Annotated in this window: 207 protein-coding genes; 94 read left to right on the top strand and 113 right to left on the bottom strand. The window is 68.0% G+C overall.

The genetic code is table 11. The features are described 5' to 3' along the window. Positions 1–397 precede the first annotated feature (397 nt). From RTK35_RS07190 to RTK35_RS07125, 14 genes are all read right to left on the bottom strand, one after another. Positions 398–796, bottom strand: coding sequence for a YbaN family protein (locus RTK35_RS07190; RefSeq protein WP_069565927.1), 399 nt, complete (start codon positions 794–796; stop codon positions 398–400). Next, a complete protein-coding gene (locus RTK35_RS07185) occupies positions 789–1,382 on the bottom strand; it encodes a biliverdin-producing heme oxygenase (RefSeq protein ID WP_044403861.1) in 594 nt (197 codons plus the stop codon). Before RTK35_RS07185 ends, RTK35_RS07190 begins: the two co-directional genes overlap by 8 nt. A 501-nt stretch (positions 1,383–1,883) precedes the next feature. Next, on the bottom strand, positions 1,884–3,227 hold the full coding sequence (locus RTK35_RS07180; RefSeq protein ID WP_074969937.1) for a TolC family outer membrane protein: 1,344 nt from the start codon (positions 3,225–3,227) through the stop codon (positions 1,884–1,886). Then, complete coding sequence (locus RTK35_RS07175; protein WP_316907699.1) at positions 3,227–4,549, bottom strand: HlyD family type I secretion periplasmic adaptor subunit; 1,323 nt, start codon at positions 4,547–4,549, stop codon at positions 3,227–3,229. The genes RTK35_RS07180 and RTK35_RS07175 overlap by 1 nt, the downstream gene beginning before the upstream one ends. A gap of 13 nt (positions 4,550–4,562) precedes the next feature. Next, positions 4,563–6,338, bottom strand: coding sequence for a type I secretion system permease/ATPase (locus RTK35_RS07170; protein WP_316907698.1), 1,776 nt, complete (start codon positions 6,336–6,338; stop codon positions 4,563–4,565). Between the two features lie 156 nt (positions 6,339–6,494). Then, positions 6,495–7,097, bottom strand: a complete 603-nt coding sequence (locus RTK35_RS07165; RefSeq protein ID WP_044410248.1) for a heme acquisition protein HasA — start codon at positions 7,095–7,097, stop codon at positions 6,495–6,497. 77 nt (positions 7,098–7,174) lie between these two features. Beyond that, the gene (locus RTK35_RS07160; protein WP_316907697.1) at positions 7,175–9,835 is read right to left on the bottom strand and encodes a TonB-dependent receptor; all 2,661 of its coding nucleotides are present in this window, start codon (positions 9,833–9,835) and stop codon (positions 7,175–7,177) included. Positions 9,836–9,982: 147 nt separating this feature from the next. After that, positions 9,983–10,972 carry a FecR family protein gene (locus RTK35_RS07155; protein ID WP_316907696.1) on the bottom strand — a complete coding sequence of 330 codons (990 nt, stop codon included), beginning with the start codon at positions 10,970–10,972 and terminating at the stop codon, positions 9,983–9,985. A gap of 67 nt (positions 10,973–11,039) precedes the next feature. Continuing rightward, complete coding sequence (locus tag RTK35_RS07150; RefSeq protein ID WP_316907695.1) at positions 11,040–11,552, bottom strand: RNA polymerase sigma factor; 513 nt, start codon at positions 11,550–11,552, stop codon at positions 11,040–11,042. Positions 11,553–11,636: 84 nt separating this feature from the next. Next, entirely contained in the window at positions 11,637–12,272 is a 636-nt protein-coding gene (locus tag RTK35_RS07145) for an SCO family protein (RefSeq protein WP_044410236.1), read from the bottom strand. A 144-nt stretch (positions 12,273–12,416) separates the two neighbouring features. Further along, complete coding sequence (cyoE, locus tag RTK35_RS07140; protein WP_316907694.1) at positions 12,417–13,322, bottom strand: heme o synthase; 906 nt, start codon at positions 13,320–13,322, stop codon at positions 12,417–12,419. Between the two features lie 23 nt (positions 13,323–13,345). Next, the gene (locus RTK35_RS07135; RefSeq protein ID WP_316907693.1) at positions 13,346–14,389 is read right to left on the bottom strand and encodes a COX15/CtaA family protein; all 1,044 of its coding nucleotides are present in this window, start codon (positions 14,387–14,389) and stop codon (positions 13,346–13,348) included. 21 nt (positions 14,390–14,410) lie between these two features. Next, positions 14,411–14,989 carry a hypothetical protein gene (locus RTK35_RS07130; protein WP_316907692.1) on the bottom strand — a complete coding sequence of 193 codons (579 nt, stop codon included), beginning with the start codon at positions 14,987–14,989 and terminating at the stop codon, positions 14,411–14,413. Further along, the gene (locus RTK35_RS07125) at positions 14,964–15,734 is read right to left on the bottom strand and encodes an SURF1 family protein (protein WP_316907691.1); all 771 of its coding nucleotides are present in this window, start codon (positions 15,732–15,734) and stop codon (positions 14,964–14,966) included. The genes RTK35_RS07130 and RTK35_RS07125 overlap by 26 nt, the downstream gene beginning before the upstream one ends. A 31-nt stretch (positions 15,735–15,765) precedes the next feature. Between RTK35_RS07125 and RTK35_RS07120 the strand changes: the two genes are divergently transcribed. Next, the gene (locus RTK35_RS07120; RefSeq protein ID WP_044410219.1) at positions 15,766–15,969 is read left to right on the top strand and encodes a twin transmembrane helix small protein; all 204 of its coding nucleotides are present in this window, start codon (positions 15,766–15,768) and stop codon (positions 15,967–15,969) included. Between the two features lie 14 nt (positions 15,970–15,983). Here the strand turns inward: RTK35_RS07120 and RTK35_RS07115 are convergent, their stop codons facing one another. The 4 genes from RTK35_RS07115 to coxB are packed head-to-tail and all read right to left on the bottom strand — an operon-like array spanning position 15,984 to position 20,174. Beyond that, complete coding sequence (locus tag RTK35_RS07115) at positions 15,984–16,871, bottom strand: cytochrome c oxidase subunit 3 (protein ID WP_182851392.1); 888 nt, start codon at positions 16,869–16,871, stop codon at positions 15,984–15,986. A 22-nt stretch (positions 16,872–16,893) separates the two neighbouring features. Further along, positions 16,894–17,439 (bottom strand): cytochrome c oxidase assembly protein, encoded by a 546-nt coding sequence (locus tag RTK35_RS07110; protein WP_182851391.1) that lies wholly within the window; start codon positions 17,437–17,439, stop codon positions 16,894–16,896. A gap of 1 nt (position 17,440) precedes the next feature. Continuing rightward, positions 17,441–19,045 carry a cytochrome c oxidase subunit I gene (gene ctaD, locus RTK35_RS07105; protein WP_074969917.1) on the bottom strand — a complete coding sequence of 535 codons (1,605 nt, stop codon included), beginning with the start codon at positions 19,043–19,045 and terminating at the stop codon, positions 17,441–17,443. A 1-nt stretch (position 19,046) separates the two neighbouring features. After that, positions 19,047–20,174, bottom strand: coding sequence for a cytochrome c oxidase subunit II (gene coxB, locus RTK35_RS07100; protein WP_074969915.1), 1,128 nt, complete (start codon positions 20,172–20,174; stop codon positions 19,047–19,049). Positions 20,175–20,543: 369 nt separating this feature from the next. On the opposite strand from coxB, the gene RTK35_RS07095 reads away from it, so the two are divergent. Further along, on the top strand, positions 20,544–21,203 hold the full coding sequence (locus tag RTK35_RS07095) for a hypothetical protein (protein WP_044410208.1): 660 nt from the start codon (positions 20,544–20,546) through the stop codon (positions 21,201–21,203). A gap of 3 nt (positions 21,204–21,206) precedes the next feature. Here the strand turns inward: RTK35_RS07095 and RTK35_RS07090 are convergent, their stop codons facing one another. The 11 genes from RTK35_RS07090 to RTK35_RS07040 all read right to left on the bottom strand — a co-directional run bounded on the left by RTK35_RS07090 (position 21,207) and on the right by RTK35_RS07040 (position 31,358). After that, positions 21,207–22,736, bottom strand: coding sequence for a SulP family inorganic anion transporter (locus RTK35_RS07090; protein ID WP_316907690.1), 1,530 nt, complete (start codon positions 22,734–22,736; stop codon positions 21,207–21,209). A 66-nt stretch (positions 22,737–22,802) separates the two neighbouring features. Beyond that, the gene (locus tag RTK35_RS07085; protein WP_142013194.1) at positions 22,803–23,534 is read right to left on the bottom strand and encodes a carbonic anhydrase; all 732 of its coding nucleotides are present in this window, start codon (positions 23,532–23,534) and stop codon (positions 22,803–22,805) included. A 291-nt stretch (positions 23,535–23,825) separates the two neighbouring features. Beyond that, complete coding sequence (locus RTK35_RS07080) at positions 23,826–24,530, bottom strand: carbonic anhydrase (protein WP_044410202.1); 705 nt, start codon at positions 24,528–24,530, stop codon at positions 23,826–23,828. Positions 24,531–24,677: 147 nt separating this feature from the next. Beyond that, positions 24,678–25,736, bottom strand: coding sequence for a PA0069 family radical SAM protein (locus tag RTK35_RS07075; RefSeq protein WP_316907689.1), 1,059 nt, complete (start codon positions 25,734–25,736; stop codon positions 24,678–24,680). 82 nt (positions 25,737–25,818) lie between these two features. After that, the gene (locus RTK35_RS07070; RefSeq protein WP_316907688.1) at positions 25,819–26,331 is read right to left on the bottom strand and encodes a hypothetical protein; all 513 of its coding nucleotides are present in this window, start codon (positions 26,329–26,331) and stop codon (positions 25,819–25,821) included. Beyond that, positions 26,328–27,152, bottom strand: coding sequence for a hypothetical protein (locus RTK35_RS07065; RefSeq protein ID WP_074969907.1), 825 nt, complete (start codon positions 27,150–27,152; stop codon positions 26,328–26,330). The genes RTK35_RS07070 and RTK35_RS07065 overlap by 4 nt, the downstream gene beginning before the upstream one ends. A 130-nt stretch (positions 27,153–27,282) precedes the next feature. Then, positions 27,283–27,924, bottom strand: coding sequence for a Vat family streptogramin A O-acetyltransferase (locus RTK35_RS07060; protein WP_279815814.1), 642 nt, complete (start codon positions 27,922–27,924; stop codon positions 27,283–27,285). A 44-nt stretch (positions 27,925–27,968) separates the two neighbouring features. After that, positions 27,969–28,751: a DUF1835 domain-containing protein gene (locus tag RTK35_RS07055; RefSeq protein ID WP_316907687.1), complete on the bottom strand. Its 783-nt coding sequence runs from the start codon at positions 28,749–28,751 to the stop codon at positions 27,969–27,971. Positions 28,752–28,773: 22 nt separating this feature from the next. After that, a complete protein-coding gene (locus tag RTK35_RS07050; RefSeq protein WP_044410189.1) occupies positions 28,774–29,040 on the bottom strand; it encodes a YheV family putative zinc ribbon protein in 267 nt (88 codons plus the stop codon). Next, positions 29,037–31,085 carry an oligopeptidase A gene (prlC, locus tag RTK35_RS07045; RefSeq protein WP_316907686.1) on the bottom strand — a complete coding sequence of 683 codons (2,049 nt, stop codon included), beginning with the start codon at positions 31,083–31,085 and terminating at the stop codon, positions 29,037–29,039. The genes RTK35_RS07050 and prlC overlap by 4 nt, the downstream gene beginning before the upstream one ends. Before the next feature lie 78 nt (positions 31,086–31,163). Then, the gene (locus RTK35_RS07040) at positions 31,164–31,358 is read right to left on the bottom strand and encodes a hypothetical protein (protein ID WP_044410186.1); all 195 of its coding nucleotides are present in this window, start codon (positions 31,356–31,358) and stop codon (positions 31,164–31,166) included. A 164-nt stretch (positions 31,359–31,522) separates the two neighbouring features. On the opposite strand from RTK35_RS07040, the gene RTK35_RS07035 reads away from it, so the two are divergent. Next, on the top strand, positions 31,523–32,068 hold the full coding sequence (locus RTK35_RS07035; RefSeq protein WP_316907685.1) for a gamma carbonic anhydrase family protein: 546 nt from the start codon (positions 31,523–31,525) through the stop codon (positions 32,066–32,068). 28 nt (positions 32,069–32,096) lie between these two features. Further along, positions 32,097–32,741 carry an HAD family hydrolase gene (locus RTK35_RS07030; RefSeq protein ID WP_316907684.1) on the top strand — a complete coding sequence of 215 codons (645 nt, stop codon included), beginning with the start codon at positions 32,097–32,099 and terminating at the stop codon, positions 32,739–32,741. A gap of 2 nt (positions 32,742–32,743) precedes the next feature. Here RTK35_RS07030 and RTK35_RS07025 read toward each other — a convergent pair whose 3' ends face one another. Next, positions 32,744–32,977 (bottom strand): DUF1161 domain-containing protein, encoded by a 234-nt coding sequence (locus RTK35_RS07025; RefSeq protein ID WP_074969896.1) that lies wholly within the window; start codon positions 32,975–32,977, stop codon positions 32,744–32,746. Positions 32,978–33,008: 31 nt separating this feature from the next. Next, positions 33,009–34,106 (bottom strand): aminopeptidase, encoded by a 1,098-nt coding sequence (locus RTK35_RS07020; RefSeq protein WP_316907683.1) that lies wholly within the window; start codon positions 34,104–34,106, stop codon positions 33,009–33,011. Positions 34,107–34,154: 48 nt separating this feature from the next. Here RTK35_RS07020 and RTK35_RS07015 point away from each other — a divergent pair, with 48 nt between their 5' ends. Together RTK35_RS07015 and RTK35_RS07010 are read left to right on the top strand one after the other, a co-directional pair. Then, positions 34,155–34,571, top strand: a complete 417-nt coding sequence (locus tag RTK35_RS07015) for a hypothetical protein (RefSeq protein ID WP_044410171.1) — start codon at positions 34,155–34,157, stop codon at positions 34,569–34,571. Positions 34,572–34,633: 62 nt separating this feature from the next. Next, positions 34,634–35,053 (top strand): hypothetical protein, encoded by a 420-nt coding sequence (locus tag RTK35_RS07010; protein ID WP_044410169.1) that lies wholly within the window; start codon positions 34,634–34,636, stop codon positions 35,051–35,053. Between the two features lie 3 nt (positions 35,054–35,056). On the opposite strand, the gene RTK35_RS07005 is transcribed toward RTK35_RS07010, so the two are convergent. The 3 genes from RTK35_RS07005 to RTK35_RS06995 all read right to left on the bottom strand — a co-directional run bounded on the left by RTK35_RS07005 (position 35,057) and on the right by RTK35_RS06995 (position 36,870). Then, complete coding sequence (locus tag RTK35_RS07005; protein ID WP_316907682.1) at positions 35,057–36,055, bottom strand: LLM class flavin-dependent oxidoreductase; 999 nt, start codon at positions 36,053–36,055, stop codon at positions 35,057–35,059. Positions 36,056–36,290: 235 nt separating this feature from the next. Further along, on the bottom strand, positions 36,291–36,515 hold the full coding sequence (locus RTK35_RS07000; protein WP_044410163.1) for a DUF1161 domain-containing protein: 225 nt from the start codon (positions 36,513–36,515) through the stop codon (positions 36,291–36,293). 139 nt (positions 36,516–36,654) lie between these two features. Then, positions 36,655–36,870 carry a dodecin gene (locus RTK35_RS06995; RefSeq protein ID WP_044410160.1) on the bottom strand — a complete coding sequence of 72 codons (216 nt, stop codon included), beginning with the start codon at positions 36,868–36,870 and terminating at the stop codon, positions 36,655–36,657. Between the two features lie 135 nt (positions 36,871–37,005). Here RTK35_RS06995 and RTK35_RS06990 point away from each other — a divergent pair, with 135 nt between their 5' ends. Then, the gene (locus tag RTK35_RS06990) at positions 37,006–37,335 is read left to right on the top strand and encodes a hypothetical protein (RefSeq protein ID WP_282886566.1); all 330 of its coding nucleotides are present in this window, start codon (positions 37,006–37,008) and stop codon (positions 37,333–37,335) included. Between the two features lie 4 nt (positions 37,336–37,339). Here RTK35_RS06990 and RTK35_RS06985 read toward each other — a convergent pair whose 3' ends face one another. From RTK35_RS06985 to RTK35_RS06975, 3 genes are all read right to left on the bottom strand, one after another. Continuing rightward, positions 37,340–37,843, bottom strand: a complete 504-nt coding sequence (locus RTK35_RS06985) for a DUF3060 domain-containing protein (protein WP_236211196.1) — start codon at positions 37,841–37,843, stop codon at positions 37,340–37,342. Positions 37,844–37,937: 94 nt separating this feature from the next. Continuing rightward, positions 37,938–38,825, bottom strand: coding sequence for a LysR family transcriptional regulator (locus tag RTK35_RS06980; protein WP_316907681.1), 888 nt, complete (start codon positions 38,823–38,825; stop codon positions 37,938–37,940). 1 nt (position 38,826) lies between these two features. Then, positions 38,827–39,498, bottom strand: a complete 672-nt coding sequence (locus tag RTK35_RS06975) for a DUF3592 domain-containing protein (protein WP_316907680.1) — start codon at positions 39,496–39,498, stop codon at positions 38,827–38,829. 117 nt (positions 39,499–39,615) lie between these two features. Here RTK35_RS06975 and trpB point away from each other — a divergent pair, with 117 nt between their 5' ends. From trpB to RTK35_RS06960, 3 genes are all read left to right on the top strand, one after another. After that, on the top strand, positions 39,616–40,839 hold the full coding sequence (gene trpB / locus RTK35_RS06970) for a tryptophan synthase subunit beta (RefSeq protein WP_044410145.1): 1,224 nt from the start codon (positions 39,616–39,618) through the stop codon (positions 40,837–40,839). Beyond that, positions 40,839–41,648, top strand: coding sequence for a tryptophan synthase subunit alpha (gene trpA, locus RTK35_RS06965; protein WP_044410143.1), 810 nt, complete (start codon positions 40,839–40,841; stop codon positions 41,646–41,648). Before trpB ends, trpA begins: the two co-directional genes overlap by 1 nt. Before the next feature lie 219 nt (positions 41,649–41,867). Continuing rightward, positions 41,868–42,746 carry a M24 family metallopeptidase gene (locus RTK35_RS06960; RefSeq protein ID WP_316907679.1) on the top strand — a complete coding sequence of 293 codons (879 nt, stop codon included), beginning with the start codon at positions 41,868–41,870 and terminating at the stop codon, positions 42,744–42,746. 51 nt (positions 42,747–42,797) lie between these two features. Here RTK35_RS06960 and RTK35_RS06955 read toward each other — a convergent pair whose 3' ends face one another. Continuing rightward, positions 42,798–43,664 carry a carboxylate/amino acid/amine transporter gene (locus tag RTK35_RS06955; RefSeq protein WP_316907678.1) on the bottom strand — a complete coding sequence of 289 codons (867 nt, stop codon included), beginning with the start codon at positions 43,662–43,664 and terminating at the stop codon, positions 42,798–42,800. Between the two features lie 101 nt (positions 43,665–43,765). Between RTK35_RS06955 and RTK35_RS06950 the strand changes: the two genes are divergently transcribed. Beyond that, positions 43,766–44,440: a FadR/GntR family transcriptional regulator gene (locus RTK35_RS06950; protein WP_052807632.1), complete on the top strand. Its 675-nt coding sequence runs from the start codon at positions 43,766–43,768 to the stop codon at positions 44,438–44,440. Positions 44,441–44,510: 70 nt separating this feature from the next. Then, positions 44,511–45,947: a flavin monoamine oxidase family protein gene (locus RTK35_RS06945; RefSeq protein ID WP_316907677.1), complete on the top strand. Its 1,437-nt coding sequence runs from the start codon at positions 44,511–44,513 to the stop codon at positions 45,945–45,947. On the opposite strand, the gene RTK35_RS06940 is transcribed toward RTK35_RS06945, so the two are convergent. The 5 genes from RTK35_RS06940 to RTK35_RS06920 form a co-directional block, all read right to left on the bottom strand. Next, positions 45,944–46,312 (bottom strand): DOPA 4,5-dioxygenase family protein, encoded by a 369-nt coding sequence (locus RTK35_RS06940; protein ID WP_316907676.1) that lies wholly within the window; start codon positions 46,310–46,312, stop codon positions 45,944–45,946. The genes RTK35_RS06945 and RTK35_RS06940 overlap by 4 nt on opposite strands. A gap of 54 nt (positions 46,313–46,366) precedes the next feature. Further along, the gene (locus RTK35_RS06935) at positions 46,367–46,963 is read right to left on the bottom strand and encodes a hypothetical protein (protein ID WP_316907675.1); all 597 of its coding nucleotides are present in this window, start codon (positions 46,961–46,963) and stop codon (positions 46,367–46,369) included. After that, entirely contained in the window at positions 46,960–48,234 is a 1,275-nt protein-coding gene (locus tag RTK35_RS06930; protein WP_316907674.1) for a peptidylprolyl isomerase, read from the bottom strand. The genes RTK35_RS06935 and RTK35_RS06930 overlap by 4 nt, the downstream gene beginning before the upstream one ends. Continuing rightward, complete coding sequence (locus tag RTK35_RS06925; protein ID WP_074969870.1) at positions 48,215–49,201, bottom strand: phospholipase; 987 nt, start codon at positions 49,199–49,201, stop codon at positions 48,215–48,217. Before RTK35_RS06925 ends, RTK35_RS06930 begins: the two co-directional genes overlap by 20 nt. A 145-nt stretch (positions 49,202–49,346) precedes the next feature. Further along, complete coding sequence (locus tag RTK35_RS06920; protein ID WP_044410131.1) at positions 49,347–50,297, bottom strand: choline sulfate utilization transcriptional regulator; 951 nt, start codon at positions 50,295–50,297, stop codon at positions 49,347–49,349. Positions 50,298–50,409: 112 nt separating this feature from the next. Between RTK35_RS06920 and betC the strand changes: the two genes are divergently transcribed. The 3 genes from betC (at position 50,410) to RTK35_RS06905 (ending at position 54,534) form a co-directional block, all read left to right on the top strand. Continuing rightward, the gene (gene betC, locus RTK35_RS06915) at positions 50,410–51,918 is read left to right on the top strand and encodes a choline-sulfatase (protein WP_316907673.1); all 1,509 of its coding nucleotides are present in this window, start codon (positions 50,410–50,412) and stop codon (positions 51,916–51,918) included. Between the two features lie 10 nt (positions 51,919–51,928). Continuing rightward, positions 51,929–52,855, top strand: a complete 927-nt coding sequence (gene choX, locus RTK35_RS06910; RefSeq protein ID WP_316907672.1) for a choline ABC transporter substrate-binding protein — start codon at positions 51,929–51,931, stop codon at positions 52,853–52,855. Between the two features lie 119 nt (positions 52,856–52,974). Beyond that, complete coding sequence (locus RTK35_RS06905) at positions 52,975–54,534, top strand: SulP family inorganic anion transporter (protein ID WP_316907671.1); 1,560 nt, start codon at positions 52,975–52,977, stop codon at positions 54,532–54,534. Between the two features lie 23 nt (positions 54,535–54,557). On the opposite strand, the gene aroE is transcribed toward RTK35_RS06905, so the two are convergent. Together aroE and hemF are read right to left on the bottom strand one after the other, a co-directional pair. Continuing rightward, positions 54,558–55,382 carry a shikimate dehydrogenase gene (aroE, locus tag RTK35_RS06900; RefSeq protein ID WP_044410119.1) on the bottom strand — a complete coding sequence of 275 codons (825 nt, stop codon included), beginning with the start codon at positions 55,380–55,382 and terminating at the stop codon, positions 54,558–54,560. Between the two features lie 156 nt (positions 55,383–55,538). Further along, positions 55,539–56,456, bottom strand: coding sequence for an oxygen-dependent coproporphyrinogen oxidase (gene hemF / locus RTK35_RS06895; RefSeq protein WP_044410116.1), 918 nt, complete (start codon positions 56,454–56,456; stop codon positions 55,539–55,541). Positions 56,457–56,613: 157 nt separating this feature from the next. Between hemF and RTK35_RS06890 the strand changes: the two genes are divergently transcribed. Beyond that, on the top strand, positions 56,614–57,591 hold the full coding sequence (locus RTK35_RS06890; protein WP_172432210.1) for an NADPH:quinone reductase: 978 nt from the start codon (positions 56,614–56,616) through the stop codon (positions 57,589–57,591). Between the two features lie 57 nt (positions 57,592–57,648). Here RTK35_RS06890 and RTK35_RS06885 read toward each other — a convergent pair whose 3' ends face one another. The 3 genes from RTK35_RS06885 to RTK35_RS06875 form a co-directional block, all read right to left on the bottom strand. Next, positions 57,649–58,206 (bottom strand): L-threonylcarbamoyladenylate synthase, encoded by a 558-nt coding sequence (locus RTK35_RS06885; protein WP_044410112.1) that lies wholly within the window; start codon positions 58,204–58,206, stop codon positions 57,649–57,651. Positions 58,207–58,246: 40 nt separating this feature from the next. Then, positions 58,247–59,347: a DNA-processing protein DprA gene (dprA, locus tag RTK35_RS06880; RefSeq protein ID WP_316907670.1), complete on the bottom strand. Its 1,101-nt coding sequence runs from the start codon at positions 59,345–59,347 to the stop codon at positions 58,247–58,249. A gap of 84 nt (positions 59,348–59,431) precedes the next feature. Continuing rightward, entirely contained in the window at positions 59,432–60,457 is a 1,026-nt protein-coding gene (locus tag RTK35_RS06875) for a LysM peptidoglycan-binding domain-containing protein (protein WP_222900602.1), read from the bottom strand. Positions 60,458–60,598: 141 nt separating this feature from the next. Between RTK35_RS06875 and def the strand changes: the two genes are divergently transcribed. From def to RTK35_RS06840, 7 genes are all read left to right on the top strand, one after another. Further along, positions 60,599–61,105 carry a peptide deformylase gene (def, locus tag RTK35_RS06870; RefSeq protein ID WP_069561846.1) on the top strand — a complete coding sequence of 169 codons (507 nt, stop codon included), beginning with the start codon at positions 60,599–60,601 and terminating at the stop codon, positions 61,103–61,105. Positions 61,106–61,165: 60 nt separating this feature from the next. Beyond that, positions 61,166–62,110: a methionyl-tRNA formyltransferase gene (gene fmt, locus RTK35_RS06865; RefSeq protein ID WP_222900601.1), complete on the top strand. Its 945-nt coding sequence runs from the start codon at positions 61,166–61,168 to the stop codon at positions 62,108–62,110. Next, positions 62,107–63,420, top strand: coding sequence for a 16S rRNA (cytosine(967)-C(5))-methyltransferase RsmB (gene rsmB, locus RTK35_RS06860; RefSeq protein WP_142013259.1), 1,314 nt, complete (start codon positions 62,107–62,109; stop codon positions 63,418–63,420). Before fmt ends, rsmB begins: the two co-directional genes overlap by 4 nt. Before the next feature lie 11 nt (positions 63,421–63,431). Next, the gene (trkA, locus tag RTK35_RS06855) at positions 63,432–64,805 is read left to right on the top strand and encodes a Trk system potassium transporter TrkA (RefSeq protein WP_044410095.1); all 1,374 of its coding nucleotides are present in this window, start codon (positions 63,432–63,434) and stop codon (positions 64,803–64,805) included. Between the two features lie 120 nt (positions 64,806–64,925). Beyond that, positions 64,926–66,449: a TrkH family potassium uptake protein gene (locus RTK35_RS06850; RefSeq protein WP_142013261.1), complete on the top strand. Its 1,524-nt coding sequence runs from the start codon at positions 64,926–64,928 to the stop codon at positions 66,447–66,449. 67 nt (positions 66,450–66,516) lie between these two features. Continuing rightward, on the top strand, positions 66,517–66,837 hold the full coding sequence (locus RTK35_RS06845) for a tetratricopeptide repeat protein (RefSeq protein ID WP_044410092.1): 321 nt from the start codon (positions 66,517–66,519) through the stop codon (positions 66,835–66,837). 1 nt (position 66,838) lies between these two features. Next, on the top strand, positions 66,839–67,267 hold the full coding sequence (locus RTK35_RS06840) for a hypothetical protein (RefSeq protein ID WP_142013263.1): 429 nt from the start codon (positions 66,839–66,841) through the stop codon (positions 67,265–67,267). A gap of 29 nt (positions 67,268–67,296) precedes the next feature. Here the strand turns inward: RTK35_RS06840 and RTK35_RS06835 are convergent, their stop codons facing one another. From RTK35_RS06835 to RTK35_RS06825, 3 genes are all read right to left on the bottom strand, one after another. Continuing rightward, the gene (locus tag RTK35_RS06835; RefSeq protein ID WP_044410086.1) at positions 67,297–67,563 is read right to left on the bottom strand and encodes a PilZ domain-containing protein; all 267 of its coding nucleotides are present in this window, start codon (positions 67,561–67,563) and stop codon (positions 67,297–67,299) included. A 95-nt stretch (positions 67,564–67,658) separates the two neighbouring features. Beyond that, positions 67,659–68,546, bottom strand: a complete 888-nt coding sequence (locus RTK35_RS06830) for a lysophospholipid acyltransferase (protein WP_142013265.1) — start codon at positions 68,544–68,546, stop codon at positions 67,659–67,661. A gap of 67 nt (positions 68,547–68,613) precedes the next feature. Further along, positions 68,614–69,165 (bottom strand): DNA-3-methyladenine glycosylase I, encoded by a 552-nt coding sequence (locus RTK35_RS06825; RefSeq protein ID WP_142013267.1) that lies wholly within the window; start codon positions 69,163–69,165, stop codon positions 68,614–68,616. A gap of 81 nt (positions 69,166–69,246) precedes the next feature. On the opposite strand from RTK35_RS06825, the gene glyQ reads away from it, so the two are divergent. The 4 genes from glyQ to RTK35_RS06805 are packed head-to-tail and all read left to right on the top strand — an operon-like array spanning position 69,247 to position 73,617. Continuing rightward, complete coding sequence (gene glyQ, locus RTK35_RS06820; RefSeq protein ID WP_142013269.1) at positions 69,247–70,194, top strand: glycine--tRNA ligase subunit alpha; 948 nt, start codon at positions 69,247–69,249, stop codon at positions 70,192–70,194. Then, positions 70,191–72,245, top strand: a complete 2,055-nt coding sequence (gene glyS, locus RTK35_RS06815) for a glycine--tRNA ligase subunit beta (RefSeq protein WP_044410069.1) — start codon at positions 70,191–70,193, stop codon at positions 72,243–72,245. The genes glyQ and glyS overlap by 4 nt, the downstream gene beginning before the upstream one ends. Positions 72,246–72,297: 52 nt before the next feature. Then, positions 72,298–72,828: a D-glycero-beta-D-manno-heptose 1,7-bisphosphate 7-phosphatase gene (gene gmhB / locus RTK35_RS06810; RefSeq protein WP_074969844.1), complete on the top strand. Its 531-nt coding sequence runs from the start codon at positions 72,298–72,300 to the stop codon at positions 72,826–72,828. A 15-nt stretch (positions 72,829–72,843) separates the two neighbouring features. Then, positions 72,844–73,617 (top strand): lysophospholipid acyltransferase family protein, encoded by a 774-nt coding sequence (locus RTK35_RS06805; protein ID WP_142013271.1) that lies wholly within the window; start codon positions 72,844–72,846, stop codon positions 73,615–73,617. Between the two features lie 131 nt (positions 73,618–73,748). On the opposite strand, the gene RTK35_RS06800 is transcribed toward RTK35_RS06805, so the two are convergent. From RTK35_RS06800 to dnaA, 5 genes are all read right to left on the bottom strand, one after another. Continuing rightward, entirely contained in the window at positions 73,749–73,949 is a 201-nt protein-coding gene (locus RTK35_RS06800) for a hypothetical protein (RefSeq protein ID WP_107330185.1), read from the bottom strand. A gap of 81 nt (positions 73,950–74,030) precedes the next feature. After that, complete coding sequence (gene gyrB, locus RTK35_RS06795; RefSeq protein WP_044410057.1) at positions 74,031–76,451, bottom strand: DNA topoisomerase (ATP-hydrolyzing) subunit B; 2,421 nt, start codon at positions 76,449–76,451, stop codon at positions 74,031–74,033. Then, the gene (gene recF / locus RTK35_RS06790; RefSeq protein WP_316907669.1) at positions 76,448–77,557 is read right to left on the bottom strand and encodes a DNA replication/repair protein RecF; all 1,110 of its coding nucleotides are present in this window, start codon (positions 77,555–77,557) and stop codon (positions 76,448–76,450) included. The genes gyrB and recF overlap by 4 nt, the downstream gene beginning before the upstream one ends. An 8-nt stretch (positions 77,558–77,565) precedes the next feature. After that, positions 77,566–78,669, bottom strand: coding sequence for a DNA polymerase III subunit beta (gene dnaN, locus RTK35_RS06785; RefSeq protein WP_044410051.1), 1,104 nt, complete (start codon positions 78,667–78,669; stop codon positions 77,566–77,568). A 38-nt stretch (positions 78,670–78,707) separates the two neighbouring features. Next, a complete protein-coding gene (dnaA, locus tag RTK35_RS06780) occupies positions 78,708–80,174 on the bottom strand; it encodes a chromosomal replication initiator protein DnaA (protein WP_044410048.1) in 1,467 nt (488 codons plus the stop codon). A 527-nt stretch (positions 80,175–80,701) separates the two neighbouring features. On the opposite strand from dnaA, the gene rpmH reads away from it, so the two are divergent. The 24 genes from rpmH (at position 80,702) to RTK35_RS06660 (ending at position 103,427) form a co-directional block, all read left to right on the top strand. Beyond that, positions 80,702–80,836, top strand: a complete 135-nt coding sequence (gene rpmH, locus RTK35_RS06775) for a 50S ribosomal protein L34 (protein ID WP_003458028.1) — start codon at positions 80,702–80,704, stop codon at positions 80,834–80,836. Positions 80,837–80,850: 14 nt separating this feature from the next. Further along, a complete protein-coding gene (gene rnpA / locus RTK35_RS06770) occupies positions 80,851–81,255 on the top strand; it encodes a ribonuclease P protein component (RefSeq protein ID WP_316907668.1) in 405 nt (134 codons plus the stop codon). After that, the gene (yidD, locus tag RTK35_RS06765) at positions 81,248–81,493 is read left to right on the top strand and encodes a membrane protein insertion efficiency factor YidD (RefSeq protein WP_074969834.1); all 246 of its coding nucleotides are present in this window, start codon (positions 81,248–81,250) and stop codon (positions 81,491–81,493) included. Before rnpA ends, yidD begins: the two co-directional genes overlap by 8 nt. Positions 81,494–81,495: 2 nt before the next feature. Further along, entirely contained in the window at positions 81,496–83,178 is a 1,683-nt protein-coding gene (gene yidC, locus RTK35_RS06760; RefSeq protein WP_044410039.1) for a membrane protein insertase YidC, read from the top strand. Positions 83,179–83,249: 71 nt separating this feature from the next. Beyond that, positions 83,250–84,617, top strand: coding sequence for a tRNA uridine-5-carboxymethylaminomethyl(34) synthesis GTPase MnmE (mnmE, locus tag RTK35_RS06755; RefSeq protein WP_316907667.1), 1,368 nt, complete (start codon positions 83,250–83,252; stop codon positions 84,615–84,617). 513 nt (positions 84,618–85,130) lie between these two features. After that, complete coding sequence (gene mnmG / locus RTK35_RS06750) at positions 85,131–87,023, top strand: tRNA uridine-5-carboxymethylaminomethyl(34) synthesis enzyme MnmG (RefSeq protein ID WP_044410034.1); 1,893 nt, start codon at positions 85,131–85,133, stop codon at positions 87,021–87,023. After that, the gene (rsmG, locus tag RTK35_RS06745) at positions 87,023–87,670 is read left to right on the top strand and encodes a 16S rRNA (guanine(527)-N(7))-methyltransferase RsmG (protein WP_316907666.1); all 648 of its coding nucleotides are present in this window, start codon (positions 87,023–87,025) and stop codon (positions 87,668–87,670) included. The genes mnmG and rsmG overlap by 1 nt, the downstream gene beginning before the upstream one ends. A 17-nt stretch (positions 87,671–87,687) precedes the next feature. After that, complete coding sequence (locus RTK35_RS06740; protein WP_044410028.1) at positions 87,688–88,476, top strand: ParA family protein; 789 nt, start codon at positions 87,688–87,690, stop codon at positions 88,474–88,476. 9 nt (positions 88,477–88,485) lie between these two features. Then, positions 88,486–89,358: a ParB/RepB/Spo0J family partition protein gene (locus tag RTK35_RS06735; protein ID WP_044410025.1), complete on the top strand. Its 873-nt coding sequence runs from the start codon at positions 88,486–88,488 to the stop codon at positions 89,356–89,358. Between the two features lie 147 nt (positions 89,359–89,505). Then, positions 89,506–89,913, top strand: coding sequence for a F0F1 ATP synthase subunit I (locus RTK35_RS06730; protein ID WP_316907665.1), 408 nt, complete (start codon positions 89,506–89,508; stop codon positions 89,911–89,913). A gap of 16 nt (positions 89,914–89,929) precedes the next feature. After that, positions 89,930–90,799 (top strand): F0F1 ATP synthase subunit A, encoded by an 870-nt coding sequence (gene atpB / locus RTK35_RS06725; protein ID WP_316907664.1) that lies wholly within the window; start codon positions 89,930–89,932, stop codon positions 90,797–90,799. Positions 90,800–90,982: 183 nt separating this feature from the next. Next, complete coding sequence (atpE, locus tag RTK35_RS06720; protein WP_003457994.1) at positions 90,983–91,240, top strand: F0F1 ATP synthase subunit C; 258 nt, start codon at positions 90,983–90,985, stop codon at positions 91,238–91,240. 48 nt (positions 91,241–91,288) lie between these two features. Further along, a complete protein-coding gene (locus tag RTK35_RS06715; RefSeq protein ID WP_044410014.1) occupies positions 91,289–91,759 on the top strand; it encodes a F0F1 ATP synthase subunit B in 471 nt (156 codons plus the stop codon). 12 nt (positions 91,760–91,771) lie between these two features. Then, positions 91,772–92,308: a F0F1 ATP synthase subunit delta gene (locus RTK35_RS06710; protein WP_044410011.1), complete on the top strand. Its 537-nt coding sequence runs from the start codon at positions 91,772–91,774 to the stop codon at positions 92,306–92,308. 21 nt (positions 92,309–92,329) lie between these two features. Continuing rightward, positions 92,330–93,874 carry a F0F1 ATP synthase subunit alpha gene (atpA, locus tag RTK35_RS06705; protein ID WP_044410008.1) on the top strand — a complete coding sequence of 515 codons (1,545 nt, stop codon included), beginning with the start codon at positions 92,330–92,332 and terminating at the stop codon, positions 93,872–93,874. Positions 93,875–93,924: 50 nt separating this feature from the next. Continuing rightward, positions 93,925–94,785, top strand: a complete 861-nt coding sequence (atpG, locus tag RTK35_RS06700; protein ID WP_044410005.1) for a F0F1 ATP synthase subunit gamma — start codon at positions 93,925–93,927, stop codon at positions 94,783–94,785. A gap of 30 nt (positions 94,786–94,815) precedes the next feature. Continuing rightward, positions 94,816–96,192 carry a F0F1 ATP synthase subunit beta gene (gene atpD / locus RTK35_RS06695; RefSeq protein ID WP_044410002.1) on the top strand — a complete coding sequence of 459 codons (1,377 nt, stop codon included), beginning with the start codon at positions 94,816–94,818 and terminating at the stop codon, positions 96,190–96,192. Between the two features lie 43 nt (positions 96,193–96,235). Further along, complete coding sequence (locus RTK35_RS06690) at positions 96,236–96,661, top strand: F0F1 ATP synthase subunit epsilon (protein WP_044409999.1); 426 nt, start codon at positions 96,236–96,238, stop codon at positions 96,659–96,661. A 99-nt stretch (positions 96,662–96,760) separates the two neighbouring features. After that, entirely contained in the window at positions 96,761–98,122 is a 1,362-nt protein-coding gene (glmU, locus tag RTK35_RS06685) for a bifunctional UDP-N-acetylglucosamine diphosphorylase/glucosamine-1-phosphate N-acetyltransferase GlmU (protein WP_044409996.1), read from the top strand. Between the two features lie 142 nt (positions 98,123–98,264). After that, on the top strand, positions 98,265–99,035 hold the full coding sequence (locus RTK35_RS06680) for a DeoR/GlpR family DNA-binding transcription regulator (RefSeq protein ID WP_316907663.1): 771 nt from the start codon (positions 98,265–98,267) through the stop codon (positions 99,033–99,035). An 11-nt stretch (positions 99,036–99,046) separates the two neighbouring features. Then, positions 99,047–100,879, top strand: coding sequence for a glutamine--fructose-6-phosphate transaminase (isomerizing) (glmS, locus tag RTK35_RS06675; RefSeq protein ID WP_316907662.1), 1,833 nt, complete (start codon positions 99,047–99,049; stop codon positions 100,877–100,879). Positions 100,880–101,035: 156 nt separating this feature from the next. Beyond that, positions 101,036–101,821, top strand: a complete 786-nt coding sequence (locus RTK35_RS06670; protein ID WP_316907661.1) for a DUF1190 domain-containing protein — start codon at positions 101,036–101,038, stop codon at positions 101,819–101,821. A gap of 27 nt (positions 101,822–101,848) precedes the next feature. Next, positions 101,849–102,691, top strand: a complete 843-nt coding sequence (locus RTK35_RS06665; protein ID WP_316907660.1) for a hypothetical protein — start codon at positions 101,849–101,851, stop codon at positions 102,689–102,691. Next, positions 102,678–103,427 (top strand): hypothetical protein, encoded by a 750-nt coding sequence (locus tag RTK35_RS06660; protein ID WP_316907659.1) that lies wholly within the window; start codon positions 102,678–102,680, stop codon positions 103,425–103,427. The genes RTK35_RS06665 and RTK35_RS06660 overlap by 14 nt, the downstream gene beginning before the upstream one ends. Here RTK35_RS06660 and RTK35_RS06655 read toward each other — a convergent pair. The 3 genes from RTK35_RS06655 to RTK35_RS06645 all read right to left on the bottom strand — a co-directional run bounded on the left by RTK35_RS06655 (position 103,395) and on the right by RTK35_RS06645 (position 106,707). Next, a complete protein-coding gene (locus RTK35_RS06655; protein ID WP_316907658.1) occupies positions 103,395–104,558 on the bottom strand; it encodes a glutathionylspermidine synthase family protein in 1,164 nt (387 codons plus the stop codon). The genes RTK35_RS06660 and RTK35_RS06655 overlap by 33 nt on opposite strands. Before the next feature lie 98 nt (positions 104,559–104,656). Then, the gene (locus RTK35_RS06650; protein ID WP_316907657.1) at positions 104,657–106,036 is read right to left on the bottom strand and encodes a heavy metal sensor histidine kinase; all 1,380 of its coding nucleotides are present in this window, start codon (positions 106,034–106,036) and stop codon (positions 104,657–104,659) included. After that, positions 106,033–106,707 carry a heavy metal response regulator transcription factor gene (locus tag RTK35_RS06645; protein ID WP_044409960.1) on the bottom strand — a complete coding sequence of 225 codons (675 nt, stop codon included), beginning with the start codon at positions 106,705–106,707 and terminating at the stop codon, positions 106,033–106,035. The genes RTK35_RS06650 and RTK35_RS06645 overlap by 4 nt, the downstream gene beginning before the upstream one ends. A gap of 418 nt (positions 106,708–107,125) precedes the next feature. On the opposite strand from RTK35_RS06645, the gene RTK35_RS06640 reads away from it, so the two are divergent. Genes RTK35_RS06640 through RTK35_RS06625 form a run of 4 tightly spaced genes read left to right on the top strand, consistent with a single transcriptional unit; the run spans position 107,126 to position 112,887 of the window. Further along, on the top strand, positions 107,126–108,376 hold the full coding sequence (locus RTK35_RS06640; protein ID WP_316907656.1) for a TolC family protein: 1,251 nt from the start codon (positions 107,126–107,128) through the stop codon (positions 108,374–108,376). A gap of 3 nt (positions 108,377–108,379) precedes the next feature. Continuing rightward, the gene (locus tag RTK35_RS06635) at positions 108,380–108,541 is read left to right on the top strand and encodes a hypothetical protein (RefSeq protein WP_160158615.1); all 162 of its coding nucleotides are present in this window, start codon (positions 108,380–108,382) and stop codon (positions 108,539–108,541) included. After that, positions 108,532–109,722 (top strand): efflux RND transporter periplasmic adaptor subunit, encoded by a 1,191-nt coding sequence (locus RTK35_RS06630; RefSeq protein ID WP_316907655.1) that lies wholly within the window; start codon positions 108,532–108,534, stop codon positions 109,720–109,722. The genes RTK35_RS06635 and RTK35_RS06630 overlap by 10 nt, the downstream gene beginning before the upstream one ends. A 12-nt stretch (positions 109,723–109,734) precedes the next feature. After that, positions 109,735–112,887, top strand: a complete 3,153-nt coding sequence (locus RTK35_RS06625) for an efflux RND transporter permease subunit (RefSeq protein ID WP_107330000.1) — start codon at positions 109,735–109,737, stop codon at positions 112,885–112,887. A 42-nt stretch (positions 112,888–112,929) separates the two neighbouring features. Here RTK35_RS06625 and RTK35_RS06620 read toward each other — a convergent pair whose 3' ends face one another. The 4 genes from RTK35_RS06620 to folE2 all read right to left on the bottom strand — a co-directional run bounded on the left by RTK35_RS06620 (position 112,930) and on the right by folE2 (position 116,713). After that, positions 112,930–113,676, bottom strand: coding sequence for a DUF695 domain-containing protein (locus RTK35_RS06620; protein ID WP_164707375.1), 747 nt, complete (start codon positions 113,674–113,676; stop codon positions 112,930–112,932). A gap of 221 nt (positions 113,677–113,897) precedes the next feature. Continuing rightward, positions 113,898–114,104, bottom strand: a complete 207-nt coding sequence (locus RTK35_RS06615; protein WP_044409945.1) for a hypothetical protein — start codon at positions 114,102–114,104, stop codon at positions 113,898–113,900. Positions 114,105–114,244: 140 nt separating this feature from the next. Then, entirely contained in the window at positions 114,245–115,567 is a 1,323-nt protein-coding gene (locus tag RTK35_RS06610; RefSeq protein ID WP_142013325.1) for an OprD family porin, read from the bottom strand. Positions 115,568–115,822: 255 nt separating this feature from the next. Further along, positions 115,823–116,713, bottom strand: a complete 891-nt coding sequence (gene folE2, locus RTK35_RS06605; RefSeq protein WP_316907654.1) for a GTP cyclohydrolase FolE2 — start codon at positions 116,711–116,713, stop codon at positions 115,823–115,825. Between the two features lie 75 nt (positions 116,714–116,788). Between folE2 and dksA the strand changes: the two genes are divergently transcribed. Genes dksA through RTK35_RS06590 form a run of 3 tightly spaced genes read left to right on the top strand, consistent with a single transcriptional unit; the run spans position 116,789 to position 119,087 of the window. Beyond that, positions 116,789–117,205: an RNA polymerase-binding protein DksA gene (gene dksA / locus RTK35_RS06600; RefSeq protein ID WP_074969760.1), complete on the top strand. Its 417-nt coding sequence runs from the start codon at positions 116,789–116,791 to the stop codon at positions 117,203–117,205. 32 nt (positions 117,206–117,237) lie between these two features. Then, positions 117,238–118,443, top strand: a complete 1,206-nt coding sequence (zigA, locus tag RTK35_RS06595) for a zinc metallochaperone GTPase ZigA (protein WP_222900584.1) — start codon at positions 117,238–117,240, stop codon at positions 118,441–118,443. Further along, positions 118,443–119,087 carry a DUF1826 domain-containing protein gene (locus RTK35_RS06590; RefSeq protein WP_074969756.1) on the top strand — a complete coding sequence of 215 codons (645 nt, stop codon included), beginning with the start codon at positions 118,443–118,445 and terminating at the stop codon, positions 119,085–119,087. Before zigA ends, RTK35_RS06590 begins: the two co-directional genes overlap by 1 nt. A 150-nt stretch (positions 119,088–119,237) precedes the next feature. Here RTK35_RS06590 and RTK35_RS06585 read toward each other — a convergent pair whose 3' ends face one another. Further along, positions 119,238–119,624, bottom strand: coding sequence for a hypothetical protein (locus tag RTK35_RS06585; RefSeq protein ID WP_044409936.1), 387 nt, complete (start codon positions 119,622–119,624; stop codon positions 119,238–119,240). Positions 119,625–119,706: 82 nt separating this feature from the next. On the opposite strand from RTK35_RS06585, the gene RTK35_RS06580 reads away from it, so the two are divergent. Beyond that, positions 119,707–120,675, top strand: coding sequence for a CobW family GTP-binding protein (locus tag RTK35_RS06580; protein ID WP_316907815.1), 969 nt, complete (start codon positions 119,707–119,709; stop codon positions 120,673–120,675). Positions 120,676–120,819: 144 nt separating this feature from the next. Here RTK35_RS06580 and RTK35_RS06575 read toward each other — a convergent pair whose 3' ends face one another. The 3 genes from RTK35_RS06575 to RTK35_RS06565 form a co-directional block, all read right to left on the bottom strand. Continuing rightward, positions 120,820–122,127 (bottom strand): MFS transporter, encoded by a 1,308-nt coding sequence (locus RTK35_RS06575; RefSeq protein WP_316907653.1) that lies wholly within the window; start codon positions 122,125–122,127, stop codon positions 120,820–120,822. 1,693 nt (positions 122,128–123,820) lie between these two features. Beyond that, a complete protein-coding gene (locus tag RTK35_RS06570) occupies positions 123,821–125,167 on the bottom strand; it encodes a sigma-54-dependent transcriptional regulator (RefSeq protein ID WP_044409931.1) in 1,347 nt (448 codons plus the stop codon). After that, the gene (locus RTK35_RS06565; protein WP_316907814.1) at positions 125,164–126,855 is read right to left on the bottom strand and encodes an ATP-binding protein; all 1,692 of its coding nucleotides are present in this window, start codon (positions 126,853–126,855) and stop codon (positions 125,164–125,166) included. The genes RTK35_RS06570 and RTK35_RS06565 overlap by 4 nt, the downstream gene beginning before the upstream one ends. A 237-nt stretch (positions 126,856–127,092) precedes the next feature. Here RTK35_RS06565 and RTK35_RS06560 point away from each other — a divergent pair, with 237 nt between their 5' ends. Together RTK35_RS06560 and RTK35_RS06555 are read left to right on the top strand one after the other, a co-directional pair. Beyond that, positions 127,093–127,971: an alpha/beta fold hydrolase gene (locus tag RTK35_RS06560; RefSeq protein ID WP_142013333.1), complete on the top strand. Its 879-nt coding sequence runs from the start codon at positions 127,093–127,095 to the stop codon at positions 127,969–127,971. Continuing rightward, positions 127,968–128,339 (top strand): hypothetical protein, encoded by a 372-nt coding sequence (locus tag RTK35_RS06555; RefSeq protein ID WP_074969751.1) that lies wholly within the window; start codon positions 127,968–127,970, stop codon positions 128,337–128,339. Before RTK35_RS06560 ends, RTK35_RS06555 begins: the two co-directional genes overlap by 4 nt. A 10-nt stretch (positions 128,340–128,349) precedes the next feature. Here RTK35_RS06555 and RTK35_RS06550 read toward each other — a convergent pair whose 3' ends face one another. Both RTK35_RS06550 and RTK35_RS06545 read right to left on the bottom strand, forming a co-directional pair. Continuing rightward, on the bottom strand, positions 128,350–128,763 hold the full coding sequence (locus RTK35_RS06550) for a DUF3301 domain-containing protein (protein ID WP_044409919.1): 414 nt from the start codon (positions 128,761–128,763) through the stop codon (positions 128,350–128,352). A 46-nt stretch (positions 128,764–128,809) separates the two neighbouring features. Continuing rightward, a complete protein-coding gene (locus RTK35_RS06545; RefSeq protein ID WP_316907652.1) occupies positions 128,810–130,384 on the bottom strand; it encodes a sensor domain-containing diguanylate cyclase in 1,575 nt (524 codons plus the stop codon). 64 nt (positions 130,385–130,448) lie between these two features. On the opposite strand from RTK35_RS06545, the gene pdxY reads away from it, so the two are divergent. The 3 genes from pdxY to RTK35_RS06530 all read left to right on the top strand — a co-directional run bounded on the left by pdxY (position 130,449) and on the right by RTK35_RS06530 (position 132,558). Beyond that, entirely contained in the window at positions 130,449–131,318 is an 870-nt protein-coding gene (gene pdxY, locus RTK35_RS06540) for a pyridoxal kinase PdxY (RefSeq protein ID WP_074969747.1), read from the top strand. Between the two features lie 252 nt (positions 131,319–131,570). Next, positions 131,571–131,936, top strand: coding sequence for a DUF2946 family protein (locus RTK35_RS06535; RefSeq protein ID WP_232104237.1), 366 nt, complete (start codon positions 131,571–131,573; stop codon positions 131,934–131,936). Positions 131,937–132,033: 97 nt separating this feature from the next. After that, a complete protein-coding gene (locus RTK35_RS06530; RefSeq protein ID WP_316907651.1) occupies positions 132,034–132,558 on the top strand; it encodes a copper chaperone PCu(A)C in 525 nt (174 codons plus the stop codon). A gap of 62 nt (positions 132,559–132,620) precedes the next feature. Here the strand turns inward: RTK35_RS06530 and RTK35_RS06525 are convergent, their stop codons facing one another. Beyond that, on the bottom strand, positions 132,621–133,115 hold the full coding sequence (locus tag RTK35_RS06525) for an acyl-CoA thioesterase (RefSeq protein WP_044409907.1): 495 nt from the start codon (positions 133,113–133,115) through the stop codon (positions 132,621–132,623). A gap of 185 nt (positions 133,116–133,300) precedes the next feature. On the opposite strand from RTK35_RS06525, the gene RTK35_RS06520 reads away from it, so the two are divergent. Continuing rightward, positions 133,301–134,572: a hypothetical protein gene (locus RTK35_RS06520; RefSeq protein WP_316907650.1), complete on the top strand. Its 1,272-nt coding sequence runs from the start codon at positions 133,301–133,303 to the stop codon at positions 134,570–134,572. Between the two features lie 48 nt (positions 134,573–134,620). Here RTK35_RS06520 and RTK35_RS06515 read toward each other — a convergent pair whose 3' ends face one another. Beyond that, positions 134,621–135,988 carry a glutamine synthetase family protein gene (locus RTK35_RS06515; protein WP_316907649.1) on the bottom strand — a complete coding sequence of 456 codons (1,368 nt, stop codon included), beginning with the start codon at positions 135,986–135,988 and terminating at the stop codon, positions 134,621–134,623. Between the two features lie 94 nt (positions 135,989–136,082). After that, on the bottom strand, positions 136,083–137,474 hold the full coding sequence (locus RTK35_RS06510; RefSeq protein WP_316907648.1) for an aspartate aminotransferase family protein: 1,392 nt from the start codon (positions 137,472–137,474) through the stop codon (positions 136,083–136,085). A 270-nt stretch (positions 137,475–137,744) separates the two neighbouring features. On the opposite strand from RTK35_RS06510, the gene RTK35_RS06505 reads away from it, so the two are divergent. Further along, positions 137,745–138,410, top strand: a complete 666-nt coding sequence (locus RTK35_RS06505) for a GntR family transcriptional regulator (RefSeq protein ID WP_107330301.1) — start codon at positions 137,745–137,747, stop codon at positions 138,408–138,410. Between the two features lie 172 nt (positions 138,411–138,582). Beyond that, positions 138,583–140,346 (top strand): cation:proton antiporter, encoded by a 1,764-nt coding sequence (locus tag RTK35_RS06500; RefSeq protein WP_316907647.1) that lies wholly within the window; start codon positions 138,583–138,585, stop codon positions 140,344–140,346. Between the two features lie 11 nt (positions 140,347–140,357). Here the strand turns inward: RTK35_RS06500 and RTK35_RS06495 are convergent, their stop codons facing one another. After that, complete coding sequence (locus tag RTK35_RS06495; RefSeq protein WP_074969733.1) at positions 140,358–140,765, bottom strand: SMI1/KNR4 family protein; 408 nt, start codon at positions 140,763–140,765, stop codon at positions 140,358–140,360. A 124-nt stretch (positions 140,766–140,889) separates the two neighbouring features. Here RTK35_RS06495 and RTK35_RS06490 point away from each other — a divergent pair, with 124 nt between their 5' ends. Continuing rightward, positions 140,890–141,369, top strand: a complete 480-nt coding sequence (locus tag RTK35_RS06490) for a GNAT family N-acetyltransferase (protein WP_236213916.1) — start codon at positions 140,890–140,892, stop codon at positions 141,367–141,369. 316 nt (positions 141,370–141,685) lie between these two features. Here the strand turns inward: RTK35_RS06490 and RTK35_RS06485 are convergent, their stop codons facing one another. The 3 genes from RTK35_RS06485 to RTK35_RS06475 all read right to left on the bottom strand — a co-directional run bounded on the left by RTK35_RS06485 (position 141,686) and on the right by RTK35_RS06475 (position 144,058). After that, entirely contained in the window at positions 141,686–142,540 is an 855-nt protein-coding gene (locus RTK35_RS06485; RefSeq protein WP_044409887.1) for a Tim44 domain-containing protein, read from the bottom strand. A 131-nt stretch (positions 142,541–142,671) separates the two neighbouring features. Continuing rightward, positions 142,672–143,580 carry a D-hexose-6-phosphate mutarotase gene (locus tag RTK35_RS06480; RefSeq protein ID WP_316907646.1) on the bottom strand — a complete coding sequence of 303 codons (909 nt, stop codon included), beginning with the start codon at positions 143,578–143,580 and terminating at the stop codon, positions 142,672–142,674. A 73-nt stretch (positions 143,581–143,653) separates the two neighbouring features. Continuing rightward, complete coding sequence (locus RTK35_RS06475; RefSeq protein ID WP_069562089.1) at positions 143,654–144,058, bottom strand: acyl-CoA thioesterase; 405 nt, start codon at positions 144,056–144,058, stop codon at positions 143,654–143,656. A 293-nt stretch (positions 144,059–144,351) separates the two neighbouring features. Here RTK35_RS06475 and RTK35_RS06470 point away from each other — a divergent pair, with 293 nt between their 5' ends. Then, positions 144,352–145,638: an MFS transporter gene (locus tag RTK35_RS06470; protein WP_074969726.1), complete on the top strand. Its 1,287-nt coding sequence runs from the start codon at positions 144,352–144,354 to the stop codon at positions 145,636–145,638. Positions 145,639–145,864: 226 nt separating this feature from the next. Here the strand turns inward: RTK35_RS06470 and RTK35_RS06465 are convergent, their stop codons facing one another. Continuing rightward, positions 145,865–147,169 carry a sorbosone dehydrogenase family protein gene (locus RTK35_RS06465; protein ID WP_316907645.1) on the bottom strand — a complete coding sequence of 435 codons (1,305 nt, stop codon included), beginning with the start codon at positions 147,167–147,169 and terminating at the stop codon, positions 145,865–145,867. Positions 147,170–147,347: 178 nt separating this feature from the next. Here RTK35_RS06465 and RTK35_RS06460 point away from each other — a divergent pair, with 178 nt between their 5' ends. The 9 genes from RTK35_RS06460 (at position 147,348) to prfH (ending at position 158,776) form a co-directional block, all read left to right on the top strand. After that, positions 147,348–148,319: a phosphate ABC transporter substrate-binding protein PstS gene (locus RTK35_RS06460; RefSeq protein ID WP_107329905.1), complete on the top strand. Its 972-nt coding sequence runs from the start codon at positions 147,348–147,350 to the stop codon at positions 148,317–148,319. Between the two features lie 482 nt (positions 148,320–148,801). Next, positions 148,802–150,778, top strand: a complete 1,977-nt coding sequence (locus RTK35_RS06455) for an ABC transporter permease subunit (protein WP_316907813.1) — start codon at positions 148,802–148,804, stop codon at positions 150,776–150,778. 162 nt (positions 150,779–150,940) lie between these two features. Then, on the top strand, positions 150,941–152,557 hold the full coding sequence (gene pstA, locus RTK35_RS06450) for a phosphate ABC transporter permease PstA (RefSeq protein ID WP_142016543.1): 1,617 nt from the start codon (positions 150,941–150,943) through the stop codon (positions 152,555–152,557). 79 nt (positions 152,558–152,636) lie between these two features. Beyond that, positions 152,637–153,470, top strand: a complete 834-nt coding sequence (pstB, locus tag RTK35_RS06445) for a phosphate ABC transporter ATP-binding protein PstB (protein ID WP_044403471.1) — start codon at positions 152,637–152,639, stop codon at positions 153,468–153,470. 103 nt (positions 153,471–153,573) lie between these two features. Then, complete coding sequence (gene phoU / locus RTK35_RS06440) at positions 153,574–154,305, top strand: phosphate signaling complex protein PhoU (RefSeq protein ID WP_044403468.1); 732 nt, start codon at positions 153,574–153,576, stop codon at positions 154,303–154,305. A 130-nt stretch (positions 154,306–154,435) separates the two neighbouring features. Further along, positions 154,436–155,350, top strand: coding sequence for a response regulator (locus tag RTK35_RS06435; protein WP_044403466.1), 915 nt, complete (start codon positions 154,436–154,438; stop codon positions 155,348–155,350). A gap of 124 nt (positions 155,351–155,474) precedes the next feature. After that, positions 155,475–156,371, top strand: a complete 897-nt coding sequence (locus RTK35_RS06430; protein WP_182851336.1) for a peptidoglycan DD-metalloendopeptidase family protein — start codon at positions 155,475–155,477, stop codon at positions 156,369–156,371. Positions 156,372–157,025: 654 nt separating this feature from the next. Beyond that, complete coding sequence (locus RTK35_RS06425; protein ID WP_316907644.1) at positions 157,026–158,162, top strand: RNA ligase RtcB family protein; 1,137 nt, start codon at positions 157,026–157,028, stop codon at positions 158,160–158,162. After that, positions 158,162–158,776 carry a peptide chain release factor H gene (gene prfH / locus RTK35_RS06420; protein ID WP_316907643.1) on the top strand — a complete coding sequence of 205 codons (615 nt, stop codon included), beginning with the start codon at positions 158,162–158,164 and terminating at the stop codon, positions 158,774–158,776. The genes RTK35_RS06425 and prfH overlap by 1 nt, the downstream gene beginning before the upstream one ends. 50 nt (positions 158,777–158,826) lie before the next feature. Here prfH and RTK35_RS06415 read toward each other — a convergent pair whose 3' ends face one another. The 4 genes from RTK35_RS06415 to RTK35_RS06400 form a co-directional block, all read right to left on the bottom strand. Continuing rightward, the gene (locus RTK35_RS06415) at positions 158,827–160,017 is read right to left on the bottom strand and encodes an N-acetylmuramoyl-L-alanine amidase (RefSeq protein WP_172434997.1); all 1,191 of its coding nucleotides are present in this window, start codon (positions 160,015–160,017) and stop codon (positions 158,827–158,829) included. 170 nt (positions 160,018–160,187) lie between these two features. Further along, positions 160,188–160,946 carry a TerC family protein gene (locus RTK35_RS06410; protein ID WP_044403457.1) on the bottom strand — a complete coding sequence of 253 codons (759 nt, stop codon included), beginning with the start codon at positions 160,944–160,946 and terminating at the stop codon, positions 160,188–160,190. Between the two features lie 101 nt (positions 160,947–161,047). Continuing rightward, positions 161,048–162,355 (bottom strand): CitMHS family transporter, encoded by a 1,308-nt coding sequence (locus tag RTK35_RS06405; RefSeq protein WP_044403455.1) that lies wholly within the window; start codon positions 162,353–162,355, stop codon positions 161,048–161,050. Between the two features lie 268 nt (positions 162,356–162,623). Next, positions 162,624–163,604, bottom strand: coding sequence for an AEC family transporter (locus RTK35_RS06400; protein ID WP_410478635.1), 981 nt, complete (start codon positions 163,602–163,604; stop codon positions 162,624–162,626). Between the two features lie 41 nt (positions 163,605–163,645). Here RTK35_RS06400 and RTK35_RS06395 point away from each other — a divergent pair, with 41 nt between their 5' ends. Continuing rightward, on the top strand, positions 163,646–164,047 hold the full coding sequence (locus tag RTK35_RS06395; protein WP_107329913.1) for a GFA family protein: 402 nt from the start codon (positions 163,646–163,648) through the stop codon (positions 164,045–164,047). Positions 164,048–164,065: 18 nt separating this feature from the next. On the opposite strand, the gene RTK35_RS06390 is transcribed toward RTK35_RS06395, so the two are convergent. From RTK35_RS06390 to RTK35_RS06350, 9 genes are all read right to left on the bottom strand, one after another. Continuing rightward, complete coding sequence (locus tag RTK35_RS06390) at positions 164,066–164,539, bottom strand: Bro-N domain-containing protein (protein WP_074969703.1); 474 nt, start codon at positions 164,537–164,539, stop codon at positions 164,066–164,068. A gap of 1,098 nt (positions 164,540–165,637) precedes the next feature. After that, a complete protein-coding gene (locus RTK35_RS06385) occupies positions 165,638–167,608 on the bottom strand; it encodes a DUF4105 domain-containing protein (protein ID WP_394354678.1) in 1,971 nt (656 codons plus the stop codon). 10 nt (positions 167,609–167,618) lie between these two features. Continuing rightward, the gene (locus RTK35_RS06380; RefSeq protein ID WP_044403447.1) at positions 167,619–167,939 is read right to left on the bottom strand and encodes a DUF2388 domain-containing protein; all 321 of its coding nucleotides are present in this window, start codon (positions 167,937–167,939) and stop codon (positions 167,619–167,621) included. A gap of 172 nt (positions 167,940–168,111) precedes the next feature. Next, positions 168,112–168,429 carry a DUF2388 domain-containing protein gene (locus RTK35_RS06375; protein ID WP_316907641.1) on the bottom strand — a complete coding sequence of 106 codons (318 nt, stop codon included), beginning with the start codon at positions 168,427–168,429 and terminating at the stop codon, positions 168,112–168,114. A gap of 131 nt (positions 168,430–168,560) precedes the next feature. Further along, positions 168,561–168,770, bottom strand: coding sequence for a DUF1127 domain-containing protein (locus RTK35_RS06370; protein ID WP_044403443.1), 210 nt, complete (start codon positions 168,768–168,770; stop codon positions 168,561–168,563). A 233-nt stretch (positions 168,771–169,003) separates the two neighbouring features. Then, complete coding sequence (locus RTK35_RS06365; RefSeq protein ID WP_044403441.1) at positions 169,004–169,219, bottom strand: DUF1127 domain-containing protein; 216 nt, start codon at positions 169,217–169,219, stop codon at positions 169,004–169,006. 312 nt (positions 169,220–169,531) lie between these two features. Continuing rightward, positions 169,532–171,025 carry an acetyl-CoA hydrolase/transferase family protein gene (locus tag RTK35_RS06360; RefSeq protein ID WP_044403440.1) on the bottom strand — a complete coding sequence of 498 codons (1,494 nt, stop codon included), beginning with the start codon at positions 171,023–171,025 and terminating at the stop codon, positions 169,532–169,534. A gap of 220 nt (positions 171,026–171,245) precedes the next feature. Next, positions 171,246–172,235 (bottom strand): asparaginase, encoded by a 990-nt coding sequence (locus RTK35_RS06355; protein WP_044403439.1) that lies wholly within the window; start codon positions 172,233–172,235, stop codon positions 171,246–171,248. Positions 172,236–172,391: 156 nt separating this feature from the next. Continuing rightward, complete coding sequence (locus tag RTK35_RS06350; protein WP_044403437.1) at positions 172,392–173,840, bottom strand: alanine/glycine:cation symporter family protein; 1,449 nt, start codon at positions 173,838–173,840, stop codon at positions 172,392–172,394. Between the two features lie 171 nt (positions 173,841–174,011). Between RTK35_RS06350 and RTK35_RS06345 the strand changes: the two genes are divergently transcribed. Together RTK35_RS06345 and RTK35_RS06340 are read left to right on the top strand one after the other, a co-directional pair. Next, complete coding sequence (locus tag RTK35_RS06345) at positions 174,012–174,830, top strand: helix-turn-helix domain-containing protein (RefSeq protein ID WP_044403434.1); 819 nt, start codon at positions 174,012–174,014, stop codon at positions 174,828–174,830. 28 nt (positions 174,831–174,858) lie between these two features. Continuing rightward, positions 174,859–175,560 carry a hypothetical protein gene (locus RTK35_RS06340; protein WP_316907640.1) on the top strand — a complete coding sequence of 234 codons (702 nt, stop codon included), beginning with the start codon at positions 174,859–174,861 and terminating at the stop codon, positions 175,558–175,560. Between the two features lie 657 nt (positions 175,561–176,217). On the opposite strand, the gene RTK35_RS06335 is transcribed toward RTK35_RS06340, so the two are convergent. From RTK35_RS06335 to RTK35_RS06320, 4 genes are all read right to left on the bottom strand, one after another. Next, on the bottom strand, positions 176,218–179,121 hold the full coding sequence (locus tag RTK35_RS06335) for an autotransporter domain-containing protein (RefSeq protein WP_316907639.1): 2,904 nt from the start codon (positions 179,119–179,121) through the stop codon (positions 176,218–176,220). Positions 179,122–179,301: 180 nt separating this feature from the next. After that, on the bottom strand, positions 179,302–179,979 hold the full coding sequence (locus tag RTK35_RS06330; protein WP_182851330.1) for a GNAT family N-acetyltransferase: 678 nt from the start codon (positions 179,977–179,979) through the stop codon (positions 179,302–179,304). A gap of 10 nt (positions 179,980–179,989) precedes the next feature. Further along, the gene (locus tag RTK35_RS06325) at positions 179,990–180,433 is read right to left on the bottom strand and encodes a GNAT family N-acetyltransferase (protein WP_044400029.1); all 444 of its coding nucleotides are present in this window, start codon (positions 180,431–180,433) and stop codon (positions 179,990–179,992) included. Positions 180,434–180,461: 28 nt separating this feature from the next. Continuing rightward, positions 180,462–181,094, bottom strand: a complete 633-nt coding sequence (locus RTK35_RS06320) for an FMN-binding negative transcriptional regulator (RefSeq protein ID WP_044400032.1) — start codon at positions 181,092–181,094, stop codon at positions 180,462–180,464. A 96-nt stretch (positions 181,095–181,190) separates the two neighbouring features. Here RTK35_RS06320 and RTK35_RS06315 point away from each other — a divergent pair, with 96 nt between their 5' ends. Continuing rightward, the gene (locus RTK35_RS06315) at positions 181,191–182,657 is read left to right on the top strand and encodes a PLP-dependent aminotransferase family protein (protein ID WP_316907638.1); all 1,467 of its coding nucleotides are present in this window, start codon (positions 181,191–181,193) and stop codon (positions 182,655–182,657) included. 501 nt (positions 182,658–183,158) lie between these two features. Here the strand turns inward: RTK35_RS06315 and aspA are convergent. Beyond that, positions 183,159–184,583: an aspartate ammonia-lyase gene (gene aspA / locus RTK35_RS06310; protein ID WP_044400038.1), complete on the bottom strand. Its 1,425-nt coding sequence runs from the start codon at positions 184,581–184,583 to the stop codon at positions 183,159–183,161. A 180-nt stretch (positions 184,584–184,763) separates the two neighbouring features. Here aspA and RTK35_RS06305 point away from each other — a divergent pair, with 180 nt between their 5' ends. Next, positions 184,764–185,690, top strand: coding sequence for a LysR substrate-binding domain-containing protein (locus RTK35_RS06305; RefSeq protein ID WP_074969684.1), 927 nt, complete (start codon positions 184,764–184,766; stop codon positions 185,688–185,690). 15 nt (positions 185,691–185,705) lie between these two features. Here the strand turns inward: RTK35_RS06305 and adhP are convergent, their stop codons facing one another. Then, positions 185,706–186,728 (bottom strand): alcohol dehydrogenase AdhP, encoded by a 1,023-nt coding sequence (adhP, locus tag RTK35_RS06300; RefSeq protein WP_074969682.1) that lies wholly within the window; start codon positions 186,726–186,728, stop codon positions 185,706–185,708. 246 nt (positions 186,729–186,974) lie between these two features. Here adhP and purE point away from each other — a divergent pair, with 246 nt between their 5' ends. The 4 genes from purE (at position 186,975) to RTK35_RS06280 (ending at position 189,482) form a co-directional block, all read left to right on the top strand. After that, on the top strand, positions 186,975–187,466 hold the full coding sequence (gene purE / locus RTK35_RS06295) for a 5-(carboxyamino)imidazole ribonucleotide mutase (RefSeq protein WP_044405744.1): 492 nt from the start codon (positions 186,975–186,977) through the stop codon (positions 187,464–187,466). Between the two features lie 3 nt (positions 187,467–187,469). Further along, positions 187,470–188,552: a 5-(carboxyamino)imidazole ribonucleotide synthase gene (locus RTK35_RS06290; RefSeq protein WP_142013390.1), complete on the top strand. Its 1,083-nt coding sequence runs from the start codon at positions 187,470–187,472 to the stop codon at positions 188,550–188,552. Positions 188,553–188,634: 82 nt separating this feature from the next. Continuing rightward, positions 188,635–188,880 carry a GlsB/YeaQ/YmgE family stress response membrane protein gene (locus RTK35_RS06285; protein ID WP_044405746.1) on the top strand — a complete coding sequence of 82 codons (246 nt, stop codon included), beginning with the start codon at positions 188,635–188,637 and terminating at the stop codon, positions 188,878–188,880. 65 nt (positions 188,881–188,945) lie between these two features. Further along, on the top strand, positions 188,946–189,482 hold the full coding sequence (locus RTK35_RS06280) for a DUF3299 domain-containing protein (RefSeq protein WP_142013403.1): 537 nt from the start codon (positions 188,946–188,948) through the stop codon (positions 189,480–189,482). Between the two features lie 6 nt (positions 189,483–189,488). Here RTK35_RS06280 and RTK35_RS06275 read toward each other — a convergent pair whose 3' ends face one another. The 3 genes from RTK35_RS06275 to RTK35_RS06265 form a co-directional block, all read right to left on the bottom strand. Beyond that, the gene (locus RTK35_RS06275; protein WP_044405749.1) at positions 189,489–189,929 is read right to left on the bottom strand and encodes a CBS domain-containing protein; all 441 of its coding nucleotides are present in this window, start codon (positions 189,927–189,929) and stop codon (positions 189,489–189,491) included. 537 nt (positions 189,930–190,466) lie between these two features. Then, positions 190,467–192,272 carry a sodium-extruding oxaloacetate decarboxylase subunit alpha gene (oadA, locus tag RTK35_RS06270; protein ID WP_044405751.1) on the bottom strand — a complete coding sequence of 602 codons (1,806 nt, stop codon included), beginning with the start codon at positions 192,270–192,272 and terminating at the stop codon, positions 190,467–190,469. 16 nt (positions 192,273–192,288) lie between these two features. Beyond that, positions 192,289–193,704 (bottom strand): acetyl-CoA carboxylase biotin carboxylase subunit, encoded by a 1,416-nt coding sequence (locus tag RTK35_RS06265; RefSeq protein WP_044405753.1) that lies wholly within the window; start codon positions 193,702–193,704, stop codon positions 192,289–192,291. Positions 193,705–193,908: 204 nt separating this feature from the next. Between RTK35_RS06265 and RTK35_RS06260 the strand changes: the two genes are divergently transcribed. Beyond that, positions 193,909–194,856, top strand: a complete 948-nt coding sequence (locus RTK35_RS06260; protein ID WP_107331003.1) for a LysR family transcriptional regulator — start codon at positions 193,909–193,911, stop codon at positions 194,854–194,856. On the opposite strand, the gene RTK35_RS06255 is transcribed toward RTK35_RS06260, so the two are convergent. From RTK35_RS06255 to RTK35_RS06235, 5 genes are all read right to left on the bottom strand, one after another. Next, a complete protein-coding gene (locus RTK35_RS06255) occupies positions 194,798–195,022 on the bottom strand; it encodes a PA3496 family putative envelope integrity protein (RefSeq protein WP_074969676.1) in 225 nt (74 codons plus the stop codon). The genes RTK35_RS06260 and RTK35_RS06255 overlap by 59 nt on opposite strands. A 110-nt stretch (positions 195,023–195,132) precedes the next feature. Continuing rightward, positions 195,133–196,419, bottom strand: a complete 1,287-nt coding sequence (locus RTK35_RS06250; RefSeq protein WP_316907637.1) for an FAD-binding oxidoreductase — start codon at positions 196,417–196,419, stop codon at positions 195,133–195,135. Further along, positions 196,416–197,159 (bottom strand): amino acid ABC transporter ATP-binding protein, encoded by a 744-nt coding sequence (locus tag RTK35_RS06245; RefSeq protein ID WP_182851324.1) that lies wholly within the window; start codon positions 197,157–197,159, stop codon positions 196,416–196,418. Before RTK35_RS06245 ends, RTK35_RS06250 begins: the two co-directional genes overlap by 4 nt. After that, positions 197,156–197,812, bottom strand: coding sequence for an amino acid ABC transporter permease (locus RTK35_RS06240; RefSeq protein ID WP_316907636.1), 657 nt, complete (start codon positions 197,810–197,812; stop codon positions 197,156–197,158). Before RTK35_RS06240 ends, RTK35_RS06245 begins: the two co-directional genes overlap by 4 nt. Positions 197,813–197,872: 60 nt before the next feature. Further along, positions 197,873–198,628 (bottom strand): ABC transporter substrate-binding protein, encoded by a 756-nt coding sequence (locus RTK35_RS06235; RefSeq protein WP_279863320.1) that lies wholly within the window; start codon positions 198,626–198,628, stop codon positions 197,873–197,875. A 167-nt stretch (positions 198,629–198,795) separates the two neighbouring features. Here RTK35_RS06235 and RTK35_RS06230 point away from each other — a divergent pair, with 167 nt between their 5' ends. Beyond that, positions 198,796–199,572: an IclR family transcriptional regulator gene (locus RTK35_RS06230; RefSeq protein WP_074969660.1), complete on the top strand. Its 777-nt coding sequence runs from the start codon at positions 198,796–198,798 to the stop codon at positions 199,570–199,572. Positions 199,573–199,594: 22 nt separating this feature from the next. On the opposite strand, the gene hexR is transcribed toward RTK35_RS06230, so the two are convergent. Further along, complete coding sequence (gene hexR / locus RTK35_RS06225) at positions 199,595–200,461, bottom strand: transcriptional regulator HexR (protein ID WP_044405761.1); 867 nt, start codon at positions 200,459–200,461, stop codon at positions 199,595–199,597. A gap of 174 nt (positions 200,462–200,635) precedes the next feature. Here hexR and zwf point away from each other — a divergent pair, with 174 nt between their 5' ends. Together zwf and yegQ are read left to right on the top strand one after the other, a co-directional pair. Then, positions 200,636–202,057 carry a glucose-6-phosphate dehydrogenase gene (gene zwf, locus RTK35_RS06220; protein WP_222902168.1) on the top strand — a complete coding sequence of 474 codons (1,422 nt, stop codon included), beginning with the start codon at positions 200,636–200,638 and terminating at the stop codon, positions 202,055–202,057. A gap of 320 nt (positions 202,058–202,377) precedes the next feature. After that, positions 202,378–203,721, top strand: a complete 1,344-nt coding sequence (gene yegQ, locus RTK35_RS06215) for a tRNA 5-hydroxyuridine modification protein YegQ (protein ID WP_044405765.1) — start codon at positions 202,378–202,380, stop codon at positions 203,719–203,721. Here yegQ and RTK35_RS06210 read toward each other — a convergent pair. Next, on the bottom strand, positions 203,705–206,590 hold the full coding sequence (locus RTK35_RS06210) for an EAL domain-containing protein (RefSeq protein ID WP_182851320.1): 2,886 nt from the start codon (positions 206,588–206,590) through the stop codon (positions 203,705–203,707). The two genes, yegQ and RTK35_RS06210, sit on opposite strands and share 17 nt — an antisense overlap. A gap of 200 nt (positions 206,591–206,790) precedes the next feature. Here RTK35_RS06210 and uvrD point away from each other — a divergent pair, with 200 nt between their 5' ends. Beyond that, the gene (uvrD, locus tag RTK35_RS06205) at positions 206,791–208,974 is read left to right on the top strand and encodes a DNA helicase II (protein ID WP_044405767.1); all 2,184 of its coding nucleotides are present in this window, start codon (positions 206,791–206,793) and stop codon (positions 208,972–208,974) included. 249 nt (positions 208,975–209,223) lie between these two features. Here uvrD and RTK35_RS06200 read toward each other — a convergent pair whose 3' ends face one another. The 7 genes from RTK35_RS06200 to RTK35_RS06170 all read right to left on the bottom strand — a co-directional run bounded on the left by RTK35_RS06200 (position 209,224) and on the right by RTK35_RS06170 (position 219,548). After that, the gene (locus RTK35_RS06200; protein ID WP_044405769.1) at positions 209,224–210,660 is read right to left on the bottom strand and encodes an NAD(P)(+) transhydrogenase (Re/Si-specific) subunit beta; all 1,437 of its coding nucleotides are present in this window, start codon (positions 210,658–210,660) and stop codon (positions 209,224–209,226) included. A 2-nt stretch (positions 210,661–210,662) separates the two neighbouring features. After that, positions 210,663–210,977, bottom strand: a complete 315-nt coding sequence (locus RTK35_RS06195; RefSeq protein WP_044405771.1) for an NAD(P) transhydrogenase subunit alpha — start codon at positions 210,975–210,977, stop codon at positions 210,663–210,665. 12 nt (positions 210,978–210,989) lie between these two features. Further along, the gene (locus tag RTK35_RS06190; protein WP_074969656.1) at positions 210,990–212,111 is read right to left on the bottom strand and encodes a Re/Si-specific NAD(P)(+) transhydrogenase subunit alpha; all 1,122 of its coding nucleotides are present in this window, start codon (positions 212,109–212,111) and stop codon (positions 210,990–210,992) included. 507 nt (positions 212,112–212,618) lie between these two features. Continuing rightward, positions 212,619–215,138 carry a LuxR C-terminal-related transcriptional regulator gene (locus RTK35_RS06185; protein WP_316907635.1) on the bottom strand — a complete coding sequence of 840 codons (2,520 nt, stop codon included), beginning with the start codon at positions 215,136–215,138 and terminating at the stop codon, positions 212,619–212,621. A gap of 132 nt (positions 215,139–215,270) precedes the next feature. After that, complete coding sequence (locus RTK35_RS06180) at positions 215,271–216,641, bottom strand: DUF1329 domain-containing protein (protein WP_044403420.1); 1,371 nt, start codon at positions 216,639–216,641, stop codon at positions 215,271–215,273. Positions 216,642–216,663: 22 nt separating this feature from the next. After that, entirely contained in the window at positions 216,664–218,430 is a 1,767-nt protein-coding gene (locus tag RTK35_RS06175; protein WP_074969652.1) for a DUF1302 domain-containing protein, read from the bottom strand. Positions 218,431–218,639: 209 nt separating this feature from the next. Then, entirely contained in the window at positions 218,640–219,548 is a 909-nt protein-coding gene (locus RTK35_RS06170) for a LysR family transcriptional regulator (RefSeq protein ID WP_044403416.1), read from the bottom strand. A 180-nt stretch (positions 219,549–219,728) separates the two neighbouring features. On the opposite strand from RTK35_RS06170, the gene RTK35_RS06165 reads away from it, so the two are divergent. Together RTK35_RS06165 and RTK35_RS06160 are read left to right on the top strand one after the other, a co-directional pair. After that, positions 219,729–220,910: an acyl-CoA dehydrogenase gene (locus RTK35_RS06165; protein WP_044403414.1), complete on the top strand. Its 1,182-nt coding sequence runs from the start codon at positions 219,729–219,731 to the stop codon at positions 220,908–220,910. Positions 220,911–220,984: 74 nt separating this feature from the next. Then, positions 220,985–222,208 carry a CaiB/BaiF CoA transferase family protein gene (locus tag RTK35_RS06160; protein WP_044403412.1) on the top strand — a complete coding sequence of 408 codons (1,224 nt, stop codon included), beginning with the start codon at positions 220,985–220,987 and terminating at the stop codon, positions 222,206–222,208. The last annotated feature ends 431 nt before the right edge of the window (positions 222,209–222,639 follow it).

Here is a 222,639-nt window from a genome sequence, read left to right as displayed (position 1 = left end):
CTTTTCCAATCGTTGAAAAGGAACCAAAAAACTTGCCCCTGCATCCGGCCCGACTGCGTCGGGTTCCCTCCCTCCATCGTCGTTACAGGGGCACGCGCCGACGGGCCATCCATGGCCCGACGGCGCTCTCGCGACATCCATGTCGCTCAACCCCTTCCACAACGATTCCACTCGGCCTCCTGAAGGGGCACTGTCGCCGCCCCACCCTCACACGCTCAACGCAAGCACAGCGTGCGCTCACGACTTGCTAACGCTTTAGCTACAGGGAGTGGGGGCAAGGTCAGTTGCAGGGCTTTGTAGAGCGGCAACAGAAGATCAGTACATGACGATTGTGTAGGCCGCGTTCGAGCCGGGATTGAAAGAAGCATCCTTCAGAGCGCAGGCCCGGCGAGCGCCATCAGCCGATCTCCACCCGCTCCGGCCGCGACCAGATCCACGCGGCCCCGAACGCCATCCCCACTCCGGCCATGACCACCGACGGCGTGTGCGACACGGTGCAGGCCATCAGCGTCAGCCCCAGGCTCATGCTGACGCTGGCCGCCAGCTTGGTGCGGCGGGTGATCACCCCGCCACGGCGCCAGTTGCGCAGCGGCGGGCCCAGCAGGCGGTGGTTCTCCAGCCAGGCGCTGAGGCGCGGCGAGCCGCGGGAGGCGGCCCAGGCCGCCAGCAGCACGAACTCGGTGGTGGGCAGCCCCGGCAGCACCACGCCCAGCAGCGCCAGGCCGATGGCCAGGTAGGCCAGAGCCACCCACAGCCAGCGCAGGCGGCCAGGTGTGGGGGCGGGGGTATCAGGCAAAGCAGCGTTCCAGGTGGTCGGTGAAGCGGTTGAACGCCGCGATGGCGGCGGCCTCGGCCAGGCGCTCCTGCTCGGCGTCCAGGGCCAGGCCGTCGAGGGTGGCGACGAAGGCCTTCCAGCCCTGGGCGCGGCCGCCGGCCGGTTCGCCCAGGTGGCGGGCGCCGAAGGTGTCGGAAAGGCCCAGGCCCTCGGCACGCTTGTAGAGGAACGCCGCGCCGAGCTTGGAACCCTCGGAAACGAACAGCCAGCCCAGGGCCGCGCCCAGGCTCAGCCCCACGGTGGGCGCCTCGCCCTCGACCGCTGGCAGCGGGTGGCCCAGGTCCGCCAGGTCGGCCTTGGCCTGCTCGTGACGGGCACGGGCCGGCAGGTCCTCGAACAGCTGGCCCAGGCTGGCGTCGGCGTACAGCCCGGCCAGGTCCATCTGGAACAGGTACTGCGCCGCGACGAAGCGGGCGAAGTGCTCACGCTTGCCGAACGGGTCGTGGCTCTTCACCAGCGCGTCCAGGCGGCTGTGGGGCTCGTGGGTGACCTGGTTCAGGCGCTGGGAGCGCAGGGGATGGGACAGTTGCGGCTGGGATGCGGTCATGGCGATGTCTCGATTCGAGTGAACTGCCCAGGCGAAGCGCCGGGCCTTTCACACATGACGTTTTAGCGAACGAGACTCAGTAAAAATAATTGGACAGCTGCCAGTTTCAGAACACCACCGCCGAAGACTGGGCTGATTCCAACGCAGAGAAGCCGGTAAGTGCTACCCAGGATGTGACGCCCACATTGATGTATGTGGCTTGCCCTCGAGGGTGGGGCGGCGGAATCGCCCCTTCAGGAGGCTGAGTGGAGTCGTTGTAGAAGGGGTTGAGCGACATGGATGTCGCGAGAGCGCTGCCGGGCCATGGATGGCCCGTCAGCGCGTGCCCCTGGAGCAACGACGGAACGAGGGAAGTCCCGCGCAGCGGGACCCGTATGCAGGGGCAAGCCCTTTTGGCCCCTTTTGGGGCGACTGCCAAAAGGGGCTCGCCCGGGAGGGCGAAACGGAAAACATCCGCAGAACGCGAAAAGCAGCCGAGCCCCATTCCCGAAGCTGCTCCGCTCAGGCTTCGGGAGTCCTCCTGCTCCCCTCGAAATACCCCGCCAGCGCCTCCAGGTCCCCCGGCACCAGTTGCCCCGCCAGATACCGCAGCTGCAGCCACGCGCGCAGGTAGCCGTAGCGCGCCTGGGCCAGGTCGCGGCGGGCGCTGTAGAGCTGCTGCTCGGCATCCAGCACGTCGAGGTTGACCCGCTCGCCCCCGGCCACGCTGCGCCGGGTCGCTTCGATCAGGGTGCTGGCAGACTCCACCGCCAGGGCGTAGGCGCGCAGCTTGGCGGCACTGCTGGCGCAGAGGTTGAACTGCTGGCGCAGCTGGTTGAGGGTCTCGGCGGTCTGCGCGTCGAGGCTGTGGCTGGCCTGCTCCACCTCGGCCACGGCGCGGCGGGTGGAGGCGCTGACGGCGCCCCCGGCGAACAGCGGCAGGCTGATCTGCAGGCCGATGCTGTCGGTGTCGTATTCCTGGTTGTAGGTGCTCTCGGAGCCGGAGCGGGTCTTGCTGGTGCTGGCGTAGGCGCTGACGGTGGGCAGGTGCCCGGCGCGGTTGCGCTCCACCGCGTAGCGGGCCCGGTCGAGGGCGTGGCGCTGGGCGGCCAGCTCCGGATTGGCGGCCAGGGCGAGGTCGCGCCAGGTCTCGAATCGCGCCGGTTGCAGCGGCTGCAGGGTGAAGTCCTCCGCCAGCGGGGTGAGGTCCTGCACCGCCAGGGGCTCGCCGACGATGGCCTGCAATTGGCGCAGGGCGGCGTCGAGGTTATCCACAGCCTCGATCTCCTGGGCGCGGGCCAGCTCCAGGCGGGCGCCGGTTTCCAGCAGGTCGGTGCGGGTGCCTTCGCCGGCCTGGAACAGCCGCTGGTTGAGCTGCAGCTGCTCGGCATAGGCGCGGCGCTGGGCCTGGACCAGGGCGATCTGGTCCTGGGCGAACAGCGCCTCGCTGTAGGCGCTGAACAGGCGCACCAGCAACTCCTGGCTGCGCCCGCGGTAGCGCGCATCGGCCATCAGCGCCTCGGCCTCGCCCTGGCGGTAGGCGGCCCAGGCGGCGTAGTCGAACAGCGGTTGCTGCAGGGTGAGGGTGGAGGCGCGGCTGCGGTAGTCACGCTGGCTGGTGACGTTGCCCTGGGTGCTGGCCTGGGTCACTTCGGAGTCGTTGCGCGCGCTGCTGTAGCTGTAGGACAGCGTCGGCAGCAGCCCGGCCCGGCCAATGGCGCGGGCCTCCTGGCCGGCATCGCGCTCGGCCAGGGCGGCTTGCAGGGTCGGGTCGTTGCGCAGGGCCAGGGCGTAGGCGTCGCGCAGGTCGAGGGCGCTGGCCGGCCAGGCGAGCGCCAGCAGCAGGGCGGGGAGCAGGGCGCGCATCAGTCCTCCGACAGGGCCAGGTGCAGGCGGTCGGCCAGGGGCTTGAACAGGTAGTTGAGCAGCGAGCGCTCGCCGGTGCGGACGAAGGCCTGCACCGGCATGCCGGGGCGGATGTCGAGGCCGGCCAGTTGCCGGGCACCGTCCTCGCTGACGCGGATGCGCACCTGGTAGTAGGGCTCGCGGGTCTGCTCGTCGAGCAGGCGGTCGGCGGACACCAGCACCAGCTCGCCGGGCACCCGGGGCGTGCTGCTCTGGTTGAAGGCGGCGAACAGCAGCTCCACCGGCAGGCCGGGGCGCAGGCGGTCCACCAGCTCCACCGGGGCGCGGGCGTCCACCAGCAGCGGCGCATCGCGGGGTACCACCTCCATCAGTTGCTGGCCGGGCGCGATGACCCCGCCGGGGGTGAACACCGCCAGCCCCACCAGGGTGCCGGCCACCGGGGCGCGCACCTCGGTGTGGGCCAGTTCGAACTCGGCGCTGGCCAGGCGGCTGGCCAGTTCACCGAGGCGCAGGCGGTTCTCCACCTGCTGCTGGTGCAGGTCGCGGCGGTACTCCTCGGCCTGCTGGCGTTCGCGCCAGCCCAGCTCCTGCACCTGCTGGCGGGCGTGGCCGATGGCGCCGACGGCTTCGCCCAGCTCCCCGTCGAGCTGGGCCAGCAGGCGCTCGTTCTCCAGCAGGCGGTTGCGCGGGATGTAGCCCTCCTGCGCCAGACCACGCAGCCCCTGGAGCTGCTGCAGCAGGGCTTGGCGCTGCTCGCGGCGGTAGCGCTGGGCGCTTTCCAGCCCGGCGAGGTGGGCGCGGGCACCGGCCAGCCCCTCGCGCAGGGCGGCCTGTTGCAGGCGCTGGGCTTCGCGGCGGCTGGCGAACAGCTGCTGGTGCAGGGCCTGGCTGGCCTGCATGTCGGGGTCGCCGGCCGGCAGGCTCGGCGGGAAGCGCAGCTGCGCCTGCCCCTCGGTTTCGGCCGCCAGGCGCACGGCGGCGGCCTGGGCGTCTCGGTACTGCTGGCGCAGGGTGTCGCGTTCGGCGCGCGGGCGGGTGGCGTCGAGGGTGAGCAGCACCTGGCCGGCGCTCACGGCCTCGCCGTCGTGCACCAGCAGGCGCGCCACCACGCCGCCGGTGGGGTGCTGCACGGCCTGGCGGTGGCCGGCGACCACCACGCTGCCGCTGACGGCGACGCCCTTGTCCAGCGGGGCGAGGGCGGCCCAGAGCAAAAAGCCGCCGAAGCCGGCCAGCACCAGCCAGCGGCCGAGCCGCGCGGGGCGGTGGTCGTCGAGGGGCAGCACATCGGCCAGGGGGCGGGGGGCATCGGGCAAGGCGGGCATGGCAATCCTCGGCTCAGGAGCGGGTGGCATCCAGGCGGTAGTTGAGGCTGTAGGCGGAGGCGGCCCGGCGGGGGGCGGGCGCAGGGGCCGGGGCGACGGCGGGCGGTGCAGCGGCAGGCTCGCGCTGCAGGGCCTGGAGCACCCGCGCCGCGGGGCCAAAGGCCTGCATCTGGCCGCCCTTGAGCACCAGCAGGTGGTCGACGCTGGCCAGCAGGCTGGGCTTGTGGGTGATCAGCACCCGGGTGCGGCCGGCTTCGCCCAGGCGGGCGAGGGCCTCCAGCAGGGCGCGCTCGCCGTCTTCGTCGAGGTTGGCGTTGGGCTCGTCCAGTACCACCAGGGCCGGCAGCCGGTAGAGCGCGCGGGCCAGGCCGATGCGCTGGCGCTGCCCGCCGGAGAGGCCGGCGCCGCCCTCGCCCAGGCGCGTGTCGTAGCCCTCGGGCAGGCGCAGGATGAGTTCGTGCACGCCGGCCAGGCGCGCGGCCGCCACCACCTGCTCGGGGTCCGGTTCGGCGAAGCGGGCGATGTTCTCGGCCACGCTGCCGGCGAACAGCTGCACGTCCTGGGGCAGGTAGCCGATGTGGTCTCCCAGGCGCTCGCGGTCGGCCTGGGCGAGGTCGGCACCGTCCAGGCGGACCTTGCCGCCGGCCGGCTCGGCGGCACCCACCAGCAGGCGCGCCAGGCTGGACTTGCCGGAACCGGAGGCGCCGATGATGCCGAGCGACTGCCCGGCCTCCAGGGCAAAGCCGATGGCGGCCAGGCAGGGCCGCCAGCTGCCGGGGGCGAAGGCGGACAGCTGCTCCACCTCCAGCGCCCCCCGTGGCGCCGGCAGGGGCATGCCGGCACGGCGCGGTGGTTCGGCCTGCAACAGGGCCTGCAGGCGCTGCCAGGCGTCGCGGGCGCCGCTCCACTGGCGCCACACGGCGATCAGCTGGTCGATGGGTGCCAGCACCCGCGCCATGAGGATCGAGCCGGCGATCATCATCCCCGGGGTGATCAGGTGTTCCAGCGCCAGCCAGGCGCCGAGCCCCAGCACCAGGGACTGCAGGCCCAGGCGCACGCCCTTGGAGAGGGCGCCGACGGCGGCCATGCGTTCGCTGGCCAGCCCCTGGCAGGCGAGGAAGCCGCGGTGCTGCGCCAGCCAGCGCGCCCGCAGGCGGCCGAGCATGCCCATGGCGTCGATGGCCTCGCCGTTGCGCAGGTGCCCGGTGGCCTGCTGGCTGGCCTGTTGCGCCAGTTGCCCGGCCTGCTGCAACAGGCCGTGGCTGACCCGCTCGTTGAGCCAGGCCAGGGCCACCAGCGCCAGGGCGCCGACCAGGGCGAAGAGGCCGAGCCAGGGGCTGAACAGGCCGATCACCACCAGGTACACCGGGAACCAGGGGGCGTCGAAGAAGGCGAACAGCGCCGGACCGGTGGCGAACTGGCGCAGGCTGTTGAGGTCGGCCAGGGCCTGGGCCGGGCTGGCACCGCTGCGGCTCGCGGCGCGGTAGGCAGCGTCGTGGATGCGGGCGTTGAAGGCCATGTCCAGGCGCGCACCCAGGCGGATCACCACCAGGCTGCGCAGCCACTCCAGCGCGCCCATGAAGGCGAACAGGCCGAGGGCCATGAGGGTCAGCATCAGCAGCGTCATGGCGTTGCCCGAGGCCAGGACGCGGTCGTAGACCTGCAGCATGTACAGGGCCGGCACCAGCATCAGCAGGTTGATCACGGCAGTGAACAGGCCGACGTTGAGCAGCGCCGGGCGGCTGGCGGCCAGGGCCTGGCGCAGGTCATCAGGGTGAAGGGTGGTCATGGACGGCCCCAGAGGCGCCGGCGGCAGGTTGACGCCCACCCCGGCGGCTCACAGAATTCGCACCCTCCGCAGCCCTCGCCCGCCAAGACTCGGGCTGCGGGGGTCACTCCACGCGAATGGGGGTCACCCTCCATTCGCGTCTCCTTTTCCCGCCGATCAGGCCGCCAGGGCCAGGTCGTCCAGCGGCTGCTGCAGGCCCACCGCTTCGGCCGGTGCCACGCTCAGCGGGCCGGCTGCCAGGGCGGCCGCCACGGCGTCGAAGGTGCTGGCGGTGGACACGCCGTAGTCGTCCAACAGGTCGTTCAGCACGCTCTCCAGGGCGCTGGTGTTGCCGCCCATCAGGCCGTAGACCACCTGGTGGACCGCGCCGGCGTGGCCTTCGCTGAGCAGGCTCGACAGCCCCAGGCCGCTGAAGCTGGCCTCTTCCTTGCCCGCGCCGAACTCGAAGCCCGAGGCGGTCTTGGTCAGGTCGCTGCCCAGGGACACGCTGTCCAGGTTGCCGTACAGGGTGTGGGCCGGGCTGGAGAACAGCGAGTAGCTGAGGTTGCCTTCGGCGACGAAGCCGGCGTCGCTGTTGGGGCTGGTCAGGGCGTACTCGGTGCCGCTGAGGGCGCCGGGGTAGAAGCCGCCGGTGTTGACGCCGTCCTGCACCTGGCCGGGGCGGTGGTTGGCATCGCCGAAGTAGCCGGCCCAGTCGGCCAGGTAGTCGGTGATGGTCCAGCTGGCGTAGGTGGCGGAGTAGGAAATCGAAAGGCTCATGCAGTGTCTCCAGTTGAGGTTTCCGCCGCGCGGCACGGCGCTGCGCGACGGCTTTGCCCGTCATGGGCAAATCCGGGTCAGAAGGTGTATTCCACGGTGCCCTGCAGGGTGCGGCCCCGGCCAAGGGTGAAGGCGAGCACGTCCCCCAGGGGCACCAGGTAGGCGCGGTCGGTGACGTTCTCCAGAGCCAGGCGCAGGGTCAGGTTGTCGGTGGCCTTGTAGCTGCCGTAGAGGTCGTAGACGGTGTAGGCCTTCCAGTCCGCCGGGTAGACCTGCTCGCGTGCGGCGGCGTCGCCGGCGTCCAGGGCGTAGCCCTCGCTGTAGCGGGCCCGCGCGCCGAGGTCGAGGCGGCGGTCGAGCAGGCGGGTGCCGAGGGTCAGGCTGCCGCGGTCCATGGGCATGTGCTCGGCGCTGCCCATGTGGCCGCCGCAGCTCACCACGGCGTTGGCGGCGGCGTTGGGCACGTAGCCGGTCACCGGCGGACGGCGGCCGCTGCCGTAGACGGGGGACACCGCGCCGCCGAGCCAGGCGTCGTTCGAGCAGTACTCGTTCTCGCCGATCATGTGGGTGTAGGCGAGGTTGCCGTAGTAGGCGCCCATGTCGTAGTCGAGGGCGTACTCGACGCCCCGGAAGCGGGTGCTGGTGCGGTCGTTGACGTAGGCCGACACCCCCAGGGCGGCCACCCCCACCCCCGGGCGCTGCAGCCCGACCGACATGTAGGTGAAGTCGTCGATGCGGGTGTCGAAGTAGGCCACCTTCAGGCCCAGGGCATCGCCATCGGTGAAGAGGTTCTGCTTGAAGATGTTGAACCCCACTTCCCAGGACTGGGAGCTTTCCGGCTTGAGGAAGGGGTTGGGGTACATGGTTTCCGCGCTGCTGCCGTGGGGCCGGCCGGAAATCAGCGTCTCGGTCACCGCCGGCGGGCGCCAGCCCTCGCCGTAGCGGGCGAAGAGCTGCAGCCAGTCCGGGCCGGGCTTGAGGGCGATGCCGAAGGTGGGCGAGAACGCGCCTTCCTCGCGGTCCACCTCGTAGCGCAGCGGGACGCTGTAGGTGGGGTTGCCGGGGGTGTTGAGGCGATAGAGGGTGATGTTGAAGCCCGTTTCGCCCTCCAGGTGGTAGCGGTCGTAGCGCAGGCCGGCGTCCAGGGTCAGCCAGTCGTCGTAGTCGAGCTGCAGGCTGGCGAACAGGCTGCCCATGGCGCGGTCGCCCTTGGGGGTCATGCCTTCGGACACCGGGAAGCCCACGGCGGAGCCGCTGGCCACGGCCTGGGTGGAGTCGGGGCGGACCTTGTCCTGGAAGTACTCCAGGCCGTAGTTGGCCTTGAGGGTGGTGAGTTCGCCGAGCAGGAAGGTGGAGGTGTTCTCCAGCTGCAGGCCGTAGGTGTCGGTCTGGTAGGTGATGGCGTAGCCGGCGCTGCTGCCACGGGCCAGGGTGGTCTGCCGGTTGCGGTTGTCGACGTGGTAGAGCTTGGCCTTGAAGTCCACCAGCAGGTCGTCGGGGCTGTAGCTGTAGTCCAGCGCGATGTTCTGCGACACCACGTTGCTGCTGCCGAGCTTCTCCCAGAGTTCGGCCTTCTCCACGTTCATCATGTTGGCGTCGTCGTAGGCCACCTGGGTGCGCAGGTAGCTGAGCTGCACGCGCTGGTCGGCCGGCAGGTTGAGGCCGAGCTTGGCCAGGCGCGAGCGCATGGTGGAGCCGGAGTAGGCCACCGGCGAGTGCTTGATGCGCTCCTCGACGCCAGGGTTGAAGCTGGAGCCGGTGCGCAGCTGGCCGATGCTGCCGTGGGTGCCGGGGTCGTAGTCGCCCAGGTGGCGCTCGCTGGCGGCGAAGAGGAGGTCGCCGACCTCGTTACCCAGGGCAAAGGCACTGCTGCCGATGAAGTCGGTGCCGTTGGCGTAACCGCCCAGGCCGGTGGTGGCGCGCACGCGGCCGCCGAACTCCTTGCCCTCGTGGATGAAGTCGCGGGCGTTGAGGGTGCTGAACTCGGCCACCCCGCCGATCACCCCGGCGCCGCCCATGCCGGAGGTGGCGCCCTTCTCGATGGTCACGGCGGAGAGCAGTTCCGGGTCGATGTACATCGTGCCGTTGCGCTGCTGGTGGCCGCTCTGCTGGAAGTTCTGGCGCATGCCGTCGATGTTCATGTTGACCCGGCCGTAGTCCTGCAGGCCGCGGATGTTCACCGAGAGGCCCGGGTCCTGCTGGCTGACGGCGGTGTAGACGCCGGCGCTCTGTTCGAGCATGTCGGCGGCGTGGCGCGGCGGGTTGCGGTCCAGTTGCTCGCGGTCGATCACCGCCACCGAGCGGGGGGACTCGTAGACCCAGTCGTGGGCGTTGGCCTGGCCCTGTACCTGGGTGGCGCCCAGCTCCAGGGCGTCGCCGCTGGCTTCGCGCACCAGGCTGACCTCACGCGGGGAGGTGAAGCGGAAGCTCACCGGGGTGCCCCGCAGCAGGCGGCGCAGGGCCTCGTCGGCGGCGTAGCGGCCCTGCACCGGGGCGCCCTGGAGGTCGGCGAAGCGCGAGGCGTCGAAGATCACCTGCACGCCGGACTGTTCGGCGAAGGTGAGCACCGCCTGGTCGAGGGCCTGGGCCGGGATGTCGAAGGCGACCTGGACGGCTTCGGCGTGGACCTGTTCCACCGCGACCAGGGGCAGGGCCCCCGCGCCGATCAGGGCCCAGTGTCCCCCCAAGACGAGCAGCGAACGGCGGAATCGCCGGCCCATCCCTTTGCGTGCGTTCATCGTGTGTTCCTGTGGCTGCTTGGTGTTGTTTGGTGAATGCAAATCACTCTCAACAGCAAGACGCGCCACTCACGCAAAGTCAGTAAAAGAAATTTCCGCGCGGGTGGGAGGGCAGGCCGCAGGCCCGTCGATACGGGCCCGGGAGGGTCAGTAGAGGAAGGTGGCGCCCGGCACGTCCAGGCGCTGGGCGTGCAGTTCGTGGGTGAGGGTGTCGAGGGCCTCGTCGAGGATGTCGAGGCGGAATACGCCGCTGACCTCACGGCGCGCCAGGCGGGCGTCGGTGACCACCAGGCGGCGGGTGCGGTAGCGGTTGAGCTGTTCGGCCACCTCGGCCAGGGGCACCCGGTCGAACACCAGCACCCCGCGCCGCCAGCTGCTGGCCCGCTGCAGGTCGAGCCCGAGCAGCGGCTGGATGCCCTGGACGCGGTCGTAGCGGGCGCTCTGGCCCTCGCTCAGTACCCGTTCACCGGGAACGCCTTCGAGGTTAACCGCGACGCTGTGTTCGAGCACGCCGACCCAGGCCCCTTGGCCGCGCTCCCCCACCAGGAAGCGGGTGCCGAGGGCGCGGGTGGTGCCACCGGCACTTTCCACCACGAAGGGCCGGCGCTCGTCGCCACCCATGGGCGCGACGCTGAAGCAGGCTTCCCCGGCCAGCAGGCGGACGCGCCGCTCGCCGTCGCTGTAGAGGACGTCGATGGCACTGCGGGAATCCAGCTCCACCTCGCTGCCGTCGGGCAGGGTGACCCGGCGCACTTCGCCGGTGCCGGAGGCGTAGTCGGCCAGCAGGGGCATCAGCAGCGGACGGCCCGCGTCCACGCCGAGCACCGCCACCAGCAGCAGCGCGGCGACCCCGCTGGCCCAGCGCCAGCGACGACGCATGCGGGGGGCCGGGCGCGCGGCGTCCCTGGGTGCACGGCGGCGCGGCGGTTCACCGGCAGCCGGTTCGTCGGCCAGTTGGCCGAGGGCGTCCCAGGTGGCCTGGGCGAAGGCCAGCGCCTCGGGGTGGCGCGGGTCGGCCCGGCACCAGCGCGCTAGGGCTTCGGCCGTCGCCGGGTCCGGGTCGCCCTGGCTGAGGCGCACCGCCCAGTCGGCGGCTTCCTCGCGTATTTGCTGCTCCCGCAGGTGCTGGCTGATCACGTCGGTCTCTCGTTTCTCGTTATAGGAAGGCTGACGTTCGGGGACGCCATTCACCGTAAACCATCCGTCAGTCGCTCCGCGGGCCGTCCTGCAGGCGCTGCATGACATGGGCGAGGGCCTTGGCCAGGTGCTTCTGCACCGAGCTGTCGGAGATATCCAGCTGGCGCGCCACCTCGGCGTGGGTCAGGCCGTGCAGGCGGTTGAGGCGGAAGATCTCGCGGGTGCGCGGCGGCAGCTCGGCCAGGGCTTCGCGCAGGCGGCGCCGATGCTGCTCGGCGGCGGCCTGTTCGTCCAGGGGCGGGGCGTCTTCGACGATCTCGTGCAGGGCTTCCTGGGGGACCAGGTCGGTGCGCCGGCGGGCCTGCTGGCGCACATGGTCCACCAGCAGGTTGTGGGCGGTGCGGTAGAGGTAGGCGGGGCCGTTGTCGATGGCGTCCTTGCCGTGTTGTTCGGCCAGGCGCAGGAAGCTTTCCTGCACCAGGTCGGCGGCCAGTTGCGGGTCCCGTACCTTGCGCGTCAGCAGGCTGCGAAGGGCCTTGGCGTGCTGGATGAACAGGCTCTTGAGATCGGGCTCCGACAAGCGCGCTCCCTGGCTTTGACAGGAGAAGGGAGCGCCATCCTAGTTTTATTGAGAATCAATTTCAAATAAGAAATCGATACGGAATCAGCTTGCCGGGGTCACCAGAACCGGCAGCTGTTCCTTGAGCTTCTGGTTGTTCAGCGGGGCGCGGATGAAGCCGCGCTGGGTGCCGTCCGGGCCGATCACCACCAGGTTGCCGCTGTGGTCGACGGTGTAGTTCTCCTTGCTGGTGTCGGCCGGGATGAACGGGATGCTGACGGCGTTGGCCAGTTTCTGGATGCTGGCCAGCTCGCCGGTGGCGCCGAGGAAGGCCGGGTCGAAGTAGCCCAGGTACTGCTTGAGCTGCTGCGGGGTGTCGCGGTTGGGGTCGACGCTGACCATGACGATGCGCACGCGGTCACGCGCGGCCTCGGGCAGCAGGCCCTTGAGCTCGCGCATCTGCGCCAGGGTGGTGGGGCAGATGTCGGGGCAGAAGGTGTAGCCGAAGAACAGCAGGCTCCATTTGTCCTTCAGTTCGTTCATGGCGATCGGCTTGCCGTCCTGGTCGGTCAGGCTGATGGCGGGCACGGTGCGCGGCTGGGGCAGCAGGACGATGCCGGCGTCGAGCAGGCGGGTGGGGTCGGCCTGGCGCTGGCCGTTGAGCACCTTGTTCACGGTCAGGCCCAGGACCAGGGCCACCAGGGCGATGAGGACGAATACGGTTTTCTGCACGCGGGTCATGGTTGCTCTTCGCTTGGAATGGGCGGTGCCGGCAAGCCTATCAGGCCCGGTGGGCCGGGGCTCGTCCGAACGCGGGGATGCACTGCCCCTCGCTGCGCGGTGCGCGAGGGGCGACGCATCAGGACCTGCTCAGGGCCCGGGGGCTCAGACCGCCAGCAGCAGGTAGTGATCCAGCAGCAGGGCGATGAAGAGCAGGAAAAGGTAGGCGATAGAGTACTTGAAGGTGCCGATGGCGGCGTGCGGTCGGCTGTCGCGGTGGAGCCTCCAGGCCCACTGCAGGAAGCGCCCGCCGAGCAGCACGGCGCAGGCCAGGTAGAGCAGCCCGCTCATGTGGATGGCGTAGGGCAGCAGGCTGACGGCGAACATCACCAGGGTGTAGAGGACGATGTGCACCTTGGTGTAGTGCTCGCCGTGGGTGACCGGGAGCATGGGGATGTCGGCCTTGGCGTACTCGGCCTTGCGGTGGATGGCCAGGGCCCAGAAGTGCGGCGGGGTCCAGGCGAAGATGATCAGCACCAGCAGCAGCGGCTCGGCGGAGACGTGGCCGGTGACGGCGACCCAGCCCAGCAGCGGCGGGGCGGCCCCGGCCAGCCCGCCGATGACGATGTTCTGCGGCGTGGCGCGCTTGAGGAAGCCGGTGTAGAGCACGGCGTAGCCCAGCAGCGAGGCGAGGGTGAGCCAGGCCGCCAGTTCGTTGGTGAAGCGCAGCAGCAGGGCCAGGCCGGCCACCGCCAGCAACAGGGCGAAGGCCAGGGCCGCCAGCGGTGAGACGCGCCCGCTGACGACGGGGCGCTTGAGGGTGCGCGCCATGATGGCGTCGATGCGCCGGTCCACCACGTGGTTCACCGCCGCCGCGGCGCCGGCGCAGAGGGCGATGCCCAGGTTGCCGAACACCAGGACCTCCCAGGCCACGCCGGCGCGGGTGGCGAGGAACATCCCCACCAGGGAGGTGATGATCATCAGCAGCACGACCTTGGGCTTGGTCAGTTCCAGGTAGTCCCGCCAGGTGGCGTGGACCTGGGTGTGTCCATGCTGGAGCAGCGTGGCCATGGCGTCTCTCCTTCTTCTTGTCGTCAGGCGGGCTTGCCGGCAGGCAGGCGCAGGGCGGGGTCGCCCGGTTCGGTTGCCAGGGCTGGGGCGCGCACGCGGTAGTTCACCAGCACCAGGGTCAGCAGCAGCAGGGCGCCGCCGCCGTTGTGGGCCACGGCCACCGGCAGCGGCAGGTGGAAGAGCACGTTGCTGATGCCCAGCCCCACCTGCAGCGCCAGCACCGCCAGGAGCAGCCCGGCGAGACGGCCGAGGCCTTCGCCGCGCAGGCGCCAGGCCAGCGCCAACAGGGTCAGGGTCACCACCAGGGCGCCGAGGCGGTGGGTCATGTGGATGGCGGTGCGGGCGTCGCTGTCCAGCTGGCCGCCCAGGTAGTTGGGGCCGATGTGCTGGGTGAGGTGGAAGCCGTTGGCGAAGTCCATCGCCGGCCACCACTGGCCGTGGCAGGTGGGCAGGTCGACGCAGGCCACCGCCGCGTAGTTGGAGCTGACCCAGCCGCCCAGGGCGATCTGCCCGATCACCAGGACCAGGGCCGCTGCCGCCAGCCGCCGCAGGCCCGCCGGCAGGCCGAGCGCCGGCAGCGCACCGGAGAGGCGCAGGCTGAGCAGGAACAGCAGGGCCAGGGTGGTGAAGCCGCCGAGCAGGTGGGCGGTGACCACCTGGGGCCAGAGCTTGAGGGTGACCGTCCACATGCCGAAGGCGGCCTGGGTGATGACCACGCCGAGCAGCACCAGCGGCAGGCGCAGGGGCTGGCCGTCACGCCCGCGCCGCACCAGGGCATGCACCGCAAGGCCGAGGATGGCCAGGCCGAGGGTGCCGGCGAAGTAGCGGTGGACCATTTCGTTCCAGCCCTTCTGCGCTTCCACCGGGGCTTCGGGGAAGTGGCGCTCGGCGTGGGCCAGCTGGGCGTCGGTCTGCGGTACGCCGATGAAGCCGTAGCAGCCCGGCCAGTCGGGGCAGCCGAGGCCGGCGTGGGTGAGCCGGGTGTAGGCGCCGAGCAGCACCACCACCAGGGCCAGTACCGTGGCGACGGCGGCGAGGGGGAAACCGGGTCGGGAGGTGCGGGGCATGGCAGTCTCCTGCGGGCCGGATCAGCCGATGTTGGACAGCTTCAGCAGGTGGCGCAGGTCGTCGAGCACGCGCTTGCCGGGTACCTGGCCGTCGTAGCGCAGCACCAGGTTGCCGTGGGGATCGACGATCCACAGCTGCGGGACGCTGCCGCCGCTGGCCTTGCTGTAGGCGGCCGGGTCCAGGCCGTAGCGGGCCAGGCGCGGGTAGTCGCGCTCCAGGGTCTGGCGGAAGACTTCGTCGAGGCTGCCACTCAGGGCCAGGGCGTGGTCGGCGCGGTTGGCTTCGCGGCCCAGGCCGATGTTGATCTGCCGGGCGAGGTAGACCAGCTGCTGGCAGTCGGCGGCGCAGCCGGCCGGCGCGGTCACCAGCAACTGCCAACGCTCGGGGGCGGCGGCGCCCTGCACGCCGAGGTCTTCGCGCTGCTGGCCGTTGCCGATCAGCGTGCCGTGGTAGCTGCGCCCGTCAGGCACCCAGAAGCGCAGGTGGTACATGGCCGAGGCCAGCACCATGGGGCCGATCACCACGGCGAGGATCAGCAGCAGTTGCAGGCGCCCACGGGCGCGGCGCGGGCGTTCAGGCAGAGCGAGGGCTGGCGTCATCAGGAAGCTCCCGTGCTTGGCGGATGCCGAGGTAGAGGTACAGGGCACAGAGGGCGACGGCCATGGCGAACCATTGCACGGCGTAGCCCAGGTGGCGTCCGGGGCCCATGGCCACCACCGGCCAGTCGGTGTCGTAGGCGGCGCTGCCGGGCTCCAGGCGCAGTTCCAGGGGCAGGCCGCCACGGCCGAGGCGCTGCCAGAGCGCGGCGGCGTCCACCTGGTTGATCAGTTGCGGCCAGTCGCGGCTCTCCACGTGGCGCAGTTCGAGGCTGGCACCGGGCGGGACGTAGACCCAGGCATCGAGCACCTGGGCGGCGGCGGGGGTGTCGAAGGTCGGCGGGGTGCGGCGGTCGGGCCAGGGCAGCCAGCCCCGGTTGACCAGCACCCAGAGCCCGCTGGCGGGGTCGTAGAAGGGTTGCAGCAGTTCGACGCCGGGGCGGCCGTTGCGGATGCGGTTGTCCAGCAGGAGGCTGTGCTGGGCGTCGAAGCGGCCCTGCAGGCGCACCCGCATGAAGGCGGGGTCGGGCTGGCGCTCCAGGTCCAGCACACTCACCGGGTCGGCCTGCCGGCGGGCTTCGTAGCCAGCCAGCAGCTGGCGCTTCTCCTCGGCGCGGCCGAGCTGCCAGAGGCCCAGGCCGACCAGCAAAGGCAGCAGCAGGAGCACCGCCAGGGTGGGCCCCCAGCCGGGTCGGAAGCGCCGGGCCCGGGGTCGCCGGGTGCCCGGGTAGGGCTGGCTATACTGCACGACGTCCCCCTTCTGTCGACGGAGTCGCCCCATGCTCAAGGCGCTCATCCTGGTGTTGCTGCTGGCCATGGTGGCCAGCCTGTTCAGCGGGCTGTTCTTCCTGGTCAAGGACGCCGGCAAGGGCCCCCGCCTGGTGAACGCCCTGACCCTCCGTGTGGTGCTGGCCGCGTCGATCCTGGCGCTGGTGGCCTGGGGCTTCTACAGCGGCCAGCTGGTGTCCCACGCCACCTGGTAATGCCTGCGGGCGGTTCAGAGCACGTAGACGAAGATGAACAGCCCCACCCAGACCACGTCTACGAAGTGCCAGTACCAGCTGGCGGCCTCGAAGCCGAAGTGGTGCTCGGCGTCGAAGTGGCCGCGCAGGATGCGCACCAGCATCACGGTGAGGATCAGGGTGCCCATGGTCACGTGGGCGCCGTGGAAGCCGGTGAGCATGAAGAAGGTGGCGCCGTAGATGCCGGAGCCGAGGGTCAGGCCCAGCTCGTGGTAGGCGTGCACGTATTCCTCGGCCTGCAGGGCGAGGAAGCTGGCGCCGAGCAGGATGGTCAGGGCCAGCCAGATCTTCAGCAGCTTGCGGTTGTTCTTCTTCAGCGCGTGGTGGGCGAAGGTGACGGTGAAGCTGGAGGACACCAGCAGGATGGTGTTGATCAGCGGCAGGTGCCACGGGTCGATCACCGCCTTGGGACCAGGGAACAGCTTGGGATCGGGGGTGTTCAGCAGCGGCCAGGTGTACTGGAAGTTCGGCCAGAGCATGTTGGCCACGCCCTTGGCCCCCTCACCGCCCAGCCAGGGACCGGACCACATGCGGATGTAGAACAGGGCCCCGAAGAAGGCGGCGAAGAACATCACCTCGGAGAAGATGAACCAGCTCATGCCCCAGCGGAACGAGCGGTCCATCTGCGGGCTGTAGAGTCCGCCGCGGCTTTCCTTGATCACCGCGCCAAACCAGCCGAACAGCATGTAGGCCAGGCACAGGGCGCCGATGAAGAAGATCAGCGGGCCGTTGGACTCGGGCCGCGCGGCCTTGAGGTCGTTGAACCAGGTGCCCAATCCGTAGACGGTCACGAGCATGCCGATGGTGGCGATGATCGGCCATTTGCTCTGGGCGGGGACGTAGTACTGCTCGTGGCTAGCCATCGTGTCGTTCTCCTTGCGCGCCTCAGTTGCTGGCGACTGGCGGCTTGCGGGCGGTGATGTCGAACAGCGTGTAGGCGAGGGTCAGGTGGTGCACGTCCGCCGGCAGGTCGCGGTCGACGATGAAGCGCACCGGCATCTCGATGCGCTCACCCGGCTGCAGCACCTGCTGGGTGAAGCAGAAGCACTCGGTCTTGTGGAAATAGGCAGCGGCCTTGGAGGGCGAGATGCTGGGGATCGCCTGGGCGGTCATGGGCTTGTCGGTGGTGTTGTGGGCGATGAACAGCATTTCGTTGCTGGCCCCCGGGTGCACCACCAGGTCGTCCGCCTTGGAGCGGAACTCCCAGGTCATGTCCGCCGCGTTGGTGGCGAGGAACTGCACGCGCACCTGGCGCTGGGCGTCCTGCACCTGGCTGCCTTCGTAGGCGCTGGCGTTGGTCTTGCCGTTGATGCCGAAGGCGACGCACATGACGTCGTAGATCGGCACCAGGGCGAAACCGAAGCCGAACATCGCCACCACCAGCACCAGCAGGCGCAGGATCAGGCGGCGGGTTCCCAGCTCGCCGTCCATGTCACTTCACCTCGGGCGGGGTGCTGAAGGTGTGGTACGGCGCCGGCGAGGGCACGCTCCATTCCAGGCCCTCGGCACCGTCCCAGGGCTTGGCCGGGGCGGGTTTGCCGCCGCGGATGCACTTGATGACGATGAACAGGAACAGCAGCTGGGTGGCGCCGAAGGTGAAGGCGCCGATGGAGGACACCATGTTGAAGTCGGCGAACTGCAGGTTGTAGTCCGGGATGCGCCGGGGCATGCCGGCCAGCCCCACGAAGTGCATGGGGAAGAAGGCGAGGTTCATGCCGATGAAGCTCATCCAGAAATGCAGCTTGCCGAGGGTCTCGTCGTACATGTGGCCGGTCCACTTGGGCAGCCAGTAGTAGGCCGAGGCAAAGATGCCGAAGATGGCGCCGGGCACCAGCACGTAGTGGAAGTGGGCCACCACGAAGTAGGTGTCGTGGTACTGGAAGTCCGCCGGGGCGATGGCCAGCATCAGCCCGGAGAAGCCGCCGATGGTGAAGAGGATGACGAAGGCCACGGCGAACAGCATGGGTGTCTCGAAGGTCATCGAGCCCTGCCACATGGTGGTGGCCCAGTTGAACACCTTCACCCCGGTGGGCACGGCGATCAGCATGGTGGCGTACATGAAGAACAGCTCGCCGGTGAGCGGGATGCCCACCACGAACATGTGGTGCGCCCAGACGATGAAGGAGAGGAAGGCGATGGAGGCGGTGGCGTAGACCATCGAGGTGTAGCCGAACAGCGGCTTGCGGGCGAAGGCTGGGATGATCGAGCTGACCGCGCCGAAGGCGGGCAGGATCATGATGTACACCTCGGGGTGGCCGAAGAACCAGAACACGTGCTGGAACAGCACCGGGTCGCCACCCCCTGCCGCGTTGAAGAAGCTGGTGCCGAAGTGGATGTCCATCAGCATCATGGTCACGCAGCCGGCCAGCACCGGCATCACCGCGATCAGCAGGAAGGCGGTGATCAGCCAGGTCCAGACGAACAGCGGCATCTTCATCAGGGTCATGCCCGGGGCACGCAGGTTGAGGATGGTGGCGATCACGTTGATCGCCCCCATGATCGAGCTGATGCCCATCAGGTGGATGGCGAAGATGAAGAAGGTGACGCTCTCCGGCGCATAGGTGGTGGACAGCGGGGCGTAGAAGGTCCAGCCGAAGTTGGGCCCGCCGCCGGCGCTGAACAGGGTGCTGATGAGCAGGCCGAAGGCCGCCGGCAGCAGCCAGAAGCTGAAGTTGTTCATGCGCGGCAGGGCCATGTCCGGCGCGCCGATCATCAGCGGGATCATCCAGTTGGCCAGGCCAACGAAGGCCGGCATCACCGCGCCGAAGACCATGATCAGGCCGTGCATGGTGGTCATCTGGTTGAAGAAGGCCGGCTCGACGATCTGCAGGCCGGGCTGGAACAGCTCGGCGCGGATCACCATGGCCATGGAGCCACCCACCAGGAACATGGTGAAGGCGAACCACAGGTACATGGTGCCGATGTCCTTGTGGTTGGTGGTGAGCACCCAGCGCATCAGGCCCTTGGCCGGGCCGTGGTGGTGATCATGCCCGGCATGATCGTGACCAGTGTGGTCCGGATCGATCACTGCACTCATGTCATTTCTCCTCGGCTTGTTTGAGGGCCAGGACTTCCTTGGGCGTGACCATGTCGCCCTTGGCGTTGCCCCAGGCATTGCGCTCGTAGGTGATCACGGCGGCGATGTCGACTTCCGACAGCTGCTTGCCGAAGGCGGCCATGGCGGTGCCGGGCTTGCCGTGGAAGACGATGTCGAGGTGGCCTTCCTTCGGCCCGGTGGCGATCTTCGAGCCCTTGAGCGCCGGGAACATGGGCGGCATGCCTTGCCCTTCGGGCTGGTGACAGGCGGCGCAGGTGGTGTGGTAGACCTTGTCGCCACGGGCCACCAGTTCGTCGAGGGTCCAGTCCTTCTCGGTCAGTTCCTTGACCTTGGCCACCTCGGCCTTGCGCTCGTCGAGCCACTTGGCGAAGTCCTCGCGGGACTTGGCCTCGACCACGATGGGCATGAAGCCGTGGTCCTTGCCGCACAGCTCGGCACACTGGCCGCGGTAGAGACCGGGCTTCTCGATGCGGGTCCAGGCCTCGTTGACGAAGCCGGGGATGGCGTCGCGCTTGACCGCCAGCGCCGGCACCCACCAGGAGTGGATCACGTCGGCGGCGGTGATCAGGAAGCGCACCTTGGTGCCCACCGGGATCACCAGCGGCTCGTCCACCTCCAAGAGGTAGTGCTCACCCTTCTCGGCCTTGTTGTGGATCTGGTCGGTGGGCGTGGCCAGGTTGCTGAAGAACTCCACGTCCTGGCCCAGGTACTTGTAGTTCCACTTCCACTGGTAGCCGGTGATCTGGATGTCCAGCTCCGACTCGGAGGTGTCGTAGATGTTGATCAGGGTGCGGGTGGCCGGCACCGCCATCGCCACCAGGATCACGAAGGGCACGACGGTCCAGAGGATCTCCACCGTGGTGCTTTCGTGGAAGTGGGACGGTTCCTGGCCGGTGGAGCGCCGGTGGACGAGCATCGACCAGAACATCACGCCGAAGACGACCACGCCGATCACGACGCAGATCCAGAAGATCGTCATGTGCAGGTCGAAAACGGTCTGGCTGACTTCAGTGGCGCCGGGCGTCATGTTGACCGTCCAGGCCGCCTGGACCGGGGTCAACGTCAACCACAGCAGGAATCCCATCCAGGCACGCGGATGTCGCATCATTGCGGGTTCCCCTTATCGTTCTTGTTCTTCCCGCCGGCTGGGCCAGCGGCTGGGGGACGGTCGTCAATACGGCTGACTTTAACGGCCGACCTCTAGCACGTGGTGCACAGTCGGGTGTCATCAGGTAACGCCTTCGGGTCGGAGTATAGACAGGGGGTCCGACCTGGCAATTCGCGGGGAAATTTATCCTGCGCGGAACGTTCCCAACGCTGCAGACCGCGCCGGGCGTGGCTTCGCTGGTAAAGTAAATGGGACCCGTTATCGCTTGGATGCATAAGCGTTACGCGATTATGACAATCCGGTCTTAGCCGCCGGCCACGGCAGGCTAAGGTCTGTTCTTCCCATCCATGTCCTGAATCAGGAGCAGTCATGAACACCCTCGCCCTGCGCGAACTGATCCGCCAGGCCCACGCCCAGGAAGCCGTCCACGGCCACTTGGCGCGCCTGCTCGATGCCCAGCTGTCCCGCCTGCACCCGGCCATCCGCCTGCCCGGCGATGATGCCCACGGGGTGCTCTCGCGCTTCGTCGCGGCCTACATCGACCAGGTGCCGGACGTGCTCGACGCCGCCGCCAGCGTCGCGGCCGAAGCCGGTATCGAGGCGGAGGTGAAGCCGGTGCTGAAGGTGGCCGAGCACTTCTTCCTGCAGCCGCCCAGCGTGGTGCACGGGCACGAGGGGCTGGACGGCCTGCTGGACGAGGCCTACCTGGCCCATCGCCTGGTGGAGGAGGTGAACGACCGCTACATCGCCCACCTGGGCGAGCCGCTGATCCCGCTGGACACCACGGTGGCCAACCTGATCGCCCACCAGCTCATCGGCGAGCCCTTCGCCAACCAGCTGGACGAGGCCGTCCACCTGGCGGTGGACGGCATGCTGGACCCGGGCGTGTTCCAGCGCGAGTCGGTGCAGCAGTACCGCGCGCGGCTGCACGACCCGAAGGTGGAGGCGGCGTGGAAGCGCTGGCCCTGCCTGTCGCGCCAGCTCGGCGTCGAACTGCAGCTGGACCCGGCGCCCTGCGCCACCGCCTGACCCTCAGACCGTCCGCCCCCGCAGGCTCAGCCGTCGCCCCTCCAGGCGCCGGTTGAGCCCGCGCGCCTCGATGCACAGCTCGCCACCCTGGCGCTCGGCGTTGCGGCCCCAGTCCTGCAGCAGCTCCATGCAGGCGTGGTCGATGTAGCTGAGCCGGTCCAGCGGTACGTGCAGCCGCATGCTCGGTGCCACGCCCTCCAGGGTCGCGGCCAGCTGCGGCACCCGCAGGAAGGTGGCTGCGCCCACCAGGCGCAGCTCCGCCTCGTTCGGGCCGATGGGCGCCAGGACGATCTTCAGCCGCGAGGCCTTCCAGGCCAGCTTGGCCAGGGTCAAACCGAAGCCGATCAGCACCCCGGTGAGCAGGTCGAAGGCGACGATGCCCAGCGCCGTGGCGGCATGGATCGCCAGCGGTGCGCGCCCATAGCGGCCGAGGCCGCGCAGGCTCTTGAAGTCCACCAGCTTGATCCCCGTGTAGACCAGCACACCGGCCAGGCTGGCGATGGGGATCTGCTGCAGCAGGCCCGGCAGCAGCGCCACCAGGGCCAGCAGCCAGGCGCCGTGCAGCACCGCCGAGAGGCGGGTCCGCGCGCCGGCCTGGACGTTGGCCGAGCTGCGCACGATCACCCCGGTCATCGGCAGCGCGCCGAGCACCCCGCACAGCAGGTTGCCGACGCCCTGGGCCGACAGCTCGCGGTCCAGGTCGGAGCGCGGGCCGCTGTGCATGCGGTCCACGGCGGCGGCGGAGAGCAGCGTCTCGGCACTGGCGACGAAGGCCAGCACCAGCGCCGCCAGCAGCAGCTGAGGATCGGCCAGGCGCAGCAGGTCCGCCGGCTGCAGCCAGTCGATGGCCTCGCCGAGGGTGGCCGGCACCTGCACGCGGTTCACCTGCAGGTCGAGCCCGCTGGCCGCCAGGGTGGCCAGGCCGACGCCGATCAGCGCGCCGGGCAGGAAGCGCAGCGCGCCCGGCCGCCGGCGTTCCCAGGCCAGCATCACCAGGATGGTGCCGAGCCCCAGCAGGGCGGCATCGAGGTCGCCGCCGGGGCCGAACTGGCGGGCCGCCTCCAGCAACGTGGCGGGGAAGGCCAGCAGGTTGTCCAGGCCGGAGGCCTGGGGGCTGGCGTCGAACATCACGTGGACCTGGGACAGCACGATGAGGATGCCGATGCCGGCCAGCATGCCCTGCACCACCGCCGGGGCGGTGACGCGGAACCAGCAGCCCAAGCGCAAGCGGCCGGCCAGCAGTTGCAGGGCGCCGGCCAGCACCAGGATCGGCCCGAGCATGGCCACGCCGTGCTCGCGCACCAGTTCGAAGACCAGCACGGCGAGCCCGGCCGCCGGACCGCTGACCTGCAGCGGCGAGCCGGCCAGCCAGCCCACCACCAGGCCGCCGATGATGCCGGTGACCAGGCCCTTGGCCGGCGGCATGCCGGAGGCGATGGCGATGCCCATGCACAGCGGCAGGGCAACGAGGAAGACCACCACCGAGGCGAGCGCCTCCCGTGGCAACGTGTTCTTGAGTTCAGCAAGGCGCATGGCGAATTCTCCTGAGCGCAGCAAGGGGCACGGCAGCCCAGCGGGTGCCGTGGCAAGGGGCGGGCGTCAGGACGCCAGGTAGCGGGGACGCGGGGTGGCCATGCTCGCGCTGGCCTCCTCCAGCGGGCGGAAGCCGCCCGTCTCGGCGTCGTAGGCGCGGATGGCAGCGGTCTCGATGTCGTAGACCCAGCCATGGATGTACAGCTGGCCGGCCGCCAGGCGGGCGGCGACGGCGGGGTGGGTGCGCAGGTGGTCCAATTGGGCCACCACGTTCTCCTCGGTGAGCACGCCCAGGGTGTCGTGGGCAGCGCAGGTGCAGTTGCGCTCCACCAGACTGCGGGCCACCTCGGCATGGCGCAGCCAGGCGCGCACGGTGGGCATGGGGCCGAGGGTCTCGGGGGCCAGCACCGCCTTCATGGCGCCGCAGTCCGAATGGCCGCAGACGATGATGTGCTGCACGCCAAGGGCAAGCACGGCGTATTCGATGGCGGTGGAGACGCCGCCATTCATCTGCCCGTAGGCCGGCACCAGGTTGCCGACGTTGCGGGTGACGAACAGGTCGCCGGGGGCGCTCTGGGTGATCAGCTCGGGGGCGACGCGGGAGTCGGCGCAGGTGATGAACAGGGTGCGCGGTGCCTGGCTGCGGGCCAGGCGCTGGAACAGCGCCCGCTGCTCGGGGAATACCTGCTCGCGGAAGCGCCGGCAACCGTCAACCAGCGCGGCGAAGGTGGCCTCGGCGGGGTGGCCGCCGAGGCCGGCAGACTGCCCGGGTCGAATGCGGTGAATGTCCTGTTTCATGGGTCCTCCTGAAGGTCGGATGGGCGTCATGCCCGGTGGGCTCCGCCACGGGTTGGCGGATGGCGCTTCAACTAGGCGGTCGAAGCCCCTACAGACCTTAATCGCGAGCCTTAACTCAACCTGAATAAACCGCTCTGGCACGCGGTTTACAGACGAGCGGACGATGGCACGCCGCCAGCGTCGGCCAAGGGCGCAACGCGCCGGGAAGGGTGCGAAACGGAGGGGGAACAGCGGGAACGGGAAGAGGGAGGAGACCCGCAGCGCCCCGGCCGCAGCCGGGGCGCCTGGGGCTTACAGGTAGCGGGCGCGGGGCGTGGCCATCGGCAGCGGGCCGTCGCCGATGGTGCGGAAACGGCCGCTCTCGGCGTCGTAGGCGCGGATGGCGGCGGTCTCGATATCGTAGACCCAGCCGTGGATGAACAGCTGCCCGCTGGCCAGGCGTGCGGCCACCGAGGGGTGGGTGCGCAGGTGGTCCAGCTGGGCCACCACGTTCTCCTCGGTCAGCACGCCCAGGGTCTCGTGGTTGGCGCAGCCGCAGTTCTCGGCGACCACGGTGCGGGCCACTTCGGCGTGGCGTAGCCAGGCCTTGACGGTGGGCATGCGCTCCAGCTGCTCGGGGTTGAGCACCGCCTTCATCGCGCCGCAGTCGGAGTGGCCGCAGATGATGATGTGGTGCACGCCGAGGGCCATGACGGCGAACTCGATGGCGGTGGAGACGCCGCCGTTCATCTGGCCGTAGGGCGGCACCACGTTGCCGACGTTGCGGGTGACGAACAGGTCGCCCGGCGAGCTCTGGGTGATCAGCTCCGGGACGATGCGCGAGTCGGCGCAGGTGATGAACATGGCGCGAGGTTTCTGCTCATGGGCCAGGCGCTTGAACAGCTCTTCCTGCTCCGGATAGACCTGGTCGCGGAAACGCTGGAAACCTTCGACGATGTTGCGCAGCGCTTCTTCGGCGCTTTCCTGGGGTTGCGGGGTATCGTGCTCGTCGCTCATGCCGACCTCGTTCGCCTTGGACTCTGTAGGGGTAAGTGGGATTACTTTACCGATACGGTCGGATTTATCCGACCCCCTACAGGACACCGTTCGGCGCGTTGCGGTCACACACCGGGCGCGTAAAACCCGTGCCGTTCATCCCATCGCTCACAGCAGGGCCATCTGCCCGCCGGGCGGGCAGAAGCGCGAGCAGTCCAGCGCCACGTCACCGCGCCTCTCCAGCCCCAGGCGACGCATGGCCACGGCGAAGCGCTGGGCCAGCAGCGCGGCAAAGGCGCCTTCGCCGGTGAAGCGCTTGCCGAAGCGGCTGTCGTACACCTCGCCGCCCCGGCACTGGCGGATGATGCTCATCACGTGGGCCGCGCGTTGCGGGTAGTGGGCCTGGAGCCATTCCTCGAACAGCGGCGCCACCTCCCGGGGCAGGCGCACCAGCATGTAGGAGGCGCTGCGCGCGCCGGCATCGCGGGCCGCCTCCAGCAGGCTTTCCAGCTCGCTGTCGTTGATCATCGGGATCATCGGCGAGCACAGCACGCCCACCGGCACGCGGTTCTCGCGCAGCACGCGGATCGCCCGCAGCCGCGCGGAGGGCGCCGCCGCGCGCGGTTCGAGGATGCGCTTGAGCTCATCGTCGAGGGTGGTGAGGCTGATCATCACCTTCACCAGGCGCTGCTCGGCCAGCTGGGTCAGCAGGTCGAGGTCGCGCAGCAGCAGCGAGCCCTTGGTGACGATGGTCAGGGGATGGCGGTAGCGCAGCAGCACCTCCAGCACCTGGCGGGTGATGCGGTGCTCGCGCTCGATGGGCTGGTAGGGGTCGGTGTTGGCCCCCAGGGCGATGGGCGCGCACTGGTAGCCGGGCTTGCTCAGCTGCTGCTCCAGCAGGGCGGCGGCGTTGGTCTTGGCGATCAGCCGGGTCTCGAAGTCGATGCCCGGCGACAGGTCCCAGTAGGCGTGGCTGGGCCGCGCGTAGCAGTAGATGCAGCCGTGCTCGCAGCCACGGTAGGGGTTGATGGAGCGGTCGAAGGGCAGGTCCGGCGACTGGTTGCGGGCGATGATGCTCTTGGCCGTCTCGATGCGCACCTCGGTGGCGCGGGTCGGCGGCACCTCCTGGTACCAGCCGTCGTCCTCGGCCACCGAGAGGGTCGGGGCGAAGCGGTTGTAGGGGTTGCTGCCGGTTCCCCGACCACGGGGCGGGAGGGTGACGGACATGGCGGGGTACTCCGAAAATACTGTATGTATGAACAGTATATTCAGACAGCGCCATGCGCCAGACGGTTTTCGTCGGAAAGCCCTATTCGTCCTCGCTCGGCGGCGTGAACGGCTCGATCAGGTATTGCCGGCCATGGGCCTTGCAGTCGGCCAGCGTGCCTTCGGCGGAGGCGCGCAGCTGCAGGAAGCTGCTGCCGAAGCGCTGCTCGTCGGTGTCCACCAGGCCGTTCTTGAGGTCCACCGAGTTGGCCATGGCCATGGAGTCGGCGTACTTGAACTCATCGCCCCAGCCGGACTTGCCGCCCCAGAGGACGATGCGTTCGCCCTCCTGCCAGTGCACCGCCGCCTTGCGCGAGCCGTCCGCCCACTGGTAGCCGACCACGCAGAAGTGGTTGGGCCGGTCGTTGCGCTGGGCCTGCACCAGCAGGTAGCGCATGTCCTGCTCGGGGTTGGCGAAGGCCTTGTCGGCGTTGATGTCGAAGCGGGCCACCTGGTCGGTATAGATCGACGGCCCGAAGGCGCCAGCCGCGCAGGCGCCGAGCGCAACGAAAAGCAGTGTGCTGGAAAGCCATCCAGTGAGGCGTGAACTGTTCATTTCTTCGGTTTACCCGGGTTGTTGGGGTTGTCGATGAAAGCCTGCTGGAGGCTGAAGAACACTTGCCCGCCCTTATCGAGAGCCTTGACGAAGTAGCCGCCTGGATCGTTGCCAGCCGTCATCCAGGCGTAGAGCGCTGGCTTGTAGGGTTTGGCCACGCTTCTGCCCGCTGCAACGTCCAGAGCGTTCTGCACATGCTGCCGCAGGAAGGCGAAGCGCAGGTCGGAGCCGTCGTTGGCCAGTTTCACGTAGCCGTCGACCTTGACCTGCTTGGAGCCGATGGCGGGGTAGTTGCCGAACCCTTCGAACTGCAGCGGGTCCTTGGCGGTGATGAACGCCGTCATGGTCTTGCCGGCGGGTTTGCCGAAGTGCTTCGGCTCGGAAAATGCCATGCGGTTCTCGATGACCTGGCGCATCAGCTGCATGGAGTAGAGCGCTTCCTCCAGGCCAGCGGCATTCGGCGGCACCACCGATTCGGCCAGCAGCAGGCGGGCGAGACAGCCCTCGTCGGTCTTGCCATCGGGTAGTTGGAGCGCTTCCAGAACGTTGATGACCACATGGATGCCGGACGGCAGGTCGTCGACGGCGGAAAAGGCCTCGACCCGAACCCCTTCGCATGCGCGCAGCGCCTTGATGGCAAGGGTCTGCTCGGCCTGACGGTCGTTAGCGTTCTGGGTGATTTCCAGACAGGCGTTGGCGCTCTTGATGCGGTAGTGCTTCTTGCCCGGCCCCAGGCCGTTGAGCTTCAGTCGCAACGTGTTACCAACCACGAGGTCGAGGGTGCCGACGACCGGCTTGTTGTTTCGGGTGAAGGTGGGCACTGGGGGAATCTCCTTGCGCTGTCGCTGCGTCGTGCTGCAGCTCCCTGTGCGCGGCGGCACAGCCGGGAAAACTACTCCCGGCCCCGCGTCCGGGCAAGGCGACAGCACGGCGGAAGTGACGCAGTTCGCCTCACGCCTCGCGGGCGCAGCGCTCCAGGGCATCGAGGTCGGCCGCCATGATCGCCGCCAGGTGCCGACTGACCTTCTCCACCGGCCAGTCCCACCAGGCGATGGCCAGCAGGCGCTCCACCACCGCATCGGGGAAGCGCTGCTTCAGCGGCTCGGCCGGGTTGCCGCCGACCACGGTGTAGGGCGGCACGTCGCGGGTCACCACCGAGCGCGAGGAGATGATGGCGCCGTCGCCGATCTTCACCCCAGGCATGATCAGCGCTTCGTAGCCGATCCACACGTCGTTGCCGATCAGGGTGTCGCCCTTGTTGGGGAACTCCGACAGGTCGGGCATGTGGTGTTCCCAGCCACCGCCGAAGATCTGGAAGGGGTAGGTGGAGAAGCCGGAGAGCTTGTGGTTGGCGCCGTTCATGATGAACTTCACCCCACGGGCGATGGCGCAGAAGCGCCCGATCACCAGGCGGTCACCGATGAAGGGGAAGAGGTAGAGCACGTTGCGCTCGAAGTGCTCCGAATCCTCCGGGTCGTCGTAGTAGGTGTATTCGCCGATCTCGATCTGCGGGTTGCTCACCGTGTTGCGGATGAAGCAGACCTGGGGGAAGCCCGCCATGGGGTGCGGGTTGCGAGGGTCGGGGCCGTGCATGGCACCTCCTGTGCGCTGCGAAGGGGGAAGGAGCGCCGCTGGGATCAGCCCGGCAGGCGACGCACCCGAAGGTTGCCGTAGCCGTTGGCGGCCGGCTCACCACCGATCTCGACCCGGCCCTGGGCGGCCAGTTCCCGCGCCCGCCAGAAGAGGAAGAAGTCGGTGGCGAAGAAACCATCGCAGCTGGCCATGACGTCGGCCATCACCCGCACAAGTGGCTGCCAGTCGGAACTGCAATGCTGCAGCAGATCGGCATCGATGAAGCTGAAGTCCTCGCCATGGAAGACCTCCTGCCGCCAACGGCGGATGCCGGCACCTTCGACCAGCACGCTGCGCCATTGGGTCGCCAGGTAATGGCGGCGCTCGGGCCCCACCTGCCTCGGCAGGTAGCGCTCGGCCAGGTCGGTCGGCGTGTGCATGGCCACCGCGCGGCGGTGGGTGACGCTGCTGTCGCCGCTGCCGCAGGGCACTTCCCAGAACGGCAGGTCGCTGTGCTCCAGCACCGCTGCAACGCGGGCCAGCAGCAACTGCTCGGAGGCGCTGTCGCCGTGCCAGACGGTCACCCCATGGTCCTGATCGGCCAACCCGGCGAGCCACTGTGCATCCGCTCCCAGGTCACGCTCGAAGTCCGGCATCGGGTGCACGCCCTCCGGCCAGACCGCCCGCCAGAAGGCGGCGCGGCGGGCGCAGGGCGGCTGCTCGATGTCCTTCAGCGGGCCGACGGCGAGGTCGTCACGCAGCACCCGCAGCCACTCATGGGCCACGGAATCACCGAGGACGATGCCGACGCCTTCGGCCGCGTTGTCACCGCATACCAGGTGCCACATGACGCCCTCCTTGGCCTTGTCGCTACTCGCTGGACTTCTTCAGCTTGGGATTGGGGAAGAACTGCACGCTCTGCACCTTGGGGTCGGCCGGCTTGGGCTTGGCCTGGTTGACCCGGGTGCCGAGCTCCTTGGGCACCGACTGGCCCTGGGCGTTGAGGGTGTCGGCGTAGCCGCAGCCGACGCACTGGCGGTGCGGCACGCCGTCTTCGTCCCACATCTGGATCTTGTCCATCTCGCTGCAGGCGGGGCACACGGCCCCGGCGATGAAGCGCTTCGGCGTGGCAGTCATGCCGCGTCCTCCGTGAGGCCGCTGTGGCGCAGCAGGGCGTCGATGGAGGGCTCGCGACCACGGAAGTCGACGAACAGCACCATGGGCGCCTGGGAACCGCCCCGGGCGAGGATGGCGTCGCGGAAGGCGCGGCCGGTGGCCGGGTTGAGCACGCCTTCTTCCTCGAACTTGGAGAAGGCATCGGCGGAGAGCACTTCAGCCCACTTGTAGCTGTAGTAACCGGCGGCGTAACCCCCGGCGAAGATGTGCGCGAAGCTGTTGGCGAAGCGGTTGAACGCCGGTGGGCGCATCACTGCCACTTCGTCACGCACCGCTTCCAGCACGTCGAGCACGCTGCGGCCGTCGCCATGGGTAGCATGCAGTTCGAAGTCGAACAGGGAGAACTCCAGTTGGCGGACCATCATCAGGCCGGACTGGAAGTTCTTCGCCGCCAGCATCTTGTCCAGCAGGTCCTGGGGCAGGGGTTCGCCGCTCTGGTAGTGGCTGGAGATCAGTGCCAGGCCTTCCGGCTCCCAGCACCAGTTCTCCATGAACTGGCTGGGCAGCTCGACGGCGTCCCAGGCCACGCCGTTGATGCCGGAGGCACCGGCGTGCTCGACGCGGGTGAGCAGGTGGTGCAGGCCGTGGCCGAACTCGTGGAACAGGGTGGTGACTTCGTCGTGGGTCAGCAGCGCGGGCTTGTCGCCGACGGCCGGGGTGAAGTTGCACACCAGGTTGGCCACCGGGGCCACCAGTTCGCCACGGGCGTTGCGGCGCTTGTCGCGGGCGCCGTCCATCCAGGCGCCGCCGCGCTTGTTGGCGCGGGCGTAGAGGTCGAAGAAGAAGCGGCCGACGTGCTCGCCGTTCTCGCGGATCTCGAACAGGCGCACGTCCGGGTGCCAGGTGTCGAAGCCGCTGAGTTCGCGGATCTCGATGCCGTAGAGCTTCTGCACGATGGCGAACAGGCCGGTGAGCACCTTGTCGATGGGGAAGTAGGCGCGCAGCGTTTCCTGGGAAATGCTGTAGCGCTGCTCGCGCAGCTTCTCGCTGAAGTAACCGACGTCCCAGCTCTTCAGGTCGGCAACGCCACGTTCGGCGGCAAAGGCCTTGAGCTCGTCCAGGTCGCGGGCGGCGAAGGGCTTGCTGCGCTGGGCCAGGTCCCGCAGGAAGCCGAGCACCTGGGGGGTGGTCTCGGCCATCTTGGTGGCCAGGGACAGGTCGGCGAAGTGGGCGAAGCCCAGCAGGCGGGCCAGCTCCTGGCGCAGGTCGAGGATCTCGGCCATCACCGGGCCGTTGTCGTTCTGGCCGGCATTGGGGCCCTGGTCGGAGGCACGGGTGGCGTAGGCGGTGTAGACCTCTTCGCGCAGGGCGCGGTCGTCGGCGTAGGTCATCACCGCGTAGTAGCTGGGGAATTCCAGGGTGATCAGCCAGCCGTCCAGGCCCTTGGCTTCGGCGGCCTGCTTCATCTGCGCCTTGGCCGAGTCGGTGAGGCCGGCGAGGGCGGCTTCGTCGGTGACGTGCTTGGTCCAGGCCTGGGTGGCGTCCAGCAGCTGGTTGGAGAAGCGGCTGCCCAGCTCGGAGAGCTTCATCTGGATCTCGCCGTAGCGCTGCTGCTTGTCGGTGGGCAGGTCGATGCCGGAGAGGCGGAAGTCGCGCAGGGCGTGTTCGAGGATGGTCTTCTGCGCCACGTCGAAACCGGCGGCCTCGGGGCTGGCGGCCAGGGCCTCGTAGGCCTGGAACAGGGCGCGGTTCTGGCCCATTTCGGTCCAGTACTCGGACAGCTTGGGCAGGCAGGCCTCGTAGGCGTTGCGCAGTTCGGCGCTGTTGCAGACGGCGTTGAGGTGGCTCACCGGGCTCCAGGCACGCCCCAGGCGCTCACCCAGTTCGTCCAGCGCCAGCACCAGGCCCTTCCAGCTGGGGGTGCCGTCCTGCCCGGCCAGCAGCGCAGCGAGGGCGGCGCGGTTGTCGGCCAGGATCTGGTCGACGGCGGGCTCGACGTGCTCGGGCTTGATGGCGGAATAGGGGGGCAGGTCGAAATCTTGCAGGAGGGGATTGCTGGAACTCACGGCATTCACCTGTAGCGTCTTGGAAAAGGGTTCTAGGCTCGGAAAAACAAGAAGGGGGCGCAAGGCCCCCTCGACGAATCACTTTTTCTTGCTGGTCCGCGACATGGACCAGGCGCCGTTCTGTGGTAAACCGCTGACCCCCTTGGCGACCTTCTGGATCTCCCCTCCCTGGCGCAGGAATGCTGCGACCTGATCATCGAGGGTTGCACGGGTTTCCAGGGCCACTTCGGCTTCAGCCTTACGTGCGGAAGCTCTGATACGCAGGGTGGACATGACACTCTCCTTATCCAAAGGCGGCCAGCCAGTATGCCAGATTCTTGACAGCTTTGCAGAAATAGTGTTCCGACAGCCGGAAACCGACGTGCCAGAGGGTTCTCCGAACCGTGTGGGCCGCATCTTAATTACAATCGCCTTCCACCACAGCCACAGGACTTTCTATGAGCCCGATTAGAGCCTACCGCGGCCTGTCGCCCCAGCTGGGCGAGCGGGTCTTCGTCGATCCGTCCGCCGTGGTGATCGGCGACGTGCACCTGGGCGAGGACAGCTCGGTGTGGCCGCTGGCGGTCATCCGCGGCGACATGCACCGCATCCGCATCGGCGCCCGTACCAGCGTGCAGGACGGCAGCGTGCTGCACATCACCCACGCCGGCCCGTTCAACCCCGACGGCTTCCCGCTGGAGATCGGCGACGACGTGACCATCGGCCACAAGGCCCTGCTCCACGGGTGCCGGATCGGCAGCCGCGTGCTGATCGGCATGGGCTGCATCGTGATGGACGGCGCGGTGATCGAGGACGGCGTGGTGCTCGGCGCCGGCAGCCTGGTGCCGCCGGGCAAGCGCCTGGTCACCGGCTACCTCTACGTCGGCAGCCCGGTGCGCCAGGCGCGCCCGCTGACCGACAAGGAAAAGGCCTTCTTCACCTACAGCGCCACCAACTACGTGAAGCTGAAGGACCACCACCTCGCCGAACACCCCGGCGCCTGAGCCGCCCCCTTCCAGACAGCAGGACCGCATGCGCTACCAGAACATCCTCTTCGACCTCGACGGCACCCTCACCGACCCGCGCGAGGGCATCACCCGCTCCGTGCAGTACGCCCTGGCCCAGCTCGACATCCACGAGCCGGACCTGGCGCAGCTGGAGCACTTCATCGGCCCGCCGCTGCTGCAGTGCTTCATGCAGACCTACGACCTCAGCGAGGCACGCGCCTGGGACGCGGTGAACCACTACCGCGACCGCTTCAAGGTCACCGGCCTCTACGAGAACCGCGTGTTCGACGGCGTCGACCTCTTGCTCGCGCGCCTCGCCCAGCAGGGCCGCACCCTGTACATCGCCACCAGCAAGCCCACCGTGTTCGCCCGGGAGATCGCCCGGCACTTCGGCTTCGACCGGCACTTCCGGCATATCTACGGCAGCGAGCTGGACGGCACCCGCACCCACAAGGTGGAGCTGATCGCCCACCTGCTGGCAGAAGAGGGGCTGGACCCGGCGGACACGCTGATGATCGGCGACCGCAAGCACGACCTCATCGGCGCCAGCCAGAACGGGCTGCACGCCGCCGGCGTCGGCTATGGCTTCGGCAGCCGCGAGGAACTGATGGCCGAGGCGCCGACCTACTACTTCGCCACCCTCGGCGAGCTGGACCGCGCCTTCGGCTGAAGTCAGTTGCCGTTGCGCTGGTAGAGGATCTTGCGGGTGCCGTTCTCGCAGGAGCCGACCACCATGTTGGGGTCCTCCACCTCGCCGGCGGGCACGATCTCCAGGGTGTAGGCCGTCACCCCGGCGGCCTGGATCTTCACCTCGATCTCGGCCTTCAGCTCCTCGCACGGCTTGGGCGCGGCCATCGCCGCGCCCGAGGCCAGGCCACACAGCATCACCAGCATCCACCGCTTCATCGTGCGTCTCTCCCTTGTCTCGAATCCGCTGTCATTCGACCGGAGCCGCCGGGGCGGAGTTCGCCGCCTGCAGCTCGGCCAGGCGCGCCTCCCGTGCCGCCACCGGCAGGGCTGCCAGCGCCGCCACCCGGGCATGGAAGTCGCTCCAGCCGTCCGCCTGGCTATAGAGCGCGGCGAAGGCCGGCACCCAGCGGTCGTAGAGGCCGAAAGGCAACAGCTTGGCGTTGTTCATCGGCCCCGCCATCCAGCCGTCATAGCGCCCCACGCCGCCCCAGGGGCCATCGCGCAGGGCACGGTAGTCGCGCCGCAAGCGCTCGAACTCGGCGGCCTTGGCCTCGCGCAGCTCGGCGTCCGGGCGACCACTGGCATAGAGCGCCTGGAGCCGCTCGCGGCTGGCCAGCACCAGCGCGGTGAACTGCTCGCGCTGGCGCAGGGACGGGTCCTCCCCGGTCGCCAGGCCCCGCGCGGCGCGCCATTGGCGCAGCCCCTCGCGCTCCACGAAGCTGGCGTAGGACTCGTTGAAGGCGCTGTCGTCGGTCACGTACAGCCGCTGGTGGGCCAGCTCGTGGAAGATCACCGCCACCAGCCGATCCTCGCCCCAACCGAGCATGCTGCTGAGGATCGGGTCATCGAACCAGCCGAGGGTGGAATAGGCCTCCACGCCGCCGACCCAGGCGTCGAAGCCGTCCTCGCGCATCAGCGCTGCCGCGCCCCGGGCCCGGCCCTGCTGGTAGTAGCCGCGGTAGGCCACGCAGCCGGCGATGGGGAAGCAGTGGGTGACCGGCGCCAGGGAGAACTCCGGCGTGGCAAACACGTTCCACACCACGAAGGGCCTGTGGATGTTCGCATAGACCCGGTAGCTGCCGTTGTCCGGCAGGGCCAGCTGCTGGCTGGCGTAGTCCCGCGCTTCCTGCGCCAGGGCCAGGCGCTGGCGCAACGCCGGGTCACGGGCCGGGTCGGCGACGATGCGCGCCACCGGCTCGCGGGCGCGCAGCAACTGCCACTGCCCGGCGGCCAGTTGCCCGTAGTAGTCCAGCGTCGAGCAACCGCCCAGCACCAGGGCGAGCAGCCAGGGAACCGCGAGGGTGCGGCAGCGGTCGAGAAAGGCGAGAAAAGAGGAGGGCGGCATGCGCCGAAGCTAGCGCAACGCCCCCGACCACGCCAGAAGGAGTTGCCCATGCGTCGCCTGCTCGTCCTTGCCCTGCCCCTGAACCTGGCCGGCTGCGGCCTGATCATGCCCAGCCCCGACCCGGACCAGGCCTGGATCGCCTTCGCCCCGCAGCAGCGGGGCGCACTGGAGGCCGCACGGGTGGACGAACGCCCGCTGGAAGACGACCGCTACTTCCAGGTCCAGCCCGGGCGCCACGCCCTGGAGGTGCGCTACCGCTTCGACGTGGACGGCAGCGCCATCGGCACCGCCCAGCCGAGCCTTGCCCGCACCTGCCTGCTGACCCTGGACTACGCCGACTTCGCCGCCGGCCAGCGCTATGAAATGCGCGCGGGGGAGATCGGTTTCCGCCCCTGGGTGCGGCTCTACGACGAGCGCCAGCGGGAAGTGGCCCGCGCCCGTGAAGGCCGCTGCGGTGATGTCTGAACGGGGCTGCCGTCGCGCCCCGGCGGGTTTATTCTGAGAGCCCGCCCCACGAGGTGATCGCCATGCACAAGCCTGCCCTGCTGCTCCTGCTCGCCAGCCTCGGCGCCTGCGCCAGCCCGTTGCCGACGCCCGACCCGAACCAGGCCTGGGTGGAGCTGCGCAGTGATCCGGGCACCACGCTGATGGCCAACCGGCAGGATGGCGAGCGCACCCGGGACGGGCGCTTCTACCAGCTCAGCCCCGGCGCCCATGAACTGGAAACCCGCTTCCAGTTCGACATCCCCGGCGGGGGCGGCTTCAACACCAGCAGCGGCCCGACCCAGCTCACCTGCCACATCCGCTTCCGATACGACGGCTTTGCCGCCGGCCAGCGCTATCGACTGGAAGCCCGACCGGTGGTGATGAGCGCCCAGGCGCTGCTGCGCGACGCCCAAGGCCAGGTGGTGGCGCGGGGCGACGTGCTCGGCTGCGGCCCGCTCTGAGGCTCAGCCGCGCAACCCGGCGAGGATGTCGAAGGCCCGCAGGCGGTGCTCGTGCTGGTAGACGTCGCAGGTGAAGATCAGCTCGTCCGCCCCGGTCTGCTCCAGCAGCACCTCCAGCTTGCTGCGGATCTTCTCCGGCCCGCCGACCATCGCCAGGCCCAGGAAGCTGCCCACCGCCTCCTTCTCGTGAGGCAGCCAGCGCCCGGCCATGCTTTCCACCGGCGGGCGCAGCACCAGGCTCTCGCCGCGCATCAGCGCCAGCACCCGCTGGTAGACGGTGGTGGCGAGGAACTCCGCCTCCTCGTCGGTGGGCGCCGCCACCAGCGGCACGCCGAGCATCACGTAGGGTGCATCGAGCACCTCGGACGGGCGGAAATGGTTGCGGTACACGCGGATCGCCTCGTGCAGGTAGCGCGGGGCGAAGTGCGAGGCGAAGGCGTAGGGCAGGCCCTTCATGCCCGCCAGCTGGGCGCTGAACAGGCTGGAGCCGAGCAGCCAGATCGGCACGCGGGTGTCCATGCCGGGCATGGCGATCACCTTCTGACCCTCCTGGCGCGGGCCCAGCAGCTGTTCCAGCTCCTCGACGTCACGGGGGAAGTCGTCGGCGCTGCCCAGGCGGTCGCGCCGCAGCGCCTGGGCGGTGAAGTGGTCCGCCCCTGGCGCGCGCCCCAGGCCCAGCTCGATGCGGCCCGGGTAGAGGGTGGCCAGGGTGCCGAACTGCTCGGCCACCACCAGCGGCGCGTGGTTGGGCAGCATCACCCCGCCGGAACCAAGGCGCAGGGTCGAGGTGTTGGCGGCGAGGTAGCCCAGCAGCACGGCGGTCGCCGAGCTGGCGATGCCATCCATGTTGTGGTGCTCGGCCACCCAGAAGCGCGAGAAGCCCAGCCGCTCGACGTGCTGCGCCAGGGCCTGGGCGTTGTGCAGGGCCTGGGCGGGGCCGCCGTGGTCGCGGATCGGCGCCAGGTCGAGGGCGGAAAGGGGAAGCGAGGAAAGCGCAGTCATGGTGATCGGGCCTTGCGAGGGGAAGGCGGAAGACCTTCCGTAGGACAGGATGCACCTACTCTAAGTTGCCCCTTTCGATCGGACCAGAAGGCACTTTTCCGTGCCTCAGGCACCTTCTGGTAAGCCCCTCACCGCTGCGGACGGGTCGTTCCGGCAAAGAAGGAATGCCTGCAAGTTGAAGGTAACGCGCAGAAAAAAGCCGGCATCGAGCCGGCTTCTTCCCAGATACGGTGAATCACTTGCGCTGGTAGACGATTTCCTTGGTGCCCGCCTCGCAGCTGCCCACCACCTTCTTGTCGGTGACGCTGCCCTTGTCGACGATCTCCAGAGTGTAGGACGTCGCACCCTTAGCCTTGATCTTCGCGTCGATCTCGGACTTCAGCTCTTCACAGGGCTTGCCAGCGGCCATGGCCGAACCGGCGAGCGCGAACAAACCAGCAGCCAACAGCAGTTTTTTCATCGGTAACGCTCCCTCGTTGCAGAAAAGAAACGGCTCGTGCGAGCCATGGAGACGACCCGTCTCCGGGGTTGGCCGGGCACCCAGGCCCGGCCGAACGCGAACAGCCTAGCTCAAGGTGCCGGGGATTTCTGTCAGACAGTTAGCTATCGCTGAGTCGGAAGCCTACTTTCAGCGTCACCTGGTAATGGCCCACCTTGCCGTTCTCGATGTGGCCGCGGGTTTCCACCACCTCGAACCACTCCAGCAGCTTGATGGTCTTGGCCGCCTGCTCCAGCGCGTTGCCGATGGCGTCCTCGATGCTGGTGCGGGACGAGCCCACGATCTCGATCTTCTTGTAGGTGTGGTGATCCGACATAGCCGTTCTCCTTGCCTTAACGATGATTCGCCTGCCAGTTCTGGCACGTGCCTCGGGCGATAAGTTCAGATTAGCTGCACTCCCTCGCGCTGCCGTGGTCGCAAAACGTACACCCCACGACAGAGGAGATACCCCATGGCGTTCTTCATGAACCGGCGCAAGCAGCGCGCCCTCGACGACATCCAGCGGGAGATCGACCACCTGCGCGGCCGCATCGACCACATCCGCGGGCGCACCGAGGCCGCCACCGGGCAGGCAGTGGCCACGCTGAAGGCGGAAACGGGACAGATGGCCCGCGCCCTGGACCACGGGCGCGAATGGGTGACCCGCAGCGCCTGGACGGCCGGGCGCGGCGCGCTCGTCTATGGTCGTCGGCACCCGCTGGCCGCGACGGGCCTGGCCGTGGGCGCGGCGGGCGCCGTGGCCCTGGCCTGCCTGCTGCAGGCGCGCGCCCAGCGGCGCTGAGCGATCAGGGCTGGCGCTCGATGCGGTTGTCCACGCCCTGCACCGTCATCAGCGGCTCCGAACCGCTCCAGCGCAGCTGGTTGTCGGCCCCCGACAGGTTCACCACGGCCGGTCCCTTGAAGACCAGCTCCAGGTTGTGGTCGGCGCCGCTGACCTCCAGCTGCGCGTGATTCGGGGCGCGGCCTTCAAGGGCCGCCTGGACGCGGTTCTTCGCCGTGTCCACCTCCAGGCGCTCGACGCGCCCGGCGGTGACCTGGTTCTGAATACCCGAAACGCTCAGCGCCCCACCCTGTTCCAGGCTCACCTGGTGGTCCGAGCCGTACACGGTGACAGCACCGCAGGTGCCGGTGAGGCGGATGTGATTGGCGGAGCCGGTGATCTCCACGTCCTGCCCCTGGCAGGGCACGTCACGGGTCAGGCCGACGCCGTCGATGCTCACGGGTTCGGCCTGGGCGAGGGGGGCGAGGGTCAGGGCCAGCAGGGCGCCGGCGAGGGGAAACTTGGGCATGGACGCGTCCTTCTTCCATTGGGCATGCCCCGCTGTGACCGGCCGTGGCCCGGGAAAGTTGCACGCCCTGGGCAGAAGCGTGACGCCGTAGACGTCAGCGCCCCAGCTCCTGGCGCAACCAGCCCGCCAGGGCATCGGCGCGGCGGTCGGCCTGCCGGCCGTTGATCCACAGCGCCAGGCGCGCGGGCGTCTCGACGAAGCCCCAGGGCGCCACCAGGCGGCCCGAGGCCAGTTCGTCCGCCACCAGCTGCTGCGGGGCGATGGCCACGCCCAGACCGGCCACCGCCGCCTCCAGCAGGTAGTAGAGGTGCTCGAAGCCCTGGCCGAGGCGCAGCCGATCCACCGCCAGCCCCTGGGCTGCTGCCCATTGCGGCCAGGCCTGGGGCCGCGAAGTGGTGTGCAGCAGCGCCTCGTCCAGCAGGGCCACGGGTGGCGCACCGGCCAGCCGGTCATGCCGCGCGTAGCGGGGGCTCAGCACCGGGCCGATGGATTCCGCCGCCAGTTCCACCACCCGCAGGTCCGCCGGCCAGGGCGGTGCGGCGAAGCACAGGGTGGCGTCCACCCCCGGTCGCCGTGGGTCCAGCTCGCCCTCGCTGGCGGACAGCTGCAGGCGCAGGTCCGGCAGCTCGCGATTGAGGCGGTCCAGGCGCGGAATGAACCAGCGCGCCAGCAGGCTGCCGGGGCAGGCGAGGACGAAAGGCGCCTCGTCGCTGCGCCGTGCGAGGTCCGCACAGACCCCGCGCAAGCGCTCGAAGGCCTCCGCCGTGGCGTCCCGCAGGCGCTGGCCGGCATCCGTGAGTTTTACGCCGCGCCCGTCCTTGCTGAACAGCGCCACGCCGAGGGTCTCCTCCAGCTGCCGCACCTGGCGGCTCACCGCCCCGTGGGTGACGTGCAGTTCATCGGCGGCCCGGCTCATGCTCTGCAGCCGCGCCGCGGCCTCGAAGGCGCGCAGGGCGTTGAGGGAGGGCAGGTCCTGGCTCATCTCAGTCCGCCAGTTCCGGCAGGAAGGCCGTGTCCATGGCATAGCGGCGCGGGTTGGCCGGGTCGATCAGCACCCGCACCCAGCCATCGTCGGGCAGGAAGCGGGACGGGTCGAACCAGAGGTTCTCGCTGTTGAACACATGAAGCTTGCCGGTGGCCGGGTTCTTCCACTGGGCCACGATGCGCCAGGGGTGCTGGCCGTTGACGCTCAGCGAGCCGTTGAGCCGTACGTCGACCACCTCGGCCATCACCGCCTGGCCGCTCACCGCCAGTTGCGCGGCGCGGCGCCGGGCCAGCAGCGGCGGCACCACGAAGCACGAGCCGATCAGGGCGAACACCGCACCGATGCCGCCGAGCACCAGGGAGCCGACCCAGTTGTCGACGAAGCTGTCCAGGTGTGCATCGCGGGGGTCCGCCGGGTCGTAGTAGACCCTCGCCGACTCGCCCAGCTCGAAGGCCGGCGGGCTGCTGCAGCCGCTGCTGGTGTACTCCACCGCCTCACCCGCCGCCGTGCGGAAGGCCACCGTCGGGCAGCCGCCGCTGATATCGATCACCTCCGCCGAGGCCAGTGTCATGCGTGCCTGGTCGCTCAGCCGCGCCACCTGCACCGCCACCGCACCCGCGATCATCAGACCGCCCAGGGCGGGAAACACCCACAACCATCCCAGTTTCATGCGTCGATCTTCCTGTGAGTAAAAATCACACGTTGAGGCGGAATTATCGGTTTTTCTACCGCCCCGTCCAGTCGTAGACTGGCCACCATTGTCCCAGCCACCCAACGGATGACCGCCATGCCTGGTTCACAGAATTCCTATCGCAACGGCCCGGACGCCAAGGGCCTGTTCGGCGCCTTCGGCGGCCAGTACGTCGCCGAGACCCTGATGCCGCTGATCCACGACCTGGCCCGCGAATACGAGAAGGCCAAGGAAGACCCGGCCTTCATCGAAGAGCTGGCCTACTTCCAGCGTGACTACGTCGGCCGCCCGAGCCCGCTGTACTTCGCCGAGCGCCTGACCGAGCACTGCGGCGGCGCGAAGATCTACCTCAAGCGCGAAGAGCTGAACCACACTGGCGCGCACAAGATCAACAACTGCATCGGCCAGATCCTCCTGGCCCGCCGCATGGGCAAGAAACGCATCATCGCCGAGACCGGCGCCGGCATGCACGGCGTGGCCACTGCCACCGTGGCCGCCCGCTTCGGCATGGAATGCGTGGTGTACATGGGCACCACCGACATCGACCGCCAGCAGGCCAACGTGTTCCGCATGAAGCTCCTGGGCGCCACCGTGATCCCGGTCACCGCCGGCACCGGCACCCTCAAGGACGCCATGAACGAGGCCCTGCGCGACTGGGTGACCAACGTCGACACCACCTTCTACCTGATCGGCACCGTCGCCGGCCCGCACCCGTACCCGGCCATGGTCCGTGACTTCCAGGCCGTGATCGGCAAGGAAACCCGCGAGCAGCTGGCCGAGAAGGAAGGGCGCCTGCCCGACTCCCTGGTCGCCTGCATCGGCGGCGGCTCCAACGCCATGGGCCTGTTCCACCCCTTCCTCGACGACGCCTCGGTGCAGATCGTCGGCGTGGAAGCCGCCGGCCACGGCATCGAGACCGGCAAGCATGCCGCCAGCCTCAACGGCGGCGTACCGGGCGTGCTGCACGGCAACCGCACTTTCCTGCTGCAGGACGACGACGGCCAGATCATCGACGCCCACTCCATCTCCGCCGGCCTGGACTACCCCGGCATCGGCCCGGAACACGCCTGGCTGCACGACATCGGCCGCGTCGAGTACACCTCGATCACCGACCACGAAGCCCTGGAAGCCTTCCACCAGTGCTGCCGCCTCGAGGGCATCATCCCGGCCCTGGAGAGCTCACACGCCCTGGCCGAGGTGTTCAAGCGCGCGCCCACGCTGCCCAAGGATCACATCATGGTGGTCAACCTCTCCGGCCGCGGCGACAAGGACATGCAGACCGTGATGCACCACATGCAACAGAACCAGGAGAAGCACTGATGAGCCGCCTGCAGACCCGCTTCGCCGAGCTGAAGCAGCAGAACCGCGCAGCCCTGGTGACCTTCGTCACCGCCGGCGACCCGAACTACGACGCCTCCCTGGCGATCCTCAAGGGCCTGCCGGAGGCCGGTGCCGACGTGATCGAACTGGGCATGCCCTTCACCGACCCGATGGCCGACGGTCCCTCGATCCAGCTGGCCAACATCCGCGCCCTGGCCGGCAAGCAGAACCTGGCCAAGACCCTGCAAATGGTCCGGGAATTCCGCGAGGGCAACCAGAGCACCCCGCTGGTGCTGATGGGCTACTTCAACCCCATCCACCACTACGGCGTCGAGCGCTTCGTCAGCGACGCCAAGGCTGCGGGCGTGGACGGCCTGATCGTCGTCGACCTGCCGGCCGAACATAACGACGACCTGTGCCTGCCGGCCCAGAACGCCGGCATCGACTTCGTCCGCCTGACCACCCCGACCACCGACGACGCCCGCCTGCCGACGGTGCTCGCCGGCAGCTCCGGCTTCGTCTACTACGTCTCGGTGGCCGGCGTCACCGGCGCCGGCTCCGCCACCCTGGAGCACGTGCAGGCCGCCGTGACCCGCCTGCGCCGCCACACCGACCTGCCGGTGGCCATCGGCTTCGGCATCCGCACCGCCGAACACGCCGCCAGCATCGCCCGCCTCGCCGACGGCGTGGTGGTGGGCTCCGCCCTGGTGGACCAGATCGCCAAGGCCGAAACCGCCGAACAGGCCGTCGACGGCGTCCTCACCCTCTGCAAGACCCTGGCCGACGGCGTGCGCAGCGCCCGCGCCTGATCACGATACAGCCGCAATAGAAGCCGCCGCCCCCAGTTGGGAGCAGCGGCTTTTCACGCTGAAGCACGTGCGAGCGAGGCCCCACATCGAGAGCAGCCAGCATCACCGCCCCCGATCATTCCGCCATCGAATGACGTAGCCCTGCGATCAAGATCCCGTCTCAGGCGGCGTACTCTCCGATAATCTCCGTTCTCCGCTCCAGTCCCACGGATGTAATTCATGCTCCCCACCATGAAGCGCCTGTTCAACTCACTTCACGCCCTGACAGGACGCCCCCGAGTCCGTCCGCTATGGGATCGATACGCCGCCGGTAATCAGCGATTGGCGAAAAGCATCGCCCGACGATCAGCTGCCGAGCGCCTCAAGGACCAGCGGGAACAAGCCCCCGAGGCGAGCCGCCTGTTGCGTTCGCTGGCGCCCTTGATCATCCAAGGGGCCAATGGACTAGAGATCCAGGAGCACCTGCTGAACGCTTATCTGGAACGGGGTTGGCGCCCGATGCTGGTGGGTTACCACGGCTATCCGGCGGCGGTCCCCGTCTCGGTCAACTATGGCGTCGGAGGTGTTATCCCGACCGACAAGCCGATCCCGGAGTCGGCACTGGTCAAGGTCGAGCTGATCGCAGGCACTCCCGTTTCGCACTTGGCGCAGACCTGGACCTTTGCTGGCCGGAACGCCACACCGCTGCAACTGTTCATGCTCGACAAAGCGCGGCTGGCACTGCGCAAGGGCATCGAGCCGGTACGCCATGGGGCCAGGATCGACACCATCGGCGATGCAATCTCCAAGGTGCTCGATGAAAACGACCTTTTCCCGATCCGCGAGCTATGCGGGTACACGATGGGTGCGCAGCGTGTCGAAGCGCCGCAGATCCTGGGCTATGGCCTCCGCGGTATACCTTCCCGTGGGACCTGTATGGAGGCTGGCCAGGTATTGAACATTCAGGTGCTGGCTCAAAGAGCGCAAGTTCGTACACGCGTCAGGGGAGAGGAGGGTTTCCAGTACTACACCGGAGACAGAGGGGATGCTGTTGTGTTGTCCGTCATGGTTGAGGTCACTGAAACCGGGCACAGATTGTTGACCGAGTTCGTCGATTGACCCAGCGCCTCCCGATAGGCCGAGCGCGATAGGTGAGGGCAGCGCCCAGTCCTAGGGCTGCTGCATGGCCGGCTTCCGGCCCAAACGACTTATCCACAGGGACGCGAGGATCACCGCGCCGCCCAGGGCGAGGCGGGGGAGGTCGGCGTCGCGGTTCCAGATCAGCAGGTTGACCAGCAGCCCGGCAGGTACGTGGAGTTCGTTCATCACCGCCAGGGTGCCGGCGCTGACGCGGGTGCTGCCCTTGACCCACCAGAACATACCCAGTGCCGTGGCGAACAGCCCCATCCACAGCAGCACGCCCCACTGCACAGCGGTCTGCGGCAGGCGCTCGGGGTTGCCGAAGAGCAGGAAGGAAGGCAACGCCAGCACCAGCGCGCCGAGGAAGAAGTGGCCGAAGAAGCGGTGCAGCGGCTGCTCCACCGGGTAGCGCACCAGCAGCCGGCGGCACAGCACCTGGCCGGCGGCGAAGGTGGCGTTGGCCACCTGCAAGAGGATGAAGCCCAGCAGGTACTCCCCCTCCAGCCGGTCGAAACGGATGATCACCCCGCCACCCACCGCCACCAGTGCGGCCATCAGCGCCCAGGGGCTGAAGCGCCGCGCCAGCGCATCGTCCAGCAGGGTCACGTAGATCGGTGTGAGCACGGTGAACAGCAGCACCTCCGGCACCGTGAGCACCGCGAAGCTGCGGTACAGGCACAGGTAGGTGATGCCGAACTGCAGCGCACCGGCCAGCCAGAAGCCGGCCAGCAGGCGGGTCGGCAGGCCGCGCCAGCGGGTGAAGGGCAGGAACACCAGCGCCGCGATCAGCACCCGCGCCAGCACCGCGAAGTCACTGTCCACCCGACCGGCCAGGTACTCGCCGATCAGGCTGAAGGAGAAGGCCCAGAGCAGGGTGACGATGAGCAGGAAGGGCATGGATGGCCTCCGTAAACGCGGGCCGCGATGATAGGCGCTGCCTCGTCGTTCGTCATCGCGGGTGCTTGACTGTACTTGGTAACCAAGTACAGTGGCGCCCCATGAGCACAGCGAATCCCCCCACGCGGCATGCCGCTGACGACGCCCTGGAAGGGCTGTTCGTCGAAATCTTCGACGGCCACCTGGCCCCCGGTGAGGCATTGCCTGCGGAACGGCTGCTGGCCGAACGCTATGGCGTCTCGCGTATCACCGTGCGCCAGGCGGTGCACAAGCTGAAGGACGCCGGCCTGGTGGAGGTGCGCCAGGGCGGCGCCAGCCGGGTGCTGGACCCGGCCCGCGCCGATGCCCGGGTGTTCGAGCTGCTGCTGCGCTACGGCGCCCGCCTGCGCTCGGACGCCGCCCGACGCCTGCTGCGCGACCTGGACGAGTACCAGCAGCTCTATGCCATCGGCCTGCTGGAAGCGGCGGCGCGCCACGCCACGGACGACGAGCGGGCCGAGCTGCTGGCGGAGGTGGAAGGCTGTCCGGCCACACCGACCCCGGAGCAGTTGCAGGCCCTGGAGCGACGGGTGTGGCAGCGGCTCACCGCCTTCGGCCGCAACCGTGTGCTGCAGATGGAAATGGCCCTGTGGCAGCGCTGGCTGGGCGAGGAGCCGCCTTCGGCGGGCGACCCGGCGGAGCTGCGCTGGTTCTACCTGACCCTGGTGCGCCAGCTGCACGCCCGGCAGGACCCGATCCCGTTCTACCTGGCCTCGGTGCGTACACCGGCCGCCTGAACCCGTCGCCACCCCGGATTGGGTGGTTTTTTTCGACCCGATCAACTTGGTAACCAAGTGGAGGTACAGGATGTACACGCGATTGCTCGATGCCCTGGGTGTTTCCCGCCGCTCCCTGCTGCGCCTGGGCGGCGCGGCGCTGCTGACCGGGCTGGCCCGGGGTGGACAGGCCTCGCCCGGCGGGCCGCCGGACCGGCAGGTGGACGTGGTGGTGGTGGGTGCGGGCCTCTCCGGCCTGGTGGCAGCTAGACGCCTGGTGGCCGCAGGGTGCCGCGTGCAGGTGCTGGAGGCCCGCGAGCGAGTCGGCGGGCGCACCCTCAACCAGCCCCTGGGCGAGGGCATCGAGGTGGACGGTGGTGGCCAGTGGGTCGGCGGCAGCCAGCAGGCGGTGATGCGCCTGGCCGGTGAACTGGGCGTGCCGCTGGTGCCGCAGTACACCCAGGGCGAGATGGCGGCCCTGATCCAGGGCCAGCGCTACACCTTCCCGCCCGAAGGCCCCGGCCCCAAGGCGCGGACGTTGATGGACCGGCTCGAAGCCATGGCGGCGCGGGTGCCGCCGGAGGCGCCCTGGAAGGCACCCCGCGCCGAGGCCTGGGACGCCATGAGCGTGGCGGCCTGGCTGAAGGCCCAGCGCGCGGACGAGGAAGCCGTCGAAGCGGTGGCGACCACCCTTTCCACCACCCTGGCCAGCGAGCCGGGCCGGGTCTCGCTGCTGTGGTTCCTGTTCTACCTGCGTTCGGCGGGCGGCTTCACCGCACTGGACGACCAGGCCCAGCAATACCGTTTGCGGGGCGGGGCGCAGCGCCTGTCCCTGCTGCTGGCCGAGCCGCTGGGCGACAGCCTGCTCACCGGCAGCCCGGTGAGCCGGATCGACGGCTGGCTGGAGGGCCCGCTGCGGGTCCACAGCGAACGGGCGGTGATCAGCGCCGAACAGGTGGTGGTGGCGATGATGCCGGCCGATGTCAGCCGCATCGGCTTCAGCCCTGCCCTGCCGCCGGGGCGCGAGGCTTTGCAGCGCAACTGGGCCACCAGCGGCGGGATCAAGGTGCACCTGCGCTACCCGGCACCGTTCTGGCGCGCGGCCGGTCTCTCGGGTGCCGGCCTGGTCACCGACGGGCTGGTGCAGATGACGGTCGACAGCACCCCGGAGGGCCAGGGGGACGGCGTGCTGCTGGCCTTCCTCGATCCGGCCCGCGCGGGGGGTGACCCGGCCCGGCGGCGCAAGCGGGTGCTGCGCGAGCTGAGCCGCCTGCTGGGTGATGAAGCCGCGCGGCCGCTGGCCTATGTGGAGCAGGACTGGTCCCAGGAGCGCTGGAGCGCCGGCTGCGTGTCGCCCCTGCCGCCCGGTGTGCTGGCGCGCAACGGCCACTGGCTGCGGGCGCCCCTGGGCCGGCTGCACTGGGCCGGGAGCGAAGCCTCGCCGATCTGGTGCGGTTACCTGGAAGGGGCGGTGCGCGCCGGCGAACGGGTCGCGCAGGAGGTGCTGGTGGCGCTGGGGCGGGCCTAAAGGTCGTACTCGATGGCCCCATCCTGCAGATCAGCCAGATCCAGCGGACGGACCTCGCCCATCCACAGCGGAAAGTCGCGGTGGTCCTTCAGGTCGCTGCCGGTGATGGGGTGCACCAGTACGTTGAGGCCACCGCGGTTGAGCGCCAGCCAGGGCACCACGTCGCCGAACAGTTCGGGCTTGAAGGCCAGCTGGCAGCTCCAGTCCGGGTGCGGGCCGACCCGCTTCTCGTGGACGCGGCCCATCTTCAGCGGGAAGCGGCGGGCCGCCTCCGCGCACAGCGCACGGGCCTGGGGCAGGGTCTCGGCGTCGAAGTAGACGTGGGCGTGGAAGCCCTTGATGCGGGGGGTGGCAAAGGCCGACATGGCGGTCTCCCAAAAACGGAGGCTGCCATGGTAGCCGCTTGCGCCCGGGGCTGCTCAGTCGGCGCGGGTGCTGCCGGGCAGCAGCTCCGGCGCTTCACGCTCCAGGTGCGCCTGCATGGCCTCCAGTTGTTCCAGCGCGGCGTGGGCCTCGTCCAGCTCGGCGGGGCTGCGTTCGCCGCTCTGGGCGGCGGCCTCGATGCGCGCGCGGATCTCGGGGATCTGCTGCACGCCAGCGGCATAGGCCTGCACCAGCTCGCGGGTCTGGCGCTCCTCCAGGGCGGCGTAGGCCTGTGGATCGGCCCGTTCGGCCTCGCTGGCGGCCTGGCGTGGCTTGAGCCCGCCCAGGGCCGGGCTGCGCGGGTCGCCGTGTTCCGCCGTCCACTGCATGAGCTGCTGGGCCTGCTGGAGATCCAGGGGCGCCGGGGCGGGCGGGGCCTCGTCCACGGCCTTGGCGGCCACGGGGGCCACCGGTGCGGGGGAGGCCGGCGGCTGCGAGGCCGTCGGAACGGGCACAGGCGGAAGGCTGGCCGGCGCGGACGGCGCCCGGGCAGGCGACGCCACGGCCACCGGGGCTTCGCGCCAGCTCCAGGCCGCACCCACGCCAGCGCTGACCAGCACGCTGGCCAGAGCCAGCCCCAGCCAGCCCTTCACAAGCCCTCCACGCGGGCATCGGCCAGCAACTGGCGGATGCGCGCCTCGAACTCGGCGGCCAGTTGCTCACGGGCCACGGCCTGGTTCACCTCGTAGCGCACGCTCGGGTCCGCCAGGGGCAGTTGGCGGTCCTCGCGGCTGCGCACGCGGAGGATCTCGAAGGCACCGTCGATCAGCATCGGCTGCGACAGGGTGTTGGCCTTCTGGATCAGCGCGGTCTTGTGCAGCAGGTCCAGCTTCGGGTCGTCGGCGCGGATCAGCCCGAGGTCCCCCGGCGGGGTGCGGGCCTTGTCGTCCGCCAGGGAATGGCGGCGCACGGCCTCGTCGAAATCCAGGCCCTGCTGCAGTTCGGCGTAGAGGCGGTCGGCGCTGGCCTGGTCCCCCACGCGCAGGTGCGCGGCCTGGACCTGGGCGACGTTGCGGTAGTTCGCCAGGTTGCGCTGGTAGTAGGCCTCGGCGTCGGCGTCGCTGACCCGGGCGGCCCGTGCCCGCAGGTTGTCGGATTCATGGTGGAAGTCGCTGTAGAGGCCGACCTGGTGCAGGTAGCGCTGGCGCACCAGGCGATCCCGCACCAGGGTGCGCAGGCCCTGGCGCTCTTCGGCGCTGAAGCCTTCCTGGCCGAGGCGGTACCAGAGGCGGTCCCGCTGAATCCGGGTCTGGACCTGGCGCGCCAGGTAGCCGAGGTTGCCCTGCTGCAGCTCCACGCGGCCCTGGACGTTGTCGCCCTGGTAGAGGTCGAGCAGGTCGAGGCGCTGCTCGGTTTCACCGGGGAACTGCCAGCGGATCAGCTCGGTGGCTGCCGCTTCGCGGGTCTGGGTCGGGTCCAGCTGCAGGCTGTCCACCACCAGCACCCGGGAGGCGGGGGCCAGCACCTGGCGCAGGCGCTCCGCGCTGAGCGGCCGGGGCTGGCGCAGGTAGGGGCTGAGGTCTTCCTCGGCGCGGCGGCCGAAGTACTGCTCCAGCAGGTTGCCGGCCTCGATCTCGACACTGGCGTCGAGGTCGCGGCGGTTCTGCTCGTTCAGCTGCGGCTCCAGTTCCCGCGCCAGCAGGTGGTTCTCCACCAGGCCGCGACGCAGCTGGCGCGGGTCGGTGTTGAACTTGACCCGGGTGAGCACCTGTTCCAGCAGGGCGATGCTGCGTCCGGGCAGGCGCTGGCCGTCGATGCGCAGGTCCGGGGCGCTGGGCATGGCCTGCGCGCCGCCGAGCCAGGCGCCGAGCAGCAGCGCCAGGCCCCGCCGGCGCCAGGGGCGATCAGAGGCTTTCACGGGCATTGAAGCTGCGTGCGCCCTTGGTCAGCACGGTGACGGTCAGGGCGATGGACTCGGGGATCAGCTCGCGGGCGACCCGCAGCCGGGTGGCGTAGCTGGTGTCGTAGAGCGGCTCGGGGTGGGCGTAGGCGACCTGGCCGGTCTGGGTCAGCAGCTCGCGGATGCTGCGGGCCGGGTCGTAGCGGCTGATGAGGTTGGCCACGGCGGTGGGGTCGTTGAGTTTCTCGCTGGCGTAGTGGTCGTCGACCCAGCCTTCCCAGCTGACGTGGCCGTTGGCCGAGGTGATCCACACATGGTGGGGCTGGGCCACGTCGCCGGTGGCGTGCAGGGCATAGCCGATGGTCTGCAGCGAGGGGGCGGCGCGGAACTGGTCGAACCAGTAGCCGGCGAGGTTATCGATGGGCTGGAAGGCGGCGGTCTGGAAGTCGCCGTAGTGCTCCTGCCAGTTGGACCGGCTGCCGCGCCGGTAGTGGGCCTCGGTGGTGTCGAAGTCCTCGCGTTTCAGCTCGCGGTTGTACAGGTAGACCTTGGCGTACCAGTCCACGTCGGCGATGGTGCCGTCCACCTTGTGGTAGCGGTAGTCGTAGCCGCCGTGAGGGTTGCCGTGGGCATCGCCCTGGCGGCCCATGTTGAGGAAGTGCCAGTAGGAGGTGTAGTTCACCAGCTTGGCGGCGGCATTCCACACCGGGGCGTATTCGTAGCCAACCCACCAGCCACCCAGGCGCGTGTCGCGGAAGTCGTCCACGTCATAGGCGGCCTGGCCGAGGATCTCGCCGGCCTTGGCCTCGCTGCCGGCAGCGCCGACGTAGAAGGCATAGGCCTGGCGCATCTCCTCGGTGGCGTAGGCGGAGTTCATGTACGCCAGGGCATCCTTGACGATGTTCTTGTGGGTGGGCTGCGACCAGGCGTGGGCCTGGCCGGCGAGGGCGCACAGCACAAGGCTGGCGACCAGGCGGGAGGTCGGTCTCATTGGGGGCAGCGCTCTTTGGAGTGGTGGTGTGTCAGTAATGGGCGAAGGTTGTGGCCTTTGCATGACGCTCAGGCCGGCGCCCCGTGACGGGCATCACATAATAGCGGCGCCCAAACGATGGTTCGGGTCTGCAGACGTTTCGCGCTCAGATCGCGATGCCCTCGCGATTGCGGATCAGATGTGCCTGTCGAGCAGCATCGCCCAGCTCCTGCTGCAGCCAGTCGACGAAGCATTTCATCAGCCGGGCGCGGCGTTTGCGCTCGGGCTGGACCAGGTAGTAGCCGAGGTCCGAGCACACCCGGCCTTCCAGCAGCGGGGCGAGCAGGCCCTGCTCCAGCAGGTCGTCCACCAGGTAGCGCCAGCCGATGGCGACGCCCTGGCCGGCGATGGCGGCCTGGATCAGCAGGGTGTAGTTGTCGAAGCGCAGTGCGCCGGAGGGCGGGCTCTGGCTGATGCCCAGCTCGCGGAACAGGCTGCTCCAGTCGAACCAGCGGGTGCGCACCTCCGGCTTCAGGTGCAGCAGCGGCAGCTCGGCCAGCGCGGCGGCCGGCAGCGGCGTGGCGCGCCCGGCCAGCAGGCGCGGGCTGGCGATGGGGAAGACCTCCTCGCGGAACAGCAGCAGGGCATCGCCGTGCTTGAAGCGGCCGTCGCCGAAGGCGATGGCGATGTCCACCTCCGAGCGCAGCATGTTCATGGTGCGGTCGCTGGTGACGAGGCTGACGTCGATGTCCGGGTTGGCTTCATGGAAGCGGTGCAGGCGCGGCATCAGCCAGTAGGCGGCGAAGGCGAAATCCGTGGCCACCTGCAGCACCTCGTGCTGGCTGCGGGCGCCCACGGCCTCCAGGCCGGCCTGGATCGCCTGCAGGCCTTCCTGCACGTGGAGGAACAGCACGCGCCCGGCATCGGTGAGCTCGATGCCCCGGTAGACGCGGTCGAACAGCCGGGTCGCCAGTTGCTTCTCCAGCCGCTGGATCTGCTGACTCACCGCCGGCTGGGTGGTGCCCAGCTCCACGGCAGCGGCGGTGAAGCTGAGGTGGCGGGCGGCGGCCTCGAACACACGCAGCAGGTCGAGGGCGATGTCAGGGAAATCTGCCATAAGCCTTGCTTATCCGAGTCATGTCTCCCCGTGCGGTTTACCGGGGCTAGGGGCTGACGCAATCATCAGCGCCAGCACTCTCGCATAATTCATCGGTATGGATAAGCGCACGATGAAACGCCCCAACATCCTCTTCATCATGGCCGACCAGATGGCCGCGCCGCTGCTGCCCTTCTACACCCCCTCCTCCCCGCTGAAGGTGCCGCACCTGGCACGCCTGGCCGCCGAGGGCGTGGTGTTCGACTCGGCCTACTGCAACAGCCCGCTGTGCGCCCCCTCGCGCTTCACCCTGGTGAGCGGGCAGCTGCCGTCGAAGATCGGCGCCTATGACAACGCCGCCGAGTTCCCCGCCGACATCCCCACCTACGCCCACTACCTGCGCCGCCTCGGCTACCGCACGGCGCTGTCGGGCAAGATGCACTTCTGCGGCCCGGACCAGTTGCACGGCTACGAGGAGCGCCTGACCAGCGACATCTACCCCGCCGACTACGGCTGGGCGGTGAACTGGGACGCGCCGGACGTGCGCCCGAGCTGGTACCACAACATGTCCTCGGTGCTGCAGGCCGGGCCGAGCGTGCGCACCAACCAGCTGGATTTCGACGAGGAGGTGGTGTTCAAGGCCCGCCAGTACCTCTACGACCACGTGCGCCAGCGGGCGGACCAGCCCTTCTGCCTGACGGTGTCGATGACCCACCCCCACGACCCCTACACCATCCCGGCCGACTACTGGGCCCGCCACGACGAGGCGGCGATCCCCATGCCCCGGGTGCGCTTCGCCGACCACGAGCAGGACCCCCACAGCCAGCGCCTGCTGAAGGTCATCGACCTGTGGGGCAAGCCGCTGCCGGAGGCGAAGATCCGCGATGCCCGCCGGGCCTACTTCGGCGCCTGCAGCTACGTCGACGACCAGGTCGGCGCGCTGCTGAAGACCCTGGCCGAGTGCGGCCTGGCCGAGGACACCCTCGTGGTGTTCTCCGGCGACCACGGCGACATGCTTGGGGAGCGGGGCCTCTGGTACAAGATGCACTGGTTCGAGATGGCCGCCCGGGTGCCGCTGCTGGTGCACGCCCCGGCGCGCTTCGCGGCCCGCCGGGTGACGGCCTCGGTGTCCACCGTGGACCTGCTGCCGACCCTGGTGGAACTGGCCGGCGGCCGCCTGGAGGCGAACCTGCCGCTGGACGGCCGCTCGCTGCTGCCGCACCTGGAAGGCCGCGAAGGCCACGACGAGGTGCTGGGCGAATACATGGCCGAAGGCACCACCAGCCCGCTGATGATGATCCGTCGCCGGCAGTGGAAGTTCATCTACTCGGAGCAGGACCCGTGCCTGCTGTTCGACCTGGCCAACGACCCGCTGGAGCTGGAGAACCTGGCCGGCTCCGCCGAACACCAGGCGCTGCTGGCGACCTTTCTCGACGAGGCGCGGGCGCGCTGGAACGTCGCGGCCATCGCCGAGGCGACCCTCGCCAGCCAGCGCCGCCGCCGCTTCGTCGCCGAGGCCCTGGCCCAGGGCACGCTGACCAGCTGGGACCACCAGCCCTTCGTCGACGCCAGCCAGCAGTACATGCGCAACCACATCGACCTGGACGACCTGGAACGCCGCGCGCGCTTCCCCCAACCCTGAGGACCGCCCCATGAAGACGCTGATCCCTGCCGTGGCCGCCGGCCTGCTGAGCACCACCCTGGCCCTGGCGGCGCAGGCCGAGGACGCCCGCTGCGCCACGGTGAAACTGGGCGACCCGGGCTGGAGCGACATTGCCGTGACCAACGGCGTGGCACGCCTGCTGCTGGACGGGCTGGGCTACCGCATCGAGACCCAGACCCTGGCGGTGCCGATCATCTTCGCCGGGTTGCAGAAGGGCCAGGTGGATGCCTTCCTCGGCAACTGGATGCCGGCCCAGCAGAGCAACTACGACCGGTTCGTCGCCAGCGGCGAGGTGGACAAGCTGGCCGAGAACCTCACGGGTACCGAGTACACCCTGGCAGTGCCGCGCTACGCCTACGAGGCCGGGGTGAAGACCTTCGCCGACCTGGACAGCCATGCCGAGCGGTTCAAGCACACCCTGTACGGCATCGCCGCCGGCTCGCCGGCCAACGTTTCCATCCAGGAGATCATCCGGTCGAACGAGTTCGGCCTGGGCGACTGGAAGCTGGTGGAGTCCAGCGAGCAGGCCATGCTGGTGCAGGTGGGCCGGGCGGTGAAGCGCAACGAGTTCGTGGTGTTCCTCGGCTGGACGCCGCACCCGATGAACGTGCAGTACGACCTGGTCTACCTGAAGGGTGGCGAGCGCTACTTCGGCGAGAGCGGCAGCGTGAACACCCTGGCCCGCAAGGGCTACGCCCAGCAGTGCCCGAACGTGGGCCGGCTGCTGGCCAACCTGCAGTTCACCCAGGTGATGGAAAACAGCGTGATGGACCAGGTGTTGAGCGGCAAGGCCAGCAACGAGGCGGCGGTGAAGGCCTGGATCAAGGCCAACCCGGCAGCCCTGGAGGCCTGGTTGAACGGCGTGACCACACGCGAGGGCGGCGATGGGCTGGCGGCGGTGAAGGCGAAGCTCTGAGCCCGACCACTCGCACACACCCGGGGGCGCTCTCACGGTTGAAACCGCGCCCACCGGGCGGGCAGCGTTGCCCTTCCCGAATGACCGCGCTCCCGCAACCGAGCCACAGCGACGCCGCCATGCGCCCATACCGCCTCTTCCCCTTCCTCAACTGGCTACCCGGCCTGCGCCCCCGGGCCGTCGGCCGTGATGCCCTGGTGGGGCTGACCGGGGCGGTGCTGGCGCTGCCCCAGTCCATCGCCTATGCGCTGATCGCCGGGCTGCCGGCGGCCTATGGGCTGTATGCCGCCGTGGTGCCGGTGATCGTCGCCTGCCTGTGGGGCTCGTCGCGGCACCTGATCGGTGGGCCCACGGCAGCCATCTCGGTGGTGTTGATGGCCAGCGTCAGCCCCCTGGCCTTGCCGGGCAGCCAGGACTACACCGGCCTGGTGCTGCTGCTGACCTTTCTCGCGGGGGCCTTCCAGTTCCTCATGGGGCTGTTGCGCTTCGGCGCCCTGGCGAACTTCGTCTCGCAGTCGGTGGTGCTCGGTTTCACCCTGGGTGCGGCGCTGGTGATCGCCCTGGGGCAGGTGCCCAACCTGCTCGGCCTGGCGCCGCCGGAGGGCCGCGCCACGGCCTGGCAGAGCGCGCTGGCGCTGGCCAGCCACCTGGGCGAGGCACACGGGCCGTCGCTCACCGTGGCGGGGGTGAGCCTCGGCGTGTCGATTCTGGCGAGGATGCTGGCGCCGCGCCTGCCGGCCCTGCTGCTGGGCCTGCTCGCGGGCAGCCTGCTGGTGATGGCGCTGCCCGGCCCGTTCGGCGCGGTGGCGCGGGTGGCGGCCTTCCAGGGCAGCCTGCCGCCACTGGCGACGCTGCGCTTCGATGCCGAGGACATGCTGCGCCTGCTGCCGTCGGCGGTGGCGTGCGGGCTGCTGGGCCTGGTCACCAGCCTGTCCATCGCCCGTGCCCTGGCCAGCCGCTCGGGGCAGGTGCTGGACGTGAACCAGGAAACCCGTGGCCAGGGGCTGTCCAACCTGGTCGGCGCCTGGTTTTCCGGCTACCTGTCGGCGGGCTCCTTCACCCGGTCGGGGCTCAACCTGCAGGCGGGCGCCGGCTCGCCCCTGGCGGGGGTGTTCTCAGCGCTGTGGGTGGCGCTGTTCGCGTGGGGCGGCGCGGACCTGATCGGCCATATCCCGCTGCCGGCGATGGCCGCTGGCATCCTGATGATCTGCTGGGGCCTGCTGGACGGGCGCGGGGTACGCCAGCTGTGGCGGGTGAGCCGGGCGGAGTTCGCGGTGATGGCGCTGACCCTGGCGGCGACCCTGCTGCTGGAGTTGCAGACGGCCATCTATGCCGGGGTGCTGGCGTCGCTGTTCTTCTACCTCAAGCGCACCTCGCAGCCGCGGGTGCTGCAGTCCCGGCAGGGTGATGAGGAGGTGCTGCGCATCGAGGGGTCGATCTTCTTCGGGGCCTGCCCGTACCTGCAGCGGCTGATCCAGAAGAGCCAGGCCGGGCGCCTGGTGCTGGATGCCCACCACGTCAATTTCATCGACTACGCCGGGGTCAGCCTGCTCCACGACGAGGCCCGTCGCCTGGGCAGGGAGGGCCGCTGCCTGGTGCTGCGCCGGGCCCGCCCGCAGGTGGAGCGGGAGCTGCGCAAGCTGGAGGGCGAGGGCAGCGGCCTGCTGATCGAGCCGTAGCCCGGCGTCAGGCCGGGGGTCGCTCAGCCCTCGGCGAGCTGGCGACGCAGTTCGGCCAGCACCGGGGCGCTGTCGGGCAGCACGCCACGCCACAGCAGGAAGGCTTCGGCGGCCTGCTCCACCAGCATGCCGAGGCCGTCGAGGGTGCGCGCGGCACCGTGGCTGGCGGCCCAGCGGTTGAACGCGGTCGGTTCCTTGCCATACATCATGTCGTAGCAGGCGGTGTGGCGCGGCTGGATGAGGCTGGGGGCGATGGGGGGGAGGTCGCCGGCCAGGCTGGCGGAGGTGCCGTTGATGATCAGGTCCACCGGCTCTTCCAGCCAGTCGAAGCCGCTGGCGGACACCGGGCCGAGGTCGGCGAACAGGCGGGCGAGGGCTTCGGCCTTTTCCACGGTGCGGTTGGCGATCACCAGGGACGCCGGCTTTTCCGCCAGCAGCGGTTCGATCACCCCGCGCGCGGCCCCTCCGGCGCCCAGCAGGAGGATGCGCTTGCCGGCCAGGCACAGCCCGGCGTTGCGGGTGAGGTCGCGGACCAGCCCGGCGCCGTCGGTGTTGTCCCCGAGCAGGCGGCCGTCGTCGAGCTTCTTCAGGGTGTTCACCGCACCGGCGCGCTGGGCGCGGGCGCTGAGCTGGTCGGCCAGTTCGAAGGCCTGCTCCTTGAAGGGCACGGTGACGTTGCCGCCCAGGCCGGTGGCGAAGAAGGCGCGGGCGCAGCCGGTGAAGTCGTCAAGCGGGGCGAGGACCGCTTCGTAGCTCAGCACCTGGCCGGTCTGCTCGGCGTAGAGGCGGTGGATGAGCGGCGACTTGCTGTGGCCGATGGGGTTGCCGAAGACGCAGTAGCGGTCCATGGGAAGTCCTTGGGGCAGGGCCGGGGCGGTTCGAAAGTCCGCTTCGGCGCGTCACGTTGGAAGGCCCGGCAGGGCGGGCCCGGATCAGCGGCGGAGTCTACATCGGTGGATGCGCTTGCCGGGTCCGGGCCAGCGCGCCTGGCCGGGCGCGGGGCGTCAGGGCTGGGTGGCCAGCCAGTCGCGGTCCTGGAGGAAGTACTCGGTGAGGCGTGCTTCTTCGCTGCCCGGCTCGGGCTTCCAGTCGTAGCCCCAGCGCACGTGGGGCGGCAGGGACATGAGGATGGATTCGGTACGCCCGCCGGATTGCAGGCCGAACAGGGTGCCGCGGTCGAACACCAGGTTGAATTCGACGTAGCGACCGCGGCGGTAGGCCTGGAATTCGCGCTGCTGTTCAGTGAAGGGGGTGTGGCGGCGACGGCGGATGATCGGCAGGTAGGCCTCCAGGTAGGCGTCGCCGATGGCGCGCATGAAGGCGAAGCTGGTGTCGAAGTCCCACTCGTTGAGGTCGTCGAAGAACAGGCCGCCGATGCCGCGCGGCTCGTTGCGGTGCTTGAGGTGGAAGTAGCGGTCGCACCAGGCCTTGTAGCGCGGGTAGACGTCCTCGCCGAAGGGCGCGCAGGCGTCGCGGGCCACCTGGTGCCAGTGCACGCAGTCTTCCTCGTGGCCGTAGTAGGGGGTGAGGTCGAAGCCGCCGCCGAACCACCACACCGGGGCCTCGCCTTCCTTCTCGGCGATGAAGAAGCGCACGTTGGCGTGGGAGGTGGGGACGTGGGGGTTTTCCGGGTGGATCACCAGGGACACGCCCATGGCCTGGAAGCCCCGGCCGGCAAGCTCCGGGCGATGGGCGCTGGCCGAGGGCGGCAGGCTGGTGCCGAACACGTGGGAGAAGTTGACCCCGCCCTTTTCGATCAGCGCGCCGTTCTCGATCACGCGGGTGCGACCACCGCCGCCGGCGGGGCGGTCCCAGGCGTCCTCGAAGAAGCTGGCCTGGCCATCCTCGGCGGCGAGGGCGGTGCAGATGCGGTCTTGCAGATCGAGCAGGTAGGCCTTCACGGCCGCAATGTGTTCACTCACGTCGGATACACCTTGAGTCGGCTTGCGAGCGCCGCCGGACGGGGCTTGCGGGGAAAAAAGAGGGCGCAAGCATACCACCGCCGAGGGCTGGCGGTGGCTTGACGGCGATCAAGCGGAAGGCTTGGATGAGGGCCTTTCCCATGCAGGAGCCTGAACCATGCCCAGACGCATCCAGTTTTCCCGATACGGCGGTCCCGAGGTGCTGGAACTGGCGGAGGTGGCGCTGCCACAGCCCGGGCCGGGCGAGGTGCGGGTACGCAACCATGCCATCGGCCTGAACTTCATCGAGACCTACTACCGCAGCGGCCTGTACCCGGCACCGGGCTTTCCGTCCGGGCTGGGCAGCGAGGGCGCGGGGGTGGTCGATGCGGTGGGCGAGGGCGTGGCACGGGTGAAGGTGGGCGACCGGGTGGGCTACGCCACGGGCCCGCTGGGCGCCTACGGGGAGTTCCACGTGCTGCCCGAGGGGCACCTGGTGACGCTGCCGGATGCCATCGGCTTCGAACAGGCGGCGGCGGTGCTGCTGAAGGGTCTGACGGTGCAGTACCTGCTGCGCCAGACCCATGCGCTGGAGGCCGGCGAGACGGTGCTGTTCCACGCGGCAGCCGGCGGGGTCGGCTCCATCGCCTGCCAGTGGGCGAAGGCCGTGGGGGCGAGGCTGATCGGCGTCGCCGGTTCGGCGGAGAAGGCGGCACGGGCGAGGTCGCTGGGGGCCTGGGCCTGCATCGACAGTAGCCGCGAGGACGTGGTGCAGCGGGTGCTGGAGCTGACCGACGGGCAGAAGTGCGGGGTGGTGTACGACTCGGTGGGCAAGGACACCTGGGCGACCTCGCTGGAGTGCGTGGCGCCGCGCGGGCTGCTGGTGAGCTTCGGCAATGCGTCGGGGCCGGTCACCGGGGTCAACCTGGGGGTGCTGGCCCAGAAGGGCTCGCTGTTCGTCACCCGTCCGACCCTGGGCGGCTACGCGGACACGCCGGCACGCCTGCAGGCGATGGCGGACGAGCTGTTCGGGATGATCGCCAGCGGGGCGATCCGGGTGGAGATCGGCCAGCGCTACGCCCTGGCAGAGGTGGCACGGGCCCACGCCGACCTGGCGGGGCGTCGCACCCAGGGCTCCAGTGTGCTGCTGCCCTGAACGCATCAGCCCCGGACGATGCCGGGGCTGTTCCGACCTGGAGGCCGGAGGCGGTCTTCAGGAGGGGCGGATCACCCGTCCGGTGGCCAGGTCACGGATGGTGCTGGGCTTGCGGCGCCCCCCCAGGGCGCCACCGAGCACGGCGTCCAGTTGGCCGGGGAAGTACTGCTGGACCCGCAGGCGCGACATGGCGGCGGGCCGCCCGCCGGGGTTGGCAGAGGTGGAGACCAGCGGCCCGACTTCAGCGCACAGGGCGCGCACCAGGGGGTGGTCGGTGACGCGCAGGGCGACGCTGTCGTGCTGGCCGGTGATCCATTCGGGCAGCAGGCCCTGGTGGGGCACCAGCCAGGTGTTGGGGCCCGGCCAGCTGGCGGTGAGCTGGTCGATCCAGGCGTCGGGCAGGCCGTCGAGGAGGAAGTCGAACTGCTGGATGTCGTCGGCCACCAGGATCAGGCCCTTTTCCACCGGTCGGTCCTTGAGCGCCAGCAAGCGGTAGACCGCGTCCGCATTCCACGGATCACAGCCCAGGCCCCACACCGCTTCGGTGGGGTAGGCGATCACGCCGCCTTCTCGAACGATCCGCGCCACGCGTTGAACCTGCCATTTGTTGACCATCGCCTGCTCCCGGAAAAACGATGGCGCGAGTGTACAGGGCTCACCCGCGGCGATGAACCCAGCGCCCCGCCTCGCAGGCGACACAGCCGTCGAGCTCCAGTTCGGTGAGGCTGGCCAGTACGCGGGGCAGGTCCCAGCCGCTGGCGTGGGCCAGGGCCTCGCTGCTGTAGGGGGCGGCCCGCAGCAGGTCCAGCAGCGGGTGCTGGCGGGGGGCTTCGATCGGCTTGGCAGCCGGGAGCGGTGCCACCTGCTGCCAGCCCCGCAGGGCTTCGAGGATGTGCTCGGTGGTCTCCACCAGCACGGCGCCTTCGCGGATCAGTTGGTGGCAACCCCGCGCGCCCGGGTGGTGGATGGAGCCGGGCAGGGCGTAGACCTCGCGGCCCTGTTCGGCGGCCAACCGGGCGGTGATCAGCGAGCCGCTGGAGGGGCTGGCTTCCACCACCAGCACGCCCAGGGACAGCCCGCTGATGATGCGGTTGCGACGGGGGAAGTTGGCGGCCTGGGGCGGGCAGTCCAGGGGCAGTTCGGACACCAGGGCGCCGCCCCTGGCCAGCAGGTCCCGGGCCAGCCCGGCATGGCGCCGGGGGTAGAGCCGCTGCAGGCCGGTGCCGAGCACGGCGATGGTCCTGCCGCTGGCATCCAGCGCGCCCTGGTGGGCGGCACCGTCGATGCCCAGGGCAAGCCCGCTGGTGATGGTGAACCCTCCGCCAGCCAGGGCGCGGGCGAAGGCGTGGGCGTTGTCTAGCCCGGCGGCGGAGGCGCGACGGCTGCCGACGATGGCCAGTTGCGGGGTCTCCAGCAGGCCGGGATCACCCTGGAGGAAGAGCAGCGGCGGGGCGTCCGGCAGTTCGGCGAGCAGGGCGGGGTAGCGCGGATCATCCCAGGTGATCAGGTGGCAGTCCGGCCCTTCCAGCCAGACCAGCGCATGGGCGGCTCGCTCGCGGATGGCGGCATCCCGGCGCGGGCCAGCACAGGCTTCCGGCAGGCCGAGGGAGCGCCAGGCGGCAGCCGGGGCGCTGAGCGCGGCAGAGGCGCTGGCGAAGGCTTCGATCAGGATGTGGAAACGGCGAGGGCCGACTTCGGGGAGGCTGTGCAGGCGGAGCCGGGCTTCCAGCTCGGCGGGGGAGAGGGCGGGCGGCATGGGGTTCGTCCTTGACCGGTGCCGCATGGCGCGGCTGGCCGCCCTGTATACAACAAGCCCCCGCTAGGCGGGGGCTGATTGGCACTACGGATTTTGTACCTTGTCCATCACCGCCAGTTGGCGGCTCGCGGCCAGGACCAGCCCGTAGCTGAGCTTGTCGTAGGTGCGGAACACCATCAGCAGGCCGGCACGCTCGTCGGGGATCTTCACCATCTCGCCGGTGACCCGGTCACGGACGGTTTCACCGGTCTTGTAGACCGCCAGTACGTTGCCCTCGACCAGGCCATCGCGCTTGCCCTTGTTCAGGGTGACCACGTCGAACTGGCCGATCTGGTTCACGCCACGCGGCACATCGAGGATCACACCCTTGACGTCACCGGCCGGTGCACTGGGCATGAAGGTGGAGGTGACGGCACGTTCCTCGGTGGGGAACAGGCGGTCGCCCAGGCGGACTTCCTGGGTGGAGCGGGTCAGGTTGAGGGTGGCGACATCGCCTTCCTCGGCCACCACGTCACCGCCACCGATGTCATCGGCGTTGATGCCGAGGAATTCCTGGGTCTTCGGATCCAGGTAGGTCTTGCCCTGACGGAAGATGCCGTAGGTGGGGTTGGCCGCATCGAACTTGCCACGGGCATAGACGCGATCACCCGCACCGCTCACCACGCGCTCGGCATTGCCGGCGACGATGTAGGGCGCGCCCTGGAACTGCTCGGGGGTGTCGACGATGCGGTTGGACAGCAGGAAGCTGTTGATGGCACCCAGCGGAATGGTCGGAATGGCCTCGGCCATCGGCGTGCTACGCACCTGCGGCGACAGCTTGATGGTGCCGCGGGACGCGCCTCGATCCAGCACCAGGCGCGGCTGGCCATCGACATACACCAGGCTCAGGGTGTCACCGGGGTAGATGAGGTGCGGGTTCTGGATCTGCGGGTTGGCGTGCCAGATTTCCGGCCATTTCCAGGGTTCGCTGAGGAACTTGCCGGAGATGTCCCAGAGTGTGTCGCCACGGACCACCGTATAGCGTTCCGGATGGCCGTCCTTGAGCTCCACCGCAGCCTGTGCCAGCCCGTTGGCAGCCAGGAGCAGCAGGGCGAGTAGTGATTTCCTCATGCGGTGAATCCCTTTATTATGTGCGTTCACGCGAAACGGCCTGAAAGCCGCCCCAACCGGGCTTTTCAGGCGTTTTTCAATGCTGCTCATCATCTTAGCAGCGGATTTTGACTTTATTCCACAAGTGCATCACAAACCCATATGGCGATCCTGAACATCCTCGAATTCCCTGATCCGCGCCTGCGCACCATCGCCAAACCGGTGGAGGTGGTGGACGACGCGCTGCGCCAGTTGATCGACGACATGTTCGAGACCATGTACGAAGCCCCCGGCATCGGCCTGGCGGCGACCCAGGTGAATGTGCACAAGCGCGTGGTGGTGATGGACCTGTCGGAGGACAAGTCCGAGCCGATGGTCTTCATCAATCCCGAGTTCGAGTCCCTGACCGACCAGATGGACCAGTACCAGGAAGGCTGCCTCTCGGTGCCCGGCTTCTACGAGAACGTCGACCGCCCGCAGAAGGTCAAGATCAAAGCCCTGGACCGCGATGGCCAGCCATTCGAGATGATTGCCGAAGGCCTGCTGGCGGTGTGCATCCAGCACGAATGCGACCACCTCAACGGCAAGCTCTTCGTCGACTACCTCTCCAGCCTCAAGCGCGACCGGATCAAGAAGAAACTGGAAAAGCAGCACCGCCAGCAGGCTTGATCCCCGAACCCCAAAGGCTTGCTCCGGCAAGCCTTTTTCTTTTTAGAGAGTGAGCCCCGCATGACCCAAGCCCTGCGCCTCGTCTTCGCCGGCACCCCGGAGTTCGCCGCCGAACACCTCAAGGCCCTGCTCGACACCCCTCACCAGATCGTTGCCGTGTACACCCAGCCCGACCGCCCCGCCGGCCGCGGCCAGAAGCTCATGCCCAGCCCGGTCAAGCAGCTTGCCCTGCAGCACGGCCTCCCGGTCCTGCAGCCGCCGACCCTGCGCGACCCTGCCGCCCAGGAAGAACTGCGCGCCCTGGCCCCGGACCTGATGGTGGTGGTCGCCTACGGCCTGATCCTGCCGCAGGCGGTGCTGGACATCCCGCGCCTCGGCTGCATCAACAGCCATGCCTCGCTGCTGCCGCGCTGGCGTGGCGCCGCACCGATCCAGCGGGCGGTGCAGGCGGGCGACGCCGAGAGCGGCGTCACCGTGATGCAGATGGAGGCGGGTCTCGACACCGGCCCCATGCTGCTCAAGGCCACCACCCCGATCACCGCCGGCGACACCGGCGGCAGCCTGCATGACCGCCTCGCCCAGCTCGGCCCCCAGGCCGTCGTCCAGGCCATCGCCGGTCTTGCCGCCGGAACGCTGCAGGGCGAGGTGCAGGACGACGCCCTGGCCACCTACGCCCACAAGCTCAACAAGGACGAGGCGCGGATCGACTGGAGCCGCCCGGCCGACGAACTGGAGCGCCTGGTGCGTGCCTTCAACCCCTGGCCCATCTGCCACAGCACCCTCGACGGCCAGCCGCTGAAGGTGCTCGCTGCCGAGCCCGCCGAAGGCCGCGGCCAACCCGGCCAGATTCTCGATGCCAGCAAGGACGGCCTCACCGTGGCCTGTGGCGCAGGCGCCCTGCGCCTGACCCGCCTGCAACTGCCCGGCGGCAAGCCCCTGGCCTTCGCCGACCTCTACAACAGCCGCCGCGAGCAGTTCGCCCCCGGCCAGGTGCTCGGCGCATGAGCCCGCGCCTCGCCGCCGCCCGTGCCCTGGCGGCCGTGCTCAACGGCAAGGCCTCCCTCGGCGGCAGCCTGCCTGCCCAGCTGGACAAGGTGGACCCGCGCGATCGCGGCCTCGCCCAGGACCTCGCCTTCGGCGCCGCCCGCTGGCAACCCCGCCTGTCGGCCCTGGCCGAGCGCCTGCTGCAGAAGCCCTTCAAGGCGGCCGACCGTGACGTCGAGGCCCTGCTGCTGGTGGGCCTCTACCAGCTGTTCCACACCCGCATCCCGCCCCACGCGGCCATCGGCGAAACCGTCGGCTGTGCCGACAAGCTGAAGAAGCCCTGGGCCAAGGGCCTGCTCAACGCCGTGCTGCGCAATGCCCAGCGCCAGGGCGAGGCGATCTTCGCCGAGTTCGAGCGCGACCCGGCCGTACGTAACGCCCACCCGCGCTGGCTGCAGAAGGCCCTGAAGGCCGCCTGGCCGGAACAGTGGGAAGCCGTCTGCGCGGCCAACAATGCCCACCCGCCGCTGATCCTGCGGGTCAACCGCCGTCACGGCGACCGCGATGCCTACCTCGCCGAACTGCGCCAGGCAGGGATCGAAGCCGAGCCCTGCCCCTTCAGCCGCGATGGCATCCGCCTGGCCGAAGCCTGCGACGTCACCGGCCTGCCGGGCTTTTCCGAAGGGCGTGTCAGCGTCCAGGACGAAGCCGCGCAACTGGCCGCCGACCTGCTGGAACTGGCCCCCGGCCAGCGGGTGCTGGATGCCTGCTGCGCCCCCGGTGGCAAGACCTGCCATTTGATGGAAGCCGAACCTAGCCTGGCCCAGGTGGTCGGCGTGGACCTGGAAGAAAGCCGCCTGGTGCGCGTGCGCGAAAACCTGGCGCGCCTGGGCCTGGATGCCCAGTTGATCGCCGCCGACGGCCGCGATACCGCGAGCTGGTGGGACGGCAAACCCTTCCAGCGCATCCTGCTCGATGCCCCGTGCTCGGCCACCGGCGTGATCCGTCGCCACCCCGACATCAAGCTGACCCGCAAGGCCGAGGACATCGCGCCCCTGGCCACCCTGCAAGGCGAGCTGCTGGACGCCCTCTGGCCCACCCTCGAGGTGGGCGGCATCCTGCTCTACGCCACCTGCTCGGCGCTGCCGGCGGAAAACAGCGAGAACATCGCCGCCTTCCTCGCCCGCACCCCCGGCGCGCGGGAGCTGGATATCGCCGGCGGGTTCGGCCTCAAGCAACCCCATGGCCGCCAGCTGCTGGCCCGGGAAGACGGCCATGACGGCTTCTACTATGCCAAGCTGATGAAGATCGCCGCGTCTCCCCGCGGCTAACGGAGCAATCAGTGAAGATCATCATTCTCGGGGCCGGCCAGGTCGGCGGCACCCTCGCGGAACACCTGTCCGGCGAAGCCAACGACATCACCGTGGTCGACACCGACGGTGATCGCCTGCGCGACCTCGGCGATCGCCTGGACATCCGCACCGTGCAGGGCAAGGGCTCGTTCCCCACCGTGCTGCGCCAGGCCGGTGCCGACGACGCCGACATGCTGGTGGCCGTGACCAACAGCGACGAGGTGAACATGGTCGCCTGCCAGGTGGCCTACACCCTGTTCCACACCCCCACCAAGATCGCCCGCGTGCGCGAGTCGGCCTACCTGACCCGCGAGGCGCTGTTCGACAACGAGGCCATCCCGGTCGACGTGCTGATCAGCCCCGAGCAGGTGGTCACCAACTACATCAAGCGCCTGATCGAGTACCCCGGCGCCCTGCAGGTGATCGACTTCGCCGAGGGCAAGGCCCAGCTGGTAGGCGTCCGCGCCTACTACGGTGGCCCGCTGGTGGGGCAGGAGCTGCGCCAGATCCGCGAGCACATGCCCAGCGTCGACACGCGCGTGGCGGCCATCTTCCGCCGCAACCGGCCGATCATCCCCAAGGGCGACACCGTGATCGAGGCGGACGACGAGGTGTTCTTCATCGCCGCCAAGGCCCACATCCGCGCGGTGATGAGTGAGCTGCGTCGCCTGGAGGACAGCTACAAGCGCGTGGTCATCGCTGGCGGCGGCAACATCGGCGAGCGCCTGGCCGAGGCCATCGAGAGCCGTTACCAGGTGAAGATCATCGAGATGAACCCGGCCCGCTGCCGCTACCTGTCGGACACCCTCGACAGCACGGTGGTGCTGCAGGGCAGCGCCTCGGACCGCGACCTGCTGGTGGAAGAGAACATCAACGACGCCGACATCTTCCTGGCCCTGACCAACGACGACGAGGCCAACATCATGTCCTCGCTGCTGGCCAAGCGGCTCGGCGCGCGCAAGGTGATGACCCTCATCAACAACCCTGCCTACGTGGACCTGGTACAGGGCGGCGAGATCGACATCGCCCTCAGCCCCCAGCTCGCCACCATCGGCACCCTGCTCACCCACGTGCGCCGGGGTGACATCGTCAGCGTGCACTCCCTGCGCCGGGGCGCGGCCGAAGCCATCGAGGCCATCGCCCACGGCGACGCCAAGTCGAGCAAGGTGGTGGGCAAGATGATCGAGGACATCGCCCTGCCGCCGGGCACCACCATCGGTGCGGTGATCCGTGACGACGAGGTGCTGATCGCCCACGACGACACGGTGATCGAGTCCGGCGACCACGTGATCCTCTTCCTCGTGGACAAGAAGTACATCCGCGACGTGGAGCGGCTGTTCCAGGTCGGCCTGACCTTCTTCTGACGCCGCCAACCGGGCGAGCGCGGTATCCAGATACCGGCCGCCCGGTTTTCAGCCACTTCCTACATCCCCTCCCTGCGAGCCGGCGGTAGGGTTCGGACCCTCCCGTTCCGAGGGCCCGCCATGTCCCGCTTCGAACCCCTCCTGCCGCTGCGCCAGAACACTTACCTGCCTAACGCCGTGACCGGGCGAGCCCAGCGCCATGCGGTGATCCGCCGGATCCTCGGCGTGCTGCTGATGCTGTTCAGCAGCACCCAACTGCCGCCCCTGCTGATCGACCTGTACTACGGCGAAGGCGCCTGGCAGGGCTTTCTGATGGCGCTGCTGATCACCCTGAGCATCGGCCTGCTCATCTGGCTACCGGTGCGCGGTGCCAACGGGGACCTGAAGATCCGCGACGGCTACCTGATCACCGCGCTGTTCTGGACCGTGCTCGGCACCTTCGGCTGCATACCCTTCCTGCTCATCGACACGCCGCGCATGGGCCTGGTGGACGCGCTGTTCGAGTCCGTCTCGGGCATCAGCACCACCGGGGCGACCGTACTCACCGGGCTCGACCAGCTGCCCAAGGCGGTCCTCTACTACCGCCAGCAGCTGCAGTGGTTCGGCGGGATGGGGATCATCGTTCTCGCGGTGGCGATCATGCCCATGCTCGGCATCGGCGGCATGCAGCTGTACCGCGCCGAGATGCCCGGCCCGCTGAAGGAGCAGAAGCTCTCGCCACGCATCGCGGAAACCGCGCGCACCCTGTGGCTGATCTACTGCGGTCTGACCCTGGCCTGTGCGCTGGCGTACTGGGCCGCCGGGATGAGCCTGTTCGACGCCATCTGCCACAGCTTCTCCACCATCGCCATCGGCGGCTTCTCCACCCACGACGCCAGCATCGGCTACTTCGACAGCCCGCTGGTGGAGGCCGTGTGCATGTTCTTCCTGGTGGTCTCGGGGGTGAACTTCGGCCTGCACTTCCTCGCCTGGCGACAGCGCAGCCTGCGGCACTACCTGCGCGACGCGGAATGCCGCACGTACCTGTTGCTGCTGCTGGGCACCTTCGTGATCTGCGCCACCACGCTCATCGTCCACCAGCACTACGAGGCGCCGCTGCAATCGATCCGCTATGCCGCGTTCATGGTGGTCTCGGTGGCCACCACCACCGGCTTCGGCCTGGCCGACTTCAGCACCTGGCCGACCCTGCTGCCGCACCTGCTGCTCTACACCACCTTCATCGGCGCCTGCGCCGGCTCCACCGGCGGCGGCATGAAAGTGATGCGCATCCTGCTGGTGCTGCGCCAGGGGGTGCGGGAGTTCCAGCGGCTGCTGCACCCCAACGGGGTGTTCACCCTCAAGCTGGGGCGCCGTCACATTCCCGAGCGGGTGGTGGAGTCGGTCTGGGCCTTCTGCTCCATCTACCTGATGACCTTCGTGGTGCTGCTCCTGCTGCTGATGGCCATGGGGCTGGACCAGCTCACCGCCTTCTCCACCCTGGCGTCCTGCATGAACAACCTGGGCCCGGCCCTGGGCGAAGCGGCGGCGCACTACGGCAACCTGCCCGATGGCGCCAAGCTGGTGCTGAGCCTGGCCATGGTGCTGGGGCGGCTGGAGGTGTTCTCCCTGCTGATCCTGCTCAGCCCGGCCTTCTGGCGGTTCTGAACCTCGGGGTTGGGCGCTCGCGTCGATCAGGGTAGGGTGAGCGCCTCGACAGCCCGGGGACAGGACCATGATCGATTCACTGGAGAAGATGCTCGCCAAGGGCGTGGACAACGCACTGCTGCGCTTCGGCCTGGGCAAGGGCTACCTCGACCAGGGTGATGCGACGGCAGCAACGCTGCACCTGCAACGCTGCGTCGAGCAGGACCCGGCCTACTCGGCGGCCTGGAAGCTGCTGGGCAAGGCACTGGAGAGCACCGGTGACAGTGAGGGGGCTCGCCAGGCCTGGGAGCAGGGCCTGAGCGCCGCGCAGGCCAAGGGCGACAAGCAGGCGGAGAAGGAGATGGGGGTGTTCCTCAAGCGCCTCGCCCGCCGCCAGGGAGGGCAGTGACATGGTGCGCACCGTACTCGCCCTGGGGATTGCGGCGTTCGCCTTGGATGGCGTCGCTGCCCAACCGGTGCCGCCCTACCAAGTCGACTCGATCAAGCCACCGATACTGGAAGCCCCGCCTTCGGCCGAACCTGCCCTGACCGAAGCCTGCCACGCCTGGAAGCTGGACGCGCGGGGTGCCAGCCGATTCTTCACCCTGGCCGAGTTGCTGGACGGCGTGGTGCTGCACCATGCGTTCTCCTGGGTGCCCTGCAGCATCGAGGGGCGCCTGCATGACGGCCGCGGCCAGGTGTGGAACTTCCGCATCAACGGCGGCGCCACGGCAACGACCTGGCGCGGTGAAGGGCCGACCCGGGAGGAGTATCGCTGGGGCTGCCGCCGCCAGGCGTGCGAACCACTGGTGCTGCTGACGGCGGACGAAGAAGGCTAGGGGGATTTCCGGGAGCGGTTGGTAGCGGATCAGGACTCGACGAAGCGCAGGCCGACGCCCTCGGCGTCCACCCGCATGATCTCCATCTGCAGGATCGGCGCTTCGAAGGGCAGGTCCTGCACCTGGCCGGTGAGGATGGTGCCCACCGGCAGGGCCACCAGGTCCGGGTGGCGGACGTACACACCGCCGTCCGACAGGTCGCGGGTCTGGGCGAAGAGATCCCCGAAGCTCTCGTGACTGATCTTGATCCGGCACTTCATCGGCGTACGGGGATGCTGGCGCTGGTTGGAGGACATCGCGACACACCTTGGATTGGTCTGAGCGGTTTTTTAGCCTAAAACCACCGACTCGCCCAGCAGAAGGCGCAAAAAAGGCGCCGAAGCGCCTTTTCTCAATACCAGCGGGCTTCGCCCTCAGGGCGCTTCTTGAAGCGCTTCATGCTCCACATGTACTGGGTCGGGTAGGTGCGCACGTAGCGCTCCACCACGGCGCTCATCGCCGCCACGCCCTCTTCCACGTCGTCGCTGTACATCCCCTCCGGCGCCGCTTCGAGGATGACCTTGAAGCCGGAGCCATCCGCCAGGCGCAACGCATGCAGGAACACCCCGCGCGCCTTGCCGCCGGCGAGCATGCCGGGGACGAACTTGCTGGTCAGCGCCAGGGTGCCGAGGAAGGGCACGAACACGCCGGCGGACAGGCTCGGCTCCGGGTCGGCCGGAATGCCCACCGCGCCGCCCCGGCGCACTTCCTTGATGACGCTGAGGATGCCTTCCTTGGTAGACGGCGCGACGCGGTTGCCGAGCTGCACGCGCTGCTTCTGCAGCAATTCGTCCACGGCCTTCAGCTTCGGCGGGCGGTAGAAGATGATCGGTTTGCACTGGGCACAGTAGAAGTGGTTCAGCACCTCCCAGTTGCCCAGGTGACTGGTGATGCCCACCACGCCCTTGCCGCTGGCCAATGCCTCGTGCAGCACCTCCAGGCCTTCCACTTCGCGCACCAGGCCGATGGACTTCTCCGCCGGCCAGATCCAGGCGCAGGCGCTTTCGGTGAGGGTGCGACCGATGTCCATCAGGCTCTGGCCGACACGCTGGTCGAGCTCGGCCGGGGACAGTTCCGGAAAGCACTTGGCGAGGTTGATCCGCGTGACCTCGCGGGAGCGGTTGGGCAGCTTCCACATCAGCCAGCCGATTGCCGCGCCCACGGCTTGTACGGCCCGCCAGGGCAGCAGGGCGAAGAGGCGCAGGAAGCCGACCACGAGGGCGCCTTTGAGCTTGTCCACAGGCAACTCCAGGGCAAGGAAAAGCGCGCATTCTACCGTGACGCGCGCTCAGGTGCGGGACGGACCGTCAGCCCGCCAGGTGCGGATGCCGGTCGCAGTCGAGGGTGTGGTCCATGACCATGCCGGTGGCCTGCATGAAGGCGTAGCAGATGGTCGGCCCGACGAAGGTGAAGCCCAGCTTGCGCAGCGCCTTGCTCATCGCCTCGGCCTCGGCCGTCACCGCCGGCACCTCGCTGCGGTCGGCGAAGCGGTTGATCCGTGGTGCGCCGCCGACGAAGGACCAGAGCAGGGCGGAGGGGTCCTCCAGGCGCAGCCAGGCCTGGGCGTTCTGCCGGGCCGCGCGCAGCTTGGCGCGGTTGCGGATGATGCCCGGGTCCTGCATGCGCACCTCGATTTCCTCGTCGGTCATCTGCGCCAGGCGCTGTGGGTCGAAACCGAACAGCACCTCGCGGTAGCGGGCACGCTTCTTCAGCACCGTGATCCACGACAGGCCGGCCTGGAAACCCTCCAGCAGGAGCATCTCGAACAGCGCCCCGGCATCCCGTTGGGGCACGCCCCATTCCTGGTCGTGGTAGGCGATGTAGAGGGGGTCTTCGTTGCACCAGAAGCAGCGTGGCATAAGGCTTTCCATGCGGTTGCGGCGGGTCGGATCGGGTATACTCGCGCCCTTTCAGTCGAATACCCAGCACAGGTGAAATTCGTGAGCCAGACTACGCCCGCCGTGCGCACCTTCCAAGACCTGATCCTCGCCCTGCAGCAGTACTGGGCCGAGCAGGGCTGCGTGGTGCTCCAGCCCTACGACATGGAAGTGGGCGCCGGTACCTTCCACACCGCCACCTTCCTCCGTGCCATCGGCCCGGAGACCTGGAACGCCGCCTACGTGCAGCCCTCGCGCCGCCCCACTGACGGCCGCTACGGCGAGAACCCCAACCGCCTGCAGCACTACTACCAGTTCCAGGTGGTCCTGAAGCCCAACCCGGAGAACTTCCAGGAGCTGTACCTGGGCTCCCTGAAGGCCATCGGCATCGACCCGCTGGTGCACGACATCCGCTTCGTCGAGGACAACTGGGAGTCCCCCACCCTCGGCGCCTGGGGCCTGGGTTGGGAAATCTGGCTGAACGGCATGGAAGTCACCCAGTTCACCTACTTCCAGCAGGTCGGCGGCATCGAGTGCTACCCGGTGACCGGCGAGATCACCTATGGCCTGGAACGCCTGGCCATGTACCTGCAGGGCGTGGACTCGGTCTATGACCTGGTGTGGACCGACGGCCCCTTCGGCGTGGTCACCTACGGCGACGTGTTCCACCAGAACGAGGTGGAGCAGTCCACCTTCAACTTCGAGCACGCCAACGTGCCGAAGCTGTTCGAACTCTTCGACTTCTACGAGAGCGAGGCCAACCGCCTGATCGAGCTGCAGCTGCCGCTGCCGACCTACGAGATGGTCCTCAAGGCCTCCCACACCTTCAACCTGCTGGATGCCCGCCGCGCAATCTCCGTGACCGAGCGCCAGCGCTACATCCTGCGCGTGCGCACCCTGGCCCGCGCCGTGGCCCAGAGCTACCTGCAGGCGCGCGCGCGCCTGGGCTTCCCCATGGCGACCCCCGAACTGCGTGACGAAGTACTGGCCAAGCTGGAGGCGGAAGAATGAGTGCACAAGATTTCCTCGTCGAACTGGGCACCGAAGAGCTGCCGCCCAAGGCCCTCAAGTCCCTCGGTGACGCCTTCCTCGCCGGCATCCTCGGCGGCCTCAAGACGGCCGGCCTGAGCCACGGCGCCGCCCGCGTCTACGCCGCGCCGCGCCGCCTGGCGGTGCTGGTCGAGCAACTGGCCACCCAGCAGCCCGACCGCAGCGTCAACCTCGACGGCCCGCCGCTGCAGGCCGCCTTCGACGCTGCCGGCAACCCGACCCAGGCCGCCCTCGGCTTCGCCAAGAAGTGCGGCGTCGACCTGGCCCAGATCGACACCAGCGGGCCGAAGCTGAAGTTCAGCCAGACCATCCCCGGCCAACCCGCCAAGGGCCTGCTGGCCGGCATCGTCGAGGCTTCCCTGGCCGCCCTGCCGATTCCCAAGCGCATGCGCTGGGCTGCGCGCCGTGAAGAGTTCGTGCGCCCGACCCAGTGGCTGGTGATGCTCTTCGGCGATGACGTGGTGGACTGCGAGATCCTCGCCCAGAAGGCGGGCCGCGAGTCCCGTGGCCACCGCTTCCACAACCCCGCGAACATCCGCATCAGCAAGCCTTCCAGCTACCTGGAGGACCTGCGCGCCGCCTACGTGCTGGCCGACTTCGCCGAGCGCCGCGAGCTGATCGCCAAGCGCGTCGACCAACTGGCTGCCGAGCAGAAGGGCAGCGCCGTGGTACCGGCGGACCTGCTGGACGAGGTGACGGCGCTGGTCGAGTGGCCGGTGCCGCTGGTGTGCTCGTTCGAGGAGCGCTTCCTCGAGGTGCCCCAGGAAGCCCTGATCACCACCATGCAGGACAACCAGAAGTACTTCTGCCTGCTGGATGCCAACGGCAAGCTGCTGCCGCGCTTCATCACCGTGGCCAACGTCGAGAGCAAGGACCCGGCGCAGATCATCTCGGGCAACGAGAAGGTCGTGCGTCCGCGCCTGACCGACGCCGAGTTCTTCTTCAAGCAGGACAAGAAGCAGAAGCTGGAAACCTTCAACGAGCGCCTGAAGAACGTGGTGTTCCAGGCCCAGCTCGGCACCGTGTACGAGAAGGCCGAGCGCGTTTCCGCACTGGCCGCCCACATCGCCGAGCGCGTCGGCGCCGACCCGGTGAAAGCCGCCCGTGCCGGCATCCTCGCCAAGTGCGACCTGGCCACCGAGATGGTCGGCGAGTTCCCGGAGATGCAGGGCATCGCCGGCTACTACTACGCTCTGAACGATGGTGAAGCGGACGACGTCGCCCACGCCCTGAACGAGCAGTACATGCCGCGTGGCGCCGGCGCCGAGCTGCCGCAGACCCTGACCGGTGCTGCGCTGGCGGTGGCCGACAAGCTGGACACCCTGGTGGGTATCTTCGGCATCGGCATGCTGCCCACCGGCAGCAAGGACCCCTTCGCCCTGCGCCGCCAGGCCCTCGGCGTACTGCGCATCCTGATCGAGAAGAAGCTGGACCTGGACCTGGACGACGCCGTCGGCTTCGCCATCGCCCAGTACGGCGACAAGGTGAAGGCGGACGGCCTGGCCACCCAGGTGCTGGACTTCATCTTCGACCGCCTGCGCGCCCGCTACGAAGACGAAGGCGTGGATGTGGCGGTGTACCTCTCCGTCCGTGCCCTCAAGCCGACCTCGGCCCTGGACTTCGACCAGCGCGTGCAAGCCGTGCAGGCCTTCCGCGCCCTGCCCGAAGCCGCAGCCCTGGCCGCCGCCAACAAGCGCGTCTCCAACCTGCTGGGCAAGGCCGAAGGCGAAGTACCGGCCGTGGTCGACAGCGCCCTGCTGCAGGAAGACGCCGAGAAGGCCCTTGCCGCGGCCGTGGCAGAGGCCGAGCGTGCCGTGGCCCCCATGGCAGCCGCCCGTTGCTACAGCGAAGCCCTGGGCCGCCTGGCGAGCCTGCGCGAGCCGGTGGATGCGTTCTTCGAGGCGGTGATGGTCAACGTCGATGACGCGGCCGTCCGTGCGAACCGCTACGCCCTGCTGGCGAAGCTGCGCGGCCTGTTCCTCGGCGCCGCCGACATCTCCGTTCTCGGCTAAAGGCTGAGCCAACCGCAGGCGACACGTCTGCGGTTGGCTGCCAGGACGCACCATGAAATTGCTCATCCTCGACCGCGACGGCGTCATCAACCATGACTCCGACGCCTACATCAAAAGCCTCGATGAATGGATCCCGATCCCGGGCGCCATCGAGGCCATTGCGCGCCTCTCGCGTGCGGGCTGGACCGTGGCCGTGGCCACCAACCAGTCGGGCATCGCGCGTGGCTACTACCCCCTGGAAACCCTCGACGCCATGCATGCGCGGCTGCGTGAGCGGGTGGCGGAGCAGGGCGGCGACGTCGGCCTGATCGTCCATTGCCCCCACGGGCCCGACGACGGCTGCGACTGCCGCAAACCCAAGCCGGGCATGCTGCTGCAGATTGCCGAGCACTACGGCGTACCGTTGGGCGGCATCTGGTTCGTCGGCGACAGTAGCGGTGACCTGGAGGCGGCCAGAGCCGTCGATTGTCAGCCTGTGCTGGTTAGAACCGGCAAGGGCGAGCGAACCCTGGCCAAAGGCGTGCCCGGGGACGTCCTCGTATTCGACGACCTGGCGGCCGTCGCCAACCATCTCCTCAGTTAGCCAAGGCAAGGAACCATGACGACAGTGCAGGCCATCAGAACCGTCCTCTTCTACCTGCTGCTGTCGTCCAGTGCCTTCGTCTGGGGCACGATCAGCTTCCTGGTCGCGCCCTTCCTGCCGTTCCGCGCACGCTACCGCTTCGTGATCTGGCGCTGGTGCCGCTTCGCGGTCTGGCTGGCCAAGGTGGTGGCGGGTGTCGACTACCGCGTTGGGGGCATGGAGAACATCCCGCAGACGCCCTGCGTGATCCTCTCCAAGCACCAGAGCACCTGGGAAACCTTCTTCCTCTCCGGCTTCTTCGAACCCCTCAGCCAGGTGGTGAAGCGCGAGCTGCTCTACGTGCCGTTCTTCGGCTGGGCAATGGCCCTGCTGCGCCCCATCGCCATCGACCGCAGCAACCCCAAGGCTGCGCTAAAGCAGCTCGCCAGCCAGGGCGACGAGCGCCTGCGCCAGGGGGCCTGGGTGCTGGTGTTCCCCGAAGGGACCCGGGTTCCGGTGGGGCAGATGGGCAAGTTCTCCCGCGGCGGTACTGCACTGGCAGTCAACGCAGGGCTGCCGGTGTTGCCGGTAGCGCACAACGCCGGGCTGTTCTGGCCCAAGGTGGGCTGGGCCAAGTACCCCGGCACCATCCAGGTGGAGATCGGCCCGGCGATGTACGCAGAAGGGGAGGGGCCTCGTGCCATTGCCGACCTGAACGACCGCGCCTACGCATGGGTCGAGCAGGCCCAGCAGCGGATCGAAGGCGCCGCGCCCCAGCCTGTGGAAGCGGCGGACTCCACGCCTGCCTGATCTGTTGAAAAGCTGTGGATAAAAATTCCGCCTATTGATTGTTTCCAGCCTGAGGCCCGCGCCAGTCGGGCCTCACAGCTTTCCCCTGGAAAACCGACGATTGGTGCATAAGCTGATTGCCCGGACGGGATTCAGCGCTTCAGGTAGCGCGATTCCAGTGCATTGAAACAGCGCACCAGGCGATCCCGCTCCACACCGGGGAATGCCTTCTCGAACTGCACCATCAGCACGCCGACCTTTACCCTGCCGCTGCGCAGCTGTCGCTCGAGATAGTCCATCAGCACGTCATCGCTGACGGCCGCTGCCTCCGGCGAGCCTTGGGTTTCCTGCATGTGGCGCACTCCTTTCCTGTTCCCAATAAAAAGCCCCGGCACAGGGCCGGGGCTGGAAGCATAGCCAAGCACTCGGGTGGGTTACACGTCGAGGTTGGACACCGCCAGAGCGTTGCTCTCGATGAAGTCGCGGCGGGGTTCCACCGCATCGCCCATCAGGGTGTTGAAGATCTGGTCCGCGGCGATCGCGTCCTCGATGGTCACCTTGAGCATGCGGCGGACGTTCGGGTCCATGGTGGTTTCCCACAGCTGCTCCGGGTTCATCTCGCCAAGGCCTTTGTATCGCTGGATGGTGTGGCGCTTGGTGCTCTCGGTCATCAGCCAGGCCAGGGCGTCCTTGAAGCTGCTGACGGGCTTGCGGCGCTCTCCACGCTGCACGTAGGCCCCCTCTTCCAGCAGGCTGTTGAGCTGCTCGCCGAGGGTAGTGACCTGGCGGTAATCATTGCTGGCGAAGAAGTCGCGGTTGAAGGTCACGTAGTGCGACAGGCCATGAGCGGTCTGCTGGACTTCGGGCAGCCACAGGTGGCGCTCGCGGTCTTCACGCAGGCTGATGGAGTAGGTCAGGCCGGACTTCTCCGCACCCTTCAGGCGCTCTTCGAACTGCTTAAGCCAGCCCTCCATCGCGCCCTGGTCGGACAGCTGCTCCACGCTGACGCGGGGCAGGTAGACCATGTGCTCGGTGAGCTCCTGCGGGTACAGGCGGGACAGACGCTTGAGGGTGCGCATGACGGCGCGGTATTCGTTGACCAGACGCTCCAGGGCTTCGCCCGACAGGCCCGGGGCGTTCTCGTTGACGTGCAGGCTGGCGTCTTCCAGGGCCGACTGGGTCATGTACTCGTCCATGGCCTCGTCGTCCTTGATGTACTGCTCCTGCTTGCCACGCTTGACCTTGTACAGCGGCGGCTGGGCGATGTAGACGTAGCCGCGCTCGATCAGCTCCGGCATCTGACGGAAGAAGAACGTCAGCAGCAGGGTACGGATGTGCGAACCGTCCACGTCGGCGTCGGTCATGATGATGATGTTGTGGTAGCGCAGTTTCTCGATGTTGTACTCCTCGCGCCCGATCCCGCAGCCCAGCGCGGTGATCAGGGTGCCGACTTCCTGGGAGGACAGCATCTTGTCGAAACGGGCCTTTTCCACGTTGAGGATCTTGCCCTTCAACGGGAGGATGGCCTGGGTCCTGCGGTTGCGGCCCTGCTTGGCCGAGCCACCCGCGGAGTCACCCTCCACGATGTAGAGTTCGGAAAGGGCAGGGTCCTTCTCCTGGCAGTCGGCGAGCTTGCCGGGCAGGCCGGCGATGTCCAGGGCGCCCTTGCGGCGGGTCATCTCGCGGGCCTTGCGCGCAGCCTCACGGGCGCGGGCGGCGTCGATCATCTTGCCGACGACGGCCTTGGCTTCGTTGGGGTTCTCCAGCAGGAAGTCGGCGAAGTACTTGCCCATTTCCTGCTCGACGGCAGTCTTCACCTCGCTGGAGACCAGCTTGTCCTTGGTCTGCGAGCTGAACTTCGGATCCGGCACCTTGACCGAGATGATGGCGGTCAGGCCTTCACGGGCATCGTCACCGGTGGTGGCGATCTTGTACTTCTTCGCCAGGCCTTCTTGCTCGATGTAGTTGTTCAGGTGACGGGTGAGGGCAGAGCGGAAGCCTGCCAGGTGAGTACCGCCGTCACGCTGGGGAATGTTGTTGGTGAAGCAGAGGATGTTCTCGTTGAAGCTGTCGTTCCACTGCAGCGCCACCTCGACACCCACGCCGTCTTCTTCGCGCTGGATGTTGAAGTGGAAGACCTCGTTGACGATGGTCTTGTTGGTGTTCAGGTACTCGACGAAGGCCTTCAGGCCGCCCTCGTACTTGAACATTTCTTCCTTCCCGCTGCGCTCGTCACGCAGGAGGATGCCCACGCCGGAGTTGAGGAAGGACAGTTCGCGCAGACGCTTGGCGAGGATGTCCCAGCTGAAATGGATATTGGTGAAGGTCTCGGCAGAGGCCTTGAAGTGCACCTCGGTACCGGTTCCGTCGGTCTCGCCAACGGCACGCAGGGCGAACTGGGGAACGCCGTGGCGATAGATCTGCTCCCAGACCTGGCCTGCACGGCGGATGGTCAGGCGCAGCTCCTCGGACAGGGCGTTGACCACGGAAACCCCCACGCCGTGGAGGCCGCCAGACACCTTGTAGGTGTTGTCGTCGAACTTACCGCCGGCGTGGAGCACGGTCATGATGACCTCGGCAGCGGAGACCCCTTCTTCCTTGTGGATATCCACCGGAATGCCGCGGCCGTTGTCACGGACGGTGATCGACTCGTCGGTGTGGATGGTGATGCTGATCTCGGAGCAGTAACCCGCCAGGGCTTCGTCGATGGAGTTGTCCACCACTTCGAAGACCATGTGGTGCAGACCGGTCCCATCGTCGGTATCGCCGATGTACATACCCGGGCGCTTGCGTACGGCGTCCAGTCCCTTCAGCACCTTGATGCTGGAAGAGTCGTACGTGTTGTTCTCGCTCATGCTTCACTCCGATGATCAAAGGTCTGGGTGATACCACCATGTTCCACGTGGAACATGGCTACCGGCGTATCCGTTCGCCAGCCGTCCCTCATAAGTTCGTGATCGACGCAGGTGATGAATACCTGGCAATCCAATTCGTCCAGCAAACGGCAAAGGGCGCGCCGGTGCTGTTCATCCAGTTCAGACGGAAGGTCGTCCACCAGATAGATGCATTGGCCATGTTTGGCCTGGTTGAGCAGGTGCCCCTGGGCGATGCGCAACGCGCACACCACCAGCTTCTGCTGGCCTCGGGAAAGAATCTCGGCGGCATTGTGCCCGCCTAATCGCAACCGCAGGTCGGCGCGCTGGGGGCCGGCTTGGGTATGCCCCATTTGCTGGTCGCGGAGAAGGGAAGTGGCCAGCACATCGGCAAGCTCCTTGTCCTTGTCCCATCCGCGGTAATAGCTGAGGGTGAGCCCTTCGATCTGTACCAGCTCCTGCAAGGTGCGTTCGAAAACCGGCTTCAACGCCTGGATGTAGGCCCGTCGATAGCCATCGATTTCCGCACTTGCGAAGGTCAGCTCACGGTCCCAGACCGCCTGCGAAACGGCGTCAAGTGTACCATGCCGGAGCCACGAGTTCCGCTGCCTCAGGGCCTTCTGCAGGCGCTGCCAGGCGGGGAGAAAACGAGGTTCCACGTGGAACACTCCCCAATCGAGAAACTGCCGACGAATCTTTGGAGCACCTTCCAGAAGACGGAAGCTGTCCGGATTGATGACTTGAAGCGGCAAGGTCTCGGCAAGCTGAGCAGCGCTCTTGGCATTCTGCCCGTCGATTCGAATCTGGAACTCCCCATTCCGCTCCCGGGATATGCCCAGGCTGCTGCTACGCCCCTCCAGGAGTTCGACCTGGCCGAAGACGGTACAGGCTGGCTGGTCGTGCTGGATGACAGGCTGCAGCTTGTTGCTGCGGAAGGACCGGGCAAGCCCGAGCAGGTAAATGGCTTCGAGCAGGCTGGTCTTACCGCTGCCGTTGTCGCCATGGATGATGTTGATGCGGGGGGAGGGGGAGAGCGTCACCGGGTGCAGGTTTCGCACCGCGGTGACGGTGACGCGGCTGAGGGACATCGAGCGTGTTACAGGCGCATCGGCATGACGACATAGGAAGAGTCGTCGTTGTCGGCTTCCTGGAGCAAGGCACTGCTGTTGGAGTCGGACAGGATGAGGCGCACCTGGTCGGTGGTCATCACACCCAGCACGTCGAGCAGGTAGCTGACGTTGAAACCGATCTCCAGGTTGCTGCCGCCGTACTCGACGGCCACTTCCTCTTCCGCCTCTTCCTGCTCAGGGTTGTTGGCCTGGATCTTCAGCAGGCCGGCCGCCAGTTGCAGGCGAATGCCGCGGTACTTCTCGTTGGACAGGATCGCGGTGCGGCTGAAGGCCTCACGCAGCGCCTGGCGATCACCGACGACCAGTTTGTCGCCGCCACGGGGCAGCACACGCTCGTAGTCCGGGAACTTGCCGTCGACCAGCTTGGAGGTGAAGGTGAACTCGCCGGTGGTGGCGCGGATGTGGTGCTGGCCAAGCACGATGCGGACTTCGCCATCCTGTTCGGTGAGCAGGCGAGCCAGTTCGAGGATGCCCTTGCGCGGCACGATCACCTGGTGACGATCCACACCTTCGATGCCGGCCTGCATGGCGCACATCGCCAGGCGGTGGCCATCGGTGGCAACGGCGCGCAGCACGCCGGCGTTCACTTCCAGCAGCATGCCGTTGAGGTAGTAGCGCACGTCCTGCTGGGCCATGGCGAAGCTGGTGCGTTCGATCAGGCGACGCAGCTTGCTCTGCACCAGGCTGAAGTTCAGCGAGCCCGGGCCTTCTTCCACGGTGGGGAAGTCATTGGCAGGCAGGGTGGAGAGGGTGAACTTGCTCCGGCCGGCCTTGATCAGCAGCTTCTGCTCGTCGACGCGGATATCGATCAGCGCATCGCTGGGCAGGCTCTTGCAGATGTCCATCAGCTTGCGCGCCGGTACGGTGATCTCACCCGGCTCAGCCGCTTCTTCGAGGACTACGCGCCCGACCAGCTCGACCTCAAGGTCGGTACCGGTCAGCGACAGCTGCTGGCCTTCAACCACCAGCAACACATTGGAGAGGACCGGCAAGGTCTGGCGGCGCTCGACGACGCCGGCGACCAGTTGCAGGGGTTTCAACAGGGCTTCGCGTTGAATGGTGAAATGCATGGTCTAGTCCCTTGCCTCAATGGGCTGCGCTTGAACGGTCACGTGGTCAGTGTACGCAGCAGGTTCTTGTAGTCCTCGCGGATATCCGCGTCGGATTCCCTGAGTTCCGCAATCTTACGACAGGCATGCAGAACAGTCGTGTGGTCTCGTCCACCAAAGGCGTCGCCGATTTCCGGCAAGCTGTGGTTGGTCAGTTCCTTGGACAGTGCCATGGCCACCTGGCGCGGCCGCGCGACGGAGCGCGAGCGGCGCTTGGACAGCATGTCCGACATCTTGATCTTGTAGTACTCGACGACGATGCGCTGGATGTTGTCGATGCTGACCAGCTTGTCCTGCAGGGCCAGCAGGTCCTTCAGGGATTCACGGATCAGCTCGATGGTGATCTCGCGCCCCATGAAGTGCGCATGGGCGATGACCCGCTTGAGCGCACCTTCCAGCTCACGGACGTTGGAGCGGATGCGCTGGGCGATGAAGAACGCGGCATCGTGGGGCAGGTCGACCTTGGCCTGCTCGGCCTTCTTCATCAGGATCGCCACACGGGTCTCCAGCTCCGGCGGCTCCACGGCCACCGTCAGGCCCCAGCCAAAGCGGGACTTCAGGCGCTCCTCGAGCCCCTCGATCTCCTTCGGATAGCGGTCACTGGTGAGGATCACCTGTTGGCCACCCTCCAGCAGGGCGTTGAAGGTGTGGAAGAACTCCTCCTGGGAACGCTCCTTGCGGGCGAAGAACTGGATGTCGTCGATGAGCAGCGCGTCCACCGAGCGGTAGAAGCGCTTGAATTCGTTGATCGCATTCAGCTGCAGCGCCTTGACCATGTCAGCGACGAAACGCTCGGAGTGAAGATAAACGATCTTCGCGTTGGGGTTCTTCTTCAGCAGGTGGTTACCCACCGCGTGCATCAGGTGGGTCTTGCCGAGGCCCACCCCCCCATAAAGGAAGAGCGGGTTGTAGCCGTGCTTCGGGTTGTCCGCCACTTGCCAGGCTGCAGCACGGGCCAACTGGTTGGACTTGCCTTCGACGAAGTTCTCGAAGGTGAAGGTGCGGTTCAGGTAGCTGGTGTGCTTCAACGCCCCCTCGACCTGCACCGAACGCTCCGTGCGAACGGCGGGCGGTGCCGAGACGGAGGCGAGCGGATCGAGGCTCGCGCGGCTTTCCTCGACGGTCTCGACACGCTGTGCAGCCACCGGCGCAACGGGCGCAGGGGTGATCACAGGTGGCGCGGAAACCGGAACGGGCGCGACACGGGGCGGCGGTGGGTTGCGCTTGCTGCCGATCAGCAACGACAGCGCAGGCGCCAGGCCATTGCCTCGCTCACTGAGCAACTCCAGCAGGCGACCCATGTACTTTTCATTGACCCAGTCCAATACGAAACGATTGGGGGCGTAGACCCGGAGTTCGTCACCCTCGGCCTCGACCTGCAACGGACGGATCCAGGTGTTGAATTGCTGGGCGGGCAGTTCGTCGCGCAGAAGATCGACGCACTGCTGCCAAAGTTCCACTGACACGGATGTCCCCCAGGTAGGAAAGGAGTGCGGTGAAAAAGCTGGCGCATAGTGTAGCGGTCAGCGGCTAAGTTATCCACATGCAATTCGTCGATTCGCCAAGGAAAATCAATGTCTTATTGACGCACCACGCAGCACCTGGGATAGCCCGTGAAAGCTGTGGATAACGACCGCTTAGCTCGGTATACAAGGCCCTGGATAACCCAGTGCACAAAGAGCCTGTGGACAACGGACCGAATTATGCCCCGCTTGCCAACAGCCCCGGCACAGCTGCTCCCCGACTTGCTGACAGGCTTTTCCCGGGCCAGCTTGTGCGCAACCCGGCCACTTGAGGCAGTTTTCCACAGGCAGAGGCTCTCACTACATCTATAAGCTCATTCATCCTTCTTTAATCCGTCTTCTTTTCTATCTATTCCTGCCTGGGATTCATCGCTGGTTGGAAATTGACCTGCTCACGCCATTTCTCTAGAATTGCCGGTCTCTTAAACGGGGGCCACCTCGGCCCGTTGTGATCAACCAGGTAACGAATCATGAAACGCACTTTCCAGCCCAGCACCCTCAAGCGCGCTCGTACCCACGGTTTCCGTGCTCGTATGGCCACCAAGAACGGCCGCCAAGTCCTGTCGCGTCGCCGCGCCAAGGGCCGCAAGCGCCTGACCGTCTGATTCACCCGGAACAGGTGGTGAGTCGAGGCTTCGGCCGGGAAAAGCGACTGCTGGTCCCCCGGCAATTCAAGGCGGTCTTCGACTCCCCTTCCGGCAAGGTCCCCGGCAGGAATGTCCTGCTGCTCGCACGTGACAACGCCCTCAATCATCCCCGCTTGGGCATGGTGATCGGCAAGAAGAGCGTCAAGCTGTCCGTCGAGCGCAACCGCCTCAAACGCCAGATACGCGAATCCTTCCGCCACAATCTCGAGTTGCTGGCCGGCTGGGACATCGTGATCGTGGCCAAGCGAGGCCTGGGCGATCTGGAGAACGAAGAGCTCAAGCAGCAATTCGGCAAACTCTGGAAGCGCCTTGCACGCAGCCGGCCTCGCCCTGAGTCTCCGACCGAACCAGGGATGGCCGACACCCCTCATGCGTAAACTGGCCCTCGTTCCGATCCAGTTCTATCGCTACGCCATCAGCCCGCTGATGGCCAGTCACTGCCGCTTCTATCCCAGCTGTTCCTGTTATGCACAGGAGGCCATCGAACGTCATGGCGTCCTGCGTGGTGGCTGGCTGACCCTGCGCCGACTGGGTCGCTGTCACCCCTGGAACCCCGGCGGCTATGACCCGGTTCCCCCTGCCAACACATCCCAATCCTCTTCGATGGCCGAGTAATCATGGATATCCAACGCTCGATCCTGATAGTCGCCCTGGCGATCGTGTCCTACCTCATGGTTCTCCAGTGGAACCAGGACTACGGCCAGGCCGCACTGCCGACCACCAGCACCGCTGCCTCCAGTGCACCGTCTTCCCTGCCGGAAACCGGTTCGCCGGCCCAACGCAGCAGCGACGACGTGCCCACCGCCGAGGGACCTGGCCAGGCCAGCGCCCCCATGACGGCACAGAGCGCGCCGAGCAACGAGCTGATCCGTGTCGACACCGACGTGCTGAACATCGCCATCGACCCGAACGGTGGTGACATCGTCCAGCTGACGCTGCCGAAGTACCCCCGTCGCCAGGATCACCCGGATGTTCCGTTCCAGCTGTTCGACAACGGCAACGAGCGTACCTACCTGGCCCAGAGCGGTCTGATCGGTGCCAATGGCCCGGATGGTCGTGCCAGCGGTCGCCCGATGTATGCCTCTGCCCAGCGTCAGTACAAGTTGGCCGACGGTCAGGATCAGCTGGTGGTCGACCTGACCTACAGCGACGCCGGTGTGAACTACACCAAGCGCTTCACCTTCACCCGCGGCCAGTACGACCTGAAGGTGACCTACCGCATCGATAACCAGAGCGGCCAGCCCTGGACCGGCAACCTCTATGCCCAGCTCAAGCGTGACGGCAGCGGTGATCCGTCCTCCAGCACCGCCACCGGCGTCTCCACCTACCTGGGTGCCGCCGTCTGGACCCCGAGCGAGCCCTACAAGAAGATTTCCATCAAGGACATCGACAAGCAGGAGTTCAAGGAAACCGTCGATGGCGGCTGGGTCGCCTGGCTGCAGCACTACTTCGTGACGGCCTGGATTCCTGAAAAAGGCCAGACCAGCATCATCCAGACCCGCAAGGACACCAAGGGCAACTACATCGTCGGTTTCGTCGGCTCCAGCCTCAACGTCGCCGCGGGTGGCCAGGGTGAAAGCTCGGCCGTGCTGTACGCCGGTCCGAAGATCCAGAACCACCTGAAGGAACTGTCCCCAGGCCTGGAACTGACCGTCGACTACGGCTTCCTGTGGTTCATCGCTCAGCCGATCTTCTGGCTGCTGCAACATATCCACAGCCTGATCGGCAACTGGGGCTGGTCGATCATCGCCCTGACCGTGCTGATCAAGCTCGCCTTCTTCCCCCTCTCCGCCGCCAGCTACAAGTCCATGGCCCGCATGCGTGCCGTATCGCCCAAGCTGCAGGCGCTGAAGGAACAGTTCGGTGACGATCGCCAGAAGATGTCCCAGGCGATGATGGAGCTGTACAAGAAAGAGAAGATCAACCCGCTGGGCGGCTGCCTGCCGATCCTGGTGCAGATGCCGGTGTTCCTGGCCCTGTACTGGGTACTGCTGGAAAGCGTCGAGATGCGCCAGGCCCCCTGGATGTTCTGGATCACCGACCTGTCGATCAAGGATCCGTTCTTCATCCTGCCGATCATCATGGGCGCCACCATGTTCATCCAGCAGCACCTGAACCCGACCCCGCCGGACCCCATGCAGGCCAAGGTCCTCAAGCTGATGCCGGTGATCTTCACCTTCTTCTTCCTGTGGTTCCCGGCCGGCCTGGTGATCTACTGGGTGGTCAACAACTGCCTGTCCATTGCACAGCAGTGGTACATTACGCGGCAGATCGAAGCGTCCACCAAGGCCAGTGCCTGACGCCAGAACCGCCTGAAAAAAGACGCCCCCATCGTGGGGCGTCTTGCTATCCGCTCGTTGAAGGAGAGCCCATGAACGCGCCCCGTGAAACCATCGCCGCCGTCGCCACCGCCCAGGGTCGGGGTGGTGTCGGTATCGTGCGCGTCTCGGGTCCCCTGGCGGGACAGATCGGCGAGGCCGTCACCGGTCGCTCACTCAAGCCCCGCTTCGCCCATTACGGCGCCTTCCGGGACGGCGAGAACGGTGCTCTGGACGAAGGAATTGCCCTGTACTTCCCCGGGCCGAACTCCTTCACCGGGGAAGACGTCCTGGAGTTGCAGGGCCATGGCGGCCCCGTGGTGCTGGACCTGCTGCTCAAGCGCTGCCTCGCGTTGGGCGCACGCCTGGCACGCCCTGGTGAGTTCAGCGAGCGCGCCTTCCTCAACGACAAGCTCGACCTGGCCCAGGCCGAGGCGATCGCCGACCTGATCGAAGCCAGCTCCGAACAGGCCGCGCGAAATGCCCTGCGCTCCCTGCAGGGCGCTTTCTCGGCTCGGGTACACGGGTTGACCGAGCGACTCATCCAGTTGCGCATCTATGTCGAGGCCGCCATCGACTTTCCGGAAGAGGAAATCGACTTCCTCGCCGATGGCCATGTGCTCGGCCTGCTGGACGGCGTTCGCACGGACTTATCCACAGTCCTCAAGGAAGCAGGGCAGGGCGCCTTGCTGCGGGATGGCATGACCGTGGTCATCGCCGGGCGCCCCAATGCCGGCAAGTCCAGCCTGCTGAATGCCCTGGCGGGGCGAGAGGCAGCCATCGTCACCGACATCGCCGGTACCACCCGAGACGTGCTGCGTGAACATATCCACATCGACGGCATGCCCCTGCACGTGGTGGACACCGCCGGCTTGCGCAGCACCGACGACCATGTGGAAAAGATCGGCGTGGAACGTGCCCTGAAGGCCATCAACGAGGCTGACCGCGTCCTGTTGGTCGTGGACGCCAGTGCACCGGAAGCGGCCGACCCCTTCGCCCTCTGGCCGGAGTTCCTCGACACCTCGCCCGCCCCCTCTCGGGTGACGCTGATCCGCAACAAGGCGGACCTGAGCGGCGAAGCCGTGGGGCTGGAAATCTCCGCCGACGGCCACGCCACCCTGAGCCTCAGTGCACGCTCCGGCGCCGGCCTTGAGCTGCTGCGGGATCACCTCAAGGCCTGCATGGGCTACGAGCAGACCGCAGAGAGCAGCTTCAGCGCTCGCCGCCGGCACCTGGAATCCCTGCGGCAGGCCGGTGCCCATCTGGATCATGGCCGTGATCAGCTCACCCACCTGGGCGCTGGCGAGCTGCTGGCGGAAGACCTGCGCCTTGCACAGCAGGCCCTGGGCGAAATCACCGGTGCATTCAGCTCCGACGACCTCCTGGGCCGGATCTTCTCCAGCTTCTGCATCGGCAAGTAGCCGCTCCCCCCCACGACCACTTCCCCCTACCCATGCTGCCAACCCACGGCAGCGTGGAATGGGCGCCTGCGCGCCGAATAAACCCTGTTGATAACCTGGCCTGAACCCCGTCCATAACCCTGGGTAAAAGACGGAGGATAACTGCCCTGTGCATAAGCGCATCTTTCATCCACAGGCCCGACACGGGCATCCCCCAGGAAACCGCCAGGAACTTGACAGGCTTATCCTTGGCTACAAGCATTGTGTTTAGGGGCTGACAGTTACTTATCCACAGAAAGGTGCTTCACCATACATAAACACAAGAACAAGCTCTTTAAGAAATTCTCTTCTCTTTTCTTTTTCTACCCACGAAGGTTTTCCACAAGACGGGTTAGTCAGGGGAAGCGAGTGTGGAAAACTTGCGGAATCACTAATTGGCTATTTTTTGTGCAGAAGGCTTCATTCAAGAAGGTTAAATCCCTATACTTGCGGCCTTCCCTATTTCCCCCTTCCAGAACAGGCACGAGGTGCGTGGTGGATTTCCCTTCCCGTTTTGACGTGATCGTGATCGGCGGCGGTCATGCCGGTACCGAGGCCGCGCTGGCATCCGCCCGCATGGGCGTTAAGACCTTGCTGCTGACCCATAACGTCGAAACCCTGGGCCAGATGAGCTGCAACCCGGCCATCGGCGGCATCGGCAAGAGCCACCTGGTCAAGGAAATCGATGCACTGGGTGGCGCCATGGCCACTGCCACCGACCTGGGCGGCATCCAGTTCCGCGTACTCAACAGCCGCAAGGGCCCGGCAGTACGCGCTACGCGTGCCCAGGCTGACCGTGTCCTCTACAAGGCGGCCATTCGCGAGATCCTGGAAAACCAGCCGAACCTGTGGATATTCCAGCAGGCCTGTGACGACCTGATTGTGGAAAACGACCAGGTGAAGGGCGTCGTGACCCAGATGGGCCTGCGCTTCCATGCCGAATCCGTGGTACTGACCACTGGCACCTTCCTCGGCGGACTTATCCACATTGGGCTGCAGAACTATTCAGGTGGTCGTGCCGGAGACCCGCCGTCCATCGCCCTGGCTCATCGCCTGCGTGAGCTGCCCCTGCGGGTCGGACGCCTGAAGACCGGCACCCCGCCGCGCATCGATGGTCGCTCCGTCGACTTCTCGGTGATGACCGAGCAACCCGGCGATACGCCGATCCCGGTGATGTCCTTCCTGGGCAATAAGGAGCAGCACCCGCGCCAGGTCAGTTGCTGGATCACACACACCAATGCCCGCACCCACGAGATCATCGCCAGCAACCTCGACCGCTCGCCGATGTACTCGGGGGTCATCGAAGGGGTAGGCCCGCGCTACTGCCCGTCGATCGAGGACAAGATCCACCGCTTCGCCGACAAGGACAGCCACCAGGTGTTCCTTGAGCCGGAAGGCCTGACCACCCACGAGCTGTACCCGAACGGCATCTCCACCTCGCTGCCCTTCGATGTGCAACTGGACATCGTCCGCTCCATCCGTGGCATGGAGAACGCCCACATCGTGCGTCCCGGGTACGCCATCGAGTACGACTACTTCGACCCGCGCGACCTCAAGTACAGCCTGGAGACAAAGGTCATCGGCGGCCTGTTCTTCGCCGGGCAGATCAACGGCACCACCGGCTACGAAGAGGCCGGTGCACAGGGCCTGTTGGCCGGCGCCAATGCCGCACTGCGTGCCCAGGGCCGTGAAGCCTGGTGCCCACGTCGCGACGAGGCCTACATCGGCGTACTGGTGGATGACCTGATCACCCTGGGCACCCAGGAGCCCTACCGCATGTTCACCTCGCGGGCCGAGTACCGGCTGATCCTCCGCGAGGACAACGCCGACCTGCGCCTGACCGAAAAAGGTCGCGAACTGGGCCTGGTGGACGACCGCCGCTGGGCCGCCTTCGAGGCCAAGCGCGAGGGCATCGCCCTGGAAGAGCAGCGCCTGAAGAGCACCTGGGTACGCCCCGGTACGCCCCAGGGCGATGCCATCGCCGAGCGTTTCGGCACGCCGCTCACCCACGAATACAACCTGCTCAACCTGCTCAGCCGCCCGGAGATCGACTACGCCGGCCTGGTGGAAGTGACCGGCAACGGCGCCGAGGATCCGCAGGTGGCCGAACAGGTGGAGATCAAGACCAAGTACGCCGGCTACATCGACCGCCAACAGGACGAGATCGCTCGCCTGCGCGCCAGCGAGAACACCCGCCTGCCCGATGACCTGGACTACGCCGCCATCTCCGGCCTGTCCAAGGAGATCCAGCACAAGCTGGGCAACGCCCGTCCGGAGACCCTGGGACAGGCCTCGCGCATCCCCGGCGTCACCCCGGCGGCCATCTCGCTGCTGCTGATCCATCTGAAGAAGCGTGGTGCCGGTCAGTCGCTGGAGAGAAGTGCCTGATGTCCCTCGTCACCTCCCGGCACGCCGAAGAACTGACCCAGGGCGCTGCGACCCTGGGCGTAGCGCTCGATGCCCGTCAGCATGAGCTGCTGATGGGCTACCTGGCCCTGCTGATCAAGTGGAACAAGGCCTACAACCTCACCGCGGTGCGCAACCCGGACGAGATGGTGTCGCGCCATCTGCTGGACAGCCTCAGCGTGGTGCCCTTCGTCGCCGAGCGCGGCAATGACTGGCTCGACGTCGGCAGCGGCGGCGGCATGCCCGGTGTGCCCCTGGCGATCCTGTTCCCCGAGCGTCGCTTCACCCTGCTGGACTCCAACGGAAAGAAGACCCGCTTCCTCACCCAGGTGAAGCTGGAGCTCGGTCTGGACAACCTCGGTGTGGTCAACGCACGCGTCGAAGCCTTCCGTCCGCAGCAACCCTTCGCCGGCGTCGTCTCCCGCGCATTCAGTGCCCTGGAGGACTTCGCCAACTGGACCCGCCACCTGGGCGACCGCGACACCCACTGGCTGGCCATGAAGGGGCTGCGCCCGGATGACGAACTGGCGCGCATGCCCGATGACTTCAAGGTCGAAGCGGAGCACACCCTCGCGGTTCCCGGTTGCCAAGGCCAACGCCATCTGCTGATACTGCGCCGCACGGAATGAAGGGGGGTAAGGCAGCCATGGCCAAGGTATTCGCGATCGCCAACCAGAAGGGCGGAGTGGGCAAGACCACCACCTGCATCAACCTGGCTGCGTCGCTGGTCGCCACCAAGCGTCGTGTCCTGCTGATCGACCTCGATCCCCAGGGCAACGCCACCATGGGCAGCGGCATCGACAAGCACGCCCTGGAGCATTCCATCTATGACGTCTTGATCGGCGAGTGCGACCTGGCCGACGCCATGCAGTTCTCCGAGCACGGTGGCTACCAGTTACTGCCGGCCAACCGCGACCTGACCGCGGCGGAAGTGGCCCTGCTGGAAATGAAGATGAAGGAAAGCCGCCTGCGCTATGCCCTTGCACCGGTGCGAGAGAACTACGACTACATCCTCATCGACTGCCCGCCGTCCCTGTCGATGCTCACCATCAACGCCCTAGTGGCGGCCGATGGCGTGATCATCCCCATGCAGTGCGAGTACTACGCACTGGAAGGACTGTCCGACCTGATCAACAGCATCCAGCGCATTGGCCAGTTGCTGAACCCCGAACTGAAGATCGAAGGCCTGCTGCGCACCATGTACGATCCGCGCATCAGCCTCACCAACGACGTCAGCGCCCAGCTCAAGGAGCACTTCGGCGACAAGCTCTACGACGCCGTCATCCCCCGCAACGTACGCCTCGCCGAGGCGCCCAGCTTCGGCATGCCGGCGCTGGTGTACGACAAGCAATCCCGTGGCGCCATCGCCTACCTTGCGCTGGCTGGCGAAGTGGTTCGCCGACAGCGCGCCGGCGCCAGAACAGCTACCGCATAAGGAAACCGCATGGCAGCGAAAAAACGAGGCCTGGGTCGTGGCCTGGACGCCCTGCTGGGCGGCAACAACGCCACCGTCCTGCAGGAGGAGGCCAGCAAGGCCGATACTCGCGAGCTGCAGAACCTGCCCCTGGACCTGATCCAGCGTGGCAAGTACCAACCCCGCCGGGACATGGATCCCACCGCCCTCGAAGAGCTAGCCCAGTCGATCAAGGCCCAGGGCGTCATGCAACCCATCGTGGTGCGCCCCATCGGTGGCGGCCGCTTCGAGATCATTGCCGGTGAGCGCCGCTGGCGTGCCAGCCAGCAGGCCGGCCTGGACCGCATCCCGGCCCTGGTGCGTGAGGTGCCGGACGAAGCCGCCATCGCCATGGCGCTGATCGAGAACATCCAGCGTGAAGACCTCAGCCCGATCGAAGAGGCCGTGGCGCTTCAGCGTCTGCAGCAGGAGTTCCAGCTCACCCAGCAACAGGTGGCCGAAGCGGTGGGCAAGTCCCGCGTCACCATCACCAACCTGCTGCGCCTGATCGGCCTGCCGGAAGAGGTGAAGACCCTCCTGGCCCATGGCGACCTGGAAATGGGCCATGCCCGTGCACTGCTCGGCCTGCCCCTGGAACGCCAGGTGGAAGGCGCGCGACATGTTGTCGCACGCGGGCTCACCGTGCGCCAAACCGAGGCACTGGTGAGGCAGTGGCTGAACACCCGCGAGAAGCCTGTCGAAGCGGTCAAGTCCGACCCGGACATCAGCCGGCTCGAACAGCGCCTGGCTGAGCGCCTGGGCGCTCCGGTGCAGATCAAGCACGGGCAGAAGGGCAAGGGACAGCTGGTGATCCGCTACAACTCCCTCGACGAATTGCAGGGTGTCCTGGCCCACATCCGCTGAAACATCTGGGCATGTAGCGGATAGTCGGATTTCACTACCGGGCAGTTGAACGGGGGGGGTTAGGCCCCTATACTCTGCGCGCAATTTTGTCGGCACAAAGTATGCCAAGTCATTGATTCAAGGCGCCGACTCAGAGGACATGCTGCGATGGATATCCGCACGCCGAATCGCTTGCCCTTCCATCGTCTACCGGTCTTCCCGGTGCTACTCGTCCAAGGGGTCGTATTGCTGATCGCCACCGTCGTTCTTTGGCAGTGGCGCGGCACGGTCGCCGGGTACTCTGGCTTGTGCGGTGGGTTTATCGCCTGGTTGCCGAACCTGTACTTCGCCCACAAGGCCTTCCGCTACAGCGGTGCCCGGGCAGCCCAGGCGATCGTCCGGTCGTTCTACGCCGGCGAGATGGGCAAGTTGATTCTGACGGCAGTGCTTTTCGCACTGACGTTTGCAGGCGTGAAACCACTGGAGGCGCCGGCCTTGTTCGGTGCCTTCCTGCTGACGCAATCGGTCAGCTGGTTCGCTCCCCTGCTGATGAGAACAAGATATTCGAAACCTTAGGGCGTTTGAGGCAAACATGGCAGAGCAAACCGCTTCGGGCTATATCCAGCACCACCTGCAAAACCTGACCTTCGGTAAGCTGCCGTCCGGCGAGTGGGGCTTCGCCCACACCGCCGAACAAGCCAAGGAAATGGGCTTCTGGGCGTTCCACTTGGACACCCTCGGCTGGTCCATCGGCCTCGGTCTGCTGTTCGTCTTCCTGTTCCGCATGGCGGCCAAGAAGGCCACCTCCGGCGTTCCCGGTGGCCTGCAGAACTTGGTGGAAGTGATGGTCGACTTCGTCGATACCAACGTCAAAGACACCTTCCACGGCCGTAACCCGCTGATCGCCCCGCTGGCGCTGACCATCTTCGTCTGGATCTTCCTGATGAACGCCATCGACCTGGTCCCGGTGGACTGGATTCCGATGCTGGCCGCCAAGATCACCGGCAACGAGCACCTGTTCTTCCGCGCCGTACCGACCACCGACCCGAACGCGACCCTGGGCATGGCCTTCTCCGTGTTCGCCCTGATCATCTTCTACAGCATCAAGGTGAAAGGCATCGGCGGCTTCATCGGCGAACTGACCCTGCACCCCTTCAGCAGCAAGAACATCGCCGTGCAGATCCTGCTGATCCCGGTGAACTTCCTGCTCGAATTCGTCACCCTGATCGCCAAGCCGATCTCCCTCGCCCTGCGACTGTTCGGCAACATGTACGCCGGCGAACTGGTGTTCATCCTGATCGCCGTGATGTTCGGTGCCGGCATCCTGCTGCTCAGCGGCCTTGGCATCGCCCTGCAGTGGGCGTGGGCCGTGTTCCACATCCTGATCATCACCCTGCAGGCCTTCATCTTCATGATGCTGACCATCGTCTACCTGTCGATGGCGCACGAAGACAACCATTGATAGCGCGCGGCGCCTCCTGGCTGTCTTCCCCTCGGGGAGGAACAGCAGGAGGCGTCTCAGGCTAGCGATGGTCCCGCCGCAGTCCGCGCGGGAATGCCCGAAAGGGCGATGGGAACACCAAAACGATTTCGTTCTACCGCTTCACTTAAACCTAACCAACACGACATAAAGTCGGGAGGAAAAATGGAAACTGTAGTAGGTCTCACCGCGATCGCCGTAGCTCTGCTGATTGGTCTGGGTGCCCTGGGTACCGCTATCGGCTTCGGTCTGCTGGGTGGCAAGTTCCTGGAAGGCGCTGCTCGCCAGCCGGAAATGGTCCCGATGCTGCAGGTCAAAATGTTCATCGTCGCCGGCCTGCTGGACGCCGTGACCATGATCGGCGTTGGTATCGCTCTGTTCTTCACCTTCGCTAACCCGTTCATTGCTCAGGTAGCCCAGTAATCCCTTCCTTAGGGAATTGGACTGACAACGAACGAGCGAGGTGTTGGCGTGAATATTAATGCAACCCTGATCGGCCAGTCCGTCGCGTTCTTCATCTTCGTACTGTTCTGCATGAAGTTCGTGTGGCCTCCGGTCATCACGGCACTGCGCGACCGTCAGAAGAAGATCGCCGACGGCCTGGACGCTGCCAACCGCGCGGCTCGTGACCTGGAGCTGGCCCACGAGAAAGTGGCCCAGCAACTGCGCGAGGCCAAGACTCAGGCAGCTGAAATCATCGAGCAAGCCAAGAAGCGTGCTACCCAGATCGTCGACGAAGCTCGCGATCAGGCCCGCACCGAAGGCGAGCGCCTCAAGGCGCAGGCTCAGGCCGAGATCGAGCAGGAACTCAACGGTGTCAAAGACGCGCTGCGTGCCCAACTGGGTAGCCTGGCCGTCAGCGGTGCCGAGAAGATCCTGGGTGCCACTATCGATCAAAACGCGCACGCGGAGCTGGTTAACAAACTGGCCGCCGAAATCTAAGCGAGGGCGATCATGGCAGAACTGACCACGCTGGCCCGACCTTACGCCAAGGCGGCTTTCGAGTACGCCCAGGCCCATCAGCAGCTGGCCGCCTGGTCGGCCATGCTTGGCCTGGCCGCTGCGGTGTCTCAGGACACCACCATGCAGCAGGTGCTCAAAGCCCCGCGTCTGACGAGCGAAGAGAAAGCCAACACCTTCATCGAGGTGGTTGGCGACAAATTCGATGCTCAGGTAGGCAATTTCATCCGCGTCCTCTCCGAAAACGGCCGCATCGGCTTGTTGCCGGAGATCGTCGAACTGTTCGAGCTGTACAAGGCCGAGCAGGAGAAGTCGATCGACGTGGAAGTCACCAGTGCCTTCGCATTGAACACTGAACAGCAAGACAAACTCGCCAAGGTTCTCAGCGCTCGGCTTGGCCGGGAAGTGCGACTGCACGCTGCGGAAGACACCAGCCTCATCGGCGGTGTCGTGATCCGTGCCGGCGACCTGGTTATCGATGGCTCGGTTCGCGGCAAGATCGCGAAGCTGGCCGAAGCGTTGAAATCTTGAGTTTGAAGGGGCAGCAGAGCAATGCAGCAACTCAATCCTTCCGAAATTAGTGAAATCATCAAGGGGCGTATCGAGAAACTCGACGTCTCTTCCCAAGCCCGCAACGAAGGCACCATCGTCTCCGTCTCCGACGGTATCGTCCGCATCCACGGCCTGGCCGACGTGATGTACGGCGAGATGATCGAGTTCCCGGGTGGCGTCTACGGCATGGCACTGAACCTGGAGCAGGACTCCGTAGGTGCCGTGGTACTGGGCAGCTACCTGAGCCTGGCCGAAGGCATGAGCGCCAAGTGCACCGGCCGCATCCTGGAAGTCCCGGTTGGTCCGGAACTGCTGGGCCGCGTCGTCGACGCACTGGGCAACCCGATCGATGGCAAGGGCCCGATCAATGCCAAAGCCACCGACGCTGTCGAGAAAGTGGCTCCGGGCGTGATCTGGCGTAAGTCGGTCGACCAGCCGGTACAGACCGGCTACAAGTCGGTTGACGCCATGATCCCGGTCGGCCGTGGCCAGCGCGAGCTGATCATCGGTGACCGTCAGATCGGCAAGACCGCCCTGGCTGTCGACGCCATCATCAACCAGAAGAACAGCGGCATCCGCTGCGTCTACGTAGCCATCGGTCAGAAGCAATCGACCATCGCCAACGTCGTACGCAAGCTGGAAGAAACCGGCGCCCTGGCCAACACCATCGTGGTGGCTGCCTCGGCTTCCGAATCCGCTGCGCTGCAGTTCCTGGCTCCCTACGCCGGCTGCACCATGGGCGAATACTTCCGCGACCGCGGTGAAGACGCCCTGATCGTCTACGATGACCTGTCCAAGCAGGCCGTCGCCTATCGCCAGATCTCCCTGCTGCTGCGCCGCCCGCCGGGCCGCGAAGCCTACCCGGGCGACGTGTTCTATCTCCACAGCCGCCTGCTGGAGCGCGCATCCCGCGTTTCCGAGGAATACGTCGAGAAGTTCACCAACGGCGAAGTGAAAGGCAAGACCGGTTCCCTGACCGCCCTGCCGATCATCGAAACCCAGGCTGGTGACGTTTCCGCGTTCGTTCCGACCAACGTGATCTCCATCACCGACGGTCAGATCTTCCTGGAATCCGCCATGTTCAACTCGGGTATCCGTCCGGCCGTCAACGCCGGTATCTCGGTATCCCGCGTGGGTGGCGCCGCCCAGACCAAGATCATCAAGAAGCTGTCCGGTGGCATCCGTACCGCACTCGCCCAGTACCGTGAACTGGCGGCCTTCGCCCAGTTCGCCTCCGACCTGGACGAAGCCACCCGCAAGCAGCTGGAACACGGTCAGCGCGTTACCGAGCTGATGAAGCAGAAGCAGTACGCGCCCATGTCCATCGCTGACATGTCCGTGTCCCTGTACGCTGCCGAGCGTGGCTTCCTGACCGATGTGGACGTGAACAAAGTTGGCGCCTTCGAAGCAGCCCTGCTGGGTTACTTCAACCGTGAGCTGGCCGCACTGATGGCCAAGATCAACGAGAAAGGTGACTTCAACGACGAAATCGACGCAGGCATCAAGTCCGGCATCGAGAAGTTCAAGGCCACCCAAACCTGGTAAGCCGCAGCGGGGGCCCCAGGGCCCCCGCCTGCTAACCCGAAAGGTGTCAAATGGCAGGCGCAAAAGAGATTCGCAGCAAGATTGCGAGCATCAAAAGCACGCAGAAGATCACCAGCGCCATGGAAAAGGTGGCCGTCAGCAAGATGCGCAGGGCTCAGCAGCGCATGGCTGCCAGCCGTCCGTACGCGGAGCGCATCCGCCAGGTGATCGGTCATCTGGCCAACGCCAACCCCGAGTACCGCCACCCCTTCATGATCGAGCGCCCCGTCAAGCGCGTCGGCTATGTCGTGGTGAGTTCGGACCGTGGTCTGTGCGGTGGCTTGAACACCAACCTGTTCAAGGCCCTGGTCAAGGACATGGCGAGCAATCGCGAGCAAGGCGTGGAGATCGATCTCTGCGTGATTGGCAGCAAGGGTGCGGCGTTCTTCCGCAACTTTGGTGGCAATGTCGTTGCTGCGATCAGCCACCTCGGCGAAGAGCCGTCGATCAACGATCTGATCGGCAGCGTCAAGGTGATGCTCGATGCCTACCTCGAAGGTCGCATCGATCGTCTGTCCGTGGTTTCGAACAAGTTCGTCAACACCATGGTGCAGAAGCCCACTGTGGAACAGCTCGTTCCGCTGGTGGCGACTCCGGATGAAGCGCTCAAGCATCACTGGGACTACCTGTACGAACCCGACGCCAAGCAGCTCCTCGACGGGCTGATGGTGCGTTACGTGGAGTCGCAGGTGTACCAGGCGGTGGTCGAGAACAACGCCGCCGAGCAGGCTGCGCGGATGATCGCGATGAAGAATGCCACCGACAACGCCGGTGAACTGATCAGCGATCTGCAGCTGATCTACAACAAGGCGCGTCAGGCAGCGATCACCCAGGAAATTTCGGAAATCGTCGGCGGCGCTGCCGCGGTTTAAGAACGGTTCAAATATTCAGAGGAACCAAAGATGAGTAGCGGACGTATCGTTCAAATCATCGGCGCCGTTATCGACGTGGAATTCCCGCGTGATCAGGTACCGGCCGTATACGAGGCGCTGAAAGTTCAAGGCGCCGAAACCACCCTCGAAGTCCAGCAGCAGCTGGGCGACGGCGTGGTTCGTTCCATTGCCATGGGCTCGACCGAAGGTCTGAAGCGTGGCCTGGACGTCACCAGCACTGGCGCAGCCATCTCCGTCCCGGTTGGCAAGGCCACCCTGGGCCGCATCATGGACGTCCTGGGCAACCCCATCGACGAAGCCGGCCCCATCGGCGAAGAAGAGCGTTGGGAAATCCACCGCGCTGCTCCGTCCTACGCCGACCAGGCGGGTGGCAACGAGCTGCTGGAAACCGGCATCAAGGTGATCGACCTGGTCTGCCCCTTCGCCAAAGGCGGCAAGGTAGGCCTGTTCGGTGGCGCCGGCGTGGGCAAGACCGTGAACATGATGGAACTCATCCGTAACATCGCCATCGAGCACAGCGGTTACTCCGTGTTCGCCGGCGTGGGCGAGCGTACCCGTGAGGGCAACGACTTCTACCACGAGATGAAGGACTCCAACGTACTGGACAAGGTCGCCCTGGTTTACGGCCAGATGAACGAGCCGCCGGGCAACCGTCTGCGCGTTGCACTGACCGGCCTGACCATGGCCGAGAAGTTCCGTGACGAAGGTCGCGACGTACTGCTGTTCGTCGACAACATCTACCGTTACACCCTGGCCGGTACCGAAGTGTCCGCGCTGCTGGGTCGTATGCCGTCCGCTGTGGGTTACCAGCCGACCCTGGCTGAGGAAATGGGCGTTCTGCAAGAGCGCATCACCTCCACCAAGACCGGTTCGATCACCTCCATCCAGGCCGTATACGTACCTGCGGACGACCTGACCGACCCGTCCCCGGCGACCACCTTCGCCCACCTGGACGCCACCGTCGTACTGTCCCGTGACATCGCCTCCCTGGGTATCTACCCGGCCGTTGACCCGCTGGACTCCACCAGCCGTCAGCTGGACCCGCTGGTAATCGGCCAGGAGCACTACGAGACCGCCCGTGGCGTGCAGTACGTACTGCAGCGCTACAAGGAGCTGAAGGACATCATCGCGATCCTCGGCATGGACGAGCTGTCCGAATCGGACAAGCAACTGGTAGCCCGCGCTCGTAAGATCCAGCGCTTCCTGTCCCAGCCGTTCTTCGTGGCCGAAGTCTTCACCGGCTCCCCGGGCAAGTACGTTTCCCTGAAGGACACCATCGCGGGCTTCAAGGGCATCCTCAACGGTGACTACGACCACCTGCCCGAGCAGGCGTTCTACATGGTCGGCGGCATCGATGAAGCCATCGAGAAAGCCAAGAAACTGTAACCCCCTGAGCGCCCGGCAACGGGCGCTTACGTGAGGCAAGCGTATGGCTATTACTGTCCACTGCGATATCGTCAGCGCCGAAGCGGAGATCTTCTCCGGTCTGGTCGAGATGGTGATCGCCCACGGCAACCTGGGCGACCTGGGTATCACGCCGGGCCACGCCCCGCTGATCACCGATCTCAAGCCGGGTCCGATCCGCCTGGTCAAGCAGGGCGGAGAGGAGGAGGTGTTCTACATCTCCGGTGGTTTCCTCGAAGTGCAGCCGAGCATGGTGAAGGTCCTGGCCGACACCGTGGTCCGCGCCGGTGACCTGGACGAAGCCGCTGCTCAGGAGGCCCTCAAGGCCGCTGAGAAGGCGCTGAACCAGAAGGGCTCGGAGTTCGACTACAGCTCCGCTGCCGCCCGTCTGGCAGAGGCCGCGGCCCAGCTGCGTACCGTCCAGCAGTTGCGCAAGAAGTTCGGCGGCTAAGCCACCGCTCTTCATCGCATGCAAGTAAAAGGGTAGCCTTGGCTACCCTTTTTCTTTTCCGGCATCGCCGGTTATCCACAGGCTCGGAAGCGTCCTTTCATGTCCCTCGATATCGTCATCCTCGCCGCAGGCCAGGGCACCCGCATGCGCTCGGCGCTGCCCAAGGTTCTCCACCCCGTTGCCGGCAAGCCCATGCTCGGGCACGTCATCGACAGCGCCCGTGCGCTGCAGCCCCAGGGCATCCACGTGGTCATCGGCCATGGGGCCGACCTCGTGCGTGAGCGCCTCGCCGCAGACGACCTCGGCTTCGTCCTGCAGGCCCAGCAGCTGGGCACCGGCCACGCCGTGGCCCAGGCCCTGCCGCAGCTCAGTGCCGAGCGCGTGCTGATCCTCTATGGCGACGTACCGCTGATCGAGGAAGCCACCCTGCGCCGCCTGCTGGACAAGGTCCAGGACGACCAGCTCGCCCTGCTCACCGTCGAGCTGGACGACCCCACCGGCTACGGCCGCATCGTGCGGGACGCCCAGGGCGTGGTGAAGGCCATCGTCGAACACAAGGACGCCAGCCCCGAGCAGCGCGCCATCCGCGAAGGCAACACCGGCATCCTCGCCGTCCCCGGCAAGCGCCTGGCCGACTGGCTGGGCCGGCTGTCCAACCACAATGCCCAGGGCGAGTACTACCTGACCGACGTCATCGCCATGGCCGTGGCCGACGGCCTGGTGGTGGCCACCGAGCAGCCCCAGGACGCCATGGAAGTGCAGGGCGCCAACGACCGCATCCAGCTTGCCGAACTGGAGCGTCACTACCAGCAGCGGGCGGCCCGCCGCCTCATGGCCCAGGGCGTGACCCTGCTGGACCCGGCGCGCTTCGACCTGCGTGGCGAAGCCAGCGTGGGCCGCGACGTGCTCATCGACGTCAACGTCATCCTCGAAGGCCGCGTGGTGATCGAAGACGACGTCCAGATCGGCCCCAACTGCGTCATCAAGGACAGCACCCTGCGCCGTGGCGCCATCGTCAAGGCCAACAGCCACCTGGACGGTGCCGAGCTGGGCGAAGGCGCCGACTGCGGCCCGTTCGCCCGCCTGCGTCCCGGTGCCGTGCTGGGTGCCAAGGCCCATGTGGGTAACTTCGTCGAACTGAAGAACGCCGTGATGGGTGAGGGCGCCAAGGCCGGCCACCTGAGCTACCTGGGCGATGCCGAGATCGGCGCACGCACCAACATCGGTGCCGGCACCATCACCTGCAACTACGACGGCGCCAACAAGTCCCGCACCGTCATGGGCGAAGACGTCTTCATCGGCTCCAACAGCGCCCTGGTCGCGCCCGTGACCCTCGGTGACGGCGCCACCACCGGGGCCGGCTCCACCATCACCCAGGACGTACCCGCCCACAGCCTCGCCGTCGGCCGCGCCAAGCAGCGCAACATCGAAGGCTGGAAGCGACCCGTGAAGAAGAAGTGAGTTGTGGATAACCCCGCCTGTGGATAAACCGCAGGCCCGACAGAAGGCGACCGAGGTCGCCTTCTGTCGTTTCCGGGGTTGACGCAAAAGCTTCGTTGAGTTTTGATTCGCCCACTTTTTCTTTCGAATCGAAACTTACGAGATGTCGAAGCGCAATACGCCCCAGCGTCGCCATGCCATCCTCGCCCTGCTCGCCGAGCAGGGCGAGGTCAGCGTCGACGCCCTGGCCAAGGCCTTCGCCACCTCGGAAGTGACCATCCGCAAGGACCTCGCCGCCCTGGAGGCCAACGGCCTGCTGCTGCGTCGCTACGGCGGCGCCGTGCCCGTGCCCCAGGAGTTCATCAGCGAAACCAGCCAGCCGGTGTCCCGCTACAAGCAGGCCATCGCCCGCGCCGCCGCCGAGCGCATCCGTGAGCACGCGCGGATCATCGTCGACAGCGGCAGCACCACCGCCGCCCTAATCCCCGAACTCGGCCACCGCCCCGGCCTGGTGGTGATGACCAACTCGCTGAATGTCGCCACCGCCCTGCGCGAACTGGAGCACGAGCCGGTGCTGCTGATGACCGGCGGCACCTGGGACCCGCACTCCGAGTCCTTCCAGGGCCAGGTCGCCGAGCAGGTGCTGCGCTCCTACGACTTCGACCAGCTGTTCATCGGCGCCGACGGCATCGACCTGGCCCGTGGCACCACCACCTTCAATGAGCTGCTGGGCCTGTCCCGGGTCATGGCCGAGGTCGCCCGCGAGGTGATCGTCATGGCCGAGGCCGACAAGGTCGGGCGGCGCATCCCCAACCTGGAGCTGCCCTGGAGCAGCATCCATACCCTGATCACCGACGAGCGCCTGCCCCAGGACGCTCGCCAAAAGATAGAAGCGCGCGGCATCACGCTGGTCTGCGCGCCTGTGGATAACTGAGGAGACAACCCATGTGTGGCATCGTTGGCGCAGTGGCTGAACGGAACATCACCGCCATCCTCGTCGAAGGCCTCAAGCGCCTCGAATACCGTGGCTACGACAGCGCCGGCGTCGCCGTGCTGGACAACCAGGGCGGCCTGCAGCGCCGTCGTCGCGTCGGCAAGGTCAGCGAGCTGGAACAGGCCCTGGCCGCCGAGCCCCTGGCCGGCCGCCTGGGCATCGCCCACACCCGCTGGGCCACCCACGGCGCGCCCACCGAGCACAACGCCCACCCGCACTTCTCCGGCGACCTCGCCCTGGTGCACAACGGCATCATCGAAAACCACGAACCCCTGCGCGAGCACCTCAAGGGCCTGGGCTACGTCTTCACCTCCGACACCGACACCGAAGTCATCGTCCACCTGCTCGACCACCACCTGTCCAACCTCGGCGACCTCACCGAAGCGCTCAAGGTGGTGGTACGCGAACTCCACGGCGCCTACGGCCTGGCCGTGATCAGCCGCAGCCAGCCCGACCGCCTGGTGGCCGCCCGCAGCGGCAGCCCGCTGGTGATCGGCCTGGGCCTGGGGGAGAACTTCCTCGCCTCCGACCAGTTGGCCCTGCGCCAGGTCACCGACCGCTTCATGTACCTGGAAGAGGGCGACATCGCCGAGATCCACCGCGACCAGGTGCGCATCTGGGACAGCGCCGGCCTGCCCGTGCAGCGTGAGCAGGTGCAGTACCACGAAGGCGCCGAGGCCGCCGACAAGGGCGAGTACCGCCACTTCATGCTCAAGGAGATCCACGAGCAGCCCAAGGTCGTCCAGCGCACCCTCGAAGGCCGCCTGGGCGCCGACCACGTACTGGTCAACGCCTTCGGCCCCCGTGCCGCCGAGCTGTTCGCCAAGGTGCGCAACGTGCAGATCGTCGCCTGTGGCACCAGCTACCACGCTGGCATGGTCGCCCGTTACTGGCTGGAAGAGCTGGCCGGCGTCCCCTGCCAGGTGGAAGTGGCCAGCGAGTTCCGCTACCGCAAGGTGGTGGTCCAGCCCGACACCCTGTTCGTCACCATCTCCCAGTCCGGCGAGACCGCCGACACCCTGGCCGCCCTGCGCAACGCCCGCGCCGGCGGCTACCTGGCGAGCCTGGCCATCTGCAACGTCGGCACCAGCTCCCTGGTGCGCGAGTCCGACCTCACCCTGCTGACCCTGGCCGGCCCCGAGATCGGCGTCGCCTCCACCAAGGCCTTCACCACCCAGCTGGTGGCCCTGCTGCTGCTCACCCTCAGCCTCGGCCAGGTGCGCGGCAACCTCGACAAGGCCCGCGAAGCCGAACTGGTGGAAGCCCTGCGCCGCCTGCCCACCCACCTGGGCGAAGCCCTGGCCATGGACAAGACCGTGGAGAAGGTCGCCGAGCTGTTCGCCGAGAAGCACCACACCCTGTTCCTCGGCCGTGGCGCCCAATACCCGGTGGCCATGGAAGGCGCGCTCAAGCTCAAGGAGATCTCCTACATCCACGCCGAGGCCTACCCGGCCGGCGAGCTCAAGCACGGCCCCCTGGCCCTGGTGGACGCCGACATGCCGGTGGTCACCGTGGCGCCGAACAACGAGCTGGTGGAGAAGCTCAAGTCCAACCTGCAGGAAGTCCGCGCCCGGGGCGGCGAACTGATCGTCTTCGCCGACCGCCAGGCCGGCATCGACAACGGCCCCGGCACCCACGTAGTGGCCATGCCGCACACCGTCGACATCCTCGCGCCGATCCTCTACACCCTGCCGCTGCAGCTGCTGTCCTACTACGTCGCCGTGCTCAAGGGCACCGACGTCGACCAGCCGCGCAACCTGGCCAAGTCCGTCACCGTGGAGTGACGGGCCGCCCGCACGGCGCCCGTGGCAGGCCTCCAGCCACGGGCGCCGTGGGCCGTGCACAGCCGCCGGGACTGGATCACATCCCGTTCAATGGCGGTTGACCCGAGGGGAGCGTCATCTTCTAATCCGCCCCTCGATCTTGAACATGGACTGTTTATGCCCTCCGCCGAAGCGCCCTCGGCACCTGCTGCCGCCCCCTCCCAGCCACTGCCTGACACCGCTCGCCGGCAGAAGCGCGCCGGCTTGCTGACCCTCAGCCTCATGGGCGCCACCCCCCTCGTCCTGCTGGCCTGGGACCCGATGTACCACGACGTGCAGGTCTTCGACAGCCTGGCGGTGTGCGAGCAGGGCACCACCCTGACCGCCGAGCAATGCCTGCGGCTGCGCGACGAAGCGTTCCGGCGCACCGCCCTGATGGCCCCGGTCTACACCAGCTTCATGGCCTGTGAGCGCGACTTCATCCGTATCAGTGGCAACTGCAAGGCCGGTGAGTGGTGCGCGGCTGACGCCGTGCAGAGCTGCACACAGGGCGACGACGGCCTGGCCCGCCCCCAGCCGGTGGCGTTCCTGGTCAGCGATGCCTTGATCAGACGCCTGCGCAGTGGCGAACCGGACGATTGGAGCGAGATCGGCCTCGATGAACTGCAGCCGGTCTTCGGCATGAGCGAAGACGCGCTCTATGGCAGCAGCACCTATGGCGGCGGCCACTTCGGCAGCTACAGCGGCGGCGGTGCTCGCAACCTGCACCTGTTCACCGGCCAGGGCCAGTACCTGGGCGACCAGCGTGCTCGCCAGGCCAGCCTGCACCGCAGCCAGCTGCAGGCATCCGGCTACGCCCAGCAGTTCCAGAGCGGGCAGTTGCCGACGCGCCTCCAGGGCGCTGCCAGTCGCGGCGGGTTCGGCGCGACCGCTCGCAGCAGCCTGGCCATGGCCAGCGGGTAGCCGATCATGTGGATACGGATTGGCCTGGTGCTCGGTTGCCTTTTCGCCAGCTCGATCGTCCAGGCCGCAGGCCTGGACAGCAGCGTTGGCGAGGCCGATGCACGGCTCAAGGAACTGCGCCAGCTCATCGCCGAAAAGCCCGACAGCCTGCAGGTGCGCCTGCCGAACAGCCGTGAATGGAAAAGCCTCGCATCGCTCGGCCTCGCCCCGAGCTGCCGGGCGCCCGTGCTGGTAAGCCCCACCGCCCCGCTGCAGGCCCTGACGCACTGCAGCGGTGTGCAGATGACCGATTCGGGAGCGGTGTGGACGATGGTCTCGATCTTCTGGACCCATGACCGTCGCTGGGAAAAGGGCAGGGCGCTGCGCCTGCAATCCAGGAGCCTCGTTCGCCAGGGCGCCCCCACCGATGACGCTGACTTGCGCACCGAGACGCCGTTGATCAGGGCCCTGGCGGGCGCCGACCTGCGTGAGCTGGATCTGCTGGCCGGGCTCTGGGCGAGCCTCCGCCAGCAGCCCCTGCCGGCCAGGCCGGACGGCCCGTGGGGGGCAGCCGAGGCCTGGCCCTCCGGGCTCGTGGCGTTGCATGCCGATGGCCGGATCAAGCTGGCCGGGTCGAACCTGGCGGGCCTGCATGCCTGGCAGAGCTGGTGGGCGACCCAGCCCAAGCCCCAGGGCGTCAGCGCGCTGGTCGGGGTCGACCTGCAGCTGGAAGGCAAGACGCCTGCCCTGCAACTGGGCGAACTGGCCCTGTCTCGGGCGCCCTTTGCCGTGGTGTTGCTACCGGCCGACCAGCAGCCTCGCGATGAGCGGGCGCTCTGGCGTGACGAGAACTGGCAACTGCTGATGGTGCGTACCGATGGCAAAAGATGATCGCGGGGTAGATGAACAGGCCCTGTCCGAGGTGTCGTTCCCGCGCGTCGTGCGCATCGACCCGGCCAGCGGCGGCGTCCTGCTGGTTGGCGCCACCCATGGCCTGACCCTGATGCTGTGCTGCCTGGTGCCACTGGTGGTGGGACTGATGTTCTCCGCACAACTGGCCTTCGACCTGTGGCCCTGGCCTGTGGGTAATTACGAACTGACACTGCTGGTCTGGATGGCCCTCTGGCTGGGTTTCCTGCTCTACAACCTGGGGTGGGGCAGCTATGTGGAGACCTACCTGATCAGCCCGCGGCAACGCTGGCTGTGGCACCTGAACAGCGGGGAGATGGTCGACCTGACCACACTGGCCGAGCGGGCGCGTACCCGACAGGCCCCTGACGAAGCCGCCACTTTCGACCTCTCGCTGGCGGAGTCTCTGCTGCTGCTCGACGAACAGCAGCTGCGTGCACTGCCGCCCTACCAGACCAGCCCGTTGGGTGCCTACCTGCGCGGCTTCTGGAGCCCGGATGCCTGGAAGCTGGCGGGTCTGGTGGTCGGCATCCTCCTGTTGATCATCCTGCTCGTCATCGGATCGCTCGGCGGCGTGTTCCTCGCCGTATGGGTCCTGGCAGTTGCCTGGCTGGCCAGCGCCCTGGCCGCCTTCTGCCTGCAGCACCTGGCACCGAGGCGGGCCGAGGCCCTGCTGCGTGGGCGCTCAATCGAGGATGTAGTGCGGAACGAAGCGTGAGCTGTCCTGGGTGATGGCGCTGCGGTCTTCGCGAATGCCCATGCCCACGGGCCGGCCACCGACCAGCCAGCTGCCGATGATGGGGTGCTCCCCGCCCATGCAGGGCGGCGGGCACCAGCTCTGCAAAATCGCCGGCCCCTGCTCGTAGGGGCCGGGCGTCGCCAGCTCCACACCGCCCTCGCTTTCCACCTGGATGTTCGCCCCCTCGCGGGAGAAGAACGGCTTGCGCACCCAGCGCGGGCCCAGCAGGGCCGCATCCGGCTCATCGGCGAAGCAGGCCGGGATCAGGTTGGGGTGGCCACGATGGCGCTGCCAGAGCAGCGGCAAGATCGCCTTGTTCGACAGCAGGGTCTTCCAGGCGGGCTCGATGAAGCGCGTCCGGCTCCGGGCCAGATGGTGGGCGAAGTCCTCTTCCAGCAGCCACTCCCAGGGGTAGAGCTTGAACAGCTGGAGGATCGGCTGGTCGTGCAGGTCGACGAAGCCCTTTTCGGGCACGTGGCCGATGTCGTCGATGTGCAGCAGATGGGGCTGCAGGCCGGCCTGGTTGGCACAGTCGGCCAGGTAGGTGACGGTGCCCTCGTCCTCGATGTGGTCGCGGCAGCAGGCCAGGTGGAAGGGGTCACCCGCCAGGCCGATGCGCTGCAGGCGCTCGACCAGCGCATCCTGGATGAGGTTGTACTGGTCGGCCCGCTCCGGCAGCACGCCCCGCTCGCGGCACTGCTCCAGCCAGACCCACTGGAAGAAGGCCGCCTCGTAGAGGCCGGTCGGGGTGTCGGCGTTGTACTCGTAGAAACGCGCCGGGCCCTGGCCGTCGTAGGTCAGGTCCATGCGCCCGTACAGCGCCGGCTCGCGTGTACGCCAGCTGTCGCGGATCAGCGTCCAGTGCGCCTCGGGCACCGCCATGCGCCGCAGCAGGGCTTCGCTCTCCACCGCGTCTTCCACCAGGGCCAGGCACATGGCCTCCAGCTCGGCGCTGGGTGCCTCGATGTCGTCCTCGATCTGCCGCAGGCTGAAGCGGTAGCAGACGCTTTCATCCCAGTAGGGTTCGCCGCCGATGGAGTGGAAGTGGAAGCCGAGCGTCGAGGCTTGCTCGCACCAGTCGTGGCGCGGCGCGATGGTGTGCCGATGCATGGAACGTCCGTGTTGGCCTGGAAAATGGGTCGCCATTCTAGCGACCCGCCAGGGCCTTGGTTGTTGATCGAGGCGGCAACCCGGTGAGGGCGTCGTTCTTAGCCAGCCGCCGGGAAGCGCAGGCGGAACTCCGTAGGGCCGGCCGGTTCGCTGCTTACCTCCACCGAGCCCCGGTGCAGGCTCATGATCGAACGCACGATGGCCAGGCCCAGGCCGGTGCCACCGTCCGCCCGGGCGCGGCCGGGGTCGACCCGGTAGAAGCGCTCGAACAGGTGGGGCAGGTGCTGCGCGGGAATGCCCGGGCCCGGGTTGCGCACCGCCATCACCAGGCTGTCGCCTTCCCGGCGGGCCTCCAGGTGGATGCAACTGCGCGGCGGGCTGTGGCGGATGGCGTTGGACAGCAGGTTGGACAGTGCCCGCTGCACCATCAGCCGATCCCCCAGCACCTGGCCTTCGCCCTCCACCACCAGCACCTGCTGCTTGTCGTCGGCGGGCAGGGTGAACAGGTCGGCCACCCGGCGCGCCTCGGCGCCGAGATCCAGCGGGGTCATGGGCACCAGCGCCGCCGGGTGGCTGACCTGGGCCAGGAAGAGCATGTCGGTGACGATCCGCGCCAGGCGCTCCAGCTCCTCGGTGCAGCACTCCAGCACCGCCTTGTAGACCTCCGGCGGGCGCTCGCGGGAGAGGGTCACCTGGGCCTGCCCCATCAGGTTGCTGATGGGCGAACGCAGCTCGTGGGCCAGGTCGTCGGAGAACTGCGCCAGCTGCTGCACGCCGCCGTCCAGGCGGTGCAGCATCAGGTTGATGGATTGCGCCAGCTCCCCCAGCTCCCGGGGCAGCGACGCCACGGGCAGGCGGTGGGAGAGGTCCTCGGTAGAGACCTTCGCCGCCACCCGGCGGAAGCGTGCCAGTGGCGCCAGGCCGCGCTGCACCACCAGCCAGGCGCCGCAGCCGATCAGCAACAGCACCAGCGGCAGCGTCGCCAGCGCCGAGCGCAGGTAGGCCGCCAGCAGGGCGCGGTCGCTGCGCCGGTCCAGGTTGAGGAACAGGCGCACCTGCTGGCCGTCGGGCAGCACCAGCTCGCGGTAGGCCGCCAGCACCTCGCTGCCGTCTTCCAGGTACAGGGTGCGGTAGCGCACCTCCGGGCCCGCCGGCAGGTCCCGCAGGCGTTCCGACAGCGGCAGGCGCCCCAGCTCCAGGCGCACCGGCCCGCCGGTGCGGGCATCGAACAGCGCCAGGCTGAGGTCGTCGTGGCCCTTGATCTGGTCGCCCACCACGTGGGGCCGCAGGCTGTTGCCCAGGTCCAGCGCCAGGCTGTGCTCGATCTGTTTCAGCTTGCTCTCCAGGGCCTCGCGGGCGCGGGCATCCAGCGCCCCGTCCAGCCCATAGGCGGCCAGCAGGGCCAGCACCACCACCAGCACGGCGCCCATCGCGCCGACCGCCAGCCCCAAGCGGACGGACAGGCTGGCCGGCTTCATCCGCGGTCTTCCAGCACGTAGCCGACGCCGCGCAGGGTGTGGATAAGTTTGTTCTCGAACGGGTCGTCGATCTTCGCCCGCAAGCGGCGGATGGAGACCTCCACCACGTTGGTGTCGCAGTCGAAGTTCATGTCCCACACCAGCGAGATGATCTGGGTGCGCGACAGCACCTCGCCGGCGCGGCGCATCAGCAGGTGCAGCAGGGCGAATTCCTTGGTGGTCAGGTCGATGCGCTGGCTGCCACGGAAGGCCCGGTGGCGCCCCGGGTCCAGCTCCAGGTCGGCCACCCGCAGCACCTCCGGCACGGCGATCTGCTCGGCGCGCCGCAGCAGGCTGCGCACCCGTGCCAGCAGCTCGGGAAACTCGAAGGGCTTCACCAGGTAGTCGTCGGCACCCAGGTCCAGGCCTTTCACCTTGTCCGCCAGGCGGCCCCGGGCCGAGAGCATCAGCACCCGCGTGGCGGTGTCCTGGCGCAACTGGCCGAGCACGCCGAAGCCGTCGATCTGCGGCAGGTTCACATCGAGGATGACCAGGTCGTACTGGTGCTGGCGGGCCAGGTGCAGGCCGTCGACGCCGGTATGGGCAGCGTCCACCACATAACCGCTTTCGCTCAGGCCCTGGTAGAGGTAATCGGCTGTCTTGGGCTCATCCTCGACAATAAGGATCCGCATGGGAATTCATCCTGCATATAGAAGGAAAAGTGCCCGGCTCATTGTTCGAACAAGAGGGCAGCGATAAATAAGTCAATTAAGAAAAACGACCGGAAAGTTGCGCAGGCTAAACCCTGTAGTCACTTCAAGGTCAAGCCATCAGACCCGTCAGTGCCGCCTGCCACGAGGCTTTCAGCGCGGCGTAAGGCCTGTGGATAACACCGGTAGTTGTTTCAAGTTGCTACGGAAGTTGTCCGGAAGTTGTTCGGCGCGGCGCGATGCTAAACCAGATAAGTGCCCCCGGAACGGGCATTACATATTTGTAATCCGTGCGTCACCCTGGGGATAAGTGCCCCGCCCTAGAGTCCCCGGCGTTATCGGATCAACCCCTGGAAGTTGCCAGGCGTTGATCGCTTCCGAGACGCAGAGGACTTCCACCGTGTACCGACCCAAGCCCCCCAAGCGCCTGCGCCCGAGCCTGGCCGTCCTGGCCCTGTGCCTGGCGTTGCCGCCCTTCGCCACGGCCGCCGAGCTGGACTTCGCCACCGCCCTCGCCACCGCCTACCAGGGCAACCCCGAACTGGCGGCCGCCAGCCAGGGACCGGGCATCGCCGCCGGCGAACGCCGCCAGGCCGCGCTGCTGCCCAACCCGGAACTCTCCTGGGAGATGGAGGACACCCGCAGCGCCACCCGCACCACCAGCGTCAGCCTGGCCCAGCCCCTCGAACTGGGCGGCAAGCGCGGTGCCCGTGTCACCTACGCCGAGCGCGGCCAGGCCCTGGCCGAGCTGACCCTGGAGCAGCGCCGCAATGCCTTGCGCGCCGACACCCTGCTGGCCTTCCAGGCGGCCCTGCGCGCCCAGGCGCGCAACGAGCTGGCCGACGCCTCCCTGGCCCTGGCCGAACGCGGCCTGACGGTGGCCCAGGCGCGCATCCGCGCCGGCAAGGCCGCCCCCATGGAAGCACTGCGGGCCCAGGTCCAGCAGGACGAGCTGACCCTGGAGCGCGACCGTGCCCGCACCGAGCAGCGCCAGGCCTACCAGCGCCTCGCCACGCTCATGGGCGAGCCCCGGCCCGGCTTCGAGCGGGTCGCCGGGCGCCTCGGCCCATTGCCGTCCCCCCCGGCCGAAGCCCGCCTGCTGGCCCGCCTGGGTGACACCGCCGACCTGCGCCTGGCGCTGGCCGACGTGGCGCGGGAAGAGGCCGGCCTGGACCTGGAGAAGGCCCGGCGCTACCCCGACGTCACCGTCAGCATCGGCAGCCAGTACAGCGCCGAGGACCGCCAGCGGGTGAACCTGGTGGGGGTGTCGTTGCCGCTGCCGCTGTTCGACCGCAACCAGGGCAACGTGCTTTCCGCCAGCCGCCGTGCCGACCAGGCCCGCGACCTGCGCAACGCCACCGAACTGCGCCTGCGCGGCGACGTGGCCATGGCCCTGGAGCAATGGCGCCGTGCCCAGGCCGCCATCGACGCCCACGACCGCAGCATCCTGCCGGCTGCCCAGCAGGCGGTGGACAGCGCCACCCGCGGCTTCCGCATGGGCAAGCTGGCCTTCCTCGACGTGCTCGACGCCCAGCGAACCTTGATCGACGCGCGCAACCGCTACCTGCAGGCCATGGCCGAGGCCACCGAGGCCTGGGCCAGCCTGGAGCGCCTCTACGGCGACCTGTCGGGCCTCGACGGCCCGGCCTGAAGCATGCCCCGTCGCCACCCCTGGCTCGGCCTGCTGGTGCTGGTGGCGGGCTGCGGCTACGCCCCCGGCGTGCCCAGCGAGCCCGACGGCCACTGGTGCCGCCACGACCTCTACCGCGCCTTGCACATCATCGTTTCCCTTCGAGAGGACACCCCATGGACATGAAACGAGGCCTCGCCCTCGGCCTGCTGCTCGCCCTCGGCCTGGGCGCGGGCGCCACCCTGCTGCCGGCCATCGGCAGCCCATCGCCCCAGGCCACCGACGACCCACCGCCCTCGGCCCATGCCGACGAGGAGGGCGGCGACCACGATGAGGAAGAGGGCGCCATCGCCCTCAGCCCCGCGCAGATCCAGGCCGCCGGCATCGAGCTGGTGAAGGCCGCCCCCCGCGCCCTCAGCCAGCGCCTGGCGCTGCCCGGCGAGATCCGCCTGGACGAGGACCGCACCGCCCACCTGTTCCCCCGTGCCGCCGGCGTGGTCGAGCAGGTCAGCGTCGGCCTCGGCCAGGCGGTGCAGAAGGGCGACCTGCTGGCGGTGATCGCCAGCCCCCAGGTGTCCGAGCAGCGCAGCGAACTGGCCGCCGCCGAACGCCGCGTGCGCCTGGCCCGCACCACCTTCGAGCGCGAGCGCCAGCTGTGGCAGGAAGGCATCTCCGCCGAGCAGGACTACCTGCTGGCGCGCCAGGCCCTGGACGAGGCCGAGATCGCCCTGGGCAACGCCCGGCAGAAGGTCAGCGCCCTCAGCGGCAGCCTCGCCCAGGGCGGCGGCAACCGCTACGAGCTGCGCGCGCCCTTCGCCGGCATGGTGGTGGAGAAGCACCTGGTGCCCGGCGAGGTGGTGAACGAGAGCAGCGCCGCCTTCACCCTCTCCGACCTGTCCCGCGTCTGGGCCACCTTCAGCGTCTCGCCCCGTGACCTGGCGCGGGTCCGCGTGGGCCGCCCGGTCACCGTCAGCGCCCGCGACCTGGGGGCCGAAGTGGCCGGCTCGGTGGCCTACGTCGGCAGCCTGCTGGGTGAGCAGAGCCGCACCGCCACCGCCCGCGCCACCCTGGAGAACCCGGAACTGGCCTGGCGCCCGGGGCTGTTCGTCAGCGTGCAGCTGGCCACCGACACCCGCGAAGTGCCCGTCGCCGTGCCCGAGTCCGCCGTGCAGACGGTGGAGGACCGCAGCGTGGTGTTCGTCCGCACCGACACCGGCTTCGCCACCCGCCCGGTGACCCTGGGGGCCCGCGACCAGGGCTTCGTGGAGGTGGGCGACGGGCTGGAGGCGGGGGTCGAGCTGGCCGCCGCCGGCAGCTTCACCCTCAAGTCCGAGCTGGGCAAGGCCAGCGCCGACCACGCCCACTGACGAGTAGCCACCATGTTCGAACGCATTCTCCGCTTCGCCATCGAGCAGCGCCTGCTGGTGATGCTCGCCGTGCTGGCGATGGCCGGCCTGGGCATCGCCAGCTACCAGAAGCTGCCCATCGACGCCGTCCCCGACATCACCAACGTCCAGGTGCAGATCAACACCGCCGCGCCCGGCTCTTCGCCCCTGGAGACCGAGCAGCGCATCACCTTCCCCATCGAGACCGCCATGGCCGGCCTGCCGCACCTGAAGCAGACCCGCTCGCTGTCCCGCTCCGGGCTGTCCCAGGTCACCGTCACCTTCGAGGACGGCACCGACCTGTACTTCGCCCGGCAGCTGGTCAACGAGCGCCTGCAGACGGCCCGCGAGCAATTGCCCGAAGGCGCCGAGGCGGTCATGGGGCCGATCTCCACCGGCCTCGGCGAGATCTTCCTGTGGACGGTGGAAGCCGAGGAGGGCGCCCTCAAGGCCGACGGCACGCCCTACAGCGCCACCGACCTGCGGGTGATCCAGGACTGGATCATCAAGCCGCAGCTGCGCACCGTGCCCGGCGTCGCCGAGATCAACACCATCGGCGGCCACGCCAAGCTGTTCCAGGTCGCGCCCGACCCGGCGCGCCTGGCCGCCTACCGCATCACCCTGGCGGACCTGGTCACCGCCCTGGAGCGCAACAACGCCAACGTCGGTGCCGGCTTCATCGAGCGCAACGGCGAACAGCTGACCATCCGTGCCCCCGGCCAGCTGGAGGGCATCGAGGACATCGCCGCCATCGTCGTCACCCAGCGCGAGGGCACGCCCATCCGCGTGCGCGACGTGGCGCGGGTGGCCATCGGCGAGGAGCTGCGCAGCGGCGCCGCTACCGAGAACGGCCGCGAGGTGGTACTCGGCACCGTGTTCATGCTCATCGGCGAGAACAGCCGCAGCGTCTCCCAGGCGGTGGCCGAGCGCCTGGAGAGCATCAACCGCAGCCTGCCCGCCGGCGTGGTGGCGGTGCCGGTGTACGACCGCACCCACCTGGTGGACAAGGCCATCGCCACGGTGAAGAAGAACCTGATCGAGGGCGCCATCCTGGTGGTGGCCGTGCTCTTCCTGTTCCTCGGCAACATCCGCGCGGCGCTGATCACCGCCCTGGTGATCCCGCTGTCGATGCTCTTCACCTTCACCGGCATGTTCGCCAACAAGGTCAGCGCCAACCTGATGAGCCTGGGCGCGCTGGACTTCGGCATCATCGTCGACGGCGCGGTGGTGATCGTGGAGAACGCCATCCGCCGCCTGGCCCACGCCCAGCAGCGCCACGGTCGCCTGCTGACCCGCAGCGAGCGCCTGCATGAGGTGTTCGCCGCCTCCCGCGAGGCGCGCCGGGCCCTGGTGTTCGGCCAGCTGATCATCATGGTGGTGTACCTGCCGATCTTCGCCCTCACCGGGGTCGAGGGGAAAATGTTCCACCCCATGGCCTTTACCGTGGTGATCGCCCTGTTCGGCGCGATGATCCTCTCGGTCACCTTCGTCCCGGCGGCCATCGCCCTGTTCATCACCGGCCGCGTGCGCGAGGAAGAGAACGCCGTGATGCGTGCCGCCCGGCGCGGCTACGCCCCGGTGCTGGCCTGGGTGATGCGCCGGCGCAACCTGGCCTTCGCCCTGGCGGCCGCCAGCGTGCTCGGTGCCGGTGTGCTGGCCAGCCGCATGGGCAGCGAGTTCGTCCCCAGCCTCAGCGAGGGTGATTTCGCCCTGCAGGCCCTGCGCGTGCCCGGCACCGGCCTCGGCCAGTCGTTGGACATGCAGCAGCGCCTGGAACGCGCCCTGGTGGCGCAGGTGCCGGAGGTGCTGCGGGTGTTCGCCCGCACCGGCACCGCCGAGATCGCCTCCGACCCGATGCCGCCGAACATCTCCGACGCCTACGTGATGCTGCGCCCGCGCGAGCAATGGCCGGACCCGGGCAAGAGCCGCGAGGCGCTGGTGGCCGAGATCCAGCAGGTGGCGGCCGGCGTGCCGGGGAGCAACTACGAGCTGTCGCAGCCGATCCAGCTGCGCTTCAACGAGCTGATCTCCGGGGTGCGCAGCGACGTGGCGGTGAAGGTCTTCGGGGACGACATGGACGTGCTCGGCAGCACCGCCCAGCGCATCGCCACGACCCTGCAGCAGGTACCCGGCGCCTCCGAGGTGAAGGTGGAGCAAACCTCCGGGCTGCCGGTGCTCACCGTCAACATCGACCGCGACAAGGCGGCGCGCTACGGCCTCAACGTCGGCGACGTGCAGGACACCCTGGCCATGGCCGTCGGTGGTCGCCAGGCCGGCACCCTGTTCGAGGGTGACCGCCGCTTCGACCTGGTGGTGCGCCTCGACGAGGGGCTGCGCACCGACCCGCAGGGCCTGTCGCGCCTGCTGCTGCCGCTGCCCGGCGGCGCGGCGGACGGCATCGCCTTCATCCCCCTGGGGGACGTGGCCACCCTCGACCTGGAGCTGGGGCCGAACCAGGTCAGCCGCGAGAACGGCAAGCGCCTGGTGGTGGTGAGCGCCAACGTGCGCGGCCGCGACATCGGCTCCTTCGTGGCCGAGGCCGAGGCGCGCATCCAGGCCGAAGTGCAGGTGCCGGCCGGCTACTGGACCACCTGGGGCGGCCAGTTCGAGCAGCTGCAATCGGCCGCGCGGCGCCTGCAGGTGGTGGTGCCGGTGGCGCTGCTGCTGGTCTTCACCCTGCTGTTCATGATGTTCAACAACGTCAAGGACGGCCTGCTGGTGTTCACCGGCATCCCCTTTGCCCTCACCGGCGGGGTGCTGGCGCTGTGGCTGCGGGACATCCCCCTGTCGATCTCCGCCGGGGTCGGCTTCATCGCCCTGTCCGGGGTGGCGGTGCTCAATGGCCTGGTGATGCTGGCGTTCATCCGCAACCTGCGGGAGGAGGGGCGTTCGCTGGTGGATGCGGTGAACGAAGGGGCGCTGACCCGGCTGCGGCCGGTGCTGATGACGGCCCTGGTGGCCTCCCTCGGTTTCGTGCCCATGGCGCTGGCCACCGGCACCGGGGCGGAGGTTCAGCGGCCGCTGGCCACCGTGGTGATCGGCGGCATTCTCTCGTCCACGGCGCTGACGCTGCTGGTGCTGCCGGCGCTCTACCTGCGTGCGCACCAGCGCGACGAGGAAGAGGACGAAGCCGACGAGCGCGGCTGACCCGGGCGGCGCCACCCGTGTTCGCGGGTGGCGCCGGTGGCGTCAGTCGGCGCTGACCAGCTGGGTTTCCCAGCCGTCGTAGCGGCCGCCGTGGTCCTCGGCCAGGTGGAACAGCGGCAGGGTGACGCTGTCGATCTCGGCGAAGGAGGGCAGGTCCTTGCGCCACAGGTGCACGCTGTACTGCCCGTCCTCGTTGGCCTCGATCGGCACCCGCAGCGAGAAGCCCAGGGCCTGGGCGCGGTTGGCGAAGGCCTGGGCGTCGCCGGCCTCGGCGAATTCGGCCCAGTGGTCGATGTCACGCGGGGTGTCGAGGCGGTCGCCGTTCTGTTCCAGGGTCTGGCAGACCCGGCGGTTCTGGATGCACTGGTGGTCGATGGCGCTGGGGTACAGGTACTCCAGGTAGGTCGACCAGCCCGGGTCGGGGTTGCTGCCGGCCTCGAAGCGGTAGTCCGGGAAGCCCCGGAACGCCTCGGCCACGCGGGCTTCCCAGCCTTGCGGATGGGCGGTGTAGAAGAAGAAATCGCGGCAGCCGTTGGTGGTGCAGCGCCCGACGTAGGCGTGATCGGCACCTTCCAGCTTCGGCAACACGGCGTCCTCCAGGGCGATCAGCGCGTCGTACTCCTCGTTGCTCGACAGGCCGTCGCCCCGTGGCGCGTTCATCTCCACGCGCACATAGGCCATGGCCGGCAGGCGCTCGATCGGCGCCTCTTCCACGGCACCCAGGTCGACAAACAGCGATGCCGGGCGGTCATCCACCCGGGCGAAATAGAAATCCCAGTTCTCGGTCATCAGTCTCCCTCCCTGTTGGGGTGGCGAGACTGTAGCGGGTTTGCCGGGACAAGAAGCGGACCTGGCGCACGGCGGACCGTGGCGCGGCAATCGGTCGCTGGAGAGAGGGGGAGAGGATTTGCGACCGGACGGCCACAAAAAAAGGCGCCCATCCGGGGCGCCTCAGGGTCCACCTCATCCAAAGGAGCGGAAACTGGAGGTGAACGTATTGCCTGGGGAAATCAGTTGTTGGCGCGTTCGGCGCCCCTGGCTTCGGCCTTGTCGGCGTCGCGCTGGGCGGTGAGCGTCTGGCTGTCGTCGGCCGGGCGGGCGAGCTGGGCGTCGCGGGCGGCCTGGACCATCTGCTGGGCGCGTTCCGAGCCGTCTTCGGCGAGGGCGGCGGTGGCGTTCAGGCCAAGCAGGGCGATCAGGAGAAGACTGGCTTTCATGGGGGTAACCTCGTTCATCTTTCGGGATTGGCGTCGAACCACGAGGCCCATGCTAAGGAGCGGAAGCTAACAGGACGGTGAGGCGCGGATTACATCTTTGATATCCGGGCCGACCCCCGTGGGGCGGCCCGGACGCCCCGTCAGAGCACGTTCAGCGGGTACTCGACGATCAGGCGCACCTCGTCCAGGTCCGACTCGAAGTCGGTGGCGCGGGTGGTGGCCTGGCGCAGGCGCAGGGACAGGTCCTTCAGCGAGCCGCTCTGCACCACGTAGCGGGCCTCGATATCGCGCTCCCAGCGCTTCTGGTCCACCAGCGGGTCGCCGTTGCCGTCGCGGCGCATGTAGGTGCTGTTGGCGTGGGAGTAGTCCGCGTCGGTGCCGCGGGCGTAGCGGGTCATGAAGCTCAGGCCCGGCACGCCGTAGGCGGCCATGTCCAGGTCGTAGCGGAGCATCCAGGAGCGCTCCTTCGGCGAGTTGAAGTCGCTGTACTGGATGGAGTTGTCGAGGAAGATCGAGTCGGACTGGCGCAGGTAGTCGAAGTCGTCGTCACCGGTGTTGCGCTGGTGCGACAGCGCCAGGGTGTGGGCGCCGTAGCGCACGCCGACCTTGCCGCTGTAGATGGTGTTGTCGAACGTGCCCAGCAGGCGGCGCCCTTCGTCGGTGGCCTTGTACAGGTTGAGGCCGCCGATCAGGGCCAGGTCCTCGCCCAGCGGGTACTCCAGCTGGAGGCCGGCGTAATGCTGGTTCCAGGCGTCCTTGAGGCGGCTGCTGTAGAGGCTCAGGCCCAGGTACTCGTTCACCTGGTAGTCACCGCCCAGGTAGGCCACCCAGGGGGCGTCCACGCGGCCGGCGTAGAAGGTGGCGAAGTTGCCGCGCATGCCGCTTTCCTGGGGCTGGCTCATGGCGTGCAGGCGCCCGGCCTGGACCTTCAGGCCCTCCAGGCTGGTGTTTTCCAGGGTCACGCCACGGAAGCTCTCCGGCAGCAGGCGCGCGTCGCCGTAGTGCACCACCGGGGTGGTGGGGAACACGTCGCCGGCCTTGAGCACGGTGTCGAAGGCCCGCACCTTCAGGGCGCCGCCGGTCTTGGAGTAGCGGTCCTCGGCCTCGCCCCGGCTGTTCACCGGCAGCAGGTTGACGCTGCCGCCCGGGCCGTAGCGGCCGTCGCCGGTGTCCAGCTTCAGGCCGAGCATGGCGAAGGCGTCGATGCCGACCCCCACCGTGCCTTCGGTGAAGCCGGACTGGAAGGTGGCGATCACGCCGTGGGCCCAGGCTTCGGTGTAGCCGTTGTCGGTGGGGCTGGACTGGCCGTGGCGGAAGTCCCGGTTCATGTAGAAGTTGCGGTTGAGGACGGTGAGGCTGCTGCCTTCGATGAAGCCTTCGGGCTTCTGCTCGGCGGCCTGCAGGGGTGTGCTGGCGGCGAGGGCGACGAAGAGGGCCAGGGGGGCCCGGGCGGATTGGATCATCGGATGCTCCTGTTCGTGTATGGCAGGTCGTGGAGGCCATGTCGTTGTTGTTATCGAACACGCCGACGCTCACGCGGGCGGCGCGCGGCGGGGCTATCGTGGCAAGCGCCGGATAACCCGGAGATGAGGCGCTGATTACAATTCCGTAATCCGCCCGCCAGGGGGACAGGGGCAGCCGGGGGCCTCAGGCCGGGCGCAATGCCACGGCCTGGGAGCGGGAAGGGCAGTTGGAGGGGGCCGGGCGGGGAAGGGGGCTCAGGTCCAGAGCCAGTGGATTTCCGCCACGGCGTCGTGGGCGTGCAGGCTTTCCTCGTGCTCCACACGCACCTTGAATGCAGCCAGGTCCGGCAGCGCCCGCAGGGGCTCGGCCAGGCGCCGCGCGGCGTCCTCGCAGAACATCAGGTTGTGGCCATTGGCCAGCGCAAAGGCCTGCTCGTCGGCGCGCTTCACGGCAGTCTGCAGCGCCGTGCCCAGGGCGGCTTCGCAGCGGTCCACCAGCTCGATCCAGTCCGGCGCCTGCAGCGGGTCCACCGGGCGCAGCCACAGCCGCGCCTTGCTGCGCTGGCTGTGGGGCGTGGCGGGCATGGCCGCTTCGCTGCCCAGCCATTCATGCAGGGCTTCCCAGGTGGGTACCTGCCCGGCGAAACGTTCGCTGAAGGCACGCTGGGTCATCTGCCGTGACAGCGCCGCCGAGCACGGGCAGGTGGAGGAGTAGCCCAGTTCCAGCATGAGTTCCACGTGAAACCCCCGTGGATCCAGGCTCAGCGCGATTTCGAAGGGATAGGCCTTGTGCCCGGACAGCGGGCTGACCAGCGCCGGACGCTTGAGCAGCAGCTCACCGGCCACCCGCAGGTGTGCCGAGAGGGACAGGCCCTGGTGGCTGTCGAGGAAGTGCTGCAGCAGCGCCTGCAGGGCGGGAAGGGTCAGCTCCTCGCCGGCCAGGGCCTCCAGCGCCAGGTACAGCCGCGACATGTGGATGCCGCGTACGCCTGTGGTGTCGAGGCTGACGCTGGCTTCCACCCGCGCCTGCACGGCTTGCCCGGCCACCTGCAACGGCAAGCGGATGCCGGCCATGCCGACGCGGTCCAGCGGGGCGAGGGTGGCCTGGGTCTGGCTGGCCACGTCGGGCAGGGAGAGGTCGTTCATCGTCGGGCTCGGCTTGCGGGGAATTCGATATGTTATGTTATAACACTTGAAAATCAAGCCACCCTTGCCGAAGCCATGCACCTCATCACCAGCGAAGACGACCTGCTCAGCCAACCGGACGAGCAGTACATGGACGACGCCCAGCAAGCCTTCTTCCAGCGCCTGCTGGAGGCCCAGCGGGACGACCTGCGTACGCGCATCGACAACGAGATGAACGAGCTGCGGGAGATCGAGCCCGCCAGCGACGAGGTGGACGTGGCCGCCCGCGAAGAGCAGCGCCAGTGGCAACTGCGCCGCCTGGAACGGGAAAAGAAGCTGCTGGACAAGATCGACAGCGCCCTGGACCGCCTCGCCCGTGGCGAGTACGGCTGGTGCCGGGAGACCGGCGAGCCGATCGGCCTGCGCCGCCTGCTGCTGCGGCCCACCGCCGAGCTGTGCATCGAGGCCAAGGAGCGCGAAGAGCGTCGCGAACGGCACCTGCGCGACGCCTGAACTCATAACCGTGCCCTGAAGAGGATTCCGCCATGCAAGAGCGTCTTCCCGTCACCGTGCTGTCCGGCTTCCTGGGAGCCGGCAAGAGCACCCTGCTCAACCAGATCCTGAAGAACCGCGAGCACCTGCGGGTCGCCGTGATCGTCAACGACATGAGCGAGATCAACATCGACGGCAGCGAGGTCCAGCGCGACGTCAGCCTCAACCGGGGCGAAGAGCGCCTGGTGGAGATGAGCAACGGCTGCATCTGCTGCACCCTGCGCGAGGACCTGCTGGAAGAGGTCGGCCGGCTGGCCCGTGAAGGCCGCTTCGACTACCTGCTGATCGAGTCCACCGGCATCTCCGAACCCTTGCCGGTGGCCGAGACCTTCACCTTCCTCGACGAGGACGGGCGCGGCCTGTCCGACGTCGCCCGCCTCGACACCCTGGTCACAGTGGTCGACGGGGTGAACTTCCTGCGCGACTTCCACCAGGCCGAGAGCCTGGCCAGCCGTGGCGAAACCCTGGGGGAGGACGACGAGCGCGCCATCACCGACCTGCTGATCGACCAGGTGGAGTTCGCCGACGTCATCCTCATCAGCAAGATCGACCTCATCAGTCAGGCCGAGCGCGAGGAGCTGACCGCCATCCTCCAGCGGCTCAACACCGAGGCGGAGATCCTGCCCATGAGCATGGGCCGCGTGCCGCTGGACAAGGTGCTCAACACCGGCCGCTTCGACTTCGAGCGGGCCGCCCGTGCGCCGGGCTGGCTCAAGGAACTGCGCGGCGAACACCAGCCGGAGACCGAAGCCTACGGCATCGCCTCCAGCGCCTACCGGGCGCGGCGGCCGTTCCACCCCGAGCGCTTCCACGCCTTCCTCAACCGCGAATGGCGCAACGGACGGCTGCTGCGCTCCAAGGGCTTCTTCTGGCTGGCCAGCGCCTGGCGCGAGGCCGGCAGTTGGTCCCAGGCCGGCGGCCTGATGCGCTACGGCCATGCCGGGCGCTGGTGGCGCTTCGTCCCGCGCGAGCAGTGGCCCCAGGACGAAGAAGGCCTGGAAGCGATCTTCAAGCACTGGGACCCCCAGGTGGGCGACTGCCGCCAGGAACTGGTGTTCATCGGCCAGGGCATCGACTTCGAGCGCCTGCATGCCGAGCTGGATGACTGCCTGCTGGACGATGCCGAGATGGCCCAGGGCGTCGAAGGCTGGTCGCGCCTGCCCGATCCCTTCGGCGGCCTGGTCGGGGAGGCGGCCTGATGGAAGCCCTGGCCCTGCGCCCTCCGCCCCGTGCGGCCATCGGCGACAACCCGGCGGTGCTGGGCGAAGCCCTGCGGGACGAGGTCAACCTCGCCGTCTGGGAGCGTCAGCTGCCCCTGCACATCAGCGACTACGCCCGCTGCCTGCTGGGGCTCGGGGAACCCTTGAGCGAGTCCCTGACCCTGGAGCTGCCGGACCCGGAGGCGCCCCTCGACCTGAGCAACCTGGCCCGGCGCTTCGCCGACATCGACGGCCATGCCGGCTTCCTCGCCGACGTGGCCTGGCTGGTGCGTGCCTTCGCCTGCCTGCTGGATGCCCGGCGCATCGGCCTGCGCCTGCGGCGCCTGGACCGCGCCATGTGCCCGCGCTACCACGTCGACCACGTGCCCCTGCGGCTGATCACCACCTACGCCGGTGCCGGCAGCCACTGGCTGCAGGAAGGCCAGATGCCCCGCAGCCGCCTGGGCGACCCCGCCGCCGAGCCCGCGGCCGTACCCGCCGGGCAGACCCTGGCGGCCGGCCATGTGGCGTTGTTCAAGGGCGAGAAGTGGCTGGGCAACGAGGGGCGAGGGGTTATCCACAGGTCGCCGGACGTCCTTCCGGGTGAGGCGCGGCTGCTGCTGACGCTGGATTGGTTGGCCTGAGCGGCAGGTGTGGTTGTGTTCGATGGGGTGGGGCGGCAGGTGTCGGGTCTGCCGATGCTTATCCACAGGTCAAAAAAAAGGGCCACCCGAAGGTGGCCCTGCATCACCGAGGCCCTACCGGCTGAGCCGGCATGGGCGAGGTACCCGGGGCTATTTCACCGCCTGGCTGTTACCGGCTGATGACGACGGGCTTTCCCAGGTGCCTTTGCCCTGGCCCTCGCAGAACGGCTTGAGGTAGCGCGCGTCGCTGGCGACGCCGTAGTAGTAGAGGTCCTGGCGGTAGGCGATGTTGCTGACCTGGCTGTTGCGGCAGACGCCGAAGGCCCCTTCGGGGCACTGCTCGGCGTAGCTCACCTCCACCTTCTGGCCCGGCATCTCCGGCTTGCAGAAGCCGTCGCGGAACAACTGGGAGGGAATGCTGCGGTTGGCCTGGCAGACCTTCACGTCCAGCCGGTCGCTCTGGCTGTGGACAATGCAGGCTTCCGCCAGGGCCTGGGACGAGGCGAGCAGCAGCAGGGGCAGCAGGAACACACGCATGAAGCACCGACCAAGATCGTTGAGATGCGCGACTCTATCACGGCCCTTTATTCACAGACTGTGACACCGCACCATGGCATCCATGCTGACCCACATCCCCACCCATCTGGTGGCCGGCCCTCTCGGTGCCGGCAAGACCAGCCTGATCCGCCACCTGCTGGCCCAACGCCCCGTGGGCGAACGCTGGGCGGTGCTCATCAACGAATTCGGCCAGGTCGGCCTGGATGCCGCGCTGCTGGAAACCGGCGAGGACGGCATCAGCCTGGCCGAGGTGGCCGGCGGCTGCCTCTGCTGCGTCAACGGCGCGCCCTTCCAGGTCGGGCTCGGGCGCCTGTTGCGCAAGGCGCGGCCGGACCGGCTGTTCATCGAACCGTCCGGGCTGGGCCACCCGGCGGAGCTGCGTCGGCAGCTCGTTGCGGCGCCCTGGACCGAGGTGCTGGCCCTGCAGCCCACCCTGGTGGTGCTGGATGCCCAGGCTCTGGCCCGGGGCGAGCCGCTGCCCGCCAGCCAGCAGGCGGCATTGGAAGGTGCCGGGCTGCTGGTGCTGAACAAGGCCGAGGGCCTGGAGGCCGACGTTCGCCAGCGTATCGCCCAGGCCCTGCCGGCGGTGCCCCGGTGCTGGACCCAGCAGGGCCAGCTGCCGCTGGAACGCCTGCCCGGCCTGGCGGCGCGCGCCGGCGCGGCTGTGGATAACCTCGCGCTGCCCAGTGCCCCGCCGTCTTTGCCAACCCTGTGGACAGACCCCACCCGGCCCGTATGCCAGGCCGGCGGTCAGGGGGACGGTTGGAGCATCGGCTGGCGCTGGCACCCGTCCCAGTGCTTCGACCCGGAGCACCTGGCCGCCTGGCTCCAGGGCCTGGACTGGCGCCGCGCCAAGCTGGTTATCCACAGCGCGCAAGGCTGGGTCTCGGCCAACGCCCTGGACGGCGCCCCGCTGCACTGGCGTCCCAGTGAGTGGCGGCGGGATTCGCGGCTGGAGCTGATCTTCAGCGAGCCGCAGGAGGAGGCCGTCCTCTCGGCGGGGCTTGAGGCCTGTCGGTTGCGGGAGTGATGCCTCTCCAGTGCTCGGGAGGGAGCTGGGCGCCTGGATACAGAGCGCGAGGCATACAGAAACGAAAACGGGCCCTTGCGGGCCCGTCTGCGGAATAAAACGGCTACGGCAAACCGCAGCCAGGGCCAGGGCGGCCCAAGGGAATCAGTCGTCGTTCATGCGCGAGTGGGTGCGGGTGTCCTTCATGAACAGGTACACCATCAGCGAGCAGGCGATGCAGGCGGTCACGTACCAGTAGAAGCCGCTCTCCATGCCGATGCTCTTGAACCACAGCGCGATGTACTCGGCGGTGCCGCCGAAGATGGACACGGTCAGCGCGTAGGGCAGGCCCACGCCCAGGGCGCGGATCTCGGTGGGGAACAGCTCGGCCTTCACCACGGCGTTGATCGAGGTGTAGCCGCTGACGATCACCAGCGCCGCCATGATCAGGAAGAACGCGCCCCACCAGGTCTCGATGGTGTGCAGGGTGCTGAGGATCGGGTAGGTGAACAGGGTGCCCAGCACGCCGAAGGCGATCAGGATCGGGCGCCGGCCGATCTTGTCCGAGAGCGCGCCGACGATGGGCTGCAGCAGCATGAACAGGAACAGCGTGGCGGCCGAGATCATGGTCGAGTCGTCCTTGCTCATGCCCACGGTGTTGACCAGGTACTTCTGCATGTAGGTGGTGTAGGTGTAGAAGGCCAGGGTCCCGCCCATGGTCAGGCCGACCACGGTCAGCACTTCCTTGGGGTGGCGCATCAGGGTGCGCAGCAGGCTTTCCTTGGGCTTGTCCTTCTTCTGGGTGAAGGAGTCGGTCTCCTCCATGCCGCGACGCAGGAACATCGCCACCACGGCGCAGGCCGCGCCGATGAAGAAGGGTACGCGCCAGCCCCAGCTGTCCAGCTGCTCGGTGGTCAGGGTCTGCTGCAGCACGATCAGCACCGCCAAGGCGATGAGCTGGCCGGAGATCAGCGTCACGTACTGGAAGCTGGAGTAGAAGCCGCGCTGTTCCTTGGTGGCCATCTCCGACAGGTAGGTGGCGGAGGTGCCGTATTCACCGCCCACCGAGAGGCCCTGCAGCAGGCGGGCGATCACCAGCAGGATGGGCGCGGCGATGCCGATGCTCTCGTAGCTGGGGGTCAGGGCGATGATCAGCGAGCCGAAGCACATCAGCAGCACCGAGGCCAGCAGGGCAGCCTTGCGGCCCTTGCGGTCGGCGTAGATGCCCATCAGCCAGCCGCCGATGGGGCGCATCAGGAAGCCCACGGCGAAGATCGCGGCGGTGTTCAGCAGCTGGGCGGTCAGGTCGCCCTGGGGGAAGAAGGACTTGGCGAAGTACAGCGAGAAGGCGGCGTAGACGTACCAGTCGTACCACTCCACCAGGTTGCCCACCGAGCCGCTGAAGATCGACTTGATGCGCTGGGATGTGGTGCGGGTTGCTGCTGAGGCAGTCAGGGTGCTGGAGCTTTCCATCGTGGTTCCTCGAGTCGTTGTTGTTGTGTGCACGGACTGGCCGGGCTTGGACAGGCCCCATAGCAGGACCTGTGCCAGGCACTGGGGGCCGCGCCGTTGCTGGGTTTCGGCTCAATGGAGGGGCATCGTTGCGCGGAATCCCGCCGATGCCGGAACGGGCGATGAGCGGGTTCTTGCCGAGTGCCCGGTGCTGGTGTGCGCATGCCTTCGGCATGGCTTCCGGGCACCGCGCCGCACATGGGAAGCGCCAGGGGCAGGTGTTCATCCCCGATTCCGGTGGAGCACAGCGTGGACAAGCTGTGGGCAGCTTCCCCTATGCCCCGTCATCCGTGGCTTTCAGGCATTCGATCAGGATTTGCACAGGGCAGGGCCTGTGGATGGGCTTCCGCCCTGTGGGCGACTGTCCCCAAATGGCGTGGATGAGCCTGTGGAAAAGCTGTAGCCACCCCGCCAGAGGCCAGGCTGTACGCTGTCTGTGGAGGGTTGATCACTTAATGTCCAACGGGATAAGTGAGCGGATACGGCCTGTTGGGTATCGTCCCCAATTCCCGTGGACGGTACTGTGCCCAAGCTGTGGATAGATCGACAAGGCCCAGTTTAAACGGGCCTTTCAGGCGTTCGTACAGATTCTGATCAGCAGCTGGGCCCTGCCATGCGCCGGTTTTCCACGGCTGTGAACTGTGGACAAAACCGCTGCATGATCCCCACCTGTCCCCAAACGCCGGGGATGAGCCTGTGGACAAGCTGTAGCCAGACCGTCGGAGGCCTGATTTGGCGGGGCTTCTGGCGTTTAGATCGTTTTTTGATCGATGCGCGGGCACTCCAGTCGTGTGGAAAAGGCCCTGCGCCGGTGGTCTTGCTGTCCACATTGCCCCCAGTATCCGGGGAAGACGCTGTGGAAAAACTGTACGCACCTGCCTGTCACCCACGGCTGGCGGGCTGTTCAGCCGATTGATCATTAATTGAGCCCTTGCTGGCTGGGCGGTGCAGGCATCTGGCGTGTGCCGGACAGGCCGGGCCGGAGCGGCAGTCGGCCTGTCAGAAGGGGCGTTCTCCCTGCTATCCACACCGTCCCCAATAACGGTGGAAGGGCCTGTGTACAAGCTGTCTGTACCTCTCTGAAGGCCAGGGATTGCAAGGCCTCCAAGGGTTTGTACGAATTCTGAGCGATGGCCCGGGCGCACCGCACGCAGCCGTGGTGTTTGCCTGTTCATCACGCTATCAACAGTCCCCAGATCAGGTGGAACAGCCTGTTGATAAGCTGTGCTCAATCGCTTACAGGCCTTTATTCATAAGGCTTTCATCGATCTGATCGCGTTTTGACCAGGGGTGCGAGGACGATTGGATGCACACAGCGAGCGACGCACTGGCGGTACTGTCCACAATTGTCCCCGCTTAAAGGGGAAAAATCTGTGGATAAACTGTTTTCAGTTGTACACAGGCCGTGTCGGGTGCGGCACGGAGCAAGCTGTGCATTTACTGATCATGTTTTTCTCAAGGCCCCGCCATACAAGGGATTTTGCGGAGTGAAGGGAGGGCGGGGTGTGGAAAAGCCCCGCCTGGGAGCTGTCCCCAGATAGCGTGTATCAACCTGTTGAAAAGCTGTGTCCACAGTGCTGAAGGCCCCGATTGACGGGGCCTTTGGCGTTCAGGTGGATTTATGACCACAGGGCCGGAAGGCCCTGTGGATGGCTCAGTCGTCTTCGCCGGGGAGGAAGTCGCCACGGGCCAGGCCGTGGCGTTGCATCTTCTCGTTGAGGGTGCGGCGCGGCAGTTGCAGCAGCGCCATCACCGCCTTGATGTCGCCCTTGCTGCGGGCCAGGGCCTGGCGCAGGCATTGCGCCTCGTAGGCTTCCATCAGCTCGGCCAGGGACGGCGCGCTGTCCTCGCGGGGGGCGTCCAGCGGCGCGGCCAGCCCCAGCACGTGGCGCTCGGCGGCGTTGCCCAGCTCGCGCACGTTGCCGGGCCAGTCGTGGGCCAGCAGGTGCGCCAGCTCGGCCGGGGTGAGGTTCGGCACCGGGCGCTGCAGGCGTTCGCCGGCCAGGGCGGCGAAGTGTTCGAACAGCAGGGGGATGTCTTCGCGTCGGTCCCGCAGCGGCGGCAGCTGCAGCTCGGCGACGTTCAGGCGGTAGAGCAGGTCCTCGCGGAAGCGCCCGGCGCGCACTTCGTCGCGCAGGTCCGGCTTGGTGGCGGCCACCACCCGCACATCGATGCGGATGCTCTGGTTGGAGCCCAGGCGCTCCAGTTGCTGCTCCTGCAGCACCCGCAGCAGCTTCACCTGCTGGGCCAGGGGCATGCTTTCGATCTCGTCGAGGAACAGGGTGCCGCCGTTGGCGTGCTCCAGCTTGCCGATGCGCTTGCCCTGGGCGCCGGTGAAGGCTCCGCTTTCATGGCCGAACAGCTCGCTCTCGAAGAGGTTTTCGGGGATGGCGGCGCAGTTGAGGGCGACGAAGGGCCGTTCCGCGCGCGGGCCGAAGTCGTGCAGGCAGCGCGCGACGAGCTCCTTGCCGCTGCCGGTGTCGCCCCGCAGCAGGACGTTCACCGGCGTCTGCGCCAGGTCCAGCACCTGTTTGCGCAGGTGCAGGATGGGCCGGGAGATGCCCAGCAGGCGGCCGTCCAGTTGCGCGCGGCTGTCCGCCTGCTGGCGCAGGCGGCGGTTCTCCTGCTGCAGGCGGCGCTTCTCCAGCGCGCGCTTGAGGCTGCCCAGCAGGCGCTCGGGGGTGAAGGGCTTCTCGATGAAGTCATAGGCGCCCAGGCGCATGGCCTCCACCGCCTGGGGCACGTCGCCGTGGCCGGTCACCAGCAGGAAGGGCAGGTCGCGGTCGCGGGCCTGGACCGCTTCCAGCAGGGCCAGGCCGTCCATGCCCGGCATGCGCAGGTCGCTGACCACCACGCCGGGGAAGTCCGGTTCCAGGGCGTGCAGGCACTCGGCGGCGCTGGCGCACAGGCGCACGGCGAAGCCGGAGAGTTCCAGCCATTCGCGCACGGCTTCGCGGATGGCGGCTTCGTCGTCGACGAAGATCACGTGGGGGGAGGTCATGCTCGCTCCTCGGGGGGACTGGCCGGCAGGCTGAGGCGGAACACCGCGCCGGGGCCACGGTTTTCCGCAGACAGGCGCCCGCCCAGTTCATGGACGATGGCGTAGGACACGGCCAGGCCGAGGCCCAGGCCGTCGCCCACCGGTTTGGTGGTGAAGAAGGGATCGAAGACCTGGGGCAGGACCTCGGCGGGGATGCCGCCGCCGTTGTCGGCGACCTCCAGGCACCAGTGCTCGCCGTCGCGCCGCAGGCTGATCTCCACCTTTGGCGAAGCCTGACCGTCGACGGCATCCAGGGCGTTGCGCAGCAGGTTGACCAGCACCTGTTCCAGGCGGATGGCGTCGCCCTGGACCCAGGCCGGCTGCTCCAGGCGCTGGACGATGTGGGCGTCGCTGTCGCGCAGGCGCGGGGCGAGCAGTTGCAGGGCCTTGCCCACCACGTCGCCGAGTTCCAGGGTTTCCCGCAAGCCGCCGGGGGTGCGGCGGGCGTAGGTCTTGAGGTGGCCGGTGAGGGCGGCCATGCGCCGCAGCAGCTCGTCGAGGCGGTCGAGGGCCTTGCGCGCCGGCTCCAGCTGGCCGTTGTCCAGCATCAGGCGCAGGCTGCCCAGGTGCATGTGCAGGGCGGTCAACGGCTGGTTGATCTCGTGGGCGAGGGCGGCCGACATCTGCCCCAGGGCGGCCAGCTTGGCGGCCTGCACCAGGCCGTCCTGGGCGGTGCGCAGGTCGGCGGTGCGCTGCTCCACCAGGCGCTCCAGCTCCTCGCGGCTCTGCTGGCGCAGGCGCGCCAGGCGCCAGCGCTGCTGCAGGAACAGGCCGAGGAAGAACAGCGCCGCCCACACCCCGCCGGCGGCCAGGCTGGCGGTGCGGGCGCTGCTGGCGGCGCCCTGGGGGCGGTGCAGCAGGTGCAGGGTCCAGCCCTCGCTGGGCAGCGCCTCGGATTCCCAGAGGTAGTCCTGTTCGCCGTCCGGGCCGTTGACCCGTACCAGGCGGCTGCCCTCGCCGAAGTCCTCGCGGGTCTGGTGCTTCAGGGGCACCAGGGGCTTCTTGTCGTACTGCCGGGTGGCGGCCAGCTCGGCACGTTGCCCTGCGTCCAGCGGCGCCAGCTCGCGGTAGCGCCAGGCCGGCTGGTTGGCGATGAAGACGATGCCCTTGGCATCGCTCACCAGGATCACGTCGGGGCGTTCGCGCCACTGCTGCTCCAGCTCGGGGAACTCCAGCTTGACCACGATGGCGCCGAGGAAGCGCCCGGCATCGTCGTGGATGGCATGGGAGAGGAAGTAGCCGGGGATGCCGCTGACCACGCCCACGGCGTAGAAGCGTCCGGTGCCCTGGGTGCGGGTTTCCAGGAAGTAGGGGCGGAAGCCGTAGTTGTGGCCGACGTAGCTGGTGGGCAGGCGCCAGTTGCTGGCGGCGATGGCCAGGCCGTCTTCGCGCATCAGCTCCAGGGTGGAGGAGTGGGCGGCGCCGTTGATGCGTTCCAGCTTGAGGTTGAGCTGCCGTTGCAGGTCGTCGGTCAGCGGTGCCTGCAGCGCCTGGCGCAGCTCCGGGTCCAGGGCCAGCACGGCGGGCAGGGCGCGGTAGCGCTCGATCAGGGTGCTCAGGGCACTGCGGTAGAGGCCGAGCTGGGCCCCGGCCTGGAGGCCTTCCTCGCGCAGTGCGGCGTACTCGGCCTGGCGCCCGGCCTGGTGCATCGACAGCAGCAGGCCGATGACGAACAGCAGTGTCAGCGGGACGATGCGCGGGGACAGGCTGGGCACGGGCGGGTCCGGGGTGGTGCAGGGGGGCTGCGACGATAGCACGAGCGGGGCGGCGGCGGCCTGTGGATAACCCCTGGAGCCCGGAGCCGGCGGGTCGGCACGGGTATCCACAGGCTGCCGGTGGGCGGCATCCGGCGATACACTGCGCGCTTCCCGTTGCGAGCCTGCCCCATGTCGTTGATCGCCTGGTCCCATTCCACGTCCGCCGGTTTCACCCTGCGTGGCTGGCACAGCCCGCCCAGCGGCCGGCCGCTGCTGCACTTCCTGCACGGCAACGGCTTCTGCACCCGCGCCTATGCGCCGATGCTGGCGCGCCTGGAGGCGCACTTCGACCTCTGGCTGTGCGACCTGCAGGGCCACGGCGAGAGCGATCATGGGGGGCGCTTCCTGGGCTGGAACCGCAACGCGGAGCTGGCTGTGGAGGCGTTCGAGGCCGGTCGCGGGCGCTTCGGCGAGGTGCCGCGCCTGGCCCTGGGGCACAGCTTCGGCGGCGTGCTCACCAGCCTGGTGCTGGCCCGCCATCCCGCGCTGTTCCAGCGTGCAGTGCTGCTTGACCCGGTGATCTTCACCCCGGCGATGATCGGGGTGATGGCCTTCAGCGAGGTGCTCGGCCTGCACCGGCGCACCACCCTGGCCAAGCGCGCACGGGCCCGACGCCACCAGTGGAGTGACCGCGAGGCGGCTTTCAAGGCGCTGCAGGGGCGCGGCATCTTCCGTGGCTGGCGCGACGATGCCCTGGCGGCCTACGTGGACCATGCGATCAAGGCGGTGGAGGGCGGCGTCGAACTGAAGTGCCGCCCCAGCCGCGAGGCCGAGGTGTTCAGCTCCTGCCCGAAACGTCTCTGGCCGTCGCTGGCACGCATCGCCACGCCGACCCTGATCCTCCACGGCGAGGCCAGCTACCCCTTCGTCGCCCGTTCGGTGGCGCGGCTCTGTGCCCTCAACGGCCACGTCAGCGCCCAGGTGGTGGAGGGCGGCCACTGCTTCATGCAGGAAGACCCGGACGCCGCCGCCGAGCGGGTGGCGGACTTCCTCGGGCGCGGCCTGTGAGCGACCCGCGCCGCGAGGCGGTCTGGCTGGCGCTTTCGGAGCTGTGGCTGGACACCGAGCTGGACGCGGGCGACCTGCTGCGGCTGGCGCGCTGCCTGCACGAGAGCGGTTATCCACAGGCCGAGCTGGAGGCGATCTACGCGCTGGAAGTGGCGCCCGCCGTCTGGCTCAACGCCTGGAGCGTGGCGGGGGTGTGGCAGGGGTTCGATCCCGACTGGCTGTTCGAGCGCTGCCGGCATAACCAGGCGCGGCGGGCGCGGCTCGGCTTCCGCCTGGGCTGCCGGCTGCTGCGCGGCGCCATGACCGGCGCCACGCGGGCGGACTGGAACGGGGTTATCCACAGGTTGGAGGGGCTCGGCGAGGGCTGAGCCCGGCGGGTCATTCCACCTGGCGCTGCTCGTCCTGGCGCGGGTGGTTGCGGCGCCAGGTGTCCAGCTGGATGACGTTGCTGGCGACGACTTCCGGCTCGCGCGGGGCCTGGAAGGGGTGCGGGTCCATCTGGATGCGTCCCAGGTGGTTGCCGAACATCTGTACCGTGCCGGTCAGGCGCTGCTCGCCGGTGACGGTGAATTCGAAGCCATAGATGCGCGCCAGGCGCCGGTGGCCCTTGGCATCGCGGACGATGGCCATGCGCTGCAGGGCGACGTTGCCGTCCAGCAGGTCCACGTCGAAACGGGCGCAGTGTTGTTTCACCAGCACCAGGGCGCGCTCGCGCACACCGTGGCCGCGCCAGAGCCAGGCGGCGCCGGCGGCAAGCAGCAGGAACAGGAAGACATCGGCCAGACTGATCATGATCACTCCCCTCGGATGCGCTGAAGCTTAACCCATCCGTGGCCGATCAGAAGGCCAGCTCGAGGCGATTGCGACCCTGCTGCTTGGCTCGATAAAGCGCCTGGTCGGCCGCCTCCTGGAGGGCCTCCAGACCTCGTTCCGCCGGGGCTTCGGCCAGGCCGATGCTGACGCTGACGGCCAGCGCCTGACCGTCGATTTCGATGCGCAGCTGCTCCACGGCCTCACGCAACCGTTCAAGAAAACGACGGGCGGCATCGGCCGGGGTGTCGGGCAGCAGGAAGACGAATTCCTCGCCGCCGACCCGGGCGAACACGTCGGTGCTGCGGGCGGCCGCCTGGCAGAGGCGGCTGAAGGCCTGCAGCACTTGGTCGCCGGCGGCGTGGCCATGCTGGTCGTTGATGCGCTTGAAATGATCGATGTCGAGCATCGCCAGGCACAGCGGCTGGCCCTGGCGCAGGGCCCGCAGGCGCTCCTGCTCGGCGCGGGCGTCGAAGGCCCGGCGGTTCAGGGCGCCGGTCAGCGGGTCGGTGGTGGCCTGCAGGCGCAGGCGTTCCTCCAGGGCCTTGCGGTGGCTGACGTCGCGGATCTCCATCAGCCGCTGATGGTCGTCCAGCACCGTCACCGAGCACTCGACGGCGAGCAGGGTGCCGTCCTGGCGCTGCACGGCGAAGTCGCGCGGGGTGCCGTCGGCCTCCGTCAGCAGGCGCTCCAGCGCAGCCTGCTCGCTGGCCGGGAACAGCGCCTGGGGCGTGCGCTCGCGCAGGCCGTCGCGGGGCAGGCCGAACAGGCTGTCGAGGGCCGGGTTGCTGTCCTGGATGCGGCCGTCCTGCAGCACCATCAGGCCCACACTGGTCAGCCCCATCAGGCGCTCGAAGCGCTGGGCGCCGGCCTCGGCCTGCTCGGCATGGCGCTGACTGTCGAGGAGGATGCGGCGCATGGTCATCAGCGCGAGGCCCACCAGGGCGATGACCCACAGCGGGATGCCGAAGTTGTAGGGCAGCAGGTAGGCCACCGAGCGGGTCACGTCGGGGTGCTCCACCGCGTTCAGCCAGTCGTGCACGGCGATGCCGCCCCGCAGCAGGGTGACCAGGGCGTAGCCCAGCAGCACCACGCCGACGCCGGCACACACCCCGCGCAGCTGGGGTTCGCGCGGGTGGCGCAGCAGGGCGCTGGCGGACTGCAGGGGCAGCGCCCCGCCGATGGCGGCATAGACGGCGATCAGCAGCTCGCTGTTGAGCGGTGCCACCCACCAGTGCCAGCTGTTGAAGGCGGCCATCAGCCCGGCGCTGGCCGGCACCGTCCAGACCGGCAACGGCCGGCCGAGGAAGCGGAACACCCCGAGCATCAGCACTGCCTCGCCGGCCAGCTGGGTGGCGTTGCCGAGGACGTTGAGCACGCGGTTGCCGGTGGCGACGAAGACGAAGAAGGCGAGGATGCCGAGGATCAGCAGCCAGGCGCCGGCCGCCCAGAAGCCGGGACCGCGATAGGGGCGCGAGACGTACCAGAGCCCGGTGCAGGCCAGGGCGCTGCCCAGCATCAGGTTGAGCCCGAGCAGCATGGGCGAAAAATACAGGGATTCCATGGTGACGGTGGGTGCCGGCAGGTTGGAGAATCCTGCCATTATGGCCGGCGAACCGAGCCCGCACCTCCTGGCATTCGATCCACCCCGACCCGAAGGACCTTCCATGTCGCGCACGCCCCATCTCCTCAGCATCCAGTCCCATGTGGTGTTCGGCCACGCCGGCAACCGCGCGGCGGTGTTCCCGGTCGAGCGCCTGGGGGTGAAGGTCTGGCCGCTGAACACCGTGCAGTTCTCCAACCACACTCAGTACGGGCAGTGGACCGGCGAGGTGTTGCCGCCCCGGCAGATCCCCCAGCTGGTGGAGGGCATTGCCGCCATCGGTGAGCTGGGCAACTGCGATGCGGTGCTGTCCGGCTACCTGGGCAGCGCCGCCCAGGGCCGCGAGATCCTCGAGGCGGTGGCCCGCATCAAGGCGGCCAACCCGCGCGCGCTGTATCTGTGCGACCCGGTGATGGGCCACCCGGAGAAGGGCTGCGTGGTGGCCCCTGAAGTGAGCCGCTTCCTGCTGGAGGAGGCCGCGGCCGCCGCCGACTACCTGTGCCCCAACCAGCTGGAGCTGAACAGCTTCGCCGGGCGCCGCCCGGACTCCCTGGAGGACTGCGTGGCCATGGCCCGCGCTTTGCTGGCCCGTGGCCCGCGGGCGGTGCTGGTGAAGCACCTGGACTACCCCGGCCGCGCCCCGGAGGACTTCGAAATGCTGCTGGTCAGTGCCGACGGCAGCTGGCTGCTGCGCCGGCCGCTGCTGGCCTTCCCGCGCCAGCCGGTGGGCGTGGGCGACCTGACGTCCGGGGTGTTCCTCGCCCGTCTGTTGCTGGGGGACACCCTGGTGGCGGCCTTCGAGTTCGCTGCTTCGGCGGTGCACGAGGTGCTGCTGGAAACCCAGGCCTGCGGCAGCTACGAACTGGAGCTGGTGCGGGCCCAGGACCGCATCGCCCACCCGCGCGTGCGCTTCGAGGCGCGTCGCCTGGGCTGACCTGCGGCCATCTGACTCAGGGCACGTCCAAAAACGTCGGCGAGGCCGGAAGCCGAAGGCAAAACAGGCGAAAAAGCGCAGTTTACGTGCGGTAAATGAGCATTTGAGGCTGTTTTCAACGCCGCGATGACAACGCAGGCCCTGTTTGGAGGTGCCCTTCAGCGGCTATGCTTGCCGGCGCTGTATCGCTAGCATGGCGCGGTTTCCGGCGTGGTTGCCCACGCCGCCCTCCAACGGACCCGGGAGACGGGATTGGCTCATCACGGACGCATGCGCTTCGGCGCCTGGCTCGGACTGCTGGCCCTGTGGCTGGTGGTGGCCGGTCCGTTGCTGTCCCAGGTCCGCGCCCAGGCGGGCGAACTGCCGGCCTGGCTGGCGGAGATGGCCTGCGCCTCCGGGCGTGATTCGGCCAAGCTCCCGGCCCACCCCGACCACCTGCTGGCCAAGTGCGGCTACTGCACGCTGCTCTCCGCCTCCCCGGCACTCACGCCCGCACCGCTGCTGCCCGCCCTGTTGCCGGCCACGGCGTTCTTCGCCCCGCTGGAGCCGGAGGCGGGCCATGGTGCCGCCTCGGTATTCCCCGGTGCCCGGCCCCGCGCACCGCCGTCGCTCGCCTGAAACCGTCTGCCGCCGCGCGCCCCTGTGCGCGGCGTTCCCGGCGTCCGGATGGCCGTTTTCAGGCCCGGCGCCGATCGACTTTCCAAGGAGTGACCCCATGCGCAAGACCCTGATTTCCGCCGCTGCCCTACTGGGCCTGTTCAGCACCGCCGCCCTGGCCCACGAGTACCAGGTGGCCAAGCTGCACATCGACCACCCGTGGGCCCTGGAGCTGCCGCCGGTGTCCGCCAATGGCGCGGCCTACCTGGTGGTGCACAACAACGGCGACACCCCGGACCGCCTGGTGGGCGCCGACACCCCCCGTGCCGGCAAGACCGAGATCCACGAGCACGTGCACAAGGACGGGGTGATGAAGATGCAGCAGGTGGACGGTGGCCTGGCCATTCCCGCCGGGGGCGAGGTGCGCCTGGAGCAGGGTGGCTACCACCTGATGATGTTCGGCCTGAAGCAGCCGCTGAAGGATGGCGAGCGCTTCCCCCTGACCCTGCACTTCGAGAAGGCCGGCGACCTCAAGGTGGAGATCGCCGTGCAGAAGGCCGCCCCCGCTGCCGAGAAGGCCCACGCCCACGGCGAGCACGCCGAGCAGGGCGACCACAGCCAGCACAGCGGTCACGCCCAGTAACCGCCTGCCGGCCTGCACCCGCCAGCAGGGGCGCTCGCCCCTGCCGGGTGCAAGCCGGATCCTCAACCCTGGACGTCGTCCTCGCCGCGCAAGGCGCGGTAGCGGCGTTCCAGCTCCTGGCGGATCTCCCGCCGCTGCTGACCCTGCACGTAGCGACGCTTCTGGTCGGGGGTCTGCGGCTCCAGCGGCGGGACCGGCGCCGGGCGGCGCTCGTCGTCCAGCGCCACCATGGTGAAGAAGCAGCTGTTGGTGTGTCGCACCGAGCGTTCGCGGATGTTCTCGGTGATCACCTTGATGCCGATCTCCATGGAGGTGGTGCCGGTGTAGTTCACCGAGGCGAGGAAGGTCACCAGTTCGCCGACGTGCACCGGTTGGCGGAACACCACCTGGTCCACCGAGAGGGTCACCACGTAGCGCCCGGCGTAGCGGCTGGCGCAGGCGTAGGCCACTTCGTCGAGGTACTTGAGCAGGGTGCCGCCATGGACGTTGCCGGAGAAGTTGGCCATGTCCGGGGTCATCAGGACGGTCATCGTCAGTTGTGCGTTGCCGGGTTCCATCGGGGCTCCAGAGGCAGTGTGAATCGGGGTGCGTGACGCGGTGCCAACCGCGCCGGGACGGGCGCCCGTATGATGGGCGTCTTTTTTCCCAAGCAAGGACGCCCTCCCATGCCGGCAGGCTACACCTGGCGCCCCACGTGGCGCTGCGAAAACTTCATCGGCCTTCCTATCGCCCGGGTGCAGCCATGAAGCGCGCCGTGATCGGGCTGCTCGGTAGTGCGGTGCTGGTGGGCGCCCTGGTGACGGGGGGGGCGCTGCTGCTGCGGGATGACCCGCTGCGTCCGGAGGTGGCCGGCTGGTTGCGGGATGCCCGCCACGAAGGCGCCGACAGCGCGGCATTCCTTTACCTGATGGGCATGGATGCGCCGGCCGACCAGGCGCCGGAGGCCTACGGCCGTGAGCGGCTGGACCTCTACGAGCGCTGGTACGCCCAGCACGGGGCGACGGATGACTTCAGGCTGCCGGGGCGGCCTGCACTGGAGTTGCCTGAGATTCCCCAACTCTGTGCCCTGGAGGAGAAAGGATGCTGGGCGAGCCTGGTGGCCCGGGATGGGGAGCTGGATACCTGGGTGCAGCGCCATGCCGTGCTGGTCGACCGCTACCACCACCTGCTGGCGTTGGATGATTACCGGACGTTGACCTCCGGCGGCGCCAGCGAACCCTTGCCCAGGCTGTCCTACCTCATTCGAGCCCAGCAGATGGCCGGCCTGCAGCTCATGCAGCGGGCCCGCCGGGGTGAGGGTGACGAGGCGCGGCGCCTGTTGGCGGAAGAGCTGGCTGGCCTGCGCCGCCTCCTGGTGCAGGCGGACACGTTGATCGTGAAGGTCATGGTCAGTGCCATGATCAATCACAACCTGGAGCTGCAGGCGCGGCTGTATCGCCAGGGCTGGATGCCGATGCCGGAGTTGCCCGCGCCCCTGAGCGAGGCAGAGCGTTCCCTGGTTCCCCCGCTGCAGCGAGAGTTCCTGGTAATCGCAACGTTGTTCCAGAACATCCGGCAGGATCGATCGCCGCAACTGAAAGAGCGCGTCGCCATGGCGCTGCTGGTGCGGCCGAATATCAGCGTCAACGCGGCGTTTCCGCCCTTCCGCCAGGTTGCCGAGCTGTCCCGGCTGGAACCGAAGGACTTTGCCCGCGAGGTGAAGGCGCAGCCTCTGGTGGTTCCGCAGCCCACGGGCTGGCGCAACTGGATGGGTGATCGCCTGGTGGCCATCGCCGGGCCGGACTACCGCACCTACGCCGGCCGCATCCAGGACCTGGACGCGAAGCTGCGCCTGCTGGCGTTGCTGGATGACCTGCCCGCCGAGCCGTCCGGCTGGGCGGCGGCGCTGGCGGCCTCGCCTGTGGATAACCCCTATTACCCCGGCCAGCCGGCGCGCCTGGAGGGCGGGAACCGGGTGTGCTTCGCCGGGCCCCTCGAACCCAGGCCCAACGCCCGCTGCCTGCCGTTGCGCTGACGCTGTGGATAACCCTGCCGGCCCATGGGTCGGCAGGGCTTCCAGCGGTCAGGCGTGGGTCAGGTACCAGCGCCAGTCCTGCTCGCCCACTTCGCTGACGAACTGGCGGAACTCCTCCCACTTGATGGCGAGGTAGATCTTCAGGAACGCCTCGCCCAGGGCGTCCTTCGCCCAGGCGGACTGCTCAAGATTGCGCAAGGCGGTGAGCCAGTCGGTGGGCAGGGTTTCGCGGGCCTGCTCGTAGCCGTTGCCGACGATGGGCTCGCCCGGGTCGATCTGTTCGCGGATGCCGGTGTGGATGCCGGCCAGGATGGCCGCAGCCGCCAGGTAGGGGTTGGCGTCGGCGCCGCAGATGCGGTGCTCCACGTGGCGGCTCTTCGCCGGGCCGCCGGGCACGCGGAAGGACACGGTGCGGTTGTTCACCCCCCAGCTCTTGGCCAGCGGCGCGTAGCTGTTGGCCTGGAAGCGCCGGTAGGAGTTGGCGTTGGGGCAGAAGATCGCCAGGGCGTCGTTGAGCGTGGCCATCATGCCGCCGATGGCGTGGCGCAGCAGCGGGGTGCCGTGGGGGTCTTCGCTGGCCATCAGGTTGTTGCCCTCGGCGTCGGCCAGGCTGACGTGCATGTGCAGGCCGCTGCCGGCCAGGTCGCCGAAGGGCTTGGCCATGAAGCAGGCGATCAGCCCGTGCTTGTTGGCCACGCCCTTGACCAGGCGCTTGTAGCGCAGGCCTTCGTCCACCGCCTGCAGCGCGTCGAAGCGGTGCTCCAGGGTCAGTTCCAGCTGGCCGGGGGCGTATTCGGAGATGGCGGTGCGCACCGGCAGGCCCTGGGCTTCGCAGGCGGCGTAGAGGTCGTCGAGGAAGGGCTGCAGCTGTTCCAGCTCGTATACGCCGTAGACCTGGGGCGCCTGCGGGCGCACGCCGTTGGCCTGCAGGGCGGGCTGCGGGCGGCCGTTGGCGTCGCGCTGCCTGTCCAGCAGGTAGAACTCCAGCTCCACCGCCATCACCGGGTGGTAGCCGTCGGCCTTGAGCCGGTCGATGGTGCGCGCCAGCACGTGGCGCGGGTCGCCGGCGGCGGCCGGCTGGCCCTGGGTCGGGTGCATGCTCACCTGCACCTGGCCGGTGGGGGTGGCGCGCCAGGGCTGCAGGCACAGGGAGCCGGCGAGGGGGTAGGTCCAGCAGTCGGCATCGGCCACTTCCCAGACCAGGCCGCTGGCTTCCACGTCCTCGCCCTGCAGGGTGAGGGAGAGGATGGAGCTGGGCAGCGGGCGGCCGTTCTCGTAGATGGCCAGCAGCTCGTCGCGGTGCAGCAGCTTGCCGCGGGGGATGCCGTTGGCGTCGATCAGCATCAGCTCGATGCTGCGGACTTCGGGGTGGCGTTCGAGGAAGTCGCGGGCTTCCTGGGGATGGGCGAAGGGCATGGGGGTTCTCGCGTCGGGTGGCTGGCGCGTCCTCCAGCCACCGGTGGTTGGGTGTGGGCGGATGACAGCGCCATCCGCCCGACCGGTCTACGGACTATTCGCGGGCGCCGGGGATGGCCAGCAGCTCGGTGATGGCCTGGTCCAGGGTGGCGATCAGTTGGTCCACGTCCGCCTCGGAGGTGGACGGGCAGCACAGGGTCATGTTGTGGAACGGCGTGATGAGGATGCCGCGGTTGATCAGGTACAGGTGCAGGGCCATCTGCAGCTCGTCATGGAAGGCGGCCTCGGCCTCGGCGCCGGTGCGCGGGGACACCGGGCAGAACTGGAATTCGCTGCGGGCGCCCAGCTCGGTCACCGACCACTTCAGGTCGTGCTGGGCGATGAGCCGGCGGAAACCGTCGGCCAGGCGCTTGGCCAGGGGCAGCATGTGGTCGTAGGCGGCCTGGGTCATGACCTCTTCGAGGTTGGCGCGCATGCAGTGCATGGCCAGGGCGTTGGCCGAGAGGGTGGTGCCCATGCCGCTGTGGCCGTGGCCATGGCTGTCTTCCTGGGCCTGCCTGCGCGAGGCGGCCATGCGTTCGGCCATCTCCGCGCTGCAGCCGAAGATGCCGCAGGGCACGCCGCCGGCGATCGGCTTGCCGACCACGAAGAAGTCCGGGTCGAGGTTCCACAGGCGGGTGCAGCCGCCGATGTCGGTGGAGATGGTGTGGGTCTCGTCGATGATCAGCAGGCTGCCGTACTTTCGGGTCAGCTCGCGGCACTTCTGCATGAAGCCCGGGTCCGGCAGGACCATGCCGATGTTGGTCATGGCCGGCTCGCAGAGCAGGGCGCAGACGTCGCCCTGGGCCAGGGCGGCCTCCAGGGCCTCGACGTCGTTGAAGGGGATGGCGCGGCTGTACTGGGTCAGGTCGTAGGCCTGGCCCACCAGCCCGGAGCGGTGCACGGTGCGGCCGTCGCGGCTGCGCACCATCACGTCGTCCACGGTGCCGTGGTAGCAGCCGTCGAACACCAGCAGGGTCTTGCGGCCGGTGACGGCGCGGGCCCAGCGCAGCACGTAGCGGTTGGAGTCGGTGGCGGTGGCGGTCACCTGCCAGTAGGGCAGGCCGAAGCGGGCGGCCAGCAGCTCGCCGCAGACCACGGCGTCTTCGCCGGGGAGCATGGTGGTCAGGCCGTTGCCGGCCTGCTCGGCGATGGCGCGGGCCACCGGGTCTGGCGAGTGGCCGAACATGGTGCCGGTGTCGCCCAGGCAGAAGTCGATGTATTCGTGGCCGTCCACGTCATAGAAACGGGCGCCCTTGGCGCGCTCGACGAACAGCGGGCAGGGGGTGGACCAGTCGGCCATCCAGTGCATCGGCACGCCGGCATACAGCGAGTTGCGGGCGCGCTCGGCGAGGGCGACGGACGTCGGGTTGCGCTCGATGAAGCGGGTGCGCTCACGGGCGGCGAAGGTTTCCACGGCGGCTTGGCTGATACCACTGGCGGTCATGCTGAACACCTCGTTCGAATTTCCGCACATCGTGATTTGTGATCACATTTGTGTCAAGCATTGGCCGGATACGCCGATTGGAGTAGCCTTTTACCTGCTTTGTGATCACAAGGAGGCGAAAGAGACCGTCCTCCTGCTGATCGAATCCCGTGCCCGCACAGCCCGTGCGGGCCTCCCCGACCCTTGATATAGACGGTGTCCACGATGCGCGATTGCAGCCTGACCCTCAGCCAACTGCCGGCCCCGCCGGTTTCCGCACGGTGATCCGCCATGGCCGAGAACCTGCAGGAACAGCTGTACCTCCGACTCCGTGAAGGCCTGCTGGCAGGCCAGTTCAAACCCGGCGAGCGCATGAAGATCCGCGACCTCGCCGCCGCCTGGGGCACCAGCCCGATGCCGGTGCGCGCCGCGTTGCAGCGCCTGGTGGCCGAAGGCGCCCTGGAAGGCGAGCCGCAGCGCTCGGTGCGGGTGCCGGTGATGACCCGGGAACGCTTCGCCCAGGTGTTCCAGGTGCGCCTGGCGCTGGAAGGGCTGGCGGTGGAAACCGCCGTACCGCGCCTGGGCACCGATGAGCTGGCGACCTTGCAAGGCTGCGTCGAGCGCATGGAAAAGGCCCTGGAGCGCCGCGACGTGCAGGGCTACCTGGACGACAACAGCCTGTTCCACCTGACCCTCTACCGCGCCTGCGCCAACCCGACGCTGCTGCGCATGATCGAATCCCTCTGGCTGCAGGTCGGGCCCTTCTTCAACCAGCTGTTCACCGAGGCGGACCTGTCCCTGCGCCTGAACGACTTCCATGAAGACGCCTATGAGGCCGCGCGAGCAGGCGACGCCCGTGGCGCGCGGGCAGCCATCGAGCAGGACATGCAGTTCTTCGGCAACTTCCTGATGAACCTGCTGGCGCTGGAAACCAGCCAGGCCCGCAGCGGCGGTTGAAACCTGTTTCGGTTTGTTTCGCGGAAATGATGGCGTGAGGCCGGGTGTTACTCTCCGGAAAAGTCTGACATAGACCTTCCAGAATTCTTACGTGGCTCTTCGGGGCCAAGGGAGTAACCCCGGGCGCGGCGACCACGCCTGCGCACTGACGAGCAAGAGGAGCCGGTGCGCCATGCATGCCATCAGTTTCATCCAGGATCTGGCCGTGATCATGCTGGTGGCCGCCATGGTCACGGTGCTGTTCCATCGCTTCAAGCAGCCGGTGGTGCTGGGCTACATCCTCGCCGGCTTCCTCATCGGGCCGCATACGCCGCCCTTCGCGCTGATCCACGACGAACACACGATCAAGATCCTCGCCGAGCTGGGGGTGATCTTCCTCATGTTCTGCCTGGGGCTGGAGTTCAGCCTGCGCAAGCTCTTCCAGGTAGGGGCGACGGCCTTCATCGCGGCCTTCCTGGAAATCGTCCTGATGATCTGGATCGGCTACGAGATCGGGCGCTTCTTCGGCTGGAGCACCATGGACTCGCTGTTCCTCGGCGCAATCCTGGCGATCTCCTCCACCACCATCATCATCAAGGCCCTGGGCGACCTGAAGATGAAGCACGAGCGCTTCGCCCAACTGATCTTCGGCGTGCTGATCGTCGAGGACATCCTCGGCATCGGCATCATTGCGCTGCTGTCCGGCATCGCCCTGTCCGGTTCGGTAGAGACCGGCCAGGTGTTCGCCACCGTCGGCAAGCTCAGCCTGTTCATGGTGGTCGCGCTGGTCATCGGCATCCTGCTGGTGCCGCGCCTGCTGGCCTACGTGGCGAAGTTCGAGAGCAACGAGATGCTGCTGGTGACGGTGCTGGGGCTGTGCTTCGGCTTCTGCCTGCTGGTGGTGAAGCTGGAGTACAGCATGGTGCTGGGGGCCTTCCTGATCGGCGCGATCATGGCCGAGTCTCGCCAGCTGGCGCAGATCGAGCGCCTGGTGGAGCCGGTGCGGGACCTGTTCAGCGCGATCTTCTTCGTCGCCATCGGCCTGATGATCGACCCGGCCATCCTGCTGGACTACGCCTGGCCCATCGCGGTGATCACCGTCGCCGTGGTGCTGGGCAAGATGCTCTCCTGCGGCGTCGGCGCCTTCATCGCCGGCAACGACGGACGCACTTCGCTGCGGGTGGGGATGGGTTTGTCCCAGATCGGCGAGTTCTCCTTCATCATCGCGGCGCTGGGCATGACCCTGAAGGTGACCAGTGACTTCCTCTATCCGGTGGCGGTGGCCGTGTCGGCCATCACCACGCTGCTCACGCCCTACCTGATCCGTGCCGCCGACCCGTTGTCACTGCGGCTCGCCAGCCTGGTGCCGCCGCGCATCGCCCGGGTGTTCAACCACTACGGCGACTGGCTGCGCAGCATCCAGCCTCACGGCGAGGGCGCGCTGCTGGCGGGGATGATTCGCAAGATCCTGCTGCAGGTGGGGATCAACATCGCGCTGGTGGTGGCCATCTTCCTCTCGGGCGCCTACTTCGCCGGCGCCCTGACCGGGCACGTGGCGAACTGGGTGGCTGCGGAGAACCTGCAGAAGGGGCTGGTCTGGGGGGCGGCGCTGCTGCTCTCGCTGCCTTTCCTGATCGCCGCGTACCGCAAGCTCAAGGCGCTGTCGATGCTCCTGGCGGAGATGGGCGTGCGCCCGGAGAAGGCCGGGCGGCACACGGCGCGGGTGCGCAAGGTGATCGCCGAGCTGATCCCGCTGCTCGCCCTGGTGGGCTTCATGCCGCTGCTGATGGCGCTGTCGGCGAGCATCCTGCCGACCGTGGAGCTGCTGGTGCTCATCGCCCTGCTGGCGGCAGGCGTTATCGCACTGGCCTGGCGCTGGCTGATCCGCGTGCATTCACGGATGCAGATCGCGCTGATGGAGACCCTGGAGCAGAACCCGCCCAAGCCACCCCACTGAGGCCCGCCGGCTCAGCTGGCGAGCCAGACGTCCCGGGCCCAGTGCCAGACGGAGTCCCAGCTCTCGTCGGTCATCTCGCCCTCGGCGCCGGACCACAGCAGCACCTCGCCCTCGGCGTCGACCACGTAGTAGTCGTCGCCGTCCTGGCAGATCGGCACCAGGTCGCGGGGCAGGCCCAGGTCCCAGGCCACGGCGGTGACTTCCGGCAGGTAGGTGTGGGACTGCGGGTCGGTGACGGTCACCGGCTCCAGGCGGCCGTAGACCACGTCGCTGACCTTGAGCAGGAATTCGCGGAGTTCGAAGGGCAGGTTGATCAGCAACTGTTCCTCGATCTCCACCAGCAGCTCCTCGTCGGGCAGCTCCAGCGGGACGGGAACCGGTTCGTTGAGTTCGCGCAGCTGTTCGATGACTTCTTCCACGGCGACAGGCCCTCGTGCATTGGGATGCGCTTTATACAGTAGCCGGCGTGTCGGAAAAACCGTCGCGGGGCGACGTGCTGCGCCGGCATACTGCCCGGCCTGATCGACTACGCGAGGCCCGCACATGACCCTGGACTGGAGCTGCCAGCACCATGACGCCCTGACCAAGGAGGCGCTCTACGCCATCCTCGCCCTGCGCACCCAGGTGTTCGTGGTGGAGCAGAAATGCCCCTACCTGGAGGTGGATGGGCTGGACCTGGTGGGCGACACCCACCACCTGATGGCCCGTGACGGTGAACGCCTGGTGGCCTACCTGCGCCTGCTGGACCCGGTTCGCCAGGGCGGCGAGGTGGTCATTGGCCGGGTGGTGATCGAGGCGAGCGCGCGCGGCGCGGGCCTGGGCCGACCGCTGATGGCCCAGGCGCTGGAAGCCTGCGAACGGCTCTGGCCGGGGACGCCGGTGTACTTGTCGGCCCAGGCGCACCTGCAGGGGTACTACGGGCGGTTCGGCTTCGAGCCGGTGACCGAGGTGTACCTGGAGGACGACATCCCTCATATCGGCATGCGCAAGGCGGCGGGCGCGGGGATGACCGAGACGGTGTGATGCCGTGGGGCGAATTCATTCACCAAGGACCACGCAGCGTCCCGGCCCCGCGCCAAAGCCATGGTCAACGCACCCGTAGGATGGCGCTGAGCGCAGCGATGCCCATCGGACCGAGCGCAACACGTGGCGCCACGGCCTGGCGTGGACGCGATGCGCTTCGTGGCCTCAGCGCATCCTACGGATCGTGTACAGCCCGACCGGGGGGTGGGCGGCGGGAGTTGGTGGATGCGAAGAGCGTTATCCACCCTTCATCCTCAAGGCCCGACAAAAGAAAACCCCGGGACAAGCCCGGGGTTTCTGCATGCCAGTGTCGCGATCAGTTCTGGCGGATGCCGGCCACCAGCCAGGGCTGGTTGTCGCCGTTGACGCGCTCCATGCGCCAGCTTTCGCTGAACACTTCGCCCTGGTCGAAGCGGGAGGTCTTGGAGACGCCGCTGAAGGTCAGGGTGGCGACGGTCTTGTCGGCCAGTTCGTCGATACCGTCCAGCTGCACCTGCAGGTTGTCGATGTAGGTGGACTGGAAGCCTTCACCCAGGCTGGCGCGCTCTTCCTTGAGGAAGTTGAGCATCTGCGGGGTGACGAATTCGGCGATCTTGTCCATCTCCGCGGCGTCCCAGTGCTGCTGCAGGGCGAGGAAGTGCTCGCGACCGGCCTCGACGAAGCGGGCTTCGTCGAACCAGCTCGGCGCGTTGAAGGCGCGAGCCGGGGCCGCCGGGGCGGCGCTGCCGAAGATCGGCGCCTGCTGCTGCGGCATTTCACGCTGGAAGGGGGCACCACCGGCGGCGCCGGCCATGGCCGGCTGGCCCATCTGCTGGCGCTTGCGGGCGGCGATGAAGCGGAAGATGACGAAGGCGATCAGGGCGATGATCAGGAAGTCGAAGATCTGCATGCCTTCGAAGCCGTCGCCCATGAACATGGAGGCCAGCAGGCCACCGGCGGCGAGGCCGGCCAGCGGGCCGAGCCAGCGCGAGGCACCACTGGCGGCAGCCGGGCGGCCCGCTGCGTTCGGCGCGGCGGCCGGGGTATTGGGCTGGGCCTGGCGGGTCTGCTGGGTCTGGTGGGTCGGCGCGGCACCGGAGGTCTTGCCCCCGCCCATCCGCTTGGCGTTGGCGTCCAGGCTGAGCGTCAGGCCGACGCACAGGGCCAGGGCGATACTGAGGAATCGGCGCATCACAGGCTCTCTATAGGGTTGGGAATCACGCGCGCCATGCTGCCCAGTCACCGGGGTAATGACCAGCGAGAGAATGTATCGGGATTTTTAGCGAGGCGTGGGGGCGGGCGCATGCCGGCCCCCGGAGGGGATCAGAGCGCTTCGCTCCACAGGCTGAACGCGAGGCGGTGCCGCGCGCCTGGCGCCAGGTGCAGGACATCGTCCATCACCTGGGCGGTCTCGATGCAGAGCATGCGCTGCCAGGCGTCGGGGGCGAACTGGGAGAGGCGGGTGGACTTGTCGATCCAGGGGTTCCACACCACCGCCGAGGACGAGCCCTCGGCCTCCAGCACCACGCGGCGGTTCCAGCCGGCATCGTGGATGGCGACGCGGCGGGGGACGCCGAGGTAGATGCGGTCGGTCTCGCCGCTGAAGGCCACGTCACCGGCCTGCCGGCGGCGGCTCCAGCCGTCCAGGGTCTCGATGTAGTCGCAGCCGTCCAGCCCTTCGACGCGGGCCTGGTGGATGTCGCTCACGGCGAAGTAGGTGTGCAGCGCCTGGCTGATGGCCAGGGGCGCGTCGCCGAGGTTCTCGGTGTCCAGGGCCAGGTGCAGGCGCTGGGCGTCGAGGCGCAGGGTCAGGCCCAGGCGGGCGGCGTGGGGCCAGCCGGGGAGGGGCTGGCGTCGGGTGTCGAGGCTGAAGCGCAGCTGCACCTCGCCGTTGAGGGCTTCGACGCCGTCCAGCTCCCAGTCCAGGCCGCGTACCAGGCCGTGGGCAGGGGCGTTGCCGTCACCGGGGTAGCACGCCTGCACGGCATCGGGGTTGCGGCGCAGGTCGCCGAACCAGGGCCAGCACACCGGCACGCCGCCGCGTACCGACTGGCCGCGCTGGTAGCCGGCCTGTTCGCTGAGCCAGATCAGCGGCTGCTCGCCGTGGCGGCGGTAGCTGAGCACCTGGGCGCCCTGTTGGGCGACCAGCAGCTCGGCTTCGGCGGTGAGCACCCGCCAGCAGGCGAGCTGGTCCATTTCGATGCGTTCGATCTGCGGGGTCGCGCGGGTCATCGGCGTTCTCTCGTGGGGGATGGCCCGAGCTTGGGCAAGGGCAGGGCCGGCGAGGTTCCCGCCGGCCGGTGCATCAGTTGCGGCGGGGAACCGGGCGGGTGCGGCCGCTGCCGTCGATGGCGACGAACACGAACACCGCTTCGGTGACCTTGCGCCATTCACTGGAGAGGGGGTCGTCGCTCCACACTTCCACCAGCATCTGGATCGAGCTGCGGCCGATCTCCAGGGTCTGGGTATAAAAGGAGAGCTGGGCGCCGACGGCGACCGGGACGAGGAAGGCCATGCGGTCGATGGCCACGGTGGCGACGCGTCCGCCGGCGACCTTGTTGGCCATGGCGGTGCCGGCCAGGTCCATCTGGGAGACCAGCCAGCCGCCGTAGATGTCGCCGAATCCGTTGGTTTCGCGCGGGAGCGCGGTGATCTGCAGGGCCAGGTCGCCCTGGGGAGTCAGGTTTTCTTCTTCTTCGATCTCGATCATGCCTGGGGTGCCTCTACCCCTGTGCTGCTCTGATTTGGCTTCGGTGGGCGGGGAAGGGCACGCTGCCCTGCAAAGAATCCCCGGGCGCCCGTCGACCCACTGCCCGTCGTCCGTGCGCAACAGCGCGCAGTATATAGGTCGGCGTGGCGGGCGACGACCGCCCGGTCGGGCTTTGTCGCGGTCATACGTCAGAGATTGTGTGCCCGGTAGGCCTTTTTGCTATGTTGCGGACCGGCCCGCCGCCAACGCAGTGGCGGGCACGCTTTGCCTGCCCCCCGAACAAGAGACCCCACATGGCCACCGTTTCCGCCTCCGAGGCGCCCGCGCGTCCCCTGACCCGTAGCGACTACAAGACCCTGTCCCTGTCCGCCCTTGGCGGCGCCCTCGAGTTCTACGACTTCATCATCTTCGTGTTCTTCGCCGCCGTGGTGGGCAAGCTGTTCTTCCCCGCCGAGATGCCCGAGTGGCTGCGCCAGCTGCAGACCTTCGGCATCTTCGCTGCCGGCTACCTGGCACGGCCGCTGGGGGGCATCGTCATGGCGCACTTCGGCGACCTCCTGGGGCGTAAGCGCATGTTCACCCTGAGCATCTTCCTCATGGCGGTGCCGACCCTGGTGATGGGCCTGCTGCCCACCTATGCGCAGATCGGCATCTGGGCGCCGCTGGCGCTGCTGCTGATGCGGGTGATCCAGGGCGCGGCCATCGGTGGCGAGGTGCCCGGCGCCTGGGTGTTCGTGGCCGAGCACGTGCCGGCGCGGCATGTCGGCTACGCCTGCGGAACGCTCACCTCGGGCCTCACCGCCGGCATCCTGCTGGGCTCGCTGATGGCGACCCTGATCAACACCCTCTACACCCCGGAAGAGGTGCAGGCCTGGGCCTGGCGCGTGCCCTTCCTGGTGGGCGGTGTGTTCGGCCTGTTCTCCGTGTACCTGCGCCGCTGGCTGCACGAGACGCCGGTGTTCGCCGAACTGCAGCAGCGCAAGGCGCTGGCCGAGGAGGTGCCGCTGAAGGCGGTGCTGCGCGAGCACCGGGGCGCCATCGCCATCAGCATGCTGCTGACCTGGGTGCTGTCGGCCGGCATCGTCGTCGTCATCCTCATGACCCCTACCGTGCTGCAGACGGTGTACGGCTTCGACGCGGCCACCGCGCTCAAGGCCAACAGCCTGGCCATCGTCTGCCTGACGGTCGGCTGCATCGCCTCCGGCGCCCTGGCCGACCGTTTCGGTGCGGGTCGTACCTTCCTGGTGGGCGGGCTGCTGCTGGCGGCCAGTTCCTGGACCTTCTACTCCAGCCTCAAGGCACACCCGGACTGGCTGTTCCCGCTCTATGCGCTGACCGGGCTGTTCGTCGGCACCATCGGCGCGGTGCCCTACGTGATGGTCAAGGCCTTCCCGCCGGTGGTGCGCTTCTCCGGCCTGTCGTTCTCCTACAACCTCGCCTACGCCATCTTCGGCGGGCTGACGCCGATGATCGTCTCGCTGCTGATGAAGTGGGATCCGCTGGGGCCGGCCTACTACGTGGCGGCCCTGTGCGGGGTGGCGGTGTTCATCGGTCTGTACCTGATCGGGCAGAAGCGCTGATCGAGCGCAGGGCGCAGCGGTGACGGGCGCCATGCGCCTGCAGGGGGCACTTCGTGGGGCATTCCCGTAGGGTGGGCTTCAGCCCACGCTGAGCACCGCGGGTGGGCTGAAGCGGAACGCCGCCCGGCCCACCCCTACATGGCCCCACGTACGGGGCGGCGATGCGGTTCGCTGAGCTCACCACATCCTACGACCGGTTCTATGCGCTGCGGGGCTGGCCCGGTTATCACCGGGCGGTGGGGGTCACCCGCCAGACCGTGTTGCCGACGTCGTCGGTCACCAGCAGGGCGCCCTGGGCGTCCAGGCGCACGTCCACGGGGCGGCCCTGGGCGTTGCCGTCGGCGTCGAGGAAGCCGGTCAGCACGTCCACCGGCTGGCCATTGGGCTTGCCGTCCTTGAAGGGCACGAAGATCACCTTGTAGCCGCTGTGGGGTTTGCGGTTCCAGGAGCCGTGCTGGGCGACGAACAGGCCGTTCTGGAAATCCGGCAGGGCGCTGCCGCGGCCGAAGGCGATGCCGAGGGAGGCGGTGTGCGGGCCCAGGGCGTAGTCCGGCACCAGGGCGCTGGCGACCTTCTCCGGGTTGGCCGGTTGCACGCGCTCGTCGACGTGCTGGCCGTAGTAGCTCCAGGGCCAGCCGTAGAAGCCGCCGTCCTTCACCGAGGTGATGTAGTCGGGCACCAGGTCGCTGCCGATCTCGTCACGCTCGTTCACCGCCGTCCACAGCGCGCCGCTGTCTGGCTCCCAGGCCAGGCCGTTGGGGTTGCGCAGGCCACCGGCGAACAGGCGCTTGGTGCCGCTGGCGCGGTCCACTTCCCAGATCGCGGCGCGGCCTTGCTCCATCTCCAGGCCGTTCTCGCCGACGTTGCTGTTGGAGCCGACGGTGACATAGAGCCGGGTGCCGTCGCGGCTGGCGATGACGTTCTTGGTCCAGTGGTGGTTGATGCCCGCCGGCAGGTCGGTGACCTGCTGCGGCGTGGCGTCGATGCGGGTCTGGCCGGGCTGGTAGGGCACCTTCACCAAGGCGTCGGCGTTGGCGACATACAGGGTGTCGTCCACCAGGGCCATGCCGAAGGGCGAATGCAGGTTTTCCAGGAAGGGCGTCTTCAGGTCGGCCACGCCGTCGCCGTCGGTGTCCCGCAGCAGGGTGATGCGGTCGGCGCTGGGGGTGCGGGCGCCGGCCTTCTCCATGATCTTGCCGGCGATCCAGCCCTTGAGGCTGAAACCGCCGTCACTGGCCGGGGCGTTGCTCTCGGCCACCAGCACGTCGCCGTTGGGCAGCAGGTACAGCCAGCGCGGGTGGTCCAGGCCTTCGGCGAAGGCCTTCACCTCGGTGCCCTGGGCGGCCTGGGGACGGCCGCCTGCGGGCCAGCCGGTGGCGGGGGCGATGTTCACCGTGGGGACCAGGGTCTTGTTCGGCGCGGGCAATTGCGGGGTGGGGCCGGTGCCGTCGGCCACCTGCAGGGCGGCACGCTCGCCGCAGGCGGCGCAGAGGACGGCGAGGCTGAGGGGCAGCAGGTGCAGCGCTTTCATGGGGTTCTCCTTGAGCGGGCCTGGTGGGCTTCCTGTCGGGATGAGTGGCGGTCGCCAGGGGTTGGACCGGCATGATGGCCATTCATCCAATTGTCATATTCGGGTCATAGAGTGTTCACACGGCCTTCCGATACTGGCCCCCGACTCATCCAACCCTATCCTCTGCTAGGAGCAAGGCATGAAACTGAAGCGTTTGATGGCGGCCCTGACCTTCGTCGCCGCCGGCGTTGCCACCGCCAGCGCGGTTGCCGCCGTCGACCCGTCCATCCCGTCCTACACCAAGACCACCGGTGTGTCGGGCAACCTCTCCAGCGTCGGTTCGGACACCCTGGCCAACCTGATGACCCTGTGGGCCGAAGCGTACAAGCGCGAATACCCCAACGTGAACATCCAGATCCAGGCTGCCGGTTCCTCCACCGCGCCGCCGGCCCTGACCGAGGGCACCGCCAACCTCGGCCCGATGAGCCGCAAGATGAAGGACGTCGAGCTGCAGGCCTTCGAGCAGAAGTACGGCTACAAGCCCACCGCCGTCCCGGTGGCCGTCGACGCCCTGGCGATCTTCGTGCACAAGGACAACCCCATCAAAGGCCTGACCATGCAGCAGGTCGACGCCATCTTCTCCGCCAACCGCCTGTGCGGTGGCAAGAGCAACATCAAGACCTGGGGTGAGCTGGGCGTGACCGGCGACCTGGCCGACAAGCCGATCCAGCTGTTCGGCCGCAACTCGGTATCCGGCACCTACGGCTACTTCAAGGAAGAAGCCCTGTGCAAAGGCGACTTCAAGGCCAACGTCAACGAGCAGCCGGGCTCCGCCTCCGTGGTGCAGTCCATCAGCCAGTCCCTGAACGGCATCGGCTACTCCGGTATCGGCTACAAGACGTCCAGCGTGAAGACCGTGGCCCTGGCCAAGAAGGAAGGCGGCGAGTTCATCGAAGACAACGAGCAGAACGCCCTGAACGGCAGCTACCCGCTGTCCCGCTTCCTCTACGTCTACGTCAACAAGGCCCCGAACAAGCCTCTGGCCCCGCTGGAAGCCGAGTTCATCAAGCTGGTGCTGTCCCAGCAGGGTCAGCAGGTTGTGGTGAAAGACGGCTACATCCCGCTGCCGGCCAAGGTGGCCGAGAAGACCCTGAAGGATCTGGGCCTGTAATCCAGGACAGATGAAGGGGCGGCCTACCCCATCGGCCGCCCCGCAAGGATGCGACGGCGTCGGGTGATCCCCGGCGCGAAGGCCCGCCCCCGGCATCACGCCCCGGGCGGGCTTCGTTGCGTCACCACGCTGTCATCTTTCTGTCATACGAAGGCTTTAGGGTGTGCCCCATGAATGACCTGGCCAGTTCCCCCATGACCTCGACGAATCCCCCCGCGCGCATCGACTTCAATACGCCGGCGCTGCAGCGCAAGCGTCGCATCCGCGCGCTGAAAGACAACCTGACCCGCTGGTACGTGCTGGTGGGCGGCCTCGCGGTCCTCGCGGCCATCACCCTGATCTTCTTCTACCTCGCCTACGTGGTGCTGCCCCTGTTCAAGGGCGCCGAGCTGACCGCGAAGCAGGTGCAGGCCCCGGCCTGGCTGCAACAGGAGACCGGCAAGCCGCTGTTGCTGACCCTGGAAGAGCAGAACCAGGTGGGCATGCGCGTTTCCGACAAGGGCGAGGTGGTGTTCTTCGCCACGAAGGACGGCGCCGAACTCCAGCGCGTCGCCCTGCCGCTGCCGGAAGGTGTCAGCGTCGCCTCCATCGGCCAGGACCAGCCCGGCCAGCCGCTGGTGGCCCTCGGTCTGTCCAACGGCCAGGTGCTGCTGTTCAAGCACAGCTACCAGGTGACCTACCCGGACAACAAGCGCGTGATCACCCCGCGCATCGACTACCCCTTCGGCGACAAGCCCATGGCGCTGAACCCCGAGGGCAAGCCGCTGGAGCACGTGGCCGTCAACCAGAACGACGAGACCCTGGTCCTGGCCGGCTCCACCGGCAACCAGCTCTACGTGCAGGAGCTGGTGAGCCAGGAGAACATGCTCACCGGCGAGACCACCGTCGAGCAGAACGCCATCGCCCTGCCGCAGATGGTCGAGCCGATCAAGGCCATCTATGTCGACCCGCGCCAGCAGTGGCTGTACGTGATCAACGGGCGTGCCCAGGCCGATGTCTTCAGCCTGCGTGAGCATGCCCTCAACGGCCGCTACAAGCTGTTCGAGGACGGCGACCGCGAAACCACCGCCAGCGCCCTGCTGCTGGGTGGCATCTCCCTCATGGTGGGCGACTCCAAGGGCAGCATCGGCCAGTGGTTCATGGTCCGTGGTGCCGACGGCGAAGCGCGCCTGACCCACATCCGCAGCTTCCAGCTGGGCAGCGCCCCGGTGGTGCAGATCGCCCCGGAGGAGCGCCGCAAGGGCTTCCTCGGCCTGGATGCCAGCGGCAAGCTCGGCGTCTTCCACAGCACCGCCGAACGCACCCTGCTGATCGAGCCTGTGACCGAAGGCGCCGGCATGCTGGCCCTGTCGCCCCGCGCCAACCGCGTGGTGGTGGAGGCCGATGGCAAGTTCCTGCCGTTCCGCCTGTCCAACCCGCACCCGGAAGTCTCCTGGAGCGCGCTGTGGGGCAAGGTCTGGTACGAGAGCTACGACGCACCGAAGTACGTCTGGCAGTCCACCGCCGCCAACACCGACTTCGAGCCCAAGCTGAGCCTGGCGCCGCTGACCTTCGGCACCCTCAAGGCCGCCTTCTACGCCATGCTGCTGGCCGCTCCGCTGGCCATCGCCGCCGCCATCTACACCGCCTACTTCATGGCCCCCGGCATGCGCCGCAAGGTCAAGCCGGTGATCGAACTGATGGAAGCGCTGCCCACGGTGATCCTCGGCTTCTTCGCCGGCCTGTTCCTGGCGCCCTACGTCGAAGGCCACCTGCCGGGCATCTTCAGCCTGCTGCTGCTGACCCCCATCGGCATCCTGCTGGCCGGCTTCATCTGGAGCCGCATGCCGGAGTCGGTGCGCCTGCGCGTGCCGGACGGCTTCGAAGCCGCCATCCTGATCCCCGTCGTGCTGCTGGTGGGCTGGTTCGCCCTGGGCATGAGCCCGCTGCTGGAGACCTGGTTCTTCGGCGGTGACATGCGCCTGTGGATCAGCAACGACCTGGGCATCACCTACGACCAGCGCAACGCCCTGATCGTCGGCCTGGCCATGGGCTTCGCGGTGATCCCGAACATCTTCTCCATCGCCGAAGACGCCATCTTCAGCGTGCCCAAGAGCCTCACCTACGGCTCCCTGGCCCTGGGCGCCACGCCCTGGCAGACCCTGACCCGGGTGGTGATCCTCACCGCCAGCCCGGGCATCTTCTCGGCGCTGATGATCGGCCTCGGGCGCGCCGTGGGCGAGACCATGATCGTGCTGATGGCCACCGGCAACACCCCGGTGATGGAGGTGAACCTCTTCGAAGGCATGCGCACCCTGGCGGCCAACGTCGCGGTGGAGATGCCGGAATCCGAAGTGGGCGGCTCGCACTACCGCGTGCTGTTCCTCGCCGCGCTGGTGCTGCTGATGTTCACCTTCGTGATGAACACCCTGGCCGAACTGATCCGCCAGCGCCTGCGCAAGAAGTACGCATCCCTGTAAGGCGGCCCGCGCCGCGACGGCCCCCTCCCGGCGGGAGGGGGTGTGGACAAACAAGCGCCTCCGGCCCCGGGCGGGAGGCACTGGAAGACTCACGAGTTGGAGACATCCGTGAAAAAGGTTTCCCTCAAGAACTGGTTCGAGAGCGGCGCACCGGGCGTCTGGATGAGCGGTGGCGCCGTGGCCATCGCCGTCATCATGACCATCGGCCTGCTCTCGGTGATCGCCGTGCGCGGCCTCGGCCACTTCTGGCCGGCCGACCTGGTCGAAGCGCAGTACAGCATCCCCGGCCAGGCCCCCAAGGCGGTGATCGGCGAGGCCGTGCAGATCGAGGAAGTGCCCAGCGCGCGCCTCAAGAGCGCCGGCCTGCCGGTGCAGGACGACAGCCCCGAGTTCATGACCCGCGAGCTGCTCAAGGTGGGCAACCGCGAGGTCTACGGCGCGGATTTCACCTGGGTGGTGGGCGAGTGGCTGAAGGACCTGCAGAAGCCTGCCGACCTGATCGCCATGGAGCGCCGCGAGTGGGGCAACTTCTACGGCCGCCTGGTGAGCGTGAAGGAGAACGGCAAGGTGATCGCTGAAGGCGAGGCCGCCATGCCGGTGCTGCAGGAGCGCCTCAAGCGCGTCGACGACCTCTACGCTCAGCTCTACCGGCTGGAGAAGAAGGAGATCGGCGGCATCAACCACGGCCTCGAACGCCTGCGCCTGGAAGGCCGCAAGCTGGAACTCAAGGGTGAGCTGGACGCCGTGGCCCAGGCCGACCTGGCCGCGCGCCGCGCCGAGCTGGACGCCCGCTACAAGACCCTCGAAGGCCAGCTGACCGAGCTGCACCAGGCCTTCAACCGCGACAGCGTGGTGGTGCGCGAAGCCGGTGGCCAGGAGCAGGAAATCACCCTGGGCAAGGTGGTGCACGCCTACCAGCCCAACGCCATGGGCGTGATGGACAAGCTGGGCTTCTACTTCAAGAAGCTCTGGGAATTCCTCGCCGACGACCCGCGTGAAGCCAACACCGAGGGCGGCATCTTCCCGGCCATCTTCGGCACCGTGATGATGACCCTCATCATGGCCGTGATCGTCACCCCCTTCGGTGTGGTGGCCGCCATCTACCTGCGCGAGTACGCCAAGCAGGGCGTGCTGACCCGCGTCATCCGCATCGCCGTGAACAACCTGGCCGGCGTCCCCGCCATCGTCTACGGCGTGTTCGGCCTGGGCTTCTTCGTCTACGTGGTGGGCGGCTCGCTGGACCGTATGTTCTTCCCCGAGGCCGCCCCGGCGCCGACCTTCGGCACCCCGGGCCTGCTCTGGGCCTCGCTGACCCTGGCGATCCTCGCCGTGCCGGTGGTGATCGTCGCCACCGAGGAAGGCCTGGCACGCATCCCCCGTGCGGTGCGTGAAGGCTCCCTGGCCCTCGGCGCGACCAAGGCCGAGACCCTGTGGAAGATCGTCCTGCCCATGGCCAGCCCGGCCATGATGACCGGCCTGATCCTCGCCGTGGCCCGCGCCGCCGGCGAAGTGGCGCCGCTGATGCTGGTGGGCGTGGTGAAGCTGGCGCCGAGCCTGCCGGTGGACGGCAACTACCCGTACCTGCACCTGGACCAGAAGATCATGCACCTGGGCTTCCACATCTACGACGTCGGCTTCCAGAGCCCCAACGTCGAGGCCGCCCGCCCGCTGGTGTACGCCACCGCACTGCTGCTGGTGCTGGTGATCGCCCTGCTGAACTTCTCGGCCGTGGCCATCCGCAACCACCTGCGCGAGAAGTACAAGGCGCTGGAAAACTGATCGAACGCCCGGCGGCCCCCAGGGCCGCCGCGCCTGAATACCTGAGCGCGTAGCCACCGGCTACGAACGGAGCGAGACCATGCAACACGAGACCCACAGCCACGGCGTCAACATCTCCGCCCTGGGCCGCGGCAAGCAGAGCCTGAACCTGGCCGACGAGACCGTCGCCCTGGAAGTGCCGGGCCTGAACCTGTTCTACGGCGAGAAGCAGGCCCTCTACGACGTGCGGATGAACATCCCCAAGCAGCGCGTGACCGCTTTCATCGGCCCGTCCGGCTGCGGCAAATCGACCCTGCTGCGCTGCTTCAACCGCATGAACGACCTGGTGGACGGCTGCCGCGTGGACGGCGAGATCCGCCTGGACGGCAACAACATCTACCGCAAGGGCGAGGAAGTGGCCGAGCTGCGCCGCCGCGTCGGCATGGTGTTCCAGAAGCCCAACCCCTTCCCCAAGAGCATCTACGAGAACGTCGTCTACGGCCTGCGCATCCAGGGCATCAACAAGAAGCGCGTGCTCGACGAAGCCGTCGAGTGGGCCCTGAAGGGCGCCGCCCTGTGGGACGAGGTCAAGGACCGCCTGCACGAGTCCGCCCTCGGCCTCTCCGGCGGCCAGCAGCAGCGCCTGGTCATCGCCCGCACCATCGCGGTCGAGCCTGAAGTGCTGCTGCTCGACGAGCCCTGCTCGGCCCTCGACCCGATCTCCACCCTCAAGGTGGAAGAGCTGATCTACGAGCTGAAGAGCAAGTACACCATCGTCATCGTCACCCACAACATGCAGCAGGCCGCGCGCGTCTCCGACTACACGGCGTTCATGTACATGGGCAAGCTGATCGAGTTCGGCGATACCGATACGCTGTTCACCAACCCGGCCAAGAAGCAGACCGAGGACTACATCACCGGCCGCTACGGCTAGTGGCCGGGGCGGCCCGCCTGCGCGGGCGCCCACGGGTGGACCCGGACAACACGAATGACCTGTAGCTGGCGGCGTGGAGCCTGCAGCTTTCGCGGAGCGAACAATGATCGACAAAGACAGCCTTACCCACCACATCTCCCAGCAGTTCAACGCCGAGCTGGAAGAGGTGCGCAGCCACCTCCTGGCCATGGGCGGCCTGGTGGAGAAGCAGGTGAACGACGCCGTCACCGCGCTGATCGACGCCGACTCGGGCCTGGCCCAGCAGGTGCGCGAGATCGACGACCAGATCAACCAGATGGAGCGCAACATCGACGAGGAGTGCGTGCGCATCCTCGCCCGTCGCCAGCCGGCCGCCTCCGACCTGCGCCTGATCATCAGCATCTCCAAGTCGGTGATCGACCTGGAGCGCATCGGCGACGAATCCTCGAAGATCGCCCGCCGCGCCATCCAGCTTTGCGAAGAGGGCGTCTCGCCCCGTGGCTACGTCGAGGTGCGCCACATCGGTGACCAGGTGCGCAAGATGGTCCAGGAGGCGCTGGACGCCTTCGCCCGCTTCGACGCCGACCTGGCCCTGTCGGTGGCCCAGTACGACAAGAACATCGACCGCGAGTACAAGACCGCCCTGCGCGAGCTGGTCACCTACATGATGGAAGACCCCCGCGCCATCAGCCGCGTGCTCAACGTCATCTGGGCCCTGCGCTCGCTGGAACGCATCGGTGACCACGCGCGCAACATCGCCGAACTGGTGATCTACCTGGTTCGCGGCACCGACGTGCGCCACATGGGCCTGGCCCGCATGCAGGAAGAGGTGAAGGGCTCGGCCAAGTCCGAGTAAGCTTCGCCTACGGACCGGTCGCCCTTTTCCCGCTGGACCCGTCGCGCCCCGGCTTGCCCGGGGCGCATTCTATTTGGCACAGCGCTATCGCCCGCAGCTATGCTTAGGTCCGGTCTGAGAGGAGTGGTTGATGAGCAAAGTTACTGTGCTGGTGGTGGACGACGCGTCCTTTATTCGTGACCTGGTGAAAAAGGGCCTGCGCGACCATTTCCCGGGTATCCAGATCGAAGAAGCGGTGAACGGCCGCAAGGCCCAGCAGATGCTCAGCCGCTCGTCGGTGGACCTGATCCTCTGCGACTGGGAGATGCCGGAGATGTCCGGCCTTGAGCTACTCACCTGGTGCCGCGCCGAGGAAAGCCACAAGACCACGCCCTTCGTCATGGTCACCAGCCGTGGCGACAAGGAGAACGTGGTGCAGGCCATCCAGGCCGGCGTCTCCGACTACATCGGCAAGCCCTTCTCCAATGACCAGCTGGTCACCAAGGTCAAGAAGCAGCTGGCCCGTGCTGGCCGCCTCGAAGCCCTGGCCGCCTCCGCGCCGCCCAAGATGCTCAGCACCGGCGGCTTCGCCAACGACTCCCTGGCCGCGCTGACCGGCGGCAAGGGCGCCGACGTGGTCAAGCCCAGCAGCCCCGGCGCCAAGCCGGCGGTCCAGGCCGCCGCTGCCTTCGCCGCGCCGGCCAAGAGCGCCGCGCCCAAGGTGCCCGCCGGCCGTGGCCAGGCCCAGCTGCGCCTGCCCTCGGCGGTGCTCTCCTGCGTGATCAAGACCATCAGCCTCAAGGATGCCCACCTGGTGGTGAAGCGCGGCGACCCGCTGCCCCAGGTGCTGGAAAGCGCCGTGCTCGACCTGGAGCAGGGCGAGGGTGGCGAAGTGGCGCGCCTCAACGGCTACCTGCACGCCGTCGCCGCGCTGGAGCCCAAGCCCGACAGCGAGTGGCTGCAGCTCACCTTCCGCTTCGTCGACCGCGACCCGCAGAAGCTCGACTACCTGTCGCGCCTGATCGCCCGCGGCACCGCCCAGAAGCACTTCGTCCCTGGCGCCTGATGCCCGCCGGTCCGCCCGGACCGGCCCCCAGCCAACCCCGTCACAGCCCGACTGCCGGTGCCTCGCACAGGACCGGCGGCGCTGCTAGGCTTGCCAGCTCATAACACTCATGAAACGTGCAGTCATGCCAGGGCGCGCTCTACTCCTCTGCTGCTTGCTGGCGGTCGCCATGCCCGCCAGCGCACTGACCATCTACAAGTACACCGACGCCAACGGCGTGGTGACCTACACCGACAAGGCCGTCTCCGGCGCCCAGGTGTTCGTCTTCCGCGACCGCATGGTGGAGCGGCTGGACCGCTCGGTGAAGCTGGAGACCCAGAAACACGACGCCGGCGAGACCCTGCTGGTGCGCAACGACCTGTTCGCCCCGGTGGAAGTGGAGCTGAGCCTGGAGAACGTCAGCAACGCCGTCGGCGATCCTGGCCGGCCGATCCGCTGGGTGCTCCCCCCGCGCAGCAAGATCCGCCTGGTCACCCTCAGCCCCGAGAACCCCGGCAAGGCCCTGCGCTACAAGCCGCGCCTGCGCTACGCCCTGGGCGACCCCCGGCAGCAACCCTCGCTGTACCGCTACCCGCTGCCTTGGCTCGGTGGCCCCTTCCGCCTGACCCAGGGCGCCAACGGCCAGTACAGCCACTTCACCCCCAAGGGCCGCTATGCCCAGGACGTGGCCATGCCCGAGGGCACGCCCATCGTCGCCGCCCGCGCCGGCATGGTGGTCAAGACCGAGAACCGCCAGAGCGGCCGGGGCGAGAACCCCTCCGGCAACTTCGTGCGCATCCTCCACGACGACGGCACCATGGGCGTCTACCTGCACCTCATGAAGGGCTCGGTGCAGGTCCAGGAAGGCCAGCGTGTGGTGCTCGGCGAGCAGATCGGCCGCTCCGGCAACACCGGCAACAGCACCGGCCCGCACCTGCATTTCGTCATCCAGCGCAACGTCGGCCTGGCCCTGGAGTCCATCCCCTTCGACTTCGCCCAGCCGGTGGACAGCCTGCCCAACTTCGCCGTTGGCGGTGAATGACAGCGCTCTGTCTGCGTTAAGTGTTGCTAGAAGATTTGAGCCCAGCTGATTGCCGAGCTTCGCGGGTGACTCTGGTTTCGCCCTCCCGGGCGAGTCACTTTTCTCAATCGCCAGAAAAGTAACCAAAAGGGCTTGCCCCTCCATACGGGTCTGGCTGAAGCCAGACTTCCCTCGCTCCATCATCGCTCCAGGGGCACGCCGCGAAGGGCCATCCCTGGCCCATCGCTGCTCTCGCGACATCCATGTCGCTCAACCCCTTCCACGACGATTCGCTCAGCCTCCTGGGAAGGGGCGTTTGGTGGCTGCTTCAACATCGATGCTCGGATCCTCACATCGATGTGGGCACCAAACCAGCGCGCAAACCCTAGGGATTCCGGGAAGGGCCGTGCTAGAACGCTTGAGTTGAAACCACAACAGCTAACGCAGAAAGAGCCAATGACAGCGCTTGCGTCACCCCGGTCGGCGCGCCTAAGATGCGCGCCTTTCCCCCCAACCCGACAGCAAAGGAGGTTCATCATGCAAACACTGATCACCCCTTGCAGGTCGCGCCTGGCTTAATCGCTCCTTCCGTCCTTCTTCGCGACGGTTCCGCATCGCCCGGCCCCAGGCCTGCCAAATCCAAGCATTTTCGTTTCAACCCATTTGGATTGGACCATGGGCACTTGCATTCGCAATCTGGCCGACGGCATCACCCTGATCGCCGCGGACGACACCTGGATCGAAGGAAAAGCGATCCAGCAACTTGAAACCACCGCCCGCCTGCCGGGCATGCAACGGGTGGCCGGCATGCCGGACCTGCACCCGGGGCGCGGCTACCCGGTGGGCGCCGCGTTCTTCTCCAGCGGCCGTTTCTACCCCGCCCTGGTGGGCAACGACATCGGCTGCGGCATGGCCTTCTGGCGCACCGACATCCCCGTCGCCAAGCTCCACCTGGGCAAGCTGGAGAAGCGCCTGGGCTCCCTCGACGCGCCGCTGGACGGCAGCTGGCACGAGGCGATTGCCGCCTTCGGCCTGCCGCCCTGCGGACACGAGCGTTCCCTGGGCACCATCGGTGGCGGCAACCACTTCGCCGAGCTGCAGCAGCTCGACGAAGCCTACGACGCCGACGCCCTGGCGGCCTTGGGCATCGACCGCAAGCACCTGCTCCTGCTGGTGCACAGCGGCTCGCGCGGCCTGGGCGAAGCCATCCTGCGCGAGCAGGTGGACCGCTTCAGCCACGCCGGCCTGGAAGCCGGCAGCCTGGAGGCCGAGCACTACCTGGCCCGCCACGACGGCGCCCTGCGCTTCGCCGAAGCCAACCGGCAACTGATCGCCCGACGCATCCTCGACCGCCTGCGTGCAGACGGCGAACAACTGCTGGACGTGAACCACAACCTCGTCTCCGCCGCGACCATCGGCGGCGTCGACGGCTGGCTGCACCGCAAGGGCGCCACCCCCGCCGACCAGGGCGTGATGGTCATCCCCGGTTCCCGGGGTGACTACAGCTACCTGGTGGCCCCGGTGCCCGACGAGCGCAGCCTCAACTCCCTGGCCCACGGCGCCGGGCGCAAGTGGATGCGCAGCGAGTGCAAGGACCGCCTCGCCAAGCGCTACAGCGTCGAGCAGCTGGAACGCACCGTCCTCGGCAGCCGGGTGATCTGCGCCGACCGCGCGCTGATCTACGAGGAAGCGCCGGAAGCCTACAAGGCCATCGACTCGGTGGTCGGCGCCCTGCGCGATGCCGGGCTGGTGCAGGTGCTGGCGCGGCTCAAGCCGGTGCTGACCTACAAGACGCGCGGAGGGTGCTGCTGATGATCCTCCTGCAACTCTCGGCGGCCCAGGGACCGGACGAATGCGCCCTGGCCGTGGCCAAGGCGCTGCAGCGGCTGATGCACGAAGCCACGCAGCGGCAGGTGCGCGTCCAGGTACTGGAGCGGGAGGAGGGTGCCCGGCGCGGCACCCTCGTCTCCGCCCTCCTGGCCCTGGACGGCGACCAGGCCGACGGCCTCGCCCGGGACTGGGAAGGCACCCTGCAATGGACCTGCCCCAGCCCCTACCGGCCCAACCATGGGCGCAAGAACTGGTTCTTCGGCGGGGCCCGCTTCGCCTCGCCGCCGGCCAGCCTCGAAGGCGAGATCCGCTTCGAGGCCCTGCGCGCCTCCGGCCCCGGCGGGCAACACGTCAACACCACCGACTCGGCAGTGCGCGCCACCCACCTGGCCAGCGGCATCAGCGTCAAGGTGCAGAGCGAGCGCAGCCAGCACGCCAACAAGCGCCTGGCCATCCTCCTCATCGGCCAGCGCCTGGCGCAACGGGCCGACGAGGCGGACGGCGCCCTGCGCGCGGAGCGCCGCCTGTTCCACCACCGGGTGGAGCGGGGCAACCCGGTGCGCTGCTTCAAGGGCGAGCGGTTCGAGCCGGTGTGAACGCGCGCGCAGGTCGGGTTCGCCCGCACCTGCGCGTCATCGGTGATCCATCAACTGCTCTGGCTGGCCTTCATCGAGGCCAGCAACGTGCCTTGCGGCGGCGCTGCCCGGAAGTGCCGGTACAACCCGTCGAAGATCGCGTTCGCCACCCGCTGCTGGTGGCGGGCATCGATCAGCCGACGGCAATCACCCGGGTTGGACATGAAGCCGGTTTCCACCAGCACCGAGGGGATGTCCGGAGACTTGAGTACGGCGAAGCCCGCCTGCTCGACCCGCTTCTGGTGCACGCCCGCCACACCCTGCAGGCTGCCCAGGATGCTCTTGCCCAGGTCCAGGCTGGTGGCAATGGTGGCGGTCATCGACATGTCGAGGATCACCCCGGCCAGCATCGGGTCCTTGTCCTTCAGCGACAGCAAACGCTCGGCACCGATCAGGTCCACACGGTTCTCGCGCTCGGCGAGCCAGCGCGCCGTGGTGGACGTCGCACCGCCCTGGGACAGCGCGAAGACCGAAGCCCCGGAGGCACTGCGCCTGGGCGCCGCATCGGCATGGACGGAGATGAACAGATCGGCGTTGCGCCGCCGGGCGATCTCGACCCGCTTGCGCAGCGGCACGAACACGTCGTCATTGCGCACCAGATGGGCCTTGAAGCCCTTCTGGGCATTCACCTTCCTGGCCAGCAGGCGGGCGATGGCCAGTGCCACCGCCTTCTCCTGCTCACCGTTGAAACCGATGGCGCCCGGGTCCTTGCCGCCGTGGCCCGCGTCGATGGCGACGACGATGTCCCGCTGCCCGCCCGCAGGGGCGACCGCCGGAGCGGCCGGCGCCAACGCAGGGGTGGGCGTGAGCGGCTGGAAGTCCAGCACCAGCCGGTGCCCCTTGCCCTCCCCAGGTGGCAGCAGGAAGCTGCTCAGCTGGGCCGGGGCCTGCAGGTCGAACACCAGCCGTGTGCTGCGGCCCTGCAGACCACTGCGGACCGAACGGATCGGCCCCTGGCCCAGCGCCAGGTCCTGCAGCTGAGCCAGCAGGCGGGTGTCGTCCAGGTCGACGATGACCCGCTCCGGCGCGGCCAGCGCGAAGCTGCGGAAGTTCACCGGGCCGCTGAGGTCCAGCACGATGCGCAGGCGGTCGGCCGTCCGCCAGCTGCGAACCTGGGTGACGGCCTGGACGGCGGAGGCCGTGGAAGCGAAGGGCAGGGTGAAACCGGCGAGCACGAACTTGAGCAGATGACGGCGATCCATGAGGGGGCTCCATCGCATCGAGGAAAGCGGGATCGGTCAATTATGTTATAAAGTAACGTTTTTGCGCAGCCTGATTCCGGCTCTAAGCTCCCTCTACCGTGCGTTTCGCACCCACAAAAAACGGGGCCCTTCGGCCCCGTTCTCGTTTCAGCTGGCGGTCACGCCCGGGCTTATTCCCCCGGGATGTCCTTGCGCAGCTTCACCGCCTCTTCCTTGCGTCCACGGGCGATGCGCATGCGGATGTTCAGCGCCTCCACGCCCAGGGAGAAGGCCATGGCGAAGTAGACGTAGCCCTTCGGCACGTGGACTTCGAAAGCCTCGGCGATGAGCACGGTGCCCACCACCACCAGGAAGGCCAGGGCCAGCATCTTCAGGCTCGGGTGCTTGTCGATGAAGGCACTGATGGTGCCGGCGGCGGCCATCATCACCAGCACGGCGACGATGATCGCGGCGACCATCACCGGCACGTGGGAAACCATGCCCACGGCGGTGATCACCGAGTCCAGGGAGAACACGATGTCGATGATGGCGATCTGGATGATGGTGGCGATGAAGTTGCCGCCCTTGCCCTTGGGCGCCTCGCTGGCCTCGTCCTCGCCTTCCAGGCTGTGGAACATCTCGGTGCTGCTCTTCCACAGCAGGAACAGGCCGCCGAAGAACAGGATCAGGTCACGGCCGGAGATGCCCTGGTCGAACACATGGAACAGGTCGGCGGTGAGCCGCATGATCCAGGTGATCGACAGCAGCAGCAGGATGCGCGTGACCATCGCCAGCGCCAGGCCGAAGAGCCGGGTGCGTGCCTGCATGTGCGGCGGCATGCGGCCCACGAGGATGGCGATCATGATGATGTTGTCGATGCCCAGGACGATCTCCAGGGCGGTCAGGGTGAAGAAGGCGACCCAGATTTCCGGGCTGGTCAGCCATTCCATGATGCGTGTACCTCGTGGTGTCGACGGCTAGGTTGGAGCACGGCCACGCCGGAAAGTGCGAGCCTTTCCGGCGTGAATGAATTAAAGGAGGCGCCTGACCCTCACGGGGTGCCGAACAGCGGGAAGACCCCGAGCAGCAGCGCGGCGAGCAGGATACACAGGCAGATCAGAACCGCCCACTTCAACGTGAAGCGCTGGTGGTCGCCGAATTCGATCTTCGCCAGGCCCACCAGCAGGTAGGTGGAGGGCACCAGCGGGCTCAGCAGGTGCACGGGCTGGCCCACGATAGAGGCCCGCGCCATCTCCACCGGGCTGATGCCGTAATGGCCCGCCGCTTCGGCCAGCACCGGCAACACGCCGTAATAAAAAGCGTCGTTGGACATGAAGAAAGTGAACGGCATGCTCACCACCGCCGTGATCACCGCCATGTACGGCCCCATGGACGGCGGGATCACCGCCAGCAGGCTCTTGGACATCGCCTCCACCATCCCCGTGCCGGAGAGGATGCCGGTGAAGATGCCGGCCGCGAAGATCAGCCCCACCACCGCCAGCACGTTGCCGGCATGGGCCGCCACGCGCTCCTTCTGCTGCTGCAGGCAGGGGTAGTTGATGATCATCGCGATGCTGAAGGCCACCATGAACAGCACCGGCAGCGGCATCAGGCCGAGGATCAGCGTCACCATCAGCGCCGCCGTCAGCGCCGCGTTCACCCACAGCAGCTTCGGCCGACGCGCCTCGGGGAACTGCGACACGCTGATGTCCACATGGCTTTCCGGCAGGTCAGGCAGCTGCAGCACGCCCAGGCGGGCGCGCTCGCGCTTGCCGTAGGCCCAGGCCAGGCCGAACAGCGCCACGGCACCGGCCGCCATCGCCGGGATCATCGGCACGAAGATGTCCGACGGGTCCACGTGCAGCGCACTGGCCGCACGGGCGGTGGGGCCGCCCCAAGGGGTCATGTTCATGATCCCGCCGGCCAGGATGATCAGCCCCGCCATGATCAGCGGGCTCATGCCCAGGCGGCTGTACAGCGGCAGCAGCGCCGCCACGCAGATCATGTAGGTGGTCGCGCCGTCGCCATCGAGGGAGACGATCAGCGCCAGCGCCGCCGTGCCCATGGACACCTTCAGCGGGTCGCCCTTCACCAGCCGCAGGATCGCGCGCACCGGCGGATCGAACAGGCCCGAGTCGATCATCAGGGCGAAGTAGAGGATGGCGAACATCAGCATCACGCCCGTGGGCGCCAGCTTGGTGATGCCCTCCAGCATCATCGGGCCGATGCCGGCGGCGAAGCCACCGATCAGCGCGAAGGTGATGGGCACGATGATCAGGGCGATCAGGGCGGACAGGCGCTTGGTCATGATCAGGAACATGAAGGTCATGACCATGGCGAAACCGAGGAAGGTCAGCATGGGAATCTCCGGACGAAAGGCGACGAGGACGGGCGCCGGTCAGCGCGCAGCGGGTCGGGTACGGAGAGGGGGCGGAACGAGGCCGGGGAGGCGGCAGGAGCGGAACATGGCAATCACCCATCTTGTTGTTGTCGGGGTGCCTGGCGCGGAACGGGCAGCGCCGGGCGGCCGGTCTGTGCCGGCGGTGGGGCGATGCTAAGGGGCGAAGCTTTCAGCCAGCTTTCGCTGCGAACCGGCAGCGAACGTGCAGCGAAATCCGGACGGGCGGTCAGCCCGCCCCGGCTTGCAGCAGCGCCAGCACGGCCACCAGGGTGGCGCCGGAGAGCAGCGTCTGCAGGGTGATGATCCCCGCCATCAGGTGGCCGTCGCCGCCCAGCTGGCGGGTCAGCACATAGGCGGTGGGCGCCGTCGGCAGGGCGAAGAACAGCACCAGGATGCTGCTCTCCATCGCCGGCAGCCCGAGCACTCGCGCCACGACGAAGGCCAGCGCCGGCATCGCCAGCAGCCGCGCCGCGCAGTTCCAGCCCAGGGCCGGCAGCTCGCTGCCCAGCTCGCGGGGCTGCAGCGCCGCCCCCACGCAGAGCAGGCCCAGGGGCAGGCTCGCCACCGCCAGCAGGTTGAGCAGCCGGTCCAGCCCGCCGCCCAGCCCCAGCCCCGACAGGTTGTAGGCAGCACCGGCCAGGCAGGCGAGGATCAGCGGATTCTTCACCATCGGCAGCAGCAGGCCCCGTGCGCTGACCCCGCGCTCGGCAGTCAGCGACCACACCGACAGCAGGTTCACCGTCGGCACCATCAGCGCCAGCATCAGCGCCGCGATGGCCAGCCCCTCCTTGCCGAACAGGCTGCCGATGGCCGCCAGCCCCAGGTAAGTGTTGAAGCGCAGCACGCCCTGGGTGATCGCCCCGAAGCGCGCCGCCGGCCAGCCCAGCAGGCGCCGCGCCAGCAGCAACGCCGCCCAGCCGAGGCCCAGGCCCAGCAGCACCGCCAGTGCCAGGCGCGGCAGCGCCGGGTTGTCCAGCGGCGCCGTGGCCAGGCTGCTGAACAGCAGCGCGGGGAACAGGATGAAGTAGTTCAAACGCTCGGCGGCCGGCCAGAAGGCCTCGCCGGGGAAGTCGACCCGCCGCAGCACATGGCCGGCGACGATCAGGGCGAACAGGGGCCAGAGGGCCTGGAGCAGGGTCAGCACGGGCGCGTCCGTTTGTCCGGTGGCGAAGGCCGCATCTTGTCCGCCGCGGCCCTCACGGCGCAACCCGCAACGCGCTAGGCTGCGCCTTTGCCAAGGAGTACGCCATGACCACCGCACACACCGGCGGCTGCCACTGCGGCCGCCTGCGCTACCGCTTCGACGCCCCGCTGGCCGACATCGCCCACTGCCATTGCAGCGACTGCCGGCGCATCACCGGCGGCCTGGTGACCACCTGGATCACCGTGCCCCGCGCGGCGTTTACCTGGCTCGATGGGCAGCCGGCGGAATACCGCTCCTCCGCCACCTGCAGCCGCTACTTCTGTGGCCATTGCGGCTGCCACCTGGCGCTCTACACCCGCCTCAGCCCGGACAGCCTCGACGTCACCGTGGCCACCCTCGACGACGTCCACCAGGCCCCGGCCGACCGCCACATCTGGGTGCGCAGCCGCCTGCCCTGGGTGACCCTCGACCCGCACCTGCCGGAGGAGCAGGAAGAGGCGCTGTGAGTTATCCACAGCGCCCCATCAGCGCACGGCCAGCACCCTCGGCAGTTCCCCACAGGGCACCCAGACCCGGCCCTGCCACTCCAGCACGCTGACCGGCTGGCCCGCGCCGTGTAGCTGCACCTGCCGGGGCTGCACCGGGTCGCCCCGGCACTCGCTGCGCAGCGTCAGCACCACCTCCTGGGTGAGCCACTGGCGGATGCTGCGGTTCTCCGGGTGGTAGTAGTGGATCAGCGCCCCATAGGCCGCCGACTCGCTCACCAGCAAACCTTCCTCCGCCACCCCGCCGCCGTCCGGGTACCAGGCCCAGCGCCACTGGTCCGGATCGAGATTGGCGCGGATGCGGTCCTCCAGCAGCGGGTGCTGCATCAGCCGCCCGAGGTCGCGCACGCAGAACCAGGCCTGGTCATCCAGCAGAAAGGCCCGCAACTGGCGGCGATGGCGGATGAAGACACGGGGTTGGAGGATGGGGGTGTCGTCGAGCAGCTCGTTCATGAGTGCATTTCCAAGTGTCGTTGAGAGGGCCCTTGTTGAGAGGGCGGCCGGGTACTTCAACACCGCACTTGGAACGGCCCGCAGATTTCCCCCCGAAGGAGTCTTTTATGGCTGCGCGCTACCCGGCCAGAACGACCGCTGTTTGACCAGCGCCGCGACTATCGGGTGCGGAGGACCGCCAAGTGAGAGGTGTGTTGAGCACCGGCGACGGACACTAGAGAGCCGAACCAGGCCAAACAACGTGATCACAGGGGAATCGGATTGTACGGAGGCACACCCACCCATTTCCCCCAACGTCCTCATCCCGCGCTGTAGGAAACCACGTAAAGATGCCGCCCGCCGCGTAGGCTGGATGCCGCTCTTCGCATCCACCAACGCCCACCGCCCACCCCCGGTCGGGCTTTACACGATCCGTAGGATGCGCTGAGGCACGAAGCGCATCGCGTCCACGCCAGGCCGTGGCACCACCTGTTGCGCCCGGCCTGATGGGCATCGCTGCGCTCAGCGCCATCCTACGGGGCGTTGACCGAGGCTTTGGCGCGGGTGCGTGGATCGGTGAAGCGTACGGCTGTAGCCCGGGCTTTAGCCCGGGAGCGGCGCCGGGCATTCCCGGACTGAAGTCCGGGCTACGGGCTCAGCGCCATCCTGCGGCGGCGTTGACCAAGGCTTTGGCGCGGGACCGCGTGGATCGGTGAAGCGCGATCCACCCTACGGTTGGTGCTGCCTGGTCGCGTAGGGTGGATGCCGCTCTTCGCATCCACCAATTCCTGCCGCCCACCCCCCGGTCGGGCTGTACACGGTCCGTAGGATGCGCTGAGGCCACGAAGCGCATCGCGTCCACGCCAGGCCGTGGCACCACCCGTTGCGCTTGGCTTGATGGGCTTCGCTGCGCTCAGCGCCATCCTACGGGGGCGTTGACCGTGACGTTGGCGCGGGTGCGTGGATCGGTGAAGCGTACGGCTGTAGCCCGGGCTTCAGCCCGGGAGCGGCGCTGGGCATTCCCGGACTGAAGTCCGGGCTACGGTCTGAGTGCCATCCTGCGGGGGTGTTGGTCGTGGCTGTGGTGTGCGATCCACCCTGCATCCGCTGGGAGCGGGCTCAGGGCAGTTCTAGGCCGCCGGCGGCTTTGTGCAGCTGGCGCAGGTGGGCGCTGAGCTGGTCGAGGTTGGCCTGGGTGGCGTCGAGTTCGGTGAGGATGCGCGGGTCGATCAGTTCGCGCAGTTCGCGGTCGAGGCTGTCGGTGAGCTGGCGCAGGGTGCGCTGGCGGTTGGCGCTCTCTTCCTGCAGGCGTTGCCATTCGCTGGCCTGGGGCAGGCCGTAGCCGCTGCCTTGCAGCAGGTCGGCCGGGCGGCTGAGGAAGCCGCTGTTGGCGAGGATCTGTTCGAGGGTGCCGCCGGCGCGGGAGAACTCGGTCTGGCCGAGGGTGGCGCGGTTGTCCAGGTAGCGGCGCTTGAGGTCGTCCTGGGCGAGCAGCATCTGCCGGCGCATGGCGGCCTGCTCCAGCAGCAGCAGGGCGGCGCTGCCGCGCAGGTCGGCGTGTTCGATGTAGGGGCGGCGGCGGGTGGCGTCCTGGGCGAGCCAGGTTTCCACGTCGGCCTCGGGCAGCCCCAGGCGCTGGCGGGCGATGTCGAACATGGCCTGGTAGCGGTCGCGGAAGGAGTCGAAGCGGTAGCCCAGGCGCAGGGCTTCCTTCGGGTCGCGCAGGGGGCTGGGGTCGGCCACGCCGCGCCCTTCCAGCACCGCGAGGAGGCCGTTGGGCATGATGCTGTCGAGGTCGTCCAGGCGCGGGTCGGCGGTGCCGCTGCGCAGCAGCTTGAGGGTCTCGACGGCGCAGTTGTTGGAGAGGAACCAGTAGTTGCCGTCGTAGCTCCAGTGCATTTCGGCGGCACGCTCCACCAGGTTGTGCACCTGCTCGCGGTCCAGGCGCAGGGGCACGGAGGCGAGGCTGCGCATTTCCACCTTGGTGTACTCGTCGATCACCTGGGCCAACGGCAGGACGAACAGCCGCGAGGGGTAGGCGCCGGTGAGGCCGTCCCAGCTGGAGAGCTGCACGTCGCCGACGAAGGCGCGGTAGGAGAGCACCAGGTGCTGGTCGAGGTCGAGCCGGCAGTCCGGGCCGCGCGGGCGACCGGGGGCGCAGATCACCAGGCGCAGCATGGTGTGGCCCCAGCGGCTGGCCCAGTTGTCGTTGGCTTCGGCGAACAGGTAGTCCACTTCGTAGACCCGCTCGGGGTCGAGGCGCCCCAGGGGTTCGCGGCCGAAGTCGCGCCCGGCGTTGAGGTAGGCCAGTTCGCTGGCGCAGGTGCCGGCGGCGTCCGGGGCCCAGCCGAAGTGGTCGCGGAAGTAGCGGTACAGCGCGGGGCGTCGGCAGCGGTAGTCGGGGTCGAGGAGGAAGTACTCCATGTTCACCGCGACGAATTCGCGAGGGTTGGCCAGTTCGTAGAGGTCGGGGCTGCGGGCGGCCTGGTGGTTGTCCGCTTCGCGCTCGCCGCGCTGGCCGACGCGCTGGGGCCAGCCGGCGAGGTCTAGCAGGCGCGGGTCGTCGCTGAAGGTGAAGCGGCGGGCGGTCTGCCCGCGGCATTCGCTGCGCAGGCCGACGGCGCCGGTGCTGGCCTGGGCGCTGCGGCAGCGGAAGCCGAGGCTGCGCTGGGCGGCGTCGCGGTAGTGGGCGCGGTCGTAGAGGTGGGTCAGCTCGTGGAGCACGGTGGCCAGCAGTTCGCGGCGCACGGTGCCGTGGGGGCGCGTGGTCTTCTCGCGGGCGGCGCTGCCGTCGGCGAGGGCGGGCAGCAGGGCGCGGTTGAGGTCGAGGGCGTCGATGCGGGTGGCGCGGCCGTAGGCGTTGTCCGGCAGGTCATCGGCCCAGGTGACTTCCACCTGGCGGTCGAGGCGTTCGACGAAGCGCGGCGGCAGCTTCTGCAGGGCTTCGTCGAGCAGGGCCTGGCTGGCCTGGCGCTGGGCGGCGTCGAGGCCGTCGGTCTTCAGCGCCAGGCGCAGATCGGCCCGGGCGCTGGCGCAGGCCAGCAGGGCGGCCAGGCCGAGCGCACCGAGGCGCCACAGACGCAGGCTCAAGGGCGCCGCTTCAGAGGGCGAGGATGGCCTGGGCGAGGGCTTCGTCGCTGGCGTCGCGGGCTTCCGGCAGGCGGGTGCGCAGGGTGTCGAAGGCGGCTTCGAGCTGCACGCCACGGATGGCGCCTTCGCTGGCGACGAAGCTGGCGGCGTCGTCGCGGGCCTCGCGGATCACCTTCATGTCGCGGATGGAGGTGGTGGTGTCGGAGGTGAAGTCGATGCTGCGGCCCAGTGCACGGACGACGATGTTGCTGGTGGCGACCAGGGTCTGGGCCTGGGCGATGCCGGTGAACAGGGTGAGGGCGGTGGCAGCGACGATCAGCGTGCGACGCATGGAGGGTCTCCGGAGGTGAAAACTGTACGGGTCATTGGACGTCAAAGCGGCCGCCCGGTTCAGCGCAAGCGCAGCGGCACCGGCGCGGCGGGCGCCAAGGCTAGCGAAAGGCGCCAGGCGCGGCCATAGCCTGCTGTCGCGGCTGTGAACCGGGTGGCGCCGATCGGGGGCCTCAGAGGGCGAGGATGGCCTCGGCCAGTTGCAGGTCGCTGGCCTGCAGCTGCGGGGCCTGGGTGCGGATGTGCACCAGGGCGGCTTCCAGGCGGGCGCCACGGATGGCGCCTTCGCTGGCGACGAAGCTGGCGGCGTCGTCACGGGCGGCGCGTACCAGCTTGCTGTCGCGCAGGGAGGAGGAGGCGTCCGTGGTGGCGTCGGCGGTGGCGCTGAGGGCGCCGACCAGGGAGTCGGTGGTCACGGCAAGGCTGGAGGCGAAGGTGGCGCTGGAGAAGGCCAGGAGCGCAGCGGCACCGAGCAGGCGGAATGAGGGCATGGGGAAACTCCTGTACGGCAGGGGGACGCCCGTCAGGGCGCCCCATCGACACGGTGCCCCGGAGCGGGGCGGCGCCGATTTTCGCACAGGGCCCAGCGCAGCGGCAGAGCAGATGACCGCCGGGTCGCGTTTCAGCGCCAGAACGGCTTGTCCAGCTCGACGCGGCGGTCGCTTTCGCTGAGGCCGATGTCGGCCAGCTGCTGGGCGTTGAGCTGGGCCAGGTGGCTGCGGGTGCGGGCGTTGCGCTGCCATTCGACGACGCGGGCGTACAGGCGCAGGAACAGCGGCGCACGGGGTGCGGGCGGCAGCGGGGCAGGGCGGGCGTGGAGGTGGCGTTCCATGGTGGTGGCTTCCCTGTTGGTGTGGGGCAGTCCATGGTCGCGCGGCGGGGGGAGCCTGGGCAGGCACAACGGGGTGGAATTGTACGGGTCCAGGTGCGGATATTCGTGAACTGTTATGCCCGTATCCGGCACATCTGTACCAGCGCCCGGTTTCCCGGGACCGTAAAAACGAAAACCCGCCGGCTGAGCGGCGGGTTCTGTCGGTACTGCGGTGCGGCTTGCGCCGCGCTGGCTCAACGCCAGAAGGGCTTGTTCAGCTCCAGTTCACGCTGCGCTTCGCTGATGCCGGCGTCAGCCAGCAGGCGGGCGTCCAGCATGGCCAGTTGACGACGGCTGGCGATGCGGCGCTGCCACAGCAGCAGGGTGGAGATGACGCGCAGCGGCCAGGAGGCTTTGGCGCTTGACTCGTGGGAGTTGAAGATCAGGTCGGAACTGAGGGTACGTTCCATGGCGGTGCTTCCTTCCCGCTTGTGGCGGGGCTAGAGGGGTTGTCTGGTGGCTATTTTCTAGCCGGAACAGCCGACCCAGTAGTCACAGCTACCGAAAATTGTATGGCTACTAGAAAGCAAGCTAACTAACTGTATTGGTAAAATTTTAGTCAGCTGTACCGGTCACCCGTTGAAACCCTCGGCATTCAACGGGAAACCGGATTTTCCTCTGGGGAAGTGCCTTTTGGCAGGGGTTTGGAGCAGTACAGTTGGCCTTTTACCTGATGCAGTTTTTTGACCTGTTTGTCAGGTAAAAGGCCGTTCGGCGGGGGCTCAGCTGGCCAGCATGCGGCCGGTTTCTTCCAGGTTGATGTGCCAGGCCATGGCCTCGCGGAGCAGGTGCGGGGTGTGCCCGCCCTTGGCGCAGGCGGCGCTGAAGTACGCATCGAGCGCCGGACGATAATCCGGATGCACGCAGTTGTCGATGATGACCCGTGCGCGCTCGCGCGGGGCCAGGCCGCGCAGGTCCGCCAGGCCCTGTTCGGTGACGAGGATGTCGACATCGTGCTCGGTGTGGTCCACGTGGCTGACCATGGGCACCACGCTGGAGATGGCGCCGCCCTTGGCGATGGACTTGGTGACGAAGATCGCCAGGTGGGCGTTGCGGGCGAAGTCACCCGAGCCGCCGATGCCGTTCATCATCCTGGTGCCGCCGACGTGGGTGGAGTTGACGTTGCCGTAGATGTCGAACTCCAGGGCGGTGTTGATGCCGATGATGCCCAGGCGCCGCACCACTTCGGGGTGGTTGGAGATCTCCTGCGGGCGCAGCACCAGCTTGTCCTTGTAGCGCTCCAGGTTGCCGAACACGTCGGCGTTGCGGCGCGCGGAGAGGGTGATGGAGCTGCCCGAGGCGAAGCGCAGCTTGCCGGCGTCGATCAGGTCGAAGGTGGAGTCCTGCAGCACCTCGGAATACATGGTGAGGTCCTGGAAGGGCGAGTCGATCAGGCCGCACATCACCGCGTTGGCGATGCTGCCGATGCCGGCCTGCAGCGGGCCGAGGTTGTTGCTCATGCGGCCGTCGGCCACTTCACGGCCGAAGAAGGCGATCAGGTGGTCGGCGATGGCCTGGGTCTCGTGGTCCGGTGGCAGCACGGTGGACAGCGAGTCGGGCTGGTTGGTGAAGACGATGCCGGCGATCTTCGCCGGGTCGATCGGGATCGCGGTGCTGCCGATGCGGTCGTCCACGCGGGTCAGCGGGATCGGCGTGCGGGTCGGGCGGTAGGTCGGGATGTAGATGTCGTGCAGCCCTTCCAGGTTGGTGTGGTGGGAGAGGTTGATCTCTACGATCACGCGCTTGGCGAAGATGGCGAAGCTGGCCGAGTTGCCCACCGAGGTGGTCGGCACGATGTGGCCCTGCTCGGTGATGGCGGTGGCCTCGATCACGGCGATGTCCGGCAGCTTGAGCTGGTGGTTGCGCAGCTGCTCGACGGTTTCCGACAGGTGCTGGTCGATGAACATCACGCTGCCGTCGTTGATCGCCTTGCGCAGGGTGCTGTCCACCTGGAACGGCATGCGCCGCGCCAGTACGCCGGCCTCGGTGAGCTGCTTGTCGAGGTCGTTGCCCAGGCTGGCGCCGGTCATCAGGGTGATGCGCAGCGGCGAGGCCTTGGCGCGTTCGGCCAGGGCGCGGGGCACGGCCTTGGCTTCACCGGCGCGGGTGAAGCCGCTCATGCCGACGGTCATGCCGTCTTCGATCAGGGCCGCGGCCTCGGCCGCACTCATGACCTTGTCCAACAACGAGGGCAGGCGTACGCGATCAGGGTACATGGAGGAAAACCTCAGGGCTTCAGGGTGGGGAGGAAGGCGCGCAGTCTAGGGGCTGCGGCGCGGGGCGACTTCTATACCAAGGTCGAAGAGGCCGCTCTGGACGGGGCCTTTGCGCGCGCCATGGTGGTGCTTCGGAGGGCGCTTTTGAATGCGGCGGATTGGCGCGGCGCAGACGGCCGCGCGGGGCATGGCGAGGGGCCCGGGCAGGCCCCTGCGGGGGTCAGTCGGCGCGTTCGCCGCACAGGTCCAGGGCGAACCAGCGTTCCGTCGCCTCGGCGTCCAGGCCGGCACCGATCAGGGCGAACAGCTTGGCCAGGGCGGCTTCGCGGGTCATGCCGCCGGCCGACACCAGGCCACTGGCGGCCAGTTGGCTGCCGGCGGCGTAGACACCGAACTCCACGTGCCCGGCCGGGCACTGGCTGATGGCCGCCAGTACCACGCCGCGCTGGCGCGCCTCGCGCAGCACCTGCAGCAGCTCGGCGTTGTCCGACGGGCCGGTGCCGCTGCCGTAGCACTCCAGCAGCAGGCCCTGCACGCCGCTGCCCAGCAAGGCCCGCAGATGCGCAGCCTGCAGGCCGGGGAACAGCGGCACCACCGCCAGGTTGACCGGCTGCCGACGGACGGCGAAGCCCAGCTCGGCAGGCACCGGGGCGTGCTCGCCGTGGCGCGGGCGCGGCAACACGGTGAAGGCATCCAGTGCCTCGCTGTACAGCTTGCTGACCCGGGCGCCGTGCATCAGCGCGCCGTTGAACCACAGGTGCACGCCGGGCGCCACGCCAGCCGCGAGGGCCGCCAGGGCGCCGCACAGGTTGGGCCAGGCATCGCTGCCCTCGGCACCGGCCGGCAGCATGGAGCCGGTGAGCACCACCGGCACGCCCAGGCCGAGCAGCTGGAAGCTCAGGGCCGCAGCGCTGTAGGCCAGGGTGTCGGTGCCATGCAGCAGCAGCACGGCGTCGTGCCCACCCTCGCGCACCGCATCGACGATGACGTCGCGCATGGCGAGCCACTGGGCCTGGGTCATGTTGGCGCTGTCCAGCAGGGGCAGCATCTCGGCGAAGGTGAAGTCCAGGGCCGGCGCAGTGGGCTGGCTCGCCAGGTGCTCGCGCATGCGCGCCTCGAAGCCGCCGGCCGGGGCCAGGCCCTGGGCGCTCTGCAGCATGCCGATGGTGCCGCCGGTGTAGAGGACGAAGAGGTTCTTGACTGCGCTCATGCCTTGCCCTGGTCGTACGGGGAGTAAAACGGTGGGCCAGCATAACGCTGAATACGGCCGCGAACGCGAGCCGATCCCACCAGAAAAGGTTGCCTGTTATGAAAATGCCGCTTCCCCGCAGGGCGGAGAAGCGGCATCCGGTGACGCGCGGGGCGCTTAGCGGTGGCTTTCCGCCAGGCCGGCCGGGACCTGCTGCGGAGCCGCTTCGGTGACCGGGTTGATCGGCCAGGCGGCGCGGTCCAGGTCCAGGTCGGTGAACTTGCTGGCGTCGAATACCGGCTGGTCGATGCCGGCCTTGCGCTGCTCGTCGTAGTCACGCATCACCCGCAGGCCGACCTTGATCAGCAGGGCCAGGGCCAGCAGGTTGACGAAGGCCAGGCAGGTCATGGTGATGTCGGCGAAGGCGAACACGGTGCCCAGGTTCTGCATGGAACCCCAGCAGATCAGTGCCAGCACCAGGCCACGGTAGGTCAGCAGGGCGGCGCGGCTGCGGCCGGCGAGGAACTGCAGGGCGTTCTCGCCGAGGTAGTAGTTGTAGAGGATGCAGGTGAAGACGAAGAGGCTCAGCGCGACGCTGACGAAGATCCGGCCCCAGTCACCGACCACGGCGGCCAGGGAGTTCTGGGTCAGGACGATGCCGTCGCCTTCGAAGCCCGGGGTGTAGAAGCCGGACAGCAGGATCAGCAGCGCGGTGCAGGTGCAGATCACGAAGGTGTCGAGGAACACGCTGAACGCCTGGACCACGCCCTGGGCGGCCGGGTGCTTCACGGCGGCCACGGCGGCCACGTTCGGGGCGCTGCCCAGGCCGGCTTCGTTGGCGAACACGCCACGCTTCACGCCCATCACGATGGCGCTGCCCAGCAGGCCGGCGAAGGCCGGTTCCAGGCCGAAGGCGCTCTTGACGATGGTCACCAGCATGCCCGGGACCAGCTCGATCTGGGTGGCAATCACGTACAGGGTCACGCCGATGTAAGCCAGGGTCTTGACCGGTACCAGCAGGTCGGAGACGGCGGCGATGCGCTTGATGCCGCCGATGAACACCAGGCCCAGCAGCACGGCCAGGCCGATCCCGGTGTACTGCACCGGCAGGCCGAAGGCGTTCTCCAGGGAGTGGGTCACGGTGAAGGACTGCAGGCCGTTGAAGGCGAAGCCGTAGGTCACCAGCAGCAGCACGGCGAAGGTCACGGCCATCCAGCGCAGCTTCAGGCCGTGCTCGATGTAGTAGGACGGGCCGCCGCGGTACAGGCCGTCGCCATCGGCGCGCTTGTAGACCTGGGCCAGGGTGCACTCGAAGAAGCTGCTGGACATGCCGACCAGGGCGGTCACCCACATCCAGAACACGGCGCCCGGGCCGCCCAGGGTCACGGCGATGCCGACGCCCGCGATGTTACCGGCGCCGACGCGGCCGGCGAGGCTCAGCATCAGGGCCTGGAAGGAGCTCAGCTGGCCTGCCTGGCCGCGGATGGATTCCTTGAAAACGCTGAACATGTGGCCGAAGTGGCGGAACTGGACGAAACGGGAGCGGAGGGTGAAATACCCGCCCAACCCGACGATCAGCACGATAAGCAGTTTCCCGGACAGGAAGTCGTTGAGCGCTTCGAGCATTGGAGAATTCCTCGATTCTTATTGTTCGAACGATGGAGTGCCGCGAGCGGGTCGAGGCAGAGGCGCGCATGGTTGGGCATGGCCGTCGGTCAGGCAATTTCGCAGGTTGGCTCAAAATGGTGCGAGTTGACGCTACAATCGCGCCGCTCGCGTCAGCTGGAGGGGCGGGAATTGTCAAACAATCTGGGTGCCAACCTGAAGTTGCTGTGCAGCCACTACCGCTCTATCTCGGAGGTTTGCCGGAAGCTGTCGATCAACCGTGCGCAGTTCAACAAGTACCTCAGCGGCCAGAGCGCGCCGACGGCCTACAACCTCAAGCGCATCGGTGATTTCTTCGGTGTCGAGGACTACGAACTGGGCCTGCCACCGGAGCAGTTCGCCCGCCTGATCGGTGCCCGCCGCCCCCACGACAGCAGTGCCCCCAGCGACGACCCGCTGATGCAGATGCTGCGCCCCCTGCGCGAGCACGCTGGCGACCTGTCGCGCTACTGCGGCTACTACTTCGAATACTCCAACTGCATGTCGGTGCCCGGCACCATCCTGCTGTCGCTGGTGCACCTGTGGGAGGAGCGCGGCACCTTCCTGTTCGAGCGCCAGGAACGCCAGGAGCGCTCCAGCGCCTCCAACGTCGAGGCCGAGGACTGGGTGCGCTGCCGCTACCTCGGCGCGGCGTTCCAGCTGCAGGACCGGCTGTTCCTCGCCGACTTCGAGTCGCTCACCCTCAACGAGATGAGCCAGACCATCCTCATCCCCAGCTTCAAGAGCCGCATCACCCGCCTCAACGGCCTCAAGACCGGTGTCTCCAGCGGCGACCGGCGCAACCCCGCCTGCACCCGCGTGGTGTGGGAATACCTGGGGCCGGAGATCAACCGCGTCAGCGCCTACCGCCAGGTGATGCTCTACCGCCCGGACGACCCGCGCATCGACGAGGACATCCGCCGCCGCCTGCAGGTCGGGCCGCTGCAGAACAACCTCTTCGAAATCGAATGACCCACCCGCTTCAAGGAACCCCCCGACCATGGACGTTCTCCGTCACCCCCGCTTCCTCGCCCGTGCCCTCGTGCTGCTGTTCGCCGGCCTCCTGCTCGCCGGCTGCGGCGGCGGCGTGAAGGGCAAGGGCTACCTGTTCACCCGCGACAGCCAGGCGCTGCGCCTGAATGACCAGGCCACCCTGCACCAGGGCCACAAGGAGCTGGAGTTCAGCCCCACGCCGAGCTTCTTCGGCACCCTGCGGCTGAAGGACGAGCGCGATGACGTCAGCATCGACGTGCCCCGCAGCGCCTATGGCAAGCGCTCGTTCTTCATCGACGGCCGCGAGGCCGGGCTGAACTACGACATCCAGGCCCGCTGGCGCGAGGAGCGCGAGCTGCAGACCGAGCGCGATCGCCAGGAGTCCTGCACCGCGCCGGGCTATTGCACCCGCACCGTGAGCGTCCTCAACTGCGACGGCAAGCGCTACCTCAGCGGCACCGAGCGCTACGGCGACCACCTCGACGACCAGAACTGCCGGCGCGAGCAGGTGACCCGCACCGACTACTTCCGCGACTGCCCCGGCTCCCGCCCGGTGCGCGAGCGCTACCAGGTCTACCGCCTGCTGGTGAACCTGTCCTTCACCGACCCCGTCCACAAAGGCCCGCCGGCCGCCGAGTTCGACGGCGAAAGCCGCCTGCGCGACCGCTTCCTGGAACGCCTCTCCGAGGGTGCCTGCCGGGTCAATTGATCCCCGCACCACCCGCCGTGCCACCGCTTGGCCGCGACGTGATGCGCTTCGTGGCCTCAGCGCATCCTACGGTTCGCCCGAGGGCCAACGGGAGACGTCGGTTGCGGTGCCGAACGCCTCAACGGCACCCGTAGGATGGCGCTGAGCGCAGCGAAGCCCATCGATCCGAGCGCCAAGGCCATTCGTGGTGCTGCCACTTGGCCGCGACGTGATGCGCTTCGTGGCCTCAGCGCATCCTACGGTTCGCCCGAGGACCAACGGGAGACGTCGGGTGCGGCGCCGAACGCCTCAACGGCACCCGTAGGATGGCGCTGAGCGCAGCGAAGCCCATCGATCCGAGCTCCGAGGCTATCCGTGGTGCCTCCCCTTGGCCGTGACGTGATGCGCTTCGTGGCCTCAGCGCATCCTACGGTTCGCCCGAGGGCCAACGGGAGACGTCGGGTGCGGCGCCGAACGCCTCAACGGCACCCGTAGGATGGCGCTGAGCGCAGCGAAGCCCATCGATCCGAGCGCCAAGGCCATCCGTGGTGCCTCCCTTGGCCGCGACGTGATGCGCTTCGTGGCCTCAGCGCATCCTACGGTTCGCTCAAGGCTCAATCGGAGACGGCTGATGGGGCGCGCTTCATCGATCCACGCGGACCAAGCTCCCCGGCCTGTTCAGAACCCCATCTGCCACTGGGCGATGAGGGCGTTGTTGCGGGCGTTGCTGCCCAGTTCGCCGCTGTAGGCGAGGCCGATGCGCTGGGTGCTGCTCAGGCCGAGGTCGAGGCCGGTTTCCACCAGCAGGCTGTTGCGGTCCAGGGCGGTGCCTTCGACGCGGAAGGCGCTGCCGCCGCTGAGGAAGGCCTGACGGGTGCTGCTGTCGACGTCGCCGTAGACGTGGCGCCAGGCCAGGGACAGGCGTGGCACCAGGGTCATGCCGTTGTCCAGGGTGCCCAGGTGTGCCAGGCGCAGGCCGAGGCTGCTGGTGAAGTTGCCCTGGTGCTGGTCGTCCACCCGCAGGGCGGCGGCTCCGCCCCGTTCGGCGTAGCCGTCGCGGGCGTAGTACTGGTAGCCCAGCCCGGCAAAGGGTTCGGCCTGCCAGCGCCCGCTGCCCAGGGCGTAGCCCAGTTCGCTGACGGCCTGCAGGCTGTGGGCGTCGTAGCGGCCCTTGAGGCGGTCGCTGAATCCGTCGAATTCCACCGTACGGCGGCTCTCGCCGTCATGCCGGCTGTAGGCGGCGCCCAGGCGCAGGGACAGCGGGCCGTCCTGGCGCAGGCCGTAGAGGCCCAGGTGCAGGCTCTCCACATCGCCCTTCAGGCTGCGCCCGGCATCCAGCCGGGTGCGCGAGTAGCCGCCCAGTACGCCGAGGCGCCACTGGCCGTCGAGGGCCCAGTCGGCGCCGAGCACCGCCCCCCGGGTATCGCTGTCCAGGTCGGCGCTGCCGGCCTGGCCGTCCAGGCGGCCGTGGCTGCCCAGGCCCTGCATCCACAGGCGGCCCTGGGCGGCGGGGTCGTTGAGGTTGCGTGCCGCTTCAGGCACGCCGAGGGCCGCCAGTTGCGGCCCGTCTTCCAGCGAGCGGGCGCTGAGCAGCCCGCCGGCCCCGCTGGCCCCGACGCTTTGCAGGGCGCCGAGCATGGCGCCGGTGACCTGGCCGGTACTGGCCAGGCTGCTGCCGGCGAGGCTGGCGTTGCCGGCGGCGGCCAACTGGTCGAGGGCCTGCCCGGCGCGGGTGCCGTCCTGCACCACCAGGGCGTTGTACAACTGCGGGCTGCCCTGGGCACTGATGCTGCCCGCGACCGTGGCGGCGTTGCTGTTGCCGGCGACGCTGGCGAAGGCCACGTCGTTGCGGGTCAGCTCCAGCTCCACGCTGTTGGCGCCGTAGCGCAGGCTCGGGGTGAGAAAGGCGAAGGTGCTGGTGACGCTGGCGAAGCGGCCGCTGACACCGCCGGCCGCCTGGATCACCTGGTAGCGGCTGGTGTTCGGGTAGGTGCCGGCGCTGGCACGGACATCCAGGCGGGCGCCGTCGAGGCTGACCCGGCCGTCGGCCTGCAGCGGGCTGTGGCTGCCGTCGGCCGCGACGGCGAAGGCCAGGGTGGAATCGGCCGCGAGGTCGAGGTTATCCACATGGCCGCCGCCGGCGTAGGTGGCGCCCGAGGCGATGCCCAGGGTGCCGCCGATGCGCCCGAGGTTGACCAGCTCGGCGCCGGCCAGCACTTGGCCGCCTTCGCTGAAGTCGTCGGTGTCGAGGGTCCAGCGGCCGGCGTTGACCTGCAGCCATTCGAAGCGGGTGCTGTTGCCGAAGCTGCCGCCGCCGACGTCGTCCAGGGTCAGCACGTCGCGGCCGGCGCCGCCGTCCACCCGGCCGACGAAGCGGCTGCCGCTGTGCAGGGTCAGGCTGTCGGCGCCGCCGCCCAGGTCCAGGGCCACGCCGCCGGTGCTGCTGATCAGGCCGCCGTTGATCACGCTGTCGGCCTGCTCGCCGATGATGCGCACGGCATCGCCGCCCAGGCCGAGGATCTGCCCGAAGTTCTCCAGGTGGGTGGCATAGGGGGCGCCGCCGGTGGCGCTGTCGTCGATGAGGATGGCGTTGGCCGCCCCGCTGATGGTGGCGCCGGCGTGGTTGAAGATCGTCCCGCCGCCCATGGCGATGCCTTCGCTGGTGTTCGGCGAGCCGTCCTTGGAACCGCCGGCGCCGGTGCCTTCGATGATGCCGTGGTTGTCGATCCAGCCCTGGCCGTCGATGTCCACGCCATCGCCGTCGCCATCGGGCACCAGGCCGTTGTAGGCACCGGTGATGCGCCCGTAGTTGGTGACGCGGCCGTTGCCGTCGGAGCCGAAGCCCGAGCCGTTGCGGCCGATGATCACGCCGCCTGCGTAGTTGACCAGTTCGGCGCCGGCGTCGGTGGTGATGCCGTGGCGGCCACCGGTGATGGTGCCGTGGTTCTCCACCTTGCCGCCGGTGGAGGCGTCGAAGTCGATGCCGTCGAACTTGGCGTCGGCGCTGGTCATGTCGCCGCTGCTGATGGTGCCGTAGTTGGTGATGGTGGCGTTGTTGCCGACGCGCATGGCGTCCTCCCGCACACCACGGATCAGGCCGGTGGCGCGGTTGGTGATGTCGATCTGCACGTTGGTCTTGAGGTCCTTGAGCATGATCGCGCGGTCGGTCTGGGAGATGACGGTGCCGGCGTTGTCGATGGACACGCGGGTGCCGGCCAGGTCGCCGCTGATGCGGATGGCCTGCTTGGCGGCGTCGAGGGTGGCGCCTTCGCGGTTGATGATCTGGTAGGTGCGCGCGGGGTTGCTGCCGGAGGCGTCGAGGCCGCGGTCGGCGGTGGACTTGATCAGGCCGCTGTTGTCGACGACCACGCCGGTGCCGCTGGTGGCGTTCTTCAGCTCCACGCTCTTGCCGCTGGTGGTGATGCTGCCGCTGCTGCCCACCTGGAGGGTGGTCTCGCCGCTGAGCACCTGGCCGGTGGTGGTGGCGCTGTTCACGGTGACGGTGGCGGCGCTCGCCAGGCCGGTGCAACCGGCCAGGGCGAGGGTGATGCAGCGGGCGAGCGGGGACGGCGAGCGGAGCATGGCGGCAACCTGTTGGGGGTCTTGTTGGCTGGCCGCTCTTTATAAGGAAGAAGTCTTACCGTTCCGTAACAGGGGTGTGACGGGAATAAGGGAGTGGGGGCGTCGGGTGGGGGCGGGCCATCCCGCGTGGCCCGTCGAGGTGGCGGGCTGCAACGGGGCGGGATGGCGCCGGGTGCCGGCCTACGCCGGCCGCAGATCCTCCAGCCGGCGGCGCTGGCGGCCTTCGCCGTCGAAGTTATCCACAGCCAGCCAGGCCTCGAAGGCGCTGCGCACGGTGGGCCATTCGCCGTCGATGATGGAGAACCAGGCGGTATCGCGGTTCTGGCCCTTGATGACCATGTGCTGGCGGAACAGCCCTTCGTAGCGGAACCCCAGGCGTTCGGCGGCGCGCATGGAGCGGGCGTTGGCGGCGTTGCACTTCCACTCCAGGCGGCGGTAGCCGAGGTCGTCGAAGGCGTGGCGGGCCAGCAGCCAGACCGCTTCGGTGGAGGCCGGCGAGCGCTGCATGGCCTGGCCGAAGGCGATGTGGCCGATCTCGATGGCGCCGTCCTTCGGGGCGATGCGCAGGTAGCTGAGCAGGCCGGTGACGCGGCCGCTGGCCAGGTCGACGACGGCGTAGAACAGCGGGTCGCGGCTGGCGGCGTGGCCGGCGAGCCAGGCGTCGAAGGGCGCGCGCTCGGGGAAGGGGCCGTAGGGCAGGTAGTTCCACAGCGCCGGGTCGTGGCCGGGCCCTTGCAGGGCGTGCCAGAGATCGTCGCCATGGCGCGCCGGGTCGAGGGCTTCCAGGCGCACGAAGCGCCCGGGCAGGGCGCGGTGGTCGGGGGTGGGGCGGGGTTGCCAGTGGCTGAGGTCGGTCATGGGGCGGTCCTCACAGGACTTTGCGGTACTGGACGAAGCCGGAGCGGTTGGCGATGCGGTCGTAGAGCTGCATGGCGTCGGTGTTGGTCTCGTGGGTCAGCCAGTGCACCCGCGAGCCGCCGGCGGCCTCGGTGCGGGCGTAGACGTATTCGATCAGCGCGCGGCCGATGCCGGCGCCGCGCAGGCCCTCGGCAACGAACAGGTCCTGCAGGTAGCAGTAGTTGCCCACCGTCCAGCAGCTGCGGTGGTCGATGCAGTGCACCATCCCGACGGCGCGGCCGTCCTGCCAGGCGAGGGCGGCGTGCATGGGTTCGGTCGGGTCGAGGAAGCGCTGCCAGGTGACGGCGCTGGTGGCCTCGGGGATCTCGGTCTTGTAGAAGCGCTGGTAGCCCTGCCAGAGGGGCAGCCAGGCGGCGTGGTCATCGGCGGTGACGGGGCGGATCTCGAGGCTCATGGGGCGTCCTTGTGGGCTCGGTTGAGGGTCAGGATGTGGGCTGTAGCCGGGCCGCCAGGGCCTGGTCGCGCGGGTCGGCGGAGGCCTCCAGGCCGGCGCGGACACCGGCCTGGTCGGCAGCGGAACGGTTCTGGCCGAGCTTCCACTTGCCTTCCAGGCGGCGGATCGGCAGGGCGAAGCCGACGATGGCGCGCAGCATGCTGGCCAGGTAGTCGGCCGGGGCTTCGTCCACGGACCAGGGGCGTGCCTGACGCGCTTCGTGGCGGTCGCTGAGCTGGCGCACCAGGGCCAGCAGGCGTTCGGGGTCGTCGAACACTTCGGCCTGGCCCCAGGCGTGCACGGCGATGTAGTTCCAGGTAGGCACCGCCTTGCCGTGCTCGGCCTTGCTCGGGTACCAGCCGGGGTGGACGTAGGCGTCCGGGCCGCTGAACACCACCAGGGCTTCGCTGCCAGCGGCCAGGTCGCGCCAGTGCGGGTTGGCCCGGGCGAAGTGGCCGTAGAGGGTGCCGAACTCGCCTTCGCCGGGGGCCAGCAGCAGCGGCAGGTGGCTCGCCTGCAGGCCCTGGGGGCCGGCGCTGGTGAGCAGTGCGAGGCCGCTGGCGTCGATCTGGGCATGGAGCTGGGCCAGGTCGTCCTGGCGGAAGGCGGCGGGGCAGTACATGGTCGGTCTCCTCGGCGATGGCTTCATGCTAGGCAGGGAATTGGCCTTGTGTAAGATCCATTGGCCGCCACTTTCATAGAGCCAATCGAGGCCGCCATGACCGCCACGCCCCCCTTGCCCGTCGACCTCTCCGGCATCCGCCTGGACCCTGCGCGGGGGCTGTCCCGCCAGCTCTACGAGGCGCTGCGCGAACGCATCCTCGACGGGCGCCTGGGCAGCCGCACGCGCCTGCCCGCCAGCCGCGACCTGGCGGCGCTGCTGGGCATCTCCCGCAACACCGTGACCCGCGCCTTCGACCAGCTCTACGCCGAGGGCTACGTGGAGGGGCGGGTGGGCGATGGCACCTACGTGGTGGAGTTATCCACAAGCCCGCCGGTGGCACTGCCCGAACCGCTCGGGCCGGCGCCAAGCGTGGCCCTGGAGCGCCTGGAGCGGCATCACCTGCCGGCTTCGCCGGAGCGCGCGCCCCGGGCCTTTCGCATCGGCGTGCCGGCCTTCGACCTGTTTCCCTTCGAGACCTGGGCGCGACTGTCTGCGCGCTTCTGGCGCAAGCCGTCGCTGGCGCGCCTGGGCTATGGCGACCCGGCGGGCGACCGCGGCCTGCGCGAGCTGGTGGCGGCCTACCTGCGCAGCAGCCGGGGCCTGGCCTGCGATGCGGAGCAGGTGGTGATCACCTGCGGTGCGCAGCAGGCCATCAGCCTCTGTGCGCAGTTGCTGGTGCAGCCGGGGGACCGGGTGGCTGTGGAAAACCCCGGCTATCGCGCGGCGGGCCACGCGTTCGCGGTGGCGGGTGCACGGCTGGTGGGGGTGCCTGTGGACAACGAGGGGCTGGTCTGCCCGGCGCTGTCCGCTGTGGATAACTGCCGGCTGGTGTACCTGACACCGTCCCACCAGTACCCGACGGGGGTGACGCTGTCCCTGGCGCGGCGCCTGGAGCTGCTGGAGTGGGCCGAGCGCGAGGGCGGCTGGATCATCGAGGACGACTACGACGGCGAGTACCGCTACAGCGGGGTGCCGCTGGCGCCCCTGGCTTCGCTGGACCGGCAGGGGCGGGTGCTCTACGTCGGCACCTTCTGCAAGATCGCCTTCCCGGCCCTGCGCCTGGGCTACCTGGTGCTGCCACCGGCCCTGGCCCAGCCCTTCGCCCGGCGGCTGGCCCTGGACATGCGCCATTCGGAGATCGGCACCCAGGCGGTGATGGCGGAGTTCATCGCCGCCGGGCACTTCCAGCGCCATGTCCGGCGCATGCGCCAGGCCGCCCGGGCGCGTCGCGATGCCTTGCTGCGGGACTGGCCGGCGGCGATTCCCGGTTGTGCACCGATGCCGGCGGTGGAAGCGGGGCTGCACCTGTGCATCCGGGTCGACAGCCAGGCGCGGGAGCAGGCACTGCTGGGCGCCGCGCGGGCGGCGGGGGTGGAGATGAACGGGTTGAGCGGCTATTGGCTGGAGGACAGCGACACGCCTGTGGATAACCGCGCCGGGCTGGTGCTGGGCTTCGCCGCCGTGCCCGAGCCGGCGATCGCCGAGGCGGTGCGGGTGTTGCGCCGGGCCTGGCGGGTATAGATGCCGTAGAGGCTTCTGCGTCGGATGTGAGTCCGGTCGGTGGATAAAAAGAACGTTATCCACCCTACGCAATGACTGGCACCCGTCGGGTGGATCGCGCTTCATCGATCCACCAGCGGAGTTGCGGCGGGTCCGGATGGTGGGCTGAAGCCCACCCTACGCCTGGGCAGCCACCGTAGCCTGGGCTTCAGCCCAGGGATGTTCGGCTCCAAATTCCCGGGCTGAAGCCCGGGCTACGGCTGGCAGGTGCGGATGCCGCAGGGGGAGGCTTCGGTGTCGGGCGTGAGTCCGGTCGGTGGATAAAAAGAGCGTTATCCACCCTACGCAATGGACCGGCGTCCGTAGGGTGGATCGCGCTTCATCGATCCACCAGCGGTGGGCTCCGATGGTGGGCTGAAGCCCGCCCTACGTGGGGCACTTTTCCACAGGCAAAAAAAAGGATGGTCAGACGACCATCCTCTGGAATGAGGGGCTACGCCCCTCCTGGTGAGACGGTAAGGCTCAGGCCTTCAGCGGTACGAGGCGCGGGGCGATCATGTTTTCCGGGCGGAGGATGTCCGCCAGCATGGAGTCGTCCAGCAGCTTCTCTTCGCGAACCAGTTCCAGTACGCCGCGGCCGCTGATCAGGGCCTCCTTGGCGATACGGGTGGAGTTCTCGTAGCCGATGTAGGGGTTGAGCGCGGTGATCAGGCCGATGGAGTTCTCCATCAGGCGGCGGCAGTGCTCTTCATTGGCGGTGATGCCGACGATGCAGTGCTCGCGGAGCATGTCCATGGCGCGCTGGAGCAGGCGGATCGAGTCGAAGATCTTGTAGGCGATCAGCGGCTCCATCACGTTCAGCTGCAGCTGGCCGCCTTCGGCTGCGAGGGTCAGGGCCAGGTCGTTGCCGATCACTTCGAAGGCGACCTGGTTGACCGCTTCCGGGATCACCGGGTTGACCTTGCCGGGCATGATCGAGCTGCCCGGCTGGCGTGCCGGCAGGTTGATCTCGTTGATGCCGGTGCGCGGGCCGCTGGAGAGCAGGCGCAGGTCGTTGCAGATCTTCGACAGCTTGACCGCGGTGCGCTTGAGCATGCCGGAGAACAGCACGAAGGCGCCCATGTCGGAGGTGGCTTCGATCAGGTCGGCGGCGGGCTTCAGCGGCTGGCCGCTGATTTCGGCCAGGCGCTCGACGGCCAGCTTCTGGTAGCCGGGGTCGGCGTTGATGCCGGTGCCGATGGCGGTGCCGCCCAGGTTCACTTCGGTCAGCAGTTCGGGTGCCAGGCGACGCAGGCGGTCCAGGTCCTCGCCCAGGGTGGTGGCGAAGGCGTGGAATTCCTGGCCCAGGGTCATGGGCACGGCGTCCTGCAGCTGGGTGCGGCCCATCTTCAGCACATGGGCGAATTCTTCACCCTTGGCGGCGATGGCCTGGATCAGGCTGTCGAGGCTGGCCAGCAGGGCGTCGTGGCCGAGCAGCAGGCCGAGGCGGATGGCAGTGGGGTAGGCGTCGTTGGTGGACTGCGCCATGTTCACGTCGTTGTTCGGGTGCAGGTGCTTGTATTCGCCCTTCTGCTTGCCCATCGCTTCGAGGCCGATGTTGGCGATGACCTCGTTGGCGTTCATGTTGGTGGAGGTGCCGGCACCGCCCTGGATCATGTCCACTACGAACTGGTCGTGGTACTCGCCACGGATCAGGCGGGCGCAGGCCTCGGTGATGGCGGCGTGCTTGTCGGCCGGCAGGTGGCCGAGCTGCTTGTTGGCGTCGGCGGCGGCCTGCTTGACCATGGCCAGGGCGACTACCAGTTTGGGGTAGTGCGACAGCGGTACGCCGGAGAGGCGGAAGTTCTGCACGGCGCGCAGGGTCTGGATGCCGTAGTAGGCATCGGCGGGGACTTCGAGGGTACCGAGCAGGTCTTTTTCGACGCGGAAGGATGCAGCAGCGGACATGATGCGATTCATCTCTGGAAGAACACGGCTAGTGCCGCGATGCCCGCTAATCTAAGGCTCCAGGCATTTTTAGACCAATGCTGTTATTCGCTGCCCTATGCACAATCGGCATAATGCAGGTGTGACGCCGCTTCGCTGGCAAGCGTGTGCACCAAAATCGAGCATTCCCTGGAAGGCCCCATGAACCTGGAAACCAAATGGCTGGAGGATTTCGTCGCCCTGGCCAACACCCGCAGCTTCTCCCAGGCCGCCGAGCGGCGCTTCGTCACCCAGCCGGCGTTCAGCCGGCGCATCCGCAGCCTGGAGGCGGCGCTGGGGCTGACCCTGGTGAACCGCTCGCGCACGCCGATCGAGCTGACCGACTCGGGCCAGCTGTTCCTGGTCACCGCGCGCAGCATGGTGGAGCAGCTGGGGGAGGTGGTGCGCCGCCTGCACCACCTGGAGGGCCAGCAGGGCGAGGTGTTGCAGTTCGCCGCCGCCCACTCCCTGGCGCTGGGCTTCTTCCCGCAGTGGATCGCGCGGTTGCGGGCCGAGGGGCTGAACATATCCAGCCGCCTGATCGCCACCAACGTGGGGGAGGCGGTGCACTCGCTGCGGGAGGGGGGCTGCGACCTGATCCTGGCCTTCTATGACCCGGACGCGGCGCTGCAGATGGACCCGGAACTGTTCCCGTCCATGAGCCTGGGGCGCACCGAGATGCTGCCGGTGTGCGCGGTGGACGCCGAGGGCAAGCCGCTCTACGAGCTGGACAGCGGGCAGAGCGTGCCGCTGCTGGCCTACAGCGCCGGGGCCTTCCTCGGGCGTTCGGTGAACCTGCTGCTGCGCCAGCGGGCCCTGCGTTCCACCACGGTGTACGAGACGGCAATGGCCGACAGCCTCAAGAGCATGGCGCTGCAGGGCCTGGGCGTGGCCTGGGTGCCGCGCTTCAGTGCCGAGGCGGCGCTGGCGCGGGGGGATCTGGTGGTGTGCGGCGGGCCGCATTGGCACGTGCCGCTGGAGATCCGCCTGTACCGCTGCGCGCTGGTGCGCAAGGCGGCCATCCGCCTGCTGTGGCGCAAGCTGGAGGGCGGGCTGGGGGCGACGCTGGAGGGGGGAGGGGCCGGCTGAGCCGGCCCCGGCGGGTCAGGGGTTGATGACGATGCGGCCTTCGATCTTGCCGGCGCGCATCTGGTCGAAGATGCCGTTGATGTTGTCCATCGAGTCCTTGTGGATGGTGGCCTTCACCAGGCCTTCGCCGGCGAAGTCCAGCGCTTCCTGCAGGTCGGCACGGGTGCCGACGATGGAGCCGGTGATGCTGATGGCCTTGAGCACCACGTCGAAGATCGGCGTGGGGAAGTCGCCCGGGGGCAGGCCCACCAGGGCCACGGTGCCGCCGCGACGGGCCATACCGATGGCCTGGCCGAAGGCGCTGTTGGACACGGCGGTGACCAGCACGCCGTGGGCGCCGCCGATGTCGCGCTGGATCACCTCGGCGGGGTTCTCGTTGCGTGCGTTGATGGTCAGGCTGGCGCCGAGCTTGCGGGCCAGGTCGAGCTTGGCGTCGTCGACGTCGATGGCCGCCACATGCAGGCCCATGGCGCGGGCGTACTGCACGGCCACGTGGCCGAGGCCGCCGATGCCGGAGATGGCCACCCACTGGCCGGGGCGGGCGCCGGTGACCTTCAGGCCTTTATAGACGGTGACGCCGGCGCAGAGGATCGGCGCGATCGCGTCGAACTCGACGTCCTTGGGCAGCAGCCCGACGTAGTTCGGGTCGGCCAGCACGTATTCGGCGTAGCCACCGTTCACCGAGTAGCCGGTGTTCTGCTGGCCTTCGCAGAGGGTTTCCCAGCCGGTCAGGCAGTGTTCGCAGCAGCCGCAGGCGGTGTACAGCCAGGGCACGCCGACCCGGTCGCCTTCGCGGACGCGGGTGACGCCGCTGCCGACGGCGGCGACGTAGCCGACGCCTTCATGGCCGGGGATGAAGGGCAGGGCGGGTTTCACCGGCCAGTCGCCCTCGGCGGCGTGGAGGTCGGTGTGGCAGACGCCGGAGGCCTCGATCTTCACCAGGATCTGGCCGGGGCCGGGCAGCGGCACCTTCACTTCCTCGATCCGCAACGGTTCACCGAAGGCATGGACGACGGCGGCTTTCATGGTCTTGTTCATGGCTTTCACCTCCTGGCTGTGGAGCCTGGGAGTGTGCCGTGCCGAGCGTGACAAACCTTGCGCTGGGACAAGGTTACGGCCCGTGGCGGGCACCGCGTGACGGACGGTCGAGGCGGGTGATTACCGCGCCCGCCTTTGCGGTATACTGCGCGGCCTTCGGCCGGCAGCGCACGCCGGCCCACATCGCAGACAAGCCACGCCCTTGAGCGTGGCTTGTTGGTTTTCGACCCTTGATGAGGTACGACGATGAGCGCACTGGTAGGCGTGATCATGGGCTCCAAGTCCGATTGGAGCACCCTCAGCCACACCGCCGAGATGCTGGACAAGCTGGGCATCCCCTATGAAGTGAAGGTGGTCTCCGCCCACCGCACCCCGGACCTGCTGTTCCAGTACGCCGAAGAGGCCGAGGCCCGCGGCATCCAGGTGATCATCGCCGGTGCCGGCGGTGCCGCCCACCTGCCGGGCATGTGCGCGGCCAAGACCCACCTGCCGGTGCTCGGCGTGCCGGTGCAGTCGTCCATGCTCTCGGGCGTCGACTCGCTGCTCTCCATCGTGCAGATGCCGGCGGGCATCCCGGTCGCCACCCTGGCCATCGGCAAGGCCGGTGCGGTGAATGCCGCCCTGCTGGCCGCCAGCATCCTCGGCCACCAGCACCCGCAGTACCACGCGGCGCTGAAGGCCTTCCGCGAGGAGCAGACCCGCACCGTTCTCGACAATCCGGACCCGCGCGAGGCCTGACCCATGAAGATCGGCGTGATCGGCGGCGGCCAGCTCGGCCGCATGATGGCCCTGGCGGGCACCCCGCTGGGCATGGACTTCGCCTTCCTCGACCCGGCCCCCGACGCCTGCGCTCAGGCGCTCGGCGAGCACATCCGCGCCGACTACGGCGACCAGGACCACCTGCGCCAGCTGGCGGACGAAGTGGACCTGGTGACCTTCGAGTTCGAGAGCGTGCCGGCCGAGACCGTGGCCTTCCTCTCCCAGTTCGTGCCGGTCTATCCCTCGGCCAATGCCCTGCGCATCGCCCGTGACCGCTGGTTCGAAAAGTCGATGTTCAAGGACCTGGGCATCCCCACCCCCGAGTTCGCCGACATCCAGTCCCAGGCGGACCTGGACGCCGCCGTGGCCGCCATCGGCCTGCCGGCGGTGATGAAGACCCGCACCCTGGGCTATGACGGCAAGGGCCAGAAGGTCCTGCGCAGCCCGGCGGACGTGGCCGGTGCCTTCGCCGAGCTGGGCAGCGTGCCCTGCATCCTCGAAGGCTTCGTGCCCTTCACCGGCGAAGTGTCCCTGGTGGCGGTGCGCGCCCGTGACGGCGAGACGCGCTTCTACCCGCTGGTGCACAACACCCACGAGAACGGCATCCTGCGCCTGTCCATCGCCAGCACCGACCACCCGCTGCAGAGCCTGGCCGAGGACTACGTCGGCCGCGTGCTGCGCGAGCTGGACTACGTCGGCGTGCTGGCTTTCGAATTCTTCGAAGTGGACGGCGGCCTGAAGGCCAACGAGATCGCCCCGCGCGTGCACAACTCCGGGCACTGGACCATCGAAGGCGCCGAGTGCAGCCAGTTCGAGAACCACCTGCGCGCCGTTGCCGGCCTGCCGCTGGGTTCCACCGCCAAGGTGGGCGAGAGCGCCATGCTCAACTTCATCGGCGAAGTGCCGCCGGTGGAGAAGGTGATCGCCGTCGGCGACTGCCACCTGCACCACTACGGCAAGGCCTTCAAGGCCGGGCGCAAGGTCGGCCACGCCACCCTGCGCAGCGCCGACCTGCCGACCCTGAAGGCGCGCATCGCCGAGGTCGAGGCGCTGATCGCCGGCTGAACCCCTGCCGCTGCGCTGCTGTCTGATCAAGGGCGTGTCCACGGACACGCCCTTTTTCATTCAGGATTCAGGAGTGACTGCCATGGGGCTCATCGGAACGCTATTCATCGGCCTGGTCGTGGGCCTGGTCGCACGCTTCCTCAAACCGGGCGATGACAGCATGGGCTGGATCTGGACCATCCTGCTGGGCATCGGCGGTTCCATCGCCGCCACCTACGGCGGCCAGGCGCTGGGCATCTACCGTGCCGGGCAGGGGGCGGGCTTCATCGGTGCGGTGGTCGGCGCCATCGTCCTGCTGATGATCTACAGCGCCATCAAGAAGGACTGAGGGCTGGGAACCGGGAACGGGCGCGGCTAGTCTTAGCGCCTGTTTCCCGCCCGCGAGCCCGCACCATGCGCCGTACCCTGCTGTTTCCCCTGCTGCTGTGCAGCGCCCTGGCCCACGCCCAGCTCCCCGAGACCGACTGGCTGGAGCTGATGCCCCCGGAGGACCGCAAGGCCCTGGAAGAGATGCCGGACATCAGCCACAACACCCCCGAAGGCGAAGGCACCTTCACCAACAAGGGCGGGCTGAAGCAGCAGGACAAGGACCTGCCGGCGGTGATGTATTCGGCGAAGACGGTGGCCACGCTCAACGGCAAGAAGATCCGCCTGGGGGGCTACCCGGTGCCGCTGGAGACCGATGCCAAGGGGCGTAACACGCTGTTCTTCCTCGTGCCTTACCCGGGCGCCTGCATCCACGTACCGCCGCCGCCGCCGAACCAGATCGTGCTGGTGCGCTTCCCCAAGGGCATCGCCCTGGACGACATCTACACCCCGCTCTGGGTGAGCGGCACGCTCAAGGTGGAGCCGGTCAGCAACGACCTGGCCGACGCCGCCTACGCGATGGACGCCGGCGAGGTGCGGGTGGTGCAGGACGAGGACCTCTGACGGGCCTCAGGCCACTTCGCCACGGATGTACTGCTCCAGGTGAAGGATCAGGTTGTCCTGCTCGGCCATGGCTTCCTTCACCAGGTCGCCGATGGACAGCAGGCCGATCAGTTGGCCGTCTTCCACCACCGGGAGGTGGCGCATGTGACGGTCGGTCATCAGCGACATGCATTCGCGGATGCTCTGCCGGGCATGGACGGTGAACACCGGCTCGGTCATGAACTCGCGCACCGGCGTCGCCACCGAGGAACGCCCCTGGAGCACGCCGCGCCGGGCGTAGTCACGCTCGCTGACGATGCCCACCAGGCGACCGCCTTCGGTGACCGGCAGGGCGCCGATGTTCTGTTCCGCCATCAGGCGCAGGGCTTCGAGCATCGGGGCATCGGCCTCGATGGTGTGGACCTGCTGGCGAGGCTTGGCGTGAAGCATCTGGGCGACGGTTTTCATGGCTTCTCCTCCCTGGGGATGGCGCTGACTGGAAGCGCAGGATGCACCTGCAGCCGGTGCGGCGGCCAAGTGGGAATTTTCATGATGACCATTGAGAAATTCATGAGCCGGCCAGGTGCTGCGGCGGGCTCGGATGGTGGGCTGAAGCCCACCCTACGCGGTGCGGCTTAGCCTGGGCTTCAGCCCAGGGAGATTCGACTCCAAGTCCCCGGGCTGAAGCCCGGGCTACGGCTGGTAGGTGCAGATGCCACAGCGGGGAGGCTTCGGTGTCGGGTGTGAGTCCGGCCGGTGGATAAAAAGGGCGTTATCCACCCTACGCAATGACTGGCACCCGTAGGGGGGATCGCGCTTCATCGATCCACCAGCGGAGTTGCGGCGGGCCCGGATGGTGGGCTGAAGCCCACCCTACGCGGTGCGGCTCCCGTAGCCTGGGCTTCAGCCCAGGGATCTTCGGCTCCAGGTCCCCGGGCTGTAACCGTTGGGACATAGGCAAAAAAAGGGAGCCTTTCGGCTCCCCACGGGGACTTCGGGTCGAGATCATTCGATCTCGATCAGCACCTCGCCCGGGTTGACCCGGTCGCCCTTGGCGACGTGGATCGCCTTGACGGTGCCGGCGATGGGCGCCTGGACTTCGGTTTCCATCTTCATGGCTTCGGTGATCAGCACGGCCTGGCCGGCCTTGACGCTGTCGCCTTCCTTGACCAGCACGTCGACGATGTTGCCCGGCATGGTGGTGCTGACATCGCCCGGTGCGCTGGCGCTCTTGCGCTTGTTGCCGCCGCCGCCGATGAATTCGTTCAGCGGCTCGAACACCACTTCTTCCGGCATGCCGTCGATGGACAGGTAGAAGTGGCGCTTGCCGTCGCTCTTCACGCCCACGCCGGTGATGTCCACGCGGTAGCTCTCGCCGTGCACGTCCACCACGAACTCGGTGGGTACGCCCTCGCCGCCGACCGGGGCCGGGCCCTGGCCGTTGGGGATGGGCAGCAGTTCCTCGGGCTTGAGGGTGCCGGCGGCGCGCTCTTCGAGGAACTTGCGGCCGATGTCCGGGAACATGGCGAAGGTCAGCACGTCTTCCTCGGACTTGGCCAGGCTGCCGATCTCGGCGCGCAGCTTGTCCAGCTCGGGCTTGAGCAGGTCGGCCGGGCGCACGTCGATGACTTCCTCGTTGCCGATGGCCTGGCGGCGCAGCTCTTCGTTGATCTGCCCGGCGGCCTTGCCGTAGCGGCCTTGCAGGTAGAGCTTCACCTCGTTGGTGATGGTCTTGTAGCGCTCACCGGCCAGGACGTTGAAGAAGGCCTGGGTGCCGACGATCTGCGAGGTGGGGGTGACCAGGGGCGGGTAGCCCAGGTCGGCGCGCACGCGCGGGATCTCTTCCAGCACTTCGCCCATGCGGTTCAGGGCGCCCTGTTCCTTCAGCTGGTTGGCCAGGTTGGAGATCATGCCGCCGGGCACCTGGTTGACCTGCACGCGGGTGTCGACGCCGGTGAACTCGCTCTCGAACTGGTGGTACTTCTTGCGCACGGCGTGGAAGTACAGGCCGATCTCCTGGATCAGCTCCAGGTCCAGGCCGGTGTCGTAGGGGGTGTTGCGCAGGGCCGCGACCATGGACTCGGTGCCGGGGTGGCTGGTGCCCCAGGCCATGCTGGAGATGGCGGTGTCGATGCGGTCGGCGCCATTCTCCACGGCCTTGAGCTGGCACATGCTGGCCACGCCGGCGGTGTCGTGGGAGTGCACGGCCACTTCCAGGGGCAGGGCATCCTTCAGGGCCTTGACCAGGTCGCCAGTGGCGTAGGGGGTCAGCAGGCCGGCCATGTCCTTGATGGCGATGGAGTCCACGCCCATGGCGGCCATCTGCTTGGCCTGCTCGACGAAGGCGTCGATGGTGTGCACCGGGCTGGTGGTGTAGCAGATGGTGCCCTGGGCGTGCTTGCCGGCGGCCTTCACCGCCTCGATGGAGACGCGCAGGTTACGCACGTCGTTCATGGCGTCGAAGATGCGGAACACGTCGATGCCGTTGACGGCGGCCTTGGCCACGAAGGCGCGGACCACGTCGTCGCTGTAGTGGCGGTAGCCCAGCAGGTTCTGCCCGCGCAGGAGCATCTGCAGGCGGGTGTTGGGCAGGGCGGCCTTGAGCTTGCGCAGGCGCTCCCACGGGTCTTCTTTGAGGAAGCGCACGCAGGCGTCGAAGGTGGCGCCGCCCCAGACTTCCAGGGACCAGTAGCCGACCTTGTCCAGCTTGTCGCAGATCGGGAGCATGTCCTCGGTGCGCATGCGGGTGGCCAGCAGCGACTGGTGGGCGTCGCGCAGGATGGTGTCGGTGACGGTGACTTTCTTGCTCATGTTCTGAATCCTTCCCCTACAGGCCGGCGTGGGCAGCGATGGCGGTGGCGATGGCGATGGCCAGGTGCGACGGGTTGCGCTTGATGGAGTACTGGGTCAGTTCCGGGTGGGCTTCGACGAAGCTGGTGTTGAACTGGCCGCTGCGGAACTCGGGATCGCGGAGGATCTCCTGGTAGTAGGCGGCGGTGGTCTTGACCCCCTGTACGCGCATGTCGTCGAGGGCGCGCAGGCCGCGGTCGAGGGCTTCTTCCCAGGTCAGCGCCCAGACGATGAGCTTCAGGCACATCGAGTCGTAGTAGGGCGGGATGGTGTAGCCGGTGTAGATCGCCGTGTCGGTGCGCACGCCGGGGCCGCCGGGGGCGTAGTAGCGGGTGATCTTGCCGAAGGAGGGTAGGAAGTTGTTCTTCGGGTCCTCGGCGTTGATGCGGAACTGCAGGGCGTAGCCCCGGTGGATGATGTCGTCCTGCTTGACCGACAGCTCCAGCCCGGAGGCGACGCGGATCTGCTCGCGGACGATGTCGATGCCGGTGATTTCCTCGGTGATGGTGTGCTCCACCTGGACCCGGGTGTTCATCTCCATGAAGTACACCTCGCCTTCGGCGAGCAGGAACTCCACGGTGCCGGCGTTCTCGTAGCCCACGGCCTTGGCCGCGCGCACGGCCAGGTCGCCGATGTAGGCGCGCTGCTCGGGGGTGAGCTGCGGGCTGGGGGCGATCTCGATGAGCTTCTGGTTGCGGCGCTGGATCGAGCAGTCACGCTCGAACAGGTGCACGGTGTTGCCGAAGGAGTCGGCCAGCACCTGGGCTTCGATGTGCTTCGGGTTGACGATGCACTTCTCCAGGAACACTTCCGCCGAGCCGAAGGCCTTGGTGGCCTCGGAGATCACCCGGGGGTAGGCCTGCTCCAGTTCCTCGCGGCTGTTGCAGCGGCGGATGCCACGGCCGCCGCCGCCTGAGGTGGCCTTGAGCATCACCGGGTAGCCGATGCGGTCGCCTTCGCGCAGGGCCTCGGCCAGGTCGGCGACGTTGCCCTCGGTGCCGGGGGTGACCGGTACGCCGGCCTTGATCATGCTGCGGCGCGCCTCGGTCTTGTCGCCCATGCGGCGGATGACCTCGGCGGACGGGCCGATGAACTTGATCCCGCGCTCGGCGCAGATCTCCGCCAGCTCGGCGTTCTCCGAGAGGAAGCCGTAGCCGGGGTGCAGGGCGTCGCAGCCGGTCTCCACGGCCAGGTTCACCAGCTTGCGCGGGTTCAGGTAACCGGCCAGCGGGTCTTCACCGATGCTGTGGGCTTCGTCAGCGCGCTTCACGTGCAGCGCATGGCGATCGGCCTCGGAGTAGATGGCCACCGAGCGGATGCCCATCTCGGCGCAGGCGCGCACGATGCGGACAGCGATCTCACCCCGGTTGGCGATGAGGATTTTCTTGATCACGAGTGTTCCCTCGACCAAGTGGGCAGGCGAACGGCGTAGGCCGGTCGGCGAGTGACCGAGCCAGGCTGGACGGTCGCGTATCTAACCTAAATCGAAGTTTGTGAATAACCAAAATCAATAATTATTGGGATATCCATTAGGAAGGCCTTATAGTCCGGCGCCGCACCCCCCGATTTATCGAGGTCCATGATGCGCAAGACCCTGCTGCGCATGACGTTGCGCCAGCTCCAGGTGTTCCGTGCCGTGTACGAGAGCCGCTCCTACAGCCGCGCGGCGGAGGAGATGGCGCTGACCCAGCCGGCGGTGAGCCTGCAGATCCGCCAGCTGGAAGAACTGGTGGGCCAGCCGCTGTTCGAATACGTGGGCAAGAAGCTCTACCAGACCGACGCCGCCGAGGCGTTGTACGTGGCCAGCGGCGACATCTTCCAGCGGCTGGAGAGCCTCGACATGCAGCTCTCCGACCTGCAGGGCTCGCTGCAGGGGCAGCTCAACCTGGCGGTGGAGTCCAGCGCCAAGTACTTCGTGCCCCACCTGTTCGCCGCCTTCCGCCAGCAGCACCCGGACGTCAGCCTGCACCTCACGGTGGTCAACCGCGCCCAGGCGATCAAGCGCCTGGCGGACAACCGCGACGACCTGGTGATCATGTCCCTGGTGCCCCAGGACATGGCCCTGGAGTTCCTGCCGTTCCTGAACAACCCGATCATCGCCGTGGCCCCGCCGGACCACCCGCTGTGTCACGCCCGCAGCCTGACCCTCAAGGACCTGGAGCCCTTCCCGCTGCTGGTGCGCGAGGCCGGCTCCGGCACCCGCAAGGCCTGCGAGGAGTACTTCCAGCAGAAGCGCGCGCACTTCGCCCACACCCAGGAAGTCACCTCCCTGGATGCGTTGCGCGAGTGCGTGGTGGCGGGCCTGGGCATCGGCCTGCTGCCCCGTCATGCGGTCAGCCTGGAGCTGGCCACGGGGTTGCTTCGGGAGCTGCCGGTGGAGGAACTGCCGCTCTACCGCAGCTGGTGCGTGGTGCATGCCAAGGGCAAGCGGCTGTCACCGGTTGCCCAGGCCTTCATCAGCTACATCCGCGAAGAACGCGCCCAGATCAGCACGCTTTCGCAGCGTTTCGACGGCGCTTTGCCGTTGTCGACAACAGGTAGTTGATGGCGATCAGGTCGGGATAATCGTCGATCTCGGCCTTCAGGCGCCGTTCCTCGGCGTGGGCCTCGATGGCGCGGCGGAAACGCATCCGGCGCTGATCTTCGAGTTTGCGGCGGGTCTTGCTGTCGAGGACGGGGGCGTCCGAACGCACGTCATGGGGATGAGTCATGTCGGGTCTCCAGGGGCTCCGTTGTCGGAGCCCCCAGCATTGCGCCGGAACATGACGCTTTGACGGCAAGCCGATGACCCTGGAATGACCGACGCTCAGGTGCGCGGTGCTCAGCCGAGCATGTCCAGCAGGCGGTACCAGGCGATGCCAGCCCCGAGATAGAGCCGTTGCAGCCCATGCAGGGGGATGCGCCGGATGGGGCTCGCCGGGAAAGGAAAGGCCTCTTCGCTGCCCGTCAGGCGCTGTGCCATTCGTCGGCCCAATGCAGTCGCCAGGGCCACGCCCCGCCCGTTGTAGCCCAGCAGGATCGAGAGTCCCGGCGCCGGTTCGTGCAGGTGCGGCAGGAAGTCCTGGGTCAGGGCGACGCGGCCGCTCCAGCGGTAATCGATGGGCACCCCGGCCAGTTGCGGGAAGAGGTGCGTGAGGGATTGCTCCAGATGGGCCCAGTCCCCCGCCTGGCGGGGTTCGGCGAAGGGGCCCCGGCCGCCGAGCAGCAGGCGGCCCTGGGCGTCCTGCTTGAAGTACAGCAGCAGCCGGCGGGCGTCCGAGCACACTTCGCCGCCTGGCAGCACGCTGCGCCGCAGGGCCTCGGGCAGCGGGCGGGTGGCGACGATGAAGCTGTTGGCGGCGAGCACGGTCTGGCGCAGGCCGGGCCACAGGGCGTCGGTGTAGCCGTTGGTGGCCAGCAGCACCCGCTCGGCGTGGACGCTGTGCCCGCCGGCCGTGGCCAGGCGCCAGCCGCCGCCCTGCGCTGACAGGCCGGTCACCCGGCTGTGGCCGTGGATGCGAGCCCCTTCGGCCTGGGCCGCCCGGACCAGGCCACGGGCGTAGCTGAGGGGCTGCACGCTGCCGGCGCGCGGGTCGACCCAGGCGCCCAGGTAGTGGGGGCTGCCGATGCGCCGGGTGACCTGCTCCCGGTCCAGCAGCTCCACCGGGACGCCGTGCCGGCGCCATTGCTCGGCGCGACCCTCGATGGTGCGCAGCGCGGTCGGCGAGGCGGCCGGCTGGATCCAGCCCCGGCGGGTGGCGTCGCAGTCGATGGCGTGGCGCTCGATCAGGGCGAACACCTCGTCCGCTGCGCCGCCCGCCACGTCGATCAGGCGCTCGGCCTGTGCGCCGCCGAAGCGCTTGCGCAGGGCGTCGGGGTCGTACTTGAGGCCGGGGATCACCTGGCCGCCGTTGCGCCCGGAGGCGCCCCAGCCGGGCTCGCCGGCATCCAGTACGCAGACGCGGGTGCCGGCGGCGGCCAGGTGCAGGGCGGTGACCAGGCCGGTGTAGCCGGCGCCGACGATGGCGACATCCACCCGGGCGTCTTCGGCGAGGGCGGGCGTCGCCGGTGCCGGCGTTGCCGTGGCGGCCCAGAGCGAGGCGGGCAGGGTGGTCTGTGGTGCGTTCATGCCGGCACCTCGCCGTTGTTCAGCAGGCGCCGGAGGAAGTCCTGGGTGCGCGGGTGGCTGGGGGCGCCGAGCACCTCGCGGGCAGGGCCGGCCTCTACAATGCGGCCGCCGTGGAGAAAGCAGACCTTGTCGGCCACGTCCCGGGCGAAACCCATCTCGTGGGTCACCACCACCATGGTCATGCCTTCGTCGGCGAGCTTGCGCATCACCGCCAGCACCTCGCCCACCAGCTCGGGGTCGAGGGCCGAGGTGGGCTCGTCGAAGAGGATCGCCCTGGGCTTCATCGCCAGTGCACGGGCGATGGCCACGCGCTGTTGCTGGCCGCCGGAGAGTTCGTCCGGGTAGGCGTCCATGCGGTGGGCGAGGCCGACCTTCTCCAGCAGGGCGCGGGCGTGTTCGCGGGCCTCGCGGGGGTTTTCCTTCTTCACGTACACCGGCCCTTCCATGACGTTCTCCAGGGCGGTGCGGTGGGGGAACAGGTTGAAGCGCTGGAACACCATGGCCACCTGGGTGCGGATCTCATGGATGCTGTCGTGGTGGCGGTTCACCGGCTGGCCGCTGACCAGGATCTCGCCCCGGTCGTGGGTCTCCAGGCCGTTGATGCACCTCAGCAGGGTGGATTTGCCGGAGCCCGAGGGGCCGATCAGGCAGACCACCTCGCCACTCTCGATGCTCAGGTCGATGCCTTCGAGCACCGCCAGGCTGCCGAAGCTCTTGTGCAGCTGCTTGATCTCGATCATGCCTTGCTCCTCTTGCCGATTCGCGCTTCCAGGCGGCGCAGGCCGTAGGACAGCGGCAGGCTCAGCGCCAGGTAGAGCAGTGCCACCAGGGTGTAGACGGTCATGTTCTCGAAGGTGGAGGAGGCGATCAGCTGCCCCGCCCGGGTCATCTCCGCCACGGTGATGGTGGAGACCAGGGAGGAGTCCTTGAGCATCATCACCAGGGTGTTGCCGTAGGGCGGCAGGGCGATGCGGAAGGCCTGGGGCAGCACCACGCGGCGCATCACCATGGCGCCGCGCATGCCGAGGGATTCGGCCGCTTCGATCTGCCCCTGGTGGATGGCCTGGATGCCGGCGCGGAAGTTCTCCGCCTGGTAGGCCGAGTAGGCGATGCCGAGGCCGATGACGCCGGCCTGGAAGGCGCTGAGCTGGATGCCGAAGTCTGGCAGCACGAAGTAGATGTAGAAGAGCTGCACGATGATCGGCAGGCCGCGGATGACGTTGACCAGGCCGATGGCGAACAGCGAGATGGCGCGGACCTTGGACACCATCATCAGGGCGAAGACCAGGCCGATGACGGAGCTGAGCAGGAAGGACCCGGCCGTGACCTGCAGGGTGACCACCGCCCCTTTCAGCAGAATGGGGAGGAAGTCCAGGGCGTTCTGGAGAAACATGGCGCTACCCGAGAGAAGGTTCAGGAAAGGCCCGCCCGGGGAGGGGCGGGCAGGGTGGGCTCAGTCGAGCTTCCACTTGGCGATGATGCCGGCGAGGGTGCCGTCGGCCTTGATGGCGGCGATGCCCCGGTTGACCCGTTCCAGGGTCTGCGGCTCGCCCTTGCGCACGATCAGGCAGACGTCGCCCATGATCACCGGCTGGTAGCCCTGCACCAGGCGCACCTTGTCCTGGGTGCCCTGGGCCATCTGGTAGGCGAGGATCGGGTGGTCGGCGAAGCCGGCCTTGATCCGCCCCAGCGCCAGGTCGCGCATCAGGTCGGCGATGGAGTCATAGCCGCGCACTTCCTTGAAGATGCCGCGCTTGTTCAGCTCGTCGATGAACACGGTGCCGACCTGGGCGCCTACCACTTCGCCCTTGAGGTCCTCCATGCGGGTGTAGGCGGTGGCGTCGTCGGCGCGGACGATCAGGCCCTCGCCGTAGCTGAACACCGGGTCGGAGTACTGCACCACCTTCTCCCGCGCGGGGGTGCGCAGCATGGCGGCGGAGATGACGTCGATCTTCTTCGCGGTCAGCGAGGGGATCAGGGCGGCGAAGGTGGTCTGCTGGATGTCCACCTCGAAGCCACCGGCGCGGCCTACGGCTTCGGCGGCGTCCACCATCATCCCCTGGATGCGCTGGCTCTTGACGTCGAGGAAGGTGAAGGGCACGCCGGTGGCGGTGGCGCCGACGCGGAAGGTGTCGGCCTGGGTGGTGAAGGAGGCGAGGCCGGCGACCAGGGCGCAGGCACAGGTGAGGGCACGGAGGCGAGGATGCATGGCGGTTCTCCCATCAAACGCTGCTTGTTGTCGTTGTGCGCGTATGGATAGCCTCGTCTGTATCGGCAGGAGGCGTTGAACCGACTATAAGTGATTTACAGAAATCGTAAAGAGATTTATAAATATCGAATATCGATACTTTGTGGCGAATAACCAAGAGAGCCGCTGTGAACGACAACGACAATGCCCTGTTCAACCAATCCCTGGAGAAAGGCCTGGCCGTGCTGCGGGCGTTCAACGCGCAACGCCGCACCATGAACCTGGCGGAGGTGGCCGAGGCCGCGGGCATCAACAAGAGCTCCGCGCAGCGGATGATCCACACCCTCGAAGCCCTGGGTTACGTCTGCAAGCACCCGCAGACCAAGCGCTTCCAGCTCACGCCCCGGGTGATGGAGATCGGTTACAACTACCTCGCCGCCGACACCCTGGTGGACGTGGCCAATCCCTTCCTCGCCGAGCTGGCGCAGATCACCGGGGAGACCACCAACCTCACCGAGCCCGACGGGGTGGAGATGGTCTACGTGGCGCGCTTCGTGGCGCCCAAGTTCATCCCCATCCACATGCCCATCGGCAGCCGCATCCCCATGTACTGCACCGGCTCCGGCCGGGCCTACCTGAGTGCGCTGGAGGACGGGGAGGTACGCGAGCTGCTGGCCGCCAGCGAGCTGAAGCGACACACCCAGCAGACGCTGGTGGACCCGGAGGCGATCCTGGCGCAGGTGACGATCACCCGGGCCAAGGGCTACGCGATCAACAACGAGGAGCTGTTCCAGGGCGACATGACCATCGCGGCGCCGATCCTCGGCAGCCAGGGCCGCCCGGTGGCCTCGGTGCACGTGGTGGCGCCCACCAGTCGCTGGACCCAGGAGGAAGCCGAGCGTCGCCTGGCGCCGGCGGTGATCGAGTGCGCGCGGGCCATCCGCACCTCGATCCGCACGCTCTAGCCGGTCGCTTTCAGCGGGCGGCTCAGTCCTCGGCGTTCTTGATCGACTTCGGCGACAGACGCAGGCTGCGCAGGCTGCGCTTCACGCTCTTGAGGTGGTTGACCAGGCTCGGGCCACGGGCCATGGCCACGCCCATGGCCAGCACGTCGATCACCACCAGGTGGGCGATGCGCGAGGTCAGCGGGGTGTAGATCTCGGTGTCTTCCTGCACGTCGATGGCCAGGTTGACGGTGGCCAGGTCCGCCAGCGGTGTCTGGCTCGGGCACAGGGTGATCAGCGTGGCGCCGGTCTCGCGGACCAGGTTGGCGGTGATCAGCAGGTCCTTGGAGCGGCCCGACTGGGAGATGCAGATGGCCACGTCGGTGGGCTTGAGGGTCACCGCCGACATCGCCTGCATGTGCGGGTCGGAATAGGCCGCGGCGGTCAGCAGCAGGCGGAAGAACTTGTGCTGGGCATCGGCCGCCACCGCACCGGAAGCACCGAAGCCGTAGAACTCCACGCGCTGGGCCTGGGCGCAGGCGGCGATGGCGGCCTGCAGGGCCTGCGGGTCGAGCTTCTCGCGCACGTCCATCAGGGTGTGCAGGGTGGTGTCGAAGATCTTCAGGCTGAAGTCCGCCACCGAGTCGTTCTCGTGGATGGCGAACTGGCCGAAGCTGGCGCCCGCCGCCAGGCTCTGCGCCAGCTTCAGCTTGAGGTCCTGGAAGCCGCCACACCCGATGGCACGGCAGAAGCGCACGATGGTGGGCTCGCTGACCCCGACGCTCTGCGCCAGGTCGGCCATGGAGCTGTGCATGACGGCGGCGGGGTCGAGCAGGACGTGATCGGCGACTTTCAATTCCGACTTGCGCAGCAGATGGCGCGATTGGGCGATATGTTGCAGCAGATTCACTGGGCAGGCTCTTCGAAGTGGGGAAGTACGCCGCAGGTCGCGATCTATTCGGCCGGGCAACTCGGTTATGATCGGCGACGGTCAGGCTGTAGTGACCGTGTAGTTATACTACATGACCCGCTTCCCCGCCCAGGCAAACCACGCAGGAGTGCACACGTGACCCAGCCTTGCGACATGTTGGTCTTTGGCGGCACCGGCGATCTGGCGCTTCACAAGCTGCTGCCGGCGCTCTATCACCTGCATCGCGACGGCCGGCTGCATCCGCAGCTGCGCATCCTCGCCATTGCCCGCAATCCCCTGGACATCGACCGCTACCGCGCCCTGGCCGAGCGTCATTGCCGCGCCCAGGTGGCCCGTGCCGAGTTCACCGAGCAGGCCTGGGCCGGGTTCGCCGAGCGGCTGGACTACTTCGCCATGGACGTGTCCCAGAGCGCCGACTTCGGCCGCCTGGCGCGCCACCTCGGCCCGCTGGAAGGGCGCACCCGCGTCCACTACCTGGCCATCGCCCCGCGCCTGTTCGAGGACATCGCCCGGCACCTGCAGATCGCCGGGCTCGGCGGGCCGGACGACCGCATCGTGCTGGAGAAGCCCATCGGCCATTCCCTGGAGTCGGCCCGCGCCATCAACGCCGCCATCGGCAAGGTGTTCAGCGAATCCCAGGTGTTCCGCATCGACCACTACCTGGGCAAGGAGACGGTGCAGAACCTCATGGCGCTGCGCTTCGCCAATGCCCTGTTCGAGCCGATCTGGCGCGCCGGTCACATCGACCACGTGCAGATCAGCGTGTGCGAGACCCTGGGCGTGGAGAACCGCGGCAGCTACTACGACCAGGCCGGCGCCATGCGCGACATGGTGCAGAACCACCTGCTGCAGCTGCTCTGCCTGGTGGCGATGGAGGCGCCGGTACGCTTCGACGCCGAGGCGGTGCGCAACGAGAAGGTGAAGATCCTCGAAGCGCTCAAGCCCATCTCCGGGCTCGACGTGCAGGACAAGACCGTGCGCGGCCAGTACAGCGCCGGCAAGATCGGCGGCCAGGAAGTGCCGGCCTACTACTTCGAGAAGAACGTCGACAACGACAGCGACACCGAGACCTTCGTCGCCCTGCAGGTGGAGATCGACAACTGGCGCTGGGCCGGCGTGCCCTTCTACCTGCGCACCGGCAAGCGCCTGGCGCGCAAGTACTCGGAGATCGTCATCCAGTTCAAGCCGGTGCCCCACCGCCTGTTCAACGGCGGCGAGGCCAACCGCCTGCTGATCCGCCTGCAGCCGGAGGAGCGCATCAGCCTGCAACTCATGGCCAAGAACCCCGGCAAGGGCATGCGCCTGGAACCGGTGGAGCTGGACCTGAACCTGGCCCAGGCCTTCAGCCAGCGGCGCTGGGATGCCTACGAGCGGCTGCTGCTGGACGTGATCGAGGGTGACTCGACGCTGTTCATGCGCCGCGACGAGGTGGAGGCCGCCTGGCGCTGGGTCGACCCGATCCTCGAGGGCTGGCACGAGCACTACCAGAGCCCCCGCAGCTACCCCGCCGGCTCCAGCGGCCCGGAGCAGGCCCACAGCCTGCTGGAGCTGCAGGGGCGGGCCTGGAACGACTGAGCCCCATTCTTTCGCGAATGAATTCGCTTCCACAAAAAAGCCAGACCGCTGCCTAGGCTGGACGTCACCGGCTGGGCTCGGCCCGGCTCCGCTGGTGGACCGGTGAAGGGGGCCACCCTACCGGTCCGCAGCGCCAACGATGGGCTTCGCACAGCTCAGCCCATCCTACGAATGGAGCGGGCCCGTAGGATGCGGTGAGCTCGGCGAACCGCATCGATCGGTCACGGCGTTGGGGGCGTGCAGCGGCATTGCTCCAGCGCAATACCCGTGGCTGGGGGCTTGCCTAGAATGCGCGATTTTTCGCGTCACGAGCCCCGCCCATGTCCCGCCTTCCCGCCCCCGAACTGCTGTGCCCCGCCGGCACCCTCAAGTCCATGCGCCATGCCTTTGCCTACGGCGCCGATGCCGTCTACGCCGGGCAGCCGCGCTACAGTCTGCGGGTGCGCAACAACGAGTTCGACCACGCCAACCTGGCGCTGGGCATCGCCGAGGCCCATGCCGCCGGCAAGCGCTTCTACGTGGTGGTCAACATCGCCCCGCACAACGCCAAGCTGAAGACCTTCCTCAAGGACCTGGAGCCGGTGGTGGCCATGGGGCCGGATGCGCTGATCATGTCCGACCCGGGGCTGATCATGCTGGTGCGCGAGCACTTCCCGGCCATGCCCATCCACCTGTCGGTGCAGGCCAACGCGGTGAACTGGGCCAGCGTCGAGTTCTGGCACCGCCAGGGGCTGGAGCGGGTGATCCTCTCCCGCGAGCTGTCCCTGGAGGAGATCGGCGAGATCCGCCAGGCCGTGCCCGGCATCGAGCTGGAGGTGTTCGTCCACGGCGCCCTGTGCATGGCCTATTCCGGGCGCTGCCTGCTCTCCGGCTACATCAACCACCGCGACCCCAACCAGGGCACCTGCACCAACGCCTGCCGCTGGCAGTACAAGGCCGGTGAAGCGCGGGAGGACACCCTCGGCGACATCGTCCACGCCTGCCAGCCGGCGCCGACCCTGGGCGAGGGGCCGAGCACCGAGCGGGTCTTCCTGCTGGAGGACGAGACCCGCCCCGGCGATTTCATGCCCGCCTTCGAGGACGAGCACGGCACCTACATCATGAACTCCAAGGACCTGCGCGCCGTGCAACACGTGGAGCGCCTGGTGGCCATGGGGGTGCATTCGCTGAAGATCGAGGGGCGCACCAAGTCGCACTTCTACGTGGCCCGCACGGCCCAGGCCTACCGCCAGGCCATCGACGACGCGGTGGCCGGCCGGCCCTTCGAGCCGCGCCTGCTGGAGCGCCTGGAGTCACTGGCCAACCGGGGCTACACCGAAGGCTTCCTGCGCCGGCACACCCACGACCACTACCAGAACTACGCCTTCGGCAGCTCGCGGCCGTCGCGCCAGCAGTTCGTCGGCGAGCTGACCGGCGTGCGCCGGGGCGAACTGGCCGAGGTGGTGGTGAAGAACCGCTTCGAGGTAGGCGACCGCCTGGAGCTGATGACCCCCGCCGGCAACCTCGGCTTCATCCTCCATGGGCTGCAGGCCGGCGACGGCAGCCGCCGCGAAGTGGCGCCGGGGGACGGCCACGTCCTCTACATTCCGCTGCCTGCCGACCTCGACCTGGAGCACGGGCTGCTGCTGCGCGACCTGCCGGAGCCGGTCAGCGCCACAGCGTAGCGCTCTGTTCGCGGAGCAGCGCGGTGAAGGCCGAGGCCTCCACCGGCGGGCTCAGCAGGTAGCCCTGGATCTCGTCGCAGCCCTGCTCCTTGAGGAAGTCCAGCTGCTCGGTGGTCTCCACGCCCTCGGCTACCACCTTAAGCTCCAGGCCGTGGGCCATGGCGATGATGGCGCGGGTGATGGCGGCATCCTCGCCGCCCAGCGACAGGTCGCGGATGAAGGTCTGGTCGATCTTCACGTAGTGCACCGGGAAGCGCTTGAGGTAGCTCAGTGACGAGTAGCCGGTGCCGAAATCGTCGATGGCCAGCTTCACCCCCAGCTCGCGCAGCTGGTGGAAGGTGGCGATGACGTGCTCGACGTTCTCCAGCAGGTGGCTCTCGGTCAGCTCCAGTTCCAGCAGGCGCGGCGGCAGGCCGGTTTCCGCCAGCACCTGGCGCACCAGGGCCACCAGGTTGCCCTGGCGCAGCTGGTGGCCGGAGAGGTTCACCGAGACGCGGATGTCCGCCACGCCCTGGCGCTGCCAGTCGCGGGCCTGCAGGCAGGCCTGGCGCAGGACGAACTCGCCGATGGGGGCGATCAGCCCGGTTTCCTCGGCCAGGCCGATGAAGTCCCCCGGCGGGACCAGCCCCATCTGCGGGTGGCGCCAGCGCACCAGGGCCTCGGCGGCGTTGAGGCTGTCGTCGGCCAGGCACAGCTTGGGCTGGTAGAAGACTTCCAGCTGACCCTCGTCGATGGCCTTGCGCAGCTGGGTTTCCAGTTGCAGGCGCTCCAGGGTGCAGGCCTGCAGGTTGTCGGTGAAGAACTGGAAGGTGTTCCCGCCCAGGTGCTTGGCGTGTTGCATGGCCATGTTGGCCTGGCTGACCAGGGTGGTGATCTCCCGCGCGTTGTCCGGCAGCAGGCTGATGCCCAGGGAGGCGCTGACCACCAGCTCCTCGCCGCCCACCGTCATCGGCGTGCGCAGCTTGGCCAGCAGGCGGCTGGCGGTGCGCGCGAGGCTGGAGAGGCTGCCGTAGCGGTCGAGGATCAGCGCGAACTCGTCGCCGGACAGCCGCGCGATGGTGTCCGCCTCCGGCGCGGCCTGGGCCAGGCGCCGGCCCATCTGCCGCAGCAGCTGGTCGGCCAGCTCGTGGCCGAGGCTGTCGTTGAGCACCTTGAAGCGGTCCAGGTCGATGTGCAGCAGCGCCAGGCCGTGGCCGTTCTCGCGGGCCCGCTCGCTGGCCTGGTGCAGGCGGTCGCGGAACAGCGTGCGGTTGGCCAGGCCGGTGAGGTCGTCGTAGTGGGACAGGTAGCGCAGGCGCTCCTCGGCCTCGCGCCGGGCCGAGAGGTCGGAGAAGAAGCCGACGATGTGGCTGGCCTGGCCGCGTGAGTCGCGCACCACGTTGAGCTGCAGCCACTGCGGGTAGAGCTCGCCGTTCTTGCGGGTGTCCACCAGCTCGCCCTGCCAGCAGCCGTCGTGCTCCAGCTGCTGGTGGATCAGGTGGTACTGGCGGCGGCTCTCGCGGGTGCCGCTGATTTCCGCCACGGCGCGGCCGAGCACTTCCTCGGCGCGGTAGCCGGTGACCTGGGTGAAGGCCTGGTTGACCGCCAGCAGGCGGTAGTCCGGGTCGAGGATGACGATGCCTTCGCTGGCGGCCTCGAACACCGTGGCGGCGAGGCGCTGCTGCTCCTCGGCCTGGCGCCGGGCGGTGACGTCGCGGCGGGTGCCGACCATGCGCAGCACGCGCCCGCGCGCGTCGCGCTCCACGGCGCGGCCGCGGTCTTCCACCCAGATCCAGCGGCCGTCGCGGTGGCGCACGCGGTAGTCCACCGCGTAGTCCTCGCTGCGGCCCTTGAGGTGGTCCACCAGGGCGCGGCGCAGCAGCGGCACGTCATCGGGGTGCAGGCAGGGGCGCAGGTCGCTGAGCACCCGGGACACCTCGTCGCTCTCCAGGCCGAAGATGGCCTTGAGCTGGGTGTGGTGCACCTCGTCCGTTTCCAGGTTCCAGTCCCACAGGCCCAGCTCGCTGGCCTCCAGGGCCAGGGCCAGGCGCGCCTCGCTCTTGGCCAGGGCGTGGGTGGCGTCGGCCAGTTCCAGGGTGCGCTGGGCGACGCGGATCTCCAGTTCGTCGTGGGCACCGCGCAGCTCCCGCTCGGCACGGCGGCGTTGTTCCACTTCGCGGGCCAGTTCGGCGTTGAGCCCTTCGGCGCGGCTCTTGGCGTGCTCCAGGTTGTCGATCAGGGCCTGGTTCTGCAGGCGCTGCAGCAGGCTGTTGCGCACCAGGCGGTTGACCTGCAGCGCCACCACCATCAGCGCCGCCAGCAGGGTCAGGCTCAGCAGGCCCCAGCCGCGCAGCATCGGGTGGCCGCTGGCGAGCAGCCAGCTGACCGTGGGCAGCAGGCAGGGCAGGGCGAAGGCGAGGAAGGCCGGCAGGCTGACGGCATAGGCGACGCTGGCGGAGAGGATGGCGGCGGCGACGAGCCCGTAGACCAGCGCCTGCTGCAGGAAGGCGTCCGCCGGCACCAGAAAGACCACCGGGAAGGCCAGGGTCAGCCCCGAGGCGCCAGCGCCGAGCAGGAAGGTGCGGTGCCAGTGCGGCTGGGCCTGGCGCGAGGGCAGGGCGCGGTTGAAGGCGGCGACCTGGGTCAGCCGCAACACGGCCAGCAGGACCAGCCAGATCAGCCAGCCGGAGAGCAGGGCCGCCAGTTCCGAGCGCCACAGCAGGCAGGCACAGGCCAGCCCGTTGAGCAGCATGAACAGGGTCGGGACCCGGGAGCCCTGGTAAAGCAGGCGCGTGCGCTCGATCGCCAGGTCGGCGGCGAACGGGGGGCGCAGCGGCGCGGAATCGTCGTCGGCAAACGCAAGGGAAGCCTGGTTGGGAGTCGCGGTCATAGGCGATGTTCTTGTAATGGTTGCCTAGGCGTCGGCGGAGCTTACCCGAGCCTGCGGAGTCGCCAAAGGGTTATGTGATGCCTTTCTCCCTTGCGCCTCCCAACTTTTGGCGGGCGCTCTGGCACGCAGGCTGCGTGCCGTCTGGCCGACCGCCCGGTCATCGGTTTGCCCTGCCTGGGCCGCCCCCCTAGAATGCCGCGATGCAAAACGACCCCGAACTCCTCATCGCGTCCCTCAACGATGCCCAGGTGCAGGCTGTGGCCGCTCCGCTGGGCCGCCAGCTGGTGCTGGCCGGCGCCGGCTCCGGCAAGACCCGCGTGCTGGTGCATCGCATCGCCTGGCTGATCCTCACCGAGGGTGCCTCGCCTCATTCCATCCTCTCGGTGACCTTCACCAACAAGGCCGCCGCCGAGATGCGCCACCGCATCGAGCAGCTGCTGGGCATCAACCCGGCCGGCATGTGGGTGGGCACCTTCCACGGCCTGGCGCACCGCCTGTTGCGCGCGCACTGGCAGGAGGCCGGGCTGGCGGAGAACTTCCAGATCCTCGATGGCGATGACCAGCAACGGCTGATCAAGCGGGTGATCCGCGACCTCGGGCTGGACGAGCAGCGCTGGCCGGCGCGCCAGGCGCAGTGGTTCATCAACGGGCAGAAGGACGAGGGCCTGCGCCCGCAGCACATCCAGGCCGGCGGCGACCTGTTCCTCGCCACCATGCTGAAGATCTACGAGGCCTACGAGGCCGCCTGCGCGCGCACCGGGGTCATCGACTTCTCCGAGCTGCTGCTGCGCGCCCTCGACCTCTGGCGCGACAAGCCGAGCCTGCTGGCGCACTACCAGCGGCGCTTCCGCCACCTGCTGGTGGACGAGTTCCAGGACACCAACGCCGTGCAGTACGCCTGGCTGCGCCTGCTCGCCCAGGGTGGCGAGAGCCTGATGGTGGTGGGCGACGACGACCAGTCCATCTACGGCTGGCGCGGCGCGCGGATCGAGAACATCCAGCAGTTCGCCAGCGACTTCCCGGATGTGCAGACCATCCGCCTGGAGCAGAACTACCGCTCCACCGCGGCCATCCTCAAGGCCGCCAATGCGCTGATCGCCAACAACAACGGCCGCCTGGGCAAGGAACTCTGGACCGACGGCCCGGACGGCGAGCCGCTGGGCCTCTATGCCGCCTACAACGAGCACGACGAAGCCCGCTACGTGGTGGAGAGCATCGAGAGCGCGCTGAAGGACGGCATGACCCGCAGCGAGATCGCCATCCTCTACCGCTCCAACGCCCAGTCGCGGGTGCTGGAAGAGGCGCTGCTGCGGGAGAAGATCCCCTACCGCATCTACGGCGGCCAGCGCTTCTTCGAGCGCGCCGAGATCAAGAACGCCATGGCCTACCTGCGCCTGCTGGACGGCCGTGGCAACGACGCTGCGCTGGAGCGGGTGATCAACGTGCCGCCGCGCGGCATCGGCGAGAAGACCGTGGAGAGCATCCGCGAGTTCGCCCGCGCCCAGGACGTGTCCATGTGGGAGGCGATCCGCCTGCTGCTGGCCAACAAGGGCCTGTCGGGGCGCGCGGCGTCGGCCCTGGCGGTGTTCGTCGAACTGGTGGAGAACCTCGCCGCCAAGGTCCTGGAGATGCCCCTGCACCTGATGACCCAGACCGTCATCGAGCAGACCGGGCTGATCACCTACCACAAGGAAGAGAAAGGCGAGAAAGGCCAGGCCCGGGTGGAGAACCTGGAGGAACTGGTCAGTGCCGCCCGTGCCTTCGAGAACAGCGAAGAGGACGAGGAGCTGACGCCGCTGCAGGCCTTCCTCAGCCACGCCTCCCTGGAAGCCGGCGAAGCCCAGGCCGATGCCTTCGAGGACAGCGTCCAGCTGATGACCCTGCACAGCGCCAAGGGCCTGGAGTTCCCTCTGGTGTTCCTGGTGGGCATGGAAGAGGGCCTGTTCCCCCACAAGATGAGCATGGAGGAGCCCGGCCGCCTGGAAGAGGAGCGCCGCCTGGCCTACGTCGGCGTCACCCGCGCCATGCAGCGCCTGGTGCTGACCTACGCCGAGACCCGGCGCCTGTACGGCAGCGAGACCTACAACAAGGTCTCGCGCTTCGTCCGCGAGATTCCCGCCTCGCTGGTGCGCGAAGTGCGCCTGGGCAATACCGTCAGCCGCCCGATGGCCGGCAGCGCCCCGCGCACGCCGTCGATGTTCAGCGGCGCCGAAGTGCCGGAGACCGGCTTCACCCTCGGCCAGCGTGTGCAGCATGCGTTGTTCGGCGAGGGCACCATCCTCAACTTCGAAGGCGCCGGCGCCCAGGCGCGGGTGCAGGTGAAGTTCGAGAGCGAAGGCAGCAAGTGGCTGATGCTGGCCTACGCGAAGCTGCAGCCGCTCTGAGGCCGGTGTGGCCGGGAGGGTCTGGTTTGCCCTTCCGGCCGTCGCTTCCCTGGCTGTACCTGCTCGACCCACCGGGCGCTCCCTGCCTGTCATTTCCCAAGGGCTATGCCAACCCTTGGCTGCTCTCCAGCCCCTTTCCCCAGTGGGCAATCCATGAGCGCACGCCGCAGCACCCGCCTGAGACACCCCCCATAAAAAACCCCGGCACGAAGGCCGGGGCTGGGAAAGGTGGAGCGCAGGCGTGTGATCTCAGTCCACGGCCTTGACCATGTCTTCCAGGACTTTCTTGGCGTCGCCGAAGACCATCATGGTCTTGTCCAGGTAGAACAGTTCGTTGTCCAGGCCGGCGTAGCCGCTGGCCATGGAGCGTTTGTTGACGATCACGGTCTTGGCCTTGTAGGCCTCGAGGATCGGCATGCCGGCGATGGGCGACTTGGGGTCGTTCTTCGCGGCCGGGTTGACCACGTCGTTGGCGCCCAGGACCAGCACCACGTCGGCCTGGCCGAACTCGGAGTTGATGTCTTCCATCTCGAATACCTGCTCGTAGGGCACTTCGGCCTCGGCCAGCAGGACGTTCATGTGGCCGGGCATGCGGCCGGCGACCGGGTGGATGGCGAACTTCACGGTCACGCCACGGTGGCTCAGCTTCTCCGACAGTTCCATCAGCGCGTGCTGGGCACGGGCCACGGCCAGGCCGTAGCCGGGGACGATGATGACGGTGTCGGCGTTGGTCAGCAGGAAGGCCGCGTCGTCGGAGGAGCCCGACTTCACCGGGCGCTGCTCCTGGCTGCCGCCCGAGCTGCCGGCGTCTGCGTCGGCACCGAAGCCGCCGAGGATGACGTTGAAGAACGAGCGGTTCATCGCCTTGCACATGATGTAGGAGAGGATCGCGCCCGAGGAGCCCACCAGCGAACCGGCGATGATCAGCATCGAGTTGTTCAGCGAGAAGCCGATGCCGGCCGCCGCCCAGCCCGAGTAGCTGTTGAGCATCGACACCACCACCGGCATGTCGGCGCCGCCGATCGGGATGATGATCAGCACGCCGATGACGAAGGCCAGGGCCACCAGCACGGCGAAGGCGCGGATGTCACCGGTGAAGGTGAAGTACAGGCCCAGTGCGAGGATGGCCAGGCCCACCAGCAGGTTGACCATGTGCTGGCCCTTGAACACCACCGGGGCGCCCTGGAACAGGCGGAACTTGTACTTGCCGGAGAGCTTGCCGAAGGCGATCACCGAACCGGAGAAGGTGATGGCACCGATGGCTGCGCCGAGGAACAGTTCCAGGCGGTTGCCCTTGGGAATGGCGTCGCCCAGGGTGGCGACGATGCCCAGGGACTGGGGTTCGACCACGGCGGCGATGGCGATGAACACGGCGGCCAGGCCGATCATGCTGTGCATGAAGGCGACCAGCTCCGGCATCTTGGTCATTTCGACGCGCTTGGCCATGATCGAGCCGGCGGTGCCGCCGACCAGCAGGCCGACGATGACGTAGCCGATGCCCTGGGTGGCCAGCTCGGCGCCGAGCTTGTAGATCAGGCCGACGGTGGTGAACACCGCGATGGCCATGCCGATCATGCCGAACAGGTTGCCGCGACGGGACGTGGTCGGGTGCGACAGGCCCTTCAGGGCCTGGATGAAGCACACCGAGGCGACGAGGTAGAGAACAGTGATCAGGTTCATGCTCATGGTCAGTGTTTCTCCGCAGCCGCTTTCGGCGCTTTCTTCTTGAACATTTCCAGCATGCGGCGGGTGACCAGGAAGCCACCGAAGACGTTCACCGCGGCCAGGGCCACCGCCAGGGTGCCCATGGCCTTGCCCAGGGGGGTGACGGTGAGCGCGGCGGCCAGCATGGCGCCGACGATCACGATCGCGGAGATGGCGTTGGTCACGGCCATCAGCGGGGTGTGCAGGGCGGGGGTCACGTTCCACACCACGTGGTAGCCGACGTAGATGGCCAGCACGAAGATGATCAGGTTGTAGATGCCGTCAGAAATCAGGTCCATGTCCGCTGCCCCTTAGCCGTTGGTGCGGACGACTTGCCCGTCGCGGCACATCAGGCACGCGGCGACGATGTCGTCTTCGAGGTTGAGGTGGAACTGGCCGTCCTTGTCGATGACCAGCTTGAGGAAATCCAGCAGGTTGCGGGCGTACAGCGCGGAGGCATCGGCCGGCACCAGGGCCGCGAGGTTGCCGTGGCCGACGATGGTGACGCCGTGCTTGACCACCACCTGGTCCAGCTCGGTGAGCGGGCAGTTGCCACCCTGGGCGGCGGCCAGGTCGATGACCACGGAGCCCGGCTTCATTTCGGCGACGGTGGCCTCGTGGAGCAGGGTCGGTGCCTTGCGGCCGGGGATCAGCGCGGTGGTGATGACGATGTCGGACTGCTTGGCGCGCTCGTGCACGGCCTTGGCCTGGCGCTCCATCCAGGAGGCGGGCATGGGACGGGCATAGCCGCCGACGCCCTGGGCGCATTCGCGCTCTTCATCGGTCTCGAAGGGCACGTCGACGAACTTGGCGCCGAGGGACTCGATCTGCTCCTTCACCGCCGGGCGCACGTCGGAGGCTTCGATCACCGCACCCAGGCGCTTGGCCGTGGCGATGGCCTGCAGGCCGGCGACGCCGGCGCCGAGAATCAGCACGCGAGCGGCCTTCACGGTGCCGGCGGCGGTCATCAGCATGGGCATGAAGCGCGGGTAGTGGTTGGCCGCCAGCATCACCGCCTTGTAGCCGGCGATGTTGGCCTGGGACGACAGCACGTCCAGGCTCTGGGCGCGGGAGGTACGCGGGGCGGCCTCCAGGGCGAAGGCGGTCAGGCCACGGGCGTTGAGCCGGGCGATGGTTTCGTTGCTGAAGGGGTTGAGCATCCCCACCAGGACGGCACCGGCCTTCATCAGGGCGGCTTCGTCGTCGCTGGGGGCCACGACCTTGAGCACCAGGTCGGCACCGAAGGCGGCAGCGGCATCACCCAGGGTGGCGCCGACGGCTTCGAAGGCGGCGTCGGGAATGCTGGCGTTGATGCCGGCCCCGCGCTGCACGGTGACCTGATGGCCTTGGCCGATCAGCTTCTTGATGGTCTCTGGCGTCGCGGCAACCCGCGTTTCGCCGGCCTGGGTTTCGAGAGGAACACCGATGTGCACGTAAAAACCTCCTGCGTGATCGTTTTACTTATGAGTCCAGTGCACTGCGATGGCGCTCTGGCGGGCGGATCAGCACGACGCCGCCGGGTGCGCATGGCGCGACCAGGACGGGCGCGGCATTTTGCAGGTGAACCGAATGGCCATCAAGGAGTTCTGGAGCAAAACGCAACAAGAACTACAAGTCACCTACTGACCGTTTTCCCGGTGATAAGGTTCGATCTGCCTCCAGCCCTTGTTTAATGGGCCTTTCGGCGTTCTATTGTCTTCCGTTAGGCGCCGGGGCTCGTGGAAAAACGTCGGGCACGCCGGAACCTCGGGAAGGCTGCGCAATCCTGCCGTGTCCAGCGTGGTGACTGTTAGTCAGCGTTTTTTATAGTTGCCATAAGGTCCCGGAAATCCGGGCTTCTGTAGTTTTCATGAATAGTTGACTACAGGGTCAGGTCGCTCTGCGACGGGGCTTTGAGCCGAGTGTGCGGGGTGGGTGTGGCGGATTGTCGCGATGGGGCCTCAGACCAGCAGGCCAAGGGTCTTGGCGCGCATCACGGCCTGGGTGCGACGTTTCACGCCGAGCTTGCTGTTGATCTTCTTGGTGTGGGTCTTGACGGTGTTGACCGAGATGAACAGCCGCCCGCCGATCTCTTCGTTCGAGCAGCCCTCGGCCAGCAGGTGCAGCACCGCCTGTTCCCGCTGGCTGAGCAGCGCCACGGCCGCCGGGGTGCCGTTCGGCAGGGCGGCCCATTCCTGCAGCAGGCCGTTGAGGCCCAGGGCCGAGGCCTGCTGGCGGGCTTCGCGCTCCAACTGGGCGGCGTCCTCCTGGCCGAGTTGCCGCGCGGCCTCGGCCAGTACCAGGCCGACTTCACAGGCCAGCGGCCGGTACTGCAGGCGCTCGCAGCGTTGCAGGAGGCTGCGCAATGCCGCTTCGGCCTGCTGCGGGCGACCGGCACTGAGGTGCACCCGGGCCAGCAGCAGTTGGTTGCGCAGGGGCAGGGTGGGGTAGTCCAGCGGGGCCATCCAGGGGTGTTCGCCCTCGAAGTAGCGCTGGATGCGCAGGCCCACCGGCTCGACCCGTTCCCAGCGGCCCTGGCGGGCCAGCACGCGCATGCTCTGCAGGCTGAGGGCGCCGTTGAAGCACAGGCGCCAGACCTGCCGGCAGTGCATCTGCCGCTCGGCTTCGCGCAGGTGGAGGAAGGCCTGGTCGAACTCGCCCTGGCGCGAGCTGCGTTCGGCGAGGCCGAGGTAGCCGTGCAGGGCGAAGGGGTCGGCGCAGGCCAGGGCCTGTTCCAGGCCGCTGTCCAGGGCGGGGCCGGCTTCGTCGAGGCGGCCGTGGAGCAGGTGCAGTTCGGCCTGGATCAGGTGCAGGCGGCCCAGCAGCAGGCCGTCGACGCCCCGGCGCCGGGCGGTGAGGGCGAAGCTCTGGGTGACCAGGCTCTGGGCACGGGTGAGCTCGCCCCGCAGGACCAGCAGGCGAATGCGGTCGAGGTTGATCAGCACCTCGAAGAGCACGCTGCCCTGGCGCCGTGCCAGTTCGAGGGCGTCGTGCAGCAGGGCGGCGGCCTGGTCGGGCTCGCCTTCGGCCATGGCCAGCCGGGCCAGGGCGGAGTGGCACAGCAGCAGCGGCATCCAGTCCCGTTCGGGCAGGTGTTCCAGGGCTTCGCGGCAGTGCTGCCGGGCGTCGCTGGCGGAGCGTCCGCGCAGGGCGGTGAGCACGCCCTGCAGGGCCTGGCCGTTGGCGATCAGCTTGCGGTTGCGCCGTGCGTCGGCCTGGGGCAGGAAGCGGCCGAGGTGCTCGATGCAGGCCTGGGCTTCGTCCAGGCGCCAGGCCAGCAACAGGGCCCAGGCACTGAGGGTGAGCAGGCGCGGGGTGCTTTCCAGCAGCACCTGGGGCAGGCGGTCGCGCCAGGCGAGCAGGTGGGCGAGGTGCTGTTCGCCGGTGAGCCATTCCTGGCCGAGGTGTTCGAGGTAGTTGGCGGCCACTTCCGGCTGCTGGGCGCAGAGGGCCTGTTCGATGGCGTCTTCCACCTGGCCGGCGGCGATGAAGACCCGGCAGGCGGCCAGGTGCAGGTGGGTGGCGGCTGCGGGGGCGAGGCGGTTGCGCAGCACTCGGGCGACGATGGGCAGGACGCGGTACCAGCGGCCTTCTTCGTCCAGCGGCATGAAGAAGGCATGGCGGGCGAGAAGGCGGGCGAACAGGGCGGCGCCATCGCCGTCCTCCCAGAGTTGCTGGCAGAGCTCGGCGCTGACCCGGGGCAGGTGCACCAGGGCGAACAGGCAGCGGGCTTCGTCGTCGTCCAGGCGGGCCAGCAGTTCGTGGTCGAGGTATTCCTTGAGCCAGCAGTGGTGGGCGCCGACGTTGCTGGCGGCGGCCGGGGGGAAGCGGCTGCACAGTTGCAGGCGGACGCCGGCGCACCAGCCTTCGCTTTCCGCCCACAGCTCGTCGCGCAGGGTCGGGTTGGCCTGGGGGGCGATCAGGTCCACCAGGCGCTCCTGCTCGTCACGGGTGAGGGCCAGCCGGGCGGCGTCCAGCTCCTGCAGGTCACCGGCCAGCAACAGGCGCGGCAGGTTCCACTCGGGGCGCTGGCGGGCGCTGACCAGCAGTTGCAAGTTGGGTGGGGTGCGGGCGAGCAGCAGGTCGATGCAGGCGTCCAGTTCGGGTGGCGGGTCGGCGGGGTAGTCGTCGAGTACCAGCCACAGCGGCCGCGAGGGGTCGCCCAGCAGTTGCCAGAGGGCCTGTTGCGGGGGCAGGTCGGGGGCCGGGCGCTGCAGGGCGGTGGCGACCTGGGCGACCAGGCGCTCCACGGGGAGGGCTTCGCCACCGAGGCCGATCCAGGCGATAGCGTCGTGGGTGTCGGCGCCGGCCCGCAGCAGTTCGCTGAGCAGCACGCTCTTGCCGAAGCCGGCGGGGGCACAGAGCAGGCGCAGGCGCGCCGGTTGCTCCAGCAGCGGCGCCACCAGGCGCGGTCGGGGCACGTGCGCGGGCGGCAGGCGGGGCACGCCGGGACGGTCGGGTCGGGGGGCGGTGCGGGGCATGGCGGTTCTCGGTGTTGTCGTTATGGTGAACCGTGGTCGTTCAGGCTAGACATCCGCTGCCATCGCGCAAAGGCCCATGCGCCGGCGTGATGGCGGGTCATAAGGGGGCGCCCGTCCCTGGGCGCGGTGTGCTCAGCGGATGCCGGCGTTGCGCAGGGCGGCGGGGGTGTAGTCGGCGCCGCTGGCCTTGAAGCCGAACTCGGTGCCGTGCTTCTCCTCGTTCTTCAGGCCGAGGGCGATGTAGCGGCCGGCGATGATGTCGTAGAGGGCTTCGAGGGTGTAGGCGGAGACCTGCTGGCCGTAGTGGTACTCGGCGTGGCCTTCGCCGACGCGCCACAGTTGGCCGCGACCGTCGTAGTGGTCCACCAGGGCCACCTGCCAGCTGTCCTCGTCGAGGTACATGTGGCGCTTGGCGTAGATGTGCCGCTCGCCGGACTTGAGGGTGGCGACCACTTCCCAGACCCGGTGCAGCTCGTAGCGGGTGAGGTCCTGGTTGATGTGGCCGGGGCGGACGATGTCGGCGTACTTGAGGCTGGTGGAGTCGAGTTTGTAGCTGTTGTAGGGGATGTACATCTCCTTCTTGCCGATCAGCTTCCAGTCATAGCGGTCGGGGGCGCCGGAGAACATGTCGAAGTTGTCGGCGGTGCGCATGCCGTCGGCGGCGGTACCGGGGCCGTCGTAGGCGACCTGGGGGGCACGGCGCACGCGGCGCTGGCCGGCGTTGTAGATCCACGCCAGGCGCGGCTCCTTGACCTGGTCGATGGTCTCGTGGACCAGCAGCACGTTGCCGGCCAGGCGCGAGGGCGCGAGGACCCGCTGCTTGAAGTAGAGGAGGATGTTGGCGGCCTTGTCCTTGTCCAGGTCGGTCATGTCGGCGGGGAAGGCGACCTCGTCCTGGAACTGCACGGGAGAGAAGGAGCCGTTGGTCTGCGGGGTGACCTGGACCACCAGGCGCCGGGCGTTGCCGCCGCGGTAGCGGGTGATGTGGTTCCACAGCACCTGGACGCCGTCCTTGGGAATCGGGAAGGCGTAGTAGTGGCTGTCGGCGAAGTTGGAGAGGCCGTTGCCGCCGTCCACCGGCTGGGTGTTGAGGGCGCTCTGCCGGGCGGCGGCGTAGATGGCCTCCGGCGCGGCGGCGGTGCGGTGGGTGGGGTAGACCGGGATCTTGTAGGTCTCGGGGTAGCGCTTGAACATCGCCAGCTGCCCTTCGGAGAGCCTGGCTTTGTACTGGTCGACGTTCTGGGCGGTGATGGTGAACAGCGGCTTCTCACTGGCGAAGGGGTCGGCGAGGAAGCCGTTGGCGTCGATCGGTGCGGCGTTCTTCGCCAGGCCGCCGGTCCAGGCGGGGATGCTGCCGTCGGCGTTGCCGGCCTTCTCGGCGCCCAGGGGGGTGAGGGTGGTGCCGAGTTGGGCGGCCTCTTCGGGGCTGACGGCCGCCATGACCTGGCAGGCCAGCAGGCCGAGTACCAGTGCGCCACCTTGCAGGATTCTTATGGTTTTCATGGTGCGAGTCCTATGCGCGGGGTCAGAAGTTCAGACCGAAGCTGAGGGCGACGAAGTCGCGATCAGTGGTGGGGTTGTAGTGGCCGCCGAAGAAGTCGGTGTAGCTGAGGCTGGCGGTGTAGGTGTTCTGGTATTCGGCGGTGAGGCCGAGGCTGATGGCCTTGGAGCCTTCGTTGAAGTTGGGGCCGTAGCCGTCGACGTCATGGGACCAGGCGAGGCTCGGGCTGAGGTTGATGCCGGCGATGACGTTGGGGTAGTCGAGCACGGCGCGGGCGCGGTAGCCCCAGGAGTTGCTGGTGTAGAAGCCCTTGTCGTTGCACTCGCGCTGGGCGGGGCTGGAGGCGGTGAGGGCGATGCAGGTGGCCTGGGAGGAAAGCTGGCCGGGGCCGTAGATCGGGTCGCGGCCGTAGCGCAGGGAGCCGATGTCGTCGTCGAGGCCGCTGATGTGGTTGTAGCCGACCTCGGCCACCAGGGTGAGGCGGCTGGCGCCCATGACCTGGTCGACGAACTGGGTGGCGGTGACCTGGGCCTGGGTGACCGGCTTGCGCTCGTAGCCATGGATGATGGCGCCGGCGGTGTTGCTGCTGTGGCCGCTCTCGAACACCGGTGAGGACGGTACCGCCAGGGCGGCGAAGGACAGGTCGGTGCTGTTGAGCTGCAGCGGCATGTTGGGACGGTAGCTGATCTCGCCGGCCACCGAGGTGCCTTCGATGTTGGTCTGGAAGCTCAGGCCGTAGAGGCGGATGTCCTCGGGGTATTCGATGAAGTAGCGGGCGCCCGGTGCACCGGGGATCACCGCGAGGCTCGGGCTGGTGGTGCGGATGGTGCTGAACACCGGGCCACGGCTGTGGTAGTTCATGGCGTAGGCGCCGAATTCGGTGTCGTTGAACTCCGGCACGAACCAGCGCAGGGCGACGCCGAACTGGCCGCTGTCGCGGGCGTCCTTGTCACCGGCGCGGGGGATGTAGAGGGTGCTGCCGGTGTTGGTGGAAACGCCGGGGGCGAGGTCGGGCCCGTTGACGATGAGGCGGTCGGTGCAGCCGTCGGCGACCACGTCGGAGGTGGAGAAGAAGGTGCCGCAGTTGTCGGCGACGGTCTGGTCCCATTCCAGCTGGTAGAAGGCTTCGGCCGAGAGGTTCTCGGTGAGGCTCTGGGACAGGTAGATCATGTTGACCGGGATGAGGCCTTCCTTGATCTCGGCACCCGGGCGGCGGAAGGCGGCGGCGTCGATGGGGTTGATGCTGTTGATGCTGTTGCCGATGAAGGTGCTCTCGCCCCAGCTCACCACCTGCTTGCCAACCCGGACCGAGCCGGGCAGGTCGCCGAGGTTGTAATTGTGGTAGAGGAAGGCATCGAGGATCTGCGCGCCGGAGGCCTTGGCCCCTTCCTTCCGGTTGTGGTCGTCGATGTCGTAGAACTCGCGGTGCTCGTCCTTGAGTTCGAAGTCATACCAGTACTTGCCACGGATGAAGACGCCGGTGTCGCCGTACTTCAGTTCGAGGTCGTGGATGCCCTTGAAGATCTTCGAGAAGGTCTCGCCCTTCTTGAAGTTGAGGCGGCCATCGTCGCTGGTCCGGGACAGGGCGGTGCCGCCGCTGGCGGTAGAGATGAAGTCCCGGTCCGGGGCGCGGGTGCTCCAGCTGGCGCCGACGGACAGCGAGGAGTCCAGCTGCCCTTCGATCTCCCCGATGTTGAAGTTGATGGCGAAGGCGGGGGCGCTCAGCCCCAGTGCCACGGCGGCGGCCAGCGCGTGCGGCCGGAAGATTCCGCGCATTGTTCTTGTTGTCATGCGGCTCTCCAGTGAAGGAATGAGGGAGGCTTCATGCTAGTCAGCGCGGTCGGGGCCCATAACTGCCTGAATGGGCGATTTGCGGCATCACCCGTGTGGGTGATGCGGTGGGATGGGGCGCGGGGAAATGACCTGTTCTGGTGCGTCGGGTGGCGATTCGGGCTGGGCTGTCACCTTGCGTGACAGGGAGCCGGGCGGGGTGTTTCGCCTCAGGATTCGCCTGCTTCCTGGCGATACCGGGCGGCGGCTTCCAGCAGCCAGTCGCGGAAGGCGCCGAGCACGGCGGACTCGACCTTGCGCTCGGGGATGAACAGGTAATAGGCCTTGTCGCTGCGGCAGCTGTGGGTGAGGGCGGTGACCAGGCGGCCTTCCTCCAGTTCGCGCTGGATGAGGAAGGGGGGAATGAGGGCGACGCCCATTTCGTGCATGGCGGCCTGGGCGAGCATGGAGAAGAGTTCGTAGCGTGGGCCGCTGAGGTCGCGGGCGACGTTCAGGCCGAGGGAGTTGAACCACTGGCGCCAGGCGTAGGGGCGGGTGGTCTGCTGCAGCAGCGGCAGGCGGGCGATGTCCTCGGCGCTGAGGCTGGTTCGGCCGCCCAGCAGGCTGGGGCTGCACACCGGTACGGAATGCTCGTGCATGAGGAAGTGGGACTGGGTGCCGGACCAGTCGGCGGTGCCGAAGTGCAGGGCGGCGTCGAAGTCAGTGTCGGCGAACAGGAAGGGGCGGGTGCGGTTGGTGAGGTTGACGGTGACTTCGGGGTGCAGGCGCTGGAAGTCCTTCAGCCGGGGCAGCAGCCATTGGGTGCCGAAGGTGGGGACCACGGCGAGTTCGATGGCCATGGCGCCCTGCTGGCCCATGACGGCGAGGGTGTCCCGCTCGACGGCGTCGAGCTGGCTGGCGATGCGCCGGGAGTAGGCGAGGCCGGCTTCGGTGAGCTTCACGCCACGTCGGGAGCGGCGGAACAGTTCGATGCCGAGGAAGTCCTCCAGGCCGCCGATCTGGCGGCAGATGGCGCTCTGGGTGAGGGCCAGCTCTTCGGCCGCCTTGGTGAAGCTCTGGTGGCGGGCGGCGGATTCGAATGCGACCAGTGCGCTGGTGCTGGGAATCTTGCGGCGCATTGTGTACGGCTACCTCACAAATGACGGGCCTTTGGCGGGGCTATGAAGCTTTCGGAGTGAGAAATTAGCACAAGAGGGTGCGAAAACCTCGTTTGCCGGGCCTGGGGGCGCTGTCTAGGATTGTTCCCCACAACGCGCGGACACTCCGCCTGATCCCATCCCTTATTCGAGGACCTGCCCATGGCTGCCAAAGCTTCCTTCAACTGGATCGACCCGTTGCTGCTGGACCAGCAACTGACCGAAGAGGAGCGCATGGTGCGCGAGAGCGCCCAGCAGTTCGCCGAGGACAAGCTGGCGCCGCGCGTGCTGGAGGCCTTCCGTCATGAGCAGACCGATCCGGCGATCTTCCGCGAGATGGGCGAAGTGGGCCTGCTGGGCGCGACCATTCCGGTGGAGTACGGCGGCAGCGGTCTGAACTACGTGTGCTACGGGCTGATCGCCCGCGAAGTGGAACGCATCGACTCGGGCTACCGCTCGATGATGAGCGTGCAGTCGTCCTTGGTGATGGTGCCGATCAACGAGTTCGGCAGCGAGGCGCAGAAGCAGAAGTACCTGCCGAAGCTGGCCAGCGGTGAGTGGATCGGCTGCTTCGGCCTGACCGAGCCGAACCATGGTTCCGACCCGGGTTCGATGGTGACCCGTGCGAAGAAGGTGGACGGCGGCTATCGCCTGAGCGGCAGCAAGATGTGGATCACCAACAGCCCGATCGCCGATGTGTTCGTGGTCTGGGCGAAGGACGATGCCGGCGACATCCGCGGCTTCGTGCTGGAGAAAGGCTGGGAAGGCCTGAGCGCGCCGGCGATCCACGGCAAGGTGGGCCTGCGTGCCTCCATCACCGGCGAGATCGTGATGGACAATGTGTTCGTGCCGGAGGAGAACGCGTTCCCTGAGGTGCGTGGCCTGAAAGGTCCGTTCACCTGTCTGAACTCGGCTCGTTACGGCATCTCCTGGGGGGCGCTGGGTGCCGCCGAGTTCTGCTGGCATACCGCGCGCCAGTACGTGCTGGACCGTCACCAGTTCGGTCGCCCGCTGGCGGCCAACCAGCTGATCCAGAAGAAGCTGGCCGACATGCAGACCGAGATCACCCTGGCCCTGCAGGGCTGCCTGCGCCTCGGCCGGATGAAGGACGAGGGTACGGCGGCGGTGGAGATCACTTCGATCATGAAGCGGAACAGCTGCGGCAAGGCGCTGGACATCGCGCGCATGGCCCGCGACATGCTGGGCGGCAACGGCATCTCCGACGAGTTCGGCATCGCCCGTCACCTGGTGAACCTGGAGGTGGTCAACACCTACGAGGGTACTCATGACGTGCATGCGCTGATCCTCGGCCGCGCGCAGACCGGTATCCAGGCGTTCTTCTGATCCGGTCCCTGGCCGGGTCCTTCTATATATAGAGGGGCCCGGCTCTGCTTCTTTCTTCTTCCGCAGGTGATTCCATGGCTGGTGCCCTCTCCCATATCCGCGTGCTCGACCTGTCCCGTGTGCTTGCCGGGCCTTGGTCGGGGCAGATCCTTGCTGACCTCGGTGCCGATGTGATCAAGGTGGAGCGGCCGGGGAGTGGCGACGATACCCGCGCCTGGGGGCCACCCTTCCTCAAGGACGAAAGCGGGCGGGATACCAGCGAGGCGGCGTACTTCCTCTCGGCCAACCGCAACAAGCAGTCGGTGACCATCGACTTCACCCAGTCGGAGGGCCAGGCGCTGGTGCGAAAGCTGGCGGCGGAGTCGGACATCCTCATCGAGAACTTCAAGGTCGGTGGGCTGGCGGCCTATGGGCTGGACTACGCGTCGCTCAAGGCGATCAACCCGCGTCTCATCTATTGCTCCATCACCGGCTTCGGCCAGTTCGGCCCCTATGCCAAGCGGGCGGGTTACGACTTCATGATCCAGGGGCTGGGTGGGCTGATGAGCCTGACCGGGCGCTCGGACCAGGAAGAGGGTGCCGGGCCTGTGAAGGTGGGGGTGGCGCTGACGGACATTCTTACCGGGCTCTATTCCAGCGTGGCCATCCTGGCGGCCCTGACCGCCCGTGAGACCACCGGCCGGGGGCAGCACATCGACATGGCGCTGCTGGACGTGCAGGTGGCCTGCCTGGCGAACCAGGCGATGAACTACCTGACCACGGGCGTTCCTCCCCGGCGCCTGGGCAATGCGCATCCGAATATCGTGCCGTACCAGGATTTCCCCACGGCGGATGGTGATTTCATCCTCACGGTTGGCAACGACGGGCAGTTCCGTAAGTTCTGTGAGGTGGCCGGGCATCCGGAATGGGCGGACGATCCGCGCTTTGCCAGCAACAAGGCACGGGTGGCGAACCGGGCGGAGCTGATCCCGCTGATCCGCCAGGCCACCGTATTCAAGACCACGGCCGAGTGGGTGGCGGCACTGGAAGCGGTCGGCGTGCCCTGCGGACCGATCAACGACCTGGCGGCGGTATTTGAGGATCCCCAGGTGCTGGCCCGGGGGCTGAAAGTCGAATTGCCCCATGCACTGGCCGGTGCGGTGGCCCAGGTGGCCAGTCCGCTGCGCCTCTCCGATACGCCGGTGGAGTACCGGATGGCACCGCCGCGCCTGGGCGAGCACACGGCATCCGTACTGGAGCGTGTGCTGGGGCTGTCGGCGGAGGCTATCGAGCGTCTGCGGCAGGAAGGGGTGGTGTAGCCACCTCTATAAAGAGGCCTGGAAGCCAGGCGTAAACTTTTTCCGAAAAGGGGGTTTACACCCATCTTCACTCATGTAGAATGCGCGCCTCGCTGAAGCGGAACGCTCTGCCAAGCGAGCTAAGTTGTTGAGTAGAAAAGAAAATTTCGAAAAACAGCTTGACGGAAGAAAGAGGTGCTGTAGAATGCGCGCCTCGCTTCGGAAGAGAAATCGAACGAAGCGCAAGTTGTTGAGTAGAAAGAAAAAATTCTTCGAAAAACAGCTTGACAGAAAGAAAGGCTGCTGTAGAATGCGCGGCCTCGGTTGAGACGAAAGACTTGATCGAAACGCTCTTTAAAAATTTGAATCAAGCAATTCGTGTGGGTGCTTGTGATGTAAGACTGGTAGTCGACTGATTATCAGCAACACAAGTAACACTCGTGAATTCGAGA

It is taken from the genome of Pseudomonas sp. zfem003, assembly GCF_032621675.1.
GTDB classification, from domain to species: Bacteria; Pseudomonadota; Gammaproteobacteria; order Pseudomonadales; family Pseudomonadaceae; genus Metapseudomonas; species Metapseudomonas otitidis.
Note: the sequence above shows the minus strand (reverse complement) of the source record. Positions and strands in the feature narration are given on the sequence as shown.

Bases quoted from the DNA above. Each gene is read 5' to 3' on its own strand.
- trpA (WP_044410143.1), top strand. From the start codon at position 40,839: ATGAGCCGCCTGCAGACCCGCTTCGCCGAGCTGAAGCAGCAGAACCGC.
- glyS (WP_044410069.1), top strand. From the start codon at position 70,191: ATGAGTGCACAAGATTTCCTCGTCGAACTGGGCACCGAAGAGCTGCCG.
- RTK35_RS06990 (WP_282886566.1), top strand. From the start codon at position 37,006: ATGGCGTTCTTCATGAACCGGCGCAAGCAGCGCGCCCTCGACGACATC.
- RTK35_RS06285 (WP_044405746.1), top strand. From the start codon at position 188,635: ATGGGGCTCATCGGAACGCTATTCATCGGCCTGGTCGTGGGCCTGGTC.
- RTK35_RS06655 (WP_316907658.1), bottom strand. From the start codon at position 104,558: ATGCATCGGCACACCATCGCGCCGCGCCACGACTGGTGCGAGCAAGCC.
- atpE (WP_003457994.1), top strand. From the start codon at position 90,983: ATGGAAACTGTAGTAGGTCTCACCGCGATCGCCGTAGCTCTGCTGATT.
- RTK35_RS07130 (WP_316907692.1), bottom strand. From the start codon at position 14,989: ATGACGCCAGCCCTCGCTCTGCCTGAACGCCCGCGCCGCGCCCGTGGG.
- RTK35_RS06325 (WP_044400029.1), bottom strand. From the start codon at position 180,433: ATGAGCCTCGAGATCCGCCCCGTCACCGCCGATGACCACGCCGCCTGG.
- RTK35_RS06335 (WP_316907639.1), bottom strand. From the start codon at position 179,121: ATGCTCCGCTCGCCGTCCCCGCTCGCCCGCTGCATCACCCTCGCCCTG.
- aspA (WP_044400038.1), bottom strand. From the start codon at position 184,583: ATGTCCGCTGCTGCATCCTTCCGCGTCGAAAAAGACCTGCTCGGTACC.
- mnmE (WP_316907667.1), top strand. From the start codon at position 83,250: ATGAACGCGCCCCGTGAAACCATCGCCGCCGTCGCCACCGCCCAGGGT.
- RTK35_RS07040 (WP_044410186.1), bottom strand. From the start codon at position 31,358: ATGTCCACCCTGCGTATCAGAGCTTCCGCACGTAAGGCTGAAGCCGAA.
- atpD (WP_044410002.1), top strand. From the start codon at position 94,816: ATGAGTAGCGGACGTATCGTTCAAATCATCGGCGCCGTTATCGACGTG.
- RTK35_RS07015 (WP_044410171.1), top strand. From the start codon at position 34,155: ATGCGTCGCCTGCTCGTCCTTGCCCTGCCCCTGAACCTGGCCGGCTGC.
- RTK35_RS06415 (WP_172434997.1), bottom strand. From the start codon at position 160,017: ATGGATCGCCGTCATCTGCTCAAGTTCGTGCTCGCCGGTTTCACCCTG.
- RTK35_RS07025 (WP_074969896.1), bottom strand. From the start codon at position 32,977: ATGAAGCGGTGGATGCTGGTGATGCTGTGTGGCCTGGCCTCGGGCGCG.
- RTK35_RS06525 (WP_044409907.1), bottom strand. From the start codon at position 133,115: ATGGAACCCGGCAACGCACAACTGACGATGACCGTCCTGATGACCCCG.
- gyrB (WP_044410057.1), bottom strand. From the start codon at position 76,451: ATGAGCGAGAACAACACGTACGACTCTTCCAGCATCAAGGTGCTGAAG.
- atpB (WP_316907664.1), top strand. From the start codon at position 89,930: ATGGCAGAGCAAACCGCTTCGGGCTATATCCAGCACCACCTGCAAAAC.
- RTK35_RS06465 (WP_316907645.1), bottom strand. From the start codon at position 147,169: ATGAAAGCGCTGCACCTGCTGCCCCTCAGCCTCGCCGTCCTCTGCGCC.
- RTK35_RS07000 (WP_044410163.1), bottom strand. From the start codon at position 36,515: ATGAAAAAACTGCTGTTGGCTGCTGGTTTGTTCGCGCTCGCCGGTTCG.
- RTK35_RS06845 (WP_044410092.1), top strand. From the start codon at position 66,517: ATGATCGATTCACTGGAGAAGATGCTCGCCAAGGGCGTGGACAACGCA.
- RTK35_RS06425 (WP_316907644.1), top strand. From the start codon at position 157,026: ATGGGCACTTGCATTCGCAATCTGGCCGACGGCATCACCCTGATCGCC.
- RTK35_RS06805 (WP_142013271.1), top strand. From the start codon at position 72,844: ATGACGACAGTGCAGGCCATCAGAACCGTCCTCTTCTACCTGCTGCTG.
- RTK35_RS06590 (WP_074969756.1), top strand. From the start codon at position 118,443: ATGGAAGCCCTGGCCCTGCGCCCTCCGCCCCGTGCGGCCATCGGCGAC.
- RTK35_RS06635 (WP_160158615.1), top strand. From the start codon at position 108,380: ATGCCCCGTCGCCACCCCTGGCTCGGCCTGCTGGTGCTGGTGGCGGGC.
- RTK35_RS06430 (WP_182851336.1), top strand. From the start codon at position 155,475: ATGCCAGGGCGCGCTCTACTCCTCTGCTGCTTGCTGGCGGTCGCCATG.
- purE (WP_044405744.1), top strand. From the start codon at position 186,975: ATGAGCGCACTGGTAGGCGTGATCATGGGCTCCAAGTCCGATTGGAGC.
- RTK35_RS07120 (WP_044410219.1), top strand. From the start codon at position 15,766: ATGCTCAAGGCGCTCATCCTGGTGTTGCTGCTGGCCATGGTGGCCAGC.
- RTK35_RS06480 (WP_316907646.1), bottom strand. From the start codon at position 143,580: ATGACCCGCGCGACCCCGCAGATCGAACGCATCGAAATGGACCAGCTC.
- RTK35_RS06825 (WP_142013267.1), bottom strand. From the start codon at position 69,165: ATGCCACGCTGCTTCTGGTGCAACGAAGACCCCCTCTACATCGCCTAC.
- RTK35_RS06210 (WP_182851320.1), bottom strand. From the start codon at position 206,590: ATGACCGCGACTCCCAACCAGGCTTCCCTTGCGTTTGCCGACGACGAT.
- RTK35_RS06875 (WP_222900602.1), bottom strand. From the start codon at position 60,457: ATGAGGAAATCACTACTCGCCCTGCTGCTCCTGGCTGCCAACGGGCTG.
- rpmH (WP_003458028.1), top strand. From the start codon at position 80,702: ATGAAACGCACTTTCCAGCCCAGCACCCTCAAGCGCGCTCGTACCCAC.
- atpG (WP_044410005.1), top strand. From the start codon at position 93,925: ATGGCAGGCGCAAAAGAGATTCGCAGCAAGATTGCGAGCATCAAAAGC.
- ctaD (WP_074969917.1), bottom strand. From the start codon at position 19,045: ATGAGTGCAGTGATCGATCCGGACCACACTGGTCACGATCATGCCGGG.
- RTK35_RS06950 (WP_052807632.1), top strand. From the start codon at position 43,766: ATGAGCACAGCGAATCCCCCCACGCGGCATGCCGCTGACGACGCCCTG.
- RTK35_RS06730 (WP_316907665.1), top strand. From the start codon at position 89,506: ATGGATATCCGCACGCCGAATCGCTTGCCCTTCCATCGTCTACCGGTC.
- RTK35_RS06395 (WP_107329913.1), top strand. From the start codon at position 163,646: ATGACCACCGCACACACCGGCGGCTGCCACTGCGGCCGCCTGCGCTAC.
- betC (WP_316907673.1), top strand. From the start codon at position 50,410: ATGAAACGCCCCAACATCCTCTTCATCATGGCCGACCAGATGGCCGCG.
- RTK35_RS06975 (WP_316907680.1), bottom strand. From the start codon at position 39,498: ATGAAACTGGGATGGTTGTGGGTGTTTCCCGCCCTGGGCGGTCTGATG.
- RTK35_RS06245 (WP_182851324.1), bottom strand. From the start codon at position 197,159: ATGATCGAGATCAAGCAGCTGCACAAGAGCTTCGGCAGCCTGGCGGTG.
- aroE (WP_044410119.1), bottom strand. From the start codon at position 55,382: ATGGACCGCTACTGCGTCTTCGGCAACCCCATCGGCCACAGCAAGTCG.
- RTK35_RS06170 (WP_044403416.1), bottom strand. From the start codon at position 219,548: ATGCGCCGCAAGATTCCCAGCACCAGCGCACTGGTCGCATTCGAATCC.
- RTK35_RS06735 (WP_044410025.1), top strand. From the start codon at position 88,486: ATGGCAGCGAAAAAACGAGGCCTGGGTCGTGGCCTGGACGCCCTGCTG.
- RTK35_RS06410 (WP_044403457.1), bottom strand. From the start codon at position 160,946: ATGGAATGGCTGACCAGCCCGGAAATCTGGGTCGCCTTCTTCACCCTG.
- RTK35_RS07175 (WP_316907699.1), bottom strand. From the start codon at position 4,549: ATGCCCGCCTTGCCCGATGCCCCCCGCCCCCTGGCCGATGTGCTGCCC.
- pstB (WP_044403471.1), top strand. From the start codon at position 152,637: ATGCAACACGAGACCCACAGCCACGGCGTCAACATCTCCGCCCTGGGC.
- RTK35_RS06380 (WP_044403447.1), bottom strand. From the start codon at position 167,939: ATGCGTCGCACGCTGATCGTCGCTGCCACCGCCCTCACCCTGTTCACC.
- RTK35_RS06610 (WP_142013325.1), bottom strand. From the start codon at position 115,567: ATGATCCAATCCGCCCGGGCCCCCCTGGCCCTCTTCGTCGCCCTCGCC.
- RTK35_RS06490 (WP_236213916.1), top strand. From the start codon at position 140,890: ATGACCCTGGACTGGAGCTGCCAGCACCATGACGCCCTGACCAAGGAG.
- RTK35_RS06405 (WP_044403455.1), bottom strand. From the start codon at position 162,355: ATGCTGACCTTCCTCGGTTTCGCCATGGTCATGACCTTCATGTTCCTG.
- oadA (WP_044405751.1), bottom strand. From the start codon at position 192,272: ATGAGCAAGAAAGTCACCGTCACCGACACCATCCTGCGCGACGCCCAC.
- RTK35_RS06340 (WP_316907640.1), top strand. From the start codon at position 174,859: ATGGACGTTCTCCGTCACCCCCGCTTCCTCGCCCGTGCCCTCGTGCTG.
- RTK35_RS06945 (WP_316907677.1), top strand. From the start codon at position 44,511: ATGTACACGCGATTGCTCGATGCCCTGGGTGTTTCCCGCCGCTCCCTG.
- RTK35_RS06630 (WP_316907655.1), top strand. From the start codon at position 108,532: ATGGACATGAAACGAGGCCTCGCCCTCGGCCTGCTGCTCGCCCTCGGC.
- glmS (WP_316907662.1), top strand. From the start codon at position 99,047: ATGTGTGGCATCGTTGGCGCAGTGGCTGAACGGAACATCACCGCCATC.
- RTK35_RS07110 (WP_182851391.1), bottom strand. From the start codon at position 17,439: ATGGACGGCGAGCTGGGAACCCGCCGCCTGATCCTGCGCCTGCTGGTG.
- RTK35_RS06360 (WP_044403440.1), bottom strand. From the start codon at position 171,025: ATGTACCCTGATCGCGTACGCCTGCCCTCGTTGTTGGACAAGGTCATG.
- RTK35_RS06850 (WP_142013261.1), top strand. From the start codon at position 64,926: ATGTCCCGCTTCGAACCCCTCCTGCCGCTGCGCCAGAACACTTACCTG.
- RTK35_RS06835 (WP_044410086.1), bottom strand. From the start codon at position 67,563: ATGTCCTCCAACCAGCGCCAGCATCCCCGTACGCCGATGAAGTGCCGG.
- RTK35_RS06510 (WP_316907648.1), bottom strand. From the start codon at position 137,474: ATGACCGCCAGTGGTATCAGCCAAGCCGCCGTGGAAACCTTCGCCGCC.
- adhP (WP_074969682.1), bottom strand. From the start codon at position 186,728: ATGAACAAGACCATGAAAGCCGCCGTCGTCCATGCCTTCGGTGAACCG.
- RTK35_RS06670 (WP_316907661.1), top strand. From the start codon at position 101,036: ATGCCCTCCGCCGAAGCGCCCTCGGCACCTGCTGCCGCCCCCTCCCAG.
- atpA (WP_044410008.1), top strand. From the start codon at position 92,330: ATGCAGCAACTCAATCCTTCCGAAATTAGTGAAATCATCAAGGGGCGT.
- RTK35_RS07185 (WP_044403861.1), bottom strand. From the start codon at position 1,382: ATGACCGCATCCCAGCCGCAACTGTCCCATCCCCTGCGCTCCCAGCGC.
- RTK35_RS06625 (WP_107330000.1), top strand. From the start codon at position 109,735: ATGTTCGAACGCATTCTCCGCTTCGCCATCGAGCAGCGCCTGCTGGTG.
- RTK35_RS07075 (WP_316907689.1), bottom strand. From the start codon at position 25,736: ATGTCCGTCACCCTCCCGCCCCGTGGTCGGGGAACCGGCAGCAACCCC.
- prfH (WP_316907643.1), top strand. From the start codon at position 158,162: ATGATCCTCCTGCAACTCTCGGCGGCCCAGGGACCGGACGAATGCGCC.
- RTK35_RS06370 (WP_044403443.1), bottom strand. From the start codon at position 168,770: ATGGAACGCCACCTCCACGCCCGCCCTGCCCCGCTGCCGCCCGCACCC.
- RTK35_RS06350 (WP_044403437.1), bottom strand. From the start codon at position 173,840: ATGCTCGAAGCGCTCAACGACTTCCTGTCCGGGAAACTGCTTATCGTG.
- RTK35_RS06315 (WP_316907638.1), top strand. From the start codon at position 181,191: ATGACCGCCACGCCCCCCTTGCCCGTCGACCTCTCCGGCATCCGCCTG.
- fmt (WP_222900601.1), top strand. From the start codon at position 61,166: ATGACCCAAGCCCTGCGCCTCGTCTTCGCCGGCACCCCGGAGTTCGCC.
- RTK35_RS07060 (WP_279815814.1), bottom strand. From the start codon at position 27,924: ATGCACGGCCCCGACCCTCGCAACCCGCACCCCATGGCGGGCTTCCCC.
- RTK35_RS06455 (WP_316907813.1), top strand. From the start codon at position 148,802: ATGCGCGTTTCCGACAAGGGCGAGGTGGTGTTCTTCGCCACGAAGGAC.
- yidD (WP_074969834.1), top strand. From the start codon at position 81,248: ATGCGTAAACTGGCCCTCGTTCCGATCCAGTTCTATCGCTACGCCATC.
- RTK35_RS06175 (WP_074969652.1), bottom strand. From the start codon at position 218,430: ATGACAACAAGAACAATGCGCGGAATCTTCCGGCCGCACGCGCTGGCC.
- RTK35_RS07080 (WP_044410202.1), bottom strand. From the start codon at position 24,530: ATGAGCGACGAGCACGATACCCCGCAACCCCAGGAAAGCGCCGAAGAA.
- RTK35_RS06905 (WP_316907671.1), top strand. From the start codon at position 52,975: ATGCGCCCATACCGCCTCTTCCCCTTCCTCAACTGGCTACCCGGCCTG.
- RTK35_RS06435 (WP_044403466.1), top strand. From the start codon at position 154,436: ATGAGCAAAGTTACTGTGCTGGTGGTGGACGACGCGTCCTTTATTCGT.
- RTK35_RS06280 (WP_142013403.1), top strand. From the start codon at position 188,946: ATGCGCCGTACCCTGCTGTTTCCCCTGCTGCTGTGCAGCGCCCTGGCC.
- phoU (WP_044403468.1), top strand. From the start codon at position 153,574: ATGATCGACAAAGACAGCCTTACCCACCACATCTCCCAGCAGTTCAAC.
- gmhB (WP_074969844.1), top strand. From the start codon at position 72,298: ATGAAATTGCTCATCCTCGACCGCGACGGCGTCATCAACCATGACTCC.
- RTK35_RS06375 (WP_316907641.1), bottom strand. From the start codon at position 168,429: ATGCCCTCATTCCGCCTGCTCGGTGCCGCTGCGCTCCTGGCCTTCTCC.
- RTK35_RS06365 (WP_044403441.1), bottom strand. From the start codon at position 169,219: ATGGAACGTACCCTCAGTTCCGACCTGATCTTCAACTCCCACGAGTCA.
- RTK35_RS06930 (WP_316907674.1), bottom strand. From the start codon at position 48,234: ATGCCCGTGAAAGCCTCTGATCGCCCCTGGCGCCGGCGGGGCCTGGCG.
- RTK35_RS07170 (WP_316907698.1), bottom strand. From the start codon at position 6,338: ATGACCACCCTTCACCCTGATGACCTGCGCCAGGCCCTGGCCGCCAGC.
- RTK35_RS07085 (WP_142013194.1), bottom strand. From the start codon at position 23,534: ATGAAACAGGACATTCACCGCATTCGACCCGGGCAGTCTGCCGGCCTC.
- zwf (WP_222902168.1), top strand. From the start codon at position 200,636: ATGTTGGTCTTTGGCGGCACCGGCGATCTGGCGCTTCACAAGCTGCTG.
- RTK35_RS06530 (WP_316907651.1), top strand. From the start codon at position 132,034: ATGCGCAAGACCCTGATTTCCGCCGCTGCCCTACTGGGCCTGTTCAGC.
- rsmG (WP_316907666.1), top strand. From the start codon at position 87,023: ATGTCCCTCGTCACCTCCCGGCACGCCGAAGAACTGACCCAGGGCGCT.
- RTK35_RS06570 (WP_044409931.1), bottom strand. From the start codon at position 125,167: ATGACCTCCCCCCACGTGATCTTCGTCGACGACGAAGCCGCCATCCGC.
- RTK35_RS06925 (WP_074969870.1), bottom strand. From the start codon at position 49,201: ATGAGACCGACCTCCCGCCTGGTCGCCAGCCTTGTGCTGTGCGCCCTC.
- RTK35_RS06500 (WP_316907647.1), top strand. From the start codon at position 138,583: ATGCATGCCATCAGTTTCATCCAGGATCTGGCCGTGATCATGCTGGTG.
- RTK35_RS06545 (WP_316907652.1), bottom strand. From the start codon at position 130,384: ATGGCAGGATTCTCCAACCTGCCGGCACCCACCGTCACCATGGAATCC.
- RTK35_RS07145 (WP_044410236.1), bottom strand. From the start codon at position 12,272: ATGACCCGCGTGCAGAAAACCGTATTCGTCCTCATCGCCCTGGTGGCC.
- RTK35_RS07050 (WP_044410189.1), bottom strand. From the start codon at position 29,040: ATGACTGCCACGCCGAAGCGCTTCATCGCCGGGGCCGTGTGCCCCGCC.
- RTK35_RS06290 (WP_142013390.1), top strand. From the start codon at position 187,470: ATGAAGATCGGCGTGATCGGCGGCGGCCAGCTCGGCCGCATGATGGCC.
- RTK35_RS06615 (WP_044409945.1), bottom strand. From the start codon at position 114,104: ATGAAAGCCAGTCTTCTCCTGATCGCCCTGCTTGGCCTGAACGCCACC.
- uvrD (WP_044405767.1), top strand. From the start codon at position 206,791: ATGCAAAACGACCCCGAACTCCTCATCGCGTCCCTCAACGATGCCCAG.
- RTK35_RS07005 (WP_316907682.1), bottom strand. From the start codon at position 36,055: ATGACTGCGCTTTCCTCGCTTCCCCTTTCCGCCCTCGACCTGGCGCCG.
- RTK35_RS06885 (WP_044410112.1), bottom strand. From the start codon at position 58,206: ATGGTCAACAAATGGCAGGTTCAACGCGTGGCGCGGATCGTTCGAGAA.
- RTK35_RS07055 (WP_316907687.1), bottom strand. From the start codon at position 28,751: ATGTGGCACCTGGTATGCGGTGACAACGCGGCCGAAGGCGTCGGCATC.
- RTK35_RS06645 (WP_044409960.1), bottom strand. From the start codon at position 106,707: ATGCGGATCCTTATTGTCGAGGATGAGCCCAAGACAGCCGATTACCTC.
- zigA (WP_222900584.1), top strand. From the start codon at position 117,238: ATGCAAGAGCGTCTTCCCGTCACCGTGCTGTCCGGCTTCCTGGGAGCC.
- RTK35_RS06800 (WP_107330185.1), bottom strand. From the start codon at position 73,949: ATGCAGGAAACCCAAGGCTCGCCGGAGGCAGCGGCCGTCAGCGATGAC.
- RTK35_RS06985 (WP_236211196.1), bottom strand. From the start codon at position 37,843: ATGCCCAAGTTTCCCCTCGCCGGCGCCCTGCTGGCCCTGACCCTCGCC.
- RTK35_RS07035 (WP_316907685.1), top strand. From the start codon at position 31,523: ATGAGCCCGATTAGAGCCTACCGCGGCCTGTCGCCCCAGCTGGGCGAG.
- RTK35_RS06505 (WP_107330301.1), top strand. From the start codon at position 137,745: ATGGCCGAGAACCTGCAGGAACAGCTGTACCTCCGACTCCGTGAAGGC.
- RTK35_RS06585 (WP_044409936.1), bottom strand. From the start codon at position 119,624: ATGCGTGTGTTCCTGCTGCCCCTGCTGCTGCTCGCCTCGTCCCAGGCC.
- RTK35_RS06940 (WP_316907676.1), bottom strand. From the start codon at position 46,312: ATGTCGGCCTTTGCCACCCCCCGCATCAAGGGCTTCCACGCCCACGTC.
- dprA (WP_316907670.1), bottom strand. From the start codon at position 59,347: ATGCCGCCCGCCCTCTCCCCCGCCGAGCTGGAAGCCCGGCTCCGCCTG.
- RTK35_RS06470 (WP_074969726.1), top strand. From the start codon at position 144,352: ATGGCCACCGTTTCCGCCTCCGAGGCGCCCGCGCGTCCCCTGACCCGT.
- RTK35_RS06560 (WP_142013333.1), top strand. From the start codon at position 127,093: ATGTCGTTGATCGCCTGGTCCCATTCCACGTCCGCCGGTTTCACCCTG.
- RTK35_RS06565 (WP_316907814.1), bottom strand. From the start codon at position 126,855: ATGCACCAGGCCGGGCGCCAGGCCGAGTACGCCGCACTGCGCGAGGAA.
- dnaN (WP_044410051.1), bottom strand. From the start codon at position 78,669: ATGCATTTCACCATTCAACGCGAAGCCCTGTTGAAACCCCTGCAACTG.
- RTK35_RS06305 (WP_074969684.1), top strand. From the start codon at position 184,764: ATGAACCTGGAAACCAAATGGCTGGAGGATTTCGTCGCCCTGGCCAAC.
- RTK35_RS06320 (WP_044400032.1), bottom strand. From the start codon at position 181,094: ATGTACTGCCCCGCCGCCTTCCGCCAGGACGACCTGGCCCAGCTCCAT.
- RTK35_RS06390 (WP_074969703.1), bottom strand. From the start codon at position 164,539: ATGAACGAGCTGCTCGACGACACCCCCATCCTCCAACCCCGTGTCTTC.
- RTK35_RS06960 (WP_316907679.1), top strand. From the start codon at position 41,868: ATGCTCCCCACCATGAAGCGCCTGTTCAACTCACTTCACGCCCTGACA.
- RTK35_RS06330 (WP_182851330.1), bottom strand. From the start codon at position 179,979: ATGACCGACCTCAGCCACTGGCAACCCCGCCCCACCCCCGACCACCGC.
- RTK35_RS07070 (WP_316907688.1), bottom strand. From the start codon at position 26,331: ATGAACAGTTCACGCCTCACTGGATGGCTTTCCAGCACACTGCTTTTC.
- RTK35_RS06690 (WP_044409999.1), top strand. From the start codon at position 96,236: ATGGCTATTACTGTCCACTGCGATATCGTCAGCGCCGAAGCGGAGATC.
- RTK35_RS06710 (WP_044410011.1), top strand. From the start codon at position 91,772: ATGGCAGAACTGACCACGCTGGCCCGACCTTACGCCAAGGCGGCTTTC.
- RTK35_RS06660 (WP_316907659.1), top strand. From the start codon at position 102,678: ATGGCAAAAGATGATCGCGGGGTAGATGAACAGGCCCTGTCCGAGGTG.
- yidC (WP_044410039.1), top strand. From the start codon at position 81,496: ATGGATATCCAACGCTCGATCCTGATAGTCGCCCTGGCGATCGTGTCC.
- RTK35_RS06355 (WP_044403439.1), bottom strand. From the start codon at position 172,235: ATGAGCGCAGTCAAGAACCTCTTCGTCCTCTACACCGGCGGCACCATC.
- RTK35_RS06160 (WP_044403412.1), top strand. From the start codon at position 220,985: ATGGCTGGTGCCCTCTCCCATATCCGCGTGCTCGACCTGTCCCGTGTG.
- RTK35_RS06995 (WP_044410160.1), bottom strand. From the start codon at position 36,870: ATGTCGGATCACCACACCTACAAGAAGATCGAGATCGTGGGCTCGTCC.
- RTK35_RS07180 (WP_074969937.1), bottom strand. From the start codon at position 3,227: ATGCGCGCCCTGCTCCCCGCCCTGCTGCTGGCGCTCGCCTGGCCGGCC.
- RTK35_RS06460 (WP_107329905.1), top strand. From the start codon at position 147,348: ATGAAACTGAAGCGTTTGATGGCGGCCCTGACCTTCGTCGCCGCCGGC.
- RTK35_RS06575 (WP_316907653.1), bottom strand. From the start codon at position 122,127: ATGGAAAGCTCCAGCACCCTGACTGCCTCAGCAGCAACCCGCACCACA.
- RTK35_RS06580 (WP_316907815.1), top strand. From the start codon at position 119,707: ATGCTGACCCACATCCCCACCCATCTGGTGGCCGGCCCTCTCGGTGCC.
- RTK35_RS06195 (WP_044405771.1), bottom strand. From the start codon at position 210,977: ATGGACCTGATTTCTGACGGCATCTACAACCTGATCATCTTCGTGCTG.
- RTK35_RS06485 (WP_044409887.1), bottom strand. From the start codon at position 142,540: ATGCGCCGATTCCTCAGTATCGCCCTGGCCCTGTGCGTCGGCCTGACG.
- RTK35_RS06920 (WP_044410131.1), bottom strand. From the start codon at position 50,297: ATGGCAGATTTCCCTGACATCGCCCTCGACCTGCTGCGTGTGTTCGAG.
- choX (WP_316907672.1), top strand. From the start codon at position 51,929: ATGAAGACGCTGATCCCTGCCGTGGCCGCCGGCCTGCTGAGCACCACC.
- RTK35_RS06255 (WP_074969676.1), bottom strand. From the start codon at position 195,022: ATGACTCATCCCCATGACGTGCGTTCGGACGCCCCCGTCCTCGACAGC.
- RTK35_RS07115 (WP_182851392.1), bottom strand. From the start codon at position 16,871: ATGGCTAGCCACGAGCAGTACTACGTCCCCGCCCAGAGCAAATGGCCG.
- RTK35_RS06180 (WP_044403420.1), bottom strand. From the start codon at position 216,641: ATGAAAACCATAAGAATCCTGCAAGGTGGCGCACTGGTACTCGGCCTG.
- RTK35_RS07160 (WP_316907697.1), bottom strand. From the start codon at position 9,835: ATGAACGCACGCAAAGGGATGGGCCGGCGATTCCGCCGTTCGCTGCTC.
- RTK35_RS06250 (WP_316907637.1), bottom strand. From the start codon at position 196,419: ATGAACGCACCACAGACCACCCTGCCCGCCTCGCTCTGGGCCGCCACG.
- pstA (WP_142016543.1), top strand. From the start codon at position 150,941: ATGAGCGGTGGCGCCGTGGCCATCGCCGTCATCATGACCATCGGCCTG.
- RTK35_RS06955 (WP_316907678.1), bottom strand. From the start codon at position 43,664: ATGCCCTTCCTGCTCATCGTCACCCTGCTCTGGGCCTTCTCCTTCAGC.
- def (WP_069561846.1), top strand. From the start codon at position 60,599: ATGGCGATCCTGAACATCCTCGAATTCCCTGATCCGCGCCTGCGCACC.
- yegQ (WP_044405765.1), top strand. From the start codon at position 202,378: ATGTCCCGCCTTCCCGCCCCCGAACTGCTGTGCCCCGCCGGCACCCTC.
- RTK35_RS06200 (WP_044405769.1), bottom strand. From the start codon at position 210,660: ATGAGCATGAACCTGATCACTGTTCTCTACCTCGTCGCCTCGGTGTGC.
- RTK35_RS06240 (WP_316907636.1), bottom strand. From the start codon at position 197,812: ATGTTTCTCCAGAACGCCCTGGACTTCCTCCCCATTCTGCTGAAAGGG.
- trpB (WP_044410145.1), top strand. From the start codon at position 39,616: ATGCCTGGTTCACAGAATTCCTATCGCAACGGCCCGGACGCCAAGGGC.
- RTK35_RS07165 (WP_044410248.1), bottom strand. From the start codon at position 7,097: ATGAGCCTTTCGATTTCCTACTCCGCCACCTACGCCAGCTGGACCATC.
- dksA (WP_074969760.1), top strand. From the start codon at position 116,789: ATGCACCTCATCACCAGCGAAGACGACCTGCTCAGCCAACCGGACGAG.
- RTK35_RS06740 (WP_044410028.1), top strand. From the start codon at position 87,688: ATGGCCAAGGTATTCGCGATCGCCAACCAGAAGGGCGGAGTGGGCAAG.
- rsmB (WP_142013259.1), top strand. From the start codon at position 62,107: ATGAGCCCGCGCCTCGCCGCCGCCCGTGCCCTGGCGGCCGTGCTCAAC.
- RTK35_RS07010 (WP_044410169.1), top strand. From the start codon at position 34,634: ATGCACAAGCCTGCCCTGCTGCTCCTGCTCGCCAGCCTCGGCGCCTGC.
- recF (WP_316907669.1), bottom strand. From the start codon at position 77,557: ATGTCCCTCAGCCGCGTCACCGTCACCGCGGTGCGAAACCTGCACCCG.
- RTK35_RS07135 (WP_316907693.1), bottom strand. From the start codon at position 14,389: ATGCCCCGCACCTCCCGACCCGGTTTCCCCCTCGCCGCCGTCGCCACG.
- RTK35_RS07090 (WP_316907690.1), bottom strand. From the start codon at position 22,736: ATGCGCCTTGCTGAACTCAAGAACACGTTGCCACGGGAGGCGCTCGCC.
- cyoE (WP_316907694.1), bottom strand. From the start codon at position 13,322: ATGGCCACGCTGCTCCAGCATGGACACACCCAGGTCCACGCCACCTGG.
- RTK35_RS07020 (WP_316907683.1), bottom strand. From the start codon at position 34,106: ATGCCGCCCTCCTCTTTTCTCGCCTTTCTCGACCGCTGCCGCACCCTC.
- RTK35_RS06650 (WP_316907657.1), bottom strand. From the start codon at position 106,036: ATGAAGCCGGCCAGCCTGTCCGTCCGCTTGGGGCTGGCGGTCGGCGCG.
- RTK35_RS06550 (WP_044409919.1), bottom strand. From the start codon at position 128,763: ATGATCAGTCTGGCCGATGTCTTCCTGTTCCTGCTGCTTGCCGCCGGC.
- RTK35_RS06620 (WP_164707375.1), bottom strand. From the start codon at position 113,676: ATGACCGAGAACTGGGATTTCTATTTCGCCCGGGTGGATGACCGCCCG.
- glmU (WP_044409996.1), top strand. From the start codon at position 96,761: ATGTCCCTCGATATCGTCATCCTCGCCGCAGGCCAGGGCACCCGCATG.
- RTK35_RS07030 (WP_316907684.1), top strand. From the start codon at position 32,097: ATGCGCTACCAGAACATCCTCTTCGACCTCGACGGCACCCTCACCGAC.
- RTK35_RS06235 (WP_279863320.1), bottom strand. From the start codon at position 198,628: ATGCATCCTCGCCTCCGTGCCCTCACCTGTGCCTGCGCCCTGGTCGCC.
- folE2 (WP_316907654.1), bottom strand. From the start codon at position 116,713: ATGAACGACCTCTCCCTGCCCGACGTGGCCAGCCAGACCCAGGCCACC.
- RTK35_RS06275 (WP_044405749.1), bottom strand. From the start codon at position 189,929: ATGAAAACCGTCGCCCAGATGCTTCACGCCAAGCCTCGCCAGCAGGTC.
- RTK35_RS06840 (WP_142013263.1), top strand. From the start codon at position 66,839: ATGGTGCGCACCGTACTCGCCCTGGGGATTGCGGCGTTCGCCTTGGAT.
- RTK35_RS06520 (WP_316907650.1), top strand. From the start codon at position 133,301: ATGAAGCGCGCCGTGATCGGGCTGCTCGGTAGTGCGGTGCTGGTGGGC.
- coxB (WP_074969915.1), bottom strand. From the start codon at position 20,174: ATGATGCGACATCCGCGTGCCTGGATGGGATTCCTGCTGTGGTTGACG.
- RTK35_RS06475 (WP_069562089.1), bottom strand. From the start codon at position 144,058: ATGATCGAGATCGAAGAAGAAGAAAACCTGACTCCCCAGGGCGACCTG.
- RTK35_RS06515 (WP_316907649.1), bottom strand. From the start codon at position 135,988: ATGCCCTTCGCCCATCCCCAGGAAGCCCGCGACTTCCTCGAACGCCAC.
- RTK35_RS07095 (WP_044410208.1), top strand. From the start codon at position 20,544: ATGAACACCCTCGCCCTGCGCGAACTGATCCGCCAGGCCCACGCCCAG.
- RTK35_RS06980 (WP_316907681.1), bottom strand. From the start codon at position 38,825: ATGAGCCAGGACCTGCCCTCCCTCAACGCCCTGCGCGCCTTCGAGGCC.
- RTK35_RS06185 (WP_316907635.1), bottom strand. From the start codon at position 215,138: ATGCCCCGCACCGCCCCCCGACCCGACCGTCCCGGCGTGCCCCGCCTG.
- RTK35_RS06680 (WP_316907663.1), top strand. From the start codon at position 98,265: ATGTCGAAGCGCAATACGCCCCAGCGTCGCCATGCCATCCTCGCCCTG.
- RTK35_RS06890 (WP_172432210.1), top strand. From the start codon at position 56,614: ATGCCCAGACGCATCCAGTTTTCCCGATACGGCGGTCCCGAGGTGCTG.
- pdxY (WP_074969747.1), top strand. From the start codon at position 130,449: ATGTCGCGCACGCCCCATCTCCTCAGCATCCAGTCCCATGTGGTGTTC.
- RTK35_RS06165 (WP_044403414.1), top strand. From the start codon at position 219,729: ATGGCTGCCAAAGCTTCCTTCAACTGGATCGACCCGTTGCTGCTGGAC.